We start from the raw sequence: 227378 nt of genomic DNA on the forward strand, positions 1-227378 counted from the left end.
CTTGCGCTCGGGCTCACCGGTCGCGGCAACCGCGAACTTGCGCGCCTGGCCATCGAGCACCTCGACGATGGCGCCGTGCGCGTGGTAGTCGGTGGTGGAGCCCACATTGACCTCGTCGAACCGCGGCGACTGCTCGCCGGTGCCGGCCCAGCCGCTGTAGTAGAGGCCACGGCGCGGCGGCGCGTGCGGATCCTCCTCGTGGGTGTGCGCCGACAGCCACACGTTGAGCCCCGCCGGTGACATCAGGTCGCCCAAGCGGCCGGAAGGCAGGTTGCCCCACTTCAGGTCCTTGGTGGGGTAATGCGAGGCGAAGAAGCGGTCGCCAGTCGAAGGCGTGCCCAGCGCCGCCAGGATCCAGGAATTCTGGCCGCCGGGCTTGTACGACACGCCGCCGCGCAGGCCGCGGAACTCGGTCCAGGTCGGTCCACCGGGCAATGCCGGGTTGAAGCCCAGGTCGCGGTAGTCCGAGGTATCCACCAGGATCACCGCGCCACGGCGCCCGCCCTTGGCGAATTCCAGCACCGCCGAATAGAAGCAACCGTCCGCGTGCTGGGCCGCCTCCGGCGCGGCGCAACCGCGGCCCTCGACCGCGGTCACCGCCGGCAGGCTGTCGCGGTACGCGCCCAGCACGCCGGCTTTCGACGCGTACTGCTCCCACGACTGCCGGTTGAACGCGGCCGTGCGCGCGACCAGCGTCGCCTTGTCGACATGCGGCTTGCCGCCGCAGGCCAGCGCCCGCTGGTCGGCACTGGCCTGGTTGCCGGTGGCCAGGTAGTCGTGGTTGCCGACGGCGAAGAACACCGGCACCGCGCTGCGCTCGCGCACCGCCTGCAGCGCGCCGAAGAACGCATCGACCTCGTCCAGGCAGCCGCTGTTGGCGCCATCGCCCAGGTACACGACCAGGTCGGGCTTGCGCGCCACGAGGTCGTCCAGCATGTATTGCATGTGCTCCACCGCCAGCGCTTCCTGCGCGGTGGTGCGCACGGCCACGTTCTGCAGCGCGTCGGCGCGCATGGTCCGGAACAGATAGCCGCTGGTCGCTTCCGGCGTGGTGATCTGGGTATCGGCGATCAGCCCGATGCGCAGGCTCTCGCCGGCCGCCGCCGACGGCAATGCCGCCTCCTCGCGCACCGCGCAGGACGCGCCCGCCAACGCTACCGCCAGGGCCAGGCCGGCCCTCGTGCCTTGCTTGAACATGTTGTCCCCCTGTTGGATTCCCCGATCCAGCACGCGCTGGCGCCTCGCTTGGCGCACGGGCGTGGATGGGCTGCTTCGACCTCGTTCAACTACGCAGCGGCGACCGATGCGCGTGGGATGAAGCACCCCCTCCGGGTCGGGAGTGTGCCACAGGCGAATGCATGGCCCGGATGCGGTCGCGAAGGACCGGCTGCGACGGCGGCGCTGCTCCGCGCCAACGGGCAGCCGGCACGTGCCGCAGGCGCTGGACCCGATCGCCTTCAGGGCACCAGGTACGGCATGACGTCCTCTGCCTGGCGCTCGCCATCGAGGGCGAGCAGGTCACGGAAGATGGCCGTGTGCCCCTGCCCGGCGACCACCAGCACGCGGCGCCCGGGCGCGGCGGCCTGTTGCACGTTGGCATACATGCGGAAGTTGCGCTGCCACCAGCTGGCCGCCGCGTCGGCGCCGGCGAAACCGCCGCCGGCATCGAGGTCGTTGGTGCCGATGTAGAGCGCCTTGTTCTCGCGGTCGCGCGCCGGGTCGTTGGCCAGCCGCAGCAGCTCGGGCAGCGGCAAGGTGGCCTGCTCGCGGGTGTGGCGCGCCGACAGCGAGGCGAACAACGCCTCGATCGCCGCCTTGCGCTCGGGCGCGTGTGCGGCCATGTACTCGAACATCGGCGCGGCGTTCCACTGCACGCCGCCCTCGTCGAAGCAGGTTACCGTGGACAGGCCGGCTTCACCGGCCACGCGGAAGCCGACCTGCTGCACTTCGTTGACGGTCAACGCGGCATCGCCATCGCGCCAGGATGCGAAGTCCGCATCGTGCCGCGCCTGCGCGGCGGGATCGCATTCCACCAGCACGTCGGTCGGGCCGAACGCGGCCAGTCGCTGCGCCAACCCCGCCAGGTAGGCCTGGTTGGCCGGCGTGGTGACGTCGATGACCTCGGACTTGACCATGTCCAGGCCGGGATTGGCGAAGTGGAACACGCCCAGCAGGATCACTTTCGCTGGCGCCTTCGCTGGCGCCGGCGCCGGCACGGGCGCCGGTTCGCGCGCGGCGGCGGGCGTGGCGAAGGCGGCTATGCCCAGCAGCAGGACGGCGTACGACAGGCGGCGCGTGGACATGGAACGCTCCCGGTTCGCGGACTCGCCGCGCACGGCGAGCTACTGCGGATGGCCCATGTTTGCGAGCTCGCGCCCCGGCTTCATGTGCCGGAAGTGACGACTGGCGGCGAACGCCTATTCCCCTCGGGTTGCCCAACCGCCCGTTTCCTTCGCCCATGAAAAAGGGGCGGCGCATCGCGTCCGCCCCCATTCCCCTGACCCGTCACGGCGCCGCTCAGGGCGTGGACGCGGTCGCCGCGGCCGTGGCCGGCTTGGCCGGCGGATCGTCCGAAGGATGGTCGACCACGTACAGCCAGCATCCGCCGATCTTCTTCTGCACGTCGGTGAAGCGGCCGGTCTGGGTGGACTCGGCACCGCTGGCCTTGTCGACCGCGCGGATCGCATAGGTGCCCCAGGCCACGCAGGCATCGTCGATCGCTTCCTGCCCGGTCTCGCTCATCCGCACCTCCTTGACCGTGAACCCGCCCAGGAAACGGGCGAAGCCCTCGCGGATGGCGTCGCGCCCTTCGGCCTTCGAACCGCCCGGGAACCCAGGCCGATCACGCGCGATCCACGCTGTGCCGCAACCGCACCATGACCCCGGTCTTGCCCTACTTCCCCAGCTCGTACAGGTACTCCACGTACGACATCACCGCGCCGTCGTACCCGGCCACCGCGGGGTTGGCCGATTCGATCAGGAAGTACTCGTCCGGCGCGTGCGCGCCGCCGCCATGGCCCAGGCCGAAATGGCCGGCGGCCAGGTTCAACGGCGGATCGGTGAAGACGAAGCCCGGGTACGAGCCGGCGTTGCGCGGCCACAGCAGCGGTTGGATGCCGCGACGTTCGAGCACGGCGCGCTGGGCCTGGATCAGCGGCGCACCGGCGTCGGTCTGGGTGCCGTCGTAGCCGCCGCTGACGTTGACCTCGATGTCGCCGTAGCCGCGCTTTTCCAGGTGCGCCTTGAGCGCGGCGATGGCGTCGTCCTTCTTCATGCCCGGGACCAGGCGCAAGTCCATCTTGGCCACGGCGCGGCCGGGCAGCACAGTCTTGCCGCCGGGGCCGGTGTAGCCGGCGACCAGGCCTTCGATGTTGACCGTCGGCTGGGAGACCAGGCGCTCGTTGGCCTTCCGCCAGGACAGGTCGTCGATCCAGTGCTCCACGCCCAGCTGCTGCTTGGCCTTGTCCTCGTCGCGGACCTGGGTGGCGGCGGCGACCATCACCCGATGCTCGGCGCTGATCGGCGGCGCCTGCGGATAGCCGTCGATGGTGATGGTGTTGCCGTCGTCGGAGACCAGCGTGTCCAGCGCCTTCACCAGGCGCCAGGCCGGGCTGTCGACCATCGCCTTGTACGAGGAATGCACGTCCTTCTTCGGGCCGCGCCCCCACGTCTCGCCGCTGGCGACCAGCTCCAGCTCGATCACGCCCTTGGCGCCCAAAGCAATCGTCACGTTGCCATCGGCATCCTGCGAGGCGTACGGCATGAACACCCCGACCGTATCGCGCAGCGCCGCTTCCACCTCCGGCCGGTACACCAGCTGGCCGATGTGCGGCGAACCGATCTCCTCCTCGCCCTCGGCCACCAGCACCAGGTTCACCGGCAACGCCTGGCCGGAGTCGCGGATCGCATGCAGCGCGCCCAGGAACGCGGCCTGCGGTCCCTTCTGGTTCACCGCCCCGCGCCCCATCAGCACCTTGCCCAGGCCGGGCCTGTCGACCAGCCGCGATTCCAGCGGCGGCGAGGACCATTCGGCCGGGTCGTACTGCTTCACGTCGTACATGAAGTACAGGCCGACGGTCTTCTCCGCGCCGGCATCGAGCGTGGCGAACACGCCCGGCTTGCCGTCGGTGTCGATGATCTCGACCTGCTGGAAGCCGGCCTCGCGCGCCAGCCTGGCCATGTACTCGGCGCCCTCGCGCACGTTGAGGTCTTCCGCGGCGATCGACGGCAGCGCGATCCAGTCCTTCAGCCGCTGCAGCGAGGCGTCGTGCTGGGCGGCGACGGTGCGCTCGATGGCGGCCAGGTCGGGTTCGGTGGCCGGGACGGGCTCTTCGGCGAGGGACAGGCCTGGCAGGGCCAGCAGTACCAGGACCAGTCCGGCAACCGCATTGCGTCGAAGGGCGATGGACGGGGACATGCGGGACTCCCGATGGGTGATGGACGATGCAGGCTGAGACCCGGGGGCCATTGTGCGCTTGCCGCGGGCACCCGGCGCGGCGTTCTTCAAGCGGGCGCCCGCACCGGCAGGCCCAGGAACTGCGACCATCGCTGCGCGTCTTCATCGATCGCCCGTGCCAGCACCACCAGGTTGACCCAGAGCGGCACCGAGACGCCCGGCCGTTCGCAAAGATGGTCCAGGCACGCACGCAACGCGGCCAGGTCCGGCACGTCATGCACCAGGGTCTCGCGGTGGCGCAGGTTCACCTCGGCCGGATTCGGCTGCAGGCGGAACGAATCCACGTCCGCCCGGGTCGCCCCGACGAACTCGGGCTTGCCACCACGCCGGATCCAGCGGAAGTAGCCCAGCACCTGTGTATCGCAACCGACCTGCGAGGCCTTTCCGCCGAAGGATTCCTCGACGAACTCGCGTTCCATCGCCCGCACCAGCGTGGCCTTGAGGTCCACCGCACCGCCCTGCGCGACGACATCGCTCCAGTCGCACGAGCCCGATCCGGTAGGCGCCAGCAGGTTGCGCGAATGCAGCGCCTTCCCGCTCTGGTTCCAGAGCACCAGCTTGCGGTCGCGGGTCACCACCAGCGTGCTGATGCCGACATGGTCGGCCATTCCGGACACCGCCAATGGCCACAGCCGCCACCGCTCGCTGTCCGGAGCCGGCTGGCGCGACACCGGAAACTGGGCCGCGCCGGAGAATTCCTGCTGGGCGATGCCGTCGTCCGATACCAGCCGCCGGCTGACCGCCTCGTTGGTGACCACCGCATGGAAGTACTCGACCTGGTGGCAGCGCACCGACGTCCTGTCGATCGCCATGCCGTCCGACAGGCCGAACTTGGCGCCGTTGAAGAACACCCGCGACGGATCGGAACGATAGGACTCGCGCGCGCGGCAACGCAGCATCGCTTCGAGCATCGCCGCATGGCTGCGCAGCCGTGCCTCCATGTCCTGCCGCTTCTGCCCGTCCTCCACCGCCGTGATCGAGGTCGTACGCAGCCACCGGTCCAGCCGGTCCGAACGCAGCACGACCTCGCGCGGGTGATGCGGCACGCGTGCGACCGCAAACCCGTCGCGCTCCTCCTCCACGGACGGCCTGACCTGGGCGACGAGCTCGTCGACGAACGCGTCGTCCTGCTCGATCAGCGCGGTGGGCGTGCCGAACAGGTCCGCCATCGCCGGCCAGGCCTCGCGCAGCAGGCCGATGACGCCGACGGCGAAGGCCAGCCAGGCACCGGTGGAATAGTCACTGGCCGCGAGGAAGACACCCAGCGCGAAGAAGAACACGGTGAACGCGATCGCCCACCAGCGGCGCGCCCGAAGTACCCGTGTCGCAAAGGCGTTGACCTGCACCAGGCTGCGAATGCCGTTCCACGCCCTCAACCAGAACCCCATTACGTCCCCCGTGGCCAATGATTCATTACCGCCGCCCGACTCACCATCCAGCGCCCGCATTGCTGCAGGCGGCACCCGTTGTAAATGGTCCTACTCCAACCGGTACGACACCTTGGTACCGTTCACCATCACGACGTTGAGCTTGCGCAGCTGGTCCATCACGCGAGCCAGCATCGCGGCGTCGAATGCGTCAGGTGCCCAGGACTTCAACGAGGATTGCAGTGTCTTGACCGTGGCGGGCCTGCCCGCTTTCTGCGATTTGAGGCGCGCGACTGCCAGCTCGGTGAGCTTCGCCACCGCGTCCGAACCAGCTCCGTTGGCCGGCGGCGTCCCGTTCACCGGCAGCACGGTGATGGCCACCGCCTTCTTCGCCTTGGCGGCCGGTTGCGCCACAGGCTTGGCCGATACACCTGCTTTGGCCGCGGGCTTGGCGGCAGCTGCGGCTGGCTTGCCCTGTGACCCCGCCACATCCCCCGGCAACGCACCGACGCGCCTGCACTTGATCTTCAGCGACCCCAGGTGCCGCACCAGCGGATCGAATCCGGTATCGCGCGAGACGATCACGTAGTTCGCCGCCGGATCCTCGCTCGCCAGGCGCCCGATGTAGAACGCGACGTGGAAGTCCACCGCGTTGGGGCCGCTGCCTACGATCTGCACGTACTCCACATCGCTGCCGAAAGGCTGCAACGCCTGCATCAGCGCCACCGGCACCTTGGCCTGGTTCTGGCCCAGGAACAGCTTGATCCTGCAGCTGCCCGGCACGAGCCGGCCGACGCCCGCCGGCTGCACATTCTCGAAATCGATCAGGAATACGTCCAGACCCGCCGCCTCCCCTCTGCCCCGGCCGAACTATGTCATCCCGTTCGCCTGCCTGCACCTGTCCGGGGTGCCCCACGTTCCGGAGCCTGCACGGGACCTGCACCCGTTTTCGCTAGACTCCCCGCATCGCCCCGCGACGGAGGCTCCATGCGCATCCTGATGACCGGCGCCACCGGACTGCTCGGCCAGGGCGTGCTGCACGAGGCCCTGGCCGATGCCTCGGTGACCCGCGTGGCGGTGCTGGGCCGGCGCGCGCTCGCGCATCCCGACCCGCGGGTGGAAGACCTGGTGGTGGAACGCTTCGACGACCTGTCCGCCGTGCACGCGCGGCTGGCGCCCTTCGATGCGTGCTTCTACTGCGCCGGGGCGCCGCCGCTGGGCACGCCGGAGGCGACCTATCGCCACGTGACCCTGGACCTGACCCTGCACGTGGCACGCGCCTTCGCCCAGCAGAACCCCACCGCGCGGCTGCTCTACATCTCCGGCGCGCATGCCGACCCGGCCAGCATGCTGATGCCGATGCGGATCAAGGGCGAGACCGAAGCCGCCCTGCGCGCCCTGCCCATCACCACCGTGATGCTGCGCCCCGGCGGCATCCAGCCCGCGCATGGCGAACGCAGCCCGCATGGGTGGATGCGGCCGTTCTACCGGCTGGCCGCGCCGGCGATGGGCGTGGGCGTGCGGCTGATGCCGGGGGTAATGACCAGCACCGCGCACGTGGGCCAGGCGCTGCTGGCGCTGGCGGCGATGCCCGATCCGCCGCCGGTGGTGGAGAACGCACGGATCAACGCACTGGGCGAGGCGGCCGCAGGCGCGCGCCCTCCCCCGGCTGGCGCCTGACATCCCGCTCCCGGCACGGCCGCGTCAACCCGCTCCGGTGGCACCGCCCCCGCAAGCGCTGCCTGGTGGGCACCGGCTCGTGGCGGCGTCCGCGCCTACCCGGAAACTTCGCGCACCGCGCGCACCGCGCGCTCGACCTCGTCGGCCGTGTTGACCAGGCTCGGCGCCAGCCGCGCGTAGGTGATGGCATAGGGACTGGTGCTGGCGATGATCCGGCGCGCCAGCAGCTGCTTCACCACCTCCGCCGGCGCCATGCCTTCGACCTCGAAAGACACCAGCCCGGCCGACAGGTCGGCCGACATCGGCGTGTGCAGCTTCACCTTCCGGTTGGCTGCCAGCCCGGCCTTGCACTGCTCGTTGAGCTCGCGGATGCGCGCGGCCACCCGCGCCCGGCCCATCTGTTCATGCATGCGGAACGCCGCGGCGGTCGCCCACTGGTGCTCGTAGGCGTGGAAGCCGCCGGGGGCCATGCGGTCGGCGGTGGTGGGCGTGGCCGGCGGCTCCTGCCGTTCCCAGGCCAGGTACTGGTCGAGGTCGGTGAAGCTGGGGATCAGCGGGCGCAGCCGCGCCCAGTTCTCCGCATTGGCCCACACCAACCCGGTGCCGCGCGGCGCGAACATCCACTTGTGGGTGCCGGCGCAGAAGTAGTCGCAGCCCAGCGTGGCGACGGTCTCGTCGGTCGAACCCAGGCCGTGCACGCCATCCACCACCAGCAGCACGGGCGGCCCCGGCCGCGTCCGCAGCGCCGCGGCGATCTCGCGGATCGGCAGGCGGATGCCGCTGCTGGAATGCACCCAGGTCAGCCCCACCACCTTCGTCCGCGGGCCGATGCCCTTGAGCAGCGCGTCGATGATCGAGTCCGTCGTAGCGGTGGCCGCCTCCTCGAACAGCGGGACCATGCGCATGCTGGCGCCGCTGCGCGCGACCGCCAGCCGGATCGACTCGTGGTGCGAGTAGTGGTCGTGCGTGGTGCACAGCACCTCGTCGCCGGCCTGCAGCGGCAGCCCCTGGTAGACCAGCGCCAGGCCGGTGGTGGTGTTGCCGGTCAGGCACACGTCCTGCGGCCGCGCCCCCAGGTACCCGGCGACCGCGGCCTGCACCTGTACGTGCAGGTTGCCTGCCCCGTCCGAGAACATGCCGTGCTCGACGGTGGCGAACGGATTGGCGTCGATCGCCCGCCGGTAGCCGTCGATCGCCGCCTGCACCGGCGCCGGATGGCTGGCGATGAAGAAGCTGGCGAAGTGCATCCATTCCGGATCCAGCGCGAACTGGGCACGGACGCCGTCCCAGGTGGACAGGTCCGGCATGGGCGGCGTGTGCGCCTCAAGCGCCGCCAGGAGGCTGCCCGGCAGCAGCGCGGCGGACAGCGCGGCCGGGGCGGCCAGGAGCCCGCGTCGGGTGATCGGCATGTGCTGCTCCCCAGTTGACCCCTAAGGGGCGATGCTCGGTCAACGCGCTGGGCCGCCCGGGGCGGCCAGGCGCAGGGTCGCGCCACGGTTATGGAAGCGGAGAAAACCGGACCGCCCAGCCGAGCCCGGCGCTCCGTCGATGGAGAAAAAGAGCCCGGCACGCCGAGCTGCGAACTCCGGTGCCGCTGAAAATTTGCCCGGTCCCGGGCAAAAGCCCCTGTGTTGAATAAATTTGTCCAACCGCCGAGCTCTGAGACCTGCGCGCCGGGTCGTTTACCCTGCGGATAGATCATCCGCCCGGACTTGCATGCGCCCCCCGGCGCCTCCTGTTTCCCTTGGGACGACCCGCCCGGGCGTGCCGCCTTCACGCCAGTTGAAGGCGGGCCGATCCATATCGCTTCCGTCCCCGTCCGGAGCTGTTGCCATGCGCCTTGCCGTCGCTTCCGCGGTGCCCATCCTGTCCCAGCTCGCCCGCCCGCTGGCCATCGCCCTGGCCGTGACCGCCCTGGCCGGCTGCAAGCCTTCCGGCGACACGGCCACCGCACCTCCCGCCGGCGCGCCCGCCGCAACCGCACCGGCGCCGGCCGCCACTGCGCTTACCGACCAGGACATCACCGAGGCCTACCACTACCTGCTCGGCCGCCTGCTGGTGCTGCGCCAGGCGCAACTGGACTTCGGCCAGGAAGGCTTCAAGTGGAACGAGATCATCCACCGCGACGTGGGCGGGGTGGCCTGGGCCAATCCCAACCTGGACGTGGCCTACAGCGAGGCCTGGATCGCGGTGGACGAGAACAGCTGCACCATCTTCAGCGTGCCCGACATCCAGGGCCGCTACTACACGGTGCAGTTCCTCAACGGCTGGGGCGAGACCGTGGCCAACATCAACGAGCGCAACTACCCCGACCACGCCAGCGGCGACTTCTGGGTATGCCTGAAGGGCGCCAACGTGCAGGTACCGGCCGACGCCAGGCGCATCGACCTGCCCGGCAAGACCGCGCGCGTGCTCTCGCGCGTGGAGCTGGGCGCCGACCCGAAGCAGGCCGCGACCCTGCAGAAGCAGATCACGGTGCGCGCCAGCGGCACGCCGGTGATCGCCGAGCTGCCGCGCACCCCGGACTTCCCCAACGACAAGCTGCCCGGCGCCGAGGCGTTCGACGCGGCCACCGTGGAAGCGGCCCTGTCCGAGCCCGACATCAACCCCGGCATGGAGGCGGTGCAGGCCAAGGTCCGCGCCGTCGCCCAGGCGGTGCAGGATCCGGCGCAGCGGGCGCGGGTGGACCAGGTGATCCGCGAGCAGTCGCAGCCGGCCATGCAGAAGGCCTTCGCCGGCATGGGCACCCTGCGCGACGGCTGGGCGCGGCCGGACGTGGCCGGCAACTACGGCAACGACTACCTGTCGCGCACGCTGGTCGACTTCGGCGGCATCTGGGCCAACAACCGCGACGAGGTCGTCTACTTCAAGACCCACACCGACGCCACCGGCACCCCGCTCGACGGCGGCAACACCTACACCGTGCACTTCAAGCAGGGCGACCTGCCGGCCGACCACGTGAAGTACTTCTGGTCGGTGATCGCCGTGGACAGCGAGAAGTTCCAGGTGATCCCCAACCCCAGGAACCGCTTCCTGCTCAACAACCAGTCCAAGCTGACCTACGGCCCCGACGGATCGCTGACCCTGTACCTGGCGCCGGAACTGCCCAAGGACGCCCCGGACGGCAACTGGCTGCCCACGCCCAAGGGCCAGAACTACCACCTGACCTTCCGCATGTACGGGCCGGACGAGGCGGTGCTGGACGGCACGTGGTTCCCGGCGCCGATCACGAAGCAGTAATGCCGCGTTCGCCTGGTTCCGCAGAAGCAGGCGCCAGGAGGCCACTGCGCTGATGGACGTGGCGCGCGCTCGAGCGGAATTGTTCGAGCGCGCCCAGCAGGAAGAGGGGGACGGAACGGCGTCCGTCCCCTCCCGTTGCGGCTACAGACGGCGCCGGTGGCCTGCTCCCGGTCGACGTCCGCATCACCGGCCGCATACAGCGTGGACGCGCTGACGTCGACGCGCGGCTGGCGTGGAGATTTCCTGCCGTGGGCGAGCGGGCCTCGCGCCCGCCTGCCGCGTGCGCAGGAAAGTGAACCTGGCCCCGTTCTCGCCGGCCTGCACGCGAAAAACCCGACACTGCCGACAATCCCCGGGACCCAGCGAGTCCCGCTTCCCACGCGCCGAGTCCAGAACGTGGCCGACGGCATTCCCGACTCGAACCGCCGAGTTCGGGGCTCGGTCCGTCGAGTCCAGCACCTTGCGTGCCGAGTTCAACACCTCATCGCCCGAGTCCGGAACTCGACGCGCCGAGTTCCGATCCTCACGCGCCGAGTCCCGGGCTCGACGCACCGGGTTCCGATCTTCACGCGCCGAGTCCGGAGCTCGGCGGGTCGAGTTCAGAGCTCGGCGGACCGAGTCCGGAACTCCATCGACCGAGTTCCGGACTCTGGTGGTTGCAAAAGAAACGGCCGCGCGCGCCAGGTGGGCGGGGCGGCCGTGGAAGGTGCAACGAGGGGTATTGGCCCGGGCGGGCCACGGTGCACCCCGGCGCAGGGGAGAGTCGGCGCCGGCGGGGGAAATCAGGCAAAGGGAAAACGGGCGGCGCGGCTCAGGCCTCGGCCGGTTCCGGCTCGGCGCTGCGGCTGCGGGCCCAGCGGCTGGAAAGCTCCTTGCGCAAGCCATCCAGGCCCTGCTGCTTGCCCGACACCTTCAGCAGCGCATAGCCCTCCAGCGCCGCGTCCATCACGTCGGCGCCCAGTGCCATTTCGGTGTCGCGGCCGCGCTCGGCCAGGCGCTGCACCCGGTCCAGCAGCGGCGCCAGCTGGTCCAGCGCCAGCAGGTCGGCCTGCGCCTCGGCCAGCGCCAACCCCGGCGGCACGATCTGCGGGTTCTGCGCCAGCACCCGCAGGGTCTGCCGGCAGAACACCTCCGACTTCTGCCCCATCTTGGTCAGCCGCCGGCGCTCGCCGATCGACAGCGACACCAGCCCGGCCAGGGCCTGTTCCAGCGCGGTGACGGCCTGCTCGGCCTGCGCCAGCTGCTCGTTGCTCAACTCCAGGGACACCAGGTTCTGCGTCATGGCGGTTCTCCTTCCGTTGGACCGGCCGGGGTGGCCGGCGAGGCAGGGTCAACGGAAAGGGAGCGCGGGTGTAGTCGGCGCGGGCCGCGTTGAGATGTGGGAAATGGGTGCGTGTTGGGGTAGGAATTTTCCTAGCGCCGTGTGGGATTAGTGCTCCCACCCCAAGCCTGCGGGTTAACCTGGTACCCGGTGGACTACCCACTGGGGAGCGGTACGATGGCAACGGGCGAAGACTGGTCGCGGATCGAGGTGGAGGCCTGCGTGGCCGACTACCTGCAGATGCTGGCGCTCCAGCTCAATGGGCAGAACTTCAACAAGACCCAGCGCATCCTCGCGCTCATGGAGCGCCTGGACGGTCGCAGCAAAGCCTCGGTCGAGTACAAATTCCGCAATATCAGTGCGGTGATGCTGGAGCTGGGCTGGCCGACGGTGAACGGCTACAAGGCGCTGGAGAACTACCAGCTGCTCCTGCTCGAAGTTGTCGAGGCCCAGCTGCAGACCAACCTCCCGCTGCAGGCCGCAGTCGAGAATGCCGTGCAGCGTCCCGCGGTCACCGCCGAACCCCACTCGCTCGCCCAGGCGTGGGTCGCCATACCCAAGCCCACCGCAGTCAAGGAAGCACCGCCGGAGTACGCACCGCGCTTCTCACCAGCCCGTCGCGACTACCTGGCCCAGGAAGCGCGCAACCGCTCGCTCGGCAAGGCAGGCGAACTATTCGTACTGGAACTTGAAGCCCAGCGTCTGCATGGCGCCGGCAAGAAGATCCTTGCCGACAGGATCGAACACGTCTCCGCCACCCAGGGCGACGGCCTGGGCTACGACGTGCTGTCCTTCGAAGAGGACGGCCGTGAGCGCCTGATCGAGGTCAAGACCACTGCCTTCGGCGAGCTGACGCCGTTCTTCGTCAGTCGCAATGAGCTGGCGCGTTCCGAGCGCGATGCCGCGCAGTACCAGCTGTATCGGCTGTTCGACTTCCGCGACAAGCCGCGGGTGTTCAGCCTGCCCGGCGCTATTGCCGGGCATTGTCAGCTGGATGCGGTGTCGTACTTGGCCAGGCTCGCGGGCTGAAGCCGCGCACAGAGGGAACCCGTCATGCTTTCGAACCTCATATTCCTTTCAGCATTCCTGCTCACAGCGGCCCTGATGTTCGCCTGCGTCGCGATCGCCAAACTGTCCCGCAAGCGCGGCAACAGGCGGTCACCGCTCCATGGGAAGAAGATCGCCAACCTCCCCGGTCAGCAACTCATGGCGCGGATCAACAAGCATGGCGACGACATGATTGCGGACTTCATGGTCATGTACCTGTCGCTGCCGATAATGCTTTGCGCCTGGGCGATCGCTCGTGTTGACTGGACAAAGTTCAGTTTCGGCATTGTCGAGGCTGCATTTCTGTTTGCAGGACTGGCACTGTTCGCCTATGGCCTCTGGTCCTACATACGCAACCTCAAGGCCTATTTGCGTGCCAAGGAAGGTCAGGTCGCCGAGCAGGTCACCGGCCAGTCGCTCAACCGCCTGGTCGGCCCACGCTGCAGCGTTGCACACGACGTGCCTTGCGAAGGCTTCAACATCGACCACGTGGTGATTGCCCCACGCTGCGTGTATGCAGTGGAGACTAAGTCGTTCCGTAAGCCCCACGGGTCCGACGACAATAGCCACTACAAGGTCGCCTTCGACGGGACAGCCTTGCGATTCCCCGACTTCGTGGACACCAAGGCCGTCGACCAAGCCCGCCGCCAGGCCCAATGGCTGGCTCGCTATCTCAGGGAAAGCCTGGGCCAGGAGATACCCGTCGTGCCGGCGATCGCCCTCCCAGGCTGGTGCATCGAGCGCACCGACGCCGCTCGCCGTAGCGACGTGCGCGTCTTCACCCCGATGGGGCGCGGGGCGGAGTTCCTACTGGATGGAGAGGAGATCCTGGACCTACCCAGGCGCTCGCTGATTGCCCAGGCCATCTCGCAGAAGTATCCGAACGTCGACTAGAGAAAAGGTGAATCTGGCCCGGCGTCCCAGCCATGGCGCACCTTGTTCCGAATCACCTGGTGCGCTCGCTAATGCATGGCGCAGCCAGTGATGCCAAGGATCAGGGTGGAGGTCAATAGCGAAATCGTGAAGCGGTAGACCATGAGGGGACGTCGAACCTTGGGTCTCTGCAGGGGTACGGCGACCGAAGCATCCGCCGCGCGCCGGTTGGTCGTCGCTCGACCGGGAAGGCATGGCAGGCGCCCACCGATGTGGCGGGTCGCGGGGTATGCACGCATGCGAATGGGGGCTGGTGTGGGGCGACCGCCGGCACTCCCCTAGGAAAGCGCACTCTGAAGCCTATTTCCCTCCCCTATTTCCATGGCCTGAGCCTCGGTAGACCATCGCCCTCTTTGTCTCCGCGCTCGCGGATGCGATATTAGGGCGATCGGGGCCACGTGAACACGCTAATGCCATCATCCCTCGTGGATATGAGACCAGCTAACAATAGCTGGCATCACATTGATGAAACATCCGACAACACAATAGTGTTCGTCCACGGGTATTTTTCGAACTCTACGCAATGCTGGCTTAGCAAATGTGGCAAGTACTGGCCTGACTTAGTCAAATCCGATTCTCGTCTACCCGCTGCATCGATCTTCCTAGGCGGCTACCACACAGCTATCGACTCCCATGACTATGGAGTGCAGGACTGCGGAAGAGAACTTATCGGCGCCCTTAAGAGAACGGGACCGCAAGGCGAGGCTTCGCCATTAACCCGAAGAAACATTTTGTTTATTTGCCACAGCCTTGGCGGAATCGTTGTGCGATACATTCTAGAAGCGTACCGCGAGGATTTCTCGTCAAAGAATATTGCTCTTTGCCTTATAGCATCCCCCTCCCTCGGATCCAAGTATGGAAGTTGGCTCAGCCCACTCTCAGCTCTGTGGAAAAACCGGGCCGGCCAGCAGCTTCGTGGATTCAACGAGTTTTTAGAAGATCTCGATGATCGCTTCATGCGCTTCCTGGAGATGCGCCCCGAGAACACGTTCAAAGGCGCGGAAGCGGTCGAGCATAAATCGCCGCTATTCTCGCGAATTCCATGGATTCCACGAATCGTGGAGAAGCGATCCGCCGGCCGCTACTTTGGCGAGCGGCGGACGCTCCCCAGAACAGATCACTCTTCTATTGCGAAACCATCGAGCCACTCACATCCATCGCACGAATTCCTAGTCGACTTCCTTAGCAAACTAGAATTCACGCGCGAAAACCAGAACCTCAAGCCCGCACAGAAAACCGCAACTCAACGCCTAATCGCGCCAATAGACGCCCTCTTTGATGTATACGACTCAAGATTCGAGCCGTTCTATCTCGAACGAGACCTCGATAGAATCCTGCACGGGCATGCAACCTTACAGAGCCTCTGGCTGAGCGGCGCGTCAGGCACAGGAAAAACTTGCGCTCTAAAGCGATACATTGCGCATCAGCGTGGCCAACATTTTCACTTGTGCCTTTCTCAACAAGGAAGCGATGCCGGCCGACAAGAGCTACTACGCGAGTTCTCGGACACCTTTAGCCAACTAGCAAGCGATAACGACATCGAACCCACCTTTGCCGGGATATCCGCCTTCCTAGCCAAGCAGGAGGCCAACGATATCGCCATATACATAGACGAGGTAGCCGCGAACGGCTCCGTTGGTAGCGAATTATTGAGCTTACTCGGAGAACTACTAACAACTTGGAAGCAGCGCTTTCATGATCGCTATCTACTTTTTACGGTGTCGTCGCTCTCGCAGCCAGCTCCAGAAACTTTAACTAAGGCCGCAAAGCTCCATGAGCTGTTCGCTTTCGTTGAGTCGGCACCATGGACGGATAGTGAACTGAGGAATCTTCACGAAATAATCTCCAAACAGCTTCCTTTACTACGAATTGAAGAGAAAGACCTCAATCATGTTATATCGCGAGCGAACGGATCCCCGCGCTACCTGAAAACCCTCTTTCGTATTCGCCATTTCGCCTCATCGGATGCCGAGCGCGCTCTTCCCTTCGCATTGACGCGCACCTCTGAACAACTTGGAAGCAGGCCATGACGCTGGCACAGAACCCAGTACTTAAGCCATGCACAATCATCCCCACTGCACTTTACGTTGAACGCGCGGCAGATCGTCAGCTCGCCCGCATCCTCAATGATATGGGCCGCCCTGGATATGTTCTCGTTGCCCGCCAGATGGGGAAGACAAACCTCCTTCTTAATGCCAAGAGGACAATGGCGGGCGGGCCTGACAAGTTCGTCTATGCAGACGTATCGAACATCGCCCCGGATCTGCGAACGTTCTTTAGGATGTTGATTGATACGTGCATTGACAGTTTCCCTGAAGCACTTAGGGAGGCGTCAGAGAGAATTGAAATCCGGCGGCGCTCAACGCGGCAACTGCTCGAACATAAAGAGCACGAACTCGAACTTCGCGACATTCTGCAGGCGAGCGATGGCCGCCTAGTAATCTGCTTGGACGAGATAGACGCACTCACTAAAACTGACTATTCCGATCAGGTCTTCTCTCTCATTAGGAGCATATACTTTTCGGGGCGAACAAACTTCGTAGAGTTCGCTAGGCTTACTTATGTGCTTTCCGGTGTCGCCGAGCCGACAGAGATCATAAAGAACAGGTCAATCTCGCCGTTTAATATTGGCGAGAAGATATACCTCGAGGACTTCAGCAGGGAGGAGTTCAATGGCTTTGTAAGGAAAGCAGGCTTACCGCTTTCGGAAGGCGTCATAGACACTATCTTTAGCTGGACTGGAGGCAATCCGCGCATGACGTGGGACCTTTGCTCCGCGATCGAGACTTATGACGGGGATATAACGTCGACAACCGTCGATCAGATTGTCGATAAACTCTATCTAAGCACCTTTGACCTTCCGCCTATTGACCATATTCGAACCCTTGTCGAGACGGACAAGGAGGTTCGGAGCGCCGTGATGGAACTCCACTACGGAAAGTCGACTTCCATCTCTGATCAGATCAAGAGCAGGCTCTATCTCTCGGGCATCATTGCAACACCAGATCCGAGCTCAAGCATTCGCATAAAAAACCGAATTATCGAGTCGGCCCTTTCCGAAAAATGGATTGAGGGGATCGAACGCAGTGAACACTCTGCCCTTGAGTACGCAAATAGGCTTTTCGCTGAGCTGAGGTATGCCGAGGCCCTGACAGCTTATCGAGCTTGCGAAGATGAGGGCACGATCGGGGACGCCGATCTTTTTGCACTTCGAAAAGGCACTTGCCAGTACTTCACTACAGACTACACAGGCGCCATACAGACGCTCACCTCTCAACCGTTCCCCAAGTCAAGGTCTGTTGACTTCTATGTCGCAAGTCGTTCAAAAATCGCGAATGCACACTTGATACTTGGAAATCTCGAAGACAGCATAGCTGCGTTCGAGAAGTTAATCGGTGAATTCGGTCCCGGCGAAGATCAGCCCCTCTCTTTCTATCAAGCGAAATTGAATCTATCTTCGGCGTACCTTGCACTGACTCCGCCAAATGCCGCCAAAGCTAAGGAGCTCTGCCGCTCAGTTATTGCACCGATTGCGAACACAGCGGCGTCGCAGATTACCCCAGAGATGCTGGAGCGCTACCAATGCGTGGCGCACTACAATGTTTGTGTCGCGGAATTAAAGGAGGGAAATCGACCCGCTGCTCGAGAAGCAATTGACAAGGCCATCGACCACGCCAGTCGCAGCGATCGAGCCACCTTGATGCTAGAGCGAGCGAAGGAATTCGAGCACGGCGCGGCAAGAGTAGAGGCTGTGATTGATTGCGCCCAGTATTGCATTGAGAACCGAGTGGCAATTTCGGCCGGCCCTGACGCGGAGCGTCAACTCGCCTTTTCTATCGACCGCGCAGCCTCGCTGATACTAGAGCTTGAGTTCGGTAGTGCCCGCGCCACTAAGGCACTCAGCTCCTACCTAAGCTTCTGTCTCGACTCCCAGGTCGGCCATGAGGTTTCGGTACATCGAGTGATTATGATGGCCGCGAACTTCGCGTTCGCGCAGCAACGCAATAGCGTCGCGCTCAAGCTCTACAGCGATGGCGCGAGACTTAGTGAATCATTAGAGAGCACCGACTACTGGTCCGTGTTCGCGTTCAATCTTGCGGTATGCCCCGCGGACGAGATTGCTGATTACAGAGAGCGCTTCGCGTCTCGGGTCGCCACATCTGGCGTGGGGAGCGAAGCCGCAGCCATACGAGCAGCGCACCGGGTTCTCAGAACTTTTCTTTCTGATAAGCGCGCAGAAGAAGCAGACGAACTACTGAACTCGTTGGGCGTCACGGAACTCGACCTGTCACAGCCGAACAGAAGCTTTGAAGGCCTCGTAGATCAGTTTTATCGACTTTGCACAAATGTCGCCCTTCAGCGCACGACGAATCTCCGAAGCGATGTGCGCGCGCTCTTCAATGCACTTAACGATTATTCCGGTCCAAAACCAGAACTCTATTCGCCAGATTACACCCGTCATTTGATTGGACAATTGATGTCGATGTGTCCGCAAGAATTTGCGCCGAAGACCATGCACCGCTCCAATCCAAAATTAGGCAGGAATGAGGTCGTTGTTGTCCGACTTACGGATGGCTCTACGGAACGAGGCAAGTACAAACGATTCGAGTCATTACTGCGTGACGGTCGCGCCACTTTGCTGGACCAACCCGAATGAAGTTCCGCGAGAAAGATAAGTACACAATGACCCAACGACTGTTTTCCGCCAGGATTCTTTTCGATCACATATTCCGTCGATACTCCCCACCCACGTCATACAGCGCATGGCTGATCTGCCCCAGGCTGTGGGTCTTGACCGCATCCACCAGCGCGGCAAAGACGTTCCCCCGCCTGCGCGCCGTGTCCTGAAGATACGCCAGGCCGTGGCCGTCGTGAATCTCGCCGGGGTCCTCGCCCTCCTCCACCCGGTGGCCGTGGCCGGTCTCCCCTTCCGGGGCCAGGCGGTTGCGGTTGGCCTGCCAGCCATGAACATTCGCGATCTGCTGGGCCTTCTCGGCCTCGGTGGAGCGGATCAGCTCGATCTCGGTGGCGACCTCGCCGGCGTGTTCCTTGGGCAGGAAGGTGTTGACGCCCACCAGGGGCAGCGAGCCGTTGTGCTTCTTGTGCTCGTAGTACATCGACTCTTCCTGGATCTTGCCGCGCTGGTACATGGTGTCCATGGCGCCGAGCACGCCGCCGCGCTCGCTGATGGCCTCGAACTCCTTGTAGACCGCTTCCTCGACCAGGTCGGTCAGGTACTCCACCGCGAAGCTGCCCTGCCAGGGGTTCTCGCAGAAGTTCAGCCCCAGCTCCTTGTTGATGATCATCTGGATGGCCACCGCGCGGCGCACGCTCTCTTCGGTGGGCGTGGTGATGGCCTCGTCGTAGGCGTTGGTGTGCAGGCTGTTGCAGTTGTCGAACAGCGCGTACAACGCCTGCAGCGTGGTGCGGATGTCGTTGAACTGGATCTCCTGCGCGTGCAGGGAGCGGCCGCTGGTCTGGATGTGGTACTTCATCATCTGGCTGCGCTCGTTGCCGTTGTAGCGCTCGCGCATTGCTCTTGCCCAGATGCGGCGGGCGACGCGGCCGATGACGGTGTACTCCGGGTCCATGCCGTTGCTGAAGAAGAAGCTCAGGTTGGGCGCGAAGTCGTCGATGTGCATGCCGCGCGCCAGGTAGTACTCGACGATCGTGAACCCATTGCTCAGGGTGAAGGCGAGCTGGCTGATCGGGTTCGCCCCGGCCTCGGCGATGTGGTAGCCGGAGATGGACACCGAGTAGAAATTGCGGACCTGGTGGTCGACGAAGTACTGCTGGATGTCGCCCATCATGCGCAGGGCGAACTCGGTGCTGAAGATGCAGGTGTTCTGGGCCTGGTCCTCCTTGAGGATGTCGGCCTGCACGGTGCCGCGCACCGTCTTCAGCGTCTCGGCCTTGATCGCCGCATAGGTGTCGGCGTCGAGCAGCTGCTCGCCGGTGACGCCGAGCAGGCCCAGGCCCAGGCCGTCGTTACCGGCCGGCAGGTCGCCGTGGTAGCGCGGGCGCTCGCGGCCTTCGAAGAACGCGTCGATCTTCTTCTGCGCCTGCGCCCAGCGTTGCGGGTCGGCCTTGAGGTACTTCTCCACCTGCTGGTCGATGGCGGTGTTCATGAACATCGCCAGGATGATTGGTGCCGGGCCGTTGATGGTCATCGACACGCTGGTGGTCGGCGCGCACAGGTCGAAGCCGGAGTACAGCTTCTTCATGTCGTCCAGGGTGGGGATGTTGACCCCGGAGTTGCCGATCTTGCCGTAGATGTCCGGGCGCGGCGCCGGGTCTTCGCCGTACAGGGTGACCGAGTCGAACGCGGTGGACAGGCGCGCGGCCGGCTGGCCGGCGGACAGGTAGTGGAAGCGGCGGTTGGTGCGCTCGGGCGTGCCCTCGCCGGCGAACATGCGGATCGGGTCTTCGCCGGTGCGACGGTACGGGTAGACGCCGCCGGTGTACGGATAGCTGCCCGGCAGGTTCTCCTTGCCGAGGAAGGTCAGGAGCTCGCCCCACGACTTGTAGGTGGGGGCGGCGATCTTGGGGACCTTCTGGTGGCTGAGCGATTCGCGGTAGTTCTCGACGCGGATGGCCTTGTTGCGGACCTGGTATTCGGTGAATTCGTCGGTGATGGACTTCAGGCGCTGCGGCCACTCGCGCAGGTTGCGCAGGGAGTCGCTGGAGAGCGACTGCACGGCGTCGTTGTAGCGCTGGCGCAGGGTGAGCAACGACCGGTCCAGCGCTCCCTGTGTAGGAGCCCATCTCATGGGCGACCCGACGGCCTCGCCCTGCCCCGCGTTCGCCAGCGTAGCCGGCACATCCGACGCCTTCGCCGTTCCATTGCCCGTGTCGCCCATGAGATGGGCTCCTACAGGGGATCCCCCGTGGTCGGGGCCGGCATCGGCGCCCAAGGCGGCGGCGCGTAGAGCGGGGCTTGCCCCGCTGCCCTGGAGCGCCGGCAGCAAGGCATCGGCCGGATACAGGCCCAGCGGTTCGGGCAGGCGGTCGTCGCCCAGGTCGCGCAGCGACTCCCAATACGACTGCGCACGGCTGGCGGTCTCGGCCTCGGTCTCGATCCTGCGGTTGATCGCCCTGCCCTGCTCGGCGATCTCGGCCAGGTAGCGCACCCGCGCGCCGGGGATCAGCACGGTGGCGCGCGGTTCCTTGAGGCTGGTGTCGATATCCGGCCGGAAGTCGCAGCGCCCCGCCGTTGTAGGAGCCCATCTAATGGGCGACCCGACGGACGCGTCCTGGGCCGCGTTCTGCGGCGTGGCATGGGTATCCGGCGACTTCGTCGCTCCATTGCCCGTGTCGCCCATGAGATGGGCTCCTACAGGGGGTGCGTCGCGGTTGTACAGGCCCAGCTTCTGCCGCAGCAGCCGGCACAGGTTGGCGAACATCCAGCTGATGCCGGGGTCGTTGAACTGGGAGGCGATCGTCGGGTAGACCGGGATGTCCTCGTCCTTGACGTTGAAGGCGACGCGGTTGCGCTTCCACTGCTTGCGCACGTCGCGCAGCGCGTCCTCGGCGCCGCGGCGGTCGTACTTGTTGAGCACGATCAGCTCGGCGAAATCGAGCATGTCGATCTTCTCGAGCTGGCTGGCGGCGCCGTAGTCGGAGGTCATCACGTACATCGGGAAGTCGACCAGGTCGACGATCTCCGAGTCCGACTGGCCGATGCCGGCGGTCTCCACGATCACCAGGTCGAAGTCCAGCGACTTGAGGTAGGCCACGCAGTCCTTGAGCACCGCGTTGGTGGCCACGTTCTGGCGGCGGGTGGCCATCGAGCGCATGTAGACGCGGTGGCTGCGCAGGGAGTTCATGCGGATGCGGTCGCCGAGCAACGCGCCGCCGCTGCGGCGGCGGGTCGGGTCGACCGAGACCACGGCAATCCGCATGGACGGGAAGCTGGAGAGGAAGCGGTTGAGCAGTTCGTCGGTGACCGAGGACTTGCCGGCGCCGCCGGTGCCGGTGATGCCGATGACCGGGGTGCGGCCGGCGGCCAGCTGCCACTGCTTGCGCAGCTTCGCCAGCTCGGGCTCGCCGAGTTCGCCGTCCTCGATCGCGCTGAGCGCGCGGCCGATGGTGATCTCGTCGGGGTAGGAAGAAAGGGGGTCAGGTTCACTTTTCCCCTTCGCGGACGAAGCGGCTGGCGCGATGTCGGGGGGAAAGTGAACCTGACCCCCTTTCTTTTCCCGCGCCCCGGCGGCGCGGGCGACGACGTCCTCGATCATTTCCACCAGCCCCATCTTCATGCCGTCGTTGGGGTGGTAGATGCGCTCGACGCCGTAGGCTTCGAGCTCGCGGATTTCTTCGGGGGTGATCGTGCCGCCGCCGCCGCCGAACACGCGGATGTGCGCGGCGCCGTGCTCCCTGAGCATGTCGACCATGTACTTGAAATACTCGACGTGGCCGCCCTGGTAGCTGGACAGCGCGATCGCGTCGGCGTCCTCCTGCAGCGCGGCGCGCACCACGTCCTCGACGCTGCGGTTGTGGCCCAGGTGGATGACCTCGGCGCCCTGCGCCTGGATCAGCCGGCGCATGATGTTGATCGCCGCGTCGTGGCCGTCGAACAGGCTGGCGGCGGTGACGAAACGCAACGGGGTGGCGTCGGGGTTGACGACCGGGATTACATCTGAGGAGCGGGGGCTGGCGGGGGTGCTCATGCGTGCGCTGCTGGAATCAAGGACTTGGGCCCGATTCTAGTGCTTGCACGCGAAACGTATGGGTGCGCTGCAGCGTGACTTTGGTCGAAGCGCCGGCGCGTGACCGGCGGCGTCTCGTAGAGCCGGGCTTGCCCGGCTGGTGGCCTCTCGTAGAGCCGGGCTTGCCCGGCTGGTGCGCGGCGGGCGGTTCAGCCGGGCAAGCCCGGCTCTACGGGGGCAGGCATCGGACGCGGACGCAGGTGCGGTCTCCCCGGCTCCTACAAGGGCAGCTTCCACGCCGCCGGCAAGCCCGCCCCGCCCGGCCATCGGGCGCCCTGGGGAGACCGCCCATCGAGGGGGCGGGCTTGCCGGCGGCGCGGTCCTTCGCGCCACGCGGATGTCTTGCCGGCGGTGCAGTCACCCGCGCCGCGAGGGTGTCCGGCCGCGCGCGGCCGCACGCCTGTCCTGCGTTCGCCGGCCCCTCACTCGAACCCGAACGTCAGGTTCGGCGAGGACACCACGCGCTCGCCCACCGCTTCGCCGCGCAGGAAGCGCAGCGCCGCCTCGATCACCGTGGCATCGCCGGCGATGCGGTGGTGGCCCAGGCCGGTGGTGCTGAGCAGGCGCGCGCCGGGCCACAGGCGGGCGTAGCGTTCGCCCTCCTCCCACGGCACGTCGTCGTCTTCCAGGTCGTGCACGACCAGCGCGGGCGCGGCCATGCGCGGGGCGTGGTGCTGGGCGGCGAAGCTGTCCACCGGCAGGCCGATCTGGCGCTCGAAGCCCTCGAACATGCGCGCCACCAGCGGCGGCGCCAGCCCGATCATCCGGCCGAAGCGGCCGCCGGCCGCGCGCAGGTCGGCGGCCGGGGCGACCAGCACCACGTGGCCGGCGCGCAGCCCGGCGCTGAGCGCCAGCAGCGCCGCCGCGCCACCCATCGAATGGGCGACCAGCGCCGCCGGCGCGCCGTGCGGGCGCGCGACCGCGGCCAGCGCGGCGGCGAACGATGGCAGGATCGCCCGCCCGCCTTCGTTGCGGCCATGGCCGGGATGGTCGAACGCGACCACCGCATAGCCGGCCTCGCGCAGCGGCGCGATCCACGGCCGGCAGCGCAGGCCGAAGCTGGACCAGCCGTGCGAGAACAGCACGTAGGGCTGCGTGGCCGGATCGCCCCAGGCGTAGGTGGCGACGGCGTGGCCTTCGCTCATCACCTCGCCCACGCGCGCGTCGCCGGCCTCGGCCGCCAGGGCGCGGCTGCGCGAGGACGCCATCGGCGTGCCGAACAGGCGCGAGGCGCGGCGCACGGTCACCTCGGGCATCACCCAGCTGCCGATGGCGAAGGCGGCGCGCAGCAGCCGCGGGGCGGCGGGCGTGCGAACGGTCGTGCTTTTCTGCGGCGGCGAGACGGGCGCGACGGCGGCCATGGCGAGGGCTCCTGCGGGACTTAGGGACGGGGGGAGGCGGCCGGCGCGGGCGCGTCGGCCTGGTAGCGCGCGAACAGGTCGGCGATCGCGCGCTCGGTCAGGGCGCGCGCGGACTGCGGGTGGTGCATGCGGGCATGGTGGTAGCCCTGCATCAGGGCCTGGAACTGGAACGCGACCAGCGCCGGGTCGGTGCCCGGCCGCAGGTGGCCTTCCTCGACCGCCAGCGCCACCGCGCGCTCGAGCGCGGCGCGCCAGGACTCGAGCATGGTGGCGACGTGGTCGCGCATCGGCCCGGGACGGCCGTCGTACTCCATCGCCGCGCCGAGGAACACGCAGCCGTCGGGATGCTCGCTGATCCAGGCCAGCCAGGCGTTGCCGATCGCCCGCAGCCGCGGCATGCCGCGCGGCAGCCGCAGCGCCGGGGTCATCACCTCGGCGATGAACTGCCCGGCGGCCCAGTCCAGGGTCTGCCGGACCAGGTCCTCGCGCGAGCCGAAGTGGGCGAACACCCCGCTCTTGGACATGCCGGCGGCGCTGGCCAGCTCGCCGATCGTCAGCCCTTCCAGGCCCACCCGGGCGGCCATGGCGCAGGCGCGTTCCAGCAGCATCCCGCGGGTGCTGGCGCCCTTGGCGGTACTGGCGGCGGCGGTCGACGGGGTCATGGCGGCTTGAATAGCACGACCGTTCGTATCATTCAAGCCCGGGGCGCCAACGGCGTCACAAGGCTGGGGTTAGAATGCGCCCTGCGACGACCGCCCCTCCCCCTGGCCACGTCGCATTTTTGTTTTCTGGGGCCCGGGAATGCCGGGCGATGTCCAGCCACCCACGCCACACGGCCACTGTCGCGACCCGCCCGCCGACGCACGCGACACGATGCGGAGCCTTCCGATGCTTTTCGAAACCCTCGCCACCTCCGGCCACGAGCAGGTCGTCTTCTGCAACAACCCGGAGGCTGGCCTGAAGGCGATCATCGCCGTGCACAACACGGTGCTCGGCCCGGCGGTCGGCGGCGCGCGCATGCGCCACTACGCCAACGAGGCCGATGCGCTGCGCGACGTGCTGCGCCTGAGCCGGACGATGACCTACAAGAACGCGCTGGCCGGCCTGAACATCGGTGGCGGCAAGGCGGTGATCCTGGGCGACCCGCGCACGGACAAGAGCGAGGTGCTGTTCCGCGCCTTCGGCCGCGCGGTCGAGGCGCTGGGCGGGCGCTACATCACCGCCGAGGACGTCGGCACCGACGTCAACGACATGGAGCAGATCTACCTGGAGACCGAGTTCGTCACCGGCGTGCACCAGGTGCATGGCGGCTCCGGCGACCCGGCCCCGTTCACCGCCTACGGCACCCTGCAGGGGCTGATGGCCTCGCTGCAGCGCAAGTTCGGCCACGAGGAAGTGGGCAAGACGAGCATCGCGATCCAGGGCCTGGGCCACATCGGCATGGAGCTGGTGAAGCTGCTCAAGGAGCGTGGCGCCAAGCTGTTCGTCGCCGACCTGGACCCGCAGCTGGTCGAGCGCGCGGTGAGCGAGTACGGCGCCGAGGCGGTGTCGTGCAGCGACATCTACGACGTGGCCGCCGACGTGTTCGCGCCGTGCGCGATGGAAGGCAGCATCGATGCGCAGACCTTGGAACGGCTGAAGGTCAAGATCGTCTGCGGTTCGGCCAACAACCAGCTGGCCAGCCACGCGATCGGCGACGAGCTGTACCGGCGCGGCATCCTGTATGCGCCCGATTACGCGGTGAATGCCGGTGGCGTCATGAACGTGTCGCTGGAGATCGACGGCTACAACCGCGAGCGGGCGATGCGGCTGATCCGCAGCATCTACTACAACGTCTCGAAGATCTTCGACCTGTCCGAGAAGGAGAAGATCAGCCCGCAGTACGCCGCCGACCGCATCGCCGAGGCGCGCCTGGCCGCGATCGGCAAGCTCAAGCTGCCGATGGGCCGCACCCGCCCGCGGATGGGGCACCTGCGCGGGGAGCATTGAGGCTGGCCTGCTGCTGCACTCCGCTCCGGGCCGCCTCGCCCCTTGGCTGGAAGCCGGCGTTCGACGCGGCAGGAGTCGCCTCGATGCGGGCGTCGCATTGTAGGAGCCGATTTATCGGCGACCCGACGCCACCGGCGCAGGCGATGCCTTCATGGATCCGACGCCCCGGTCGCCCATGAGGATGGGCTCCTACACGTGGGGAAACCGCGCCCGAACCGGGCCGTCCTGTAGGAGCCGATTCATCGGCGACCCGGCGCCCTCGGCACAGGCGACGCCTTCGTGGATCCGACGCCCGGTCGCCCATGAGGATGGGCTCCTACACGTGGGGAAACCGCGCTCAGAACCGGGCCGCCATGTAGGAGCCGATTCATCGGCGACCCGGCGCCCTCGGCACAGGCGACGCCGCCGCAGGTCCGACCCCCCGGTCGCCCATGAGGATGGGCTCCTACAAACCAGGAAACCGCGGACGCAGGGTCTGCGGGTCATGGAAGCCTGGACCGCCACGCTATCCAAGCCCACCGCTCGATCGCGACGTCCCCCTGATCCGGGTCCATCCCTTTTGTGCAGCTGCACGTGTGGCCGGGGCGGCGCGCACCTACAATGGGTGCACATGTAACCATCAGGGGATCCGATGCACGCGTTCCAGCTGGGAGAGGAGATCGACGCCCTGCGCGAGGCGGTGCGCCGGTTCGCCGAGGCAGAGATCGCGCCGCGGGCGGCGGCGATCGACGAGGAGAACGTCTTCCCGCAGGACCTGTGGCCCAAGCTGGGCGAGCTCGGCCTGCTGGGCATGACCGTGCCGGCCGAGTACGGCGGCAGCGAGATGGGTTACCTGGCCCACCTGGTGGCGATGGAGGAGATCTCGCGCGCGTCCGGCTCGGTCGGGCTGAGCTACGGCGCCCACTCCAACCTGTGCGTGTCCAACCTCTACCTCAACGGCAACGAGGCGCAGCGGCAGAAGTACCTGCCGAAGCTGTGCAGCGGCGAATGGAAGGGCGCGCTGGCGATGAGCGAACCGGGCGCCGGCTCGGACGTGGTCGGCTCAATGCGCTGCAGCGCCGAGTTGCGCGACGGCGTCTGGATCGCCAACGGCAACAAGATGTGGATCACCAACGGTCCCGAGGCTGACGTGCTGGTCGTGTACATGCGCACCGCCGGCAAGGACGCGGGCAGCCGCTGCATGACCGCCTTCATCGTCGAGCGCGGGATGAAGGGCTTCTCCACCGCGCAGAAGCTGGACAAGCTCGGCATGCGTGGCTCCAACACCTGCGAGCTGGTGTTCGAGGACTGCGCGATCCCGCAGGAGAACGTGCTCGGTGAAGTGAACCAGGGCGTGCGGGTGCTGATGAGCGGCCTCAATACCGAGCGGCTGGTGCTGACCGGCGGCCCGATCGGCCTGATGCAGGCGGCGATGGACATCGCCCTGCCCTACGTGCGCGAGCGTAAGCAGTTCGACCAGGCGATCGGTACCTTCAGCCTGATGCAGGGCAAGCTGGCCGACATGTACACCGCATTGCAGTCCTCGCGTGCGTTCGCCTACCAGGTGGCGCGCGACTTCGACGCCGGCCACGCCTCGCGCGCGGCCGCCGCCGGCTGCCTGCTGCACGCGTCCGAAGCGGCGGTGCAGGTGGCGCTGGAAGCGATCCAGGCGCTGGGCGGCAACGGCTACATCAACGAGTTCGCCACCGGCCGCATCCTGCGCGACGCCAAGCTCTACGCGATCGGCGCCGGCACCAACGAGATCCGGCGCATGCTGATCGGCCGCGAACTGTTCGACGGCCGCGGCTGACCGCCCCATCCGCGCAGGTCCTGCCCAGAGCGCCGCGCATCACGTAGGGCCGGGCTTACCCGGCTGGACGCCACGTCGCACCACATAGCCGGGCTTGCCCGGCTGGACGCCACGTCACCTCGCACCACGTAGGGCCGGGCTTGCCCGGCTGGACGCCACGTCACGTCGCACTACGTAGAGCCGGGCTTGCCCGGCTGGATGCGACGTCGCACCCCTGCAGCGGGGCAAGCCCCGCTCTACGACAGTGCACCGCGCCGCATTGCGTCGTGCCCCACCGACGCAGAGCCGGGACCAGCCCACAGAAGCCGCCGCCTACCGGGTAGAGCCGGGCTTGCCCGGCTGGATGTAACGGCGCGGCCCACAGCGGGGCGAGCCCCGCTCTACCGGATCAGAACCCGAACGCGTACTTCAACGACACCAGGCTCGCGTCCCCACGCGGGCCGAAACGCTGGTCGTAACCGAACGACAGCGTCGAGTTGGTCCCAAGCCACGCGGTCGCCTGCAGCCCAACCATGCCGCCGGACAGCGCCGGGTTGGACCCGGCCAGCGGCGACCAGCTGTCCACGCCGACGAAGCTGGCCGAGAGTTCCAGTCCATCGCTGGACAGGGTCTCCTGCCATTCCGCGTAGCCGCTGAGGCTCACCCGCCGCCAGTCGCGGCTGGCACGCAGGCCGGCGATGGCCTGGGTACGCGAGGACGTGCTATCGCCGCTGCGCAGCCCGAACCCGGCCGCGCCCTGCTCGTAAAACCCGTCGCTGCGCACCTGCGCATGCTCGGTGCCCAAGTACGGCACCAGCGAGCCGGCCGCGCCGTCGAAGCGGTAGCCCGCCTCGAATCCGGCCACGGCAAAGTCGCCGTCATAGTCGCTGTGCACGCCGTAACGGCTGGCGCCCAGCAGCAGCTCGCGGTCGATCTGCCGCTGCCACTGGCCGGCGCCGAACTGGCCCATCAGGTACGCCTGGTTCCAGTGCCGACCGAGGTAGGCCTGCGCCTGCGCCTGCCGCTCACGGCTGCGGTCGGCCAGCCCGTCGATGCGGCTGTCGATGCGCGACTCGCCGAAGGCCAGGCCAGCGACCATCGAACCGCCCAGGGCCACGTCATGGCCCGCCAGCCAGCCGTCGACCTGCGCATCCACGCCGCTGCCCTGCGAGGCCGACCCACCGAGCGCCTCCATCCAGCCGCCGGCAAGATGGCCGCCCGAGGCCAGGTCGTCGAAGCGCGAGGACAACGCACGCCGCCCCAGGTCCAGGGTGTCGTAGGTCGCCGCGGCGGCGGCGGCGTGCACTTCGCCGGAGAGGCTGCGCAGCGAGACTGACGCCGCGCTGGCGCTGGCGGTGTTCTGGAAGTCGCCGGCGATGCGGATGAAGCCGTCGGAGATCGCACCAGTGCCGTCGCGCTGCTGGTCGTCGATGCCGTCGAACGCGGTTTCCACCCGCTGCGCCGCGCCGAACGCCGCCGGGGTGATGTCGGCCAGGCTCAGCGCCGCGGCGGTGACGTCCAGTCGGGTGATGTCCATCCAGGCCTGGTTGGCGCTGTAGCCCAGGGTGGCGTTGAGGAAGATGCTGGAGGCCGCGGTCAGGCCGCTGAACTGGCCGGTCAGGCCGCCATCGGCGGTGAGTACGTACTCGCGCGCCTGCCAGGTGTAGCCGCTGCGCACGCCGGCGACGTTCACCGTGCCGCCTTCGAGCGTGGCCGTGCCACCCACTTTCATCGCGCCATAGCCCAGCACCATCGAGAGCACGCCGCCGGGCCTTTGCACGTAATTGCCGACCACCTCCATCGTGCCGGTGGTGATGCCCTGGTCGATCGCGACCGTGCCGGCATTGGTCAGGTTGCCGCCGAGCCAGGCGGCGCCAGTCAGGCGCGCGCCGGCGTCTACCGCCACCGACGAGCGCAGCGTGCCGGCCACCTTCAGCGTGCCCGCCTGCACGCGGGTGGCGCCGGTGTACTCGAGCGCGGTGCTGCCGGTGCCCAGCACCAGGGTGCCCGAGCCCTGCTTGACCAGGCCGCCATCGCCGGTGATCGGGTTGGTCCAGGTCGACTCGCCGGCGAAATTGACGGTGACGTCGCCCCAGTCGAACTTCGCCGGACCGCCCAGCGCCTTGCCGAGGTCAAGCAGGCCATAGCCGAACACCGCGTCCGGGCCTGCCGCGCCCAGGTCGGTGGCCGTGCCCAGCAGGGTCTGCCGCACCAGGTCGTTGGTGAAGTACGGGAACTTCTGCCAGACCACCGCGGCGGCACCGGAGACCAGCGGCGCCGCGTACGAGGTGCCGCTGCCGTACCGCAGGTTGGGCGCGGTGCCGGTGTCGGTATGGGACGGGAACACCGCCGTGCCCGGTGCGACCAGGCAGTAGTCCTTGGCCAGGCCGCAGGCGTTGGAGTAGTACATCAGCCGGGTCGGGTCGGACGTGTCCAGTGCCGCCACCGCCAGCCAGCCGCGTTCCAGGTCGGCCGCCGGCATCGTGCCGTTGGGGCCGGGCTGGCTGGGCAGCGAGGACATGTCGGTCGGATCGGGGCGGCTCTCGTTGCCGGTGGCGAACACCACCAGGCCGTCGTTGTCGACGATGAAGAAACGGTACTCGTCGGCGATTGGCGCGGTGGCGGTGGCCTGGGTCCAGTACAGGCCGCCCCAGGAGTTGTTCATGATCCGCATGCCGCGCGCCAGCAGGTCCTGGTGGATCGGCTTCAGGCCCAAGGCGCCGGTGACCTCGTTGCCTTGGCCCGAGCCGTCGTCGGTGGGGCGCTCGTCGTTGATGATCCGCGCCGACACGATCGAGGCCCCCGGGGCGACGCCGCCCGGCCAGCTGCCGTAGGCGGCGCCGGCGGCGAGCAGGGAGACGGTGGTGCCGTGGCCAACCTTGTCGTCCACGCTCAGGTCGTTGCGACTGGCGCTCACGTAGGTCAGGTTGGCCGCCACCCGCCCCGCCAGCGCCGGGTGGTTGCGGTTGACGCCGGTGTCGATCACGCCGATGCGGTAACCGGCACCGGTGTACCCCTGGCGCTCGGCCGCGGTGGCGTGGGTCAGGGTCAGGTGGGCGTCGATCGGCGGCTGCACCAGCGGCGGCGGGGGCGGCGAGCTTGGCGGTGGCGGTGGCGGGGGCGGCGAGACCGGCGGCGCCGTCGGCGAACCCGACCTCAGGTTGCCACCACCACCTCCGCCACAGGCGGCCAGGCCGGTCGCCAGCGTGGTCGCGATAGCGACCGCCAACAGCGAGCGCGCCACGCCGCCGCGTGCGCCTGCATTGCCGAAAATGTGCATTGCGTCACCTGATTCGTTGATCTTGGACGGCTCGCACCGCCGGCCCCCGGACATGGCCGATCTATACCGCAAACACCGTCGCCTGTCGCCTGCCCGGGTGGGCGCTGGCGGCGGTTGCCGGCTGCGCCGATAATCGGTGCTTCGAATCCGCGCCACCTGCAGAGGAATCCCCCATGTCCGACATCGTCATCGCCGCCGCCAAGCGCACCGCCATCGGCTCCTTCCTCGGCCAGTTCACCGGCGTGCCCACCCCGACCCTGGGGGCTGCGGCGATTTCGGCGGCGCTGGAACAGTCCGGCATCCCGGCGGCCGACGTGTCCGAGGTGATCATGGGCTGCGTGCTGCCGGCCAACCTCGGCCAGGCGCCCGCCCGCCAGGCGGCGCTGGCCGCCGGCCTGCCGACCGCCACCGGCGCCACCACCATCAACAAGGTCTGCGGCTCGGGCATGAAAGCGATCATGCTCGGCCACGACCTGATCAAGGCCGGCTCGGCCAGCATCGTGGTCGCCGGCGGCATGGAGTCGATGACCAACGCGCCGCACCTGATCCCCAACTCGCGCACCGGCAACCGCTACGGCGGCTTCCAGGCCGTGGACCACATGGCCTGGGACGGCCTGACCAACCCTTATGACGGCCAGGCGATGGGCGTGTTCGCCGAGGCGACCGTGGCCAAGTACGGCTTCACCCGCGAGGAGCAGGACGCGTTCGCGATCGAGTCGGTGAAGCGCTCGCAGGCCGCGCAGGCCTCGGGTGCGTTCGACGGCGAGATCGTCCCGGTCAAGGTGGCCACCCGCAAGGGCGAGGTCGAGGTGGCCAGCGACGAGCAGCCGGGCAAGTCCGACGTGGCCAAGATCCCGACCTTGAAGCCGGCGTTCAAGAAGGACGGCAGCGTCACCGCGGCCAGCTCGTCGTCGATCTCCGACGGCGCGGCCGCCACCGTGCTGCTGTCGGCCGACGAAGCCGCCCGACGCGGCCTGCAGCCGCTGGCCCGGATCGTCGCCCACGCCACCTTCTCGCAACAGCCGGAGTGGTTCACCACGGCGCCGGTCGGCGCAATCTCCACCCTGCTGGAGAAGGCCGGCTGGAAGGTCGGGGACGTGGACCTGTTCGAGATCAACGAGGCATTCGCGGTGGTGGCCATGGCCCCGATCAAGGAGCTGGGCATCCCCCACGCCAAGGTCAACGTCAACGGCGGCGCCTGCGCGCTGGGCCATCCGATCGGCGCTTCCGGCGCCCGCCTGGTGGTGACCCTGGTCAACGCCCTGCGCACGCGGGGGCTGAAGCGGGGCGTGGCGGCGCTGTGCATCGGCGGCGGCGAGGCTACCGCGATCGCCCTGGAAGTGGTGTAATCGGTTTTCACGGTATTTCCACGAAGATGACCACCGCCCGCTTGACAGTGGAAACGGGCTTGTCATCATGTTGCCGGCGCGCAACCGCGCGTTGCCCAAACTAACGACGAGGAATATCCAACATGAGCATCAACAAGCTGCTGATCGCCCTGGCCCTGGGTCTGGCCCTGGCCGCGTGCTCGAAGCAGGAGCAGGCCCAGGACGCCGCCGCGGCTGCTGACGCCGCCGCTGCCGAAGCCCAGGCTGCCGCCGACTCGGCCGCTGCCGCCGGCGCCGCCACCGCCGACGCTGCCCAGGGCGCTGCTGACGCCGCTGCCGCTGCCGCCGACACCGCCGCCGACGCCGCTGCCGCCACCGCTGGCGCCGCGACCGACGCGACCGCCGAGGCTGCTGCCGACACCGCCGAGGCTGCTGCCGACGTGGCCGACCAGGCCAAGGACGCTGCCGAAGAGGCCAAGGAAGAAGTCAAGCAGTAATCTGCTGACCTTCCTGCTGTACCAAAAAGCCGCCGGGAAACCGGCGGCTTTTCTCTTTCCGGGAACCGAACCACGCGCCAGGGATTCACGGCGCCATGAACCCGGTCGCGGCAAGCTCCGACGCGTCCCGCCAACCCAAGGAGCCTGACCATGAAACACCGTACCCTGCTGCTGGCCGCCGCCGTGCTGGCCATTCCCCTGGCCGCGTGCAACCAGCCGGCGCAAACGGAAGCCGAGCGCGCGGGCGAGCACGCCGCCGCCGCGGCCGACCACGCTGCCGCCGCGACCGAGCATGCCGCCGCCAACGCGGTCGACGCAGCCCAGGAAGCCGGTGCCAAGGCCGAAGTGCAGGCCGAGCAGGCCGCGGCCAACACCGAGCAGGCGCTCGCGGACGCGGCAGCGGCGACCCGCGATGCGGCCAGCCGCGCAGCCGACGCAACCGCAGACGCCACCGCTCGCGCCGCCGATGCCACCGCCGACGCGGCCGAGCGCACCGCCGCCGAGGCCCGCGAAGCGGCCGAAGCCGCCGAGCGCAAGGCCGAGGAAAACTGACGTCCCCGCGGATCCGCCGGCGCATCGGCGGATCCGCGCGGCGGTCGCGCCTTGCTGCGCCGCCAGAAGGCCGCGCGCGCGACCTCACGTATCCTTCGGGCATCCGCACGCCAGGACGCCCATGCCTCCCCTCCGCAGCCAGATCGATCCCCGATCCCCCGAATTCGCCGCGCACGCCCAACACCACCGCGCACTGGCGGACGAACTCCACCGCCGCCTGGCGCGAGCCGCCGCCGGTGGCGGCGACAAGGCGCGGCAGCGCCATACCGAGCGCGGCAAGCTGCTGGCGCGCGAGCGCATAGACACCCTGCTCGATCCCGGATCTCCGTTCCTCGAGATCGCCCCGCTCGCCGCGGAGGACATGTACGACGGTGCCGCGCCCGCGGCGGGCATGGTCTGCGGCATCGGCCGGGTGATGGGCCAGGAGGTGGTGGTCGTGGCCAACGACGCCACGGTCAAGGGCGGCACCTACTTCCCGATGACGGTCAAGAAGCACCTGCGCGCGCAGGAGATCGCGCGCGAGAACCGCCTGCCGTGCGTCTACCTGGTCGACTCCGGCGGCGCGTTCCTGCCGCTGCAGGACGAGGTGTTCCCCGACCGCGAGCACTTCGGCCGGATCTTCTACAACCAGGCGCGGCTGAGCGCCGACAACATCCCGCAGGTCGCGGTGGTGATGGGCAGCTGCACCGCCGGCGGCGCCTACGTGCCGGCGATGTGCGACGAGTCGGTGATCGTGCGCGACCAGGGCACGATTTTCCTCGGCGGCCCGCCGCTGGTGAAGGCCGCCACCGGCGAGGTGGTCGATGCCGAGGCGCTGGGGGGCGCCGACGTGCACACGGCGGTGTCGGGCGTGGCCGACCACTACGCCGAGGACGACGCGCACGCGCTGCAGATCGCGCGCGGCATCGTCGGCCACCTCAACCGCGCCAAGACGGTGCCGGTGGCGCTGCGCGAACCGCGCGAGCCGCTGTATCCGGCCGAGGAGCTCTACGGCATCGTGCCGGCGGACACGCGCCGCCCGTTCGACATCCGCGAAGTCATCGCCCGCCTGGTGGACGGCAGCGAGTTCGACGAGTTCAAGGCGCGCTACGGCAAGACCCTGGTCACCGGCTTCGCCCACGTCCACGGCTGCCCGGTCGGCATCGTCGCCAACAACGGCATCCTGTTCGCCGAAAGCGCGCTCAAGGGCGCGCACTTCATCGAGCTGTGCAACCAGCGCGGCATCCCGCTGGTGTTCCTGCAGAACATCACCGGCTTCATGGTCGGCCGCAAGTACGAGAACGCCGGCATCGCCAAGGACGGGGCCAAGATGGTCACCGCGGTGGCATGTTCCTCGGTGCCCAAGTTCACGGTGGTCATCGGCGGCAGCTTCGGCGCAGGCAACTACGCCATGTGCGGCCGCGCCTATGGCGCCCGCTTCCTGTGGATGTGGCCGAATGCGCGGATCAGCGTGATGGGCGGCGAGCAGGCCGCCAGCGTGCTGGCGACCGTGCGCCGCGATGCGATCGAAGCCGGTGGCGGCCAGTGGAGCGCCGACGAGGAAGAGGCCTTCAAGGCGCCGGTTCGCGAGCAGTACGAACAGCAGGGCAGCCCGTGGTACGCCACCGCGAGGCTGTGGGACGACGGCATCATCGACCCGGCCGACACCCGCCGCGTGCTGGGACTGGCACTGTCGGCCTCGCTCAACGCGCCGATCGAGCCGGCGCGGTTCGGCGTGTTCCGGATGTGACCGCGGCGATGCGCAAGGTGGTCCTCGTGACCGGCGGCGGGCGCGGCATCGGCGCGGCGACCGCGCTGCTGGCCGCCAGGCGCGGCTATGCGGTCGCGGTGAACTACCTGCGCGATGCCGACGCGGCCGACGAGGTGGTCGCGCGGATCGTTGCCGACGGCGGCGACGCGGCCGCCCTGCAGGCCGACGTCGCGGTCGAGGCGCAGGTGGCCGGCCTTTTCGCCCGGCTGGACGCCCGTTTCGGCCGGCTCGATGCGCTGGTGAACAACGCCGGCGTGCTGGAGACCCAGATGCGCCTGGATTCCATGGACGCCGCGCGCGTGCGCCGGGTGCTGGACGCCAACGTGGTCGGTCCCCTGCTCTGCTGCCGCGAGGCCGTGCGCCGGATGTCCACCCGCCATGGCGGCCAGGGGGGCGCGATCGTCAACGTGTCGTCGGTGGCCGCATTGACCGGCTCGCCGGGCGAGTACGTCGACTACGCCGCCTCCAAGGGGGCGCTGGACACGCTGACCCGCGGACTGGCCCAGGAAGTGGCGCAGGAAGGTATCCGCGTCAACGGCGTGCGACCCGGGTTCATCTACACCGGCATGCATGCCAGAGGCGGCGAACCCGGCCGGGTGGACCGGGTCAAGGCGTTCGTACCGATGCGCCGCGGCGGACAGCCGGAGGAAGTGGCGCAGGCGATCCTGTGGCTGCTTTCGGACGAGGCCTCGTACAGCACCGGCGGCTTCATCGACGTGGCCGGCGGCCGCTGAGCACGCGTATCGCGATCCGGGCGGATCGGAGGAGGAACCCTATGGACCTGCAGTTGCATGGCAAGCGCTGCGTGGTGCTCGGCGGCAGCCGCGGCATCGGCCGCGCGATCGCGCTTGGCCTGGCCACGGAGGGCGCGGACGTGGCGGTCTGCGCGCGCGGCGCCGGTGCCCGTGGACGCAATGCACTGAACGAGGTCGAGGCGTCGCTGCGCGCGCAGGGGCGGCGGGCGCACGTGCGCCGTTGCGACCTGGCCGACGCCGCGTCGCTGGCGGAGTTCCTGGACGGCACGCGGCAGGCGCTGGGCGGCGTGGACGTGCTCGTGCACAACGCCTCGGCGCTGGCACTGGGCCCGTCGGTAGCCGATTTCGAGGCGAGCCTGCAGCTGGACGTGCTGGCGGCAGCCCGCGCCTGCGCGCAGGTGATTCCCTGGATGAAGGCCGCCGGCGGCGGCAGCATCATCCTGGTCGCCTCGATTTCCGGCCTGGAGGCCAGCCCCGGACCGGACTTCGGCTATGCCTCGGCCAAGGCCGCGCTGATCGCCTACGCCAAGAAGCTGTCGATTTTCCACGGCCCGGATCGGATCCGCGCCAACGCGATCGCGCCGGGCTCGATCGAATTCGAGGGCGGGCTATGGGACCAGGCCCGGCGGCAGGATCCGCCGCGCTACGAAGCCGTGCGCGGCACCATTCCTTGGGGCCGCATGGGCACGCCGCAGGAAGTGGCCGATGTCGCGGTGTTCCTGGCTTCGCCGCGCGCGCAATGGATCACCGGCGCGTGCGTGCCGATCGATGGCGGCCAGCACAAGGGCATGCGCTGAATACGCTGCCCGTGCGCGTGTCGATCCGCGCATGGCTGGCGCGTCGTCCCGGAACAAACCGCAAAGCCATCGACAGGAGAATCCCATGGCCACTGGAACCGTCCACCTGCATCGCGTCCTGCGCTGCCCGCCCGAGCGCGTCTATCGCGCCTTCCTGGAAGCCGAGGCGATGGCCAAGTGGCTGCCGCCGCATGGCTTCACCGCCCGGGTCGAGCAGATGGAGGCGCGCGTCGGTGGCCGCTTCCGCATGGCCTTCACCAACTTCGGCACCGGGCACAGCCACTCCTTCGGCGGCGAGTACCTCGAACTGGTCCAGGACGAGCGGGTGCGCTACGTGGACCGCTTCGATGATCCGAACCTGCCCGGCGAGATGCAGGTCACCGTGTCGCTGAGGGCGGTGCTATGCGGCACCGAGGTGGGGATCGTGCAGGAAGGCATCCCCGAGGCGATTCCGGTGGAGATGTGCTACCTGGGCTGGCAGGAATCGCTGGAGCAACTGGCCCGGCTGGTCGAGCCGGAAATCCCGGACGAATGACCGGCGGAGAGACACGGCGCCATTCCATGCCGGTGCGCATGGCGCGGCCGTTCTGCTAGCGTCGACGGCCCGTCGCCCTCGCCCACGCAGGAACCGCATGACCGCCCGTCTTCGTACCGTCCGCTCCACCGGCATGCTGCTGCTCGCCCTGTTCGCCGCAGCATGCACGCGGACCGGAGCCGGGCCCGCAGCGCCTGCGGCGACACCGGCGGCAAGCGCCACTGCGCCGGCCGGCGCGGTGGCCACTGGCGCCTATCCGGACCTGTTCGCCGAAGCCGGTTATGCCCGCGCCGAGGTCGAAGCGAAGATCCAGGCCGCCTTCCAGCAGCTGTTCCACGGCGACAAGGCGCAGCAGGCGGTTTACTACGAAGACGGCAGCAACGAGCACGGCCCGCTCGCCTACATCCACGACGTCAACAGCGGCGACGTGCGCTCGGAAGGCATGTCCTACGGGATGATGATCGCCGTGCAGCTGGACCGGAAGGCGGAGTTCGACGCGATCTGGAACTGGGCCGTGACCCACATGTACCAGGACGATCCGGCGCATCCGGCTTACGGCTACTTCGCCTGGTCGGTGCGCACCGACGGCGTGCCGATCGACGAGATGCCCGCGCCCGACGGCGAGGAGTACTTCATCACCGCGCTCTACTTCGCCGCCCAGCGCTGGGACGATGGCGAAGGCCGCTACGACTACCGCGCCCAGGCCGATCGCCTGCTGGCCGACGTCCTCCATCGCCAGCCGATCACCGGCATGACCGCGCGCGGCGAGATGACCGCGGTCAACCTGTTCGACCACGACGCGAAGATGGTGCGTTTCACCCCCGACCTGGCCAATGCGGCGCACACCGATGCGTCCTACCACCTGCCAGCGTTCTACGAGGTCTGGGCGCGGGTCGGGCCGCAGGCCGACCGGGCGTTCTGGCGCGAGGCCGCGCTGGTCAGCCGCGACTACTTCGCCAGGGCCGCCCATCCGCGGACCGCGCTGACTCCCGACTACGGCAACTTCGACGGCACGCCCTGGGCGGCGCCGTGGCGGCCGGAGTCGGCGGACTTCCGCTACGACGCCTGGCGCAGCGCGATGAACTGGTCGGTGGACTGGTCGTGGTGGGCGCTCGATCCGCGCCAGGTCGAGATGAGCAACCGCCTGCAGGCGTTCTTCGAAGCCCAGGGCATGGCGGACTACCAGAGCCTGTACACGCTCGACGGCAAGCCGCTGGGCGGCGGCCAGACCACCGGCCTGGTCGCAACCAACGCGGTGGCCAGCCTGGCCGCCGACCATCCGCGCCGGCTGGCGTTCGTGCGCGCGCTGTGGGACCAGCCGGTGCCCAGCGGCCAGCATCGCTATTACGACGGCATGCTTTACCTGATGGCCCTGCTCCATTGCAGCGGCGACTTCCGCGCGTGGCTGCCGGAGCATGGAGAGGCCGGGAACTAGGGGAAGCCAACCAGCGGGTCGCGCCTCGCAAGAGCAGCCGGCCAGGGCCGGCTCTACGAGGGCCGCAGGCCGCGGCTCCGGGAGGCCTCTACGAAGGGTGGCAGGCCGCGGCTCAGGGCCGGCCCCACGAGGGCGGCAGGTCGCGGCTCGGGGACGGCTCTACGAGGAGCCACCGGTTGCGGCCCACGGACCGTCCAACGGCCATCTAACCGGCGCCGGTCCTACGGAAGTTCGACGAAGTGTCAGTCCTTACCGCGGGGCAAGACGCTCTTCGTAGAGCCGGCCCTGGCCGGCTGCCTTTCCGGCCGCGACAACGCCATCCAACCGGCGGTCAGCGCTGCTTCGGCTCCGGCCCGCAGTTGTCGCAGCCGCCGCAGGCCGATGCGCCGCTGCCCGATCCCGGCGGCGCGATGCGCCGCGCCAATGAACGCATCCACGCCGGGCGGCCGTCGCGCACCAGCGGCGCGGCCAGCGCCAGGCGCACGCGGCGCAACGGGCCCGGCAGCTGCTTCCTGGCGAAGATCCACAGCGCGGCCGCGACGATGGCGCCGACCACCAGGTACTGCAGCCACAGCGGCAGCTCCAAGGTCATCGCCCGGCCCTAGCCGCCACCCAGCCGCACGGCGACCTGGTAGGTCAGCAGCGACGCCAGGTAGGCCAGCGCGAACAGGTAACCGGCGGCGATCGCCATCGTCTTCCACGAACCGGTCTCGCGCTTGATCGCCGCCCAGGTGGCGATGCATTGCGGCGCATAGATGAACCACACCAGCAGCGACAGGCCGGTGGCCAGCGACCAGCCATCCTGCAGCAGCGGCAGCAGCGCCTGCGCGGCCGCGTCGTCGTCGGCGGCCGACAGCGCGTAGACCGTGGCCAGCGAGGACACCGCGACTTCGCGCGCGGCCAGGCCCGGGATCAGCGCAATGCATATCTGCCAGTTGAACCCCAGCGGCGCGAACACCACCGCCAGCGCGTGGCCGATGCGGCCGGCGAAGCTGTAGTCGATCGCCGGCATCGTCGCATCGGCCGGCGGCGCCGGGAACGAAAGCAGCACCCACAGCAGCACGGTCAGGGCGAAGATGATTCCGCCCACGCGCTTGAGGAAGATCATGCCGCGCTCGTACAGGCCGATCAGCAGGTCGCGCGGATTGGGCAGGCGGTAGGACGGCAGTTCCAGCATCAGCGGGTGCTCGCCCTTGTCGCGGCGCCACTTCTTCATCACCCACGACACCGCCAGCGCGCTGAGGATGCCGGCCATGTACAGGCCGAACAGCACCAGTCCCTGCAGGTTGAAGCCGCCCCACACCTGGCGTGCCGGGATGAAGGCGCCGATCAGCAGCGCGTACACCGGCAGTCGCGCCGAGCAGGTCATCAGCGGCGCGACCAGGATGGTGGCCAGGCGGTCGCGCGGGTCCTGGATGCTGCGGGTGGCCATGATCCCGGGAATGGCGCAGGCGAAGCTGGACAGCAACGGGATGAACGAGCGCCCCGACAGGCCGGCGCCGGCCATCATCCGGTCGAGCAGGAACGCCGCGCGCGGCAGGTAGCCCGACTCCTCCAGCGCCAGGATGAAGGCGAACAGCACCAGGATCTGCGGCAGGAACACGATCACCCCGCCCAGCCCGGCGATGATGCCGTCGACCACCAGGCTGGCCAGCGGCCCCTCGCCCATGCGCGCGCCCACCCATTCGCCCAGCGCAACGGTGCCGGCCTCGATGAGGTCCATGACCGGGGTGGCCCAGGCGTAGACGGCCTGGAAGATCAGGAACATCACCACCGCCAGCGTGAGCAGCCCGAACAGCGGATGCAGCAGCCAGCGGTCCAGCGCGTCGTCGATCCTCGCCGTGCGGGTGGGCATGCTGACCGTGGCCGCGAGCAGGCGCCGGGTCTCGGCGTGCAGGTCGGCATCGGCGGACAGATGCACGCCGGGCGGATGCGGATGGGCGGCTACCTGGTCGATGCGTTCCACGAGCGCGCGCGCGCCGTGGTGGCGGATGGCCACCGTCTCCACCACCGGCACGCCAAGTTCCCGTTCAAGCGCGTCGCGGTCGATCGCGATGCCGCGGCGCTGGGCGGCATCGCTCATGTTCAGGGCCACGATCATCGGCTTGCCCATCTGCCGCACTTCGAGCACGAAGCGCAGGTGCAGGCGCAGGTTGGTGGCATCGACCACGCAGACCAGCACGTCGGGGGCCGCTTCGCCGGGATAGAAGCCGCGGCACAGGTCGCGGGTGATCGCCTCGTCCAGGCTGGCCGGCGTCAGGCTGTACGCCCCGGGCAGGTCCAGGACGGCGTAGGTATGCCCGCCCGGCGAGTGCAGCCGGCCCTCCTTGCGCTCGACGGTGACGCCAGCGTAATTGGCGACCTTCTGCCGGCTGCCGGTGAGCTGGTTGAACAGCGCGGTCTTGCCGGAATTGGGATTGCCCAGCAGCGCCAGGCGCATCGGAACGGCCTGCGCGCTCATGCACCGGCCTCCCGGCCGGCCGCCGAGGCGCTCACCCGCACGCGCGCCGCCTCGGCGCGACGCAGGGCGAAGCGCGTATAGCCGACCTGGACCAGCAGCGGTTCGGCACCGAACGGACCCTGCGCTACCACCTGGACCGGTTCGCCGGCGACGAAGCCCAGTTCGCGCAGGCGGCGGGCAATGGGGTCGTGCGGGTGCCGGTCCTCGACGGACTCGACGACGACGGGCGTGCGTGGCGGCAGGTCGGACAGCGTCACGGGTGATCCGGTATCAAGAACTGTTCTCAATTGTAGCATCCGGTGGCCGGCCTCGCGCCGCGGCGCGTCATGGCCGGATGCGGCCGCGCGGCTATCATCCGGGGCTGCGATGTCCCGGAAACGACGATGGCCGAACCGCTGCTGATCGAACACGCCGGCCCCGTGCTGCGCCTGCGCATGAACCGGCCGCACCTGCACAATGCGTTCGATCCGGCGCTGATCGCCGCGCTCACCGCCGCGCTGCGGGCCGCCGGCGACGACACCGCGGTCCGGGTGGTGGTCCTGGAGGGCGAAGGCACCTCCTTTTCCGCCGGCGCGGACCTGCAATGGATGCGTGGCATGGCCGCGGCCAGCGAGGACGAGAACCGTACCGACGCCCTCGCCCTGGCCCGCCTCATGCGCACCCTGGACGAACTGCCGCGGCCGACCATCGCCCGGGTGCACGGGCCGGCCTTCGGTGGCGGCGTCGGCCTCGTGGCCTGCTGCGACATCGCCATCGGCACGCCGCAGGCGCGCTTCGGCCTCACCGAGAGCCGGCTCGGGCTGCTCCCGGCGGTGATCTCGCCCTACGTGATCGATGCGATCGGCCCGCGCCAGGCCCGCCGCTGGTTCGCCACTGCCGAGGCCTTCGATGCCGCCACCGCCCTGCAGGTCGGCCTGCTGCACCAGGTCGTGGACGCCGCGGCGCTGGACGGGGCGGTCGCCGCGCAGGTGGACCTGCTGTGCCGGGCCGCCCCCCATGCCACGGCGCTGGCCAAGGTGCTGGTGCGCGACGCGGCCGGCCGCGACGACGCGCCCGCCCGCGACCGCGCCAACGCCGACCTGATCGCGCGCCTGCGGGTGTCGCCGGAAGGCCAGGAAGGCATCGGTGCGTTCCTCGAAAAACGTCCGCCGGCCTGGGCGGCACGGGGCTAGCCCGATGCTCGACCACGTGGGGATCACCGTCTCCGACTTCGCCCGCAGCCTGGCGTTCTACCGCCTCGCCCTGGCGCCGCTGGGCATCGATGTCGCGATGGAGGTCGATCCTTCCCTGACCGGCGGCAGCGCGCACGCCGGCTTCGGCAGCGAAGGCAAGCCGTCCTTCTGGATCGGCGACGGCGGAGCGGTCGCCGCGGGCGTGCACGTGGCGTTCCTGGCGCGCTCGCGCGCGGCCGTCGATGCCTTCCACCGGGCCGCCCTGGCCGCCGGCGGCGTCGACAACGGCGCGCCCGGCCTGCGCCCGCATTACCACCCCAACTACTACGGCGCCTTCGTCCGCGACCCGGACGGACACAACGTCGAAGCCGTGTGCCACCACCCCGAATAGGCCGACCGCAGGACCCCATGTTCGAGAAGATCCTGATCGCCAACCGCGGCGAAATCGCCTGCCGCGTGATCCGCACCTGCCGCCGGCTGGGCATCGCCAGCGTGGCGGTCTACTCCGAGGCCGACGCCGCCGCCCTGCATGTGCGCCTGGCCGACGAGGCGTACTGGATCGGCGGCCCGGCCCCGGCCGACAGCTACCTGCGCGGCGACGCGGTGATCCAGGCCGCGCTCGACAGTGGCGCCCAGGCGATCCATCCCGGCTACGGGTTCCTGTCGGAGAACGCCGCGTTCGCCGAGGCGGTCGCGGCCGCCGGCCTGGTGTTCATCGGGCCCGGCGCCGGCTCGATGCGGCGCATGGGCAGCAAGGCCGGCGCCAAGCAGCTGATGGCGCAAGCCGGCGTGCCTGTGGTGCCCGGCTACAACGGCGAGGACCAGGCGCTGGCGACGCTGTCGCGCGAAGCCGCGCGCACCGGCTTCCCGCTGATGGTCAAGGCCGCCCACGGCGGCGGTGGCAAGGGCATGCGCGTGGTCCATCGGCTGGAGGACTTCGTGCCGGCGCTGGAGAGCTGCCAGCGCGAGGCGCTCGGCGCCTTCGGCCGCGACCGCGTTCTGCTGGAACGCTACGTGTCCTCGCCGCGCCACATCGAGATCCAGGTGTTCGGCGACACCCATGGCAACGTGATCCACCTCAACGAGCGTGAATGCTCGGCGCAGCGCCGCTACCAGAAGGTGCTGGAGGAGTCGCCCTCCCCGTTCCTGACCCCGCAGCTGCGCCAGGCCATGGGCGAGGCGGCGGTGCTGGCCGCGCGGGCGATCGACTACGTCAACGCCGGCACGGTCGAGTTCATCGTCGATCCGGACGGCGCGTTCTACTTCATGGAGATCAACACCCGCCTGCAGGTCGAGCATCCGGTCACCGAGATGGTCACCGGTCTGGACCTGGTCGAGTGGCAGCTGCGCGTGGCCGCCGGCGAACCGCTGCCGCTGGCCCAGGAGCAGGTGCCGCAGCAGGGCCATGCGATCGAGGTGCGGCTGTACGCGGAGGATCCCGAATCCGGCTTCCTGCCGGCCTCCGGCACGCTGCGCGCGCTGCAGCTGCCGCCGCCCTCGGCGCACGTGCGCATCGACGCGGGCGTGGAGGCCGGCGACACGGTGACGGTGTTCTACGACCCCATGATCGCCAAGCTCATCGTCCACGACGCCGACCGCGCGCATGCGCTGGCCCGCCTTCGCGGCGCGCTGGCGCAGTGCCATGTCGCCGGCACCAAGACCAACCTCGGCTTCCTCGAGGCGCTGGCGCGCCATCCGGCGGTGGTCGAGGCGCGGATCGACACCGGCTACCTGGATCGCCACCTGGACGAGTTCACCAACCCCGGCGAACCGCCTGCGCGCAACCTGCTCGCCGCGGCCGCAACCGCGTTCCTGCTGCGGCAGCAGGCGGAGGAGCGCCGGCGGGTCGCCGCGGCCGAACCCCATTCGCCGTGGGCGCGGGCCGATGGCTGGCGCCTGCATGGCCGTGCCCCGCGGCGGTTGCGCCTGCAGGCCGGCGGCCAGGTCCACGCCCTGCTGGCCACCGGCCAGGATGGCGACTGGACGCTCGAGGTCGATGACAGCCGTTTCGCGATCTCCGGCGCGCGCCTGGCCGACGGCGTGATGGACTTGCGTATCGACGGTCAGGGACGCCGGGTCCCGGCGTTCTTCGACGGCGACACGGTCGAGCTGCACGATGGCCGCCGGCGGTTGCCGGTGCAGTGGCTGCCGGCCGAGCGCGGCGAAGGGGGCGACGAGTCCAGCGGCGACGGCCGGGTGCTGGCGCCCATGCCCGGGCGCGTGGTACTGGTGAAGGCCACCGCCGGCCAGGCCGTGGCCGCGGGGGCCGAACTGCTGGTGATGGAGGCGATGAAGATGGAGCTGACGGTGCGGGCGCCGCGCGAAGGCATCGTCGCCGAGCTTCGCGCCGTGGCCGGCGATTTCGTCGAAGCCGACACGGTGCTCGCCCGGGTGGCGGCGGAGTAACCGATGCAGCCGCACGCTTCCGCCGCCGGCGATTTCGTCCGTATCGTCGAGGTCGGCCCGCGCGATGGCCTCCAGAACGAGTCGGCGATGGTCGCCACCGCCGACAAGATCGAGCTGGTGGACCGGCTGTCGGCGACCGGCCTGCGCAGCATCGAGGCGACCAGCTTCGTCAGCCCGCGATGGGTGCCGCAGCTGGCCGACGCGGCCGAGGTGATGGCCGGCATCCACCGCCGTCCCGGCGTCTCCTATCCGGTCCTGGTGCCGAACGAACAGGGCTACGAGCGTGCCCGCGCCGCCGGCGCCGACGAAGTCGCGGTGTTCACCGCCGCCTCGGAAGCGTTCAACCGGCGCAACATCAACGCCTCGATCGACGAATCGATCGAGCGATTCGCGCCGGTGCTGGCCCGCGCCCGCGAGGACGGGGTGCGGGTGCGCGGCTACGTCTCCACCGTGCTCGGCTGTCCCTACCAGGGCGAGGTGCCGGTGGCCGAGGTGGTGCGCGTGGCGCGGCGCCTGCATGCGCTCGGCTGCTACGAGATCTCGCTGGGCGACACCATCGGCGTCGGCACCCCGCACCAGGCACGGGAGATGCTGCTGGCGGTGGCGACCGAAGTGCCGATGCCGGCGCTGGCCGTGCACTTCCACGACACCTATGGACAGGCCCTGGCCAACGTGGCCGCCTGCGTCGAGGCCGGGGTGCGGGTGGCCGATTCGGCCGTGGCCGGCACCGGCGGCTGCCCGTATGCCAAGGGGGCCAGCGGCAATGTTGCCAGCGAGGACCTGGTGTATATGCTGCGCGGCATGGGCATCGAGACCGGCATCGACCTGGAGGCACTGGCCGACACCGGCCGCTGGCTGGCGTCGCGGCTGGGTCGGTCAACCGGTAGCAAGGTCGGACGGGCGCTGGCGGCCGCATGAACGCCGCCGGCCAGGCCGTGTCCGCGTCCGCGCCGCAGGCGGACCCGGAAGCGGTTTTGGCCGAACTGGAGCAGGCCCTGCGCGACCGCGCCCTGCCCGCCGGCACGCGCCTGATCCTGCAGCAGGCCTGCGACGCCCTGCACCACGCGCTGGCCGAAGGCGAATCGGCGCGGCTGCGCTACCACGCCCTGTTCGACGCCGTCCCCGACCCGGTCAGCATCCTCAGCGAGACCGGGATCGTGCTGGACCTCAACAAGGCCGGCATCCGCGCCTACCACCGGCCGCGCGATGAGATCGTCGGCCAGCCGATCGAGACGCTCAACCCGGACCTGCCGCCGGACCACCTCAAGCCGGTCTGGGAAACGCTCAACCGCGGCGAGACCTACGTCATCGAGGTCACCAACATGCGCGGCGACGGCAGCCGCTTCCCGGTCGAGGTGCATTCGGCCGGGTTCGAGCACGCCGGCCGGCGCTGCATCGTCGCCGTGGCGCGCGACCTCAGCGGCCGCTGGCAGGCCGAATCGCGCTATCGCCTGCTGATGGAATCGATCGACAAGGGCGTGCTGCTGCTGGACCGGCAGTTCAACCTGCTGTCGGCCAATCCGGCCGCGCACCGCATCCTCGGCGCGGGCCTGGAAGCCGACATGCGCTCGCATACCCGGGAGTGGACCATCCTGGACGAACACGGGCGCGTGCTGCCGGAAGACCAGTGGCCGGCGCAGCGCTCGCTGCGCAGCGGCCAGATCATCCCCAGCACCACCATCGGCCTGCACCACCTGGCCAGCGACCGCATGGTCTGGATCTCGGCGACCACGGTGCCGGTGTTCTCCTCCGGCCGCGACGAGGCCGACCACGTGTTCGTGCTGTTCAGCGACATCACCGAACTCAAGCGCGACAGCACCCTGTTCGACCGCGCCCAGTCGCTGGCGCACATCGGCGGCTGGGAATGGGACCGCGGCCGCCAGCGCCTGTACCTCACCGGCGAGGCTCTGCGCATCGTCGACCTGGAGCCGTTCCACCACGGCATGGACGACCTGCTGGCGCGGCTGCGCACCGGCGACCGGATCCGGCTGGAAGGCGCGCTGGAACGCGCCTTCGGCCTGCGCGACGGTTTCGACCTGGAGCTGCAGGGCCAGCGCGGCGACGGCCACTCGTTCTGGGTCCGCATGATCGGCGAGGTCGAGCCCGGCAACCATGTCTCGCCACGCGTGGCCGGCACCCTGCAGGACATCACCGAGCGCAAGCAGGCCGAGGAAACGCTGCGCATCCAGGCGCGGACCGATCCGCTCACCGGCATCCTCAACCGCGACGCCATCCTGGGCGAGCTGGACGCGCGCCTGCGAGAACCGGCCCAGGCCGAGGTCGCCGTGCTGTACATCGACCTGGACCGGTTCAAGACCGTCAACGACGTGCTCGGCCACGGCGCCGGCGACGAGCTGCTGGTGCGCACCGGCCAGCGCATCGCCCACGCGATCGGTACCGAAGGCCTGCTGGCGCGCTTCGGCGGCGACGAGTTCCTCGTGCTGTGCGACGGTGCCGAACCGGGCCAGGCGCCGCGCCTGGCCGATGCCATCCTGCAGGCGCTGTCGCGGCCGTTCCTGTTCGGCGACGACGAGTTCACCATCGGCGCCAGCATCGGTATTGCTTATGCGCCCGCCGACGGCAGCCGCCCGCAGCAGCTGATCCAGAACGCCGACATCGCCATGTACGACTGCAAGCGGCGCAGCCGCAACGACTGGCAGGTGTTCACCCCCGACCTGGCGCGCAAGCAGCAGGACCGGCTGCAGATCGAGACGCAGCTGCGCCGCGCGCTCGACAACGCCGAGTTCCGCCTGGTCTACCAGCCGCAGGTGGACCTGCGCCATGGCCGCATCGTCGCCGCCGAGGCGCTGATCCGCTGGCAGAGCCACCAGCTGGGCGAGCTGCGCCCGGACCTGTTCATCAGCCACGCCGAGACCACCGGCGACATCGTCGGCATCGGCGACTGGGTGCTGCGCGAAGCCTGCCGCCAGGTCTGCGAATGGCGCGAGCAGGGCCTGGGCATCGTCCGCGTGGCGATCAATGTCTCCTACCGCCAGTTCGTCGCCGAGGACCTGGCGGTCAAGGTCGCCGAGACCCTGCGCGAGTTCGCCCTGCCCGGCTCGGCGCTGGAGCTCGAGTTCACCGAACGGGTGCTGATCGAGGACGCGCCGGCCACGCTGCGCACCTTCGCCGAGCTGCGCAGGATGGGCGTGGTCCTGACCATCGATGATTTCGGCGAGGGCTACAGCGCGCTGAACTACCTGCGCCGGCTGCCGATCCACGGGCTCAAGCTCAGCCAGCTGTTCGTCGAGGGCGTCCCGGAAAACCGGTCCGACGTGGCGGTGTGCGAAGCGGTCACCGCGATCGCGCGCAGCCTGGGCCTGGGCCTGGTCGCCGAAGGCGTGGAGCTGGAATCGCAACGCCGCTTCCTGCTCGAGCTGGGCGTGCCGGTCGGCCAGGGCTTCCTGTTCGCTCCAGGCCTGCCGCCGGACGAACTGGCGCGGCGGCTGGCGGCGGCCGGCGGCCGCTGACGCACGCGCGCCGACCGTGGGCTCGATCACCCGCCTGGCCGACCGGGCTGCGCGCCTGCCGCACAACGACGATCGCGGCGCCGTGGTCGCCAGCGCCTACGGATTCATTGTCGGCGGACGCACCGTGCCCTGGCAGGCCGTGCACGAGGTGTGGGGTTGCCCGAACGCCTTGGGCGGCGACGGCCGGGCATCGCTCGAGTTCGTGGCCGCCGGGGAGCGGCTTGCGGTGGGCGAGTGGCAAGCGGGCTTCGCCATGCTCGAGGCAGCGGCGTGCGCGGTGTTCCCGTCCGTTGCCGGCTGGCGTGGATCGATCGCGCAGGCAGCCTGCGCGGGCGAACGCACGCTGCTGTTCCGGCGGGCGTGAGCGCGGGCCCGGGCGGCATCCTCCCGCGTCAGCGTGCCGGTCCGCCGAGCCGCGAATCCCAGCTCTCGGTATCGTCCTGCCGCAGCCGGCGTTCGAACAGGGTCCGCCACGACGGCACCAGCGGCAGCGCCAGTGCGCCGAGCAGCTCCTCGCGGTCCAGCGTAAGCCGGTACAGCAATTCGGACAGGCGCGGCAGCGGCCAGTCCGGATGCGGGCGATCGACCAGGACCAGCGTGTCGCCGGCCTGCACGGCCCCGGTTTCGAGGACGCGGTAGTACCAGCCGCTGCGGCCGGTGTCCTGCACGCGCCGCGCCATGTCGGCGATGCCGAAACGGTCGGACAGCTTCCAGCACGGCTGCCGCGCCTGCGACACCTCCACCAGCGCCGAGCCCAGGCGCAGGCGGTCGCCCAGGCATACATCGGCCTCGATGATGCCGGACGTGCTGATGTTCTCGCCGAACGCGCCGGCCGCCTGCAGCAGCGCATGCGCACCCACCTCGCCCCGCCAGCTCGCGTAGTGGTCGCGCGGATAGTGGTGGATGGCCTTGTCGGGCCCGCCGTGCACGCGGCGGTCGCCCTGCTCGTCGCCGGACAGACCCTCGGGTCCGATCCGGACCGGACCTTCAACCGCCCGCTTGTCGATCGCGCTGCGGCTGCCCGGCCGGGTGTAGTCCACCGCCCGGCCGGTCAACACCGCATCGATGGTGGCCGACGGGCGCGTGGTCATTGTCCGCGCGCCGCGCCTGTCCGATCTCAGGCCGCCGCCGGCAGCGCGGCGATCTCGGCCTTGAGCAGTTCGCCGAGGATCTTCACGCCGGCGTCGATCTTCTCGCCCGGCACGGTGACGAACGACAGGCGCAGCGTGTTCTTCTTCGGATCGACCGCGTAGAACGGCGCGCCCGGCACGAAGGCCACGTTGCGCTCGATCGCCTTGGCCAGCAGCGCCCCGCTGTCCACGCCCTCGGGCAGGTCGACCCAGATGAACATGCCGCCGTCGGGGCGGTTCCACGTGACCTGCTTGGGGAACTCGCGTTCCAGCGCGGCGAGCATGCGCTCGCACTGGTGGCCGTAGAGCGTGCGGATCGAGGGGATGTGTGCGTCGAGGAAGCCGTCCTGCACCGCCTCGTAGACGATGCGCTGCGAGAAGGACGGCGTATGCAGGTCGGCGGCCTGCTTGGCCTGGACCATCTTGCCGAACACCGGCTCCGGCGCCACGACATAACCCAGGCGCAGGCCGGGGGCCAGCACCTTGGAGAACGAGCCCATGTAGATCACACCGTCGGGATTCATCGACAGCAGGCTCGGCAGCGCCTCGCCGCCGTAGGACAGCTCCCCATACGGGTCGTCCTCGACCAGCGGCACGCCGGCCGCACTGGCCAGCGCCACCAGCGCCTTGCGCCGCTCCAGCGGCATGCGCCGGCCGGTCGGGTTCTGGAAGTTGGGCAGGCAGTACAGGAACCGCGCGCCGGCCAGCTGCTCGGCGTCGAGGCCGTCGGTGACGATGCCCTGCTCGTCGCTGGGCAGCGAGGCGAACTGCGGGGCGAACAGCGAGAACGCCTGCAGCGCGCCGAGGTAGCTCGGGGTTTCGACCAGGACCTTGCTGCCCTCGTCGATCAGCACCTTGCCCAGCAGGTCCAGGCCCTGCTGCGAACCGGTGGTGATCAACACCCGCGAGGCCGGCACGACGGCGCCGCCATGGCTCAGGCGCGCGGCGATCCATTCGCGCAGGGGGGTGAAGCCCTCGGTCGGCCCGTACTGCAGCGCAGCTTGCGGAGCGTCGCGCAGGACCTTTTCGGTCGCCTCGCGCATGCGCTCGACCGGGAAGGTGGCCGGGGACGGCAGGCCGCCGGCGAAGGAAATGACTTCGGGACGCTCGGTGACCTTGAGGATCTCGCGGATGGCCGAACTCGTGAGCGCCTGGGCACGGCGCGACAGGGTGTATTGGGTCGTCATGGCCGGCATTGTAGCGGGTCGGCCACGACCCGGTCCCGGGCCGCCCGCGGCCGGCGCGCCACGGGAACTTCACGCCTTTGCCACGATCCCTTAAGGCGCTGGCGGAATAATCGCGGGACGGGGCGGCGCCCCGCCGGAAAACCAGGAGGCCCCATGTCCTTTCGCCAGTTTCCAGCCACCGGCAACGATGGCAACGCCTACATCATCCTCGAGTTCCACGACGAGCACGGCGGCGCGGACGGCAAGCCGTCGTTGCGCTACGAACTGGCCGACGGCCAGCGCCTGCAGCGCAAGGACGACCGCTTCGCCAACGCCGACAGTACGCTGGTGCTGACCGCCGATTGATGGGGCTGCCGCGCGGGCGGCCGGTGTCGCCGCACGGGTTCCGGCCGCGGGCAGCCGGGCGAGCCCGGCTCTACTGTCAGGGCCGCTCGAGCACCCGGCCGACGCCGCTGCTGTCGATCGCCTCGGCCGCCCGGCGTAACGCATCGAGGTCGGCCCCGTCGTCGAAGCCGATGCGGAAATGCACTTCACCGGACGGCGTGCGCGAGGAATGGATCGAGGACAGGCTGATGCCCTGGGCCTCGAACACGTGCAGCAGCGCCCGCAGCGAGCCGGCGCGGTCCTGCGGCAGGTGGACGCTCAGCCGGCGCGTCTCGGTGAGGTCGGCCAGCAGGTAGCCGACCCGCTCGAAGGTGTAGCTGCCCTCGGCGACCGCTTCATCGCCCCAGCAGTCGCGGTTGCCGGCGAGGTAACGCGAGCGGAACTCCGCGCGCGCGGCCTCGTCGCCGCGCGAGACCAGGGTGCGCAGGCGGGTGATCTCCGCGCCCAGGCGTTCGAGCATTTCGCCCGTATGCGGGTTGCCGAACTGGATGTCCTCGTAGATCTCCGGATTGAGCGACAGGATCCGCGCGATGACAGCGGCGTCCATCTCGAACCCGATCGAGCGGTAGGGCATCAGCGCCGCCGGTCCGCCGAGGCTGTCGGCGAAACTGCGCAGCACGCCGGCCTGGCCCAGGTGCGCGGCGTGCACCATCGCCTGCACCAGCGCCATCACCCGGTCGTGGTGCGCCGGGGAGGTGCGCACGTACTCGCCCTGCAGCGCTTCCAGCAGCGTGCGCAGCCATGGCCGCCACGCATCCAGGCGCGCCTCGCAGACCACCACGACGCGGCCCTTGAGCGTGGGCGTCTTCAGCGGTGCGGTCATCGGGTGCAGGCCGACCACCTCGGCCTGCGATTCCAGCATCGCCGCCACCGGCGCCTGCTTGAGCGAAGTGATGTCGAGCCACAACCGGCCACGCTCGCGCCCGGCGCTCATCTGCGCGTATCGGCTGATCAGCGCGGGCGTCTGCCGGATCGGTGCGGCGAACACCAGCACGTCCGCCTCTCCGATCAGGCGCGCGGGCGGGTCGCTGCCGGCGTCGGCCGGGTCGTGGCCGAGCACGCCCAGGCCCATGCGCTGTTCGAAGAAGCGCCTCAGCCATACGCCATAGGCCCCGGCGCTGCCGACGATGCCGATCACCGGGCGGTCCAGCTGGCGGTCGCCCTGCCTGTTCAAACCGGCACCGCCTGGAAACGCGGCAAATCGGCCAGCGCGGCGGCCGGGGCGGCCAGTACGTCGAGTTCCTCCCAGCCATTGGCCAGGGTCGACTCCAGCGCCGCGTGGACGCCGGCCAGCGCGCGTTCGGCTGCACGCTGCGGCGGCTCGCCGCGCAGGAGGAAGGTGGCCAGCAGTGCGGCGAGCACGTCGCCGGTGCCGGCGACGTCGACGTCCAGTCGCGGCGAACGAATGCGCCAGGCCGCATCGCGGCCGACCAGCAGGGTCACCAGGTCGCCACCCTCGCCGGCCACGCTGTGCGCCAGCACCCACTCCGGTCCGCGCTCCAGCAGCGCGCGCGCGGCCACGAGCGCGTCGACCTCCTGCAACGCCGCCCGGCCGGTGAGGCGCCCGAGTTCGAAGGCGTTGGGCGTAACCATCCACGCCAGCGGCAGCAGGCGCTCGGCGAACACCGTTTCCAGCCCCGGCTCGACATAGGCGCCGGTATGGGTGTCGCCGATCACCGGGTCCAGCACGTAGCGCGGCCCGGCGCCGGCATTGCGGTGCGCCTCGAGCCATCCGGCGAACGCCTCGCCGTTGGCCACGCTGCCGAAGTAGCCCGACAGCAGCATCGACGCGCGCCGGCTCACGCCGCGCTCGTCCAGCCCGCGCAGCAGGTCGGCCAGCCACTCGGCCGGCAGCACCTTGCCGCGCAGGGTCGCGTAGAAGGGAGTGTTGCTCAGCAGCGTGGTGGGCACGCCGGCCACGCGCACGCCGAGCATGCGCAGCACGGGAATGGCCGCGCTGTTGCCGGCATGGCCGTAGGCCAGTTGCGACTGCACCGACACCAGGTCCACCGGCGCCGGCAGCGGAGGCCGGTTGCCTCGTTCGTGGACCAGGTGGCTTTCCAGCGCGTCGCTCATCGATCGGCCATGGATGCGGGGCCACGCATGCTAGCGCGTGGCACCGCCGGTCGCGCGCAGCGTTTCAGCTGCAACGGATATAGGCCGATTCCCGCGGATTATCCGCACGTTTGCGCCGAACGCGACGTCCGGCGCGGCACGCCACTTTCGATCAGGACGAGGTGATGCGCCCGAGGAACGACTTGACCCCGTCCAGGAACGTGGCCGAACGCGGCGAGTGCCGACGGCCTTCCTCGCCGGAAAAGGTCGCCTCGAACTTCTCCAGCAGCTCGCGCTGCTCGGCGGTGAGGTTTACCGGCGTTTCAACCACCACGCGGCAGTACAGGTCGCCGGCGCTGCGGCTGCGCACCGACTTGACGCCCTTGCCGCGCAGGCGGAACACCTTGCCGGCCTGGGTCTCGGCCGGGATGCGGATCTCCGCCTCGCCGTCCAGCGTGGGCACGTTGACCACGTCGCCCAGCGCGGCCTGCGAGATGCGGATCGGCACTTCGCAGTGCAGGTCGTCGCCGTCGCGGCGGAAGATGTCGTGCTCGCGCACGCGCACTTCCACGTACAGGTCGCCCGGCGGCGTGCCGGGCGGACCGGCTTCGCCTTCGCCGGTGAGGCGGATGCGGTCGCCGCTGTCCACGCCCGCGGGAATCTTCACCGACAGGACCTTCTCGTCCTCGATGCGGCCCGCGCCGTGGCATTCCCGGCAGGGATTGCGCACCACCTGGCCGCGCCCGCCGCATTCCGGACAGGCCTGCTGCATGGTGAAGATGCCGCGCTGGAAACGCACCTGGCCGCGGCCATGGCAGGTGTTGCAGGACTCGACCTTGCCGTCCTCCGAACCGCTGCCATGGCAATGGCCGCACTCGGACAGCGTGGGGATCTCGATCCGCTTCTCGATCCCGGCGACCGCTTCCTCCAGGTCCAGTTCCATCACGTAGCCGATGTCGGCGCCGCGGCGCGCCGCACGCCCGCCGCCGCCGGCACCGCCGAAGATGGTGCCGAAGATGTCGCCGAAGATGTCGCCCATGTCCGGGCCCGGGCCGCCACCGCCGCCCATGCCGTGCTCGAACGCGGCGTGGCCATGCGCGTCGTAGGCGCGGCGCTTGCCGGCGTCGGACAGGACCTCGTAGGCCTCCTTGCATTCCTTGAACGCGGCCTCCGCGGCGGCGTCGCCCGGGTTGCGGTCCGGGTGGTGCTTCATCGCGCAGCGGCGATAGGCCTTCTTCAGCTCTTCGTCGCTGGCGTTGCGGGCCACGCCCAGGACTTCGTAGTAGTCGCGCTTGCTCATCGGGTTTCCATGCGTCTGTCAGGCGACAGCCCGCGCCACCGTATCGATGGCGCGGGCTGCGAGGCCGCCGGCGCCGGGGCGCCGTCGCGACTTACTTCTTGTCGTCGTCCTTGACCTCGGTGAACTCGGCATCGACGACGTCGTCCTGCGAGCCGCCGCCGGCGCCGGCGGCCTCGCCGGCGTCGCCGCCGCCCTGGGCCGACGCCGCGGCCGCCGCGTACAGCGACTGCCCGGCCTCCTCCAGCGCCTTGCTCTTCGCCTCGATCTGCGCCTTGTCGTCGCTCTTCATCGCCGTCTCCAGCTCGGCGATGGCGCCCTCGACCCGGCCGATCACGTCGCCCGGCACCTTGCCGCCGTGCTCGGTGACCGCCGAACGGGTGGCGTGGATCAGGCCGTCGGCCTGGTTGCGCGCCTGCACCAGCTCGTGGAACTTCTTGTCCTCCTCGCGGTGCGCCTCGGCGTCGGCGACCATCCGCTGGATCTCCTCGTCCGACAGGCCCGAACCGGCCTTGATCTCGACTTTCTGCTCCTTGCCGGTCTTCTTGTCCTTGGCGGTGACATGGACGATGCCGTTGGCGTCGATGTCGAACGACACCTCCACCTGCGGCATGCCGCGCGGCGCCGGATCGATCCCGGTGAGGTCGAACTTGGCCAGCGACTTGTTGAAGCGGGCCTGCTCGCGCTCGCCCTGCAGCACGTGCACGGTCACCGCGGACTGGTTGTCCTCGGCGGTGCTGAAGGTCTGCGAGGCCTTGGTCGGGATGGTGGTGTTCTTCTCGATGATCTTGGTGAACACGCCGCCCAGGGTCTCGATGCCCAGGCTCAGCGGGGTCACGTCCAGCAGCAGCACGTCCTTGACGTCGCCGGCCAGCACGCCGCCCTGCACCGCCGCGCCCAGGGCCACGGCCTCGTCCGGGTTGACGTCCTTGCGCGGGTCCTTGCCGAAGAACTCGGCCACGGCCGCCTGCACCTTGGGCATGCGGGTCTGGCCGCCGACCAGGATCACCTCGCCGATGTCGCTGGCGCGCAGGCCGGCATCCTTCAACGCGATGCGGCACGGCTCGATGGTCTTCTTCACCAGGTCGTCGACCAGCGCCTCGAGCTTGGCGCGGGTCAGCTTGATCGTCAGGTGCTTGGGACCAGACGCGTCGGCGGTGATGTACGGCAGGTTGACCTCGGTCTGCTGGGCGCTGGACAGCTCGATCTTGGCGCGCTCGGCCGCGTCCTTCAGGCGCTGCAGCGCCAGCGGGTCCTTGCGCAGGTCGATGCCCTGGTCCTTCTGGAATTCCTCGACCAGGTAGTCGATCACGCGCGCGTCGAAGTCCTCGCCGCCCAGGAAGGTATCGCCGTTGGTGGCCAGCACCTCGAACTGCTTCTCGCCGTCGACCTCGGCGATCTCGATGATCGACACGTCGAAGGTGCCGCCGCCCAGGTCGTACACGACGATCTTGCGGTCGCCGCCGGCCTTGTCCAGGCCGTAGGCCAGCGCCGCGGCGGTGGGCTCGTTGATGATGCGCTTGACGTCCAGGCCGGCGATGCGGCCGGCATCCTTGGTCGCCTGGCGCTGGCTGTCGTTGAAGTAGGCCGGCACGGTGATGACCGCCTCGGTGACCGTCTCGCCCAGGAAGGCCTCGGCGGTCTTCTTCATCTTCTCCAGCACCTTGGCCGAGATCTCCTGCGGCGCCATCTTGCGGCCGTCGGCGGTCTGCACCCAGGCGTCGCCGTTGTCGTGGGCGAGGATGCCGTAAGGCACCAGGTCCAGGTCCTTCTTGACCTCGGCGTCGGTGAACTTGCGGCCGATCAGGCGCTTGACCGCGTAGAAGGTGTTCTTCGGGTTGGTGACCGCCTGGCGCTTGGCCGGCGCACCCACCAGGACTTCGCCGTCCTTGGTGTAGGCGACGATCGAAGGCGTGGTGCGGTCGCCCTCGGCGTTCTCGATCACGCGGGCCTTGCCGCCCTCCATGATCGCGACGCAGGAGTTGGTCGTGCCCAGGTCGATGCCGATGATCTTGCTCATTGTGTCTTGCTCCCTCGGGAATGTGTGTGGCCGTTGGCGCGATGGCCTTGTTCGCTAGATAGGGTCCTGGCGGCGCCGTTCAAGTGGGCGTCTCAACCGGGAAGAGAAGTGTTCAGTCGTGGCGGGCGACCACGACCAGCGCCGGGCGCAGCAGGCGGTCGTTGAGCAGGTAGCCCTTCTGGAACACCTGCAGCACGCTGCCCGGCGCGGCATCGCCCGGATCGGCCTGGCTGATCGCCTGGTGGTGCTCGGGGTTGAACGGCTGCCCCGCGGGATCGACCACGACCAGGCCGTTGTCCGCGGCGACCTTCAGCAGCTGGCGGTAGGTCAGCTCCATGCCGTCCTTCAACGGCCCGCCCTGCTCGCCCGCCGCGGCCAGGCCGGCATCCAGGCTGTCGAATACCGGCAGCAGCTCGCCCAGCAGGCGTTCGTTGGCGAAGCGGCGGGCCTGCTCGACGTCCCTGGCCACGCGCTTGCGCTGGTTCTCGAGATCGGCGCGCTCCCGCAGGGAGTCGGCCCGCACCTGCTCGAGCTCGCCGCGCAGGGCTTCGATCTCGTCGCGCAGCTGCGACTCCAGGCTGGCGTCGGCTTCGGGGATGCTCGGGGTCGGGGTGTCGTTGTGGGTCATGCAATCGGCTCCGTGGCGGCGCTCCCGGCCGCCCATCCGGGCCCAATGGGGGCCGGAAAGGAGCGTTTCAAGGCACTCGCCCCGGTCGCACGGTTGCCCGGGAAGGCAACCCGGCCGCTCAGGCCGCCGTGTCGCGGTCGGTCCGGGGCCCCTGCAGCGCCGAGCCGAGCACGTCTGCCGCGGCTTGGACCACCGGGATCACCTTGTCGTAGGCCATCCGGGTCGGCCCGATGACCCCGAGCACGCCCAGCACCTGGCCGCCGGCGCCGTAGGGCGCGGTCACCAGCGAAACCCCGTCCAGCGGTGCCAGGCCGGTTTCCTCGCCGATGAAGATGCGCACGCCCGGCGCGCGCTGGGTGCGTTCCAGCAGCTGCAGGATCTCGCGCTTGCGCGCGAAGGCCTCGAACAGTTCGCGCAGCCGGTCCACGTCGGACAGGTCCTGCAGGCCCATCAGCCGGGTCTGCCCGGCCAGGACCATGTCGTCGCCGGGCGGCTCCAGCGCCTGCTCGGCCAGCTCCACCGACTGCGCCAGCAACTGTTCCATCTCGTCGCGGGCCTGGCGCAACTCGTGCAGCAGGGTCGTGCGGATCTGCGCCAGCGGACGGCCGGCGCAATGGGTGTTGAGGTAGTTGGCGACCTTCTCCAGCTCGGCCGGCTCGAACGCCCGCTGCGGCTCCACCACCCGGTTCTGCACCTCGCCGTCGGCGAAGACCACGATCGCCAGCACCCGCCGGCCGCCCAGGGGCACGAAGTCGATCTGGCGGAAGGCGAACTGTTCGCGCCGCGGCGCGCCGACCACGCCCACGAAATGGGTCATCGCCGACAGCAGTTCCGACGCGTTGCCCAGCAGCGCCTGGGTGCCGCCGGCGCCGACGGTCAGCTCGGCGCGCAGGCGCGCGACCTCGCGCTCGCCCAGCGACCTGACCTGCAACAGGCTGTCGACGAACACCCGGTAGCCTTGTGCGGTGGGCACGCGGCCGGCCGAGGTGTGCGGCGAGCTGAGCAGGCCGCTGTCCTCCAGGTCGGCGAGGATGTTGCGGATCGTGGCCGGACTCACGTCCAGGCCGGCATGGCGGGCCAGGGTCTGCGAGCCGACCGGCTCGCCGTCGCGGATGTAGCGTCCGATCAGCGTGCGCAGCAGCTGGCGGGCGCGGGGGTCGAGCGGCGGCGTGGCGGGCACGGTCATGGCGAATAGATAGCGGCCGCCGCGCCGCGCCGCAAGCGCCCTTGTCCTTCCGGGCCGCGACGATGCGTCCGTAGAGCGGGGCTTGCCCCGCTGCTCTTCGCACGCGATGGCGGGCGCAGCGGAGAAAGCCCCGCCCTGTCAGCCGCTTCCCACATCCCGTCGCGGCGCCTGCGACAGGCGCCACGCACCATCCGGCCACCGTGCCCGCCCTACAATACCGGCCATGCTGACCCATCTCGCCCTGAAAGACTTCGCCGTCGTCCGCGCCACCGAGCTGGAGTTCGGCCCCGGAATGACCGTGGTTTCCGGCGAGACCGGCGCCGGCAAGTCGTTGCTGGTCGATGCGCTGGGATTCCTTTCCGGCCTGCGCGCCGACAGCGGCGTGGTCCGCCATGGCTGCGAACGCGCCGAACTGGCGGCCGGGTTCGACCTGGTGGGCAACGCCGCCGCCCAGGCCTGGCTGCGCGAGAACGAACTGGACGAGGACGGCCAGTGCCAGCTGCGCCGCGTCATCCGCGGCGACGGCGGCTCGCGCGCCTGGATCAACGGGCGGCCGGTGACCCTGGCGCAGCTGGCCGAACTGGCCGGCCTGCTGGTGGAGATCCACGGCCAGCACGAACACCAGTCGCTGCTGTCGCGCGCCAGCCAGCTGGCCCTGCTCGATGGCCATGCCGGCAACGATGCCGAACGCGCGGCGGTGCGCACCGCCGCGGCGGCCTGGCAGGCACTGCTGGCCGAGCGCGAGCACCTGCTGGCCCAGGGCGACGTATCCGACCGGATCGGCTGGCTCGAACACCAGCTGGCCGAGCTGGAACGCGAGGACCTGGACCCGGCCGCGCTGGAGGCGCTCGACCTGGCCCACCGCCGCCATGCCAATGCCGCCGGCCTGATCGCCGCCTGCGAGGATGCGGTGGCCCGGCTCGGCGGCGAGGAATCGCCCTCCCTGGCGAGCCTGCTGCAGCAGGTCCGCGGCGTGCTGGGCCGCGCGGCCGCGCATGAGCCGCGGCTGGGCGAGGCGGACGGCCTGCTCGAAGGCGCCGGCGTGCAGATCGAGGAGGCGCTGGCCCTGGTCGGCCGCATCCGCGACGACCTGGAACTGGATCCGGCGCGCTTCGACGAGCTGGAGCGGCGCCTGGGCCGGGTCCACGACCTGGCCCGCAAGCACCGCCTCGCCCCGGCCGAACTGGCCGCCCATCGCGACCGGGTGGCCGACGAACTGGCGACGCTGCGCGGCGCCGGCGAGCGCCTGGATCGCCTGGACGCCGAGATCGCCGCCGCCGCCGCCGCCTGGCAGAGAGCGGCCGATGCGCTCAGCGCCAGCCGCCGCCGTGCGGGCGATGCCCTGGCCACGGCCACTACCGCGCTGGTGGCCGAGCTGGGCATGGGCGGCGGCCGCTTCCTGGTCGAGCTGGAACCGGCCGCGACCGGGCGCCCCGACCCCAACGGCGCCGAGCGCGTCGAGTTCCTGGTTGCCGCCAATGCCGGGCAGCCGCCGCGGCCGCTGCGCAAGGTCGCCTCGGGTGGCGAGCTGTCGCGCATCTCGCTGGCGATCGAAGTGGCCGCGCTCGGCTCGGACGCGGTGCCGACGATGGTGTTCGACGAAGTGGATTCGGGCATCGGCGGCGCGGTGGCCGAGATCGTCGGGCGCAAGCTGCGCGCACTGGGTCGCGCGCGGCAGGTGCTGTGCGTGACCCACCTGCCGCAGGTGGCCGCGCAGGGGCATGCCCATTACCGGGTCAGCAAGGCGCCGGTCGAAGGCATCACCCGCAGCGCGGTGGAACTGCTCGACGACGCGGGCCGCGAGCAGGAGCTGGCGCGCATGCTGGGCGGCGTGTCGATCGGCCCCGAAGCGCACGCCGCGGCGCGGCGCCTGCTGGACGGCGCGGTGGACGCCGACCAGCCCGTCACGCGGACGCCACGACGCGCCGGCGCACGTTCGCGCTGATCGTTTCGGTGCAGGACGGGTGCGGGGCGGACGCCAGGGCGCGTCCGCAGGCGGGTCAGCGGCGCTTCTTGCGCACGTACAGGACCAGCGAGTGCTCTTCCAGCTCGTAGCCGTGCCGGGCCGCGATCTCGCGCTGGAGCTTCTCGATCTCCGGGCTCTCGAACTCGATGATCTTGCCGGTGTCCACGTCGACCATGTGGTCGTGGTGGCCGCCGCGGTCCAGTTCGTACATGGCCTGGCCGCCTTCGAAGTTGTGCTTGATCACGAGCCCGGCCGCCTCGAACTGGGTCAGCACGCGATAGACCGTGGCCAGGCCGATCTCGTCGCCATGCTCGAGCAGCCGGCGGTAGATGTCCTCGGCGGTGAGGTGGTGCTGGGGCTGTTTCTCCTCCAGCAGCTCGAGGATGCGCATCCGCGGATGGGTGACCTTCAGCCCGACGCGGCGCAGATCGTTCGATTCCATAGCCCTCTCCGTTCAACCCATCCATTTACTGCCGGTTTACCGCCAGTCGCGTGTCGGCGGCCCCCGGGCGCGCCGGGAGTGTATCATCGGCCGACTTTCCGTCCCGCGTGCCCGCAATGCCCAGCTTCCGCCGCCTGCTGCTGATCGCCCCTCTTTCGCTCGCCATCGCCGGTTGCGGCGTGCTGTACAAACAGCCGATCTACCAGGGCAACCTGCTGGAGAAGGAAGCGGTCGACCAGCTCAAGCCGGGCCTCAGCAAGCAGCAGGTCGCCGGCCTGCTGGGGACGCCTTCGGTCCAGGATCCATTCCACGCCCAGCGCTGGGACTACAGCGCCACCGAGCGGACCAATCGCCGCGGCACCACCGAAAGCAAGACCCTGACCCTGCACTTCGAGAACGACGCCCTGGTCCGCTGGGAAGGCGACTATTTCCCGGAACAGGATCTCGAGCTGGCACGCAGCGCCAACCGCCAGTTCGGGCCCAACCTGCCCAAGGAAGAAAAGGGCGGCGGTCGCCGCTGACCGGGCTCAGCCTTCGCGCTGGCGCAGCGCGCGCCGGCGCCGCGCTTCCTTCGGATCCACCTGCAGCGGCCTGAGCAGTTCGACCCGGTCGCCTTCGCGCAACACGGTGGAGCGGTCCGCCAGCACGCCGAACACCGCCACCCCGGCCAGATCCGCCTCGTCGGCCAGCGCCGCCGCGCGCAGCGCATCGCCCACCGTCGCCCCGTCCGCCAGCCGCAGGTCGCGCTGCTCGTGCCGGTGCGGCCAGGCGATCACCACCTGCACGTGGGGCACGATCAGCCCCCGCGGTCGGCCACGCGCACGAAGTCGTCGACCATGCGGTCGGCCAGGCCCTGGAAGCCGAGCGTGAGGACCGGCACCAGCAGCCGCGACTTCGGCTCGAAATCCAGGGTCAGGGCGACCTTGCACGACGCCTCGTCGAGAGCGTGGAAGGTCCAGACGCCGTGCAGCTTCCGGAACGGCCCCTCGCGCAACTGCATGTCGATGCGATGCGGCCGTTCCAGCCGGTTTTCGGTGGTGAACCAGGTCCGCAACGAACCCAGCCCCAGATCCAGGCGCGCCAGCATCCGCGTTTCGTCCTGCTCCAGCACGTGCGCCTGCTCGCACCAGGCGAAGCGCCTGGGATAGGCGGCCACGTCGTTGACCAGGTCGAACATGCGGGCGGCCGAATGCTCGACCAGGGCGCTGCGGTGGATGCTGGGCATGGACGGGCGGGCGTCTTCCGGCGCCCGAATTGGGCGACAATGGCAGGATGAGCAAGCAACCGGGCCATGATAAGGCAAAGGCCAAGGCGAAGGCCGAGCCGGCCAACCGCACCATCGCGCTGAACAAGCGTGCCCGCCACGAGTACCACCTGATCGACCGCGTCGAAGCCGGCCTGGCCCTGCAGGGCTGGGAGGTCAAGGCGATCCGCGCCGGCCGCGCCAACCTGACCGACGGCTACGCCTACGTCCAGGACGGCGAGATCTACCTGATCGGCGCGCAGATCACCCCGCTGATCCAGGCCTCCACCCACGTCATCGCCAACGATCGCCGCACGCGCAAGCTGCTCCTGCACCGGCACGAGATCGACAAGCTGATCGGCCGGGTCCAGCGCGACGGCTACACCCTGGTGCCCACGGCGATGTACTGGAGCAAGAACAAGGTCAAGCTCGAGATCGCCCTGGCCAAGGGCAAGCAGGAGCACGACAAGCGCGACACCGCCAAGGAGCGCGACTGGCAGCGCGAGAAGCAGCGCGCCATGCGCCGCCACAACAAGGACGCCTGAGCGCGGACGGAAAATCCCGGGGGCTGCCTGGGGGCTGGGCGCGCCGACCCGGCCGCCTGCGCTCCGCCACCCCGGGTAGGAAATTTCCTACCCCACGGTGGGGAGTCCCCTGACTGCGTGGTACCGCCTTCACGGGGCAAGCTTCCTTCGCCCCGGCAGAACGGCTTGCACCGCTAGATACGGAACCGCTCTGCAATGGACAAGGTCGCCGGCAGGACGCCGGGCCGGGGAGCCCCTCACCGCGAACGGACCGCCATGCCCCCGAGCACCCTGCAACTGGTCGGATCACATGGCGGATGGCGCCTGATCGACAATGGCACGCCGTCGTTCTGGTTCCTGGAGCGCGAACAGGCCATGCAGATCGCCCGCGTCATCGCCGATTCGCGCGCCGGCCTGCGCTTCATTCCGACCCGGATCGAGGCGGAGAACGACGACGGCGAACTGGAGCTGGTCGCTTCCTTCCCCTGAAGCCGGGCACCAGGAAAACGCGAAAGGCCGGGACAAGTCCCGGCCTTTCGCGTTCCAGTGGATGGTGGAGGTGGGCGGAGTCGAACCGCCGTCCGAAGGTACTCCATCTCCGGCACTACATGCTTAGCTCACCGTTGGTTCTCGTCCCTTGGCAGCACGGCGTGCTAAGCGCACCTCGGGACACGCCTGTTGAGTCTTGACCGGTGGCTGACAGGTAACCACCACCGGAGCATCCCGTGATAATGACCCTACATCCACGAGCACAGGCACAAGTGGGTTCGGGGCTACGCCTTAAGCGGCGAGAGCGTAGTTGTCGTCGTTGGCAACTATGAGTTTGCCGCTGGATTAACGAGGAAAGCTGCCCCCTCGGCATGCGCCAGTCGATTTCGCGACCCCCGTCGAAACCAGGACACCCCCGGAAGCTGCGGGCGAAGTCATCGCCAGACGAGGTCCAGTGTAGGGACGCGGTGCGGTCGCTTCAAGGCGCACGCCGCCGCTCGCTTGCCTGCGTTCATCCGCCGCCTCTCCGGACTCGCCGCCCCCCGAGCCGCTCCCGCCCCGTCGATGCGCGGCCGGGGGCCGGGCGCCCAGGCCGGCGCGCACGACGGTCGCCTCGCCTTGCGTTCACGCCAGGTGCGCTGGAATCGAACCTCCCGACCAGCGAAGGAGTCCACCATGGCCCGTTGCGATGTCTGCGGAAACGACTACGACAAGGCCTTCCAGCTCATCCAGGCCGATGGCACGCGCGGCACCTACGACTCGTTCGAATGCGCCATCCATGCCGCGGCGCCGCGTTGCGAGCACTGCCGCTGCCGGATCATCGGCCACGGCGCCGAGCACGACGGTCGCTTCTTCTGTTGCGCCAGCTGCGCCCGGCATGCCGGTGTGGAAGGCCTGGACGACCGCGTCTGAGCAGCCGCGGAGGGACGGTGGTTACGCTTTCCGGTCGCCGTCGCGCGGGTCGGCGCGACGCGGGTGGTCCGGATCGGGCCCGCGCACCGGCCCGATCGCGCGACGCTCCAGCCATCGGAGCACGGTGAGGACCGCCAGCGCCAGCAGCGTGATCGCAAGCGCCAGGACGTGGTAGCCGAAGCCGACGGTGATCCCGATGGCGGCCACCATCAGCAATGACGCGGCGGTGGTGATGCCCTCCACGCCCCGACCGCCGCGGCTGGCGAAGATGGTGCCGGCACCGATGAAGGAAATGCCGGCGATCACCGCCTCCACCAGGCGCAGCGGATCGATCTGCAGGCCGGTACCGGCGTAGTGCGCATCCTCCAGGATCATCCGGCTCAGGCCGAGCAGCAGCGCCGCGGTGCCGGCCACCAGCATGTGCGTGCGGAAGCCGGCCGGCCTGTCCTTCAGCTCGCGCTCGAATCCGATCGCGCCTCCCAGCGCCATGGCGTAGAGGATGCCTGGCAACACCCGCAATTCTTCGATCCAGTCCATCGTGGCTCCTTGAACGGCGCCACGATCCGCAGTGGACCGTGAAGGCCGTGTCGGCGCCGCGGCCTAGCGGGCCAGCGACGCCAGGCCACCCTCGCCCGCCGTGCCTGCGCCTCCCAGCGCCTTGTAGACGCCCACGGCGGCGATGTTCACCGCCGCCTCGGCATCGGCGAGCGCGTCGTCGGCCGCCAGCTGGGTGCGCTGGGCATCCAGCAGCAGCAGGAAGTCGGCCGCGCCCTCGCGGTAACCGGCCTGGGCCAGCTGCTCGGCCCGCCGCGCGGCCGCAGCCTGGTCGGCCACGATCCGCAGGCGCTCCTGGTGCCTTGCGTAATCCACCAGCGAGTTCTCAGTGTCCTCCAGCGCGGCCAGCACGGCCTTCTCGTAGGCCACCGCAGCCCCGTCCGCGCCCGCCTCGGCCGCACGCAGACGCGCACGCACGCTGCCGAAGTCGAACGCCGCCCAGCGGATCGACGGCGCCAGCGACCAGGCCTGGTTGCCGCCGGCCACCAGGCCGCTGAAATCGCCGGAGACGAAGCCGGCGAAGCCACCGATGCTGATCCGCGGGAACAGGTCGGCCGTCGCCACGCCCACGCGCGCCGTCGCTGCGGCCAGGTGCCGCTCGGCCATGCGTACGTCGGCGCGCTGGCGCAGCAGCTCGCGCGTGTCGCCCAGCGGCAACGCCTTGGCGTAGGCCGGGGTCGGCCGCGGCGCCAGCAACGGATCGAGCGCGCCCGGCTGCAGGCCCAGCAGCACCGCCAGGCGATGCCGGGCACGCGCCGCGCTGGTTTCCAGCAGCGGGATGCCGGCCTCGATCTGCTTGAGCTGGGCACGGCTGCTCTGGACATCCAGCTCGCTGCCGGCGCCCAGGTCGCGGCGGGTTTCGGTCAGGCGCAGGGTGTCGTGCAGGTTGGCCAGGGTCTGCTTGGCGACGGCAATCCGCTTCTGCACACCGCGCAGCAGGAAATAGTTGCGCGCCACTTCGGCGGCAACGCTGACCTGCACGTCCTCCAGGCTTGCCTGCTCGGCTTCCAGGTCCGCGCGCGCGGCCTCGGCACCGCGGCGCAGGCGGCCGAACAGGTCCAGCTCCCAGGCCGCGTCGAAGCCCAGGCTGTACTCCTCGGTGGTGACGCGCTCGCCATCGACACCCGCCGCCTGGCGCGTGCGCAGCTGGTCGGCGCCGGCAGTCACGTGCGGCCAGGGATCCAGCCGCCGCTCGACGAACACCGCGCGCGCCGCGCGCACGCGGGTGATGGCGATGCGCAAGTCGGGATTGGCCGCGAGCGCATCGCCGACCAGCCGCTCCAGCACCGGGTCGTCGAACTGCCGCCACCAGCCGGCCACCGGCGAATCGGCCGCGAACACGCCCTCCACCTGCGCGTGCTGCAGCTGCACCGGCGCCGGCGCCGCGGCGCGGTAGTCGGGACCGACCGCGCAACCGGCGAGCAAGCCGGCGGCCAGGGCCAACGCGAGCGGACGGATCACCATGGCAGCACCTGGTCGAAGTAGAAGAAGCCGCCGGTCGGGCCGTCGTTGCCGATCAATGCCAGCCGCACGCTGGTGCGCGCGCCCTCGGGGACGGACAACTCGCCGTTCTGCTGGTCGCCAGCCTTGTTCATGTCGGTCTGCACGTAGCCGGGGTGGATGGTGTTGACCTTGATGCCGCTGTCCTTGAGCTCGTGCGCCAGGTGGATGGTCCACGCGTTGACCGCGCTCTTGGACACGTTGTAGGCCGGCACGCCCTTGAACTCGTAGATGAAGGACTCCGGGTTCTGGTGCTCGGCCATCGATCCGAGCAGGCTCGAGACGTTGACGATGCGACCCGCATCGGATTTGCGCAGCAGCGGCAGGAACGCCTGCGTGGTTTCGATCAGGCCGAACACGTTGGTGTCGAACGTGGTGCGCCAGGTGGCGAGCGACTGGCCGGAAACGCCCTTGCTGGCCTCGTCGACCAGGATGCCGGCGTTGTTGACCAGGATGTCGAGCCGGCCATGGCGCTGCTCGACCTCCTTGGCCGCGGCGGCGATGCTGGCCGGGTCGGTGACGTCCAGCGCGATCGCTTCCACGGGCAGTCCGTCGCCCTTCAACGCGGCGGCCGCCGCCTTGGCGCGTTCCAGGTCGCGCCCTGCCAACAGCACGTGCACGCCGGCTTCGGCCAGCTGGCGCACGGTCTCGCGGCCGATGCCGCGGGTGGCGCCGGTGACCAGGGCGATCTTCGATGCGGTATTCATGTCGTTTTCCTTCGTCAGGGGGAGGCACGGGATCGCACGGAGCGGCCCCGGCGGTATAGGTCATCCGTGCGCCAGGGCGGGCGCGTGGGAGACCAGGGGACGGTTGGCGAGCTTGCGCAGCGCCACGTAGAACACGGGGGTCAGGAACAGGCCGAACACGGTCACCCCGAGCATGCCGGCGAACACGGTGATGCCGGTGATCGAGCGCACCTCGGCGCCGGCGCCGGTGGACAGCACCAGCGGCACGGTGCCGGCGATGAAGGCCACCGAGGTCATCACGATCGGGCGCAGGCGCAGGCGGCACGCCTCCAGCGCGGATTCGACGATTCCCTTGCCCTGCAGCTCCAGTTCGCGCGCGAACTCGACGATCAGGATCGCGTTCTTGCACGCCAGCCCCATCAGCACCACGAGGCCGACCTGCACGAACACGTTGTTGTCGCCGCCAGCCAGCCACACGCCCAGCAGCGCCGACAGCAGCGTCATCGGCACGATCAGGATCACCGCCAGCGGCAGGGTCCAGCTTTCGTACAGCGCCGCCAGCACCAGGAAGGCCAGCAGCACCGCCAGCGGGAACACCACCAGCGCGGCCTTGCCCTGGGTGGCCTGCTGGTAGCTCAGGTCGCTCCAGTCGATGCCCATGCCGGTCGGCAGCGTCTGCTCCGCCAGTTCGACCACCTTGGCCATCGCCTCGCCGGAAGACAGCACGCGCGGGTCGGCTTCGCCCAGCAGGTCGGCGGCCGGATAGCCGTTGAAGCGGATCACAGGGTCCGGCCCGTAGGTCTGGCGGATGTCGACCATCGAACCGACCGGCACCATCTCGCCGCTGGCATTGCGGGTGCGCAGGTTGGCGATGTCCTCGACGTTGTCGCGGAACGGGCCGTCGGCCTGGGCGATGACCTGCCAGGTGCGGCCGAACATGTTGAAGTCGTTGACGTAGGCCGAGCCCAGGTAGGTCTGCAGCGTGTCGAACAGCTCGGTCAGCGGTACGCCCTGCGCCTTGGCCTTGACCCGGTCGACCTCCGCGTCCAGCTGCGGCACGTTGGCCTGGTAGCTGCTGATCGGGAAGCCCAGGCCCGGCGTCTGCGCCGCCGCCCCCTGGAACGCCTGCACCGCCGCCTGCAGTTCGCCATAGCCCAACCGGGTGCGGTCCTCGACGAACAGCGACCAGCCGGAACCATTACCCAGTCCCTGGATCGGCGGCGGCATGAAGGCGAAGGTGAACCCCTCCTCGATCGCGGCGAAGCGCTGGTTGAGCTCGGCGGTGATCTGCTCGGCGCTGTTCTTGCGCTCGCCGAACGGCTTGAGGTTGAAGAACACCACGCCGCTGTTGGGCGTGTTGGTGAACTGCAGCGGGTTCAGGCCCGGGAAGGCGATCTCGTCCTGCACGCCCTCCACTTCCATGGCCATGGCCGCCATCTTCTTCAGCACCGCGTCGGTGCGCTCGATCGAGGCGCCTTCGGGCATCTTCACCCCGGCGATCAGGTACAGCTTGTCCTGCACCGGGATGAAGCCGGCCGGCACCGCCTTGAACATCACCCCGGCGCCCAGCAGCAGCACCGCGTACACCGCGAACACCGCGCCGCGCCGACCCAGTGCCCAGGACACCGCGCCCTCGTAGCGCCCGGAGCTGCGCTTGAAGAAGCGGTTGAATGGGCGGAACAGCCAGCCGAACAGGCGGTCGATCAGCCGCGACAGCCCGTCCTTGGGCGCGTCGTGCGGCCGCAGCAGCTTGGCCGCCAGCGCCGGCGACAGGGTCAGCGAGTTGATCGCCGAGATCACCGTGGAGATGGCGATGGTCACCGCGAACTGCTTGTAGAACTGGCCGGTGACGCCGGTCAGGAAGGCCATCGGCACGAATACCGCGCATAGCACCAGGGCGATGGCGATGATCGGCCCGGACACCTCGCGCATGGCCAGGTGGGCCGCTTCCAGCGGCGTGGCACCGTGCTCGATGTGGCGTTCCACGTTCTCCACCACCACGATGGCGTCGTCCACGACGATGCCGATCGCCAGCACCAGGCCGAACAGGGTCAGCGTGTTGATCGAATAGCCCAGCAGGTACAGCACTGCGAACGTGCCGACCACGGACACCGGCACTGCCAGCAGCGGGATGATCGAGGCGCGCCAGGTCTGCAGGAACAGGATCACCACCAGCACCACCAGCAGCGTGGCCTCCAGCAGCGTCGTGACCACCGACTTGATCGAGTCGCGGACGAAGACCGTGGTGTCGTACACCGATGTGATCTCCACGCCCGGCGGCAAGGTCTTGCGGATCTGCTCCATCTTCCCGGTGACCGCGTCGCGGATCTCCAGCGCGTTGGCGCCGGGCGCCTGGAAGATGCCGATGGCCGAGGCGTTCATGCCGTTGAGGCGGGCGCGCAGGGTGTAGTCGCCGGCCGCCAGCTCGACCCGGGCCACGTCGGCCAGGCGCACGACCTGCCCGTCCGCGCCGCTCTTGAGCACGATGTTGTTGAATTCCTCGACGCTCTCGAGCCGGCCCTTGGCGTTGATCGGCAGCAGGAAGTCGCTGCCATTGGGCATCGGCTCGGCGCCCAGCTGGCCGGCCGAGACCTGCACGTTCTGCTCGCGCACCGCGCGCAGCACGTCGCCGGCGGTCATGCCGCGCGCGGCGACCTTGTCCGGGTCCAGCCACAGCCGCATCGCATAGTCGCCGCCGCCGAACAGCTGCGCATCGCCGACGCCGGGGATGCGCGCCAGCTCGTCCTTGACGTGCAGGCGCATGTAGTTGCGCAAGTACAGCGAGTCGTAACGCCCATCCTTGGACACCAGGTGCACCACCATCAGGAACACCGGCGACTGCTTCTGGGTGGTCACGCCCTGCCGGCGCACGTCCTCGGGCAGGCGCGCCTGCGCCTGGGCGACGCGGTTCTGCACGCGCACCGCGGCCTCGTCCGGGTCGGTCCCGGGCTTGAACGTGGCCGTCAGCTGCAGCACGCCGTCGGAACCGGCGACGGACTTGAGGTACATCATGTCCTCGACGCCGTTGATCGCTTCCTCCAGCGGCGTGGCGACGGTCTCGGCGATGACCTTGGGGTTGGCGCCCGGGTAGACGGTGCGCACCACCACCGAGGGCGGCACCACTTCGGGGTATTCGCCGACCGGCAGCAGCGGGATCGCGATCAGGCCGGCGGCGAAGATCACGATCGACAGCACCGCGGCGAAGATCGGCCGGTCGATGAAGAATCGGGAGAAGTCCATGGGTGGATTTCCTGTGGAAGTCGGAAAGAGCGTCCCGTGCCCCGTCCGCGGATGCGGACGGAGCCGGTCGATGTGGCGGGCCGGCGCGGCCGGCGGCGGAATCAGCTACTCAGTTGGCGGCGACCGGGGTCGTGGCGGCGGCGGGCTCGGCCGCCACCGGCCGCGCCTGCACCGGCATGCCCGGGAAGAACACCTTCTGCACCCCGCTGACGATTACCTTGTCGCCGGCGGCAAGGCCCTGCTCGACGATGCGCAGGTCGCCTGACTTGCGGCCGACTTGCACGTCGCGGCGCTGGGCCTTGCCCTCGCCGTCGACCACGTACACGTACTTGCGGTCCTGGTCGGTGAGTACGGCCTTGTCGTCCACCAGCGCCGCCTCGAACCGGCCGCTGCCGAGCACGCGCACCCGCGCATACAGGCCCGGCGTGAAACGGCGATCGGCGTTGTCGAGAACGGCGCGGGCGCGGATGGTGCCGGTGCCGCGATCGACCTGGTTGTCGAGGAAGTCGACCACGCCGGCATGCGGGAAGCCGTCCTCGTCGGCCAGCGCCACCTGCACCGGCACCTGGCCGTCGCGCTCGCTGGGGCGCTCGCCCTCGCGTTCCATGCGCGCATAGCGCAGGAAGCTGCGCTCGTCGGCGTCGAAGTGGACATGCACCTTGTCCAGCGAGACCACCGTGGTCAGCACGCTGGCCCCGTCGCCGGCGCCGACCAGGTTGCCGGCGGTGACCAGCGCGCGACCGGCGCGTCCGTCGATCGGCGAGCGCACCTGGGTCCACTCCACCGCCAGCCGTGCCGCGTCGACCGCCGCCTGCGCGGCCGCCACGTCGGCCCGGGCCTGTTCGGCGGCCGAACGGCGCTGCTCCCAGGTCTCGGTGGAGATCACCTTCTCCTCGCTCAGGCGCCGGGCGCGCTCGGCTTCGCTGCGGGCCAGCTCGGCGCGGGTGCGGGCGCGTGTCAACTCGGCCTGGGCGCGGGAGAGCTCGGCGCGGTAGCTCCGCGCATCGATGGTGAACAGCACGTCGCCCTTGCGCACGTCCTGGCCCTCGCGGTAGTTCACCTGTTCGATGTAACCGGACACGCGCGGCCGCAGCTCCACGCTCTCGACCGCCTCGATGCGGCCGCTGTACTCGTCCCATTGCTGGACCGGCTTGACGGCGACGGTGGCCACGCCGACCTGCGGCGGCGGCGGATGGCCTTCGTTGGCCTGCCCGCTGCAACCGGCGAGCACGGCCATCGCGAGCACGCCGACGGCGATGCCATGCCAGCGGCCACGGGAGAACGGCTTGGAAATCTTCATGGGAACAGCTCCTTGGGGGAGGATTCGGGGAATGGGGGTCATGCCGGGCGGCCGTCGCCGGAGAGCGGCGGGGCGACCAGCGAAGGGGCGATGTCGCCGGCCAGCAGGCGGTGCGGCGGCGCGGCGTGCGGCGGCGAGAACGCCACCACGCAGCGGCCGCGCTCGGCGTGGCTGGCGAGCATCGCCACCACGTTGCGTCCCACCGCCAGCGCGCTGGGCCAGCCGGTGCAGGCATGGGCCGCGTTGTCGACCGTCCACACCGGGGAATCGATCGCCAGCAGTTGCAGCCGCACGCCCAGCGGCTGCGCTTCTTCATGCAGGACCTTGGCCAGCATGCGCGAGGCGGCGACGGTGACCGAGGCCTGGCCGTAGCCCGACCAGCCGCACTCGGTCTGCGGGCCGCCGATCAGGATGTAGCGCCCGGGCGCGTCGCCGTGCCGGCCCAGCAGCGGCAACAGGTGGCGCGCGGCGGCCAGGTGCGGCAGGACGTCGTCGTCGAGCATGCGCCGCAGCGAGGAGACCGGCCCATCGAGCAGGCGACCGCTGCGGTGGGCACCGCCGACCGCGTCGACCACCGCGCGCAGCGGCCGCGGGCGCTCGGCAACCTGGGCGGCCAGCCGCGCGGCCTGGCGATCGTTGGCGACCGACCCGGGCAACAACACCAGCCCCGGCTCGTCGGCATGCTCCTCGGCGAGCCGCTCCAGCCGGCGACGGTCGCGACCGACCGCCAGCACCGGACTGCCGGCCTCCAGAAGCGCGGCGACGATGCCCGAGCCGACCTTGCCGCTGGCGCCCAGGACCAGAACTTCGGGAGCGAGCATCCCACTCACGGGATATTTTCTCCCACACAAGGGACAATCCCGCCTGGGCACCGCTTTCCGGCTGCACGGCCGGCCGACACCGTCACCCCACCGCGCTGCAGTCGCCGCGGCACGGTGAACTCCCGGAAATGCCCGTGCGGCCGGCTTTCCCCGAAGGAACGGAGCGACAAGCCCTTGTCGTTGCTGGGGCCGGAGGGGGGCAACAGGCGGGCGATCAGGTCGCGGATTTTCATGGGGGCGGGCCGGCTGCAGTGAACAGGCCGCCAAGTTACGCCTGCAATCCGGACTTGATTAGTCCTGATTAAAGGGAATAATCATCCCGCAGCCGGTCCAATCCCCTCCCCCGGACTCTTTCCCATGGCACACGATCTCAACGACACCCTGGTCTTCGTCAAAGTCATCGAACAGGGCAGCTTCATCGCCGCGGCCAAGTCGCTCGGCCTGCCCAAGACCACGGTCAGCCGCAAGGTGCAGGAGCTGGAAACGCGCCTGGGCGCGCAGCTCCTGCACCGGACCACCCGCCGCCTGGGCCTGACCGAGGCCGGCAACGTGTACTACGAACACTGCCAGCGCATCGCCCAGGAGCTGGCCGAGGCGGAAAGCGCGGTCGGCCAGCTGCAGGGCGGCCCGCGCGGGTGGCTGCGCTTCACCGTGTCGTACTCGATCGGCATCGCCTGGATTTCGCCGCTGCTGGGGCAGTTCCACGAGCTCTATCCGGACATCCGCCTGGACATGCACATGAGCAACGATCCGGTGGACCTGATCGGCAACGAGATAGACGTGGCCCTGCGGGTGGGCACGCTGGCCGACTCGACCATGGTCGCGCGCCGCCTGGCCGGCTTCCGCACCCAGGTCTTCGCCAGTCCGCGCTACATCGAACGCCACGGCGAGCCGCTGCATCCGGACGAACTGCAGCACCACCGCATCGTCGCGGTGCGCAAGGCGTACCACCATCATCCTTCGCGGATCACCTGGCCGCTCAGCGACGGCAGCCGCACGGTGGACTATCCGATCCAGCCACTGATGGTGGCCAACGATCCGTCCGCGCTTCTCGGCGCGGTACTGTGCGGCGAAGGCCTGACCCTGGCCAGCGACGTCACCGCCAAGCCCTACGTCGAGGCCGGCGCGCTGCGCCGCGTGCTGGCCGGCTGGACCGGACCGGAGGTGGACCTCAACGCGGTGTTCCCGCGCGGTCGCACCCTGTCGCCGAAGGTGCGCGCGTTCGTGGACTTCCTGGTGGAACGGCTCAGCAGCAACGCCGACTACATGATGGCCCAGTGCCCGGCGATGTGTACCGGCGGCAAGGGCGCCTCGGCGGAGCATGGGGACGAAACGCCGACCGAGCGGAGCGAGTCCGCCGAGCGCGAGGGCAAGCGTATCCTCGAGCAGGTGGTGGGCTGAAATGCGCGCGCGCCGGAGCGCGGCGATGGATCACTGCGATACAACTAGGGCGATGAAGTATCGGGATGAAGCACTGCGATTGGACAGGACGGGCCGCATCACGCGGCCCGTCCTGCCACTGCGCTCTGCCGTGGCTCAGGACTGCACCGGCACCAAGGTGATCTCGACGCGGCGGTTGGCCGCGCGCCCGGCCTCGGTGTCGTTGCTGGCGATCGGATAGCGCTTGCCGCCACCGACGGTGATCAGGCGCTCCTGCTGGACGCCCTGCGCCTGCAGGTACTGGGCGACCGCCCCGGCGCGCTGCTCGGACAGGCGCTGGTTGACCTCCTCGCTGCCGATGTTGTCGGTATGGCCGGCGACTTCGACCACGGTCTGGTTGTACTCGCGCAGCACCGCGGCCACGTCGTTGAGCACCGGGTAGAACTGCGGGTCGATGTTGGCGCTGTTGAAGGCGAAGGTGACGTTGCCCGGCATGTTGAGGGTGATGTTGTCGCCCTTGCGCGCCACGTCGACGCCGGTACCGCGCAGCTTCTCGTTCAATGCCGCCTGCTGGCGGTCCTGGTAGTTGCCGATCGCACCGCCGCTCAGGGCACCGATGCCGGCGCCGATCATGGCGTGCTGGCGGCGCTCGACCGCGCTGTCGCCGGTGAGCAGGCCGGCGGCGATGCCGATGCCGGCGCCGATCAGCGCGCCGGTGCCGGTGCGGTTGGGCTGCTGCTGCCCGGTGTACGGGTCGGTGGTCTGGCAACCGGCGGCGGCCAGCGCGACCAGCGTGGCGGCGGCCAGGGCGAGGGAAGTCTGCTTGCGGATCATGGGCGCGCTCCTGTGCATGGACGATCCGGCCGCTCCGGCCGGGTTGGAGGCGGATGGTAAGGCGCCGATCGTGAGCGCGAGGTGTCTGTCCGCACGCCGGAACCCGGCCGCAATGGCCGGGCCCTTCCCTACTCGAACACGCCCACCGAATCGTGGGTCAGGTTGTCGAAGCGGGTGTACTCGCCGAAGAACTTCAGCTTGACCGAGCCGGTCGGGCCGCTTCGCTGCTTGCCGATGATCACCTCGGCCAGGCCCTTGTCCGGCGAGTTCTCGCGGTTGTAGTAGTCGTCGCGGTAGATGAAGACGATCAGGTCCGCATCCTGCTCGATGGCGCCCGATTCGCGCAGGTCGGCCATCACCGGGCGCTTGTCGGTACGCGTCTCCAGCGAGCGGTTGAGCTGCGACAGCGCGATCACCGGCACGTTGAGCTCCTTGGCCAGCGCCTTGAGCGAGCGGCTGATCTCGGAGATCTCGGTGGCCCGGTTCTCGCTGTTGCCGGGGACCTGCATCAGCTGCAGGTAGTCGATCACGATCAGGCCCAGGCCGTGCTCGCGCTTGAGCCGGCGAGCCTTGGAGCGCAGCACGTCCGGCGACAGCGCCGGGGTGTCGTCGATGAAGATCTTGACCTCGCGCAGCATCTTGATCGCGCTGGTGACCCGGCTCCAGTCCTCGTCTTCCAGCTGGCCGGTGCGCAGGCGGGTCGCGTTGACCCGGCCCATCGAGGAGATCAGGCGCAACGCCAGCTGCGAGGCCGACATTTCCATCGAGAACACCGCAACGGCCTTCTTCGACTTCATCGCCCCGTATTCGGCGATATTCAGCGCCAGCGTGGTCTTGCCCATCGCCGGGCGCGCCGCGAGGATGATCAGGTCGGTCGGCTGCAGGCCGGCGGTCATCTCGTCGAATTCGGTATAGCCGGTGGCCATGCCGGTGACGCCGCCGCCGCTGTTGTAGCGGCTCTGCAGGACCTCGAAGGCCTCGGTCAACGCGCGGTTGACCGGGGTGAAGTCCTGGCGTCCGCGCGAGCCGGCCTCGGCGATCGCGAACACCTCCTGCTCGGCCTTGGCCAGCAGCGCGGCGCTGTCGCGGCCCTCCGGCTGGAAACCGTCGTTGACGATGCCGGTACCGACCTCGATCAGCTGCCGCAGCACGGCCTTGTCGCGGACGATCTCGGCATAGGCGCGGATGTTGGCCGCCGACGGCGTGGTGGTCGCCAGCTCGACCAGGTAGGCGCCGCCGCCGATCTGCTCGGCGTAGCCCTGGGAATCGAACCACTCGCCCAGGGTGACCGCGTCGAACGGCCGGTTCTTTTCGGCCAGTTCGCGGATCGCGCGGTAGATGAGCTGGTGGTCACGCCGGTAGAAGTCGTTCTCCACCAGGATGTCGCCGACCGCATCGTACGACTCGGGCGCGAGCATGAGCCCGCCCAGCACCGCCTGTTCGGCCTCGACCGAGTTAGGCGGCACGCGCAACTGCTCGATGCGGGCGTCACCGCGGTCGCGATCACGGTCGTTGCGGAAGCCGGGGCGTGCGGACATCGGGGCGATGGACTCCTGGGCGGGTCCGCCAGGCTGGGCGGATCGCTCGATGGAAGGTAGGAAAACCGGAGCGGACATCGTAGTCGGAGCGGCCAGCCGAGGGTTGCAGATAACCCTGTGCATAACCGGTGGGCATCTCGCCAGATGCGACCGGGGCACCTGCGCTGCGACGTGCGGAGGCCGCTGCGGCGAGCACCGGATGCGGAGGGCGCCTGCCGGCGCCGGCGCCCCAAATGCGGAGGGCGCCTCGCGGCGCCGACGCCCCAAATGCGGAGGGCGCCTCGCGGCGCCCTCCGTTGGTACACCCATTCCGGCCACGGCCGTAAGCGGTCGATCAGGCCTCGGGCTCGACCACGACCTTGACGGTCGCCTCGACGTCGGCGTGCAGGTGGACCAGCACGTCGAACTCGCCGGTGTGGCGCAGCGGGCCTTCGCCCAGGATGACCTCGCTCTTCTCCAGCGGCAGGCCGGCGGCGGTGAACGCCTCGGCGATGTCCCGCGGGCCGACCGAGCCGTACAGCTTGCCTTCGGTCGAGGCATTGGCCTTCAAGGTCACGCTGGCGCCCTCGAGCTTGGCCTGGCGGGCCTGGGCATCCTCGAGGCCGGCCTTGGCCTTGGCTTCGTACTCGGCGCGCTTGGCTTCGAACTCGGCCAGGTTGGCGGCGGTGGCCGGCACGGCCTTGCCCTGCGGGACCAGGAAGTTGCGGCCGTAGCCCGGCTTCACGTTGACCTTGTCGCCCAGGTTGCCCAGGTTGGTCACCTTCTGCAGAAGGATCAGTTGCATCGTATTGCTCCTCTATCCGTTAGCGACGCCCGCTGGGCGCCGCAACGATCGCTGTCCGGATCGGACGTAAAAGAATCAGCAGCCACTTGGGAAATCGAGGGGTTTTCCGTTGACCACCCGCACATGGATGTGCGGGCTTCTGGCGGAAGGACCCGCATCAAAATCAGACGTCGTGGTTGTCGGTGTACGGGATCAGGGCCAGGAAACGGGCGCGCTTGATCGCGGTCGACAGCTGGCGCTGGTAACGCGACTTGGTGCCGGTCACGCGGCTCGGGACGATCTTGCCGTTCTCGGTCAGGTACTGGCGCAGGGTGTTGAGATCCTTGTAATCGATCTCCTTGACGCCCTCGGCGGTGAACTTGCAGAACTTGCGGCGGCGAAAGAACTTGGACATGGGTGTGCTCCTAGGGGGCGCGATCAGGCGGCTTCGGCGTTGTCGCCGTCGTTGTCGGCGGCGGGCGTGCCCTCGCCTTCTTCGTCACGGCGGCGGCGCTCGCCACGCTCGGGCTTGTCGCCCTTCTCGTCCTTGGTCTTCATGATCAGCGACTGCTCGGTGTCCGGGCCGTCGCGACGGATGACCAGGTGGCGCAGGATCGCGTCGTTGAAGCGGAAGGTCTCGACCAGTTCGTCGATCGTCGGCTGGTCGGCCTCGACGTTGAACAGGACGTAGTGGGCCTTGACCAGGTTCTGGATCGGATAGGCCAGCTGGCGGCGGCCCCAGTCTTCCAGGCGGTGGATGGTGCCCTTGCCGTTCTCGATGGTCGACTTGTAGCGCTCGATCATCGCCGGCACCTGCTCGCTCTGGTCCGGGTGGACCAGGAACACGACTTCGTAATGGCGGCTCATTGCATTTCCTCGTGGATGCGGCCCTCGCGGGCCTGGCAGCCCCCCGTCGACCGGAACGGAAGCGGTGGAGCAAGGTCCCTGCCCGGATGGCGCAGGGAGCCGGAAATTATGCAGGCTCAGACACTTGGACGCAAATGCGCCTGCCGGACAACATGCTTCGCCCGGGACGGCACGCGACGCATTGGCCATTCCGGCCGACGCATGAGCGCGGCCGGCCCGACCACATGGGACGAGTCGTGGCCGCCGTCCCGACGGCTAAAGCTTGCTACAATACATCATGAATTAATCGCATCTTACTGATATTGCTATTTTTTACTGACCTTGGCCTTGACCGCCTTCTGGGTCGCGATCCAAGCCCGGATGTGGGCTTCCAGGGTTTCCAGCGGGACCGAGCCGGTGTTGAGCACCGCGTCATGGAAGTCGCGCACGTCGAACGCCGGGCCCAGCTCGCGGGCGGCCTCCTCGCGCAGCGCCGAGATCCGCAGCTGGCCGATCTTGTAAGCCAGGGCCTGCCCCGGCCAGGCGATGTAGCGGTCGATCTCGTTGACTACGTCCTGCTCGGTCTTGGGCGAGTTGTCCATGAAGAAGTCGATCGCCTGCTGCCGGCTCCAGCCCTTGGCGTGCATGCCGGTGTCCACCACCAAGCGCACCGCCCGCCACATGTCGTAGGCCAGCTGGCCCATGCGGTCGTAGGGATCGTCGTACAGGCCCATGTCGTAGCCCAGGCGCTCGGCATACAGGCCCCAGCCCTCGCCATAGGCGACGAAATACGCGGTGCGGCGGAACATCGGCATGTCCGGCAGCTCGGCGCCGCGCGCGAACTGGAAGTGGTGGCCCGGCACGGCCTCGTGCAGCGACAGCGCCAGCATTTCCCACTTCGGCCGCACTTCCGGCTTGTACAGGTTGACGTAGTAGAAGCCGGCCCGGCTACCGTCGACCGCGCCCGGCTGGTAGTACGCGGTGGTGGTGTCGGGGGCGATGTTGTCCGGGATCGGGCGCACGCCGTACGGCAGGCGCGGGATGGTGCGGAACACCTTCACCAGTTCCGGGTCGATCCGCTTGGACATGGCCTGGTAGGCCTCCAGCAGCTCGGCCGGCTCCTGGTAGAAGAACTTCGGATCGGTGCGCAGGTGCTGGAAGAACGCCTGCAGGTCGCCCTTGAAGCCGACTTCCTGGCGGATCTTCTCCATCTCCGCGCGGATCCGCGCCACCTCCTCAAGGCCCACCTGGTGGATCTGCTCGGCGGTCAGGTCGGTGGTGGTGTACCAGCCGGCGAGGAAGTCGTAGTACGCCGGGCCATCGGGCAGGTCGGTGGCGGCGATGCTGTCGCGGGCGTGCGGCAGGTAAGCCTGGTCGAAGAAGCGGCCGAACTCGCGGTAGGCCGGCACCACCTTGCCGGTAATCGCGTCGCGCGCCTGCTTGCGCAGCGCCTGCTGTTCGGCGGCCGGGATCGACTCGGGCATCTTCAGCAGCGGCTTGTAGAACGGGCTCCTGGCCGGGTCCTCCACCACCTGCGCGGCGATCTGGCCGGGCACGCGCTGCATCAGCACCTTCGGCGGCATGACGCCGGCGGCCACGCCGGCCTTCATCAGCGCGGTGGTCTGCTCGATCAGGGTCGGCAGCGCGTCCAGGCGCGCGATCCAGTTGCGGTAATCCTGGGCGTTGGCGAACGGCAGCAGCTCGGCGATGCCATCGGCGGTCTGCACGCCGCCCTGGTGGCCGACCGGCTGCAGGTATTCGCGGAATTTCTGCCGGGCGACGGTGCGCTCCTGCAGCCAGGCGAAGGTGTCGTAATTGAGCTGGTCGGCCGGCGACAGCGCTGCCCGGTCGATGCGCCTGAGCGCAGCCAGCGCCTCGCGGTCGGCCGCTTCACGGCGCTCGATCGCGGCCAGGCCCATGTCGCTCCAGCGGTCGTCGAAGCGGCGGTCGCCCTGGTAGGCGGCGTTCTCCGGCGATTCGCGCAGGCCGCGCTCCCATTCCGAATCGAACAGGCGGTGCAGCGCGGCGGCGGCCTCGTTGCGCGCGGCGGCGACCGGGGTATCGGCGGCGAAAGCGGGCGGGTACGGAAGACAGGCGGCCAGGGCGACGAGCAGGACGGTGCGGCGCATGGAAAGTCCGGTGGCGGAAAACGCCAAGACTAACGCGGCGGGCACGCTGGCGGCTGTGCCCCAGGTCCCCATCCGGGCGGGATGCGGACCAGGCCGCGATGGCACGGTCTTCGCCTCAGGCGCCGGACTTGCCGACGCATCTGCGCCACCGGCCCGGGGCGGTGCCTGGTCGCCGGTAGGCTGGGCTCCTGCGAACTCCCGCGCAGGCTGGGCTCAGCCCGGCCCGGTGGTGAAGCTCTCCCCGCAGCCGCATTCGGCCGATGCATTGGGGTTTTCGAACACGAAGGTCTCGCTCAGGCCCTGGCGGGTGAAGTCGATCCGGGTACCGTCGACCAGCGGCAGGCTCTGCGCATCGACGAAGATCCGCACCCCGTCCTGCTCGAACACCGCATCACCCTCGCGGCGGTCGCGTGCCAGGTCGGCCACGTGGCCCCAGCCGGAGCAGCCGGTCCGCTCGACGCCGAAACGCAGGCCCAGCGCGGTCGGGTCGCGCTGCAGGAAGCGCTGCACGCGATCGAGGGCGACAGGGGTCAGGGTTACGGCCATCGGGCATCTCCGGGATTGCTGGGTGATTATAGGCGCAGGCGGCGTCCTGCCGGCGCCGCGATTGGCGTGCCATGCAGGACGCAGCGACGCGGTGGCAGGCCCGGTGCCTCGCACCGGCGCGGTCGCAGCCGCTACACTTCCGCTCCTTTCCGATATCGGGCCCAGGCCGTAAGGATTCAAGCCATGACGGTGGTCAGCGTCGAACATGCGCTCGCGGGCAGGATCCCCGCCGGCGGCGAGGTCACCGTCCGCGGCTGGGTGCGCACCCGGCGCGACTCCAAGGCCGGGCTGAGCTTCGTCAACCTCAGCGACGGCTCCTGTTTCGCCCCGATCCAGGTCGTGGCGCCGGCGGCCCTGCCCAACTACGACACCGAGGTGAAGCACCTGACCACCGGCTGCTCGGTGATCGCCACCGGCACCCTGGTGGCGTCGCAGGGCCAGGGCCAGAGCTTCGAGATCCAGGCCTCCAGGATCGAGGTCGTCGGCTGGGTCGAGGACCCGCTGACCTACCCGATGCAGCCCAAGCAGCATTCGCTCGAGTACCTGCGCGAGTTCGCCCACCTGCGGCCGCGCACCAACCTGTTCGGCGCGGTCACCCGCATCCGCCACTGCCTGGCCCAGGCCGTGCACCGCTTCTTCCATGAGCGCGGCTTCTACTGGATCAGCACCCCGATCATCACCACCTCCGACGCCGAGGGCGCCGGGCAGATGTTCCGGGTCTCCACCCTGGACCTGGCCAACCTGCCACGCGGCAAGGACGGCGAGGTGGACTTCTCGCGCGACTTCTTCGGCAAGGAAACCTTCCTGACCGTGTCCGGCCAGCTCAACGTCGAGGGCTACTGCCTGGCGCTGAGCAAGGTCTACACCTTCGGCCCGACCTTCCGCGCCGAGAACTCCAACACCACCCGGCACCTAGCCGAGTTCTGGATGATCGAGCCGGAGATCGCCTTCGCCGACCTGGCCGCCGATGCCGACCTGGCCGAGGACTTCCTCAAGTACCTGTTCCGCACGGTGCTGGACGAGCGCGCCGACGACATGGCCTTCATCGCCGAGCGCGTGCAGAAGGACGCGATCACCCGGCTGGAGGGCTTCATCAACGCCCCGTTCGAGCGCATCGACTACAGCGAGGCGATCAGGCTGCTGCAGAAGTCGGGCAGGAAGTTCGAGTTCCCGGTCGAATGGGGCCTGGACCTGCAGACCGAGCACGAGCGCTGGCTGACCGAGGAACACGTCGGCCGCCCGGTGGTGGTGATGAACTACCCCGAGCACATCAAGGCGTTCTACATGCGCCTGAACGACGACGGCAAGACCGTCGCGGCGATGGACGTGCTGGCGCCGGGCATCGGCGAGATCATCGGCGGCAGCCAGCGCGAGGAGCGCCTGGACGTGCTCGACGCGCGCATGGCCCAGTTCGGCCTCGATCCCGAGCACTACCAGTGGTACCGCGACTTCCGCCGCTACGGCGGCGTGCCGCATGCCGGCTTCGGCCTGGGCTTCGAGCGCCTGGTGGTGTACGTGTGCGGCCTGTCCAACATCCGCGACGCGATCGCCTACCCGCGCGCGCCCGGCAGCGCCGAGTTCTGATATGCGAGTCCTTCGCAAGAGCCGGCACCTCCATGTGCCGGGGTTCAATCTGATGTGGACTTCACAAGCTCGATGATTTTGTTCTTGGCTTTGTGCTTCGTCGGCGTGGCGATCGCCGGCGCCAGCGCGTTCGTGATCTTCTGGCCGTTGACCCTGGTGCACGTGCGTGACCGCCATGCGGGCACCCCCGCGGATTTCGGTCCCGGCGCGTTCGCCAGCCCGGCCGCACTGCGCTGGCTGCTCGCCGGCGGCTACCGCCGCGTCGCCGACCACTCGCTCAGCGGGCTGGCGACCCCGGCGCGGATAGCGCTGCTGACCACCCTTGTTTCCCTGGCGCTGGCCGGCCTGCTGTGGCTGGCGGCGGAGGTACTGCCATGATCCGCGACACCTGGTGGGTGGCCACGCTCGGCCGCACGCTGCATTGGGCACGGCTGCGCGAGCGCGAGGCCGGAACCGCCGAAGTCCTGGACCACCAGGGCGCGGTGCACGCCTACGACAGCGAGGACACCGCGCGCTCGATGCTGCTGGATGCCGGTTACGTCGAGTTCGACGGGCTGGACGAGGACGATGCGCTTGAGCACGGCTTTTCGCTGGACGAGATCGCCCCGCCGCGCGCGCCCAGCGACGAGGAACTCGTCGGCCTGATGAGCGTGAGCCTCGGCCGCCGGGCCTGAGCGGGTGTACACCCCGTCCGCCTTCGCCGAGCAGGACCTGGCCGGCCTGGACTGGCTGCTGGCGCGCGACCCCTTCGCCACCCTGGTGACCCCCGGCGGCGACGGCCTGCCCGTGGCCACGCACCTGCCGGTGCTCTACGCCCGCCAGGGCGGGCAGGTGCTGCTGGAAGGCCACTGGGCACGCCCGAATGCGCAGGCCGGCCATGCCGGCCCGGCGCTGCTGGTCGTGCACGGCCCGCACCACTACATCTCGCCGGGCTGGTATCCGGACAAGGCGCAGGCTGCGCGCGTGCCGACCTGGAACTACGCCGCTGCGCACCTGTCCGGGACGCTGGAACCGCTGCACGACGAGGCCGACCTGGCCTCGATCGTGGCCCGCCTGGGTGAGCGCTTCGAACCGCCCGTCGGCGGCCACTGGCGTTACGACCCGGACGACGAACGCGAACGCCGCCAGCTGCGCGGCATCGTCGGCTTCCGCTTCCACCCCAGCCGGATCGAACTGAAGTTCAAGCTCAACCAGAACCATCCGCCGGCCAATGTCGAGGGCGCCATCGCCGGCCTGCGCCGGCAGCCGGGCGACGCCGCGGCCGAGGTGGCGGCGCTGATGGCCGACCGCCTGGCCCGGCGACGCCCGGAGTGAATGGTCGCGCCGGGCCCGCGCCGGAGGGTGCGGCAACGCCGCCGTTGTCTGTGATAATGCCGGCATGGCCGACGAACTCAACGAACTGATCCGCCGCAACCATGCCTGGTCCGAGCGCGTGCGCGCCGAGGACCCGGAATTCTTCTCGCGGCTTTCCCAGCAGCAGGCGCCGGAATACCTGTGGATCGGCTGTTCCGATTCGCGGGTGCCGGCCAACCAGATCATCGACATGGCCCCGGGCGAGGTATTCGTCCATCGCAATGTCGCCAACGTGGTGGTCCACACCGACCTCAACTGCCTGTCGGTGATCCAGTTCGCGGTGGACGTGCTGAAGGTCAAGCACATCCTGGTGGTCGGCCACTACGGCTGTGGCGGCGTCTACGCCGGCCTGACGCGGCTGCGGCTGGGCCTGGTGGACAACTGGATCCGCCACGTGACCGACGTGGCCGAGCGCCACTCCGAGTGCCTGCACGCCTCCGGCGGCCTGGAGCTGCAGCACGACCGCCTGTGCGAGCTCAACGTACTCGAGCAGGTGGTCAACGTGTGCCAGACCACCATCGTCCGCGACGCCTGGACGCGCGGCCAGGAACTGACCGTGCACGGCTGGGTCTACAGCCTCAAGGACGGCCGCGTGCACCACCTGGGCATGGACATCGATTCGATCGACTGCCTGACGGACAAGTACGACGCCGCCCTGGCCCGCATCCGCCAGGACCGCGAGAACCGCTGATCCGCGCGCCCCGCGCCGTAACCGCATTGCCGCAGGAACCCGCCATGCTGCCCGCCCCGCTCAACCTGCAGGCCTGGATCGAGGAACACCGCCACCTGCTCAAGCCGCCGGTCGGCAACAAGTGCATCTACGACGGCGACTTCATCGTGATGGTCGTGGGCGGCCCGAACGCGCGCACCGACTTCCACTGGGACGAGGGCCCGGAGTGGTTCTACCAGCTCGAGGGCGAGATGGTGCTGCGCATCCAGGAACACCCGGACGGCGGCGCGGGCAAGGTGCGCGACATCCCGATCCGCGCCGGCGAGATCTTCCTGCTGCCGCCGCGCGTCCCGCACTCGCCGCAGCGCCTGCCGGGCAGCGTCGGCCTGGTGGTCGAACGCCGGCGCCTGGCGCACGAGGACGACGGCCTGCTGTGGTACTGCCAACAGTGCAACCACAAGCTGTACGAGGAATACTTCCACCTGCGCGACATCGAGCAGGACTTCCCGCCGGTGTTCGACCGGTTCTACGGCTCGGACGAGCACCGCACCTGCAAGCATTGCGGCCACCTCAATCCGCGCCCGGACCGCTACGACCCGCAGCCCGAATCGCTGGCCGACATCACCTGATGCGGCCGTGCCTCACCTTGCGCAACTGGAATCCATGAGCCACGCCGACGCCCGCACCCACGCCCTGGCCATGGACGCCGCCGATCCGCTGCGCCCGTTCCGCGGCGAGTTCCTGATCCCCAGGCACGGCGACCGCGAGCAGACGTACTTCGTCGGCAACTCGCTGGGCCTGCAGCCGCGCGCCGCCCGTGCGCACGTGCTGGAAGTGCTCGACAAATGGGCCAGTGAAGCGGTCGAAGGCCACTTCAGCGGGGACACTGCCTGGATGACCTACCACGGCCTGGTGCGCGAGTCGCTGGCGCGGCTGGTCGGCGCCCAGCCGCAGGAAGTGGTGGCGATGAACACGCTCACCGTGAACCTGCACCTGATGATGGCCAGCTTCTACCGGCCCACCGCCGCGCGGCCGGCGATCCTGATCGAGGCTGGCGCGTTTCCTTCGGACCGGCACGCGGTCGAATCACAGATCCGGCTGCACGGCTTCGAACCGGCCACGGACCTGGTCGAGGTGGACGCGGACGAGCCCAACGGCACGATCTCGATGGCCGCCATCGAACGCGCCATCGCCCTCCATGGCCCCCGCCTGGCACTGGTGCTGTGGCCGGGGATCCAGTACCGCACCGGGCAGGCCTTCGACCTGCCGGCGATCGCGCGCTTGGCCAGCGCCCAGGGCGCGGCGATCGGCTTCGACCTGGCCCACGCGGTCGGCAACCTGCCGCTGGCGCTGCACGACAGCGGCGCCGATTTCGCGGTCTGGTGCCACTACAAGTACGTCAATGCCGGGCCGGGCGCGGTCGCCGGCTGCTTCGTGCACGAACGCCACGGCCGTTCGGCGATGCCGCGCCTGGCCGGCTGGTGGGGCCATGATCCGGCCACCCGCTTCCGCATGGCGCCCGAATTCGTGCCCGCCCCCGGCGCCGACGGCTGGCAGCTGTCCAATCCACCGGTGCTGGCGCTGGCGCCCCTGCGCGCTTCGCTCGACCAGTTCGACCGCGCCGGCGGCATGGCCGCCCTGCGCGCCAAGTCGGAGAAGCTGACCGGCTTCCTGGAGACGCTGATCCGGCAACGGCTGGTCGGCACGCTGGACATCGTCACCCCCGCCGAGACCCAGCGCCGCGGCAGCCAGCTGTCGCTGCGCGTGGCCGGCGGTCGCGAACGCGGCCGGGAGCTGTTCGACTACCTGCGCGACACCGGCATCCTCGGCGACTGGCGGGAGCCGGACATCATCCGCATCTCGCCCGCGCCGCTGTACAACCGCTTCGCCGACGTGCTGCGCTTCGTCGAGGAAGTGGAGCACTGGCGCGGTGTCTGACCAGGCGCCCCCGGACAACAGCCGGACCGCCGTCCCCGGCGGGGACGCGGACGGCGGAGAGCAACGATTGGACGGCGACCGGCACCGCGAGCTGACCCTGATCGGCGCCGGCCTCGCCGGCTCGCTGCTGGCGATCCTGCTGTCGCAGCGCGGCTGGAAGGTCACCGTCTACGAGCGCCGCGGCGACCCGCGGATCAGGGGCTACGAATCCGGGCGGTCGATCAACCTGGCCCTGGCCGAGCGCGGACGCCACGCCCTGCGCGCGGCCGGCGTCGACGAGGCGGTGATGGCGCAGGCGGTGATGATGCGCGGGCGCATGATCCACGGGCTGGACGGCTCGCTGCAGCTACAGCCCTACGGCCGCGACGATTCGGAAGTGATCTGGTCGGTGCACCGCGCCGACCTCAACATCACCCTGCTGCAGGCCGCCGAACGGGCCGGCGCCACCATCCATTTCCATCGCCGGCTGCATACGGTGGACTTCGACGCCGGCTACGCCCGGCTGATCGACGACCGCGACGACCAGCCGCAGGACATCCGCTTCTCGACCCTGATCGGCAGCGACGGCGCCGGGTCGGCGCTGCGCGCGGAGATGGTGCGCAGGGCCGGAATCGGCGAGCGCACCGAATTCCTCGACCATTCCTACAAGGAACTGACCATCCCGCCGGCGGCGGACGGCGGTTTCAGGATCGAGCCGAACGCGCTGCACATCTGGCCGCGCGGCCGCTACATGTGCATCGCCCTGCCCAACGACGAGCGGACCTTCACCGTCACCCTGTTCCTTCCCAACCACGCCGCGCCGGGCAGCGGCGATCCCAGCTTCGCCAGCGTGCGCAGCGGCGCGGAGGTTCGCGCGCTGTTCGCCCGCGACTTCCCCGATGCGCTGCCGCTGATCCCCGACCTGGAACAGGACTGGGAGCACCACCCGCCCGGCCTGCTGGGCACGCTGTACCTGGATCGCTGGCACCTGGGCGCACGGGCGGTGGTGCTGGGCGACGCCGCCCACGCGATGGTGCCGTTCCACGGCCAGGGCATGAATTGCGCCTTCGAGGATTGCGTGGCGCTGGCCGATGCGATGGACCGCGAAGCTTCGCTGGCGCAGGCCTTCGCCGCGTTCGAGCAGGAACGCAAGCCCAACGCCGCGGCGATCCAGGCCATGGCGCTGGAGAACTACATCGAGATGCGCGACCGGGTGGACGATCCGGCCTTCCTGCTGCAGCGCGAACTGGAGCGGGCCCTGCAGCACCGCCACCCGACCCGCTTCGTGCCGCACTACACGATGGTCACCTTCATGCGCACGCCGTATGCGGTGGCGCTGGAACGCAGCGAGGTCCAGCGCGAGCTGCTGGTCGAGGCGACGCAGGGACGCCGCGACCTGTCCGGCATCGACTGGGAGGCGCTTGGCCGCCGCGTGCACGAACGCCTGCCGGTCCTGGAGGGCGCGCACTGACGCGCAGGCCGATGCCCGACACCTTCCTGTTCTACGACCTGGAGACCTTTGGCGCCGATCCGCGCCGCAGCCGCATCGCCCAGTTCGCCGCGGTGCGCACCGACGCGCAACTGCAGGTGATCGAGGAACCGGTCAGCCTGTTCGTGCAGCCGGCCGACGACCTGCTGCCCTCCCCCGTCGCCACCCTGATCACCGGCATCACCCCGCAGCAGGCGCTTCGCGACGGCCTGCCCGAGGCCGAGGCGGCCGCGCGCATCGTCGAGGAGATGGCGCGTCCGGGCACCTGCACCCTGGGCTACAACTCGCTGCGGTTCGACGACGAGTTCGTCCGCCATACGCTGTTCCGCAACTTCTTCGACCCCTACGAGCGCGAGTGGCGCGGCGGCAATTCACGCTGGGACCTGCTCGACGTGCTGCGCCTGGCCCATGCACTGCGGCCGGACGGGATCACCTGGCCCAGGCGCGAGGACGGCGCGACCTCCTTCCGGCTCGAGCACCTGGCCCTGGCCAACCACGTGCGCGAAGGCGACGCGCACGAGGCCCTGTCGGACGTGCATGCCACCATCGGCCTGGCCCGCCTGCTGCGCCAGGCGCAGCCCCGGCTCTGGGACTACGCTCTGAAGCTGCGCGACAAGCGCCATGCCGCCGGCCTGTTGGACACCTTCGCCATGCAGCCGGTGCTGCACGTCTCGCAGCGCTATCCGGCCAGCCGGCTGTGCGCGGCCGCGGTGCTCCCGCTGGCCGCGCACCCGTCGATCTCCAACCGGGTGATCGTGTTCGACCTGGACGGGGACGAGGACGCGCTGCTGGAGCAGGACGCCGGCGATATCGCCGACCGGCTTTACACGCCGGCGGCGGACCTGCCGCCGGGCGTGGCCCGGGTTCCGCTGAAGGAAGTGCACCTGAACCGCTCGCCGATGCTGGTGCCGTGGGCGCACCTGCGCGGCGAGGATTTCCAGCGCCTGGGCATCGACCCGGACGCGGCGCAGGCCAAGGCCGCGCGCCTGCGTGCGCACGGCCCGGTGCTGGCCGAGAAGGCGCGGCAGGTCTTCGCCGGCGGCCGCGAGCACGCCGAAGCCGACGTCGACGGTTCCCTGTACGCGGGCTTCTGCGGCGACGGCGACCGGCGCCTGTGCACGCAGGTGCGCTCGACCGCGCCGGCCGAGCTGGGCACGCTCGCGTTCGACTTCCGCGACGGGCGCCTGCCCGAACTGCTGTTCCGCTACCGCGCGCGCAACTGGCCCCAGACCCTGGGTATTGACGAGCGCGCACGCTGGGACGACTACCGGCGCCGCCGGCTGACCCGCGACGAAGGCCTGTCCGAATACACCTTCGACGGCTACTTCGCCGAAATCGCCGCCCTGCGCGCCGCCCATGCCGGCGATGGCGGCAAACTCGCCCTGCTCGACCGGATCGAGCAATGGGGGCGCGATCTCCAGGGAGGACTATGAGCCGCTACTTCGACGATGCCAGTTTCAGGTTCCTGCGCGGCCTGGCCCGGCACAACGACAAGGCCTGGTTCGAATCGCACCGGCAGGACTACGAGGCGCACGTCCGCCAGCCGTTCCTGCGCCTGATCACCGACCTGCAGCCGGCGCTGGCCGCGGTCAGCCCGCACTTCCGCGCCGACCCGCGCACGGTCGGCGGTTCGCTGTTCCGCATCCACCGCGACGCGCGCTTCTCGAACGACAAATCGCCGTACAAGCCCTGGCAGGGCGCGCGCCTGTTCCACGAGCGCCGCCGCGAAGTCGCCGCGCCGTCGTTCTACATCCACCTGCAGCCCGGCGGCAGCTTCGTCGGCGGCGGCCTGTGGCACCCGGAACCCGATACCCAGCGGCGCGTGCGCCAGTTCATCCTCGACAATCCCGGCTCATGGAAGAAGGCCGCGCACGCGCCCGCCCTGCGCCGGCGCTTCGACCTGGACGACAGCGAGGTGCTGTCGCGCCAGCCACGCGGCTTCCCGGCCGACTTCGAGTTCATCGACGACCTCAAGCACCGCAACTGGGTACTCTGGCGTTCGCTGGACGACGCGGCCATGACCGGCCCGCGCCTGAAGAAGACGCTGGAGACCGACCTGGCCGCGCTCGGCCCGTTCATCGACTACCTCTGCGCCTCACTGGACCTGGAGTTCTGACGCCATGGCCGCTCCCGCACCGGGCACGATCCGCCAGCCGCCGCGCCGCGCGCCCTGGATCGTGGCGGCGGTGGTGCTGGCAGCGCTGGCACTGGTGGCCTGGGTGGCCGCCGGGCCGTGGCTGGCGATCCACGGCATCGAACGGGCGATCGCCCAGCGCGATACCGCCGCGCTGGTGCGCCATGTGGATTTCCCCCGCCTGCGGGTGAACCTGAAGGCCCAGCTCGACGACCGCATGGTCCGTGCCGCCGGGCAGGACGTCGCTTCCAACCCGCTGGGCGCGATCGCGCTGGCGATGGCCGGCGGCGCCACCGGCGTGGCGGTGGATACGCTGGCCACGCCGCTGGGCATCGGCGCGCTGCTGCAGGGCCATGTGCTCTGGCAACGGGCCGGGGGGCGCACCGTCGGCGGCGACACCTGGGCGCCGGCCGAACCGGCGCGTCCGCTGCAGGGCGCGCGCCTGCGCTACGAATCGCCGTCGCGCTTCACCGGCACGGTGGACCATGACGACGGCCGCCGGACCGTGTTCGTCCTGCAGCGCCAGGGCCTGCGCTGGCGCCTGGTCGACATCCGCCTGCCCGAGGACCTGTCGGCCTACCTGCGCTGAAGCCTTCAAGCCGCGGTGTCCTGGATGCCGGCCCAACTGCGTTGACCTCGTAGTCACCCGCACAGGAGTGGAGCCCGCATGGACACGGACATCAAGCGCAGCGTCAGCGAGGCGATGTGGCAGCAGCTGGCGAACCGGCTGCAGGTCGAACTTGCAGCGCTCAAGGCCGTGGCCGAAGTGGAGTCCAGCGGCAGCGGTTTCCTGCCGGCGCCGGACCGGCGCCCGAAGATCCTGTTCGAAGGGCATGTCTTCCATCGCCTCACCGCCGGGCGTTACAGCGCCAGCCACCCCAACATCAGCTACCCCCGGTGGGACCGTCGCCAGTACTCCGGTTCGCTGGCCGGCGAGTGGAAGCGGCTGGACAAGGCCGCCGCGCTCGATCCTGCCGCGGCGATGCAGTCGGCCAGCTGGGGCGCATTCCAGATCATGGGCTTCAACTACGCGCTGTGCGGCCTGGACAGCGTGGGCCGCTTCGTCGAATGCCACGCCCAGGGCGCGGACGGCCAGGTGGAGGCGTTCGCCAGCCTGCTCTCGCGGCCGGGCTCGCCGCTGATCGTCCCGTTGCGGCGCAAGGACTGGGCCAAATTCGCCAGCCTGTACAACGGCCCGGGTTACCGGCAGAACCGCTACGACGAGAAGATGGCCGCCGCTTACGCCCGCCATGCCGCGGCCCCGGTGCGCGGCGGGCGCCGGGCCGGAGCCAAGGCGCCGTCGCCCCGCTCCCTGGTCACACCCGGCAGGCCCGAGCTGGCGCCGCTGGAAATGCTCGAGCTCACCGCCGCCGGCACCGCGCGCAAACGCACCAGCCGCGTGTTCAACGTGCGCCCGGACGCGGTCGACCTGCGCGACTGGGAGTACCAGCCATCGGTGTCCGCCGCCCCGCAGGACGTGCGCTATCCGCCGGACGTGCGGCCGATGCTCGACCAGGGCCTGACCAGCGCCTGCACCGGTTATGCGCTGGCGGTGGTGATCGAATACCTGCTGGTGCGCGCCGGGCGCCACGTCGAACCGATGTCGCCGTTCATGCTCTACAGCATGGCGCGCCGCTACGACGAATGGGCCGAGAACGACGACGAGGGCCCGGAGTCCGATTCGGGCTCGTCGCTGCGCGGTGCGCTCAAGGGCTGGCTGCGCCATGGCGCCAGCAGCGCGCGGCTGTGGCCGAAGATGGACATGCCGCTGCCCAAGGCGTCCGCCAGCGAAGACTGGTGGACCGATGCGATCAAGCGTCCGCTCGGCGCTTACTACCGCATCGACCCGCGCTCGCTGCGCGACATGCACGTGGCCATCGACCAGGTCGGCGCGCTGTACGCCAGCGCCTTCACCCACGCCGGCTGGGAGGAACTGCTGGTCGAACAGGCGGTGCCGCGCCCGGAAGACCCGGCCGACCTGCCGGTGATCAAGCGCAAGACCGGTAGCCCGGACGGGGGCCATGCGTTCGCCATCGTCGGCTATACCCGCGACGGTTTCATCGTCCACAACTCATGGGGCAACGCCTGGGGCAAGGGCGGCCTGGCCGTGCTGCGCTACAGCGACTGGCTGGAGAACGCCATGGACTGCTGGGTCGCGCAGCTGGGCGTGGTCACCGCCGAGCACGAGGCGATCGCCGACGCGACCTCGCTGCGCACCGACACCAGCGGCAAGGGCGTGGTCTCCAGCAATCCGATCCTGGCCGCGCACGAGCTGAGCCCGTTCATCATCAACATGGAGAACGACGGCCGGCTGAGCCAGCGCGGCCAGTTCCGCACGCAGGAGTCGGACGTGGATGCGCTGTTGCGGATCCACCTGAAGGAAGCCTGTCGCAAGTGGGGCGTGCGCGCCAACCAGGCGGTGGACATCGCCATCTACGCCCATGGTGGGCTGAACAACGAGGATGCCGCCGCGCAGTCAGCCAAGCTGTGGGTGCCCGCGCTGTACGACGAGAAGATCTTCCCGGTGTTCCTGATGTGGGAGACCGGCGCGATCAAGACCGTCACCAACATGATCGAGGACAAGATCGCCCCCGACCAGGCGCGCGCATCGGGTGCCTGGCAGAAGGTCAAGGAGCAGTGGAAGGAGTGGTGGAACCAGCGCGTGGAAGGCATCGCGCGCCCGCTGGGGCGGCCCCTGTGGAACGAAATGAAGGAGAACGCGGCCCGGATCAGCAGCAACCAGGCCTCCGGCGTGCGCCTGCTGTTCGACCTGTACAAGGCCCAGGGAAAGGCCTACGGCCTGCCGAAGGTACGCCTGCACCTGGTCGGCCACTCGGCCGGTGCGATCCTGCATTCGCACCTGGGCACGGCGGCGATCGCGGCCGGCTTCGACCTGCGTTCGGTCAGCCTGATCGCGCCGGCCGTGCGGGTCGACGAGTTCGACCGCACGCTCGGCAAGGCGGTGCTCAAGACCGGCACCAAGCTGCTGGTCGCTCACCTGACCGATGCGGCCGAGCGCGCCGACCCGACCTGCAAGCCCTATGGGCACTCGCTGCTGTACCTGGTCTCGCGCTCGTTCGAGGACAAAAAGGAAACGCCGATCCTGGGCCTGGAGCGCGACCTGGTGCCCGCGCGCGCCACCCTGCCGTGGGGCGCGCAGATGATGGCCGTGGCCAGCCCGCATTCGGACATCGCCCGGCTGCCCAGCGCCATGGCGATCGACGGCAGTTCGAGTCGTTCGACCGAGGCCACCACCCACGGCAGCCTCGACGACGACAAGGCGCTGCAGCGGCTGGTGTTCGACCTGATCCACAAGGCCTGAGCGGACGGCGCCACGGCGGCCGCCAGCAGGAGCGACGACATGGACTCGGCGATCGTTCCGCAGCGCGTCGCCGACCGCACGACGCGCCGGATCGTGAGCGCGCGCGCGTGGTCGGCAATGCTGGTCCTGCTGGCTGCAACGCTGGCCTGGCAGGGCCCGGCCGGGGCGACCGTCGTCCTGCCGTCGCCACCGCTGGCCGCCGGCGCACAGGCGCCCGCAGACGCGGACCCGGCCACGCGCGGGGAAGGCGTGCTGGTCGACTCGGCCGCCGTTCGCGATGTGTTCGACCCCCTGCCCGGCGTCAGCGCCGCCGGCGGCGCGTACTGGCAGGCGGCGCTGGCCACCCTCCCCGACCCCGTCGAGTCGCGGCTGGCGCGCTCGTTCGACATCGATGTGGCCACGCTGGTGCGCAGCTTCCAGTTCAGCGGCTACGTGCTGCAGGGCCACGCGATGCCCTGGCCGGTCGCGACGGAGAAGAGCGACGGCCCGCCACCGCGTCCGTTCCGCAGCACGCCCGGCGTCCTGGTGTTTCGCAACGATGCCTGGCGCAACGCGGAAAACACCGGACCGCGCACGCGCTACTTCGTCCTCTACCTGGTCGGCGAGTCGCCGACCTTCGGCGTGCAGCGGCTGGCGTTCTGCCGGGCGGCGCGGCAGGTCATCGCGCTCAATGCCGGTGGCCAACGCCCGGTCCGCGACGACCGCGGCGCCGCATGCATGGCCACGGAAGTCGCGGATATCGACGCCGGCCCCGCGGCTTCGGCGCGGGTGGCCGTGCTCGGCCCGACCTTCTCCGGCTCGCTCGCGTCCATCGCCGGCATCGCCGCGCAGGCCGGCCTGCACCTGGACCTGTTGAGTCCGTCGGCGACCGTGGCCAGCAACCGGCTGATCGAACAGGACGATCCTTCCGGCCGCCATTCGCTGCGCTACCGCACCTTCGCCCAGTGGGACCAGCTGGCGCAGATGGCCCACCTGTTCGCCTACCTGGAGATCGTGCACGGCATCTGCCCTGGCGAGGTGGTGGTGCTGACCGAAGAGTCGGCGTTCGGCCAGGGCAGCCAGGAAGGCCGCACCCAGCTGGCCGGCGAGCGGGCCGCGGCCGAAGCCATGGGCGAGGACGTGCCGGCCTGCGTCGGCAGCCCGCAGCCGACCTACCTGCAGTTTCCGCAGAACATCTCGGCGATCCGCGCCGAACACGCCAGCCTGGATCGCGAAGCCGCGAAGAACCCGGAGCTGGTGCCGCGACGCTTCCTCGAGCTGGACATGCGCGACGCCGGTACCAGTCTGGACCTGCCGCCGGTCTACCAGCCGCAACTGAGCACCCGCTCGGACGAGCTCAGCCTGCAGCAGCTGATGGATGCGCTGAGCGTCTACGTGCGGCCGCGCGCGGTGATGGTGGTGGCCACGGACGTGCGCGACCGGCTGTTCATGCTGGCGGTGGTGCGGCGTTCGGTACCCGGGGCGATTCCGGTGGCGCTGGAGGGCGACCACCTGCTCACCCATCCCGAGTACCGCCGCGCCAACCGCGGCACGCTGATGGTCGCCAACGGTCGCATGCAGGCCTGCTACGTGGACGTGGTCGAAGGCGGGCGCCGCTACCGCGCCGAATGCCAGCGGCCGCGCGAAAGCAGCGGAACTGGTCCTGCCGACCGCGAAGTCGTGCCCGGCACGCGCCGAATCTTCGCCTTCCCGACCGACTACGCGGCCAACCTGTTCCGCGCCAGCCAGGAGCTCCTGGCGTCGGCCGGCCCCGGTGCGCCGGCGACGGAAGCCCCCGCGCCTGCCGACGGCGGTCGCAACCGGTCGCCGTTGAGCGTGATCACGCTGGCCGGACTGCAGGGCCTGGACCCGGATACGTACATGCGGCTAGAGCAGGCGCCCGCCGCGACGGGAACGGCCACCGCCCCGGCGACCGGCACCGGGCGCGCACGCGCGCGCAGCACGCTCATCGCCGCCGACTTCCGGGTGCTCTCGCTCAACCTGGTACTGCCGATCCTGGTCGCCGCCGCCAGCCTGGCGCTGGTCGCCAGCCTGTGGCTGATGCTGTCCTCGCGACCTGGGCGCACGATGCTGCCACCGGTGCGCTATGCGTTGCGCGAGACCGGCTGGCGGCTGGACCGCATGCTGCGCGGCGGCCCCGACGGCCACGGGTCGCGGCTTGCGCCGACCGATGGCCGCCCCGGCTACAGCGCCGCCGCGCTGGCATGCTCGCTGCTGGCATTGCTCGCGCTGGCAACGCTGCTGCTGTTCGCGGTGCGCTGGGGCCACCTGCTGCTGACCGAGCAGTTCCGCGGCGCCATGCGCGGTGCACTCGACCTGATCCATGGCCGCGACCGGATCACCCTATGGGCGATGTTCGCCCTGTACCTGTGGTTCGCCGGGCTGGTGATGACCCGGCTGCGAGCCTGGAACCGGCGCTGCGCGCTCCACCTGCGGCATGCGCCGGTGGAGTTCGATGCCGGCCGCTACCTGGGCCGGCGCTACACGTTCAGTTCGATCCTGCTGGTCATCGCCGCGGTGCTGGCGCCGCTGGCCTACTGGGGCAGCCGCATGCCCGAAGCGGTCGATGGCGCGCGCATGCCTGGCGCGCTTGCGCTGGCGCTGCTCGCGCTGGGCGTGTTCTTCCTGTCGCAGGCCCTGCTGCAGAACGGACGACTGGTCCGGCTGGGACGCGACCTGCGCGACCACGTGATCGAGCGCCTGCCCGATGGCGCCCTGCCCGCCGACTGGCCCAACCCGCACTGGCTGGGCATACCGCCGCGCTCGCCGCTGGCCGCGGTGTTCCATGACGAGGACTGGCTGGCGCTGGAGCGCGGCGACGACCATTGGCCGGTGCCCGATCCGGCCGACGTCCAGGCCGCCGTGGCATCGACCGACCCGCGCGCGCGCCTGGCACGCTGGCGCGACCAGACGGTCGCCGAGATGAAGTTCGGCCTGACCTGCGTGCGCAGCTGCCTGTGGGCCTCGTTCGCCGCGCCGGTGGTGCTGCTGGCGATGCAGGAGGTGTTCCCGTTCGCGCTGGAATGGGAACAGAGCGCGGTGGCGCTGGGCTCGATGACCCTGGCCTTCGTGGTGAGCGCCTGGCTGTCGATCGCGCTGGAGCGCGCGCCCCTGATCGGGCAGATGTTCACCAAGGACGCCCAGCACGTCTCGCTGATCGACCTGATGCGGATCCTGGGCACCAAGCTGCTGGTGCTTCTGCTGATGCTGGCGGCCACCCTGACCCCCAACCTGGGCGAATGGCTGCAGAACTTCGTCGGCGTGCTGCGGATCTGAAGGCGACGACGAGGGCAAAAGAAAAGCCCGGCACATGGCCGGGCTTTCCCGTTGCTGGCGACGGATGCCTCAGGCGGCGACGGTCCTGGCCACGTCCTGGTACTCCTCGATCTGGTCGAAGTTCATGTACCGGTAGATCTCCGCGCCCTTCTCGTTGATCACGCCGATGTCGGCCATGTACTCGGCCTTGGTCGGGATCCGGCCCAGGCGCGAGCAGATCGCCGCCAGCTCCGCCGAACCCAGGTAGACGTTCGAGTTGCGGCCCAGGCGGTTGGGGAAGTTGCGGGTCGAGGTGGAGAACACGGTCGCGCCCTCGCGCACCTGCGCCTGGTTGCCCATGCACAGCGAGCAACCCGGCATCTCCATGCGCGCGCCGGCGGTGCCGAAGGTGCCGTAGTGGCCTTCCTTGGTCAGCTCGCTGGCGTCCATCTTGGTCGGCGGCGCGACCCACAGGCGGGTCGGGATGTCGCGCTTGCCCTCCAGCAGCTTGGCCGCGGCGCGGAAGTGGCCGATGTTGGTCATGCACGACCCGATGAACACCTCGTCGATGGTGGCGCCGGCCACGTCGGACAGGGTCTTCACGTCGTCCGGGTCGTTCGGGCAGGCCACGATCGGCTCATGCACATCGGCCAGGTCGATCTCGATGACCGCCGCGTACTCGGCGTCGGCGTCGGGCTCGAGCAGCTGCGGGTCGGCCAGCCACGCCTCCATCTTGGCGATGCGGCGGGCGAGCGAACGCGGGTCCTGGTAGCCCTCGGCGATCATCCACTTCAGCAGGGTGATGTTGCTGGTGAGGTATTCGATGATCGGTTCCTTGTCCAGGCGCACGGTGCAGCCGGCGGCCGAACGCTCGGCCGAGGCGTCGGACAGCTCGAACGCCTGCTCGACCTTGAGCTGCGGCAGGCCCTCGATCTCGAGGATGCGGCCGGAGAAGATGTTCTTCTTGCCCTGCTTGGCCACGGTCAGCAGACCCTGCTTGATCGCGTACAGCGGAATCGCGTTGACCAGGTCGCGCAGGGTCACGCCCGGCTGCATCTGGCCCTTGAAGCGCACCAGCACGCTCTCGGGCATGTCCAGGGGCATCACGCCGGTGGCCGCGGCGAAGGCGACCAGGCCCGAGCCGGCCGGGAACGAGATGCCCACCGGGAAGCGGGTGTGCGAGTCGCCGCCGGTGCCGACGGTGTCCGGCAGCAGCATGCGGTTGAGCCAGGAGTGGATCACGCCGTCACCCGGACGCAGCGAGATGCCACCGCGGGTGGAGATGAACTCCGGCAGGGTGTGGTGGGTCTTCACGTCCACCGGCTTCGGGTAGGCGGCGGTGTGGCAGAACGACTGCATCACCAGGTCGGCCGAGAAGCCCAGGCAGGCCAGGTCCTTCAGCTCGTCGCGGGTCATCGGGCCGGTGGTGTCCTGCGAACCGACCGAGGTCATCTTCGGCTCGCAATAGGTGCCCGGGCGCACGCCCTGGCCCTCGGGCAGGCCGCAGGCGCGGCCGACCATCTTCTGCGCCAGCGAAAAGCCCTTGCCGGAATCGGCCGGCTGCTGCGGCAGGCGGAACAGGTCCGAGGCCGGCAGGCCCAGCGACTCACGCGCCTTGGCGGTCAGGCCGCGACCGATGATCAGCGGGATGCGGCCGCCGGCGCGCACCTCGTCGAACAGCACCTCGGACTTGACCTGGAATTCGGCGATGACCTCCCCGTCCTTGATCGCCTTGCCCGCGTAAGGCTGCAGCTCGACGACGTCGCCATGCTCCATCTTCGACACGTCCAGCTCGATCGGCAGCGCGCCGGCGTCTTCCATGGTGTTGTAGAAGATCGGGGCGATCTTGCTGCCCAGGCAGACGCCGCCGAAGCGCTTGTTCGGGATGAACGGGATGTCCTCGCCGGTGAACCACAGCACGCTGTTGGTCGCCGACTTGCGCGACGAGCCCGTACCGACCACGTCGCCGACGTAGGCGACCAGGTGGCCCTTTTCCTTGAGCTTGAGGATCTCGGCGACCGGGCCGCGCTTGCCGTCCTCCTCGGGCACGAACGGCGCGCCTTCGCGCTTGTTCTTGAGCATGGCCAGCGCGTGCAGCGGGATGTCCGGGCGGGTGGTCGCGTCCGGCGCCGGCGACAGGTCGTCGGTGTTGGTCTCGCCCGGCACCTTGAACACGGTGATGGTCAGGCTCTGCGGCACTTCCGGGCGGCTGGTGAACCATTCGGCGTCGGCCCAGCTCTGCAGCACGGCCCTGGCATTGGCGTTGCCGGCCCTGGCCTTCTCTTCCACATCGTGGAACTGGTCGAACACCAACAGCGTCTTCTTCAGGCCTTCGGCGGCGATCGCGCCGACCGCGGCGTCATCAAGCAGCTCGATCAGCGGCTGCACGTTGTAGCCGCCGAGCATGGTGCCCAGCAGTTCGGTGGCGCGCTCGCGCGACAGCAGCGCGTTCTTCTCGGTGCCGAACGCCAGCGCGGCCAGGTAGGACGCCTTGACCTTGGCGGCATCGTCCACGCCGGCGGGCACGCGGTTCGTGATCAGGTCGACCAGGAACGACTCCTCGCCGGCCGGCGGGGCCTTCAGCAGCTCGATGACCTCCGCGGTCTGCTGCGCGCTCAGCGGCAGCGGCGGGATGCCGAGGGCGGCGCGCTCGGCGGCGTGGTGGCGGTAGGCTTCCAGCATGGCGATTCTCCGGGGGATTCGATGGTAGATGCGAAAAAGGTTCAGGCCTGAGGCACGATCAGCTTCAGGCCCTTGAAGTACTCGCGGTAGAACGCCGCGTCGGTGGTGATCAGCCCATCGCACTGCAGCAACGCGTGCGCGCCGACCAGGAATCCGGCCATCGGCCGCGGCGCGTCGCCGCGCTGGCGCTGGCGACGCCACATCTCGCCGGCACGGATCGCCGACTTGGCCTCCAGGGCGTTGAAGTGGATGCCCATCTCCTCCAGCGCGCCCAGCGCCTCGGCGCCGTTCTTCAAGCGCGCGCACAGCTGCGCCAGCGCCGCGTCGGCCACGACCACCCGCCCGCCGACCAGGCACTGGCGCAGGCAGGCCTCGGCCGCGTCGGCCTGCGGGCCGTCGGTGAGCAGTTCGACCAGGACCGGAGCATCGATGGCGATCATCGGCCGCTCATTCCTCGCCGGCCGCGGCGGCCGACGCATCCAGGGCGAAGCGGCCGCGCACGCGCGAGATCGCGTCGTCCACGCTCTTGCGCAGCACGATCCGGCTGCCCTCCAGTTCGACCTTGAGCACGCTGCCCTTGGTCAGCCCCAGCGCATCGCGCACGGCCTTGGGCAGGGTGATCTGGCCACGCTCGGCGACGATGGCTTCCATGGCGCGCTCCACGACGGCTCTGGTATGACGTGATGATACATACCATTCCATGCATACTCAAACCGGCATGCGGCCGCTGGCGCACAATGCGGGTGCGGACCGGCGACCCTCGCCTCCCCCTAACGGCGGATTGCCAGCGGCCACGACCCCGTCATCCAATGCATCGGATAATGCCCTGAACCCTTCAGCCGCCGCCGGAGCGCGGCGGCCCCAGCCATAGGAGCCGGCCCATGCGCGATTCCTTCGCCACCCTCAGCCGCCTGGACGTTGGCGGCCAGTCCTACCAGTACGCGAGCCTGCCCAAGCTGGCCCAGCGCTTCGACCTGGCCCACCTGCCCTACTCGATGAAGATCCTGCTGGAGAACCTGCTCCGGCACGAGGACGGGGTGACCGTGCTGCCCGAACACATCGAGGCGGTCGCAACCTGGGATCCCAAGGCCGAGCCGGACACCGAGATCGCCTTCATGCCCGCGCGCGTGGTGCTGCAGGACTTCACCGGCGTACCCTGCGTGGTCGACCTGGCGGCCATGCGCGACGCGGTGGTCAGGCTCGGCGGCCGGCCGGAGCAGATCAATCCGCAGATCCCTTCGGAACTGGTGATCGACCATTCGATCCAGGTCGACGCGTTCGGCACGCCCGATGCGCTCGACATCAACGGCCGCATCGAGTTCGAGCGCAACCGCGAGCGCTACGCGTTCCTGCGCTGGGGCCAGAAGGCCTTCGCCGACTTCAAGGTGGTGCCGCCCAACACCGGCATCGTCCACCAGGTGAACCTGGAAAACCTGGCGCGCGTGGTGATGACCGCCCCGGGCGAAGACGGCCAGCCCTGGGCCTATCCGGACACCGTCTTCGGCACCGACTCGCACACCACGATGATCAACGGCATCGGCGTGCTGGGCTGGGGCGTGGGCGGCATCGAGGCCGAAGCGGCCATGCTCGGCCAGCCTTCCTCGATGCTGATCCCGCAGGTGGTCGGCTTCAGGCTCACCGGCCGCCTGCCCGAGGGCGCGACCGCGACCGACCTGGTCCTGACCGTCACCCAGATGCTGCGCAAGCACGGGGTGGTCGGCAAGTTCGTGGAGTTCTTCGGCGACGGCCTGCAGCACCTGCCGCTGGCCGATCGCGCCACCATCGGCAACATGGCGCCCGAGTACGGCGCCACCTGCGGCATCTTCCCGATCGACGCCGAATCGCTGACCTACCTGCGCCTGTCCGGCCGCAGCGAAGCGCAGATCGCGCTGGTGGAGGCCTACGCGAAGGCGCAAGGCCTGTGGCACTCCGCCGACAGCCCGCACGCGGCGTACAGCACCACCCTGGAACTGGACATGGGCGAAGTGAAGCCCTCGCTGGCCGGGCCCAAGCGCCCGCAGGACCGGGTGCTGCTGGGCGACATGAAGCGCAACTACCGCGACAACGTCGAGTTGCTCACCGCCGCCCGCGACAAGCGCAGCCCGGAGGTGTCGGACTTCATCGCCGAGGGCGGTACCGCCGCGGTCGGCAACGAGGCGCTGCAGAAGGGCGTGGCCCACGTTGAGATCGACGGGACGTCGTTCAAGCTCAAGGACGGCGCGGTGGTGATCGCGGCGATCACCTCCTGCACCAACACCTCCAACCCGGCGGTGATGGTCGGGGCCGGCCTGCTGGCGCGCAACGCCGCCGCACGCGGGCTGGACCGCAAACCCTGGGTCAAGACCTCGCTCGGCCCGGGCTCGCGCGTGGTCACCGACTACCTGGAAAAAGCCGGGCTGCTCAAGGAGCTGGAGAAGGTCGGCTTCTACATCGTCGGCTACGGTTGCACGACCTGCATCGGCAACTCCGGCCCGCTGCCCACCCAGATCAGCGCCGGCATCGCCGCCGGCGACCTGGTGGTGAGCTCGGTGCTGTCGGGCAACCGCAACTTCGAGGGCCGCGTCCATCCCGAGGTGAAGATGAACTACCTCGCGTCGCCGCCGCTGGTGGTGGCGTACGCGCTGGCCGGCACCACCGACATCGACCTCACCACCGAGCCGCTGGGCCTGGGCAGCGACGGCCAGCCGGTGTTCCTCAAGGACATCTGGCCGAGCAGCAAGGAGATCGGCGACGTGATCGCCGCGACCATCGGCCCGGAAATGTTCAAGCAGAACTACGCCGACGTGTTCAAGGGCGACACCCGCTGGAACACGATCGAATCCCCGGATGGCGAGCTTTACGTGTGGGACGACGCGTCCACCTACATCAAGAACCCGCCCTACTTCGACGGCATGACCATGGCCGTGGGCAGCATCGACGACATCCACGGCGCGCGGGTGCTGGGCCTGTTCGGCGACTCGATCACCACCGACCACATCTCGCCGGCCGGCAACATCAAGAAGGACTCGCCTGCGGGCCGCTTCCTGCAATCGCGCGGCGTGCAGCCGGCCGACTTCAACAGCTACGGCAGCCGCCGCGGCAACGACGACGTGATGGTCCGCGGCACCTTCGCCAACATCCGGATCAAGAACCTGTTCTTCGGCGGCGAGGAAGGCGGCAACACGCTCTACTTCGGCACCCAGCCCCCGGAGAAGATGTCGATCTACGACGCGGCGATGCGCTACAAGGCGCAGGGCACGCCGCTGCTGGTGATCGCCGGCAAGGAATACGGCACCGGCTCCTCGCGCGACTGGGCGGCCAAGGGCACCAACCTGCTCGGGGTCAAGGCGGTGGTGGCCGAGAGCTTCGAGCGCATCCACCGCTCCAACCTGGTCGGCATGGGCGTACTGCCGCTGCAGTTCCAGGACGGACAGAACGCGCAGAGCCTGGGCCTGGACGGCACCGAAACCTTCGACATCACCGGCCTGGAGGATGGCGCCAGCCGGACCGCACAGGTCACCGCCCGCCGCGGCGACGGCACGACCGTCGCCTTCCAGGCGCACGTGCTGCTGCTAACGCCGAAGGAGGTGGAGTATTTCCGCCACGGCGGCCTGCTGCAGTACGTGCTCCGGCAGCTGGCAGCCAAAAAAGCGGCCTGAGGCGTCCAGCGGCGGAAACCCCGCCCCGCGCAGCGCGCGGGGCGTTCGGCCGCACCGCGCGGCAGTGCCGCGCAAGCGGTGCGCCCTCACCCGCCACGGCGGCCTGCTGCAGTACGTGCTCCGGCAGCTCGCAGCCAAAAAAGCGGCCTGAGGCGTCCAGCAGCGGAAACCCCGCCCCGCGCAGCGCGCGGGGCGTCGGGTCTATTTCGGTGTCCACTCCGCGTAGTACAGGCGCCACTGCCCGTCCTCTTCGCGCCAGCCGCTGACGATCTCCCACGCCTGCACACGGTCGGGAACCCAGCGTCCGCTGCCGCCGCTGGCCACGGCACTGAAACGAACGGTGGCGCGGTCGCCCTGGAGCTCGACCTGCGCCGGCCCCAAGGTCAGGCCGATGTCGGCGTTGACCAGTACCTGCGCCCGGACCGCCTGCTGCAACGCAGCACGATCCATGCCCCGGTTGCCGGCGAAATCCTCCGCGACTCCGTCCATGAAGTCAGCGGCGCGACGTTCTTCCAGCGCCTGCTGCATCGCCGAAAGCTGCCCGCGCAGGCGTTGCTCCGGCGGCGTACGGCTGCAGGCGACGGCGACCGACAAGCCCACCACCAGCATCACCGTCCACGTCACCCTGCCGATACCCGTGTCCCGCGCCATGGCTTCGCCTTTTCCATCCGGAACGGTATGCTCCCATCGGCGGCGGCGCAAAGCGAGCCCCGGCCGCGCATCGCAGGCAAGAATCGAACATCACCTCGGAGGGGAGGCGCTAATGAACTCGGATCGTCCCTGGCTGCGGAGCTATCCGCAGGGCGTACCTGCAGAAATCGATCCGGACGAGTACCGCTCCATCGCCGCGGTTTTCGCATCATCGGCATCCCGGTATGCCGACCGGCCGGCGTACAGCAACTTCGGCAAGCAGCTGACCTACGCCCAGGTCGACGAGCTCAGCAAGCAGTTCGCCGCCTACCTGCTGGGCGAGCTGGGGCTGAAGAAGGGCGATCGCGTCGCGATCATGATGCCCAACTGCCTGCAGTACCCGATCGCCACCTTCGGCGTGCTGCGCGCCGGCCTGACCGTGGTCAACGTCAATCCGCTCTACACCGCCCGCGAGCTCAAGCACCAGCTGGTGGACGCGGGCGCCTCGGCGATCGTGGTAGTCGACAACTTCGGCCACACCGTGCAGGACGTGCTGGCCGATACCCCGCTCAAGCAGGTGATCACCACCGGCCTGGGCGACATGATCGGCTTCCCCAAGGGCGCCATCGTCAACTTCGTGCTGAAGTACGTGAAGAAGATGGTGCCCGACTACGACATCCCGGGGGCGGTGCGCTTCCGCGACGCGCTGGCCGCGGGCAAGCGGCATGCCCTGCCCCAGGTCGACATCGATCCTGGCGACATCGCCTTCCTGCAGTACACCGGCGGCACCACCGGCGTGGCCAAGGGCGCGATGCTGACCCACCGCAACCTGGTGGCGAACATGCAGCAGGCATCGGCCTGGCTGGGCGCCAACCAGCTCGAGCGCGGCAAGGAAATCATCATCACCGCGCTGCCGCTGTACCACATCTTCGCCTTGACGGCGAACGGGCTGGTGTTCATGGAGCTGGGCGGGCTCAACCACCTGATCACCAACCCGCGCGACATGCCCGGCTTCGTCAAGGAGCTCAAGGGCACGCGCTTCACTGCGATCACCGGCGTCAACACGCTGTTCAACGGCCTGCTCAACACGCCGGGCTTCGACGAGGTGGACTTCTCCTCGCTCAAGGTGACCCTGGGCGGCGGCATGGCCGTGCAGCGCGCGGTGGCCGAGCGCTGGAAGAAGGTCACCGGCGTGACCTTGGTGGAAGCCTACGGCCTGACCGAAACCTCGCCTGCGGCGTGCATCAACCCGCTCGACATCAAGGAGTTCAACGGTTCGATCGGACTGCCGATCCCGTCCACCGATGTCTGCGTCAAGGACGACGACGGCAACGTCCTGGCGACGGGCCAGGTCGGCGAACTGTGCGTGAAGGGCCCGCAGGTGATGAAGGGCTACTGGCAGCGCCCCGAGGAGACGGCCAAGGTGATCGACGCCGACGGCTGGCTGCATACCGGCGACATGGCCCGGATCGACGACAAGGGCTTCGTCTACATCGTCGACCGCAAGAAGGACATGATCCTGGTCTCGGGCTTCAACGTGTACCCGAACGAGGTCGAGGATGTGGTCGCCGCCATGCCCGGCGTACTGGAAGTGGCCGCGATCGGCGTCCCCGACGAGCGTTCGGGCGAGGCGGTCAAGCTGTTCGTGGTCCGCAAGGACCCCTCGCTCACCGCCGAGCAGATCAAGGCCTACTGCCGCGAGGCGCTGACCGGCTACAAGCAGCCTCGCCACATCGAGTTCCGGACCGAGCTGCCGAAGACCAACGTCGGCAAGATCCTGCGCAAGGAGCTGCGCGACCCGCCCCCTGCCGCCCCGGCGGCCTGACCGCCCGCTGCCGCCCCATCCCGATCGCGCCCCGGCCCCTGCCGGGGCGCTTCCGTTGGCGGCAAGGCGGCCGTGGGCGACGGCCTCCGGCGCCCGTTGCGGGCGCGTTTTTCCGGTTTCTTAACGATCCGCCACGGAGGATTCCGGGCGCTCCGGCCAGTCGCTTTTAATTATCCGTTCAGGTGTAGCATGGCCGGGCAACATCCCCCGCCTGCCGTGAAGCCGGCAGGTCAGCCGACCCCGGAGAGACCGCCATGAGCACGATCGAAAAGCTGCAGCGCACCCACCATTTCCCGACCATCCGCGTGCAGACGCCGCCCGACGGCAGCGCCCACTGGCTCTACATGCATGCCGACGCCGGCCAGTCCGGCGTGCGCCCGTGCTGCCGCTTCGAGATGCTCGAGGACATGTGGAGCTACATGAGCTCGATCACCCTGCGCGAATCGCAGCGCCACCAGGGCCGGCTGCGCCACTTCGTGCTGGCCTCGGCCGCCTCGGCCTACAACCTCGGCGGCGACCTGGAGCTGTTCGGCCGCCTGATCCGCGAGGGCAACCGCGAGCGGCTGCTGGCCTATGCGCGCCGTTGCGTGGAAGGCGTCCACCACGTCCACACCGGTTTCGGCGGCGACATGCATACCGTGGCCCTGATCCAGGGCGACGCGCTCGGCGGCGGCCTGGAAATGGCGCTGGCCTGCCACACGATCGTCGCCGAGGAAGGCGTCGGCATGGGCCTGCCGGAGGTGCTGTTCGGCCTGTTCCCGGGCATGGGCGCCTATTCGTTCCTGTGCAAGCGCGTCAGCCCGCGCCAGGCCGAGAAGATGATCCTCAGCGGCGAGGTCTACAGCAGCGAGGAGATGTACCGCCTGGGCGTGGTCGACGTGCTCGTGCCCAAGGGCCAGGGCGAGTCGGCGGTGCAGGACCTGATCCGCCAGCACCAGCGCGCGCCGCATTCGCACCTGGCGATGAACGCCGTGCGCAAGATCGGCCAGCCGGTCAGCTACGAGGAACTGATGGGCATCACCGAGGTATGGGTCGACACCGCGCTGGCGCTGGGCGACAAGTCGCTGCGGACGATGGAGCGCATCGTGCGTGCGCAGACGCGCAGGGCCAGCTCGGAAGCCGCCTGATTCGGTACCGCAAGGCCGCCGGATCGAGCGGCAGCGGCATCAGGGGGAGAATCGGGCCCGGCAGGATGCCGGGCCTTTGCTTTTTCCGGGCCGGCTCAACCCGGCTCGCCGCCACCATCGCGCAAGTTGCCCCGCGCCTGCTGGCGCGCGGCCAGGGCATCGCGACCCTGGGTCAGCGCCGCATTGAGCATCGCGATCCGCTGGCGCCATTCGTTGCGGATCTGCCAGTCGGCCAGCCGCATCAGCTCGCTGCCCTGCTCGGCCACCTTGACCAGCCCCATGTTGGCGGCCACGCCCTTGATCGCATGGGCATGGTCGCGCAGGCGTGCCCAGTCCGCCGCTTCGGCCGCGTGCGTCATGGCGCCGATGCAGCCATCGGCGTCGGCCAGGCAGTGGGCGATGAACTCGCGCTCGAACTCCTCGCCCATGCCCATCGCCGCCAGTTCGTCCAGCACCGAGCTGTCGAGCACGCCCACCGGCGCCTCGCCCACATCCGGTCGCGCTGGCAGGACCGCGTTGCGGCGGCCCCGCTGGGCGGCGATGTCCGACAGGGTCTCCAGCAACCGGCCGGCGGCGACCGGCTTGGCCAGGAAGGCGTAGGCGCCGGCCTGCTCGCAGCGCTGGATGGACTCGGGGGTGACGTCGGCGCTGAGCACGACCACCGGGGTCCGCGGGCCGCCACCGGCCTGCATCACGCGCAGCTGCTTGAGCAGGTCCAGGCCGCTGACGCCAGGCATGTGCAGGTCGACGATGACCGCGTCGTAATCGCTGGCCGCCATCGCGTCGAGGACCTCTTCGCCGCCCTCGACCGAAGTAACGCGGTGACCGGCCTTCTGCAGCAGCCGCTGCAGCACCATGCGGTTTGCTTCGTAGTCGTCGGCCACCAGCAGCTGCATGCTGCGCACGCGCGCACGGTGGCGCAGGAACGGATCGGCGAAAGCGATGATGTTGTCGCCGCCATCGCGCAGCGCGGTTTCGCTCTCGACCTCGGCGATCGGCGCAGCCGACGGGCGCAGTGCGCGCTCCTGCGGCGCAGCGAAGGGCAACTCCACCCAGAAGCGGCTGCCGCGACCTTCCAGGCTCTCGAAGCCGATCCGCCCGCCCATCGCCTCGGTCAGGCCCTTGGCGATCGTGGTCCCCAGGCCGGTGCCGCCATAGCGGCGGGCCAGGCCCGCGTCGGCCTGCTCGAACGCCTCGAACAGCCGCCCGCGCATCGCCGCCGGGATGCCGATGCCGGTATCGGTGACGGTGAAGCGCAGGCGGGTGCGCGCATCCTCGGGCGCGCCGGCGGCCACGTCCACGTCCACCCGCACCCGCCCCTGGTCGGTGAACTTGACCGCGTTGCCGACCAGGTTCAGCAGCACCTGGCGGACGTGGCCGGGATCGCCGTGCACGGTTTCCGGCACGCCGTCGCCGACCACCACCAGGTAGTCGATGTTCTTGGCGCGCGCCTGCGGGTGCAGGATCAGGCCGATGCTGGACACGACCTCGCGTGGCGAGAAGTCGGACAGGTTGAGCTTGAGCTTGCCCGCCTCGATCGCCGAGATGTCGAGCACGTCCTCGACCAGTGCCATCAGCGTGCGGGTCGAGGCCTGGATGGTGCGCACGCACTCGCGCTGCTCATCGTCCAGGCGGGTGGTCGCCAGCAACTCGGACATGCCCCCCAGGCCGTTGAGCGGCGTGCGGAACTCGTGGCTCATGTTGGCCAGGAACCGGCTCTTGGCCTCGCTGGCACGCCGCGCTTCCTCGGTCGCGCGGGTCAACTGCCTGAGCAGGCTGGACAGGTACAGCGGCACCGCCGCCAGGCCCACGAGCAAGCCCACGCCCAGGCCGCGCACCTGGGCCCAGAAATCATTGGACACCAGCACCGTGCCGAAACTGGCCACGGCCATCGCCACGGCCACGTACAGGTAGCGGTTGCCGTAGCGCAGGCCGTTGCCGACGGTCACCCACATCACCACCACGTAGACCCAGGCCAGCGGCTCGCCCATGGCGATCATGCCGGCGGCCATCAGGCCGTAGTCGGCGAGCATGCCGACCACGCGGCGCACGTCGGAGCGCCCCGGGCGCGCCAGCAGCGCGGCGAAGATCCCCAGGCTCAGGGTGAGGCCGGTGAGCACGATCGCCAGCACGGTCCGGTACTGCGCCGGCTCCAGCCCGCCGCGCGAAGAAGGCAGCAGCACGTAGCCCAGGATCAGCAGGATCAGGACGATGCGCACCAGCGCCTGGCCGTGCTCGCTGTCAGGGCGGTTGGCCAGGCGGCGGCGCAGCCAGGCGAAGGCCTCAGCCATGGGCCAGCCCTCCCGGCCGCGCCGACGCGGTGGAATACTGCTCGCAGATCAGCTGCAGGCGCTCGCGCCCGCGCATCAGCGCGTCGACGCAATCGGGATCGAACAGGCGGCCACGCTGGGCGTAGAGGTAGGCCAGCGCGGCGTCCACGGTCCAGGCTTCCTTGTACGGGCGCGGCGAGATCAGCGCGTCGAACACGTCGGCCACGGCGACGATGCGCGCTTCCAGCGGGATCGCCTCGCCGGCCAGGCCGTCGGGATAGCCGCTGCCGTCGTAGCGTTCGTGGTGGCGCAGGGCGATCATCGCCCCGACCTGGATGAAGCGGTTCTGGCTGCCGCTGAGCAACTCGTGGCCGATGCGCGGATGCCGCCGCATGACCGCCATCTCGGCCTCGTCCAGCTTGCCCGCCTTCATCAGCACCGCGTCGGGAATGGCGATCTTGCCCATGTCGTGCAGCGGGGCGGCCATCTCGATGGTGCGCACGTCGTCCTCGGCCAGGCCCATGCCTTCGGCCACCAGCCCGGCAACGCGCGACATGCGCTCCAGGTAGGCGCTGGTGCCGGCGTCGCGGAACTCGATCGCGCGGGCCAGGCGCGACAGCGTCTCGCGCTCGCGCTCCTCGACTTCGTGCATGCTCGACAGCAGCCGCTGCTCGAGCGACAGCGCCCGCTGCTTGACCGTCTCCGACTGCTGGCGCAGCTGGAGCAGGTTGTGGCACCGCGCCCGCAGCTCGCGCGGGCGTACCGGCTTGACCAGGAAGTCGATCACCCCCGACTCCAGCGCCGCCTGCCGGACCGGCTCGTCGCCGACGACGGTGATCAGGATGATCGGGATGTCGCGGTGCTTGGGCAGCCGGCGGAAGCGGCGGGCGAACTCCAGCCCGTCCATGCCCGGCATGCGGTAGTCGAGCAGCAGCAGGTCGGTGGGGTTGTTATCGCACCAGGCCAGCGCCTGGCGGGCGTCGCCGAAGTCGTGCACGGCCAGCTCCGAGGTGATGTCCTCGATGATGTGCCGCAGCATCGTTCGCGCCGATGCCTGATCGTCGACGATGACGATGTCCAATTGCCGTTCCGCCCCTTGGCACCCCGCCGTAGGATCGCAGAATAGCGCGCTACCGGCCCTGCCCGCACCCATGTCAGCCCCCCGCCCTTGCGGGATCGCGCGGCGTTCAGCCCCGCTTGTACCTCGGAAAGACGCAGGGAGCGTGCCAGCACGGCGGCGGGAGGGGGCGGAAACCGTGACGCAATGCAGGGAACGGGGATTCGTTACGGGTGCCTGGCGGCGCGGCCCGGCCGCGCCATCCGTGTGCCGCGGCCGCGCCCGCCGGCGGCCGCACGCCCGGATTTCCGGGCGTCCAGGCCGCGATCAGCCCTGCCCGGGCCGCATGTACGGGAACAGCAGCACGTCGCGGATCGAGGTGCTGCCGGTCAGCAGCATCACCAGCCGGTCGATGCCGATGCCCAGGCCGCCGGTCGGCGCCAGGCCGTACTCCAGCGCCCGGATGTAGTCGGCGTCGAAGTGCATGGCCTCGTCGTCGCCGCCCTCCTTGGCCTCGACCTGCGCCTGGAAGCGCGCGGCCTGGTCTTCCGGGTCGTTGAGCTCGGAGAAGCCGTTGGCGATCTCCTTGCCGTTGATGAACAGCTCGAAGCGGTCGGTGTAGCCGGGCTCGGTATCGCTGGCACGGGCCAGCGGCGAGACCTCGACCGGATGGTCGGTGATGAAGGTCGGCTGGACCAGGGTGTGCTCGACGGTGGCCTCGAAGATCTCCAGCAGCAGCTTGCCCCAGCCGTAGGACGGCTTGACCCTGATCTTCAGCCGCTCGCAATGGCGCAGCAGCGCATCGCGGTCGGTGCAGTCGGCGGCGCTGATCTCCGGGTTGTGGTGGCGCACCGCCTCGTCCATGCGCCAGCGGCGGAACCTCGGCCCCAGGTCGATCGCCTGCCCGTCCCATTCCACCTGGGTGGTGCCGAGTACGACCTGCGCGGTATCGCGGATCACGTTCTCGGTCAGGTCCATCACCTCGTGGTACGTGGCGTAGGCCTCGTACAGCTCGAGCATCGTGAACTCGGGGTTGTGCCGGGTCGACACGCCCTCGTTGCGGAAATTGCGGTTGATCTCGTAGACGCGCTCCAGGCCGCCGACGACCAGCCGCTTGAGGTACAGCTCCGGCGCCACGCGCAGGTACAGCTGCAGGTCCAGTGCGTTGTGGTGGGTGACGAACGGCTTGGCCGTGGCACCGCCGGGGATGTAATGCATCATCGGCGTTTCCACTTCCAGGAAACGGCGGGTGTCGAGCCACTCGCGGATCGCACGGATGATCTTGCTGCGCTTGACGAAGACCTCGCGCGCCTCGGGCGTGACGATCAGGTCGACATAGCGCTGGCGGTAGCGCTGCTCGACGTCGCTCAGGCCGTGCCACTTGTCCGGCAACGGCCGCAGCGATTTGACCAGCAGGCGCAGCGAGGCGGCCTTGACCGACAGTTCGCCGGTGCGGGTGCGGGTCAGCCCGCCCTCGACGGCGACGATGTCGCCCACGTCGAACGACTTGAACGCCTCGTAGGCCTCGCCCAGGACATTGCCCTGCAGGAACAGCTGGATCCTGCCGGACTCGTCCATGACCTGGGCGAAGCTGGCCTTGCCCATCACCCGCTTGGCCATCAGCCGGCCGGCCAGGGCGACCTTGCGCGGCAGCGCCTCGAGCGCTTCGGCCGTCCACTGCTCCGCATCGGCGAACTCGGCCTGGAGGTCGCCGGCATAGTCGGCGCGCTTGAAGTCGTTGGGGAACGCGATGCCCTGCCCGCGCAGCGCGGCGAGCTTGGCGCGGCGCTCGGCGACCAGGTGGTTCTCGTCGGCGGGCGTGGAGGGGGCGGCGGTGTCGTTGGGCTGGGTCATGGTGTCGGTCGGACGCGGGGGCCGCGTTTGGAGTCGGGGCTCGCCCGGCGTCCGCTTCGACGGCACCGGGCATCCTGTCGGGGGAGATGCGGACGCGGTGCCTGGCTCGCCCTTGCGGGCGGCCCGGTCAGGCCGCGTCGGACCGTTTCGCGCCGGCCTCCAGGCCGGCCTTCAGGCTGGCCTCGACGAACTCGTCCAGATCGCCGTCCAGCACCTTCTGGGTGTCGCTGCGCTCGATGCCGGTGCGCAGGTCCTTGATCCGGCTCTGGTCGAGCACGTAGTTGCGGATCTGGCTGCCCCAGCCGATATCGGACTTGGTCGCCTCGACCGCGTCGCGCTCGGCATTGCGCTTCTGGATCTCCAGCTCGTAGAGCTTGGCGGCCAGCATCTTCATCGCGTTGTCGCGGTTCTGGTGCTGGCTGCGGCCGGTCTGGCAGGCGACCACTATCCCGGTGGGCACGTGGGTGATGCGCACCGCCGACTCGGTCTTGTTGACGTGCTGGCCACCGGCACCGGAGGAGCGGTAGACGTCGGTCTTCAGGTCGGCCGGGTTGATCTCGATATCGATGTTGTCGTCGACTTCCGGTGAGACGAAGACCGAGGTGAAGCTGGTGTGGCGGCGGTTGTCCGAATCGAACGGCGACTTGCGCACCAGCCGGTGCACGCCGGTTTCCGTCTTCAGCCAGCCGTAGGCGAAGTCGCCTTCGACGCGCAACGTGGCCGACTTGATGCCGGCGACATCGCCGCCGCTGGCTTCCATCAGCTCGGTCTTCCAGCCGCGCGACTCGCACCAGCGCAGGTACATGCGCAGCAGCATTTCCGCCCAGTCCTGGGCCTCGGTGCCGCCGGCGCCGGCCTGGATGTCGACGAAGGCGTTGGCCGAATCCATCTTGCCGGAGAACATGCGCTGGAACTCCAGCGCCTCGATCTGCTTCTGGAAGCGGTCCACGTCGGCGACCACCGCCAGCGCGGTGTCCTCGTCCTGCTCGCCCTCGGCCAGTTCCAGCAGCTCGGTCGAGCCTTCCAGGCCCTCCAGCACCGAGGCGATGCCGACGACGGTCTTCTCCAGCAGGGAACGCTCGCGGCCCAGGCCCTGGGCGCGCTCGGGGTCGTCCCAGACGTTGGGCAGCTCGAGCTCCCGGTTTACTTCTTCCAGACGCTCCTTCTTGGCGTCGTAGTCAAAGATACCCCCGGAGCGAGACCACCCGGCCGGTGAGGTCGGCGATGCGCTGGCGGACGGGATTGAGCTCGATCATGGCAGTCGGCAGGCTTGAAAACGGCCGCCGATTCTAGCAGGGATGCATGCTCCATCGCGCCCTGGGGAGCCCGTCCCGCCACGCTGCCCTGCGGCTACGGGCCGCTGTGCCGGCACGGCCGCCGGGGCATGCCGGCATCCGCGGGCAGCAGGCGTCGCCGGCATCAGGGCCGGACGCTGCCGTTGTCTTCCTGCAGTTCCGGCTTGAACGGTACGTCCGGCGGCGGACGCGCGGTGGCCGGCTGTTCGTTGAGGTCCGGATCGGTGATGCCGCAACCGCCGCCGAGCTGCAGGATCGAGACCACGCAGTTGATCTTCTTGCCGGTGCCCGGGATCGGGATCGCGACCGACTTGATGCCCTTGCGCACCCAGTCGGCCAGCAGCGACTCGTTGGGCACCCAGTAGCGGTCGAAGCTGGTCGGCTCGTAGTCGTAGGGCGGCCGCTTGAGCCAGGTGCCCGACTGGTCGATGCGGTCGCGGGTCCAGGTGTCGTTGTCCCCTCCCGGGGCGCCGCGGTCGGCCATGCCCTCGCCCACGCCATCGCCCGGCCCCGGGCCTTGCCCGGGGCCGGCGCCATCGCCGGGCAACCGCACCCTGCCCTCGCTGTCGAACAGGCCCGGCGCACCTCCCGGCCGGACCTCGCCGCTGCGTGCCTGGCCCCAGTCGTCGCCGGCGCGCGGACTCTGCCAGCCGCTGTCCGCCGGGGCCGCGCTGCCGGGCGGAACACGGCCGGTGTCCGCACGCGCAGCCTGTGGGCCGGAGCCCGGCACGGACGCGGCGGCTGTACCGCTGGCGGGCATCGGCGCGGGTGCGGCGGCGGGCGCTGGTGCCGGTACGGGGGCCTGCGCCGCCGGGGTGGCGGCCGATGGCGAAGGCATCGCCACCTCGCGCTGGCGCACGGTCGCTTCCGCCGCCTCGGGCATGCGCGCCTCGACCTGCGGAGCGCGAACCGTCACCGGCCGCACCTCGGGTTGCGGCAGCGGTTCGCCGACCTCGCGCGTGCGCAGCTGCACCTCGCGCGGCAGGCGCAGCGGCACATCGACCGGCCGCGCCTGCGGCGCCTGCAGGACCGGCGCCTGCACCACCACGACCTCGCGCTCGCGCACCTGCGGCGTGTCGACCGGGCGCACGGTGATCTCGCTGGGCGTGGCCGGCGGCAGCACGTAGTCGATGGTCGGCTGATCCACCTCGGTGACCTGCACCGGTTGCTCGACGCTCGGCGGCGGCGCTTCCGGCTGCGGCACCTCGCGGACCATGACATCCGGCAGCTCCGGGACCGGCAGCGCCGGCGCGGCGACCGTCGTCTCCACCGGCGGCAGTGATGGCGCCTGCGGCGCGACGGCCTCCGTTGGCAACGACGGCGGCGCCGCAGCCGGCGTCGGCGCAGGTGGCGCCGCCGGGCCGGCCTCGGCCGCAGGCGACTCGCCGGCGGCGGTCTGCGGCGTACCCGGATCGCCGGCGCCGACGAAGCCGACCTCGATCCGCTCGCCACCGCCGCCCTCTTCCGGCGGCACCGGGGGCAGCAGCGACTGCAGGTAGGCGATCCAGGCCAGGAACACCACGAACAGCACGTGCATGACGCCGCTGCCGATGCGCGAGGCCCAGCGCGCCAGGCGTTCGTCCCGCGGCGGCGGCTGCCAGCCCTGGTGGAAGAGCGAGAAGAACGCCGGCCAGGTCGCCAGCTCTCGGCCCGGCGCGATCGGCGCCCCGGGGCGCTCCGCCAGCAGCGCGGCCACGTCCCGGGCCCGCGCGTGCGGCTTCGCCGGCATTGCCGGCAGCGCCCGCAACCACAACGCCCAGCCGTAGGGCATGCGGGTGCTTCGTTCAAGCGGAGGACGCGGCGGCGCTCGTTCGATCAGCGCCTGGACGATGTCGGACGCCTGCGCCACCGGCAGGTCAGGCGGCGTTGCCGCGCGGCATGTACGGTGCCTGGCCGCTGTCGTGGTCGGTCGCGTCGCGCACCGCGGTCACGCCGGGCACCCGCGCGATCAGTGTCTTCTCGATGCCCTGCTTGAGGGTCACGTCGGCCATGCCGCAACCATGGCAGCCACCGCCGAAGCGCAGCAGGACCACGCCGTCGGCCGAGACCTCCTGCACAGTGGCGCGACCGCCATGCGAGGCGAGCTGCGGGTTGATCTCGTTCTCCATCACCCAGCGCACGCGCTCCACCAGCGAGGCCGAGTCGGCCGGCACCTCGCCCTTGATCTTCGGCGCGCGGATGGTCAGTTGCGCGCCGGTGCCCTGGTAGACGTAATCGATGTCCGCGCCGTCGAGCCAGGCGACGCTGTCGCTGGCCACGTACAGGGTGAACCCGTCGCAGTCCACCGCCCACTCGTCGCCGGCCAGTTCGGCCGGTTCGGCGAACTCCAGCCGTGCATCGGCACGCGGGGTTCCCGGATGCACCGCGCTCAGGCGCACGCCCAGGCCGGGAATGGCCTCGCGCTCGACCAGCTTGCGGAAGTGCGCCTGCGCGCTGTCGGAGATATTGATCATGCGGGTATTCTAGCCCCGTCCCGGTGGCGGCCTGCAGTGCCCGGCCGCGCCGTTCAGCCATGCACGACGGAGGTTCCGATGACCGACCTCATTCCGCTGGCGCAGGCGCACTGCCTGCCCCGCAGCGGCCACGAACACCGGCTCGGCCAGGCGCGGGTGGCCGAACTGCTGCCGCAGGTGCCGGGCTGGGAGCTGGCCGAGGAAGGACGGGCGCTGGTCCGGACCTTCCGCTTCAAGGACTACCACCGGACCATGGCTTTCGTGAACGCGCTGGCCTGGATCGCCCACCGCGAGGACCACCACCCCGACCTGGGCGTGCACTACGACCGCTGCGTGGTGCGCTTCTCCACCCATGACGTCGGCGGCCTGAGCGAGAACGACTTCATCTGCGCGGCGCGTGCCGCGGCCCTGCTGGAGGACTGAGCCATGAAGCGACCCCTCTGCCTTCCCTTGCACGCGGCCGGCCTCGCGGGCGTGCTGGCACTGGCCGCCTGCGGGGGCAACGCGCCGCCGGCCGAACCGGTCCCGGCTCCCACCGCGGTGGCCGCGATCGACACGCCGCCTCCCCAGTACCCGGTCGAACTGGCGTGCGCCGGAATCGGAGGCCAGGCCCTGCTCGGCGTCGAAGTCGGCCCGGCGGGAACTCCTACCCGGATCGACCTGGTCCGCGGCAGCGGCAACGACGAACTCGACCGCCTGGCCAGGGAATCGGTGCAAGGCTGGAAGTTCCGTCCGGCCACCCGCGGCGGCCAGCCGGTCGCGCAGAGCATCCAGGTGCCGGTGAATTTCACCGTCCCGGCGGTACGCCCGGATGCATGCTTCGCCCTGGACGCCGGACGCGCGCCGGCGCCCTGACCGCACGCGCTCAGGGACGAGACCACGCATGTACGACCCGTCGACCTCGGCGGTCCTGGTCGCCCTGGGGGTGACCCTGGCCGCCGGCCTGGCCACCGGCCTGGGCAGCCTGCTGGTGATCTTCGCCCGCGGCCCCAACCCGCGCCTGCTCGCCTTCGGCCTGGCCTTCGCCGGCGGCGCGATGGTGTACGTCTCGCTGACCGAGATCTTCACCAAGTCGGTGGTGTCGTTCACCCAGGCCTACGACGCGCGGCTGGGCTTCACCTACGCCACCTTCGCCTTCCTGGCCGGCGTGCTGCTGATCATGGTCATCGACATGCTGGTGCCCAACCCGCATGACACGCTGACCACCGACGATCCCTCGCTGCGCCAGCACAACCGCGAGTACATCCGCCGGGTGGGGCTGATGACCGCGGTGGCGATCACCGCGCACAACTTCCCCGAGGGCCTGGCGACGTTCTTCGCCACCCTGGAGAACCCGGCGGTCGGGCTGCCGCTGGCCTTCGCCATCGCCATCCACAACATTCCCGAGGGAATCGCGATCGCGGTGCCGGTGTACTTCGCCACCGGCAACAAGGGCTACGCGTTCGTCGCCAGCCTGCTGTCGGGCCTGGCCGAGCCGGTGGGCGCGATCATCGGCTTCATGCTGCTGTCGCAGTTCCTCAACGAGGCGGTGTTCGGCGCGGTGTTCGGCGTCATCGCCGGGGTGATGGTGTTCCTGGCCATCGACGAACTGCTGCCAGCCGCCAAGCGTTACGCCCAGGGCCACGAGACCGTCTACGGGCTGGTCAGCGGCATGGGCGTGCTGGCCCTGAGCCTGGTGCTGTTCAAGTGGTGAGCGGCGCCGGCTGAAGCCACGAGCAGTTCGTTGGTGCAGCTCGTGCACATGACTGGATCACGCGCGCGTCCATCGGCTGCCGAGCTACGACGAGATGCGATGGCGATGCGACGGCGAAGAGCGGGGCGCTAACTTCGGAAGGAGTCCGCCGTCACCCAGGGGGATGGCCCACCCTTCGGGACGACGTCCTGTCTTTACTCAGGGCCGTGGCACATCCCTGTGCCACGTGGGTCCATCCCCCTGCGCGACGACGGCCTTTGCGGCAACGTTGGGTGCGCTTCTCCGCTTGCCGATGCCCCAGCAAGGACCGGGGGGCTGAATTCAGCAGTTGCCGATAGGTTGCTTGTCGGCCATGCGCTGTCGATTCTCCAGCGATGATGATCCATCCGACCCGTGCATCGCACCGTCTGCGTTCTTCTCCACGACCCTGCGGCTGATCGTCAAGAGCGGAATCACGATGACCGTTCCGGCGATCCCACCCGTCCACACCGCTCCATCCGACCGGCAAAGCCACGCACACATCGCACCAGTCGCGTCCTGCTGCAGCCCTCCGAAGGCACAAACCCCGAACCGCCCGAAGGCCGTCGTCGCATGGGGGTATGGCCCAAGTGGCACAGGGATGTGCCACGACCCGAGTAAAGACAGGATGTCGTCCCGAGGGATGGGCCATACCCCCATGCGGCGGCGGCCTCCCACCGAAGCCCGCGCACCCGGATGCTCTCGCTGTCTCGCTGTCTCGCTGTCTCGCTGTCTCGCTGTCTCGCTGTTCCGCTGTTCCGCTGTCCGGCGGTCCCGCCAGCATCGTGGCGGCTGCGCTGCTTCCGGTCGCGCCGTCACAGCCGCATCCAACGAGTGCGAATCGGAGTTGCGGCCCCGCCGGCCCGCTCAGGCCAGCCGGTCCAGGACCTCGCGCAGCTCCGGCGCCAGCGGCGCGCTGATCGTATAGGGCGCGCGCCCGTCGTCGAGGGCGAACTCCAGCGATGCCGCGTGCAGGAACAGCCGCCGCAGCCCGACCTTGTCGCGCAGGCGCCGGTTGGCCTCCGGGTCGCCGTACTTGTCGTCCCCGGCGACCGGGTGTCCGATGTGCTGCGCATGCACGCGGATCTGGTGGGTGCGCCCGGTATCGATGCGCACCTCGCAGTACGACTGCCCACCGCGGCGCTCCAGCACCTTGAAGTGGCTCAGCGAGGGCTTGCCGCCCGGGTCGACCTGGACGTGCCGCTCGCCGCCCTGGCGCAGTCCCACGTGCAGTGGCGCGTCCACGCTCAGGGTGCCATCGGGCATGCGGCCGGTGAGCAGGGTCAGGTAGCGCTTGCGGATGCCACCGCCGGCCCCGCCCTCGCGTCCGCTTTCGCGCATTAGCGCCTGCAACTCGGCCAGCGCCGAGCGCTTCTTGGCGACCACCAGCACCCCGGAGGTGTCGCGGTCCAGGCGGTGGGCCAGTTCCAGGGTCTGGCCCGGACGCAGCGCACGCAGGGTCTCGATGGCGCCGAAGGAAATGCCGCTGCCGCCGTGGCTGGCGACCCCCGACGGCTTGTCCAGGGCCAGCAGGCGCGCGTCCTCGAACACGATCGCCGCCTCGATCCGCTGCAGCAGCCCCGGCGCCGGCGTTCCCCGTTCGGCCTCGCCCTCCAGCCGCACCGGGGGTATCCGGACCTCGTCGCCGGCCTCGAGCTTGCGCTCGGCCTTGGCCCGGCCGCCGTTGACCCGGACCTGGCCGCTACGGACCAGCTTGTAGACCAGGCTGCGCGGCGCGCCCTTGAGCTGGCCCAGCAGGAAGTTGTCCAGACGCTGGCCGTCGCGGTCCTCGGGCACCTTGACGGTGCGGGCACCGGCCCGGGCGGGGGCGTCCGTGGGGGATGGGTTCATGGGGGATGAATTCTGTTAGACTCGGCCGGCGATGTAAGGGTTTGATTCCGCTGGAAGAAGCTGCAGGGCCGAAAGCCCGGGCTTCCCGCGATCCCGGCACAGTGCGCGGCCACCGCTCCCGGAGCGGCCATGTTAGCGGCTTGCAGGCAGACCCGGCCATGGCCCGGTGGGTCAGAGCACCGGTAGCTGAACATGTCCCGCGCGGCGATCCCGCCGCCGGCCCGCCGTACCCATCAAGTCATTAGAGCAAAGCGCTCCCGCGGCCCGCCGTGGTGTTGCAGCGCTGGAAACCAGGATCCGCCCGGACGCGCCTGCGCGACGGACGGCGAAACCCGCCCCACCGCCCCCGGCGACAGGCGGGATTCCAGAGTAGCGAACGCCCCGGCGTTCCGCGCGGTAGTAGCGCGCGAGGAACGCACCATGAAGCGAATGCTGATCAACGCCACGCAGGCCGAAGAACTGCGCGTGGCCATCGTCGACGGCCAGAACCTGTACGACATCGACATCGAACAGCCGTCGAAGGAACAGAAGAAGTCCAACATCTACAAGGGCCGCATCACCCGGCTCGAACCGTCCCTCGAGGCGGCCTTCGTCGAGTACGGCGCCGAGCGCCACGGCTTCCTGCCGCTGAAGGAAATCTCCCGCGACTACTTCCAGAGCGGCGTCGACCCGAACAAGGCCGGCATCCGCGAGCTGCTGCGCGAGGGCCAGGAAGTGGTCGTCCAGGTGGACAAGGACGAGCGCGGCAACAAGGGCGCGGCGCTGACCACGTTCATCTCGCTGGCCGGCCGCTACATGGTGCTGATGCCCAACTCGCCGACCGCCGGCGGCGTGTCGCGCCGGATCGAGGGCGACGACCGCGCCGAGCTGAAGAAGGCGATGGACGCCCTGCAGATCCCCGACGACATGGGCGTGATCATCCGCACCGCCGGCGTCGGCCGCGATGCCGAAGAGCTGCAGTGGGACCTGGACTACCTGCTGGCCGTGTGGCGGGCGATCGCCGAGGCGGCGCTGAGCAAGCCCGCCCCGTTCCTGATCTACCAGGAAAGCCGGCTGATCATCCGCGCCCTGCGCGACTACCTGCGCAACGACATCGGCGAGATCCTGGTCGACACCGAGGAGATGTACAACGACGCGCGCGAGTTCGTGCAGCAGGTGATGCCGCAGAACCTGCGCAAGCTCAAGCACTACAAGGACGACATCCCGCTGTTCAACCGCTTCCAGATCGAATCGCAGATCGAGAACGCGTACGAGCGGACCATCCGCCTGCCCTCCGGCGGCGCGCTGGTGATCGACCAGACCGAGGCGCTCACCGCGATCGACGTCAACTCCGCGCGCGCCACCAAGGGCGGCGACATCGAGGAGACCGCCTTCCACACCAACCTGGAGGCGGCCGAGGAAGTAGCCCGCCAGCTGCGCCTGCGCGACCTGGGCGGCCTGGTGGTGATCGACTTCATCGACATGTCCTCCTCCAAGCACCAGCGCGCGGTCGAGGACCGCCTGCAGGGCTCGCTCAAGTACGACCGCGCCCGGGTCCAGCTGGGCCGGATCTCGCGCTTCGGCCTGATGGAGATGAGCCGCCAGCGCCTGCGCGCCAGCCTGGGCGAGTCCAGCCAGATCGTCTGCCCGCGCTGCGAGGGCCACGGCCGCATGCGCAGCGTCGAGTCGCTGTCGCTGTCGATCATCCGCGTGGCCGAAGAGCACGCGATGAAGGAGAACACCGGGCAGGTACTGGTCCAGGCCCCGGTGGAGATCGCCAACTTCCTGCTCAACGAGAAGCGCGGCGCGCTGCGCGAGATCGAGACCCGCCACGACGCGCCGATCATCATCGTCGCCGACGAGCAGCTGCACACCCCGCATTACGAGGTCACCCGCCTGCGCGAGAACGAGCTGGGCGAGGAAAGCACCAAGCCCAGCTACCAGCGCGGCACCCCGCGCAAGCTGCCGGTGCACGCGCTGACCAAGGCCCAGCTCAACATCCCGCCGCCGCCGGCGGTGACCCGCGTGGCCCCGCCGCGCCCGGCCCCGGTGCGCGAGGAGCGCGAGGAAGCGCCGGCGCCGATGGCCGCGACCCCGGCACCGCGCGCACCGGCCCCCGCCCCGGCATCCGGTGGCGTGGTCGGCTTCTTCAAGCGCCTGTTCGGTGGCGATGCCGCTCCGGCCGCCCCGGCGCCGGAACGCCCGTCGCGCGATGACGGCCGCGGCAACCGCAATGACCGCAACGAGCGCCGCCGCGACGGCCGTGGCGAAGGCCGTGGCGACGGCCCGCAGGGCAACCGCAACCCGCAGCAGAAGCAGCGTGGCCAGCAGGGCAAGGGCGGCGGCAACGCCCAGCCGCAGAAGCAGGAACGCCAGCAGCAGCCCAAGTCCGCGCAGCCGGGCCAGGCTGGACAGCCCGCCGGCAATCGCCAGCAGCAACCGAAACAGGATCGCCAGCCCCAGCAGCAGAAGCCGCAGCGGCAAGCGGGCGATTCCAGCGAGCCGGCCAAGACGGCTTCGGCGCAGGTTCCGCCGCGCCAGCGTGGCGAAGACGCCGCCGCGCGCCCGGCTGCCACTCCGGCCGATGTGACCGCCGAGACCCTGCTGGTCGCCGCCGTGGCGACGCCGGTGGCCGCACCCGCAACGATCGACGCCACGCCGCCGGTCGCCAGCGACACCGTGGCAGCCGCGCCGGCGCCGGGCGACAACGATGCACCGCCGACCGCTGGCGATGACGCGGCGAATGCCGAGGGTGGCAGCCGCCGTCGCCGTGGCCGTCGGGGTGGACGTCGCCGTCGTCGCGGTGGCGAGGCCGCCGGCGCGCTGGCCGAGGGTGGCGCCGAGGGCACCAGCGAGCTGGACGACGCCGGCGATGACGACGCTGCAGGCGAGTTCGCCGAAGCCCCCGCCGCCGCAGCCGCCGGTGGCACCAACCCGGCGGGGCAGCCCGAATTCGACTTCGACGACATCGAGGCGGCCGCCCCGTCTCCGGTGACAGCCGGGTCCTCTCCGGCGGCCATGGCGCCGCCGGCCAACTCCGGGTCCGAACCGGCGGAAGCCCCCGCGGCCAGCGCAAGCGCGCCACCGAGGGCCGTCGACGCCGCGCCGGAATCCACCAGCGCCGGCGTCGGCCAGGCGACCTTCGCTGACGCGGCCAGTGCGATCGAGCCCGCCGAGGCAGCCGCCGACGCGGTTGCTGGCCTGCCGGTGGCCCCGGTGGAGCCAGCCACGCCCGCCGAAGCGGCCGCCGCCACGGCCGCCGAAGCACCGGCCGTGCCCGTGCCGACGGAAGAAATCCGCACGGCCACCGCGCCGGCGGCTGCCGTGGACCCGGTGCCGCCGTCGGCGTCGCCCGTCGAACCGCAGCCGGAGCCGGCTCCTCCGGCGCCGTTCACCACCGCCGGCCTGTTCGACCAGGTGTCTGCCGCGCCCGCGGATGTCGAGCGCCGATCCGGTGCGCCGGAAGCGGTCGCCAGCGAGGTGGCATCGGCCGACGAAGACGCGCCCGCCGCGGAAGCCGACGAGGACGAGGCCAAGCCGCGCGGCTGACACGCGCCACGCCTGGCGGATCCGCCCTCCCGCGTCGCGGGCGGGCGGAGGCTCTCTGCCCGGAACGCCCCGCGCTGCCGGACCGGTTACCGGCCGCAGGCCCTCACAGGCTGGTGGCGGGATCCATCAGCCCGTAGCGCGCGGCCAGCCGGGCGAGCGCGATGTTGTCCTCGACTCCGATCTTCTCGAACAGCCGCGACTTGTGCGTGTTGACCGTCTTCGGACTCAGGCTCAACCGCCGCGCGATCGCATCCTGGCGCATGCCCTGTACCAGCAGCATCGCCACCTCGAGTTCGCGCGGGGACAGCTGGTCGAACGGTGACTCGTCGCCGCCGACGCTGGCCAGCGCCATGTTGCGGGCGATGCTGCTGCCGAGGTAGCGCTTGCCGCGCACCGCGTTGCGGACTGCGTTGAGCAGTTCGCCCGCATCGCCGCCCTTGCCCACGTAACCGGACGCGCCCACGTCGAGCAGCCGCTTGGGCAGGGGGCCGTCCTCGAGCACCGACACGATCACCACCCGGCACCTGGCATGGGCGCGCACGATGCGTTCGGTGACTTCCAGGCCGCTGATGCCCGGCAAGTGCAGGTCGCAGAGGACCACGTCGGGCTTCAGGGAGCGGATCAGCGGCAACGCTTCCTCGCCGCTTTCCGCCTCGCCGACGATCTCGATATCGGACTGTGCCGAAAGGATCATGCGCAAACCGGTCCTGACCAGCGCATGGTCGTCCAACAGAAATACCCGGATGGTCATCCCGCTCCCTCGGTATGGCCCGGCCGCAGACTATCGCCAGACCTGTCGCCGGGCAAGCGGCGGCCGGGCATACTCCGGGTCCGTTTCCGGGGAAACCTCATGCGCCATTCCTTGCTTTCCCGACGGCCGCGCCGCCGGTCCGCGCTGCTGCTCGTCCTGGCCGCCGGCCTGCCATCCGCGGCGGCCGCCCACGCCCCCGAGCCCGTCGCAGCGGTCGGGTCGGCCGTGCCGACGACCGCTGCCGCCGCGACGGACGCGATCGCCACGCGCTGGCAGGCGCAGGTGGTCGGGATCAGCCTGGGCGAGGACACCGCCGCCCGCGCCTCGGCGATCGGCACGCGCCTGGACGCGCTGGGCCTGGACTGGCGCGAGGAGCCGTTCGAGGCCGATGGACTGTCGGGGCGCAACCTGGTCGTCGACCTCGGCGGCCCGGCCGGTGCGCCGCTGCTGCTGATCGGTGCGCATTACGACCGGGTTGACGTCGGCCACGGCGCCACCGACAACGCCTCCGGCGTGGCGACCGTGCTGGAACTCGCCCAGGCGTTGAAGGCGCGCCCGCTGGACAACCACCGCGTGAAGCTCGCGTTCTGGGACCTCGAGGAACGCGGCCTGTTGGGCGCGCACGCCTGGATCGCCGCGCCCGGGCAGGAGCAGCCTGCGTTGTACGTCAACTTCGACGTGTTCGGCTGGGGCGATACGTTGTGGATGATGACCCCGCAGGACGGCACGCCGCTGGTCGCGGCATTGCACGCGGCCAGCCGCGACGAGGGCATCGGATTCCAGCCGGGCGACAGGTATCCGCCCACCGACCACCTCGCCTTCCTCAAGGCCGGATGGCCGGCGGTGTCGTTCTCGCTGGTCGGCGGCGACGAGATCGCCGCGATCCTCCAGGCCTTCGACGGCCAAGCGCCCGACCCCGCGCCGCGGGTGATGCAGGTCATCCACTCGCCGAGCGACGATGCCTCGCAACTGGATCCGGCCGCCGTGCCCGAGGCGCTGCGGGTGGTGGAGGCGGGCTTGCGCGCACTGGACGTGGCCGCCGTGGCCGAAGTCCCGCGTGCGGAATCCCCGGCATCCGCAGCCGGCGCGTCGGGCGGCCCCTAGCCTGCCCAGGGCGACGCCGCCACCTGGCGGTAAAAGTGCCGCGGATGCGGCGGTGGCGGCGTCGACGCCCGGATGGTCGCGGCAACGATGGCGGAGAGAGTGGGATCCACTCGGCACCTTTGGTGCCTCGCCCTGCGGGCGGCTGCGCCGTGCAACCGCTGCGCGGTTGTCGAACCGGGTCCTCATCTACGTCCACCCTGTCCGCCAGATACGCGAAAGCCCCCTTGCGGGGGCCCTCGCGTATCTGGCGGAGAGAGTGGGATTCGAACCCACGGTAGTGTCGCCACTACGCCGGTTTTCAAGACCGGTGCCTTAAACCGCTCGGCCATCTCTCCGTATTGCGCGTGCCGCGATCGCCGTGCCCGAGCCTGGCGGCACGGCACGGCGGCGCGATTGTCGCATGCGCGGCGGGGGCGATCAGCCGGCTTCGACGGCTTCGGCCACCGGCGGCTTCGCACCGGCCTTGCCGCCGCAGTTGCCGCAATCCAGGCGCGAGGATTCGATCTGTTGCGGCAGGTGCTCGGCCAGGAAATCGATGAACACGCGCACCGCCGGCAGCAGCCCGCGGCGCGAGGCGAACACGGCGTGGCAGATGCCCTGCGGCAGCGACCATTCCGGCAGCACCACTTCCAGCTCGCCGCGGCGCACCGCTTCGGCGCACACGGTCTCCGGCAGCATGGTGATGCCGAAGCCGTCCTTGACCATGGACTGCAGCAGCGGGAAATCGAAGCCGGCCACGCGCGGCTGCAGGTCCACGCGGCGTACTTCGCCACCGGGGCCGTGCAGTTCCCAGCGCTGGTGGGCTTCGTCCTCGTGGATGCTCAAGGTCAGGTGCGAGGCCAGGTCGGCGGGGTCCTTCGGCCGGCCTGCGCGGTCCAGGTACTTCGGGCTGGCCACCAGCAGTTCCTGGATCTGGCCGAAGCTGCGCATCACCAGGCTGCCGTCATCGTCCAGGCGCGCGCGCACGCGCAGGGCGACGTCGAAGCCTTCGTTGATCAGGTCCACGCGACGGTTGCCGATGTGCAACTGCAACCGCACCTTCGGGTACTGGTCGAGGAACTTCGGCAGCAGCTTGGGCAGCTGCTGCTGGGCCAGCGCGACCGGCACGCTGACCCGGACCACCCCGCGCGGTTCGGCGCTCAGGCGGTCGACCACCTCGCGTGCGGCCTGGGCCTCGGTGAGCATGGTCTGGGCATGGCGGTAGACGCTCATGCCGACGTCGGTGACCGCGAAACGGCGCGTGGAGCGCTGCAGCAGGCGCACGCCCAGATCGGTCTCCAGCTGGCTGATGCGCCGGCTCAGGCGCGACTTGGGGATGCCCAGCGCGCGTTCGGCCGCGGCGAAGCCACCGTGTTCGACCACCATGGCGAAGTAGTAGAGGTCGTTGAGATCCTGCATGGCCGTACTTCCATAAATGGAACAGACGGTGGCATGTAACCACCTTTATTCCAATAATGCAACAACAGATAGTGTTCCGGTCGCGGCATCGCCGCCCTTGAAACAAGGAACACCGCCATGAACCTGCTGCATATCGATTCCAGCGCCCTGGGCCAGAACTCGGTCACCCGGGAGCTCAGCGCCGCCATCGTCTCACAGTGGACGTCCACGCTCGACGGCGTGCAGGTCGAGTACCGCGACCTGGACCGCGAGCCCCTGCCCCACCTCACCGGCGGCAGCCTGGCCAAGGCCGATCCGGCCGAGGCGGCCGATGCCGAGCGGACCCTGCAGCAGTTCCTCGACGCGGACGTCGTGGTGATCGGCGCGCCGATGTACAACTTCGCCATTCCCTCGACGCTGAAGGCCTGGATCGACCGCGTCGCGGTGGCCGGCCGCACCTTCCGCTACACCGAGGCCGGGCCGGAAGGACTGGCCGGCGGCAAGAAGGTGGTCGTCGCCAGCGGGCGCGGAGGCCTGCACAGCGGCGCGCCCAGCGACTTCCAGGAGCCCTACCTGCGCCAGGTGTTCGCCTTCCTCGGCATCGAGGATGTCGAGTTCGTCCGTGCCGAAGGCGTGGCCTATTCGCCGCAGCACCGCAGCGATGCGATCGCCGCGGCCAAGGCCGCGATCCCGGCGCTGGTGGCGCCGCTGCGCAAGGCGGCCTGAGGCCCGAGGGCAATCGCCGCCGAAAGCGGCAGCCGCGCGGCCGGCGTGCAGCGCGGCTGCCCCGCCGGCCTCGACGGGCGACGCCGGCCCCGGCGGTCCGGCCCCGCGCGGCGCCTGGCGCAATGCAGCGCTCAGGCGATGCGTTCGGCGCCGGCCATGTACGGACGCAGGACGTCCGGCACGGTGATCGAACCGTCGGCGTTCTGGTAGTTCTCCATCACCGCGATCAGCGCTCGGCCGACCGCCACGCCCGAACCGTTGAGGGTGTGCACGAGCTCGGGCTTGCCGGTGGCCGGGTTGCGCCAGCGGGCCTGCATCCGCCGCGCCTGGAAATCGCCGCAGGTCGAGCAGGACGAGATCTCGCGGTAGGTTTCCTGCGAGGGCAGCCATACCTCAAGGTCGTAGGTCCTGCGCGCGGAGAAGCCCATGTCCCCGGTGCACAGCAGCACCTTGCGGTACGGCAGGCCCAGCTTCTCCAGCACGGTCTCGGCGGCGCGGGTCATGCGCCCGTGCTCGGCGTCGCTCTCTTCCGGCCTGACGATCGACACCAGCTCGACCTTTTCGAACTGGTGCTGGCGGATCATACCGCGGGTGTCGCGGCCGCCGCTGCCGGCCTCGGAGCGGAAGCACAGCGAGTGCGCGCTCATCCGCAGCGGCAGCCGGTCGGCTTCGACGATCTCGTCGCGGACGATGTTGGTCAGCGGCACTTCCGAAGTGGGGATCAGGTAGCGGCGGTGCTCGCCCAGCTCGGTGGAGAACAGGTCCTCCTCGAACTTGGGCAACTGGCCGGTGCCCTGCAGCGAGTCGGCATTGACGATCAGCGGGACGCTGGTCTCTTCGTAGCCGTGCTCGCCGGTATGCAGGTCCAGCATGAACTGGGCCAGCGCCCGGTGCAGGCGCGCGAGCTGTCCGCGCAGCACGGTGAAGCGCGCACCGGAGAGCTTGGCGGCGGTGTCCGCATCCAGCCAGCCGTGGCGCGCGCCGAGCTCGACATGGTCCCTGACCGGGAAATCGAAGCTGCGCGGCGTGCCCCAGCGATGCTGCTCGACGTTGCCGGCCTCGTCATCGCCGCGGGGGACGTCGTCGGCGGGAATATTGGGAATGCCCAGCGCGATGGCGTCGATCCGGCCGCGGATCTCCTCCAGCCGCGCCTCGGAGGCCTTCAGCTCGTCGCCGAAACCGGCGACCTCGGCCAGCAACGGCGCCACGTCCTCGCCCCTGGCCTTGGCCTGGCCGATCGCCTTGGAACGGGTGTTGCGCAGGTTCTGCAGCTCCTGGGTGCGCACCTGGATCGCCTTGCGCTCGGCCTCCAGCGATTCGATCGCGGCCACGTCGAGGGTGTAGCCTCGGGCCGCGAGGCGTTCGGCCAGTGCGGCAGTCTGGTTGCGGAGCAGCGCGGGATCGAGCATGGCGGGGACGGCTTTGCGGACGTGGTCGCGCATTATCGCCAATCGCGGCGGCGCGCGCCCGCCGATGGTTCACCGGCGTCGTGGCAGAATCCGCTGGACCCGTGATCCGGACCGCCATGGCCACTACCCCACGTTCCGCACCGGCCGGCTTGGCCGCGTACCTGCCGCGAGGCCGCTGGCTGCTGGTCGCAGGCGCCTTCCTGCTCGGCTGGCTGCTGTTTGCCGTGGTCTGGCTGGCCGCGCGCCGCGACCAGGCGGTCGCCACCGGACCGGAGTTGCCGGCCGCCGTGCCCGAGGAGTTCGAACCACTGCCGCGCCCCACCCCGGCCGGTGACGCGGCCACGCCATTGCCGCCCGATGCCGGCGAGGCGCCACGGCTGGTGGAGGACGCGCCTGCGCCGGCACCGGCGCCGCTGCCGGCCGAGACCAGCCCCTTGCCGCCCACCATCGACGAGGCCGCGCCGGTCGCCGGCGAAGCCGCGCAGGCACCCGTTCCCCTTCCGGAGCAGTCGCCCTCGCCGCGTTACCCGAGCGAGGCGCTGCGGCGCAACGAGACCGGCACGGTGGTGCTGCAGGTGCAGGTCGACGCGCAGGGCCAACCGGTATCGGTGGACGTGGCCCAGCGCAGCGGCTCGCGCGACCTCGATCGAGCCGCGGTGGAAGCGGTGTCGCGCTGGCGCTTCTCGCCGGCGCGCGACGCCTCCGGCAATCCGGTCGCCGGCACGCTTTCGGTCCCGATCGACTTCAAGCTCGAGTGAGCATCCCGCTCACGACGCGTGCAACTGCCTGAACGGAGCAGTCCGGTAGGGAAACATTCAGCGCAAATCGACCCCGCGCTGACATCGCCATGTTGAAACTCGGCCACGGTTCCACCCAACCACCGAGGAGACGCCCATGGCGACCTACACGAACCACTCGCAGCACACGCACGTCGATCCGAACCGAGTCGACGACCAGGTCCAGACACGCGACGGACGCACCTCCCCGGTGCTGATGGGTGCACTGGCGGTCGCGCTGGTGGCGCTCGGCGTGTGGTGGTATGCGCAGCGCGACGACGTGACCGTCGATCCGCAGCCGGCCGTCACCATGGTCGAACCGCAGCTCACCACGCCGGCGGCTACCGAAACCCGCCCGGCTGGCGCGTCCGGCACGCGCGACAACTCCGGTGCCGATCGTGCCCGCGCCGCGATCGCCAACCGCGCCCCGCAACCGCTGGCGGGCAACCCGGTACCGGCGTATCCGCGCAGCGCCCTGCGCGCCGGCCAGGAAGGCGCGGTGATGCTGCGCATCGATGTCGACGCACGCGGCGTGCCGACCGACGTCCAGGTGGTGGAGCGCAGCGGGGATCGTGACCGCGCGTTCGACCGCGCCGCGATCGAGGCGGCGCGCCAGTGGCGTTTCCAGCCGGCCACCCGTAACGGGGAACCGGTGGCGGCGACCGTGCAGCTGCCGGTCGAGTTCCGTCGCGGCTGATCGGACTTAGCTAGCTGGCCAGGCCGAATCCGCAGCCACGGGCCAGCGAGTCGAAGCCCGGGAACGACGTGGCCACGTTGGCCACGTCTTCCACCCGCACCTCGCCGGTCGAGCGCTGTGCGGCCACCGCGAAAGCCATGGCGATCCGATGGTCGCCATGGCTTTCGATCGTTCCGGCACCCAATGCGCCCGGGTGGATGGTCGCCCCGTCGGGCGTTTCGTCGACGCGCAGTCCCAGCGTGCGCAGGCCGGTCGCCATTGCCGCCAGGCGGTCGGATTCCTTGACCCGCAGTTCGGCCGCGCCACGGACCACCGTCGGCCCTTCGGCGCATGCGGCGGCGGCGAACAGCGCCGGGAACTCGTCGATCATGTCCGGGACCAGCGCCTCGGGCACCTCGATGCCATGCAGCGGCGCATGGCGCACGACCAGGTCGGCGACAGGTTCGCCGCCGTGGATGGCGGGATTCTCTTCGACGATGTCGGCGCCCATCAGCCGCAGCGCGTGCAGCAACCCGGTGCGGCGCGGATTCAGGCCGACCGCGCGCAGGCGCAGCTCCGAGCCGGGCACGATGCTCGCGGCGACCAGGAAGAATGCCGAGGACGAGAAGTCCGCCGGCACCGCGATGTCGGTCGCACGCAGGCGCTGGCCGCCGCGCAGCCTGGCATGGCCGGGCGAGAACTCGATGTCCACGCCGAAAGCAGAAAGCATGCGCTCGGTGTAGTCGCGCGTGGGATGCGGTTCGGCCACCGACGTCTCCCCATGCGCGTAGAGGCCGGCCAGCAGGATCGCCGACTTCACCTGGGCGGAGGCCACCGGCAGCGTGTAGTCGATGCCGGCCAGCCGCTGGCCACCATGGATGCGCAGCGGCGGCGTGCCATCCTCCTGCGTATCGATCTTCGCGCCCATTTGCGCCAGCGGGCCGGTGACGCGCCGCATCGGCCGCTTCGACAGCGACTCGTCCCCGACCAGCACGCTGTCGAACGGCTGCGCGGCGAGCAGGCCGGCCAGCAGGCGCATGCCGGTGCCGGCATTGCCGCAGTCCAGCGGGCCATCGGCGGCCTCCAGGCCGTCCACGCCCACGCCATGCACGATCCGGCGCGACGGCGACGGCGTCTCGATGCGCACGCCCAGCCGCGCGAAGATCGCCGCGGTCGCGCGGGTGTCTTCGCCTTCGAGGAAGCCGTCGATCGTCGAGACGCCATCGGCCAGCGCGGCCAGCATCACCGACCGGTGCGAGACCGACTTGTCCCCCGGAATCTCCAGCGTGCCGCGCAGCGGCTGCCCGGCGGTTGCGATCCAATGCTGCGACTGCGACATCTCTGCTCCGTAACTTCTTGTCTGTTGAGTCGTTCCGGGTGACTACCAATCACCGGAACATGGCAGCGTGGTCGGGACCTGAATCTGCACAACCCATCCGGAAACCACGCGACCCGCTGTTGCTTGAACTGTCCGCCACGCATCCGGGACGCACGGCCCTGTTCCTCGCCGGACCGTCGGCGCCATGGATGGCGCCGTCGAGCCTCCAGGGATGGATTCACGGCGTGTCCGGCGAGGAACGGGGCCGTGCGTCCGCCGGGGCGCGTTCCATGCGATGGAACCTAAGGAACCGCCACCGGATACGAACCAAGCACCTTGACCTGCGCCACATGCCTTTCGAGCTCGGACAGCGCCTGCTTCATCGCCTCGTCGTCGACATGGCCGGCCAGGTCGATGAAGAACGCGTACTCCCACTTGGCCTGGTGCGAGGGCCGCGACTCGATCCGGTTCATGCTGATGCCGTGCCGCGCGAACGGGCTGAGTACGTCGAACAACGCGCCGGGCTTGTCGTGGATGAACACCAGGATCGAGGTACGGTCATGGCCCGACGGCGGGAAGATCCTGCGCCCGATCACCAGGAAGCGTGTGGTGTTGTCCTTGTCGTCCTGGATCGGACGCATGATGACCTTCTTCAGGCCGTACACGTGCGCCGCGCTCTCACCGGCGATGGCCGCGGAGTCGTCGGCGCCGCGCGCGCGCCGCGCGCCCTCGGCATTGCTCGACACCGGCACCTTCTCGGCCCTGGGCAGGTTGGTCCGCAGCCAGCCGGCGGTCTGCGCGAACGCCTGCGGATGCGCGTAGATGCGCTCGATGTCCTCCAGCCGCCCGCTGCGCGACAGCAGGTACTGGTGGACCATCAGCTCGACTTCGCCGCAGATCTTCAGCGCCGAGGTCAGGAACATGTCGAGGGTGACCTGGATCGTGCCCTGGCCCGAGTTCTCCACCGGCACCACGCCGAAATCGGCGTTGCCCGCCTCCACTTCCTGGAACACCTCCTCGATGCTGCCCAGCGGCAGGCCGTGCGCCGAGCGGCCGAAGTGCTTGAGCACGGCCTGCTGGCTGAAGGTGCCCTCAGGCCCCAGGTACCCGATCTTCAGCGGCTCCTGCTGGGCCAGGCACGCGGACATGATCTCGCGGAACACGTGCACCAGCACTTCGTCCGACAGCGGGCCTTCGTTGCGGTCCACGACCATGCGCAGGACCTGCGCCTCGCGCTCGGGCCGGTAGTAGTCCACCGCCGCGGCGAGCTTGCCCTTGGCCTTGCCGACCTGCAGGGCGAACGCAGCGCGCTGGGCGATCAGTTCCTGGATCTGGCGGTCGATGCCGTCGATCCGCGCGCGGACATCGGCCAGCGCCGGTGCCGCCGCGACGACCTGGGCCTGGCTGGAAGCGGCCGGTGTACGGGTCGCCTTCTTCGCGCCGCTGCGGGCGGCCTTCTTCGCAGGCGGCCTGGTGGGCTTGTTCGGTGCTGCCATCGCTCGCTTCCCCCGCCTCATCCGTGCCGCTGCTGGAAATCGCGCATGAAGGCGACCAGCGCCTGCGCACCGGCCACCGGCATGGCGTTGTAGAGCGATGCGCGAAGGCCGCCCACCGCCTTGTGGCCCTTCAACGCCAGCAGGCCGGCGGCTTTCGATTCGGCGACGAAGCGCGTGGTGAGCGTTTCGTCGGGCAGGAAGAACGGGATGTTCATGCGTGAACGCACTGGCACGGCGACCTCGTTGCGGTAGAAGCCGCGGGAGCTGTCGATGGCGTCGTAGACCAGCGCGGCCTTGGCGGCGTTGCGGCGCGCGAACTCCTCCACCCCGCCCTGCTCCAGCATCCACTTCACCGTCAACCCGAGCAGGTACCAGTTCCAGGTCGGCGGCGTGTTGAGCATCGAATCCCGCGCCGCGTGCGAGGCATAGTTGAAGATGTCGGCGCGTGGTTGGCCGGCGCGCTCGAGCAGCGCGCGGCGCACGATCACCACCGACACGCCAACCGGCCCCAGGTTCTTCTGCGCGCCGGCGTAGATCAGGCCGTACCTCGACACGTCCAGCGGCTCGGAGGCGATCGACGAACTGAAGTCGGCGAACAGCGGCACCGTGCCGACGTCCGGCGTGTCGCGGAACTCCACGCCGTGGATGGTCTCGTTGGCGGTGATGTGGACGTAGGCGGCGTCGGCGCTCAGCGACCAGTCCTGGCGTGGCGGGATGTCGCGGAAGCCACCGGGCTCGCCGTCGGCGGCCACGTGCACGTCCACGTACGGCCTGACCTGCCTGATCGCGGTCTTGCCCCAGTGGCCGGTCACGACGTAGTCGACGGTCTGCCCGGGCGCGGCGAAGTTCAGCGCCAGCAGCGCCTGCTGGGTGGTCGCGCCGCCGGCCAGGAACAGCACGGCGTAGTCGTCGGGCACGGACAACAGGGTGCGCAGGTCAGCCTCGGCCTGGGCGGCCACGCCCATGAATTCGGCGCCACGGTGGCTCAGTTCGACGATCGACGCGCCCACTCCGTTCCAGTCCAGCATCTCGGCCTGTGCCTGGCGCAGGACCGGTTCCGGCAGCGTCGCGGGGCCGGCACTGAAGTTGTACGCGCGCGTCATGAAACACCCGTCACGAAAGGTGCCGTAGTATGCCGCAGTGCAGCGGTTGCGGGCGCAACCAAGGCCCGCCCGCGAAGGCCGCGCGGCAGCGGGAACTGCAGGCCCGGCCAGCGGTCCGAACCTGTCGTCTTCCGGAGTCCGTTCGATGCGCCACTTCCGCCTCCCCCGCATCGCCGCCACCCAGATCACCGACGAGTCGGTCTACCGCGACCGGCGCCGGCTGCTGGCCGCCTTCGCCACCAGCCCGCTGCTGGCCACCCTGCCTGGCTGCGCCGAGGCTGAACCGCCACCGCCGCCGAAGACTACGATCAGCGCCGCCGATGCGAAGGCCGGTTTCAGCACCCGCGAGGAGCTGACCCGCTACGAAGACATCACCACCTACAACAACTTCTACGAGTTCGGCACCGACAAGGGCGACCCGTCGCGCGCGGCCAAGACGCTGCGGACTTCGCCCTGGACCGTCGCGGTGGAGGGCGAATGCGCCAAGCCGGGACGCATCGGCCTGGAGGACCTGCTGCGCGGCCTGGCGCCGCAGGAGCGCGTCTACCGGCTGCGTTGCGTGGAAGGCTGGTCGATGGTGATCCCGTGGCTGGGCGTCCCGCTGGGCGACGTGCTCAGGCGCTTCGAGCCGACCTCGAAGGCCAGGTACGTCGCCTTCACCACCCTGGCCGACCCGAAGCAGATGCCGGGCATGCGCTACCGCTCGATCAACTGGCCCTACCGCGAGGGCCTGCGCATCGACGAGGCCATGCACCCGCTCACCCTGCTGGCCACCGGCCTGTACGGCAAGCCGCTGCCTCAGCAGAACGGCGCGCCACTGCGCCTGGTGGTGCCCTGGAAGTACGGCTTCAAGTCGATCAAGTCGATCGTCTCGATCCGCTTCGTCGAGAAGATGCCCGAGACGGCATGGCACGACCTGCAACCCTCGGAGTACGGCTTCTTCTCCAACGTCAATCCGGACGTGGACCATCCCCGCTGGAGCCAGAAGACCGAACGGCGCATCGCCGGGACCAAGAGCAAGCTGTTCGCCGAGCGGATCCCGACCCGGCCGTTCAACGGCTACGCCGAGCAGGTCGCTTCGATGTACGCGGGCATGGACCTGCGCAAGTGGTATTGAGGTGGCGGGTGGCGCCGACCGGACACCGGCGCGTATGAGCAGCCGCCCGAGGCCGGCCACGCCACCGGCGGTGGCCTGGGCCAAGGCCGCCGTGCATGCCGCCGCGCTCGCCCCGGCCGCCTGGCTGGGCTGGCAGATCTACCAGGTCTGGCGCACCGGCAGCGACGCGCTCGGCGCCGACCCGGTGGCCGAAATCGAACATCGCACCGGGCTGTGGGCGCTGCGCCTGCTGCTGCTCACCCTGGCGGTGACGCCTTTGCGACAGCTCACCGGCAAGCCCGTGCTGCTGCGTTTCCGGCGCATGCTCGGCCTGTATGCGTTCTTCTACGCCTGCCTGCACCTGGCCGCCTACCTGGCGCTGGACCTCGGTGGCTATTGGGCGCAGATCTTCGAGGAGATCGCCAAGCGGCCCTACATCACCGTCGGCTTCACCGCCTGGCTGCTGCTGGTGCCGCTGGCGGTGACCTCGACCCAGGGCTGGATGCGCCGCCTGGGCCGGCGCTGGGGCCAGCTGCACCGGCTGGTCTACCTGGTCGCCATACTGGCGATCCTGCATTTCTGGTGGCTGGTCAAATCCGACGTGCGCGAGCCGGCGGTCTATGCGGCGATCGCGGCACTGCTGCTGGGCTGGCGCGCATGGCGCCGCTTCAGCGCGCGCCGAACCACAGCAATGCGCTGAGGACCAGCCCCAGCAACAACGCCGCCAGCAACAGCCACGGCAGTCGCGCCGCCGGCCTGGGCAACGCGCCCGCGCCCGTGGTGACCTCGGAGACCGGGGCCGGGCCGTCCGCAGGTGGTGGCGCAGGCAGCGAAGGGAACTCGACGACGAAACGGTGCTGCCCCTCGAACACCACCTGGTCTCCCGGCCCCAGCACGGCGTCGCGGACCGGAATGCCGTTGACCAGGGTCGGCTCGTTGCCGAGGCCGCGCAGCAGGACCACCCCGCCATGCCGCTCCAGCAGCGCATGGCGCGCGGGGAAGGCCGGATCGTCGATGCGGATGTCGGCCTCGCGGGAGGCGCCGACGAGCCGCGACGGTCCCAGGGTGAAACTGCGCCCGTGGTGCTGCCCGCCGACGCCGCGCAGGAGCACGCGCGGGTCGGCCGCATGCTCGCCCGGATCCAGCGGCGAAGGCATGGCCCGCAACGGCGCGCGTACCAGCAGCTCGACGCTGTCGACGTAGACCGCGTCGCCGCCCCTCAGCAGCGCCATCCGCCGCACCGGCCGGCCGTTGACATGGATGCCGCGCGCGCCATTGGGCACCTGCAGCCACAAGCCGCGCTGGTCCAGGCAGAACTGGGCCACCAGCACGCCGGCGAGCGCCTCGCCGATGGCCAGCACGCCGTTGGGCTGGCGGACCACGCGGTGGACGCCGGGCGACAACGGGTGGTCGGCCTGCTGGCGATTGCTGAAATGGAGTTGCAGCTCGGTCATTGGCGGCAGAGCCTAGCAAATCGCGGCACGATTCCGCTGGCCCGCCGCCGGCCGGGCGGCTAACCTTGCCGATCCGCCTTTCCGCTTCCGCTCCCTGCAATGGCCCGCATCGAGATCGTGCACCTGCACACGCGTACCCCCGACGAGGCGCGACGCATCATCGACGGCATCGCCGCCCAGCTGGGCGAGCGCTTCGGCGTCGCTGGAACCTGGCGGGGCGACGCGGTCACGCTGGCCGGCCCCGGCCTGCAGGGCCAGGTCGAGCTGTTGCCCAGCCAGGTGAGGGTCACGGCCGAGCTCGGCTTCCTGCTTTCGGCCCTGCGTGGCCAGGTCGAGGCGGAGATCCGCCGCGTCCTGGGCGAACGCCTGGACTGACCGCGACTCACGCGCCCTTATCGGCCGCGCCTGCAGACTGGCCGGGTCACCCGACCACCAGGAGCGGACATGAGCGCAGACCCCCACACCCCCGGTTTCACCAGCGTGGCCGACCTGCAGGCGCAGGCCGGACGCATCGCCCGCGAACTGGGCGAGAACGCCCACCAGGTCTGGCTGGCCGGCATCGGCGCGCTGGCCCGCGCGCAGGACGAAGGCAGCAAGCTGTTCGAGCAGCTGGCCGAAGAAGGCCGGCAGGTCGAAGCCGGCGATCCGCCCGGCTCGGCCGGTGCCGCGGCTCGCCTGGAGGGCATGCGCCAGAGCCTGGATTCGGCGTTTGCCCGGGCCCAGGCCCGCGCCGGCGAGGCGTGGGACGGCATGGGCCGCATGTTCGAACAGCGCGTGCAGCAGGCGCTGCGCCAGCTAGACGTGCCCACCCGCGACGACCTCGATGCGCTCGGAGCCCGCATCGATGCGCTGACCCGCGAGCTGCAGCGCGGCCGCCACAGCGAGCACGCCCAGGCGCCCACGCGCGACATCCACGGCGGACCGAGCGAGCCCACGGCCGGCCCGTAGCCCGGGCCAAACCGCGCGCTCCGGTTTGTTGCACAGCACAACGCGGTTGTGCAGAATCGGAACCGGCCCGCCAGTCCAACCGCCGTTTGCTCCCCTCCCCTCTCGGCTACCGGACTGGCGGGCCTTCTTTCATCCCGGCCCGGCCCATCGGCGGCACCGGCAGGCGTGTAACATCGCGCACCGGCGCAGGGGATTCTTCGCAAGGATTGGCATGTCATCCTGGATCTTGGGACTGGCTCTGGCCGCATTGGCGGCGGTGCTCGCGGTGCTCTATCTGTGGCTGGTGCGGCGTCCGGAGACGGAAACGGCCGCCGGACTGCGCGCGCTGGCGAACCTGCGCTGGCGCGAGTTCGCCACCATCGTCGGCCAGGCCATGCAGCAGCGCGGCCTGCGCGACGCCAGCCTCGGCCCGGAGCCGGGCGGTGATTCCACCAGCAGCCAGTTGCTGATGACCGACGGCGAAAGCCGCTGGCTGCTCTCGTGCAAGCACGGCCTGGCCTACCGGCTGGGGGCTGCGAGCGTCGAGGAACTGGCGGGCGCGATGGACCTGGCCGGCGCGCGTTCCGGGATCCTGCTGACCGAGGGACGGGCCGAGCGCGACGCGCTGGCGGCGGCGACCGAGCGCGGCATCGAGGTGATCGACGGTCGCCGCCTGTGGCCGCTGCTCAAGCCCTTCATGCCGGTGGACACGACCCGGCGCATCGACCGCGACGCCGTCGCCCAGGCCAAGCGGCATACCGGGATCGCCCTGGGCGCCTCGCTGGTCCTGGGCCTGGTGGTGGCGGTGGTGCTGCCACGCATGGAATCGGCGGATGGCGACGGCGCGAGCCTGGTGGCGGTGGCGGCGCCTGTGGCCGCCCAGGCCGCCCAGGCCGCCCCGGCACCGGCAGCGCCGGCGGCCGCGACGCCCGCCCCGGACCAGGACGCCATCCAGGACAATCCCGACGACGCCACCCTGCTCCGCTACCAGGGCGACATCGCCCGCACGCTCTCCGACGTGCCCGGCATCACCCGCGCCTACTGGCTGACCCGTGCCACGCTGGTGATCGATCGCAGCGGCAGCGACCAGATGGTCTGGCCGCTGATCTGCGGCGAACTGGAGCGCTATCCGCCGCTGCGCGCCTCGCGCGTGCAGCTCAATCCGCGCCCCGGCAGCGACGAGCCGGTGCGCTGGAGGCAATGCCGGACCATGTGACCGGCAGCGGGCGCCAGGAACGGGATGCACCGCCACCAACCACGCGCCATTCCCGCGACAGCACAAACGAGAACGCCGGCCCAGGGGCCGGCGTTCTCGCATCCGCCCCGGGAAACCGGGCTCAGGCCGGCGGCCCGGCCTCGTTGGCGGACGATTCCCCGGCAGCGTGCGACGGCATCGGCTCATCCTCGTCGTCCAACGACGCATCGACCCGCTCGACGGCCTGCAGCGACTCGCCCTCGGACAGCCGGATCAGGGTCACGCCCTGGGTATTGCGGCCGACCTGCGAAATTTCCGAGGCGCGGGTGCGCACCAGGGTGCCGCCGTCGGAGATGAGCAGCACCTCATGCTGCTCGGACAGCTGGATCGCGCCGACCAGCTTGCCGTTGCGCTCGGTGGTCTGGATCGCGATCACGCCCTGGGTGCCACGGCCCTTCTTCGGATACTCCTCCAGCGGGGTGCGCTTGCCGTAGCCGCGCTCGCTGGCGGTGAGGATGTCGCCCTCCCCGTCCGGCACCACCAGGCTCACCACTTCCTCGCCGGGCGCCAGGCGGATGCCGCGCACGCCGGTGGCGGTGCGGCCCATCGAACGCACCTCGGACTCGTCGAAGCGCACCGCCTTGCCGTTGGAGGCAAACAGCATGATGTCGCTGGCGCCGTGGGTCAGTGCCACGCCGACCAGTGCGTCGCCCTCGTCGAGGCTGATGGCGATCTTGCCGCGCGCCAGCCGGAACGCGAACTCGGTCAGCGGGGTCTTCTTGACCGTGCCGTCGCGGGTGGCGAAGAACACGTAGTAGCCCTCGGCGTACTCGCGTACCGGCAGCACCGCCTGGACCTTCTCGCCTTCCTCCAGCGGGATCCAGTTGATGATCGGCCGGCCACGCGCGTTGGAACCGGCCTCCGGCAGCTGGTGCACCGGCAGCCAGAACACCTTGCCGCTACTGGTGAAGGTCAACAGCGTGTCGTGCGTGTTGACCAGCCACAACTGGTCGATGAAATCCTCTTCCTTGGTCGCCGCCGCGCTGCGTCCGCGGCCGCCGCGCTTCTGCGCGCGATAGGCCGACACCGGCTGGCGCTTGGCGTAGCCGGCATGGGACAGGGTCACCACCACATCTTCCGGCGCGATCAGGTCGAGGATGTCCAGGTCTTCCTCGCTGGCGCGGATTTCGCTGCGGCGCGCGTCGCCGAACTCCTCCTTGAGGTTGTTGAGCTCGGTGCGGATCACCTCGCGCAGCACGTCCGGGTTCTCGAGGATCTCGATCAGGCCGCGGATGGTTTCCAGCAGCTGGCGGTACTCGTCGGTCAGCTTGTCCTGCTCCAGGCCGGTCAGGCGGTGCAGGCGCATCTCGAGGATCTGCTGGGCCTGGACCTCGGTCAGCTGGTAGCGGCCGTCGATGAAGCCCACGCCCTCGGGCAGGCCCTCGGGCCGCGAGGCCTCCGCCCCGGCGGCGGCCAGGAGCGCGCCGACCAGGCCCGGCTCCCAACTGCGGCCGAGCATGCGCTCCTTGGCCACCTGCGGGGTTTCCGAGGTCTTGATCAGCTCGATCATCTCGTCGATGTTGGCCAGCGCGACGGTCAGGCCTTCCAGCACGTGCGCGCGCGCACGTGCCTTGCGCAGTTCGAAGATCGTGCGGCGGGTCACCACTTCGCGGCGATGGCGCAGGAACGCCTCGAGGATCTGCTTGAGGTTCACCAGCTGCGGCCGGCCGTCGACCAGGGCGACCATGTTGATGCCGAACACCGACTCCAGCTGGGTCTGCTGGTACAGGTTGTTGAGCACCACCTCGGCCGATTCGCCGCGCTTGACCTCGATGTAGATGCGCATGCCGTCCTTGTCGGACTCGTCGCGCAGCTCGGAGATGCCCTCGATCTTCTTTTCCTTGACCAGCTCGGCGATCTTCTCGATCAGCCGCGCCTTGTTCACCTGGTACGGGATCTCGGTGACGATGATCGATTCGCGGCCGTTGTCGGCCACCTCGACATCGGCCTTGGCGCGCATGCGCACGCGGCCGCGGCCGGTGCGGTAGGCCAGCTGGATGCCGCCGACGCCGTTGATGATGCCCGCGGTCGGGAAGTCCGGGCCCGGGATGTACTGCATCAGGCCATCGACATCCAGGTCCGGCTCGTCGATCAGCGCGAGCAGGCCGTTCACCACCTCGGTCAGGTTGTGCGGCGGGATGTTGGTGGCCATGCCCACGGCAATACCAGCCGAGCCATTCACCAGCAGGTTCGGGAACCGGGTCGGCATGACCGTCGGCTCCAGTTCCTTCTCGTCGTAGTTGGGCTGGAAATCGACGGTTTCCTTGTCGATGTCGGCCATCAGCTCGTGGGTGAGGCGCGACATGCGCGCCTCGGTGTAGCGCATCGCCGCGGCCGAGTCGCCGTCGACCGAACCGAAGTTGCCCTGGCCGTCGACCAGCAGGTAGCGCAGCGAGAACGGCTGGGCCATGCGCACCAGCGTGTCGTAGACCGACTGGTCGCCGTGCGGGTGGTACTTGCCGATGACGTCGCCGACGATTCGCGCGGACTTGTAGTACGGCTTGTTGCTGTGCGCGCCCAGTTCGTGCATCGCGAAAAGCACCCGGCGGTGCACCGGCTTGAGGCCGTCTCGCACGTCGGGGAGTGCGCGCCCCACGATCACGCTCATGGCGTAGTCGAGGTAGCTGCGGCGCATCTCGTCTTCGAGATTGACCGGGATGATTTCTTTCGCCAGATCCGTCATCAGGGCTCTTCGTCAGGTGGTTCCGGCGCCGCCCGCGGGTGTCGCGGGGGACGCAGCGCGGAGGACTCCGCACAATCGCGCGATTCTAGCACGATTGCCCGTCGGAACGGCGCCTATTTCCACGCAGAAACAAGCACTTGCACCCTGCCCGACCGGTCAATCCTGCGGGCCTGGGCGGCCTGCCGGCACGCGCTGGCCGGCCGCGCGGATCGGCAGCCGTGCTGGCCTGCGGGATCCGCCACGCGGGCGGCCGGAGCGGGCCGCGCGGCATCAGCCAGGCGGGTGTCCGGCGCAGGTGCCGCGGAAGCGCGCATGGCCGCCCGGCCCTGCCTCGCGGCGGGCACCCACCATCGTCGATCCCGGGCGTACCGGGCGATTACGCCGCCGCTCAGGCGCCGAACAGCGCCCGCATCTTCGCCGTGTCGGGCTGCTCGACTACGCCCTTCTCGGTCACGATCGCATCGATCAGCCCGGCCGGGGTCACGTCGAACACCGGATTCCAGGCCGCGATGCCCTCGGCCACCGTGCGCACGCCACCCACGCCGTGCAGCTCGCCCGGATCGCGCTGCTCGATCTCGATGGCCGCACCGTCGGGCGTCTCCAGGTCCACCGTGGACGATGGCGCCACGACCATGAACTTCACCCCATGGTGGCGGGCGGCGATGGCCAGCGCATAGGTGCCGATCTTGTTGGCGGTGTCGCCGTTGGCGCAGATCCGGTCGGCGCCGACCACGATCCACTGCACCGCCCCGGTCTTCATCAGGTGCGCGGCGGCCGAATCGGCGATCAGGGTCGCGTCGATGCCGTCCTGCTGAAGCTCCCACACGGTCAGGCGCGCGCCCTGCAGCCAGGGCCGGGTCTCGCCCGCGAACACCCGCGCGATGCGCCCTTCGGCCACGCCGGCGCGGATCACGCCCAGCGCGGTGCCGAAGCCGGCGGTGGCGAGCGAGCCGGTGTTGCAATGGGTCAGCACGCCGCTGCCGGGGGCCACCAGCGCCGCGCCGAGCGCGCCCATGTGGCGGTTGGCGGCCAGGTCTTCGTCGTTGATCGCCTGCGCCTGGCGCTCGAGCACCTGCCGCCAGTCGCCGCCGGCGCCGGCCAGCGCACGCCGCATGCGCGCCAGCGCCCAGGCCAGGTTGACCGCGGTCGGACGCGCGGCGTTGAGCCGCTGCAGGGCCGGCTCGATCCTGCGCAGGGCTTCGTCGCCGTCGGCGGCATCGACATCCCGTCCCGCCAGCACCACGCCCCAGGCCGCGGCGATGCCGATCGCCGGCGCGCCACGCACGGCGAGGTCACGGATGGCCTGCGCGACCTCGTCGCTGTCGTCGCAGGTCACGTGTTCGACCGCGAACGGCAGCTTGCGCTGGTCCAGCAGTTCCAGCGCCTGGCCGGTCCACAGGATCGGCCGGATGTGGTCGTAGCGGTCGAAGTCGAAGGCGGTATCCATGCGCGCATTGTAGGGCGCACCGGCACCGTCGCCACGCCCGGCCCCGCCCGGAGCGCTACTCGACGCTGAACTGCGCGCGACAGCCGTTGTCGACCCACACCTTCTCCGGCGTCCAGCCCCAGCTGCGCCCCTCCTCGCAGGCCATGCCCGAGAGCTGGCGGACCAGGGTCGCGCCGCGTTCGATGGTCGTGCCGCACTCGCGGCGCACCTGGTCCTTGGACTCGCAGGTGAGCAGGCGGGGACCGGGCGGGAACCCGGCATCGCGGTCGCCGACCTCGAACTCGCCCTTGCACCCGCGCGACACCCAGACTTCGTTGCGGCCCACGCCCCAGCTCTCGTCGCGCTTGCACGGCAGCACCGAGACCTGGCGCAGCAGCCGTACCGGCGCCCCGCGCAGCGCCACCGGGCAGCTGCGGGTGCGTCCGCCGCTGGATTCGCAGCGGATCATCTGGCGGCTGACGGTGACGGCGCCGTCGCGCGCGCGGAACTCGGCGCGGCAGCCGCGGGCCACCCAGACGCCCGCCGCATCCACGCCCCAGTCCGACTCGCGGATGCAGGCGTTGCCCGACAGCTGGCGCACCAGTTCGACGTCGTTGCGGGTATCCATCGGGCAGTGCACCCGCCTGAGGTCGGACGATTCGCACCGCACCACACCGTCCGCCGCGACGGCGCCAGGGCCGGCCAGGACCATCATCCCGAAGGCGACGCAGAGCGCCATCCATCGCGCCATCGCGCCCGGTCCTCCGCCTACCTGCGTATCGCCTGCCACGTCCATCCGTGCCGCCCCCCGACGGATCCCTGTTCGACCGATTCTGGACCCCACCCCGGAAAATCCGGTGAATGCCCCGCACTCCGCTCAGGCGCGTCCGAAATCGAAGGCCAGTACATCGCCGATCCGGTCCGTGCCCAACAGGGCCATCAGCAGCCGCTCGACGCCCAGGGCCACGCCGGCGCAGTCCGGCATGCCGGACTGCAGCGCGCCGAGCAGGCGTCCGTCCACCGGCGGTTGCACGGTGCCGCGCGCGGCGCGCACCGCGCAGTCGCGTTCGAAGCGCTGGCGCTGCTCGGCCGCATCGGTCAGTTCATGGTAGCCATTGGCCAGTTCGAAGCGGCCCAGGTACAGCTCGAAACGCTCGGCCACCGGCGGGTCGCCATCGCGGACCCTGGCCAGCGCGCACTGGCTGGCCGGCCAGTCGTGCACGACGGTTATCCGGTTGGCGGCGAAGCCTGGCTGGATCCGGTGCGTCATCAGCAGGTCGAGCCAGTCGTCGCGGGTGAGCCCCTGCCCGTCGATGACAATATCGGCCAGCGGGTGGCGCAGCTGCGCGTCGTCCGCCAGGAACGGATCGATCCCGACACCGCGCCGGAACAGTTCCCGGTACGTGACCGACTCCACCTCCGCGCACCGTCCTACGAGCGCCAGCGTCAGCTGCACCAGCGCGACGGCCTCGTCGGCCAGGCGCAGGTGGTCCCACCCCACCCGGTACCACTCGAGCATGGTGAACTCGGGGTTGTGGCGTCCCCCGGCCTCGCCGTTGCGGAACACCCGTCCCAGCTCGTAGCAGTCGCCGATGCCGGCGGCCAGCAGGCGCTTGAGCGGATACTCCGGCGAGGTCCGCAGCCAGCGCCGTGGCGCACCGGCATCACGGTGGCCGCTGAAGGCGGTGCTGAAGCTGTCGATGTTCGGTTCGGTGTTGCCGGCTTCCGACAGCACCGGGGTCTCCACTTCCAGCACCCCGCGTGCGGCGAAGAAGCCGCGGATTTCCGCATAGAGGCGCGCGCGCAAGCGCATCGCCTCCAGGCTGCCGCTCGGACGCCAGTCGCCGGCGCTCAACCGTGCTGCTCCAGGAACGCCAGCAGGCGGGCCTCGTCCCAGACCTCGATGCCCAGTTCCTCGGCCTTGGCCAGCTTCGAACCGGCCGCTTCACCTGCGATCACCAGGCTGGTCTTCTTGGAGACGCTGCCGGCCGTCTTCGCACCCAGCGATTCGAGCCGGGCCTTGGCGTCGTCGCGCCCCATCGAGGCGAGGGTGCCGGTGAGCACCACCGTCTTGCCCTCCAGCGGACCGGCCGGCTGCCCGCCGCTGTCAGGCAGCAGCGCGCGCAGCCGCGCCTGCGCCTGCGCGCTGCGCAGCAGCAGCTCGGCGTTGGAGGGCGATTCCAGCCAGGCCACCAGCGCGTTGGCGGTGTCGGCCGGCAGGCCGGCGGTGACAAGGTTGTGCGGCGGTGCGTCGAGCACCGCCTGCGCGTCCGCGAACGCCGCGCCCAGCTGCGCCGCGCGCACCGGCGTCACCTTCGGGATCTCCAGGTCGACCAGCAGCGTCGCCAGGTCCAGGCCTTCGCCCAGCCTGGGGCTGGGCGGATGGCTGTCGCCGATGCGCACGCCGCGTTCGAGCAGGCGGTCGATCACCTGCTGGTTGCCGGGCTGGTCGAGGAAATGCCCGATCGCACGCGCCACCTCGCCGCCGATGTCAGGCACGCGCTTGAACAGCGGCCACGGCAGGTGGCGGATCAGATCCAGGTCGCCGAACCACTGCGCCAGCGCCTTGGCCGTGCTCTCGCCGACGTGCTCGATGCCCAGCGCGTACAGGAAGCGCGCCAGGGTGGTGTCGCGGCTGCGGTCGATCGCCACGATCAGGTTGTCGGCCCACTTGGTGGCGACCTTGCCGGCCTTCACGGTGTCGGGCGTCGTGCCGTCGCGCTCGTCCGCACGGCGCTTCATCTCCAGCAGGTCGTCCACGCCCAGCCGGTAGAGGTCCGACACGTCCTGCAGGTAACCCAGCTCGGACAGCGACTCGATGTAGCGCTCGCCCAGCCCGTCGATGTCCATCGCCCGCCGGCTGGCGAAGTGGAACACCGCCTGGACGCGCTGCGCCGGGCAGCTCAGCTCGCCGGAGCAGCGCCATACGGCGGCGCCTTCCTCGCGCACGACTTCCGAGCCGCAGACCGGGCAGGCCATCGGCATCGACCAGGGCCTGGCATCGGGTGGACGCCGATCGACCACCACCTGCACCACCTCCGGGATGACGTCGCCGGCGCGCCGCACGATCACCGTGTCGCCGTTGCGCACGTCCAGCCGGGCCACGTGGTCGGCGTTGTGCAGGGTGGCGCGGGTCACGGTGACGCCGCCCACCTGCACCGGCTGCATCAGCGCCCACGGCGTGACCGCGCCGGTGCGGCCGACATTGACCTCGATCGACTCGACCACGGTGGTCTGTTCCTGGGCCGGGAACTTGTGGGCGATGGCCCAGCGCGGCGCGCGCGAGACGAAACCCATCTCGCGCTGCCCGGCATAGTCGTCGAGCTTGTAGACCACGCCGTCGATATCGAACGGCAGCCCGTCGCGGGCCTCGCCGATCCGCCGGTAGTACCCGAGCAGTCCTTCGACGCCACTGACCACCTCGGCCAGGTCGCTGACCGGGAAACCCCAGTCGCGCAACCGCGCCAGCGTGGCCGAATGCGTGTCGGGGAGGGTCCCGCCCTCGGCCAGGCCGGTGCCGTAGGCATAGAAGCTCAAGGGCCGCTGCGCGGTGAGCTTCGGATCGATCTGCCGCAGCGAACCGGCCGCGCCGTTGCGCGGGTTGGCCAGCACCTTGCCGCCGTGCAGCCGCGCATGCTCGTTGTAGCGCTCGAAATCGGCGCGGCCCATGTACACCTCGCCGCGCACTTCCAGCACCTTCGGCCAGCCCTTGCCCTGCAACCGCTGCGGGATCACCGCGATGGTGCGCAGGTTGGCGCTGACATCCTCGCCGGTGGCGCCGTCGCCGCGGGTGGCACCCTGCACGAACGCGCCGTCCTCGTAGCGCAGGCTGATCGCCAGGCCGTCGAGCTTGGGCTCGGCGGAGAAGACCAGCACGTCGCGGTCCAGCCGTTCGCGGATGCGGCGCACGAAGTCGGCCACCTCCCCGTCCTCGAACGCGTTGCCCAGCGAGAGCATCGGCACGGCGTGGACGACCGGGGGAAAGCGCCCGGCGGGCGCGGCGCCGACGCGGCGGGTCGGCGAGTCGCTGGCGGCCAGTTCCGGGTGCTGGGCTTCCAGGGCCTCTAGCTCGCGCACCAGCGCGTCGTACTGCGCGTCGGTGATGTCCGGCGCGTCGTGCTGGTGGTAGCGCTGGTTGGCGTCTTCGATCCGGCTGCGGAGCTCGGCGACGCGACGTGCGGGATCGGGGGTGCTCATGCGCCGATTCTACCCGGGCGCTTGCCGCGTCCGGGCCGCTCCCGTAGCGTGCCGGAAGGCTCCCGCCATCACGCGACCATGACGCACATGCCCGATCGCCGCCGCTTCCTCGGCCTGACCGCCTGCAGCCTGGCCACCGCCGGCCTGGCGCCGCTGCTGGGCACCGGACCGGCGCATGCGCAACTGCCGCCGGCGCTGCCGGGCATGGGCGATCCCGATGCGGTGCTGCTCAATTTCAACGAGAACCCGCAGGGTCCGTTCCCCGAAGCGCGCGCGGCGGCGGGTGCAGGCATGGCCCAGGCCCACCGCTACCTGTTCGGGCCCCAGCGCGAGCTGGTGGAGGTGTTCGTCGCGCAGAACCAGTTGCGCGAAGACCAGGTCGCCGGCTATTGCGGCTCGGGCGTGGCGCTGGATTCGGCGGCGCTGGCGTTCACCTCGAAGCAGGCGGCACTGGTCACCGCCGATCCCACCTTCGAATCGCTGGCGCAGATGGCCGGTGCCCACGGCGCGCCGGTGGTGCGCGTACCGCTGCCGGCCGACGGCGCCCACGACGTGGAGGCGATGGCGGCCGCGGCCAGGGCGTCGGGCGCTGGCCTGGTCTACGTGTGCAACCCGAACAACCCCACCGGCTCGATCACCCCGCGCGCGCGGATCGACTGGCTGCTGGCCCACAAGCCGGCCGGCAGCGTGCTACTGGTCGACGAGGCCTACATCCACTACAGCGACGAGCCGGACACGCTGGACCTGGTCCGCGCCGGCGCCGACGTGGTCGTGCTGCGCACCTTCTCCAAGATCTACGGCATGGCCGGCATGCGCCTGGGCCTGGCGGTGGCCCGGCCGGACCTGCTGCAACGGCTGGTGCTGTTCGGCGCCAACAGCCTGCCGGTGCCTAGCGTGGCGGCCGGCATCGCCAGCCTGCGCCACCCGCAGCACCTGGCCGCGCGCAAGGCCGAGAACACCCGCCTGCGCGAGGAGACCGTGGCCTGGCTGGCGGCGCGCGGCCATGCCTGCCTGCCCAGCCAGGCCAACTGCTTCATGGTCGACGTAAAAGGCGACGGTCGTGCGTTCAGCGCGGCGATGGCCCGGCACAAGGTATTCGTCGGCCGCAGCTGGCCGGCGATGCCGCGGCACGTGCGGGTCACGGTCGGGACCGCAGCGGAGATGGCGCGCTTCCGCGAGGCGTTCGCCGTGGTGACGGGCTAGCTCGGACGGGCTGGCTGGCGTGGGGAACGGCTCGCATCGGGCCGGCCCGACCCCGGGCTCGCCCCCTCCACGCGGGAACGCAGCGGCGGGCCTGCGGCCGCTTCCGGGCGACGCCCCCGCAGCTCAATCCGCCCTGGCGGCCACGCGCACCGCGTCGGCGAACGCATAGGCCGCCAGCCGCTCGTCGAGTGTGCCGGCATGCAGTTCGAACAGGTGGTTGTCGTAGTCGTGGAAGTAGAGCGAGGCGCCTTCGCCCTCGATCCGCCCGCGCCCCGACAGGATCTCCACGCCCAGCGCCTGCAGGCGTTGCCGGTACCGTGGCAGGTCCGCGCCGTCCACGGCGAAAGCCACGTGCCGGTAGCTGCGCTCGGCCAGCGGCGCGCCTTCCATCGCCACCAGCCAGGCATCGCCCAGCACGAAGAACTTCTCGCGCGAGAGCGAATGCTCGCGACCGGCGCTGTCGTAGACTTCGCGCGCGCCCAGCCCTTCGCACAGCAAGCGCGCGGTGCGTTCCAGGTCGGCGACCACGAAGGTCACGTGGCTGATGCCGCGGACGGACATCGTCCGTCGCCGCCTACCAGCGCGGCGCCTTGGTCAGCGGAGGCGCCTCGTGCTGGCGGTCGTAGGCGCGCAGCTCGTCGCGGATGTGGGCGATGCGCTGGCGACCGAGCGCGTTGCGGCTGTCGTCCAGGACCACGCCGTCGAGCAGTTCGGCCATGCGCTGCACGGTGGGCAGCATCTTCTCCCAGGCATCGAGCGCCGGCACCGGCGCCGGCAGGGTCAGGAAGAAGGCGATGGCCGGGGTCTCCAGTTCCCGGATCGTGCCCATGTCGAAGCTGCCGGGCTTGATGATGCTGGCCATGCTGAACACCGGGCCGCGTTCCGGGTGCCCTTCCAGCAGTCGGTGGAACACGCTCATGTGGCCGAAGACCATGCCGGTCTTCTCGGCCGCCACCACGATGTCTTCCCCGCGCAGCACGCTCCCGGCGCGGGCGGCCACGTACAGCGAAACGATCTTGTCGAAATCCTGGGTCTCGCGCCGGCCCAGGTGGCTGGCCGCGGGCGCCGCCGCGCCGCCCAGGCCCAGCTCGGGCTGGCTGACCCGCTCACCGCTGTAGTCCTCGTCCGCCGCCGCCGGGTCGAGGCCGTCGAGCGACGGCTCGCGCCGGGCGCTGCCGTACTCGGGCGTCATCGCCGGCGACTGCCGGGACTCGCGGCGCGTGCCCTGCTGTTCCTTGCGCGGCCTGCCGAAGAACCAGATCGCCGCCAGCAGCAGCAGGCCGACGATCAGGATGCCGATGCGCAGCAGGTCTTTGTCGGACATGGAACGCGTCTCCGCCGGGGGTCAGAAGGCTGCAAGGATGTCACGAGCGGCGGCCGGGGAAAAACCCCGGCGCGTCCGCCGCGGCCGCTCAGGCCGCGCCGGCCAGGCGCGCGGCCTCGTCCAGGTCGACGCTGACCAGGCGCGACACGCCCGGTTCGCGCATGGTCACGCCGGAGAGCTGGTGCGCCGCCTCCATCGTCGCCTTGTTGTGGCTGACGAACAGGAACTGCACCTTCTCGCTCATTTCCTTGACCATTGCGGTGAAGCGGCCGACGTTGGCTTCGTCCAGCGGCGCGTCCACCTCGTCGAGCAGGCAGAACGGGGCCGGGTTGAGCTGGAAGATGGCGAACACCAGCGCCACCGCGGTCATCGCCTTCTCGCCGCCGGACAGCAGGGAGATGTTCGAGACGCGCTTGCCGGGTGGGCGGGCCATGATCGCCACGCCGGTGTCGAGCAGGTCTTCGCCGGTCAGCTCGAGGTAGGCGTGGCCGCCGCCGAACAGGCGCGGATACAGCTGCTGGATGCCGGAATTGACCCGGTCGAAGGTGTCCTTGAAACGGCCGCGGGTCTCGCGGTCGATCTTGCGGATCGCCTCTTCCAGGGTTTCCAGGGCGGTGGTCAGGTCGGTGTTCTGCGAGTCCAGGTACTGCTTGCGCTGTTCGGCCTCGCCGCATTCGTGGATCGCGGCCAGGTTGACCGGCTCCAGGCGACGCATGCGCGCGTCGATCTGGCCGACCGCCTGCTCCCACTGCGACACGTCGGCCACTTCCGGCAGCGTATTGACCACGTCTTCCAGGACCAGCCCATCGGCGGTGATCGCCTGGACCAGCTGCTCGGCCTTGAGCACCAGCGCCTGCTGGTCGAGCCGGCGCTGGGAGATGCGCTCGCGCTGGGCCAGCGACTGCTCGTCGCGCTGGTGGCGGGTCTGCTCGAAGCCGCGCAGTTCGTTGTCGATGCCTTCCAGCAGCGAGCGCGCCTCGCCGAGCGCGCGGTCGGCGCGCACGCGTTCGGCCAGGGCAGCCTGGTGTTCGGATTCCAGCGCCTGCACCGGCGAGTCGCCGGTGCTCAGCTGCGCGCTCAGTTCGCCCAGGCGCGAATCCAGCTGGCCGCGCTGGGCGTCCATGCGCTGCAGCGCCTGCGTCAGCGAGGCGATCTGGGTGCGCTGGGATTCCAGGGCCAGCGCCAGCGCATGGGTGGCGTCGCGGCTGGCGCGGGCGGCGTCGCGGGCCAGGTCGCGGGCCTCGGTGCGCTGGCGGCGCTCGGCCTCCAGCGCCTGGCGCGCGGTTTCCAGGTCGCCCATCGACACGACCGCGTCTTCCAGCCGGCCACGGGCCTCGCGGGCCTGCTCGCGGCTGCTGTCCAGGGTCTGCACCAGCTGCGCCAGCTCGTTCTCGATGCGCTCGATCCGCTGGCGCGCGGTATCCATGCGGCCCTGCTGGCTCTGCAGCTGTCCCGCCAGCTCGGAGACGCCGCGGTGGGCCAGGTAGAGCTGGCGCTGCGCGTCCTCGCGCTGCTGCTCGGCGGCCAGCAGCTGGTCGCGCAGGTGCACCAGGCGGTCTTCCAGCGCCGCCTCGCGCTGCTGCAGCTCCTCGATGGCACTGCGCAGCGACTGGATCTCGCGCTCGCGCAGCAGTGCGCCCTGCTTGGCGGCGCCCTGCCGCGACACCCGCACCCAGCCCTCGCCCAGCCGCTCGCCGGCGCGGGTGATGATCGAATCGCCCTCGCCCAGGGCCGGCAGCAGCCGGCGCGCATGGGCCAGGTCATCGGCCGCGTGCAGCCGCGCCAGCAGGCGGCGCACGGCCAGCGGCCCCTGCACCTTGGCCGCCAGCGAGGTCGGCGCGAACGACGCGCTGGCCGTGTCCTCGGCGACCAGCGCGATGCGGCCCTCGCCCAGGTCGGCCAGCGCCTCGACCAGCTGTTCGGGCGCCTCGACCAGCACGCCTTCGATCAGCTGACCCAGTGCACCTTCCACCGCGTTTTCCCAGCCGTCCTCGACGGTGAGGCGCTCGCCGACGCGGGCGGCCGAATCCAGGCCGCGCGCCTTGAGCCAGGCCACCGCCGCGCCCTGCTCCTGGCCCAGGGCGGCCTGCTGCAGGGTTTCCAGCGAGGACAGGCGACCGCGCGCGGCCTGGGCCTGCTTGCGTACCTCGGCCAGCTCGCCCTGGGCGGCGCGTTGCTGCTCCTGCAGGCCGGACACGTCCTGCTTGCGTGCTTCCAGTTGTTCGTTGAGCCCGTCCAGCGCGGACTTCTGCGTCTCGTGCTGGATCTGCGCCTGCTCGAAGGCCTCGGCCAGCGCCTCCAGGTCCAGGCCGGCGCGCTCGGCCGCCAGCGCCTCGCGGCGGCGGTCGGCCTCCAGCGCCTGCCGGTCAAGGTAATCCACGCGGGTGCGCTCGACCTCGCCGGCACGCGAGGCCTCGGCCGCCTGGCGGCCGTGGGCCTCCCAGCGCTGCTGCCAGTCGGCCAGCGCCGCCTCGGCTTCGCGCAGCGCCTCCTGCTTGAACACGTCGTCCTCGCGCAGCTGCTCCAGCCGCGGCTCCGCCTCTTCCACGGTGCCGCGCAGCGCCTCGAGCTTCTGCCGGTCGTCGGCGATGTGCTGGTCCAGTTCGCCCAGCGCGCTGGCGGCCTCGTCGCGCGCCTGGTTCAGGCGGCTGGCCAGTTCGCGCTGGTGCTGGATCTGCTGCTCGATGCGGGCGAGCACGCCACCGACCTGGTAGACCTCGGCCTGGGCCTTGTTCAACGCCTCGGCCGCCGCCTCGCGGCGCACGCGCCCGGTCTCGATCTCGCGCTCGGCCTCGCGCTGGCCGGCGATGATCTGCTCCAGCTTCGTCTCTTCCTGGGCCAGGCGCTCGCGCAGGGCCTGCAGCTGCACGTCCAGCGCGCGGAACTGCAGCGCCTTCCACTCCGCGTCCTTGACCTTGCGCTCGGCGGCCAGCGCCTGGTACTGCTCGGCCTGGCGGGCCTGGCGGCGCAGGTGCTCGAGCTGCTTGTCGACCTCCTCGCGCAGGTCGTTGAGACGATCCAGGTTCTCGCGCGTGTGGCGGATCCGGGTCTCGGTCTCCTTGCGCCGCTCCTTGTACTTGGAGATGCCGGCGGCCTCTTCCAGGTAGATGCGCAGGTCTTCCGGGCGGGCCTCGATGATCTGGCTGATCATGCCCTGCTCGATGATCGAGTAGCTGCGCGGCCCCAGGCCGGTGCCCAGGAACAGGTCGGTGATGTCGCGGCGCCGGCACTTGGTGCCGTTGAGGTAGTACTGGCTCTGCCCGTCGCGGCTGACCGTGCGCTTGACCGAGATCTCGTTGAAGGCGGCGTACTCGCCGGCGATGGCGTGGTCGGAGTTGTCGAAGATCAGCTCGACGGTGGCCTGGCTGACCGGCTTGCGCGCGGCCGAGCCGGAGAAGATCACGTCGGTCAGCGAGTCGCCGCGCAGGCGGCTGGCCGAGCTCTCGCCCATCACCCAGCGCACCGCGTCGATGATGTTGGACTTGCCGCAGCCGTTGGGGCCGACCACGCCGGTCATGTTGGTCGGCAGGTGCAGCGTGGTGGGGTCGACGAAGGACTTGAAGCCGGACAGCTTGATCGTGGACAGGCGCATGCGGCGATCGATTCCCCGGGGTATGCGGCGCAACGCGCCACCGGAATGAAGTGATTTGGCCGGAATGCGGCGCAAGTGATTGAATCACAACGCCCGCAGCATCCGACCGCGGTGTTCGGACCGTGCAGTATAGCCGGCCACGGGCCGGTCTCCGCGGCTCCGCCCCGCACTGACGCAGGGCGCGGCTTGACCTCGATCAGGGCGCCGGGACGACCCGGTCCGCGACACTGGCGCACCGACCGACAGGAGCACATGGATGGACCACGACGTCGCCATCGTAGGCGCGGGCCCGGTAGGGCTTTGCCTGGCGCGAGCCCTCGCCGTGCAGGGCCTGGCGGTCGCCCTGGTCGAGCGGCAGCCACAGGCCGCGCTGGCCGACCCGGCCTTCGACGGCCGCGAGATCGCCCTGACCCATGCCTCGGTGCGCCTGCTGCGGGAGCTGGACGTGTGGCAGCGCATTCCGGAGGACGAAGCCTTCCCGCTGCGCACCGCGCGGGTGATGGACCGCGAACTGCCCCACGAGTTGCGCGTCCGGCCGGAAGCCGGCGACCGCCTGGGCGACCTGGTCGCCAACCACCTGATCCGGCGCGCGGCCTGGCAGGCGGTGCGGGAAACCGCGGGAATCGACCTCCATGCCTCGGCCAAGGTCGCCTCGATCCACGCCGGTGCCGACGGCGCGCGGCTGCAACTGGCCGACGGCACGCGCCTGCAAGCGCGTCTGCTGGTGGCCGCCGACAGCCGATATTCGGAGACACGGCGGGCGCTGGGCATCGGCGCGGAGCTGCACGATTTCGGCAGGGCCATGCTGGTCTGCCGGATCCGCCACGAGCTGCCGCACGGGCACGCAGCCTGGGAATGGTTCGGCCTGGGCCAGACCCTGGCCCTGCTGCCGCTGTCGGAACAACTGGCCGGCGCGGTGGTCACCCTGCCCGGCGAGCAGGCCCGCGCCCTGGCGGCGATGGACGAGGCCGCGTTCGCCGCCGACCTGCAGCGCCGCTACGGCGGCCGCCTCGGCAGGATCGAGCTGGCCAGCAGCCGGCACGTCTACCCGCTGGTGGCGACCTGGGCGCACCGCTTCGCCGGTACGCGCCTGGCGCTGGCGGGCGATGCGGCCGTGGGCATGCATCCGGTCACCGCGCACGGCTTCAACCTCGGGCTGGCCAGCGTCGAGCGGCTGGCCGACCTGGCCGCCACCGCCCTGCGCCAGCGACGCGACCTCGGCGATGCGGCATTGCTGGCACGCTACGAGCGTCGCCACCGCCGTGGCAGCTGGCCGCTGTTCCAGGCCACCCGCGCGATCGTCGGGCTCTATACGGACGACCGCCTGCCGGCACGCTGGCTGCGGAGCGCGACCCTGCGCGCCAGCGCCGCGTTGCCGCCCTTCCGGCGCGCATTGGCCGCCGTCCTCACCGACGAGGGGGCGCGTGACGCGCTGCCCCTGCAGCGCGTGCGGTCGCACCTGGCACGGATGCGTGGCGCGCGCGACGCGGGAAGCGAAACCGGCGCCCACTGAGCGCGGCCGGCCCCGTCAGGCTGGCCGCACGGCTCGCGCTGGCCGTTGTTGCCATCCGATCAGCCGCGCTGCCGGTCGATCCACTCGACGAAGCGGTCGACGAAGTCCTCCAGGAACTCGCGCGTGTCCTGCCGGGTCACCCGGCCATCCGCGTCGACCAGCCCGTCCTTGAACTGCAGGTAGGCCTCGGGCTGCGGCATCACCGCCATGTCCAGGTAGGACAGGATGTTGCGCAGGTGCTGCTGGGCCATCGCCGTGCCGATCGCCCCGACCGAGGCGCCGATCACCGCCGCCGGCAGCCCGGCGAACGCACTGTCGCCGTAGGGACGCGAGGCCAGGTCGATCGCGTTCTTGAGCACGCCCGGTACCGACCGGTTGTATTCGGGGGTGACGAACAGCACCGCGTCGGCGGCGCGGACCTGCGCCTTCAGCGCAATGCCTTCCTGCGGATAGTCGCCGTCGAAATCCTGGTTGTAGAACGGCAGCGAGCCGATATCGACGTGGTCGAATTCCAGCCGGTCCTCGCCCAGCCGTTCCAGCGCGCGCGCCAGCTGGCGGTTGAACGAGCCTTCGCGGAGGCTGCCGACGAATACCGCGATCTTGCGCTTGTCCATGGCCGGATCCTGTTGGGGAGAACAGGACCCGGATGCTAGGCAAAACGGCGCCGGCAGCAGGTGAAGAAACCATTCCCGCGGCGGGACGTTTTCCCCGCTGGCCCTGGTGCACCCGCGACGCTTCCGTAGAGCGGGGCTTGCCCCGCTGCCTTGCCTCGATCGCGTCGTCCGGAAAGCAGCGGGGCGAGCCCCGCTCCACGGGATCAACCGGCCAGTTCGGCGGCAGCGGCGACGATGTCGTCGTCGCCGGGAATCACCAGAAATGCCGCGCCGGCCAGCGGGGTGTAGGTGTCGGCGCCGACCACGCGCCGGAACGGCCGCGACCGGTAGCCGCCCTCGGCGATCGCGGTGATCACGCCCTCGCCCACGCCGGCGCTGCGCCGGCCTTCGTCCACCACCAGGATCCGCCGGGCCGTCGACGCCTGTTCGACGATAAAGGCCTCGTTGAGCGGTACCAGCCAGCGCAGGTCGACCACGCGTACCTTCCAGCCGTGCGCCTGTTCGATCCGGCGCGCGGCGCGCAGGCTCATCGGCACGCCGTTGCCGTAGGTGAACACGACCAGGTCATCGTCCTGCCCCGCCCCTGCACCAGAGGGATAGATCCGGCCCTCGCCCAGGACCATCGCCTGCCCCTGCTCCGGGTACGGGAACAGCCACTGGCCGTCGCCGGCCTCGTGCAGGTCCTTGGTCATGTACAGCGCGATCGGTTCCAGGAACACCGCCACGCGGCCGTCGACCTTGGCCAGGGCCGCCAGCGTGCGCAGCATCGTCGCCGCGTCGTCGCCGCGCGAGGGACAGCCGACGACGATGCCGGGGATGTCGCGCAGGGCGGTGATCGAGTTGTCGTTGTGGAAGTGGCCGCCGAAGCCGCGCTGGTAGCCCAGGCCGGCGATGCGCACCAGCATCGGGTTGCGGTACTGGTCGTTGCTGAAGAACTGCAGGCTGGCCGCCTCGCCGCGGATCTGGTCGCAGGCGTTGTGGAAATAGGCCAGGTACTGGATCTCGGGCAGCGGCAGCATGCCCATGTTGGCGTAGCCCTGGGCCAGGCCGAGGATCATCGTCTCGTCCAGCAGCGTGTTGAACACGCGCGCGCCCTTGAACGCCTTCTGCAGGCCCTTGGTGACCGTGTACACGCCGCCCTTCTGCGCCACGTCCTCGCCGAACAGCAGCGTTTCCGGGTACTTGGCCATCAACTCGTGCAGGGCCTGGTTGATCTGGATCGCCAGGTGCCGCGGCACCTGCTTCTCCGGCAGCCTGTCCTCGCCGCCATAGGCGGCGATGCGCGCCTGCTCCGGCGCCGGACGCGCGGCCTCGGCGGCCACCGCGGCCGGGGTGTAAGGCGCCAAGGGCGCGACCACGTCGGCCAGCGACGCCAGCCGCGGCCGGCGGTCGGCCTCCTCGGCCGCCGCGAAGCAGCGCTTGCGCGTGGTTTCGTACAGTTCCAGCAGCTCGTCGGCGCCCATCAGCCCGGACTCCAGGGCGATGGCCGCGCTGTGCAGCAGCGGGTCGGTCGCTTCCACCGCGCACAGCTCCTCGATGCTGCGCCACTCGATCTCGAAGTCGGTGCCGGCGTGGCCCATGATCCGGGTCGTGCGCAGGTGCAGGAAGGTCGGCCGGCGGGTGCGGCGGCAATGCTCCACCGCCGCCTGCACCTGCCCGTAGCCGGCGGCCAGGTCCAGGCCGTCGGCATGGAAATAATCCAGGTCGGGGCGATGGCGGAAATTGCGACCGATCCAGCCGTCGGGCGTCTTCACCGAGATGCCGATGCCGTTGTCCTCGCAGACGAACAGCACCGGCGCCGGCAGGCCCTGGTAGGCGGTCCAGGCGGCGGCATTGAACGCGGTCTGGGCCGTGGCGTGGTTGCTGGAGGCGTCGCCGAAGGAACAGATGGCGATGCTGTCGGCCGGTACCGGCAGCGCGTGGCCGATGCGCCGCGCCTGCTCGATGGCCACCGCCGTTCCCAGCGCCTTGGGCAGGTGCGAGGCGATCGTCGAGGTCTGCGGCAGCACCCACAACGGCTTGCTGCCCCACACCTTGTGCCGGCCCCCGGACGCCGGGTCCTCGGCGCTGGCGGCGAAGCTCAGCGCCGAGTCCATCACCGGATCCATGCCGGGCAGCTTGCGGAAGCGCTCGGCCATGAAGCCGCCGCTGCGGTAATGCAGGAATGCCGGATCGGTGTGGCGGGCCAGCCGGGCCACCATCGCGTTGCCTTCGTGGCCGCTGCTGCCGATGGTGTAGAAGACCTTGTTCTGCACGCGTAGCACGCGCGCCATCAAGTCCAGGTGGCGGCTGATGAGCTGCGACTCCAGCAGCTCGCGGAAACCACGCGCATCCAGCGCGCTGCCCGGCAGCACCGGACCACCGTCGCGCGGGCGCGGCGCCGGCGTGCCGCGCCAGGCGCGGACGAACTCGCTGAAGTTGCGGTCGCAGATCTCGGCGCGGTTGATGCCGCGTTTCCAGGCGGGAATGGTCGGGGTAGAGGCGGCAGCGTTCATCGGGGTCTTCTGGTTCAATCGGTCAAGGCCAGCCGCGCGGTCGCTTCGTCGTCCAGCGGCGGCATCGGCACGAAGCCGGGCGTGGCGCGCACGCGCTCCAGCCAGGCGCCGATGCGCGGGTACGCGGACAGGTCGAAGCCGCCGTCGCCGGCGCAGTGGGTGTAGGCGAACAGTGCGATGTCGGCGATGCCGTAGGCCGCGCCGGCGAACCAGTCGGCCGACTGCAGGTGCCGTTCCATCACCGCCAGCGCCTGGTGGCCGCGCTCGCGCAGCCGCGGCAGCTCGGCGCGCCGCGGCGAATCGGCGGGCGTCCAGCCGCGGATGAAGCGGGCCACGGCGATGTACGGCTCGTGGCTGTACTGTTCGAAGAACATCCAGGAAAGCGCCTGCGCCCGCTGCCAGGCATCGGCGGGCACGAAGCCGGTGCCTTCGGCCAGCCAGCACAGGATCGCGTTGGATTCGACCAGCACCCGGCCGTCTTCCAGTTCGATCAGCGGCACCCTGCCGTTGGGGTTCCTGGCCAGGAACTCGGGAGTGCGGGTCTCGCCACGGGCGCTGTCGACCTCGATCCAGCGGTAGTCGCGGCCGAGCTGCTCCAGCAACAGGCGCAGCTTGTAGCAGTTGCCGGACATGGACATGCCGTAGACGGTGATCACGATGCCTGCTCCTTGCGCGCCCGCCATTCGGCGCGGGTCTGGCCCCAGATTTCCACCGGCTTTTCGTGGCTGGGCTCGGGCAGGCGACCCATGCCGATGAAGCGCGAGCCGAGCTTGGCGGCCACCGCCTTGGAGTTGGCGTTCCCGGGCGCGATGGTATGGATGACTTCGCTCCAGCCCAGCGTGTCGAACGCCCAGTCGGTGCACGCTGCCGCCGCCTCCGGGGCGTAGCCGCGTCCCCAGCGCTCGCGCACGATGCTCCAGCCGACCTCGGTGCCCGGCCAGCCTTCCGGCTGCCATGGCCCGACCCGGCCGACCCACTGGCCCGTGTCCTTCTCGACCACCGAGAACATCGCGAAGCCCTTCAGGTGCCAGGCGCCGACCATGGCCGCCAGGCCGCGCCAGGCCACCGGGCGCGGCTGCACGCCACCGAGGTGGCGGGTCGCCTCGACGTCGGCGAGGAACGCGGCCCACGCCTCGAAGTCCTGCTGCCGCGGCAGGCGCAGCAGGAGGCGTGGGGTTTCCAGTTGCAGCGAGGAACGGTCCATGGCGTGGAGTCCGTCGAAGGAGCGCGCTGGGCGCATTGGCGCGCACGCGCGGCAACCCGTCGCGGGCCGCCGCGGCGTGGCCGGTCAGAACGCGCTCAGCCCCGTGAGCTCGCGCCCGATCACCAGCTGGTGCACGGTCTCGGTGCCCTCGTAGGTGATCACCGACTCCAGGTTCAGCGCGTGGCGGATCGCCGCGTGCTCGGTGGTGATGCCGGCGCCGCCGAGCAGGTCGCGGCATTCGCGAGCGATGTCGATGGCCATGCGGCAGTTGTTCCACTTGGCCAGCGACACCTGCTGCGGCTGCATCGTGCCGGCATCCTTGAGCCGGCCAAGCTGCAGCACCAGCAGCTGGGCCAGGGTGATGCGGCGGGCCATCTCGGCCAGCTTGATCTGCGCGCTCTGGGTGGCCGCCACCGGGCGTCCGAACAGGATGCGCTCCTTGGAGTAGTGCAACGCTTCGTCCAGGCAGGCGATGGCTGCGCCGATCGGGCCCCAGGTGATGCCGTAGCGGGCCTGGGTGAGGCAACCCAGCGGGCCCTTGAGGCCCTTCACGTTGGGCAGGCGGCTGGAATCGGGCACGCGCACGTTGTCGAAGAACAGCGAGGAGGTCACCGACGCGCGCAGGCTCATCTTGTGCTTGATCTCCTGGGCGGTGAAGCCGGGCGTACCCTTCTCCACCACGAAGCCCTGGATGCCGTCGTCGGTCTGCGCCCAGACGATGGCGATGTCGGCCAGGTTGCCGTTGGTGATCCACATCTTGGAGCCGTTGATCACCCAGTCGCCGCCGTCCCTGCGCGCGTGGGTCTTCATGTTGGCCGGATCCGAACCGCCGTGCGGCTCGGTCAGGCCGAAACAGCCGATGACCTTGCCGGCGGCCATGTCCGGCAGCCAGCGGCGGCGCTGTTCCTCGCTGCCGTAGGCGTAGATCGGGTACATGCACAACGACGACTGCACGCTGACGAAACTGCGGATGCCGCTGTCGCCGCGCTCGAGTTCCTGGCAGATCAGGCCGTAGCTGACCGCATTGAGGCCGGCGCAGCCGTATTCCTCGGGGAGCGAGGAACCGAGCAGGCCCAGCGAGGCGACTTCGGCCACCAGCTCCTTCGGGAAGCGGCCCTGGTCGAAGGCCTCGCCGATGATCGGCAGGACGCGCTCGTCGGTGAAGCGGGCCACGGCCTCCTGGACGGCGCGCTCCTCGTCGCTGAGCAGGGAACGCACGTCGAACAGGTCATACGGTGACAGGGCCATGTCGGGAACCGGTGTTGGGATGGTTGCGATTGTATCGGCCCGGCAGCGGAGGCGGGCGATGCCGGGGGCGCTGCGCTCAAAAAAAAGAAGGCCGGCGTGGCGCCGGCCTTCCCTGTCCTGCGGTCGACAGCGGCGTTGCGCTGCCCGCCGGCGTGGTTACTGCCGGGTCGCGCCCTCGGGCGCCTCGGCCACGGCGGTCGCCGTCACGATCTGGCCGTCCACCACCGGCAGCCGGTCGGTCTCCGGCTTGCTGTCCATCCGCAGCGTGCCTTCCCGGTCGTTGTAGCGATAGGTCACGTCGTAGCCGACCACCTTGTCGGTATTGCCCAGCGCCACCCGGTCGCCCGGCTTGCTCGCCATGCGCATGGTGCCGGTGGTGCCGTCGGCGTTGCGGTAGGTCACGTTGTAGCCGGTCACCTTGCTCGACTCGGACACGGCCTGCTCGGTATGGCACTGGCGCTCGGTCCGGGTCACGACGTTGCCGCCGACATGGCGCTTGTCGACCTGGTTGCCGACCACGCCGCCGGCGATCGCGCCGGCCGCGGTCGCGGCCTTCTTGCCGCTGCCGCCGCCGACCTGGTTGCCGAGCAGGCCGCCGATGACCGCACCGGCCACGGTGCCGCCGACGTTGCCGTCCCGCTCGGGCAGCCGTTCCTCGACCACCACGTCCTCGCAGACTTCCCTGGGTACGCTGGTCTGGGTGGTTTCGCGCACCGGCTCGGTGCCGATCACGGTGGCGTAGAGCTTCTCCTTCTGGGTTACCGGATCGACCTTGACGATCTCGGCGTACTCCAGGGTGTTGGCCGCGATCTCGTCCTCGCCCGGGGCCGCGTCGTCGGCGGCCAGCGCCGCATCGGCCGGGGTGGCGAGCACCGAATCGGGTTGCCGGTCGCGGTTGTTCATGAAGGCCGCGGTAGCGATGCCCCCCACCAGCAGGGCACCGGCGGCGATCAGGATCGTAGTGGCTTGCTTCATGGCCTGGCTCCTCGCGGGCGGTTCCCGCATGACGTTCGGGGGAATTCCATCATGGCAAACCTGAACAGGACCCGGAATGCGTTCGACCGGCAAATTCTTCGGGTCTGTGACGGCCATGGTAGTTTGCGCGCGTGTTCCGAGCGAGGCCCGCCGCCATGCCCAGCCCCCTCATGCTGCCGTTCATGCAATGGGCGCGCGGCCTGCGCTTCCCGACCCTGTTCAAGGTCACCATGGTGGCCTTCGCGATCAGCTTCCTGTGGCCGTTCGATCCGATCCCGCTGATCGACGAGGTCGTGCTGGGCCTGGCCACGCTCCTGCTGGCCAACTGGAAACGGCGCAAGGATCCGCCGGCGCTGCCTGAACCGGAGCGGCGCCCGCAGTGACGGAAGGCGCGATGACCGCGGCAACCGGCCCGCACGCGACCTGATGCGGCTGCTCGACAGCCACTGCCACCTGGATGCGGCCGAGTTCGATGCCGACCGCGACGCGGTGGTCGAGCGCGCGCGCGCCGCCGGCGTGCTCGGGCAGGTGGTACCGGCGGTGACCGCGGCGAGCTGGCCGAAGCTGCGCCAGGTCTGCCGCGCCGCGCCGGGCCTGTATCCTGCCTACGGCCTGCATCCGACGTTCCTGGCCGAGCACCGGCCCGACGACCTTCATGAGCTGGCGAGCTGGATCGAGAACGAGCATCCGCCCGCCATCGGCGAATGCGGCCTGGACTACTTCGTCGAAGGGCTCGATCGTGACGCGCAGGCGCACTACTTCGACGGCCAGCTGCGACTGGCCCGCGAGCATGGCTTGCCACTGATCGTGCACGCGCGTCGCGCGGTCGATGCGGTGATCGCCTCGATCCGCCGCCTCGGCGATGGACGGCTGCGTGGCGTGGTCCACAGTTTCTCCGGCAGCCCCGAGCAGGCGCGGCAGCTCTGGAGCCTGGGCTTCATGATCGGCCTGGGCGGTCCGCTGACCTACGAACGCGCGCAGCGCCTGCGCCGGCTGGTGGCGCGGATGCCGCTGGAGTTCCTGCTGCTGGAGACCGATGCGCCGGACCAGCCGGACGCCGGCATCCGTGGCCAGCGCAACGAGCCCGCGCGCCTGCGCCAGGTCCTGGATGTCGTGGCGATGCTGCGCGGCCAGGCGCCCGAGGAGATCGCCGCGGCCACCACCGCGAATGCCCAGCGCCTGTTCGCCCTCCCTGCCCCGTAGAGCCGGGCTTGCCCGGCTGCAGCGCTCGCCGGCCGACACGTCGTCAACAGCAGCGGGGCAAGCCCCGCTCTACGGGCACGGGGCGCAGCAGGTCCGAATGGTCCGCCACCGGCGGGACGCCCTGTCGAAGCAGCGGGGCGAGCCCCGCTCTACGCGGCGATGCGGCGCTTGAGCAGCATCTCCAGTGCCTTGCCGGCGGCGGCGAAGGCGAATGCGCCGGTGACGTGGGTGGCCGCGCCGAGGCCGGCGCCGCAGTCCAGCTTGAGCGCGGCGTCGGCGCCCATCGCCGGGCGCACGCCGCAGACACTGCCGTCGGCCTGCGGATACTTCACGTTCTCCAGCGAGTAGACCGCCGGCACGCCGAAGAAGCGGTCCGGGTTCTTCGGGAACCGGTGCTCGCCCCGCAACTTCTTGCGCACCAGCGCCAGCATCGCGTCGTGCTCGGTGCGGGACAGGTCGCGGACCCGGACCAGCGTGGGATCGGTGCGACCGCCCGCGGAGCCGACGGTCAGCATCGGCAGCTTGCGCCGGCGGCACCAGGCGATGGATTCGACCTTGGTGCGGACGCTGTCGCAGGCATCGACCACCAGGTCGACGCCGCCCCCCAGCAGTTCCTCGAGGTTGGCGCCGGTAAGGAATGCCGCCACCGGTCGGGCCTCGATCGCCGGATTGATCGCGCGGCAGCGTTCGGCCATCGCCTCGGCCTTGTTGCGTCCGTACTGCCCGGCGACCGCCGGCAACTGCCGGTTGGTGTTGGAGATGCACAGGTCGTCGGCATCGACCAGGTCGAGCGCGCCGACCGCCGAGCGCGCCAGCGCCTCGGCCACCCACGAACCGACGCCGCCCAGGCCCACCACCGCCACGCGCCGGGTCGCCAGCCATTCGACCGCGCCGCGGCCGTACAGCCGGTCGATGCCGGCGAAACGCTCGAAAACGGATGCTTCCATGCGCGCATTCTAACGGGGGTGCATCGACACCCGGCGCGGCCCTATCATCCTGCGCGCCGCCACCCATCGCCACGTATCAAGGAGTACATCGCATGGCCAGCCCGCCGCCCCGAACCGGCAACGCAGGACGATACCTGTTCCTTTTCCTGGTCGGCCTGGTCACCGGCGCGGTCTGCGCAGTGATGGCGCTGCGGGCTCTGCAGGCGCGCAGCGACCCGTTCCCCGACGCGCTGATGCAGGTCATGGCCAGGCAATCGGCCGAGCTGGGCAAGTCGGCCAAGGCCAACCGCTGTGCGGTCAGCGACAGCCTGCCGCGGCTGCAGTCGTTGCGGTCGATGGCCAACGACATCGAGATGGCCTTCCCCGGACTGAAGGACGACAGCCGCTTCGCGGCCGCCGCCAGCGGGCTGCGGGCCACGCTCGACGAGACCCTGTCCGCGCCGCCGGCGGACTGCGCGCAACTGGCGGCGGCAAGCGAACGCATCGGCGAGGACTGCAAGGCCTGCCATCGCGATTTCCGCTGAACCATCGCTGAGAGGATGCCGGCGACGCTCCGCCGCGCCGCGGACGATTGGCATTGCGTTCACATGCATGCGATGACGATGGCCGCCAGCACGACCGCAGGTCGCGCACCGGTCCGCCACCCCGTCACCGAGGAGTATCGAGGATGAAGCAAACCCACCTGATCGGCCTGGCCGCCTTCGGCATGCTTGCCCTGGCCGGCTGCACCACGACTTCGCCCAACTACGGCAGCTCCGGCTACGGCAGCTCCGCGCCCTATCCCTCGCAGGCCCGCTGCGCCGACTGCGGCCTGGTCACCCGGATCGACGTGATCGCCTCCAACCGCAGCGCCCCGTCGGCCACCGGCGCGATCCTGGGCGGCATCGTCGGCGCGGTCGCCGGCCACGAGATCTCGGACAAGACCGGCGGCAGCAAGGGCAACCAGAACGTGTCGGCAGTCGCCGGCGCGGCGGCGGGCGCGATGGCCGGCAACGCCATCCAGAAGAACGTCACCTCCGATACCTACAACATCCACGTGCGCATGGACGACGGCCGCACGGTCGTGATCAACCAGCGCGACCTCGGCGGCATCCGCGAAAACACCTACGTGCGCGTGGTCAACGGCAAGGTCGTGCTGCGCTGACGCAGCGCCGCATCAAGCCTGTCGCGCAAAAAGGAACGGCCCGCTACTGGCGGGCCGTTCCGGTACAGGCTTGATCAGGTTTGTCAGGCGGCCTGGACGGCGTCCGCCTGCAGGCCCTTCTGGCCCTGCACGACGGTGAAGCTGACCTTCTGGCCTTCCTTGAGGCTCTTGAAGCCCTGCATCTGGATGGCGCGGAAGTGGACGAACACGTCCTCGCCATTCTCGCGGCTGATGAATCCGAATCCCTTGGCATCGTTGAACCACTTCACGGTGCCGACTTCGCGATCTGCCATTACTGCGACTCCTCGAAACTTTGCTGGGTGGTGGATACGCCGTTGCCACGGCGGCTGGTTGCAAGGAGTACGCGCGGTGTAACGATGTAGCGGACCATCATCACGGGACCTACCGCATTCGGCCACGAGTCACGGTGACCTTGTCAAGCGCAGCGGCCCAAAATTACCCCCCGTCCGGGGGAAATGCAATCATGCCAAGGACTTGGCCCGCCCCGGGCAGGAAAGGACGCTGATGGATCCCGCACTCTTCTGGTACGTGGTGGCGGCCGTGCTGGCCCTGGTCGGCCTGGCCGGGGTGATCCTGCCCGCCCTGCCCGGCCTGCCCCTGGTCTTCGCCGGCATGCTGGTCGCCGCCTGGGCCGGGGATTTCCAGCGCATCGGCCCGGTCACCCTGGTCCTGCTCGGCCTGCTGACCGCGCTGTCGGTGGTGGCGGACTTCGTCGCCACCGCCGCGGGCGCCAAGCGGATCGGGGCCGGCCCGCTGGCGGTCTGGGGCGCCGCCCTGGGCACCCTGGCGGGCGTGTTCTTCGGGCCGGTCGGCCTCCTCGCCGGCCCCTTCCTCGGCGCGCTGCTGGGCGAGCTGTGGCATACCCGCGCCCTCCGCCGCGCGACGCACGTGGGGCTGGCCACCTGGCTGGGCCTGCTGCTCGGCACCGTGCTGAAACTGGCCCTGGCCTTCGCCATGCTCGGGCTCTTCGTGTTCGCCTGGTTCGTCTGACTTCAATGGAGCCCCGTCCGTGACCCGGTCCCCCGCCCTGCCCCGCACCCTGGCCCTGATCGCCCCGCTTTACGCCATCGCCGGCGGGTTGGCGGCGCAGGAGTCGACCGCCCTCCCCGGTACCGCCGACGCCTGCCGCGCGATCGCCTCGGACGCCGCCCGCCTGGCCTGCTACGACGCCGTGTATGGCCGCGACGCCGAGCACACCCGCGATGCCGACCAGCAGGCGCGGGCCGCCGAGGAACAGGTGAAGCAACAGCGCGCCGAACAGCGCGCGGCAGCCCTGCCGCCGGACGCCACCGCGGGCCAGCGTGCGCGCCACCGCACCGGGGAGCTGTTCGGCCGCCACGACCTGGCGCAGGACCCCGCCGCCCTGGACGCGATCGCCAACGCCGGCCGCGGGTCGCTGCTCGACAGCCGCTGGGAACTGGCCAAGGACTCCAAGCTCGGCATCTTCCAGTTCCGCGCCTACAAGCCGGTGTACCTGCTGCCCGCGTTCTGGACCAGCGACGTCAACGACATGCCGAGCTCGCCCAACCCCAACAACACCGTGACCACGCCGGAGGAGCTGGACAGCGTCGAGGCCAAGTTCCAGATCAGCTTCAAGACCAAGCTGGCCGAAAACGTGTTCGGCGACAACGGCGACATCTGGGCCGGCTACACCCAGAGCTCGCGCTGGCAGGTCTACAACTCGGAAATCTCGCGGCCGTTCCGCGAGACCAACTACGAGCCGGAGATCATGCTGCTGTTCCGCAACAACTACAGCCTGCTCGGCTGGAACGGGCGCATGACCGGAATCAGCTTCAACCACCAGTCCAACGGCCGCAGCGACCCGCTCTCGCGCAGCTGGAACCGGGTGATCCTCAACGTCGGCCTGGACCGCGAGAACTGGGCCTTCGTGGTGCGACCCTGGTACCGCATCGAGGAGGACGCGGCCGACGACAACAACGCGGACATCGAGGACTACGTCGGCCGCGGCGACGCGCTGCTGGTCTACAACCGCAATGGCCACGAGCTGTCGCTGACCGCGCGCCACTCGCTGCGCGGCGGCGACCGCTCGCACGGCTCGCTGCAGCTGGACTACGGCTTCCCGATCACCAACCTGCTGCGCGGCCACGTGCAGGTGTTCGACGGCTACGGCGAGAGCATGATCGACTACAACCACCGCGCCACCTACGTGGGCGTGGGCTTCGCCCTGCTGGAGTGGTTCTGATGGACGCGGCCCGCGTCGTGGTCTGGCACAACCCGCGGTGCTCGAACTCGCGCGCCGTGCTGCAGCTTCTTCGCGATCGGGGGGTCGAGCCGGACGTGGTCGACTACCTCGCGGAGCCGCCCGATCGCGCAGCCCTGCTCCGGGTCGCCGGGGAAAGCGGCCTGGGACTGCGCGGACTGGTGCGGGAAAAGGAACCGGCCTACGCGGAGCAAGGGCTTGCCGATGCCGACGACGAGGCCCTGCTGGCAGCCATGCTCGACAACCCGCGCCTGATCAACCGGCCCGTGGTGGTTACCCCGCGCGGCACCCGCCTGTGCCGCCCGCCGGAAACGGTGCTGACACTCCTGGACTGACGTGCGGGCGCCCGCCACGGCGCGGGCTGGAACGGAATCGACCTGCGCGCAGGCGGACGCCGCGCAAGCCCCTGCGCTGCACGGGGCGCCCCGCACCCGCCGCGAAACGGGCCGTGCCGCTGGGCTCAGGTCCAGTCGGTGAGGCCTTCGCGCCGGTAGACCTCGGCGAAGGACGGGCGGTCCTTCATCCGCCGCGCGAACGCCTCCAGCACCGGCCAGCGGTCGGTCGGGCGCGGCATGTTCCGCGACCAGCGCATCAGCATGGTCAGGACGAAGTCCGCCGCCGATACCTGCGCGCCGATCAGGTACGGGCCGTGGGCTTCGAGATGGTCGGCCACCTGCTGCCAGGCCGCCTCGATCCGCTGGCGCGCGCGCGCCTTGACCTCGTCGGCGTTGGCCTCGCCCGCCGGTTCGTCCGCGTAGAACCAGCTGCGATACGCCGGCATCAGCGTGTAGGCGCAGAAGAACATCCAGCGGTAGTACGCGGCGCGCGCCGGCGTGGCGATGGCCGGCGCCAGCCCCGCCTGGGGATGCAGGTCGGCCAGGTGCATGGCGATCGCCGCCGATTCGGTCAGCACCTGCCCGTCGAGGAGCAACGCCGGCACCCTGCCCTGTGGATTGATCGCAAGGTACTCCGGCGACTTCTGCTCGTGCCGGTCGAAGTCGAGCATGCGCAGTTCGTGGTCGACGCCCAGCTCGATCAGCAGCCAGTGGACGACGAGCGAGGCGGTGCTGGGTGAACCGTAGAGGACGACGGACATCGGCGGGACTCCAGTGGGAAGGCGGAAAAGGACGAAGCCGGCACGGGGCCGGCTTCGGGGATCATGCGATGGCTCAGGCCTCGACCACGACCGGAATGCCGGCGATCCGCGCCTGCCACTCCTTCGGCCCGGTCTTGTGCACCGATTCGCCGGTCGAATCGACGGCCACGGTCACCGGCATGTCCTTGACCTCGAATTCGTAGATCGCCTCCATGCCCAGGTCCTCGAACGCCAGCACCTTGCTGGCCTTGATCGCCTTGGACACCAGGTAGGCCGAGCCGCCCACGGCCATCAGGTACACGGCCTTGTTGTCGCGGATCGCGTCGATCGCCGCGTCGCCGCGCTCGGACTTGCCGACCATGCCCAGCAGGCCGGTCTGTTCCAGCATCTGCCGGGTGAACTTGTCCATGCGCGTGGCGGTGGTCGGGCCGGCCGGGCCGACCACTTCGTCGCGCACCGGATCGACCGGGCCGACGTAGTAGATGAAGCGGTTGGTGAAGTCGACCGGCAGCTTCTCGCCCTTGTTGAGCATGTCGATCATGCGCTTGTGCGCGGCGTCGCGGCCGGTCAGCAGCTTGCCGTTGAGCAGCAGCACCTCGCCGGGTTTGAACGTGGCCACTTCCTCGCGGGTGATCGTGTCCAGGTCTACCCGGCGCGCGTTCTGCGGGTTGTAGGTCAGGGTCGGCCAGTCCTCCAGCGACGGCGGGTCGAGTGCGACCGGGCCGCTGCCGTCGAGGGTGAAGTGCGCGTGGCGGGTCGCCGCGCAGTTCGGAATCATCGCCACCGGCAGGTTGGCCGCGTGGGTCGGGTAATCCTTGACCTTGATGTCCAGCACGGTGGTCAGGCCGCCCAGGCCCTGCGCGCCGATGCCCAGCGCGTTGACCTTCTCGTACAGTTCCAGCCGCAGCTCCTCGGCCCGGTTGGAGGCGCCGCGGGCCTTGAGGTCGACGATGTCGATCGGCTCCATCAGCGATTCCTTGGCCAGCAGCATCGCCTTCTCGGCGGTGCCGCCGATGCCGATGCCGAGCATGCCCGGCGGGCACCAGCCGGCGCCCATGGTCGGCACCGTCTTGAGCACCCAGTCCACGATCGAGTCGGACGGGTTGAGCATGGCGAACTTGGACTTGGCCTCCGAACCGCCGCCCTTGGCCGCGACGATCACGTCCACGGTATTGCCCGGGACGATCTTCACGTTGACCACCGCCGGGGTGTTGTCCTTCGTGTTGGCGCGGCGGCCGGCCGGATCGGCGAGCACGCTGGCGCGCAGCCTGTTGTCCGGATGGTTGTAGGCGCGGCGCACGCCCTCGTTGACCATGTCCTCCACGCCCATGGTCGCGTCGTCCCAGCGCACGTGCATGCCCACTTCCAGGAACACGGTGACGATGCCGGTGTCCTGGCAGATCGGGCGATGGCCTTCGGCGCACATGCGCGAGTTGATCAGGATCTGCGCCATCGCGTCCTTGGCCGCGGGCGATTCCTCGCGCTCGTAGGCCGCGGCCAGGTTCCGGATGTAGTCGACCGGGTGGTAGTAGCTGATGTACTGCAGCGCGTCGGCGACGGACTGAATCAGGTCGTCCTGGCGGATAGATACCGGGGACGAAGACACGGGGGCGGCGGCGGAAGCGGTCACGGCTGGCTCGGGGCGGGCGGGAAACCGGCCCATTTTAGGGCAAAGTGTCGGTCCGCCCGACTGTCACGCCGGCACACGCCGTTCCGTCCTGGGTCTATGGACACCGCCGACACCTTCCACACCCACCGCCCGCGCCTGCTGGCGCTGGCCTACCGCCTGCTGGGCAGCCGCGCCGATGCCGAGGACGTGGTCCAGGACGCCTGGTTGCGCTGGCACCAGGCCGACCAGTCGGCCATCGTCGACCCGCTGGCCTGGCTGGTGACCGCCACCACCCGCCTGGGCATCGACCGCCTGCGCGCGCTGCGCGCGCGCCGCGAGCACTACGTCGGCCCCTGGCTGCCCGAGCCTGCGCGAATCGAGGAGGACGACGGCCCGGCCGGCGACGTCGCCGACCATGCGCCCGGACCGGCACGCGCGGCCGAAACCGCCGAACAGGTCTCGCTGGCGTTCCTGGCCGTGCTCGAGCGGCTGGGCACGGAGGAACGCGCCGCGTTCCTGCTGAAGGAGGCGTTCGACTACGACTACGCCCAGATCGCCGCGCTGCTGGGCCAGGGCGAGGCCAACTGCAGGCAGATGGTCCATCGCGCGCGCCAGCGGCTGGCCGCGGCGCGGGCCCGGTTCGAAGTCAGCCCGCAGCGCCATCGCGTGCTGCTGGAGAAATTCATGCACGCGGCGCGCGGGGGCGACCGCGCGGCCCTGGAAAGCCTGCTGCACGCCGACGCGCGACTGGTGTCCGATGGCGGCGGCAAGGCGGTGGCAGTGATCCGTCCGCTGCTGGGCGGCGAGCGCATCGCGCGCCTGTTCTGGGCCGCCTACCGCCGCCAGGATCCGGCGATCGAATGGCGGATCGGACGGGTCAACGGCGAGCCTGCGATCCTGCGCTACCGCGGCGGCGTGCTGGCGGCGGTCATGGTCGCGGTCACCGACGGCGAGCGCATCACCGAACTGTTCACCGTCGCCAATCCCGACAAGCTGGGTGTCACGAACGCAGCCGCCGGTGCGTCCTGGTGATGAAGGCGGCCAGTCGGCCGCCATGGACCGCACCGATGAAATTCCACCGCGTCGATTATCCCAAGCACGTTCCCGTCGCCTTCAAGGGCCTGTACGCCGCCAGCACCGCCGTGCACGACGGCGCGCTGGGCAAGGTGTTCCTCGAACTGGTGTTCCTGCGGGTGTCGCAGATCAATGGCTGCGCCTACTGCATGGACATGCATGGCGGCGCGCTGCGCAAGGCCGGGGTCGAGCCGCGCAAGCTGGATACGCTCGCCGGCTGGCGCGACAGCCGCTTCTTCGACGCCCGGGAGCGCGCCGCGCTGGCCTGGGCCGAACAGCTGACCACCCTGCCCGCGGGCGCGCCGGCCGATGCGACCTACGAGGCCCTGCGCGAACACTTCGACGATGCCGCCATCGCCGAGCTGACCATGGCCGTGGCGACCATCAACGCCTGGAACCGGCTGGGCGTGGGCATGCAGCCTGAACTTGCCTGAGCCTCGCGGCGGCGGCGCTCAGGCGCCTTCGCTGCCGTCGATGCGCCCGCGCAGCGCCTGCCGGTAGCGCCTGCTGCAAGGGATCACCGTGCCGTCGCGCAGGTGCAGGCGCGCCTCGCCCGCATCGAGCGGTTCGATCGAGGCGACCTGGCCGAGGTTGACGATGTAGCTGCGATGGACCCGGGCGAACGCGCGCGGGTCCAGCCGCGCCTCGATCCCGGCGATCGTGCTGCGCAGCGGGTAATCGTGGCCGCGCACGCGCAGGTTCACGTAGTTGCCCGAGGCCTGCAGCCACTCGATGTCGCCGGCGGCGACCAGGAACTCGCGGCCCAGCTTGCGCACCAGGAAGCGTTCTGGCCGGTCCAGGGGCTCGACCGGCGGGCCTTCGTCCGGTTCGGACAGCAGGCTCGCCTCGCCCTGCAGGCGCCGCAGCAGCAGCCGGTAGAAGCTGATCAGCACCACCATGGAGGCGTAGGTGCGCACGTCCTTGACGTATTCGTAGAACAGCTCGCGCGGCCAGTGGCCGAAGTCGTAGTCGACGCCCTGGCTGGCGTATGCCACGGTGCGCAGGCCGACCATGCCCACCACGTGGACGACCGACACCACCACGCTGGCCAACAGGTGCCGCGGCAGCTGCCGGCGCCAGTTGTCCCAGTGGACCGGGTAGCGCCGGCTGAACCAGACGATCGGCCAGGCCAGGGCCAGCCACATCAGCCCGCTCGACCATTCCCACACCACCGGTTCCCAGGTCGCGTACGGCAGGTCGTTCTTGCGGATGTCGGTGATGACCGTGTAGCTGTTGGCGACCGCGTTGACCACGGTCATGCCGATCCAGAAGCCGACCTCGACCCAGCGGCGCCAGGGCAGGTAGCGTTCGTAGGGCGTGGGGCGGGTCGCGGACATGCCGCGCATTCTACGGAGCACGCGCGGCCGGCCCCACCCCGCCCGTCACCGCCGCCCGCGGTTCGTCCCCGATGCCCCGCGACCGGTCACCCGGCGCGCGCGCCGCCGCCGGCGCGGGCGCACCGTGGCGCTTCCGCGCTACCGAAGACCGCCATGGAACGCCGCTACGACCTCGACTGGATCCGCATCTGCGCCTTCGGCGTGCTGGTCCTCTACCACGTCGGCATGTATTACGTGACCTGGGACTGGCACGTGAACAGCCCCCACGCCAGCCACGCGCTGGAGCCGTTCATGCTGCTGTCCTCGCCGTGGCGGCTGTCGTTGCTGTTCCTGGTCTCCGGCGCGGCCACCGCCTTCCTCTGCGACCGCTGCGCGCGCGAGGGCGCGCGGTTCATCGGCCCACGGTCCTGGCGGCTGCTGCTGCCGCTGGTGTTCGGCATGCTGGTGATCGTGCCGCCGCAGTCGTATTTCGAGGTGGTGGAGAAGCTGCCCGGCGGGTACCACGACGGCTACCTGGCGTTCTGGGCGCGCTACCTGGCCGGCGACGGCTCGTTCTGCCGCGACGACGACTGCCTGGACCTGCCCACCTGGAACCACCTGTGGTTCGTCGCCTACCTCTGGTGCTACACGGTGGTGCTGTGGGTGCTGCTGCGGCTGGCCCCGCGCACCAGCGCCGGCGCGGTGGAACGGGTGCGCGGCCTGCTGGCGCATCCGGCCGGGCTGCTGTGGCCACTGGCGTGGCTGGCCATCGCGCGCCTGCTGCTGGTGGGCCGCTTCGAATCGACCCACGCGCTGGTCGACGACTGGTACAACCACGCCCAGTACCTGCCGCTGTTCCTGCTCGGCTTCGCCATCGCCCGGCCCGGCCCGCTCTGGGACCGGATCGAACGGGCGCGCTGGCCGGCGCTGGTGGCGACACTCGCCAGCTGGCTGTTCATCGCCTGGTATTTCGGCCAGTACCGCGACGGGGGCACGCCGCCGGAGTCGCTGCGCCAGCTGCAGCGACTGCTGTGGGCCGTGCAGCAGTGGGGCGCGATCGTGGCCATCCTGGGTTTCTTCCGCCGCCATGCGCCCGGCGACAGCCCAGCGCGGCGCTGGCTGGCCGAGGCGGTGTTCCCGGTCTACATCCTCCACCAGACGGTGATCGTGCTGCTGGCCGTCCACCTGCGGCCGCTGGACCTGCCGGCGTGGCTGGAAGGACCGCTGCTGGTGCTGGCGACCCTGCTGCTGTGCCTGGCCGGCTATGAGCTGGTGCGCAGGCTCGGCTGGCTGCGGCCGCTGTTCGGCCTGAAGCGCACCGCTGCGCCATCGCGGGCGCGCGATGGCCGGGAGCGCGAGGCGGTCGGCTGACCCCGTGCCGGCCGGCGGCTCAGGCTGTCGCGCGGTGCTCCACCACCAGCTGGATCGCCTGTCCGCCACGGTAGTCATCCGGCGCCAGGCGGTAGGCCAGGTGCGCCTGCGGCGAAGGCGGCTGGCCCTGCCAGCCGCCGAACTGGATCGCCGCCAGCGGCTCGCGCCGGTCGGGGTGGCGCAGGGTCAGCCGGAGGTGGCGCTCGCCCACCACCTTCCAGTCCAGCACGTCGAACCCGCCGTCGAACAGCGGCTCGGGAAAGCCCTGCCCCCACGGCCCGCCATCGCGCAGCGCCTCGGCGTGGAAACGGTCGAACTCGCGCGGCAGCAATTCGCCGTCGCTGAGCAACTCGGCCTGCAACAGGCCGTCGTCGAGTACGCCGGCCGCATGCGCCTGCCAGGCCTGTTCGAACGCGGCCAGCTGCGATTGCGCCAGGGTCAGCCCGGCCGCCATGGCGTGGCCGCCGAAGCGCTCGATCAGGCCCGGGTGGGCGCTGTCCACCGCCGCCAGCGCGTCGCGGATGTGGAAACCGGGGATCGAGCGCGCCGAGCCGCGCAGCACCGCGCTGCCCGGCTCGGCCGGCGCGAACGCAAGCACGGGCCGGTGCAGGCGTTCCTTCATCTTCGAGGCGACCAGGCCGATCACGCCCGGATGCCACTCCGGATCGAACAGGCACGGCGCCAGCGGCGCGCCCACCGCGCCCGGCAGCACGCGCGACAGCGCGGCTTCCGCATCGTCGGTCATGGCCTGCTGCATGGTGCGGCGCTCGGCGTTGATCCCGTCCAGCCGCTGCGCCAGTTCGCGCGCGCGCGCGGGGTCGTCGGTGAGCAGGCATTCGATGCCCAGGGCCATGTCTTCGAGCCGCCCGGCCGCGTTGAGCCGTGGACCGATCGCAAAGCCGATGTCGGCCGCCGTCAACCGCGCCGCGTCGCGCCCGCAGGCTTCGGTCAGCGCGCGCAGCCCGGCGCAGCCGCGGCCGGCACGCAGCCGGCGCAGTCCGGCGGCCACCAGGGTGCGGTTGTTGGCGTCCAGGGGGACCAGGTCGGCAACGGTGCCGACCGCGACCAGGTCCAGCAACGTCGACAGGTCGGGCTCGCCCGCGCCGAACGCGCCCGCTCCGCGCAGGTGCCGGCGGAGCGCCAGCAGCAGGTAGAAGACCACGCCGACGCCGGCCAGCGCCTTGCTCGGGAATTCATCGCCGGGCAGGTTCGGATTGACGATGGCATCGGCCGCAGGCAGGCGCGGTCCCGGCAGGTGGTGGTCGGTGACGACGACCCGCCAGCCGCGCGCGCGCGCCGCCTCGATGCCCGCATGGCAGGCGATGCCGTGGTCGACCGTCAGCAACAGGTCCGGGCGCAACGCGGCCAGCTCGTCGACCAGCGCCGGCGACAGGCCATAGCCGTGGACCATGCGGTTGGGCACCGCATGCGAGACGCGCCGCGCGCCAAGCAGGCGCAGCCCGCGCACGCCGGTGGCGCAGGCGGTGGCGCCGTCGCAATCGAAGTCGCCGACCACGACGATGTGGCGGTCGGCGGCCATCGCGTCGGCCAACAGCGCGGTGGCCGACTCCAGGCCGCGCAGCCGGTCCGGTGGCAGCAGCCCTGCCAGCCGCGGTTGCGCGAGCTCCGGCGTCGACGCGCCACGCGCGGCGTAGACCCGGCGCAGCAGCGCGGGGATCGAATCGGGCCATCCGGCCTGCACGTCGACCAGGGGGCGGCGGACGATCCGCGCCATCGCCATCTCAGGCCGTGGCGCCCGGGGCATCGGCCAGGACGGCCAGCGGACGGCGCCAGAACTGCCAGCGGCGCTGGCCGTGCTGGAGGCGGAAGCAGGCGCCGTCCTCGAAATCCAGCTGCAGCGCATCGAATTCGCGGCGGGCCATGGCCTGGAGCAGCGGCGGCAGCGCCTGCGCGGCGAGCATGTCCATGCTGCGCAGCCGGCGCATGTCGACCAGGCTGTCGCCGGCCGCGCCGCCATCGGCCGCCGCCGGCGCACTGGTGGCCGCGCCGGCCATCTGCGCCAGGCCCTGCAACAGCGGGTCCGGGCTGCGCACGTGGAGATAGCGGGACTGCACCGATGCCGGCAACCGGCCCGCGCCCCAGAACCACAGCGCGTTGATCGCCGGCTTGCCCTGCGCGGCCCGCTCGCGGTTGCGCGGATGCTGGTGCAGCACCACCTGCACCTCGGTGATCAACGCCCGCCAGCGCCGGGCCGCCGCATCGCCGCCCTGCGGCAGCGCGGCGAACAGGTCGTCGCCTACCGCCTCCTCCGGCCCGGGCAACGCCGGCAGGCGCGTGCCTTCGGGCAGGCGCAGGTACCAGCGCGCCGGATGTGGCGCGTCGAGCTGGAAACCGGCGTCCCCGAACAGCGGCCGCAACGCCGGCAACAGGGCGCGCACGTCATCCGCTTCCAGGCCCAGGCCCTCGCCCCAGCCGAGCAGGCGCGCGCCATTGAGGTCGGGCGCCACGTGCGCCGGATCGGCGCGCAGCCACGCATCGGCGACATTGCCGCCGCTGCCGTCGAAGTTGTCGCCGGCATCGACCCGGCGGGTCAGCGCGGCGACCGGCCAGTGGTCGGGCACCAGCCTGAAATGGCGGCGAAGCTGCGCCTGCGAGCCCCGTTCGCCCTCGGCGCGATCCGCGCGCCCCAGCACCCGGCCGATCGCCGCCGGCAACGGACCGGGCAGGCGCGTCCGTTCCGGCAGCAGCAGGGTGATGGTCGCCATCAGCCGAGGTAGGCGACGCCGGCGATCTCGTACTCGCGCCGGCCGCCGGGCGCGTCGATCGCGATCGCGTCGCCCTCTTCCTTGCCGATCAGCGCGCGCGCCACCGGCGAGGAGATCGCGATCAGGCCCTGCTTGATGTCGGCTTCCAGGTCGCCGACGATCTGGTAGCGGACTTCCTCGTCCGTCTCCACGTCGGCCAGGGTCACGGTGGCACCGAACACGACCTTGCTGCCGGCGTTGAGCTTGGCCACGTCGATCAGGTCGGCGTGCGAGAGCTCGCTCTCCAGCTGCTTGATCCGTCCTTCGATGAAGCCCTGCTGTTCGCGCGCGGCGTGGTACTCGGCGTTCTCCTTGAGGTCGCCGTGGCCGCGCGCCTCGGCGATCGCGGCGATCACCTCCGGGCGCTTCACCGACTTCAGGTGGTCGAGTTCGTCGCGCAGGCGCTGGGCGCCCTTCAGCGTCATCGGGGCTCTCACGATTGCAGCTCCTTGTGCAGCTCCTGCAGCGACCACACCGGGCCGGTCCCGCGGAATTCAAGCGAATGCACCAGCGCCTTGGCGCCGGCGATGGTGGTCGAGTAGGTGACGCGCTGCTGCAGCGCCTCGCGCCGGATCGAGAACGAGTCGGCGATCGCCGCGCGCCCCTCGGTGGTGTTGACGATGTAGGCGATCTCGCCGTTCTTGATCGAGTCGACGATGTGCGGGCGCCCTTCGGCAACCTTGTTCACCACCGCGCACTCCAGCCCGTTCTGCTGCAGCCAGGCCGCGGTGCCGCGGGTGGCGACCAGGCTGAAGCCGCGCTCGACCAGGGCCTGGGCCACCGGCAGCACCCGCTTCTTGTCCGGGTCGCGGACCGAGACGAACGCCTTGCCCGGGGCCGGGGCCTTGATCCCGCCAGCCTCCTGCGCGCGCGCCATGGCGGCGCCGAAGCTGCGGCCCACGCCCATCACCTCGCCGGTGGAGCGCATCTCCGGGCCGAGGATCGGATCGACGCCCTGGAACTTGGCGAACGGGAAGATCGCTTCCTTCACCGAGTAGTAGTCCGGCACGACCTCCCGGGTCGCGTCCTGCTCGGCCAGCGAGCGGCCGGCCATGCAGCGCGCGGCGATCTTGGCCAGCGCCACGCCGGTGGCCTTGGACACGAACGGCACGGTGCGCGAGGCGCGCGGGTTCACTTCCAGCAGGTAGACGGTGTCGCTGCCGTCCTCGTTGGGCTGGATCGCGAACTGGGTGTTCATCAGGCCGACCACGTTCAGCGCCTTGGCCAGTTCGATCACCTGGCGACGCAGCTCGTCCTGGGTGGCCGCGGTGAGCGAGTACGGCGGCAGCGAGCACGAGGAGTCGCCGGAGTGCACGCCGGCCTCCTCGATGTGCTCCATCACCCCGCCGATCAGGGTGGCGCCGGTGGAGTCGGCGATCAGGTCGACGTCGACCTCCACCGCGTTGTCCAGGAACCGGTCCAGCAGCACCGGCGAATCGTTGGATACCTTGACCGCGTCGCGCACGTAGCGGGCCAGGTCCGACTCGCCATAGACGATCTCCATCGCGCGGCCGCCGAGCACGTAGCTCGGGCGCACCACCAGCGGATAGCCGATCTCGCGGGCCAGGACCAGCGCTTCCTCGGCGTTGCGGGCGATGCGGTTGGGCGGCTGCTTCAGGCCCAGCCTGTCGACCAGCTGCTGGAACCGTTCGCGGTCCTCGGCCAGGTCGATCGAGTCGGGCGAGGTGCCGATCACCGGCACGCCGTTGGCTTCCAGCGCGCGCGCCAGCTTCAGCGGGGTCTGGCCGCCGTACTGCACGATCACGCCCTTGGGCTGCTCGAGCTCGACGATCTCCAGCACGTCCTCGAGGGTGAGCGGCTCGAAGTACAGGCGGTCGGACGTGTCGTAATCGGTGGACACGGTCTCCGGGTTGCAGTTGACCATGATCGTCTCGTAGCCGTCCTCGCGCAGGGCGAGGGCCGCGTGGACGCAGCAGTAGTCGAACTCGATGCCCTGGCCGATGCGGTTGGGGCCGCCGCCCAGGATCATGATCTTGTCGCGCCCGGTCGGCTCGGCCTCGCACTCGTCCTCGTAGGTCGAGTAGAGGTAGGCGGTGCTGGTGGCGAACTCGGCGGCGCAGGAGTCCACCCGCTTGTAGACCGGCTTGACCTTGTGCGCGCGGCGCAGGGCGCGGATGCCTGCTTCGTTGGTACCGGCCAGCTGGGCCAGGCGGGCGTCGGAGAAGCCGTCGCGCTTGAGCTTGCGCAGGCGCGCGGCGTCGAGCGAGTCCAGGCCTTCGGCCGCCAGCGCCTTCTCCTCCTGGATGATCTCCTCGATCTGGTCGAGGAACCAGGGGTCGATGAACGAGAGCGCGTGGATGTCCTCCACGCTCATTCCGGCGCGGAACGCATCGGCGACGTAGAACAGGCGCTCCGGGCCCGGCGCCTTGAGCTCGCGGCGCAGGGTGGCCAGGTCGTCCTCGTCCGCCAGGTCCAGGCCGGTGGGATCGAAGCCGACCTTGCCGGTCTCCAGCCCGCGCAGGGCCTTCTGCACCGATTCGCGGAAAGTGCGGCCCATCGCCATCACCTCGCCCACCGACTTCATCTGGGTGGTCAGGCGGGCATCGGCCTGCGGGAACTTCTCGAACGCGAAGCGCGGGATCTTGGTGACCACGTAGTCGATCGCCGGCTCGAACGAGGCCGGGGTCTTGCCGCCGGTGATCTCGTTCTTCAGCTCGTCCAGGGTGTAGCCGACGGCCAGCTTGGCGGCGACCTTGGCTATCGGGAAGCCCGTCGCCTTGGAGGCCAGCGCCGACGAACGCGACACGCGCGGGTTCATCTCGATCACGACCACGCGGCCGGTCTGCGCGTTGATGCCGAACTGCACGTTCGACCCGCCCGTGTCCACCCCGATCTTGCGCAGCACCGCGATGGAGGCGTCGCGCAGGCGCTGGTACTCCTTGTCGGTCAGGGTCTGCGCCGGGGCGACGGTGATCGAGTCGCCGGTGTGCACGCCCATCGGGTCCAGGTTCTCGATCGAGCAGACGATGATGCAGTTGTCCGCCTTGTCGCGGACCACCTCCATCTCGAACTCCTTCCAGCCCAGCACCGATTCCTCCACCAGCACCTCGGTGGTCGGCGACAGCTCCAGGCCGCGGTTGACGATCTCGATCAGCTCCTCGCGGTTGTAGGCGATGCCGCCGCCGCTGCCGCCCAGGGTGAAGCTGGGGCGGATGATGGTCGGGTAGCCGACGCGGGTCTGGATGTCGAGCGCCTCCTCGAGCGTGTGCGCGACCTCGGCCTTCGGGCACTCCAGGCCGATCTCGCCCATCGCCACCCGGAACAGCTCGCGGTCCTCGGCCATGCGGATGGCCTCGCGCGAGGCGCCGATCAGCTCGACCCCGTACTTCTCCAGGACGCCGTGGTCGGCCAGGTCGAGCGCGCAGTTGAGCGCGGTCTGCCCGCCCATGGTCGGCAGCAGCGCGTCGGGCTTCTCCTTGGCGATGATCTTCTCGACCGTCTGCCAGTTGATCGGCTCGATGTACACCGCGTCGGCGGTGTCCGGGTCGGTCATGATCGTGGCCGGGTTGCTGTTGACCAGCACCACGCGGTAGCCCTCCTCGCGCAGCGCCTTGCAGGCCTGCGCGCCCGAATAGTCGAACTCGCAGGCCTGGCCGATGACGATCGGGCCGGCGCCGATGATGAGGATGGTCTGGATGTCGCTGCGCTTGGGCATCTCGTTCTCTGCTCGTTCCCCGGGGGGATCAGGGGCTGCCGGCCGCGGCGGTCTTCGCGCCGGGGCCGATGTACTTGTCGAAGAAGGCCAGCATCTTCGTGTAGAGGTTCACGTTGTTCTGCAGGTCGCGGAAGCCGTGCGCCTCCTTCGGCTCGACCACCACCACCTCCGGCTGCTTGCCGACCTTCTCCATCTGGTCGATCAGGAAGTTCATGTTCTTGATCGGCACGCGCACGTCCTTGGCACCGTGGACGAGCATCACCGGGATCTTCAGCCTGTCCACGCCATAGGCCGGCGACTGGGCGACCCGCTCGGCCTTGGTCGGCGGATACACGTCCTTCAGGTAGTTGCGGCCGGCTTCGTGGTCGCCGATGTCCGAGCTGCGCTGGGCATCCAGGTCGTAGACGCCGACGTAGCCCACCGTGCAGCGGTACAGGTCCGGCTCGCGCACCGCGCTCATCAGCGCCGCGTAGCCGCCGTAGGACGCGCCGTAGATGCAGACCCGCTTCGGGTCGGCGATGCCCTGGGCGACGGCCCACTTCACCGCGTCGGTGAGGTCGTCCTGCATGACCGTGCCCCACTTGCGGTAGCCCAGGCCCTCGAAGGCGTTGCCGTAGCCGCCCGAGCCGCGGTAGTTGACCTGCAGCACGGCGTAGCCGCGGTTGGCCAGCAGCTGGACCTCCGGGTTGAAGCCCCATTCGTCGCGCGGACCGTGCGGGCCGCCGTGCGGGTTGATGATCAGCGGCAGGTTCTTGCCGTTGCTGCCGGCGGGGATGGTGATGTAGCCGTGCAGCGGCAGGCCGTCGCGCGCCTTGAAGCTGATCGGCTTCATTTCGGACATTTCAGCGGGCTTGATCCACTCCATGCTGCCGGCGAGGAATTCGGCCTTTCCGCTGGTGCGGTCGAACAGGTAGGCCTCCGACGGCATGCGGTCCGAGTAGGCGCGCAAGGCGAGGTAGCGGCCATCGTCGGAAGGACGCAGGAAGCTCACCGCCTTGCCGGGGAAGGCCTTGACCAGGCCGGCATAGGCCAGGGTCTCGGGATGGTCGCCCGCGACCCAGTCCCAGTAGGGGATGCCGTCCTCGTACCGCACCCCGAGCAGGGTCTTGCGGTCGCTGCTCCAGACCAGGCCGGACGGGCTGACCGTGCCATTGTTGGAAAGCTGCCGCTCCTCCCGCGTCTCGCTGTCGAGCAGCACGATCGCCTCGGGCTTGCCCTCGATGCCCTTGGCCATGTAGACGTGGCGGTTGTCGCCGGCGAAACCCAGCGGACGGTAGGTCGCGCCGTTGCGTTCGCTGCGGTGCACCTGGGTCCACTTGTCGCCGTCGCGGCGATAGGTGACGTTGGTGCCGTCGTTCATCTCGCCCCACACGTAGCGCGGGTTGCGCTCGTGGTCGACGAGGAAGCGTCCCTGCTCCACGGGTGCGGTCGCCACGGTCACCAGGCGGCCGTTGTAGACGTCGAGCTTGGACAGGTAGGACGTCTCCACCGACCGCTCCACCAGGATGGTGCGCGGGTCTTCGGGCGTCAGGCTGACGATGTTGTAGTAGGCGCCATTGGGAATGTCGATGCGCTGGGTACCGTCGATGTTCGACGCGTACATGTCGCCCTTGGACGTCTCGAAGTCGAAACGGCCGGTCTTGAAGCTGACGTTGAACAGCAGGCGTTCGTTGTTGACCCAGTAGACCTCGCGGAAATGGCGGTCGGGGCCGAAGTCCCACTTGCCGACGACGCCCTTGTCCGCGACCCGCAGAACGGCCAGCACGGTCCGGTCTTCCTGCGGCACCGTCACCGCCATGTGCTTGCCATCCGGCGAAAGGCTGATCGCGGTGAACTCCGGATCCTTGAAGAAATCCGCGATCGGCACTTCGCGCGCCGCGGCGTCGAAGCCCAGCACCAGCATCACCACCAGCAGCATCCCTTTCAGCAGTCGCATTCCCTTACTCCTGTCGCGTGTGGATTCCAGCAAGACGGCGCGAAGGCGGGCTCAAGCCGCCATCGACGCCACGAAACGGTCGAACAGCGGCGCCACGTCGTGCGGGCCGGGCGAGGCTTCCGGGTGCCCCTGGAAGCTGAAGGCCGGGGCGTCGGTCAGCTCGATGCCCTGGTTGGTGCCGTCGAACAGCGAGCGGTGGGTGACGCGCACGTTGCCCGGCAGGGTCGACTCGTCGACCGCGAAGCCGTGGTTCTGCGAGGTGATCATCACCCGCCCGGTGTCGAGGTCGATCACCGGATGGTTGGCGCCATGGTGGCCATGGCCCATCTTCAGCGTCTTCGCGCCGGCGGCCAGCGCCAGCAGCTGGTGGCCGAGGCAGATGCCGAACAGCGGCACCTTCTTTGCCGTGAACTCGCGGATCGCGGCGATCGCGTAGTCGCACGGCTCGGGGTCGCCCGGCCCGTTGGACATGAACACCCCGTGCGGCGACATCGCCAGCACCTCCGCGGCGGGCGTCTGCGCCGGCACCACGGTGACTTCGCAGCCGCGCTCGGCGAGCATGCGCAGGATGTTGGTCTTGACCCCGAAGTCGTAGGCCACGACCTTGAACTTCGGCTCGGCGCGCACGAACTGGTTGCGGTCCAGGTCGAGCTGGCCGTCGCTCCATCCGTAACGCTCGGTGGTGCTGACCACCTTGGCCAGGTCCATGCCCTTCAGGCCGGGGAACTTGCGCGCCGCCTCGAGCGCCTGCTCGACGTCGATCGTGCCGGCCATCAGCGCGCCGTTCTGGGCACCGCGCTCGCGCAGGATCCGGGTCAGCTTGCGGGTATCGATGCCGGCGATGGCGACCACGCCGCGCGCCGCCAGCCAGTCCTGCAGCGAGGCCTGGCTGCGCCAGCTGCTCGGACGGCGCGGCACGTCGCGCACGATCAGGCCGGCCGACCAGACCTTGGCGGCCTCGTCGTCCTGGTCGGTGCAACCGGTGTTGCCAATGTGGGGATACGTGAGGGTGACCAGCTGGCGGGCGTAGGAGGGATCGGTGACGATCTCCTGGTAACCGGTCATGGCGGTGTTGAACACCACTTCGCCGACCGACAGGCCGCTGGCGCCTACGGATTCGCCCTCGAACACGGTGCCGTCTTCGAGGACGAGGATTGCGGGTTGGGTCACGTCGTTCGCCTTGGTGTGGGGGAGCCCTGTCGCGGCCGGGCGCGTCGGAGCCGGGCTGCAAGAAACCGCGGACTCGGTTTCTCTCCGGTCCGGGGCGGGGGTAACAGGCGAGCGAGAATTGTACCGGCGAAGGCCGCAAAAGGAAACGCCGCCGCGGCGTCGCTGAATACGACAGCCGGATGCGTTCAGTCCAGGCCGAACAGCAGTCCGCGCATCGTATGCAGGCCCGGATCGCGCCCGGCCAGGCGGATCGCGGCCTGCAACGCGCCACGGGCGAAGATGTCGCGGCTGGTGGCGCGATGGACCAGTTCGATGCGCTCGCCCTGCCCGGCGAACTGGACCACGTGTTCGCCGACGATGTCGCCGGCGCGCAGGCTGGCATAGCGCGCCTGCGCCCCGCCGCGCCCGGCCGATTCGCCCAGGGTGAGTGCGGTGCCGGACGGCGCATCCTTCTTGTGGACGTGGTGCGATTCGACGATGTCGCAGTCCCAGCCCGGCAGTGCACGCGCCGCGCGCTCCACCAGCTCGTCGAGCACGGCGACCCCGACGCTGAAGTTGGACGCCCACAACACCGGAATCGTCGCGGCCGCCGATTCCAGCGCCGCGCGTTGATTGGCCGCCAGGCCGGTCGTCCCCGACACCAGTGCCCGCCGGCGCGCCACGCACAGCGCCAGCACCGGATCGAAGCCCTCGGGCAGGCTGAAATCGACCGCCACGTCGAACTCCGGCACGCCGGCCAGCTCGCCCCCGGCGAAGAACGGGACCCCGTCGACTACCCGCTGCGCCGGCGCCCGCCCCGTCACCGCGGCCACCACCTGCCAGGTTTCCGGCGCTCCGGCCGCCAGCCGGAGCAGCGCCTGGCCCATGCGCCCGGACGCGCCGTGGATGAGAACCCGTAGAGGCTTGGTATTCATAGTCCGACGAGGCTAGCCGGCCGCGCGCCCGCGCGGCAAGTCGGACGCGGGCGATCCACGCGGAATCGCCGACGCGGCGGCCGCAGCCGCAGGGTTACCAGACCAGGTCGTCCGGCACCTGGTAGCGCGGATCGGCGTACGGATCGTCGCCGGCAGGTGCGGAGGGGTCGACCTTCAACGCCAGCGCGGCGGGGAAGACGGCCTCCGCCTCGGCCAGCACCGCCGCCTCGACCAGCAGGTAGCGGCCATTGAGCTGGACCACGCCCAGCTCGCCGGCGTTGAGCGCCTTCAGCTGCGCCTCGTTGACGTAGATGCGCTTGATCTTGCCGCCGTACTCGAAATGGCGTGCGATCTCGGCGGCCGGATCGTTCAGGCCCTTGTCCTGCAGCAGCGCTTCCAGCCTGGCGCGGGCTTCGCGCCGCTGGCGTGCCTCCTCCTGCCTGCGCTGCTCGGCCTCGATCCGTTCCTGCTTTTCCTTCTGCGCACGCAACGCGAAGGCCTTGCCCAGGTCCATCTCCGCCGAACCGCCGTGGGCGCCGGGTTTGCGCGGGCCGCGCGCCGCGGCGCCGTCCCGCCTCTCGCCGCGGGTGCCGCCAGGCTTGCCCTGCCCCGCCGCGGACTTGGCCTGCCCCGGCCTGCCGCCCTGCCCCGGTCGCGCATGCGGCGGCTTGCCGCCGGGCTTGCGCTCGGGCGCAGGCGCGGGCTTGAAGCCGAGGGTGAGCAACTGGTCGCGCAGGCTGTCGGTCATCGTCGATCGTCGGAGCTGTCGGCCAGCGGCGCGAAGGCCGCAAGCCAGGTAGATGGGCTGTCAGTAGTGGGGCGGCGGCGGTTCGCTGCCGGCGTCGGCGTACAGCGCGCCACGCAGCCCGCGCAGGTCGGCCAGGACCGCCTGCAGCAGCTCGTCGCTGCGGGCACGCTCCAGCCGCGCCTCGGCCAGTGCGTCGCCCAGCTCGGCCAGGGCGTGCTCCTGGAAGGCCAGCCGGGTTTCCAGCTCGACCAGGCGCTGCTCCAGGCCGCTGGCCGGCCCCAGGCCGGGGATCTGTTCCTGCGCCGGACTCATGCCACGCTCCTGGTTGCCGTCCGTACCGAACGGCCGCGCCCGATGCCGTAGTAGGCCAGGCCGGCGGCCTCCACCTCCTCCGGCTCGTACAGGTTGCGCCCGTCGAACACCACCGCGTCGCCCAGCGCCGCGTGCAGGCGGGAGAAATCCGGGCTGCGGAATTCCTTCCACTCGGTCACCACGGCCAAGGCGTCGGCCCCTTCGAGCGCCGATGCGGCCGACGTGCACAGCACCAGGTCGTCGCGCTCGCCGAAGATCCGCCGCGCCTCGGCGGTCGCCTCGGGGTCGTAGGCGCGAACGCTCGCGCCGGCCTCCCAGAGCTGCTCCAGCAGGCGGCGGCTGGACGCCTCGCGCATGTCGTCGGTGTTGGGTTTGAACGCCAGCCCCCACACCGCGAAGACCTTGCCGCGCACGCCTTCGTCCTCGCCACGGTCGTAGTGCTGCTGGACCAGCTCGAACAGGCGGCCCTTCTGCCGGAAGTTGACCGACTCCACCGCTTCGAGCAGTTCGGCCGCGTAACCGTTCTGGCGGGCAGTGCGCGCAAGCGCCTGCACGTCCTTGGGGAAGCACGACCCGCCGTAACCGGCGCCGGCATAGATGAAATGCCGGCCGATCCGCGGATCGGAGCCGATCCCCTGGCGCACGGCCTCGATGTCGGCGCCGACGCGCTCGGCGATGTTGGCGATCTCGTTCATGAAACTGATCTTGGTCGCCAGCATCGCATTGGCGGCGTACTTGGTCAGCTCGGCCGAACGCACGTCCATCACCACGAAACGGTCGTGGTTGCGGCTGAAGGCGGCGTACAGGCGCCGCATCCGCGCAACCGCGGCGGGATTGTCGGCGCCGATGACGATGCGGTCCGGGCGCATGCAGTCGGCGACCGCATCCCCCTCTTTCAGGAACTCGGGGTTGGACACCACGTCGAATGCCACCTCGACGCCACGCGCCTCCAGTTCGGCCGCGATCGCCCCGCGCACGCGGTCGGCGGTGCCTACCGGCACGGTCGACTTGTCCACCACGACCAGCGGCCGGTCGATGTGCCGGCCGATGGTCCGGGCTACCGCCAGCACGTACTGCAGGTCGGCGCTGCCGTCTTCGTCCGGCGGCGTGCCCACCGCAATGAACACGATCTCGCCATGGCCGATCGCGGCGGCCGCGTCGGTGGTGAAATGCAGGCGGCCGGCGGCGTGGCTGGCCCGGACCATCGGTTCCAGCCCCGGCTCGTAGATCGGCACCTGGCCGTTCCTCAGCCCTTCGATCTTGGCTGCGTCCACGTCGACGCAGACCACGTCATGGCCGACCTCGGCCAGGCACGCTCCCGTGACCAGGCCGACGTAACCGGTACCGAAAATCGAAACGCGCACGTGCGTGCTCCCGCCGCGGGCCCCTTACGGGACGATGCCGAGCAGCTCGACGTCGAAGGTCAGCGTCTCGTTGGGGCCGATCCGCGGCGGGCTGCCGCCGGGGCCGTAGGCCAGGTCGGACGGAATCCAGAAACGGTACTTGGCGCCGACCGGCATCAGCGCCACGCCCTCGGTCCAGCCGGCGATCACGCGGTTGAGCGGGAACTCGACCGGCTCGCCGCGCTCATAGGAGCTGTCGAACACGGTGCCGTCCAGCAGCTTGCCTTCGTAGTTGACGCGCACGGTGTCGCTGGCCAGCGGACGGGCGCCGCTGCCCTCGCGCAGGACCATGTACTGCAGCCCCGACGGCGTGGTCAGCACGCCCTTCTGCGAGCGGTTGGCGGCCAGGAACGCGGCGCCTTCGCTGCGGTTCTTCTCGCCCGCGGCGCCCTGCTGGCGCGCCATGAACGCCTGCAGGGTCGACATCGCCTCCTGCTCGGTCATCAGCGGCGCACCACTCTTGCCCAGGCTGGTGCGCACGGCCTGCATCAGCACGGCGACGTCAATCTCGTCCTTCAGCGGCAGCAGCGAGGGGCCGACCATGCGGTCGCCGACCAGCAGGCCAACCTGTTCCTTCGACGGTGCCGGCGGCTCGCCGCCCGGCGGCACGCCCGGCACCCGCTGGCCCGAGCGCACGGCGACGGCGGTCTGCAGCGCGGTGCTGGTGGCCTGCGCCTGCTCCTCGGACTGCAGCGGCTTGCCGCCGGCCAGCGCGTTCTCGAGCGCGCGTTGCATCGCGCCGAAATCGACGTCCTGGGCGATGGGCTGGAACGAGCGGGCGACGTCGAGGCCGATCGCGTAGCTCACCTTCTCCTTGTCGGTGGCCAGCGTCGTCTTGTCCTGTGCCACGGCGGCTCCTGCCATCATGCTCGCTCCCATCACCAGCGACGCCAGGGCGCCGCGCATGCGGTTGTTCATTCGTTGGTTCCCTGAAGGGTGGTTCGTTCCGCCCGGCCATGCCGGCGGACGCGCATTGTCGCACGCGCCGGCGACCTGGGTTGATGCATCAGCGCTTCGGCGCCGGAGCCTTCAGCTCGCGCTCGATCGCCGCGACCAATGCCGGATCGTCCGGCTTGACCTTGCTGGGCCAGTTGCCGACCACGCGTCCGTCGCGCGAGACCAGGTACTTGTGGAAGTTCCACCCCGGCGCCACGCCGGTGGCCGCCTGCAGGCGCCGGTAGAGCTCGGTGGTCTCCGGCCCGGTGACGTGCACCTTCTCGTACATCGGGAACTTCACCCCATAGGTGAGCGTGCAGAACTCCTGGATCTGCTCCTCGCTGCCGGGTTCCTGTCCGCGGAAGTCGTTGGACGGGAAACCGAGCACGGCGAAACCGCGGGCGCCGTAGCGCTGTTGCAGCGCTTCCAGCCCTTCGTACTGGGGGGTGTACCCGCACTTGCTCGCGGTGTTGACCACCAGCAGGACCTTGCCGCCCTGCTGCTCGTTCAGGTTCACCGCGGTCTTGCCCGCCAGCGGACGGTACTCCAGGTCCAGCAGGGCCGGCGCCGCGGCTACCGCCGGCACGGTCGCGAGCACAAGAAACCCTTTCATAAACAATGACTTGAATGTCACGAACGGCTCCTTACGAAGAAATACCCGTGGATAGGCCATTGGTTGGGTGGGTGGAGGGTTGACACCCTGTGTTTAGGTGTTATAGTTGAATACAACACCAGTCACCCAACGCAGGACACCCGCATGAAAAGCACCCTGTCCGCCTACCGCTCCTGGTTCATGGCCGTGGCCGTGACCGTCGCGGTCGTGGGAGCGACCCGGTGGCTGCCCGACCACGATGGACGCCGTGGTGATTATGGACTTGCCGAGGCCGCCGCGGAACGCGGCGACGCCGGCCTGGACGCGGCCGCGGAGCGGCCGGCGCGCAGGCTGCGGGCCTCGTCGACCATGCCCTATTTCTCCTTTGCGCAGTCGCTGCGCTCACGGGGTTGACCATGAGTGACATCCAGTGGAGCGACGGCGCTCCCATCTACCGCCAACTGAAGGACCGCGTGATCGCCATGATGCTCGACGGGATCCTGAAACCGGGCGAGGCCCTGCCCTCGGTCCGCCAGGTGGCCGCCGAGTACCAGCTCAACCCGATCACCGTCTCCCGCGCCTACCAGGAGCTGGCCGACGAGGGCCTGGTCGAGAAGCGGCGCGGCCTGGGCATGTTCGTTACCGAAGAGGCGTCCCGGCAGCTGCGCAGCAGCGAACGCGAGCGCTTCCTGAAGGACGAATGGCCGGCCGTGGCCGAGCGCATCCAGCGCCTGGGCCTGTCCCTCCAAGACCTGCTCAACCCCCAGGGGAACCACTGATGAACGCTGCCGATTCCCACATCGCCGACCCCGGCGCCAGCACCGCCACCGGCGCGGTCGTCACCGCCCGCGGCCTGCGCAAGGCCTACAAGAACAAGGTGGCCGTCTCCGGCGCCGACTTCGAGATCGGCGCCGGCCGCATCGTCGGCCTGATCGGCCCCAACGGCGCCGGCAAGACCACCGCACTGAAGGCGATCCTCGGGCTGACCCCGTTCGAGGGCCAGCTGAGCGTACTGGGCAAGGACCCGCGGACCCAGCGCGACGAGCTGATGAACGACGTCTGCTTCATCGCCGACGTGGCGGTGCTGCCGCGCTGGATCCGGGTTCGCGAGGCGATCGACTTCGTCGCCGGCGTGCATCCGCGGTTCGACCGGGCCAAGTGCGAGCGCTTCCTCGCCAACACCCAGCTGCACCCCAAGCTGCGGGTGCGCGAGATGTCCAAGGGCATGATCGTGCAGCTGCACCTGGCGCTGGTCATGGCCATCGACGCCCGCCTGCTGGTGCTCGACGAGCCGACCCTGGGCCTGGACATCCTCTACCGCAAGCAGTTCTACCAGCGCCTGCTGGAAGACTACTTCGACGAAAACAAGACCATCCTGGTCACCACCCACCAGGTCGAGGAGATCGAACACATCCTCACCGACGTGCTGTTCATCCGCGATGGCCGGATGGTGCTGTCCTCGCCGATGGAGGACGTGGCCGAACGCTACACCGAGGTGCTGGTGGGCAGCGACGCGCTGGAAGCGGCGCGTGCGCTCAGGCCCATCGACGAGCGCGCCCTGCCCTTCGGCAAGACCGTGCTGCTCTACGACGGCGTGCCGAGGGCGCAGCTGTCGACCCTGGGCGAGACCCGCAACCCCGGCCTCGCCGACCTGTTCGTCGCCATCATGAAGGGGACCTACGCATGAACGCCCTGACCGCATCGTCCGCCTCCCCCGCCCACGGCACGGCCAAGTTCAAGTGGCTGCTGCAGCGCGAATACTGGGAAAACCGTGGCGGTTTCTTCTGGGCGCCGCTGATCACCGGCGCGATTATCGTCGGCCTGAACCTGATCCTGGCGGTGATCGGCAGCATCGCCGCGCGCCGCAGCATGGGCAGCAGCGGCTTCGTGTTCGACGACGACACCGACGCCCACCAGATCGGCCAGGCGCTCGGCGCGATGGGCGACGGCATGCTGCTCGGCGGCGTGGCGCTGGCCTGCGTGGTGCTCGCCTTCGTGGTGTTCTTCTACGCGCTGGGCTCCCTGTACGACGACCGCCGCGACCGCAGCGTGCTGTTCTGGAAGTCGCTGCCGGTGTCGGATTCGCAGATGGTCCTGTCCAAGGCCGCCTGGGCGCTGGTGCTGGCGCCGCTGTGGGCGATCGGCGTGGGCCTGCTGATCGGCGTGGCGCTGTGGGTGATCTCGGCGCTGACCATCACCGTCAACGGCGTGCCCGCCGCGCACGCGGTGTTCACCCAGTCGCATCCGATGCGCATCATCGGCGGCGTGCTGGCCTCGCTGCCGGTGTACATGGTCTGGGCGCTGCCGACCGTGGGCTGGCTGATGTTCTGCTCGGCCTGGGCGCGCTCCAAGCCATTCCTGTGGGCGGTGCTGGTGCCGGTGCTGGCCTGCGTGGTGATCAGCATGATGACGATCCTGCCGGGCGTGGACATCGCCCACGACAAGGTCTGGTACACGGTGGTCTACCGCGGCCTGCTGAGCGTGATCCCCGGCGGCTGGTACCCGGTGGTGGGCGGCGTGGTCGGCGAGTCGGCGCACATCGGCACGCCCGACGACCTGGCCGGCGCGATCGACCTGACCCGCAGCTGGCATGTCTTCGCCACGGCGGACCTGTGGATCGGCGCGGTGGTCGGCGTCGCCTTCATCGCCGCCGCCATCCGCCTGCGCCGCTGGCGCGACGAAGGCTGAACTTCCCGCCGTCCCGAACTTGCCGAGGTATCGCGATGCGTCCCGTCCTGACCCTGCTGCTGCCGCTGCTGCTCGCCCCGTCCCTGGCCCTGGCTGGCGACAACTGCACCCACACCGCGCCGCGCCAGCTGCAGCTGGACGTGGCCGGGATGAAGAAGATCCGGGTCGAGACCAACCAGTTCGACATCGACCTGCGCGCCACCGGCGGCCCGAGCCACGCCGTGCAGGGACGGGCCTGCGCCAGCAAGCCGCAGTGGCTGGCGGACCTGACCGTGACCCAGGAGCGCAAGGGCGACACCCTGGTGGTACGCCTGCGCCGCGAGAAGGACCCCGGGCTGTCGAGCCTGTTCGGCGAGAACTACGCCTGGATGGAGCTGTCGGGCACCGTGCCGGCCGACGTGCTGGTGCAACTGGTGGTCGGCTCGGGCGACGGCTCGATCGAGGGCGCGGCCGCGGCCAGCGCCGACGTCGGTTCCGGCGACGCCGTACTGCGCAACATCCGCGGGGCTGTGACCGCCAAGGTCGGTTCCGGCGACATCGAGGTCGATGGCGCCGGCTCGCTCAATGCCCTGTCGATCGGCTCGGGCGACATCAAGGCCCGCGCCATCGGCGGCGCGGTGGAGGTCGGCAGTATTGGTTCCGGCGACTTCGAGCTGGACGGCGCGCGCGGCGACGTCCGCGTCGGCTCGATCGGATCCGGCGACGCCGAGTTGAACAAGGTCGGCGGCGCGGTCCGGATCGGCTCGGTGGGCTCGGGCGGCGCGAACGTGCGCGGCGCCGCCAGCCTGTCGGTCGGCTCGATCGGCAGCGGCGGCGTCGACCACAGCGACATCACCGGCGCGGTCGACCTGCCGCGCCGCGACTGAAACCCTGACGGAGAGCCATCATGAACCTCCATCCACGCCGCCTCCTCCTGCCCCTGCTGCTGGCCACCGTGCTGCCGCTGGGCGCGCATGCCGCCGACGCCAGCGAAAGCGAAATCAGCCGCGAGATCAGCGCCGAGCTGGCCGAGGCGCGCAAGGAAGTCCGCAGCGAGCTGGCCGCCGCCCGCGCCGAACTGGAAACCGGCAACCTGGAGCTGGGCGACGGCCTCCATTTCGGCAAGTCCGGCAAGCGCGCCCATGCCGACGCTTCGCTGCCCCGCGCGGAAATCACCCCGCGCGGCGACTTCCTGGTCGACGGCAAGGCCGTGGCCATCGATGCGCGCCAGCGCCAGGCGCTGCTCGCCTACCGCCGCCAGGTGCTGGACATCGCCCTGGCCGGCATCGACATCGGCGAACGCAGCGCGCAGATGGCCATCGACGCGGTCGACCGCGGGATCTTCAGCCTGATGCTCAGCGCCATGACCGGCAGCCTCGAGCGCAACCTGGAAAAGACCATCAAGGCGTCGATCGAGCCGGGTGTCGTCCAGATCTGCCAGAGCCTGCCGGCGCTGCACGCCTCGCAACAGCTTCTGGCACAGAGCCTGCCGCAGTTCCGGCCCTACGCCACCCTGGAGGCGGACGACGTCAAGGACTGCGAGACCGACGTCCGCCGGGAATTCGCACTGAACTGAAGGAACCGACCATGCGCAAGCTCCATGCCCTGACCCTGTTCGCCCTGCTGCCGCTGGCCGCCTGCGGCAACAACGACCCGGCGCCCCGCACCGATGCGGGCGGCCAGGCCGGCACCGCCGCGCCGGCCAACACCGCCCTGGGCCGCAAGATCCAGGAGGCCATGGCCGAGGCCAGCCGCGAGCTGGCCAGCGAGAACATCCGCGTGGGCGAGGAATCCGGCGAGCCCAAGGCCGAGATCAGCCCGCAGGGCGACTTCATCGTCGGCGGCAAGCCGGTGGCGGTGGACGAGGCGCAACGCAAGCTGCTGCTGGCCCATCGCGCCAACCTGATCGCCGTCGCGCAGGCCGGCATCGCGGTCGGCATGCAGGGCGCGGACCTGGGCCTGGAAGCGGCCACCGGCGCGCTCAAGAGCGTGTTCAACGGCAACAGCGAGGAGTTCAGCAAGGAGATGGAGGCGCGCGGCAAGCAGATCGAGGCCGACGCCATGAAGATCTGCGACGCCCTGCCGCCGCTGCTGGCCTCGCAGCATGCGCTCGCCGCAGCCCTGCCCGCGTTCCAGCCCTACGCGACCATGGACCAGACCGACATCGACGACTGCCGCCATGACGGCAGCCGCGACGTCGACAATTCCGGCGCGAACGCAAGCGCGCACGCCGGACGCGACACCGACGCCGGGCACGCCACCGATGCCGCCGCGGAGGCCGACGCGGCAGCCGCCCGCCCGCAGGACTGATCGCTCCGCCTTCCTCCGGCCGGACACGCCACGTGCGCGCCGCCGGTGGGGTCCGGCCATGACAGGGCTGGCGGGGAACCTTGGGCTGAAAGTCCGGGGTCTTCGGGTCCTCGCGTGGTTCCCCTGCTTTGCGCCGCGTTGCGCTGCTCTTGGGCAAAGCCAACCCCTGAGCCAGAGCCGGAGCCAAAGCCAAAGGCGGCCGCAGGTCGCTGGCTCCGGACGGGGCCGCCGCGCCCCGGGGATCAGGTGCACCGCTCGGGCGGACGTCCTGTCCGTACTCGCGGCCGTGGCACATCCCTGTGCCACTTGCCCCCGATCCCCGGGACACGACGGCCTCGGCCCTCCAGGGGCAGGTCTTCGATCAGATTGCGCGTGAACAGCCGAAGCTAGGCCGGACGGAGCAACCGAAGCCGCTACCCCCAACGCGCATGCAAGACGTGGCGGGCCGTGGGGGTCGTGGCAGCGGACAGGGATGTCCGCGGTAGCGAGTCCGCACAGGGATGTGCGGTCGAGCGGCCACGACCCCCGCGGTCTGCCGCGGCTCAGCCCGAAGCTGCCACTCCCCGCCAGCCCAGAGGCCGATACGCCGGAAGCTCGACCCGACCCCGCTCGATCGCGGTCCAACGCAGCGAACCGCTCAGCCGCCGCCACCGCCCGGCTTGCCGTGGATGCCGCCCTTGGCCAGGACGGCCGGATCCAGCAACGGCGCCAGCGTCTTCGCCGGCAGGCCGGTGACTTCCATCGCCACTTCCAGCACCGGACGGCCTTCCCGGTAGGCCTGCTTGGCGATCGCCGCGCCCTTCTCGTAGCCGATCACCGGATTGAGCGCGGTGACCAGGATCGGATTGCGGTCCAGCGCTTCCTTCACCCGGTCCGGCCGCACCTTGAGTCCGGCGATCGCCGAGTCGGCCAGCAGGCGCGACACATTGGCCAGCAGCTGGATCGATTCGAGCAGGTTGGCCGCGATCAGCGGCAGGGTCACGTTGAGCTGGAAGTTGCCGGTCTGGCCGGCCACGGTAATGGCGGTGTGGTGGCCGATCACCTGCGCGGCGGCCATCACCGTCGCCTCCGGGATCACCGGATTAACCTTGCCCGGCATGATCGAACTGCCCGGCTGCAGCGCCGGCAGCTCGATCTCGCCCAGCCCCGCCAGCGGCCCGGCGTTCATCCAGCGAAGATCGTTCGCGATCTTGATCAGCGCCACCGCCAGCGCGTTGAGCTGGCCGGACAGCTCGACCGCGTCGTCCTGCGCGGCCAGCCCCTCGAACTTGTCGTCGGCGCTCTCGAACCTGGTACCGGCCAACGCGGAAATCGCCTTGGCCGTGCGCGCGCCGAAGCGCGGATCGGCATTGATGCCGCTGCCGATCGCGGTGCCGCCCAGCGGCAGCCGGCGCAGGCGCCCGAGGCTGTCTTCCAGTCGCCCCTGCGCCGACCTGAGCTGCGCGGACCAGGCGCCGAACTCCTGTTCGAAGGTCAGCGGCATCGCATCCATCAGGTGGGTGCGTCCAGTCTTGACCACGCGACGCAGTTCGCGGCCGCGCCGGTCGATGGTCTTGCGCAGGTGCGCGATCGCCGGCAGCAGCTCCTCGACCACGCCCAGCTGCGCCGACACGCGGATCGCGGTGGGGATCACGTCGTTGGAGCTCTGCCCCAGGTTGACGTGGTCGTTGGGGTGGACCTGGCCCTTGCCGGCCTTGCCCGACGCATTGGCCAGCGCGGCGATCACCTCGTTGGCATTCATGTTGGACGAAGTGCCCGACCCGGTCTGGTAGATGTCGACCGGGAAATGCGCGTCCCAGTTGCCGGCGGCCACCTCGAGCGCGGCCGCGCGCACCGCGCCGGCGACGTTCTTCGGCAGCAGGCCCAGGCCGGCATTGACCTCGGCAGCGGCCGCCTTGACGAGGCCGAGCGCGCGGATGAAGCCGCGCGGCATCGGCCGCCCGGAGATCGGGAAGTTCTGCACGGCGCGCTGGGTCTGCGCGCCCCACAGGGCGTCGGCGGGGACCTGCAACTCGCCCATGGAATCGTGTTCGGTGCGGGTGCGCGCGGCATCGCCGGCACGGGTGCGGGGCCTGGCGGCGGATGCCTGGCGGCGGCGTGCGGGGGTCTTGCTCATGACCGTCTCCAGTGAGGGATGGACTACGGCGGGCAGCCGGGATCGCCGGCGGCTGGCGGGGCTTGCGAGCATACGCCAGCGCGCGGCTGGCGCCCGTGCATCTGCGTGCGGTGATCGCCGCATGACGACGCCAGCGATCGCGACGGGAGAAGCGCGAGCGACGGCATGAAGTGGAGTCGCTTCGGACTGGCAGGGGCGTAGCAGCTTCGGGCTGAGCCGTGGCAGACCGCAGGGGTCGTGGCCGCTCGACCGCACATCCCTGTGCGGACTCGCTACCGCGGACATCCTTGTCCGCTGCCACGACCCCTGCGGTCCGCCACGTCTTGCTTGCGCCTTGATGTTGCGGCTTCGGTTGCTTCCAACCCGCCATGGCCAGGCCCGGCGGCACTTGCTGCTACCGGAGAGTTCGATCGAAGACCTGCCCCCTGAGCGCCGAGGTCGCCGTGTCCCGGGGATCGGGGGCAAGTGGCACAGGGATGTGCCACGGCCGCGAGTACGGACAGGACGTCCGCCCGAGCGGTGACCCCGATCCCCGCGGCGCGGCGGCCCCGTCCGGAGCTCGCAACGCCGCTCCTGCTCTGCCTCTGCCTCTGCTTCTGCTCCCGTTGCTGCTCCGGCTCCGGCGCGAGCTCCGGCGCGAGCTCCGGCACCAGCTCCTGCTCGCGCTACCGCTGCCGCTCCGGTACCGACCAGGGCCCCTGCCAATCCCCAGCAGCCAGGGCCGAAACCACGCCCCCGACCGGCAGGCTCTAAACTATGCGCCCCCTTCGCCCCAGCCAGCCCGCCCTCCCATGTCGGATTCCGCCCTGCTCGCCCTGTCCCCGCTCGACGGCCGCTACGCCTCCAAGGTCGACGCGCTGCGCCCGATCTTCTCCGAGTACGGCCTGATCAAGGCGCGGGTGAAGGTCGAGGTGGAGTGGTTGCTGGCGCTGGCCGCCGAGCCGGGCATCGTCGAGCTGGCGCCGTTCTCCGACGCCGCCGTGCAGCGCCTGCGGGCGCTGGCCGATGGCCTGTCGCTTGGCGACGCGGCGCGGGTCAAGGAGATCGAGCGCACCACCAACCACGACGTCAAGGCGGTCGAGTACCTGATCAAGGAGCGGCTGAAGGACGACGCCGAGCTGGGGCCGGCGCTGGAATTCGTCCACTTCGCCTGCACCAGCGAGGACATCAACAACCTGTCCTATGCGCTGATGCTGCGCGAGGCGCGGGACAGCGTGCTGCTGCCGGCGCTGGACGGCATCGCCGCCACGCTGCGCGCGCTCGCCCATGCCCAGGCCGCCCAGCCGATGCTCTCGCGCACCCACGGCCAGACCGCCTCGCCCACCACGCTGGGCAAGGAAGTGGCCAATGTCGTGGCCCGGCTGGAGCGGCAGCGCCGGCAGATCGCCGCGGTCGAGCTGACCGGCAAGATCAACGGCGCGGTGGGCAACTACAACGCGCACGTGGCCAGTTACCCGGACGTGGACTGGCCGGCGTTCGCGCAGAAGTTTGTCGAGAGCCTGGGCCTGCCGTTCAATCCGTACACCACCCAGATCGAGCCGCACGACAACGTCGCCGAGCTGGGCGATGCGATCCGCCGCACCAATACCGTGCTCATCGACCTGGCCCGCGACGTCTGGGGCTACATCTCGCTGGGCTACTTCAGGCAGAAGCTCAAGGAAGGCGAAGTCGGCTCCTCGACCATGCCGCACAAGGTCAACCCGATCGACTTCGAGAATGCGGAAGGCAACTTCGGCATCGCCAACGCCCTGTTCGAGCACTTCTCGACCAAGCTGCCGATCAGCCGCTGGCAGCGCGACCTCACCGACTCCACCGTGCTGCGCGCGCTGGGCACCGCCTTCGGCCACACCCAGGTCGCGCTGGATTCGCTGGGCAAGGGCCTGGGCAAGCTGCAGGTGAACCCGCAGCGCCTGGATGCCGACCTGGATGCGGCCTGGGAAGTGCTGGCCGAAGCCGTGCAGACGGTGATGCGCCGCCACGGCCTGCCCAATCCCTACGAACAGCTCAAGGCGCTGACCCGCGGCCAGGACGGCATCGATGCCGAGGCCATGCGTCGCTTCGTCGCCTCGCTGGAGCTGCCCGAGGACGCGCGCGCGCGCCTGGCCGCGCTCACCCCGGCCGGCTACACCGGCCTGGCCGAGCGGCTGGCGCGGGATATCTGACGCCCCGGGTGTTGCACACGCCCCCCTTGCCTTGATCGCGTAGAGCGGGGCTCGCCCCGCCGCTTTCCGGACGTCTCGCCATGAAGCCAGGAGCAGCGGGGCAAGCCCCGCTCTACGCGACGCCGCGGGCACACCAGGACTGCACGCCGGGTGGGTCGATCAGCCGCGTGCCGCCCGGCTGATAGAGTGGCCAGCCCGAACGCAGCGAACGATCCATGCGACTGCTCGAAACCGCCGGCGCGCTGGCGACCCTGCTGGCCCTGTCACTGACACCCTCCAGCGCCAGCGCCGCCCCGGCAACGCCGGCCGGCGCCTGCCCCGCCGACGCCGGCTGGGACGACCCGTCGCCGCCCGTCCATGTCTTCGGCAACACCTGGTACGTCGGCACCTGCGGCATCACCGCCCTGCTGGTGACCTCGCCCCAGGGCCATGTGCTGCTCGACGGCGGCACCGCCACGGGCGCGGCGTTGATCGCGGATAACATCCGCGCCGCCGGCTTCCGGCTCGAGGACGTGAAGTACATCGTCGGCTCGCACGAGCATTTCGACCACGCCGGCGGCATCGCCGCGTTGCAGGCGGCCACCGGTGCGACCGTGGTCGCGCTCGAGCCGGCCGCGGTCGTGCTCGAACGCGGCGGCAGCGATCGCGGCGACCCGCAGTACGGGCAGCTGGACCCCATGGCGCCGGTCGCCGGCGTACGCCGCATCGCCGACGGCGAGGTGCTGGCGCTGGGCCCGCTGCGGCTCACCGCCCACGCCACGCCCGGCCATGCGCCGGGGAGCACCAGCTGGACCTGGCGCTCCTGCGAGGCCGGCTCGTGCCGCGACATCGCCTACGTCGACAGCCTCACCGCGATCTCGGACGACCAGTGGCGCTTCACCGACCCGGCCAATGCCGGCTACGTCGCCGGATTCCGCCGCACCCTGGACGCGGTCGCCGCCCTGCCCTGCGATATCCTGGTCACCCCGCATCCGGGCGCCAGCGCACTGTGGTCGCGACTGGGCCCCGGCGCCGGCCAGCCGCTGGCGGGCGACGGCGCCTGTCGTGCCTATGCCACCCAGGCCCGCGCGCGCCTCGACAAGCGCCTGGCCGACGAAGCCGCCGCGCCGCCGGCGCGCTGAACCGCCCCACACGACGCGATCCGACGTGCAACTGCTGATCAACATCGACGTCGATGACCTGGCCCGCGCCGAGGCGTTCTACCGCGATGCGTTCGGCCTGGCCGCCGCGCGCCGCTTCGGCGACGCCGTCCTCGAGATGACCGGCGCACCAGTACCGTTTTACCTGCTGCGCAAGGATGCCGGCAGCGAAGGCGCGGCCGGTTCGGCGCGCGATTACCGGCGGCACTGGACGCCGCTCCACCTGGACATCGTGGTCGAAGACCTGGACGCGGCCCTGGCCCGCGCGCTGGCCGCCGGCGCCCGCGCCGAAGGCGAGGTACGCGAAGCCGCCTGGGGCCGCATCGTGCAGCTGGCCGACCCGTTCGGCCACGGCTGGTGCCTGCTCCAGTTCCTCGGCCGCGGTTACGACGAGATCGCCTCATGAGCTCCCGCAAGAAGACTTTCCCCGCCGCCCTGCCGTTCGAGGTCGACGCCGCCGCCCTGCCGCCGCTGGGGATGGACCCGGCGCTGTTCCTGCGCGACTACTGGCACAAGCGCCCGCTGCTGGTCCGCAACGCCTTCCCCGGCTTCCAGACCCCGCTCATGCCTGACGACCTGGCCGGCCTGGCCTGCGAGGACGGCGTGCTGGCCCGGCTGATCAGCCACGACCGCGGCAGCGGCCGCTGGGACGTGAGCACCGGCCCGTTCGCCGAGGACGACTTCCCCGGCCTGCCCGACCATGACTGGACCCTGCTGGTCCAGGACGTCGACAAATGGGATCCGGACGTGGCCGCGCTGCTGGAGCAGTTCCGCTTCCTGCCGCGCTGGCGCATCGACGACGTGATGGTCAGCTTCGCCGCCACCGGCGGGTCGGTCGGCGCGCACGTGGACCACTACGACGTGTTCCTGCTGCAGGCTTACGGCCATCGCCGCTGGCAGATCGACGCCAGCGTGGCCATGGGCGGGCCGGCGCCGGACCTGGGCTTCCAGGAGGACGTGGCGATCAAGCTGCTGCGCCACTTCGAGCCCACCCACGACTGGGTGCTGGGCCCGGGCGACATGCTCTACCTGCCCCCGCTGGTGCCGCACCACGGCGTGGCCGAGGACCCGTGCCTGACCTTCTCGGTCGGCATGCGCGCGCCCTCCTCGTCCGAGCTGATCGGCGACTGGCTGGACGAGGTGCTGGTCGATGCCGACGAGGCGATCCGCTACCACGACGAGGACCTGGCCGTGCCGGCCGATCCCAACGAGATCGACACCGCGGCCATGAACCGCGTGGTCGAGGCGCTCAACGCGATCCGGATGAACGATCCGGACCGGCTGGGCGACTGGTTCGGACGCTTCATCACCACCTACCGCGCCGCCGGCGAGGTCATCCCCGGCGGCGAGCCGCGCCCGCGCATCGAACTGGAATGGGACCTGGCCCACGGCGCGGCGCTGCAACGCCACCCGGCCTCGCGCCTGGCCTGGCGCCGGCGCCACGACGACGGCGCCAGCCTCTACTGCAGCGGCCGCGCGCTGGTCGTGCCGGTCGACGATGCGATCCTGCTGGCCGATGCCACCGTGCTGGATGGCCCGGCCTGGGAATCGCTTTCGCAGGACGGCCGCGATGCCGCCTACGCGCTCTACCAGGCCGGCCACTACGGACTGCTGGCCGACGACCCGGACGAGGACGGCGAGGACGGCGACGCATGAGTCCCGCGGTTTCCATCGTCGCAGCCGCGTACGCCCAGGACCACGCACGCCTGCATGCGTTGCGCACCACCGTGTTCATCGATGAACAGCAGGTGCCGGCCGCGCTGGAGCGCGACGCGCTCGACCCGCTCAGCTTCCATGTCATGGCGCTGGATGCCGACGGCCGCCTGCTGGGCACCGCGCGCCTGACCCCGGACCGGCGGATCGGCCGGATGGCGGTGCTGGCGAGCGAGCGCGGGCGCGGGATCGGCGAGGCGATGCTGGCCGGGCTGCTCGAGGAGGCGCGGCGGCGCGGCTGGACCGAGGTCACCCTGCACGCGCAGCTGCATGCGCTGCCGTTCTACGCGCGCGCCGGGTTCGTGCCTTCCGGTCCGGTGTTCGAAGAGGCCGGGATCGGCCATCGCCTGATGCGCCGGCGGCTGCCCGGCGCCAGCCCGGTCGAGGACGCCGACGCCGCCGCCGCGGTGCTGATCGCCCTGGCCACCCATGCGCGCCGCGAGCTGGCGCTGTACAGCCGGGCGATGGACCCGGGCCTGCTCGACCGCAAGGACGTGCTGGACGCCCTGCGCCGCTTCGCCGTCCGCCCCGGCGAGCGGCGGCTGCGGATCCTGCTGCAGGATGCGGCGACCCCGCAGCGGTCCGGCGCACCGATCCTGCCGCTGGCCCAGCGCCTGCCCAGCGTGTTCGCCTTCCGCGAGGTCAAGGACCCGGTCGATGCGCGCTATCCATCGGCCTTCGCCTTCAACGACACCGGCGGCGCGCTGTTCCGGCCGCTGGGCCATCGCTTCGATGGCGAGGGCGGGGTCGAGGACGGCCCGCTCGCGCGCCGCCTGCAACTGGAGTTCGACCGGATCTGGGAACGCTCCCGCCCCTGCACCGAGTACCGCGTCCTGTAGGAGCCCATCTTCATGGGCGACCCGTCGTCGGCGTGCGTGGCTGTCGCCATCGGGGCGGTGTCGGGTCGCCCATGAAGATGGGCTCCTACAATGCGGCGCCGTTTCCGCCCATGCAGCGACGCGGCTTTGTGTAGGAGCCGATTCATCGGCGACCCGACGCCACCCGGCAAACGACGCCCTCCCGGTTCCCCGTCCGGCCCGCCCGCAGGCGCCACGCCGACTTCATCCGCCCTGCCCGACACCAGGCGCACGCCGAGATCGGCCCCGTGGCGCGCGCCGCCCGCGTGCATCGCTGGCGGTCGCCCACCGGGAATGTCCTCCCGCGCCTGGCCCGCGACAGTGTGAACCGCCGCACTCCCATGACCCCCGGACCGGGAAATCCGGCCTTCGTCTAGGTCCCTGAACGGGCGATGGGGGGTATACTTTTGCGGCTGTCACGCCCGCTACGCCGGGCCTGGGCCGGTTGCGGCCCATCCCCCACCCAGACGCGACTCCATCGTGGACAACCTACTCAAGCAGTTTGCGCAGTCATCGCAGCTCGGCAGCAATGCCGCCTTCATCGAGGACCTGTACGAGCAGTACCTGGTCTCCCCCGACAGCGTAGACCCGAAGTGGAAGGCCTACTTCGACGGGTTCAAGGGCCGCGAGGCCGGTGACGTCCCGCACTCGGCGGTCATCGCCCACGTCGCCGACGCCGCCCGCCACGCCGCCAACAACGGCTATGCGACCGCGCCGGCCGTCGGCGACGAGCGCGAGCGCAACGTCGGCCGCCTGATCACCGCCTACCGCTCGCGCGGCCACCTGGGCGCCAAGGTCGACCCGCTCGCCCTGACCCCGCCGATGAACCCGCCGGACCTGGGCCTGCCCTTCCACGACCTGTCCGAGCGCGACCTGGACAGCGAATTCAGCACCGGCGGCCTGGCCGGCCAGCCGCGGATGAAGCTGCGCGACCTGCTCGCGCGCCTGAAGGCGACCTACACCGGCTCGATCGGCGCCGAGTTCATGCACATCCCCGAGGTCGAGCAGCGCCAGTGGTTGTACCAGCGCCTGGAGCTGGCCGGCGGCGACTACAACCTCAGCGCGGAGACCCGCCAGCGCGTGCTGGAGCGGCTGACCGCGGCCGAGGGCCTGGAACGCTACCTGCACACCAAGTACGTCGGCCAGAAGCGCTTCTCGCTGGAAGGCGGCGACTCGCTGATCCCGCTGCTGGACACGGTGATCCGCCAGTCCGGCGTGGACAAGGTCAAGGACATCGTCATCGGCATGGCCCACCGCGGCCGCCTCAACGTCCTGATCAACACCCTGGGCAAGAACCCGCGCAAGCTGTTCGACGAGTTCGAGGGCAAGTTCGAGCACGACGAGCGCGCCCATGCCGGCGACGTGAAGTACCACATGGGCTTCTCGGCCGACATCGCCACCCCGGGCGCGCCGGTGCACCTGGCCCTGGCCTTCAACCCCTCGCACCTGGAGATCGTCGACCCGGTGGTCGCCGGCTCGGTGCGTTCGCGCCAGGAGCGCCGCGGCGACGACGAGCGCCGCCAGGTGCTGCCGGTGCTGATCCACGGTGACGCGGCCTTCGCCGGCCAGGGCGTGGTGATGGAGCTGTTCCAGATGTCGCAGGCGCGCGGTTTCGCCGTCGGCGGCACCGTGCACGTGGTGATCAACAACCAGGTCGGCTTCACCACCAGCAACAAGGAAGATGCGCGCTCGACCCTGTACTGCACCGACGTGGCCAAGATGGTCGGCGCACCGGTGTTCCACGTGAACGGCGACGACCCCGAAGCGGTGGTGTTCGTGGCCAAGCTGGCCTACGAGTTCCGCCAGCAGTTCAGGAAGGACGTGGTCATCGACCTGGTCTGCTACCGCCGCCACGGCCACAACGAGGCCGACGAGCCGGCGGCGACCCAGCCGCTGATGTACCAGACCATCCGCAAGCACCCGACCACCCGCGAGATGTACGCCGCGCAGCTGGAGAAGGCCGGCGTGATCGCCGCCGACGCCGGCAAGGCGCTGGTGGACGAGTACCGCAACAAGCTCGACGCCGGCGAGGTCACCACCGAGCTGGCCGCCTCCAAGCCGGAGGACTACGAGCTGACCATCGACTGGTCCAAGTACCTCTCCGGCACGCTGTCCGACGCGGTCGACACCAAGGTGAAGAAGGCCACGCTGACCCAGCTGGCCAAGATCATCAACACGATCCCGCAGGGCGTCTCGCTGCACCCGCGCGTGGCCAAGATCTACGAGGACCGCCTGAAGATGTCGGCCGGCGAGATCGGCGGCGACTGGGGCTTCGCCGAGAACCTGGCCTACGCGACCCTGCTCTCGGAAGGCTACGGCCTGCGCCTGGTCGGCCAGGACGCCGGCCGCGGCACGTTCTTCCACCGCCATGCGGTGCTGCACGACCAGAAGACCGACAGCTACTACCTGCCGCTGCGCCAGCTGGTGGAGACCCCCGAGCAGGCCACCATCATCGACTCGCTGCTCAGCGAGGAGGCGGTGATGGCGTTCGAGTACGGCTTCTCCACCACCGACCCGAACACCCTGGACATCTGGGAAGGCCAGTTCGGCGACTTCGCCAACGGCGCCCAGGTGGTGATCGACCAGTTCATCGCCTCCGGCGAGGCCAAGTGGGGCCGCATCTCCGGGCTGACCCTGCTGCTGCCGCACGGCTACGAAGGCCAGGGCCCGGAGCACAGCTCCGCGCGCCTGGAGCGCTTCCTGCAGCTGTGCGCGCTGGAGAACATGCTGGTGTGCGTGCCGACCACCCCGGCCCAGTGCTTCCACATGCTGCGCCGGCAGATGAAGATGAGCACGCGCAAGCCGCTCATCGTCATGTCGCCCAAGTCGCTGCTGCGCCACAAGCTGGCCGTGTCGACCCTGGACGAACTGGCCAACGGCGAGTTCCAGCACCTGATCCCGGACACCAGCGCCGACCCGAAGAAGGTCAAGCGCGTGGTCGTGTGCTCGGGCAAGGTCTACTACGACCTGCTCGAGGACCAGCTCAAGCGCGGCCAGGACAACGTCGCCATCGTCCGCGTCGAGCAGCTGTACCCGTTCCCGCGCGAGGCGCTGTCCACGGTGCTGCAGACCTACGCCAAGGCCACCGAGGTGGTCTGGTGCCAGGAGGAGCCGCAGAACCAGGGCGCCTGGTACCAGATCAAGCACCACCTGCAGGCCTGCCTGGCCAAGGGCCAGGCGCTGAGCTACGCCGGGCGCACGCGCTCGCCGTCGCCGGCGGTGGGCCACTTCGCCGACCACGTCGAAGAGCAGCTCAAGCTGGTCGCTGACGCGCTGGTCAACCCGCCCGGCAACCAGCTCGCCGCCGAATAGCGCGTCACCGCGCCGCAACCGGCAACCCCCGATACTTCCGCCCTACCGACATACGCCCCAAGGACGCCCCATGGCCACCGAAGTCAAAGTTCCGGTCCTTCCCGAATCCGTCTCCGACGCCACCATCGCCAGCTGGCACAAGAAGGCCGGCGACGCGGTCAAGCGCGACGAGAACCTGGTGGACCTGGAGACCGACAAGGTCGTCCTGGAAGTCCCCTCGCCGGTCGACGGCGTGCTGAAGGAAATCAAGTTCCAGGAAGGCGACACCGTCACCAGCTCGCAGGTCCTGGCGATCATCGAGGAAGGCGCCACCGCCGCCGCAGCCCCGGCCGAGGCGAAGAAGGACGACAAGCCGGCCGCCGGCGCCGAGGAAGTGCAGGCCAAGGCCGGCGCGGCCAAGGCCGAAGCCGCCGCGCCCGCCTCGACCAAGCCGGCCCCGGCCGCTGCATCGGGTGGCGACCTGCCGCCGGGCGCGCGCTTCACCGCCAGCAAGGAAGGCATCGACCCGTCGCAGGTCGAGGGCACCGGCCGCCGCGGCGCGGTGACCAAGGAAGACATCGTCAATTACGCCAAGTCCGGCGGCGCCGGCAAGGCCGGTGGCGCGCGTCCGGAAGAGCGCGTGCCGATGACCCGCATCCGCAAGCGCATCGCCGAGCGGCTGATGCAGTCCAAGGACTCCATCGCGATGCTGACCTCGTTCAACGAGGTCAACCTGGCCAAGGTGTCGGCCGCGCGCAAGGAGCTGGGCGAGGACTTCCAGAAGGCCCACGGCATCAAGCTGGGCTTCATGAGCTTCTTCGTGAAGGCCGCGGCCAACGCGCTGCAGCGCTTCCCGGTGATCAACGCCTCGGTCGACGGCGACGACATCATCTACCACGGCTACGCCGACATCTCGATCGCCGTGTCCACCGACAAGGGCCTGGTCACGCCGGTGCTGCGCAACGTCGAGCGCCAGAGCTTCGCCGACATCGAGCAGGGCATCGCCGATTACGCCAAGAAGGCGCGCGACGGCAAGCTCGGCCTGGACGACCTGCAGGGCGGCACCTTCACCATCACCAACGGCGGCACCTTCGGCTCGCTGATGTCGACCCCGATCGTCAACCCGCCGCAGAGCGCGATCCTGGGCATGCACACCATCAAGGAGCGCCCGATCGCCGAGAACGGCCAGGTCGTGATCGCGCCGATGATGTACATCGCCCTGTCCTACGACCACCGCATCATCGACGGCAAGGACGCGGTGCAGTTCCTGGTGGACATCAAGAACCAGCTCGAGAACCCGAACCGGATCCTGTTCGGGCTGTAAGACCCCCGCGCCGCCCTTCCCCGGAAGGGCGGCGCCGTTTTCGCCAGGGCCGGCGGAAGCCAAGCGCGATCCAGCTCGCCGCCCTGCACTCTTCCGCCCCCGGGCCACGGCCCGCGACGGGCAGCAAAGGCAAAGGAACTGGAAATGGCTGAACAATTCGACGTCGTCGTCATCGGTGCCGGCCCGGCCGGCTACCACGCCGCGATCCGCGCCGCGCAGCTGGGCCTGAAGACCGCCTGCATCGACGCGGCGCTGGGCAAGGACGGCAAGCCGGCGCTGGGCGGCACCTGCCTGCGCGTGGGCTGCATCCCGTCCAAGGCCCTGCTCGACTCCTCGCACCAGTACGAGAACATGCTGCACAAGTTCGAGCAGCACGGCATCGGCTTCAAGGATGCGTCGATCGACGTGGCGAAGATGGTCGCCCGCAAGGACGGCATCGTGAAGCAGTTCACCGGCGGCATCGCGCAGCTGTTCAAGGCCAACAAGGTCACCGCGTACTACGGCTTCGGCCAGCTGCAGCCGGGTAATGTCGTGAAGGTGAAGCAGCACGACGGCACCGAGGTCGAGCTCAAGGGCACCAACGTCATCATCGCCGCCGGCTCCGACTCGATCGAGCTGCCGTTCGCCAAGTTCGACGGCGAGGCCATCGTCGACAACGTCGGCGCGCTGGACTTCACCGAGACCCCCAAGCGCCTGGCGGTGATCGGCGCCGGCGTGATCGGCCTGGAGCTGGGCAGCGTGTGGAAGCGCCTGGGCGCCGAGGTCACCATCCTCGAGGCGATGCCGGAGTTCCTGGCCGCCGCCGACGCCGAGGTGGCCAAGCTGGCCGCGCGCGAGTTCAAGAAGCAGGGCCTGGACATCCGCCTGGGCGCCAAGGTCTCCAAGGCCGAGATCAAGGCCAAGGGCAAGAAGAAGGAAGTCGCCGTCACCTATACCGACGACAAGGGCGCCGAGCAGAGCCTGGTCGTGGACAAGCTGCTGGTGGCCGTCGGCCGCCGCGCCGCGACCAAGGGCCTGCTGGCCGAAGGCACCGGCGTGCAGGTCAACGAGCGCGGCCAGATCGTGGTCGACGAGCACTGCCACACCGGCGTCGACGGCGTCTGGGCGGTCGGCGACTGCGTGCGCGGCCCGATGCTGGCGCACAAGGGCTTCGAGGAAGGTATTGCCGTGGCCGAGCTGATCGCCGGCCTGCCGGGCCACGTCAACTTCGACACCATCCCGTGGGTCATCTACACCGGCCCGGAAATCGCCTGGGTCGGCAAGACCGAGCAGCAGCTCAAGGCCGAGGGCGTGCCCTACAAGACCGGCACCTTCCCGTTCGCCGCCGTCGGCCGCGCCGTGGCGATGGCCGAGCCGGTCGGCTTCGCCAAGGTGATCGCGCACGCCGAGACCGACCGCGTGCTCGGCCTGCACCTGGTCGGCCCGAACGTGTCCGAGCTGGTCCACGAGGGCGTGCTGACCATGGAGTTCAGCGGCTCGGCCGACGACCTGGCGCGGATCTGCCACGCCCACCCCTCGCTGTCGGAGGCGATCCACGACGCGGCGATGGCGGTGGACAAGCGCGCCATCCACAAGGCGAACTGAAGGTTCGCCTTGTGGATGCAGATGCCCGCGCAGCGGACATCTGCATGCGTGACCGGAGCCGGGCAGTGCCCGGCTTCGCGCTTTCCGGAAACACGCAAAGACTCGACCAGGAACAACGCATGGATTCCAAGGGACTTCCGCCCCGCGTCACCGCCGGCCTGTATGCCGCCGCCGGCGTGCTGTTCGTGGTCGGCGCCTTCGCCGGCGGCCGGCCGGCCTTCAGTGGCGTGGGCGTGGCCTTCATCGTGCTGGGCGCGCTGGTCTACTGGCGCAGCGGCCGGCGCCAGGACTGATCGCGGCATGCACCGGCGCGGACACGACGGGCAACGTCGCGCGCCGGCACCGATGGCCTCGCCCGGTCTGGTAGAAACAACAGCGTGCCCCGCCCCGCCCGCGGCCACCCCGGAACCCGCGCATGTCCCTTTCGACCCTGGCGCTCGCCGCCGCCCTGTCCGCTTCTGCCATGACTGACGACGCCCACCCGCAGCCGTCGCAGGACGCGCCTGCGTACGAGGCCTGTGCGCACGTGCGCCCCGGCATGAACTACCGCCAGGCCTTGGCCTTGATCGGCCGGCCGCCGGACAGCACCCTGTCCGGCCACACCGCGGCCGGGCCGTCCGGCGAACCGCCCGGGAGCTATGCCATCGATTTCTGGTACGACGTCGATGGCGACGGACGCCGCCTCGTCTCCAGCCTGCGCTACCAGGGCGGCACGATCGAGTCGGTCGACTGCGGACGCCCCGCCGACGGCCCCGACCCGGCCGCCACCACCTCCGTTACTGCAGGAACCTGATCCATGCGCTCGATCTGCGTCTATTGCGGCTCCAACGCCGGCAGCAAGCTGGCCTACACCGAACGCGCCATCGCCCTGGGCGACCGGATGGCCCGCGACGGCATCCGCCTGGTCTACGGCGGCGGCAACGTCGGCCTGATGGGCATCGTCGCCAACGCCGTGCTCGAGGGCGGCGGCGAGGTTACCGGCGTGATCCCGCAGCAGCTGGCCGACTGGGAGGTCGCGCACCGCGGACTGACCGAGCTGCAGGTCGTCGGCTCGATGCACGAGCGCAAGATGCGCATGTTCGACCTGTCCGACGGCTTCATCGCCCTGCCCGGCGGCTTCGGCACCCTGGACGAGATGTTCGAGATGCTGACCTGGCGCCAGCTCGGCATCGGCGACAAACCCTGCGCCTTCCTCGACGTCGACGGCTTCTACGCGCCCCTGATCGGCATGATCGACCGCATGGTCGAGGAACGCTTCCTGCACCCGGACCAGCGCGCCGACCTGTGGCACGGCGACGACCTCGAGGCGATGCTGGCGTGGATGAAGGCGTACGAGCCGGCGCAGGCGAGCAAGTGGATGGATGAGAAGCGGCGGAAGTCGCTGCGGTAGGTGAGTGGCCGCGGAGCACTTGGCCGTGGCGCCTTTGAAGCTAGGCGCGTCGCTGACTAACCCTGCCCATCAGGCGCGCACGTCCTCGCACGGTGCTTGCATGGGCTTGTTAGCCAATGCCTTGGCAGCCGCGCTTCTGAGGTGAAGGGCTAATTGTTGTGCACTTTCCATGAGCTGAAGAAGTTGCTGCCAATTGGCCCAGTGCTGAGAGTACAGCTCTGCGCCAACCAAAGCCTCGAAGTCGACCTTCCGCGGCACGCGCCATTTCTCATACTGCTCCAAACGATGAATTCTTTCTGCGAGATCCACAACGCCACGCGTCTTGGGCGAGCGCTTTGCATTGCTCGAAATCCAATCCTTCCAGTACTTGCCGCCTTCTGACTGATTGCACTTGCCGCAGGCGGGAACAAGATTCGCTATCTCGGTTATGTATCCGGTTGGTTGCTTTGCAGTGACCAATGGGCGGAAGTGATCCCATTCCGTCCTAGGGTCTCCGCAATAGGCACAGACGCATTGACCGGATTGCATGCCAAGAATCTGCAATGCCTCCGCGATCTCTTCTGGCGTCGGCTCCAGGACTGGCACGATGGCTTGAATGAATGCAGCCGTTATGCTGGACGCGCGACCCTTGATGCTACCTGGCGATGGTAAATCGAAGTCCATGTTCTTTTTTTTGGCTCACGCCGTATGTCTTGCCTTTCACTTAGCTTGCTGGAGCCAACCGTGAAGCGGGCTCGTCTTGAATTAACTGTCAGGCGCGCGACGTGAAGAGGTTCTGTGCATTGTGATCATCTGCCACCGCGAGGATCCCTGGCACGAAAGACTCCAAGTAAGCGCGATCTTCGAGTTGCGAAACCGCCACCCGATGCCTAAGAGTCTCGCCAGTGGTCAGTTTGGCACGAACCTCTAGCGCAAGCTTGCCATTGGTGATTCTTGGATTGTGATTACCCCAAGTGGAGCTGACAAAGAGCACGTAGCCAGCTTGATAATCCCGTGCCTCAATACGCCCATCCAACGCGAACTCAGCTGGATCATCTTGGTATTTAGAAAACCAGACCTTTAGAAGCTTGGTGCTACTTCCAACTGTCTGTCGCGGTCTGTTTGGCAAAGTTGTGGGCAGCATGAACTCAGTCCACTTTTTCCAAGACCTCAAAGTGCGGTAGCGAAGCCAGAAGTCTTTAACAACAATAGGATCTGTAGTTGGATTGGTTACTGAAACGTGCAGCAAGAATACCGACCTAACCACGTCCTTACAGTCATGCAGTTCCTCAAACGCCTCGCAGTAGCACCTGCTGGTCAATCTCTCTATCTCTACCCGCGGGCTTTTTAGCTTGCGTCTGACGTACTTGAAAAGGCCAAGGGCCCAAGCGGCTAGAAGAACAAGCAGCCACTTAAGAATATCCAAACTACCTTGGTGTTCCTCAATCCAATCAATGACAAGCTGAAAGTCTCCAAGATCTGGCATAGCGCGCCTAACACCTGAATTTAGCCAACCCGCAAGAACGGGCTCGGTTGATGGAATTGTTATGCCCCGCGCAAGTTCTCGACAAGGCGGACTGCGGAGCGCCGGAGCGAATACAGGCGCTCACCCTTGCCGTTGTGGTCGAGACCAAGCAACCCAAGCTCCACCAAAGTAGATAAATCGTCATCCAGGAAGCGAGGCTCGGTGATCTTAAGCTCGTCATCACTGGGGCCGTCCACTATGGGTAATGATTTCGTACCGTCCAGGGACTGGATCGCAAGAATCTTGCTTGCGCCAGAATCATGGAACTGCTGTAACAATGAGATTGCTTGCGCGGAGAGCGCAGACGCTGGATGGACAGCGTGAGCAAGGTCACGGTATACGTCGAACCCCGCCGCAAAGCTGGCCATTGACCGGTCAAGTGACTGAAGACGATCAAGAATCTCCCTCTGGCTCTCGCCGAGAAGCGCTTTGATACTGATCGTGGTGCTGGTGCTTTGTTCCAACAGAGCTTTTATCTCGTCATGGCGTTGCTCGGATAGCCAAGCCATGAACTCATCAAAGGATTTTCCGTCGGCGGCCCCACGATGCGCAACAAAGTCAGCCAAGAGGCTGATGATTGTCGCGAATGCAGTGGTGGTCGATAGTGGATCCATGGGGCATAACGCCAGAGTAAGCCGTATCGCCGGGCGACATCGACTTGAGAGGATTCCTAGGCTTCGGAAGCACCATTTGGAAGGAGCTGCTTTACTGTGTCCACGTAAGAAGTGGCATCTGGACCCTTTAGCAGGCGGAAGACCAGCGCCTCATACTGACCCTGCTTCAGGCCAAAGCATGGGGCGATCCTATCCACGAGGCTCTTGCGGTTGTAGATCCGAAGGATGTCATTCAGTCGGCCCGACTCCAGTGCCGCCCTAAATGCATCTTCTGCTTTCTCAACTATCCCCTTGGTATCTAGAGATGCCGATAGGTCAGCGACCCCCTGATCTATGCCATTGCGATCATTGCTAGCTGGCGAATAGAGAGATAAGTGATAGCGGATGCGCCTAGATGCCATGAGAACAATTTGGCCCTCCAACTCAGCCCTTAGGGCGTCGGCTATGTAGTTGAAGACACACGCAACCACCTTCCCATCGTCCAACGCCAAATGGGTGGCCACTTTTCGCACCAACTGCTCATTGCAGAGCAAATTCTCAATCTCCGCGAAATCAATAGCGTATACGCCAACCTTGTGTAGCGCAGCCAATTCGCTATCCGTTCTTACGTCACGATCTATGATCCCAAATGCGGTCAAAGTATGTAGTGAGGCGTTTGAGTTCAGAGCTTTCACTGACTCAACAACCTTATCGCCGCTTCCTCGTGGAACGACGTGATGCTTGGGGTAGCAGAGTTGATAAAGCGAATGATCCAAGCCACCACGCTCCCCCTCGCAAAAGAGCACAGGCTTACGATTCCCGACTAACTCCAGAACCAGACTTTCAGGAAGTGCCTCATCCACCGGGAGCTCAGACCAAGTCCACGCCCCACCTGAATAACCTTGTACCCAAAGCTTTCGAGCGCCCGCTCTACTCGCCGCGAAATCTAGATCGTGGGTGATGTAAATGATCGATCGATCCGGACAAAGCTCTTCAACCTTGTTCCACAGCTTGTCCATCAGCGAGCGGTGAAGATGCAACTCTGGCTCGTCAATCACGATTAGAGAGTTTGCTGGCGCGGTTAGACACTGACCCAGCAAATAGAGTGTCACCCTCTCTCCGTCGCTCATTTCTTTGGCGTGGTACTCAGATGCAGTCCCCTTTCCTACTGTGACCTTTCCATCATGAAAGCTAATGGTCCTGTGCGGCATGAGATACCCCCACAGCCTCACAATTTGATCGATTACGGAATCTGGAACGGGAACATACCCCTGAGTGTCGCGTGTCTTCTGTGTATGGACACGGTCTCGGTCTGACTCCCGCGCAAATAGAAGTGCAAGTAGCTTGTCGTAGTCAGACAGTAAATGCGTCGCCGGACTTCCACCCCATCGATCCTGATTTTTTCGATCGATGCTTGCATGCTGATCCGATCGCCCGTAGTAGAGCGCTTTCTCCGCCTGCTCAAGGTTCGTGACTGGGGCGTAGTCTGGCAGTGCAAGCGCTTTCTGCGCTCCTATGCGGTGCACTTGCATGTGCCTTTGATTGTTGTCCTCCAACCAAATGCCAAGTCGGGTCTTCCCCGAGCCATTTGCACCTACAACGACTATGCGCATCGGATGGTCAAGCTCGATGACCTGGCCACCCGCACCTTGGCTTGGAAACCTCAATGTCATCTGATTTCCCCTTAGCCCCACTACCAGTCGACCCCTGGCGGGGGCGTAGCACAGAGTCTGGCGACGGCCTGAGATGGCGTCAACGCAGAAACTCCTTGGTGATCAGTAAAGCGGACGGAGACCGAAAACGGGCCGCTGGCCACTGGGGGAGATAGACATTCAAGCCCCTGCACGAACGCCCGCTATGTTTCTGCCCAGACCGCTTGCCGAGGACCTCATGCGCGGGAATGGGGAGGACTAGTAGGCGACGGCCCTGCCCGCGCCGACCCCTGAATGCCGGCGCGCCACACCGCCCCGCCCCACCACCCTTTGCATCTCCCTCCCCACCAGCAAGAATCACGGCATGCAGCCCGGCCCCCGCCGGGACGGAGCCCGGACCATGGCCAGCGTGCCCGCCACCTTCCCCGCCTTCCGCATCCACAGCGATGACGCTGGCTACCGCAGCGGCATCGAGCCGGTGTCGCTCGACGACCTCGCGTCCGGCGAGGTGGTGGTCAAGGCCGCCTGGTCGTCGGTCAACTACAAGGACGCGCTGGCCGGCACCGGCAAGGGCAAGATCCTGCGCCGCTTCCCGCTGGTCGGCGGGATCGACGTCGCCGGCCACGTGGTCGCCTCCACCGATCCGAAATTCCGCGAAGGCGACCCGGTGCTGGTCACCGGCTGCGGCCTGAGCGAGACCCGCGACGGCGGCTATGCGGCCTACGCGCGGCTGCCGGCCGAATGGGTCATCGCCCTGCCGCACGGCCTGGACCTGCGCCAGGCCATGGTCCTGGGCACCGCCGGGTTCACCGCCGCCCTGGCCCTGTACCGCATGCGCGAGAACCGGCAGCGCCCGGAGCTGGGGCCGCTGGCGGTCACCGGCGCCACCGGCGGGGTCGGCTCGCTGGCGGTGGCGATCTTCAGCCGCGCCGGCTACGAGGTGCACGCGGTCAGCGGCAAGGCCGACCAGGCGGCGTACCTGAAGTCGCTGGGCGCGCGCGAAGTGCTCGGCCGCGACGCGCTGCAGGCCAGCCGCCCGCTTGAGTCGATCCGCTTCGGCGGCGGCCTGGACAACGTCGGCGGGCCGATGCTGGTCAGCCTGCTCGCCCAGACCGCGCCCTACGGCAACGTCGCCGCCGCCGGCCTGGCGGCCACGCCTTCGCTCGAGGCGCTGACGGTGATGCCCTTCATCCTGCGCGGGGTGTCGCTGCTGGGGATTGGTTCGGCCGGCACCGCGCGCGACATCCGCGACGACATCTGGGCGCTGCTGGCGGACGAATGGAAGCCGGCGCAGCTGGACGCGATCTGCACCCGCGAGGCGACCCTGGCCGAGCTGCCGGACGTGTTCGACACGATGCTCGCCGGCGGCTCGCTGGGACGCACGGTGGTGCGGCTGGGCTGAGCGCAGGCCGCGTCGCGGCGACCTGCCCGTTGGCCGGGCCTGGCAGTCGGGCCCGTGCTCGCCGTCCAAGGCCCTGCGTGAGTTGCGCGCCGGGCTCCGCGTCCCGGGTGCAAGGTTCCGGGGCCCATGATCCCCGCCGGGAGTTCCGCGGCCGATGCATCGAGCTCCGCCCCAAGGCTCGCGGGCTCGCGCGCAAGGCAAAAAACCCCAGCCGTGGAGTTCCAGGCCTTGCGTGCACGCCTGGAAGCCCGCGCGCAGGGGTGGGTGCCTTGCGATCGCAAGGCAAGAAGCGTCGCGCGCGGGGTTCGTTCGCTTGCGCGCAGGGTAAACGCCTTGCGATCGCCGTTGCCGCGCTGTGCGCGGCGCGCCGGGCGTTGCGAGCGCGAGGTTCCGAACCTTGCGTACGAGGCGGCGAACCTTGCGACTGGGGTTTTTTGCCTCGAGCGTCCCGTCCCGCACCTTGCGCGTGAGGCGTTCCGGCGTGCGCGCGGCGTTGCCGGCCTTGCGCGCAAGGCATTCCGGCCTGCGCGCAAGGCTCTGGGGCTTGCGCGCAAGCCGCGCAGCCTTGCGCCCGGAGCGGGGAACGGCTGGGTCGGGTTACCGACGACGCTGGCGTTCGCAGGAGCCCGGCTTGCTAGGGACACGGGCGTCGGAATTCCGGGGTCGTCGCCTGTGCCGACGGCGTCGTGCCGCGGGCGCCTTTCCACGGATGCATGTCCGGTCTCCCCGGCTCCTACAAGGGCCGGCCCGCGACGGCACGCGCACGGGACGCCCTCAGGGCTGCAGCAGCGGGTACACCCGCACGTAGTCGACTTCCATCCAGGCCGGGAACGCGGCGTCGTCCACGCCCTGCGCGCCGCCCCAGGTGCCGCCCACGGCCAGATTCATCAGCAGGTGGAACGGCTGGTCGAACGGCCAGGCCTCCGGGCCGGTGCCTTCGTTGGCGAACTCGAACACCGGCGCGTCGTCGATGTAGCCGCGGATCCAGTCGGGGGTCCAGTCCACGCGGTAGCGGTGGAACTTCGTGCTCGCGTCGGCCACGGTGGTCTGCGTGCCGCGCTGGGTCTTGCGCGTGTGGTTGTAGGCCTGGGTGTGCACGGTGACATGGACCTGCCCGGGGTCGTGGCCGACGTGCTCCATGATGTCGATCTCGCCCGAACGCGGCCAGCCGCCATGGCGGTTCTCGGTCGGCAGCATCCACAGCGCGCCCCAGGTGCCGCGCCCGACCGGCAGCCGCGCACGGAATTCGATGCGCCCGTACTGGAAGTCGCCCTTGCCGCGCGAGACCAGGCGCGCGGAGGTGTAGGTGGTCTTGCCGGCGCGCTTGAAGCGGCGAGCCACGATCGCCAGCACGCCGTCCTCGACGAAGGCGTTGGCCAGCTGGTCGGTGTAGTGCTGCAGCTCCTGGTTGCCCCAGCCCTTGCCGCCGAGGTCGTAGCCCCACTTCGCCGGATCGGGCAGGCCTGGCTGGTCGAACTCGTCCTGCCACGACGGCGTGTCCGCGAAGGTCCACGTCCGCCCCTGCGTGGGGCCCGCCGCCGCGTCGCCGGCATGGGCCAGCGGCACCGCCAGCGCCAGGAGCGCGCCCAGCACCGCCATGGCCTTGCCCCGGCCCCATCCCGTTCCCTCGTGCATCGCGTCCCCCTCCCCCGGCCGCGACGATGCGGCGGACCGATTCTAGGCAGCGCGCGCGCCGGTGTCGCCGCAGCGGGGCGGGACGACACGGCCGCGTGCACCGGCGACTCCGCGCCGCTGGCGCACGCACGGGTCCATCTGGAGAACGCGGCGTGGGCGACTTACCCTGACGGCATGACACCACTGCTTGCCTGCGTGCGCGGCCTCGCCTGCGCCGCCCTGCTCCTCGCCGCCGCCGCGCCCGGCCCCGCCACTCCCGTCTCGCCTGCCACTTCCGCTGCGCCTGCCGCTTCCGCTGCGCCTGTCACTCCCGCTGCGCCTGCCACTTCCGCTGCGCCTGCCGCTTCCGCTGCGCATGGCCAGGCACAGCCGGGCTCCGCGTCACCGCGCCCGGCCGTCGCCACCGCCCCGCCGACGATCCTCGTGTTCACCCGCACCCGCGGATGGCGCCATGACTCGATCCCGCAGGCGGTGGACACGCTGCGCGCGCTCGCCGCGCAGGTGGGACTGGATGTGGTCCACAGCGAGGACCCGGGCCTGTTCGAGGACGCCACGCTGGCGCGCTTCGATGCGGTGGTGTTCGCCAACACGACCGGCGAGGTGCTGGACGCCACGCAGCAGGCGGCATTCCAGCGCTACATCGCCGGCGGCGGCGGCTTCATGGGCGTGCATTCGGCCGCCGACACCCACAAGCAGTGGCCGTGGTACGGCGACCTGGTCGGCGCCTGGTTCAAGAACCATCCGCCGGGCCTGCAGACGGCGCCGGTCCGGTTCGAATCCGGCCGCGGCCCCGGCGGGCTGCAGCGCTGGCAGGTCACCGACGAGCTGTACAACTACCGGCGCAACCCGCGCCCGGCGGTGGAGGTGATCGCCACGGTGGACGAATCGGGCTATGCCGGCGGCACGATGGGCAGCGACCATCCGATCGCCTGGTGCCATGCCGCGGCAGGTGGCCGCGCCTGGTACACCGGCCTGGGCCACGACCCGGCCCTGTACTCCGACCCGGTGTTCCGCGAACACCTGCTGCGCGGCCTGCGTTACGCCACCGGCCGGTCGGACGACTGCTAGGACCCGCCCGGCCGCGCAATGTGCGCGCGGTCAAGCTTCGCGGCCACGCGGCAAGGGAGGCTTCCAGCGCCTTCACACAGGCACTACACTCCGGCGTAGGGGAAAACACCGGGGACGCACCATGGCACGCATCCTGATCGTGGACGATTCGCCATCCCAGCTCATGGGGATCCAGCGCATCGTCGAAAAACTGGGGCACCAGACCCTCACCGCCGAAGACGGCGCCGCGGGCGTCGAGGTGGCCAAGGCCGAACTGCCCGACCTGATCCTGATGGACGTGGTGATGCCCAACCTCAACGGGTTCCAGGCCACGCGCACGCTCAGCCGCGAAAGCACCACGCGCGACATCCCGGTGGTGCTGGTCACCACCAAGGACCAGGACACCGACCGCATGTGGGGCATGCGCCAGGGCGCCCGCGCCTACCTGACCAAGCCGTTCTCCGAGTCCGACCTGTCGGACGTGATCGGCCGGCTGCTCGGCGACGAAGCGGCCGTGCAGCCGGACGCCTGAGCCGCGCTCAGGCGTCGTCGCCGAACGCTTCGGCCAGTTCCCGGTAGGCCTGCCGCTGGGCCTCGCTGGCCGGCGCCGGCGCCTGCACTTCCAGCTCCACGATCTGGTCGCCCGGCTGCGCGCCGGGCAGGCCGCGCCCGCGCAGGCGCAGCTTGCGCCCGGCATCGGAACCGGCCGGGATCTTCAGCTCCACCGCACCGCCCAGGGTGGGCACGCTGACCGTGGTGCCCAGCGCCGCCTGCCAGGCCGGCAGCGGCAGGGTGTAGAGGATGTTGCGTCCGTCCACCTCGAACTGCGGATGGGCCAGGTACTCGATCTCGAGCAGCAGGTTGCCTCCGCCCTGGCCCTGCCCGCCCAGCCGGATCGCCTGGCCGGCGCGGATGCCCTTGGGTACCTTCACCTCGAGCTGGCGGCCGTTGAGGCTGATCCGCACGCTGTCGCCGCGGTAGACCGCCTCCAGCGGCACCGCCAGCTTGGCGCGGGTGTCGCCGCGCGGCTGCGGGCCGGCGCCCGGGCGCGGGCCGGCGCCGCGCTGGCGCGCGAACAGGCTCTCGAAAAAGTCGCTGAAGCCGCCGCCCTGGGCGCCGCCGCGGCCGCCCATGTCGCCGAAGATCTCGTCGAAGTCGAAGCCGCCGCCGCCGAAACCCTCGGGCGGCGGATGGAACTCCTGGCCGGGCCGGTAGCCGCGCGCGCGCAGCTGGTCGTAGGCGGCGCGCTTCTGCGGGTCGCGCAGCGCCTCGTAGGCCTCGCCGATCGCCTTGAAGCGGTCCTCGGCGTCGGCCTCCTTGCTCACGTCCGGGTGGTACTTGCGCGCCAGCCGGCGGTAGGCCGACTTGATCTCGGCTTCGCCGGCGCTGGGCTCGACGCCGAGGATCGCGTAATAGTCCTTGAATTCCATCGATTCACCACTGCCAGGCTGCGCCGCCACGCAGGCGTGGCGGCGGAAAGAAAGACGGCCCGCGGCGCAGGCGCCACGGGCCGGATTCTAGGCCTTCGACCGTCGCCGGCGCGAACGCGCCGCGGCGAAGGGGTCCGTCCCGCGTGCGGGACGGACCGGGCGATCGCTGCTCCCGCGGCGCTTACTGCACCTGGATGCGGCGCGGCGTGGCCTGCGGCCGCTTGGGGATGTCGATGCGCAGCACGCCGTGGCGGCCGCTGGCGGTGATGCCGTCGGCGTCGGCGCTGTCGGGCAATGCGAAGCGGCGGTGGAAGGCGCCCCAGGCGCGTTCGCGGCGCGAATAGCCCTTGCCTTCCTCGGTTTCCTCGCCGGCGCGCTCGCCCTTGAGGGTGAGGATGCCCTTGTCCATCTGCACCTCGATGTCCTGCGGGTCCACGCCCGGGATGTCGGCGAAGATGACGAAACGGTCGGCTTCCTCGCGGATGTCCACGCGCGGCGCCCACTGGCTGGTCACCACGTCGGACGGATCGGCGCCGGTCTCGCCGAAGAAGCGCTCGAACACCTGGCGGAACTCATCCTGCAGGTGGCGGCCGGAAACGGGGTTGTAGCGGACGATGGCCATGGAGGTCTCCTTGCTCGGGAAAGCCGCGGCGGAACGCGCGGCGATGACCGGGAGATAGGCGCGGCCCGGCGGCTTTCAAGCGCCGCCACGCGGCGGCAACGCGCCGGCGGCTAGACTGTGTTCAGCCACCGGGCAACGCCCGCCCCCCTTCCCTCCAGGAGTACCCCGATGACCATCCAGACCGGCGACCGCATCCCCGAAGTCGTGCTCAAGCGCATCCGCAACGGGGTGGAGAGCGTGGACACGCCGACCCTGTTCGAGGGCCGCAAGGTGCTGCTGTTCGCCGTGCCCGGCGCCTTCACCCCGACCTGCTCGGAGAAGCACCTGCCCGGGTTCATCGCGCGCTTCGAGGACTTCCGCAATCGCGGCATCGAGGTCGTCTGCATGGCGGTCAACGATCCGTTCGTGATGCAGGCCTGGGGCAAGTCGCTGGACGCGCCCGAAGGCCTGCAGCTGGTCTCCGACGGCAACGCCGACCTGGCCCGGGCGCTGGGCCTGGAGATGGACGCCAGCGGCTACGGCATGGGCATCCGCGCGCGCCGCTTCGCGCTGTACGCCGAGGACGGCATCGTGCGCCAGCTGTTCGTCGAGGCCCCGGGCGAGTTCAAGGTGTCCTCGGCCGACTACGTGCTCGAGCACCTCGACTGACCCTGGGCTGCGTCGCGCTCAGCGCGCGCGCGGCGAATCCACTTGTGGCCGCGGCGCCACGCCCGCGCCACCGACTACCCTGCCGCCACCAGCCTCGCCGGCCGCGGCTCCGGCCACCCCGTCCTGCCCGCCGGCATCGACACCCGCGATGCGGAAGCGGACCTGCGCCCAGGCGCCGCTGTCGGCGAGCGCGGTGAGCACGTGCCCGCCGCGACCGGCGCGGGCGTAGTCGTGCTCGAAGCCGCGCCCGCCCTCGGTCCGTGCGATCGCGCGGCCGTCGAGCAGCCACTGCACCGGCTGGCCGGTGCCCAGCGCGCGCACCTGCAGGCGCAATCCGCGCCGGCTGCCGGGCGGCGGCGCCAGGGTCGCGCCTTCTTCGATGCCGTCGATGCGCAGCGATTCCACCGACTCGCGCCCGTCGGCGACGCAGTCCGGCGACAGCGGCGGCGGCCGCGAGGCCAGCCCGTCCTCCCGCGGCAGCCAGGGCGAAAGCAGCGCCGGCCAGCGTGCGATCTCCACGTCACGCACGGCATGCGTGCCCGCGCAGTCGGCCGACAGCCGCAAGCCGCTGCCGGCATCGACCATGAAGCGCTCGCGCCCGGCATGCCACAGGCGCGCATCGCGTTCGGCGAAGGTCGGCGGAACGTTGCCGTCCAGCCGCCAGGCATCGAGCCGGCGACGGCACAGCGGCGCGGGCGTGTCGTCGGCCGCCAGGCCCAGCGGCCAGCACACGGCCACCGGCTCGACCGTCGCCGGTCGCGGCAGCGGATCGGCATCGCCCGGCGCGCGCGGCAGGCCATCGATGGTTTCCAGCAGCAACGGCAGCGCGGTCAGCGCGCCGTACTGGCCCGGCAGCGGCGTGCCGTCCGGGCGCCCGATCCACACCCCGACCGTGTAGCGGCGCGTGCCACCCACCGCCCAGGCATCGCGGAAGCCGTAGCTGGTGCCGGTCTTCCAGGCCACGGCCGGGCGCGAGCCGGTATCGAACACGCCGCCGGCCTGGCCGGGTCGCGGATTGGACTGCAGGATGTCGCGCACGATCCAGGCCGCGCCGGGCGACAGCAGCCGTCGTTCGACCAGCGGCTGGGCCGGCGTGTAACGCACCTGCGCCGCCACGCCCTGGCGCTGGAAGGCGGCGTAGGCGCCGACCAGGTCCTCCAGGCGCACGCCGGTGCCACCGAGGATCAGCGCCAGGTTCGGCCGCGCCCCGCGCGGGAAGCGCAGCGAGATCCCGGCGTGGTCGAGCCGCGCGGCGAAGCGCGCCGGTCCGACCCGGTCGAGCAGGTCCACCGCCGGCACGTTCAGCGACAGCTGCAGCGCGCCGGCCGCGCTCACCGGACCGTTGAACGCTTCGCCGAAGTTGCCCGGACGGTAGCCGCCGAAATCCTGCGGCGCATCCACCAGCAGGCTGCCGGAATGGACCAGACCGTCGTCCAGCGCCATGCCGTAGAGGAACGGCTTGAGCGTCGAACCCGGCGAACGCCATGCGCGGACCATGTCGACATGGCCCAGCCGTTCGCGGTCGCCGAACTCGACCGAGCCGACGTAGGCGCGCGCCTGCATGGTGGCGTTGTCCACCACCAGCAGCGCGGCCGAGGTCCGCGGCGGCAGCGCGGCGAAGTAGGCGGAGACGCGCTCTTCCAGGGCGCGCTGCAGCGGGGCGTCGAGCGTGGTGTCGATCCGCCGCGCACGCGGGTGCGCCTGGCGCAGGCGCTGCGCCAGCAGCGCGGCGTGCACTGGTGGCCGCAGCGAGCGCGCGACGACCGGTTCGATACGCGCGTCGGCGACCGCGTCGTCGGTCCAGTGGCCCAGCGCCTGCATCCGCGCCAGCACCTTGTCGCGCGCCCGCCGCGCCGCCTGCGGATGCCGGTCCGGTCGCAGGCGGCTCGGTGCCTGCGGCAGCACCGCCAGCAGCGCGGCCTCGGCATGCGAGAGCCGCGCGGCGGGCTTGCCGAGGTAGGCCCAGCTGGCGGCCTCGACGCCTTCGATGGTGCCGCCGAACGGTGCGCGCTCCAGGTACAGCTGCAGGATCTGCGCTTTCGACAGGCGTGCTTCCAGCTGCAGTGCGCGCGCCATCTGCAGCAGCTTGCCGGCGGCGCTGCGGGTGTCGCGGCCGTCCAGGATGCGCGCGACCTGCATGGTCAGGGTCGAGCCGCCCGACACGATCTCGCCGCTGCGCAGCCACTGGCCGGCGGCGCGCGCCAGGGCGAACGGATTGACGCCGGGGTGGTAATCGAACCAGCGGTCTTCGTAGCCGATCAACGCCTGCACGTACAGCGGCGACACGGTGTCGGCCGAAGCCGGATACCGCCACACGCCCTCGCCGTCGGCGAACGCGCGCAGGGGGGTACCGTCGGCCGCGGTCACGACGGTGGCGACGCCCCGGCCCGCCAGTGGCAGCGGCGGGGGAAAGGCCAGGTCCAGGGCGAGCACCGCCAGCAGCACCGCCAACGTGCCCCAGCGCAGCCACGGCCACGCGCAAGCCAGCGCCACGCGCATGCGTTGCAACCTTGTTGCCCGCCCTGGCACCACCGTCCCTGCTCCACCCTGCGACCGGCCCATTTGAAGCGATTGCGCGCCGGAGCAAAAGCGCCGCGTCGCGCGGACCGCCGCGCCCATCGAGCATGGCCCGACGTCCTCGGGCGAGCTGAGTGGGTTGCCGCTTCGTTTGGCAGGCCTGCGACGACCCGCGTCGGTTGCCGCTCCTGTAGGAGCCCATCCTCATGGGCGACCGGGCGCGAAAACCACGAAGGCGTCGCCTGTGCCGACGACCTCGGGTCGCCGATGAATCGGCTCCTACATTGAAGAGCCCCCATGACCCAAAGGCCTCGGCCGACCGGGATGGTTGCCGCTTCGCCTGCCAGGCCTGCGACGACCCGCGTCGGTTGCCGCTCCCTGTAGGAGCCCATCCTCATGGGCGACCGGGCGCGAAAACCACGAAGGCGTCGCCTGTGCCGACGACCTCGGGTCGCCGATGAATCGGCTCCTACATTGAAGAGCCCCCATGACCCGATGGCCTCGGCCGACCGGGATGGTTGCCGCTTCGTTTGGCAGGCCTGCGACGACCGCGTCGGTTGCCGCTCCTGTAGGAGCCCATCCTCATGGGCGACCGGGCGCGAAAACCACGAAGGCGTCGCCTGTGCCGACGGCCTCGGGTCGCCGATGAATCGGCTCCTACATCGAGAACGAGGCGACGACCTCGAAGCGCTCCGAAGACGCGGTGGGCCGGGGGTGTCGCGGGAGCGGACAGGGATGTCCGCGCCGGATCGTCGGCACAGGGATGTGCCGCCGATCCGGCCGCGACACCCCCGGTCCACCGCGGCTCCCGCCGAAGCCGACCACGGATGGCGCTGCTACCGTTGCCATTGCCGTTGCGGTTGCGGTTGCGGAAAAAAGAAACGGGGCCATGCGGCCCCGTTTCAGGATGCCTCCAGCCGCCGCGCCTCAGCGCAGGCCAGTCTCGCTGCGGGCGATGACCAGGCGCTGGATTTCCGAGGTGCCCTCGTAGATCTCGGTGATCTTGGCGTCGCGGAAATAGCGCTCCAGCGGCATCTCCTTGGAATAGCCCATGCCGCCATGGATCTGCACCGCCTGGTGGGTGATCCACATCGCCGCTTCCGAGGCGGTGAGCTTGGCGATCGCCGCCTCGGCCGAGAACGGCTTGCCCTGCCCCTTCAGCCACGCCGCGCGCAGCGTCAGCAGCAGCGAGGCGTCCAGCTTGCACTTCATGTCGGCGATCTTGGCCTGGGTCATCTGGAAGGTGCCGATCGCCGCGCCGAACGCCTTGCGCTCCTTCACGTAGGCGATCGTGGCCTCGTAGGCGGCCCGGGCGATGCCGATGGCCTGCGAGGCGATGCCGATGCGGCCCGAATCCAGCACGCCCATGGCGATCTTGAAGCCCTCGCCCTCGGCGCCGAGCACGTCGGCCGGCTGGGCGACGTAGTCGGTGAACTCGATCTCGCAGGTGGCCGAGGCGCGGATGCCGAGCTTGGGCTCGGTCTTGCCGCGGTGGAAGCCGGCGCGCGTGGTGTCGACGATGAACGCCGTGATGCCGCGCGCACCCTTGTCGGGGTCGGTCATCGCGAACAGCACGATGTAGCGGGCGACCGGACCGGAGGTGATCCAGCTCTTCTTGCCATTGATCACGAAGGTGCCGTCGGCCTGCCTGACCGCGCGGCAGCGCATGGCCGTGGCGTCGCAGCCGGACTGCGGCTCGGTCAGGGCGAAGGCGCCGATCTCGCGGCCTTCGGCGATCGCGCGCACGTAGGTCTGCTTCTGCTCCTCGGTGCCGTGCTTGAGGATGCCGGCGCTGAACAGCGAGTTGTTGACCGACATGATCGTGGAGTGGGCGGCGTCGCCGGCGGCGATCTCGACCATCGCCAGCACGTAGCTGACCGGATCCATCCCGGCGCCGCCGTACTCGTCCGGCACCTCGATGCCCATCAGGCCGTTCTCGCCCAGGACCTTGATGTTGTCCAGCGGGAATTCGCCGCTGCGGTCGTAATGCTCGGCGCTCGGCGCGATCACATCCTGGGCGATGCGGCGCGCGACGTCCTGGAGCATCAATTGTTCTTCGGTGAAGCTCAAATCCACGGCTGACCCCTCCGGTCATGGGCGATATCGCCAATTGTAACTGCTGCAACCATGCCATTCGCAGGCGTATGTAGCTTGACCGGTCCGACCGCGCGCCGCCACAATATCTCTATATCGCGATGGGAAGATATTTATGGACCTGGAGGACTGGTCGACCCGGCTGAAGGTGTTCGCCGACGCCACCCGCGTGCGCCTGCTGGCGCTGCTGGAACTGGAGGAACTCACCGTGGCCGAGCTGTCCTCGGTCACCCGCCTGGCCCAGCCGCGCGTCTCCACCCACCTGGCCAAGCTGAAGGAAGCCGGGCTGGTCCGCGACCGCCGCGCCGGCGTGTCGGCCTACTACCGCTTCGACGAGGCCGCCCTGGACCCGGCCCAGCGCGCGCTGTGGCACGCCCTGAGCACCGGCAGCGACGACCCCCTGCTGCGCCAGGACGCCGAGCGGCTGCCGGCGGTGCTGGCCTCGCGGGCGGCGGACCAGAACTGGGCCGACAGCGTGGCCGGCGACATGGAGCGCCACTATTCCCCCGGACGCACCTGGGAAGCGCTGGCGCGCAGCGCGCTGCCGCTGCTGGAAACCGGCGACGTGCTGGACATCGCCTCCGGCGACGGCGTGCTGGCCGAGCTGCTGGCCCCGCATTCGCACCGCTACGTCTGCATCGACACCAGCGCGCGGGTGGTCGCCGCCGCCAGCGAGCGCCTGCGCCGCCTGGAGAACGTGGAGGTGCGCGAGGCCGACATGCACGCCCTGCCGTTCAAGGAAGGCAGCTTCGACCTGGTCGTCCTGATGCATGCACTGACCTACGCGGCCCGGCCGGCGCAGGCGGTGGCCGAAGGCGCGCGGGTGCTGCGCAAGGGCGGCCGCCTGCTGCTGAGCAGCCTGGCCCGGCACGAGCACAAGGCGGTGGTGGAGACCTACGGCCACGTCAACCTGGGCTTCGCCGCGAAGGAGCTGCGCCGCTTCGCCGAGAAGGCCGGGCTGGAGGTGACCAGCCTGGAAACGGTGACCCGCGAACGCCGCCCACCGCATTTCGAAGTGATCTCGCTGATCGCCGTCAAGCCCTGAGGCCGCCATGACCCATTCCCTGCCCTGGCTGCATCCCGAGCGCGTCGCCCTGCTCGAACAGGCCCTGCGCGAGCGCATCCTGGTCATCGACGGCGCGATGGGCACCATGATCCAGCGCCACGACCTGCAGGAGGCCGACTACCGGGGCGAGCGCTTCGCCGGTGGCTACGACCATGCGCACCACCCCGGCCACGAGGGCCATGGCCCCCAGTGCGGCCACGACCTCAAGGGCAACAACGACCTGCTGCTGCTGACCCGGCCGGAGATCATCGCCGCCATCCACCGCGCCTACCTGGAAGCCGGCGCGGACCTGGTGGAAACCAACACGTTCAATGCCACCTCGGTTAGCCAAGCCGACTACCACCTTCAGCACTTGGTCTACGAGCTCAACAAGGCCGGCGCGCGCGTGGCCCGCGAGCAGTGCGACGCGGTCGAGGCGGCCACCCCCGGCCAGCCCCGGTTCGTGATCGGCGTGCTCGGCCCGACCAGCCGCACCGCCTCGATCAGCCCGGACGTCAACGACCCCGGCTTCCGCAACACCAGCTTCGACGAGCTCCGTGCCACCTATGCCGAAGCGGTGGAAGGCCTGATCGACGGCGGCAGCGACACGATCATGGTCGAGACCATCTTCGACACGCTCAACGCCAAGGCCGCGTTGTATGCGATCGAGGAGGTGTTCGACGCGCGAGGCGGGCGCCTGCCGGTGATGATCTCCGGCACGATCACCGATGCCTCCGGCCGCACCTTGTCCGGGCAGACCGCCGAGGCGTTCCACGCCTCGCTCGCCCATGCCAGACCACTGTCGATCGGCCTGAACTGCGCGCTCGGCGCCAGGGACCTGCGCCCGCACGTGGAAGCGCTGTCGGACGTCTCGCCGTTCTACGTCAGCGCCCATCCCAATGCCGGCCTGCCGAACGCCTTCGGCGGCTATGACGAGACGCCGGAGGAAATGGCCGGGGTGCTGCGCGAGTTCGCCCAGTCCGGCCTGCTCAACCTCGTGGGCGGTTGCTGCGGCACCACGCCCGACCACATCCGCGCGATCGCCGAGGCGGTGCGCGGGCTGCCGCCGCGCGCGCCCCGCGCCGCGCTGGAGCACGCCGCTTGAACGTCGCTGCGCCCCGCTACACCCGCCTGTCGGGCCTGGAGCCGCTGGTCATCACGCCGGAACTGCTGTTCGTCAACGTCGGCGAACGCACCAACGTCACCGGCAGCGCGCAGTTCCGCAAGCTGATCAAGGAGGAGCGCTACGCCGAGGCGGTCGAGGTGGCGCGCCAGCAGGTGGACAGCGGCGCGCAGATCCTCGACGTCAACATGGACGAAGGCCTGATCGATTCCGAGAAGGCGATGGTCCGCTTCCTCAACCTGATCGCCTCCGAGCCGGACATCGCGAAGATCCCGGTGATGGTCGACTCCTCGAAGTGGGAGGTGATCGAGGCCGGGCTGAAGTGCCTGCAGGGCAAGGGCGTGGTCAACTCGATCTCGCTCAAGGAAGGCGAGGAGGTCTTCGTCGAGCACGCGCGCAAGGTGCTGCGCTACGGCGCCGCCGCCGTGGTGATGGCCTTCGACGAGACCGGCCAGGCTGACACCTGCGCGCGCAAGGTCGAGATCTGCACCCGTGCCTACCGGATCCTCGTCGACCAGGTCGGCTTCCCGCCCGAAGACATCATCTTCGACCCGAACATCTTCGCCATCGCCACCGGCATCGAGGAGCACGACAACTACGCGGTCGACTTCATCGAGGCCACCCGGATCATCCGCCAGACCCTGCCGCACTGCCACGTGTCCGGCGGCGTGTCGAACGTGTCGTTCTCCTTCCGCGGCAACGAGCCGGTGCGCGCGGCGATCCACTCGGTGTTCCTGTACCACGCGATCAAGGCCGGCATGGACATGGGCATCGTCAACGCCGGCGCGCTGCCGGTGTACGACGACCTGGACCCGGAGCTGCGCGAGCGGGTCGAGGACGTGGTCCTCAACCGCCGCCCGGACGGCACCGAGCGGCTGCTGGAGATCGCCGAGCAGTACAAGGGCAAGAAGGGCGAGAAGAAGACCGAGGACCTGGCCTGGCGGCAGAAGCCGGTGCGCGAACGCCTGGCCCATGCGCTGGTCCACGGCATCGACGCCTTCGTCGAGGAGGACACCGAGCAGGCGCGGCAACAGGCCAGCCGGCCACTGGACGTGATCGAAGGCCCGCTGATGGACGGCATGAACGTGGTCGGCGACCTGTTCGGCGCCGGCAAGATGTTCCTGCCGCAGGTGGTCAAGTCGGCGCGGGTGATGAAGAAGGCGGTGGCCTACCTGCTGCCGTACATCGAGGCCGAGAAGGCCCGCACCGGCGATGCCGGCAAGTCCAATGGCCGGATCGTGATGGCCACGGTCAAGGGCGACGTGCACGACATCGGCAAGAACATCGTCGGCGTGGTCCTGGCCTGCAACAACTTCGAGGTCGTCGACCTGGGCGTGATGGTCCCCGCCCAGGTCATCCTGGACAAGGCGCGCGAGGTCGACGCCGACCTGATCGGGCTTTCCGGCCTGATCACGCCCTCGCTGGAAGAGATGAGCCACGTCGCCCGCGAGATGCAGCGCCAGGGTTTCACCATGCCGTTGATGATCGGCGGGGCCACCACCTCGCGCGCGCACACCGCGCTGAAGATCGACCCGCACTACAAGGCGCCGACGATCTGGGTGAAGGACGCCTCGCGCGCGGTCGGCGTGGCCCAGTCGCTGATCAGCGACGACCTTCGTGCGCGCTTCGTCGCCGCCAACGACGCCGATTACGCCGACATCCGCACCCGCCATGCCAACCGTGGCGACGCCAAGCGGCTGGTGTCGCTGGAGAAGGCGCGCGGGCAGCGCTTCGACGGCGGCTGGGACGGCTACGTGCCGCCGGTGCCCGCGCAGCCGGGCGTCCACGCATTCGACGACTGGCCGCTGCAGGACCTGCTGCCGCTGATCGACTGGACGCCGTTCTTCCAGGCCTGGGAACTGGCCGGCAAGTTCCCGGCGATCCTCACCGACGAGGTCGTCGGCACCCAGGCCAGCGAGCTCTACCGCGATGCGCAGGCGATGCTGGAAAAGATCGTGGCGGAGAAGTGGCTGACGGCCAAGGCGGTGTTCGGCCTTTGGCCGGCGCAGCGCCACGGCGACGACGTGGTCCTGCGGCACGCCGACGGTGAAGCCACCCTGCACTTCCTCCGCCAGCAGGTCGACAAGCCGGTCGAGCGCCCGGACTTCTGCCTGGCCGACTTCATCGCCCCGCACGACAGTGGCGTGCAGGACTGGATCGGAGCGTTCGCGGTGACCGCCGGCCTGGGCATCGAGCCGCACGTGGCCCGCTTCGAAGCCGACCACGACGACTACAACGCGATCCTGCTCAAGGCCCTGGCCGACCGCCTGGCCGAAGCCCTGGCCGAGCGCCTGCACCAGCGCGTGCGCACCGGGTTCTGGGGTTACGACGCCAGCGAGACGCTGGACAACGAGGCCCTGATCGCCGAGCGCTATCGTGGCATCCGGCCCGCGCCGGGATACCCGGCCTGCCCGGACCACAGCGAGAAGGGCACGCTGTTCGCCCTGCTCGATGCGGGCAAGAACGCGGGCATGTCCCTCACCGAAAGCTTCGCGATGCTGCCGACCGCGGCGGTGTCCGGCTACTACTTCAGCCACCCGAAGAGCCAGTATTTCGTGGTCGGCCGCCTGGGCAAGGACCAGGTCGCCGACTACGCCAGGCGCAAAGGCGTGGACCTGGCCCAGGCCGAGCGCTGGCTGGCGTCCAACCTCGACTATGACCCCGAGTAAGGCCACCCTGCCCCGGCGGCGGCCCGCGGGCGAGGTTGCCGCGACCAGCCGCGGGCAACGGCGATGAAGGTATTGGTCACCGGCAGCGCCGGCCGCGTGGGGCGCGCCATCTACGTAGGCCTTGCCGCGGCCGGGCACGAGGTGTCCGGCATCGACACCACGCCATCGTCGACCAGCGAGCACGTGGGGGATTTCGCCGACCACGCGCGGCTGGTGGCCGCCCTGGGCGGCGTCGACGCGGTCGTGCACACCGCCGCGCTGCACGCCCCGCACGTGCCGCACCTGCCCGAATCGGCCTTCCGGCGCGTCAACGTGGAGGGCACCCGCCGCCTGCTGGATGCCGCATCCGCGGCCGGCGTGCGGCGCATCGTGTTCACCAGCACCACCGCCCTGTATGGCGCGGCGGCCACCCCGGCCGGCCGCGCCGGCTGGGTGGACGAGTCGCTGGAGCCGCAGCCGCAAACCATCTACCACCGCACCAAGCTCGAAGCCGAAACGCTGCTGGCCCAGGCCGCGGCGCAGGGCGGTCCCGTGCTGCGGATCCTGCGCATGTCGCGCTGCTTTCCCGAACCGGTCCAGGTCATGGCCGCCTTCCGCCTGCACCGGGGGATCGACGTGCGCGATGTCGCCGCCGCGCACCTGGCCGCGCTCGAGCATGCGGGCGCGGCCAGCGCCTGCTTCCTGGTGTCCGGCGCGACCCCGTTCCTGCGCGACGATGCCGCCGAACTGCTCGCCGACGCGCCGGCCGTGCTCGCGCGCCGCGCGCCGGACCTGCTGGCGGCGCTGGCCCATCGCGGCTGGCCGCCGCCGGCCTCGATCGACCGGGTCTACGACCCGCGCCATGCGATCGCCACGCTCGGCTGGCGCCCCCGGTTCGGTTTCGGCGAAGTCCTG

Annotated in this window: 193 protein-coding genes, 1 tRNA gene, 1 other RNA gene and 1 pseudogene (2 of these 196 only partly in view); 96 read left to right on the forward strand and 100 right to left on the reverse strand. The window is 69.9% G+C overall.

Annotated features, from left to right (window positions below):
• The 6 genes from ABKA19_RS10040 to ABKA19_RS10065 form a co-directional block, all read right to left on the reverse strand.
• Window positions 1-1197: the 5' portion of a metallophosphoesterase gene (locus tag ABKA19_RS10040; RefSeq protein WP_353688778.1), read on the reverse strand. Its footprint begins 255 nt before the window's first position; 1197 of the gene's 1452 nt are visible here — the first part of the coding sequence; the start codon lies at window positions 1195-1197; its stop codon lies beyond the left edge, outside the window.
• A gap of 260 nt (window positions 1198-1457) precedes the next feature.
• Window positions 1458-2303: a DUF5694 domain-containing protein gene (locus tag ABKA19_RS10045; protein ID WP_353688779.1), complete on the reverse strand. Its 846-nt coding sequence runs from the start codon at window positions 2301-2303 to the stop codon at window positions 1458-1460.
• A gap of 214 nt (window positions 2304-2517) precedes the next feature.
• A complete protein-coding gene (locus ABKA19_RS10050) occupies window positions 2518-2742 on the reverse strand; it encodes a hypothetical protein (protein WP_353688780.1) in 225 nt (74 codons plus the stop codon).
• Between the two features lie 151 nt (window positions 2743-2893).
• On the reverse strand, window positions 2894-4417 hold the full coding sequence (locus ABKA19_RS10055) for a M20/M25/M40 family metallo-hydrolase (RefSeq protein ID WP_353688781.1): 1524 nt from the start codon (window positions 4415-4417) through the stop codon (window positions 2894-2896).
• Window positions 4418-4503: 86 nt separating this feature from the next.
• Entirely contained in the window at window positions 4504-5844 is a 1341-nt protein-coding gene (locus ABKA19_RS10060) for a hypothetical protein (protein ID WP_353688782.1), read from the reverse strand.
• Window positions 5845-5934: 90 nt separating this feature from the next.
• On the reverse strand, window positions 5935-6663 hold the full coding sequence (locus ABKA19_RS10065; protein ID WP_353689003.1) for a PIN domain-containing protein: 729 nt from the start codon (window positions 6661-6663) through the stop codon (window positions 5935-5937).
• Between the two features lie 147 nt (window positions 6664-6810).
• Between ABKA19_RS10065 and ABKA19_RS10070 the strand changes: the two genes are divergently transcribed.
• Window positions 6811-7503, forward strand: coding sequence for an NAD-dependent epimerase/dehydratase family protein (locus ABKA19_RS10070; RefSeq protein WP_353688783.1), 693 nt, complete (start codon window positions 6811-6813; stop codon window positions 7501-7503).
• A 95-nt stretch (window positions 7504-7598) separates the two neighbouring features.
• On the opposite strand, the gene ABKA19_RS10075 is transcribed toward ABKA19_RS10070, so the two are convergent.
• On the reverse strand, window positions 7599-8912 hold the full coding sequence (locus ABKA19_RS10075) for an aminotransferase class V-fold PLP-dependent enzyme (RefSeq protein ID WP_353688784.1): 1314 nt from the start codon (window positions 8910-8912) through the stop codon (window positions 7599-7601).
• 424 nt (window positions 8913-9336) lie between these two features.
• Here ABKA19_RS10075 and ABKA19_RS10080 point away from each other — a divergent pair, with 424 nt between their 5' ends.
• Entirely contained in the window at window positions 9337-10743 is a 1407-nt protein-coding gene (locus ABKA19_RS10080) for a DUF1214 domain-containing protein (RefSeq protein ID WP_353688785.1), read from the forward strand.
• Window positions 10744-11554: 811 nt separating this feature from the next.
• Here the strand turns inward: ABKA19_RS10080 and ABKA19_RS10085 are convergent.
• Window positions 11555-12025: a hypothetical protein gene (locus tag ABKA19_RS10085; RefSeq protein WP_353688786.1), complete on the reverse strand. Its 471-nt coding sequence runs from the start codon at window positions 12023-12025 to the stop codon at window positions 11555-11557.
• 216 nt (window positions 12026-12241) lie between these two features.
• On the opposite strand from ABKA19_RS10085, the gene ABKA19_RS10090 reads away from it, so the two are divergent.
• From ABKA19_RS10090 to ABKA19_RS10105, 4 genes are all read left to right on the forward strand, one after another.
• Window positions 12242-13093, forward strand: a complete 852-nt coding sequence (locus tag ABKA19_RS10090) for a protein NO VEIN domain-containing protein (RefSeq protein WP_353688787.1) — start codon at window positions 12242-12244, stop codon at window positions 13091-13093.
• Window positions 13094-13117: 24 nt separating this feature from the next.
• Window positions 13118-14005: a nuclease-related domain-containing protein gene (locus ABKA19_RS10095; RefSeq protein WP_353688788.1), complete on the forward strand. Its 888-nt coding sequence runs from the start codon at window positions 13118-13120 to the stop codon at window positions 14003-14005.
• A gap of 449 nt (window positions 14006-14454) precedes the next feature.
• Window positions 14455-16074, forward strand: a complete 1620-nt coding sequence (locus ABKA19_RS10100) for an esterase/lipase family protein (protein WP_353688789.1) — start codon at window positions 14455-14457, stop codon at window positions 16072-16074.
• Window positions 16071-18701 (forward strand): AAA-like domain-containing protein, encoded by a 2631-nt coding sequence (locus ABKA19_RS10105; protein ID WP_353688790.1) that lies wholly within the window; start codon window positions 16071-16073, stop codon window positions 18699-18701. The genes ABKA19_RS10100 and ABKA19_RS10105 overlap by 4 nt, the downstream gene beginning before the upstream one ends.
• 64 nt (window positions 18702-18765) lie before the next feature.
• Here the strand turns inward: ABKA19_RS10105 and ABKA19_RS10110 are convergent, their stop codons facing one another.
• From ABKA19_RS10110 to ABKA19_RS10120, 3 genes are all read right to left on the reverse strand, one after another.
• Window positions 18766-22713, reverse strand: a complete 3948-nt coding sequence (locus ABKA19_RS10110; RefSeq protein WP_353688791.1) for a methylmalonyl-CoA mutase family protein — start codon at window positions 22711-22713, stop codon at window positions 18766-18768.
• A 461-nt stretch (window positions 22714-23174) separates the two neighbouring features.
• Window positions 23175-24113, reverse strand: a complete 939-nt coding sequence (locus ABKA19_RS10115; RefSeq protein WP_353688792.1) for an alpha/beta hydrolase — start codon at window positions 24111-24113, stop codon at window positions 23175-23177.
• Between the two features lie 20 nt (window positions 24114-24133).
• Complete coding sequence (locus tag ABKA19_RS10120) at window positions 24134-24775, reverse strand: TetR/AcrR family transcriptional regulator (protein ID WP_353688793.1); 642 nt, start codon at window positions 24773-24775, stop codon at window positions 24134-24136.
• A 226-nt stretch (window positions 24776-25001) separates the two neighbouring features.
• Between ABKA19_RS10120 and ABKA19_RS10125 the strand changes: the two genes are divergently transcribed.
• On the forward strand, window positions 25002-26102 hold the full coding sequence (locus ABKA19_RS10125; RefSeq protein WP_353688794.1) for a Glu/Leu/Phe/Val family dehydrogenase: 1101 nt from the start codon (window positions 25002-25004) through the stop codon (window positions 26100-26102).
• Window positions 26103-26733: 631 nt separating this feature from the next.
• Window positions 26734-27891 carry an isovaleryl-CoA dehydrogenase gene (locus ABKA19_RS10130; RefSeq protein ID WP_353688795.1) on the forward strand — a complete coding sequence of 386 codons (1158 nt, stop codon included), beginning with the start codon at window positions 26734-26736 and terminating at the stop codon, window positions 27889-27891.
• 388 nt (window positions 27892-28279) lie between these two features.
• Here the strand turns inward: ABKA19_RS10130 and ABKA19_RS10135 are convergent, their stop codons facing one another.
• Window positions 28280-31150, reverse strand: a complete 2871-nt coding sequence (locus ABKA19_RS10135; RefSeq protein WP_353688796.1) for a S8 family serine peptidase — start codon at window positions 31148-31150, stop codon at window positions 28280-28282.
• A 173-nt stretch (window positions 31151-31323) separates the two neighbouring features.
• On the opposite strand from ABKA19_RS10135, the gene ABKA19_RS10140 reads away from it, so the two are divergent.
• The 8 genes from ABKA19_RS10140 to ABKA19_RS10175 all read left to right on the forward strand — a co-directional run bounded on the left by ABKA19_RS10140 (window position 31324) and on the right by ABKA19_RS10175 (window position 38799).
• Window positions 31324-32499, forward strand: coding sequence for a thiolase family protein (locus tag ABKA19_RS10140; protein WP_353688797.1), 1176 nt, complete (start codon window positions 31324-31326; stop codon window positions 32497-32499).
• A gap of 122 nt (window positions 32500-32621) precedes the next feature.
• Entirely contained in the window at window positions 32622-32975 is a 354-nt protein-coding gene (locus ABKA19_RS10145) for a hypothetical protein (protein ID WP_353688798.1), read from the forward strand.
• A gap of 150 nt (window positions 32976-33125) precedes the next feature.
• Window positions 33126-33527 carry a hypothetical protein gene (locus tag ABKA19_RS10150; RefSeq protein WP_353688799.1) on the forward strand — a complete coding sequence of 134 codons (402 nt, stop codon included), beginning with the start codon at window positions 33126-33128 and terminating at the stop codon, window positions 33525-33527.
• A gap of 121 nt (window positions 33528-33648) precedes the next feature.
• Window positions 33649-35256, forward strand: coding sequence for a carboxyl transferase domain-containing protein (locus ABKA19_RS10155; protein WP_353688800.1), 1608 nt, complete (start codon window positions 33649-33651; stop codon window positions 35254-35256).
• A gap of 8 nt (window positions 35257-35264) precedes the next feature.
• Window positions 35265-36011, forward strand: coding sequence for an SDR family oxidoreductase (locus tag ABKA19_RS10160; protein ID WP_353688801.1), 747 nt, complete (start codon window positions 35265-35267; stop codon window positions 36009-36011).
• A 41-nt stretch (window positions 36012-36052) separates the two neighbouring features.
• Entirely contained in the window at window positions 36053-36829 is a 777-nt protein-coding gene (locus ABKA19_RS10165; RefSeq protein WP_353688802.1) for an SDR family NAD(P)-dependent oxidoreductase, read from the forward strand.
• Between the two features lie 85 nt (window positions 36830-36914).
• On the forward strand, window positions 36915-37364 hold the full coding sequence (locus ABKA19_RS10170) for an SRPBCC family protein (RefSeq protein ID WP_353688803.1): 450 nt from the start codon (window positions 36915-36917) through the stop codon (window positions 37362-37364).
• A gap of 97 nt (window positions 37365-37461) precedes the next feature.
• Window positions 37462-38799 carry a family 8 glycosyl hydrolase gene (locus ABKA19_RS10175; protein WP_353688804.1) on the forward strand — a complete coding sequence of 446 codons (1338 nt, stop codon included), beginning with the start codon at window positions 37462-37464 and terminating at the stop codon, window positions 38797-38799.
• Window positions 38800-39130: 331 nt separating this feature from the next.
• On the opposite strand, the gene ABKA19_RS10180 is transcribed toward ABKA19_RS10175, so the two are convergent.
• From ABKA19_RS10180 to ABKA19_RS10190, 3 genes are read right to left on the reverse strand one after another with little or no spacing between them, the layout of a single operon-like run.
• Window positions 39131-39391 carry a DUF6587 family protein gene (locus tag ABKA19_RS10180; protein WP_502945759.1) on the reverse strand — a complete coding sequence of 87 codons (261 nt, stop codon included), beginning with the start codon at window positions 39389-39391 and terminating at the stop codon, window positions 39131-39133.
• A gap of 9 nt (window positions 39392-39400) precedes the next feature.
• Entirely contained in the window at window positions 39401-41260 is a 1860-nt protein-coding gene (feoB, locus tag ABKA19_RS10185; protein ID WP_353688805.1) for a ferrous iron transporter B, read from the reverse strand.
• Window positions 41257-41517, reverse strand: a complete 261-nt coding sequence (locus tag ABKA19_RS10190; protein ID WP_202935558.1) for a FeoA family protein — start codon at window positions 41515-41517, stop codon at window positions 41257-41259. The genes feoB and ABKA19_RS10190 overlap by 4 nt, the downstream gene beginning before the upstream one ends.
• A gap of 126 nt (window positions 41518-41643) precedes the next feature.
• Here ABKA19_RS10190 and ABKA19_RS10195 point away from each other — a divergent pair, with 126 nt between their 5' ends.
• Genes ABKA19_RS10195 through ABKA19_RS10220 form a run of 6 tightly spaced genes read left to right on the forward strand, consistent with a single transcriptional unit; the run spans window position 41644 to window position 48672 of the window.
• Complete coding sequence (locus ABKA19_RS10195) at window positions 41644-42432, forward strand: enoyl-CoA hydratase-related protein (protein ID WP_353688806.1); 789 nt, start codon at window positions 41644-41646, stop codon at window positions 42430-42432.
• A gap of 4 nt (window positions 42433-42436) precedes the next feature.
• Window positions 42437-42823: a VOC family protein gene (locus tag ABKA19_RS10200; protein WP_353688807.1), complete on the forward strand. Its 387-nt coding sequence runs from the start codon at window positions 42437-42439 to the stop codon at window positions 42821-42823.
• Between the two features lie 17 nt (window positions 42824-42840).
• Window positions 42841-44838 (forward strand): acetyl/propionyl/methylcrotonyl-CoA carboxylase subunit alpha, encoded by a 1998-nt coding sequence (locus ABKA19_RS10205; protein WP_353688808.1) that lies wholly within the window; start codon window positions 42841-42843, stop codon window positions 44836-44838.
• Window positions 44839-44841: 3 nt separating this feature from the next.
• Entirely contained in the window at window positions 44842-45756 is a 915-nt protein-coding gene (locus ABKA19_RS10210; RefSeq protein ID WP_353688809.1) for a hydroxymethylglutaryl-CoA lyase, read from the forward strand.
• Complete coding sequence (locus ABKA19_RS10215) at window positions 45753-48308, forward strand: sensor domain-containing protein (protein ID WP_353688810.1); 2556 nt, start codon at window positions 45753-45755, stop codon at window positions 48306-48308. The genes ABKA19_RS10210 and ABKA19_RS10215 overlap by 4 nt, the downstream gene beginning before the upstream one ends.
• A 16-nt stretch (window positions 48309-48324) precedes the next feature.
• Complete coding sequence (locus tag ABKA19_RS10220; protein WP_353688811.1) at window positions 48325-48672, forward strand: hypothetical protein; 348 nt, start codon at window positions 48325-48327, stop codon at window positions 48670-48672.
• A gap of 28 nt (window positions 48673-48700) precedes the next feature.
• On the opposite strand, the gene ABKA19_RS10225 is transcribed toward ABKA19_RS10220, so the two are convergent.
• Window positions 48701-49399: an MOSC domain-containing protein gene (locus ABKA19_RS10225; protein WP_353688812.1), complete on the reverse strand. Its 699-nt coding sequence runs from the start codon at window positions 49397-49399 to the stop codon at window positions 48701-48703.
• A gap of 26 nt (window positions 49400-49425) precedes the next feature.
• Window positions 49426-50625: an aminotransferase-like domain-containing protein gene (locus tag ABKA19_RS10230; RefSeq protein WP_502945760.1), complete on the reverse strand. Its 1200-nt coding sequence runs from the start codon at window positions 50623-50625 to the stop codon at window positions 49426-49428.
• Window positions 50626-50778: 153 nt separating this feature from the next.
• Between ABKA19_RS10230 and ABKA19_RS10235 the strand changes: the two genes are divergently transcribed.
• Window positions 50779-50970 (forward strand): hypothetical protein, encoded by a 192-nt coding sequence (locus ABKA19_RS10235; RefSeq protein ID WP_353688814.1) that lies wholly within the window; start codon window positions 50779-50781, stop codon window positions 50968-50970.
• Between the two features lie 76 nt (window positions 50971-51046).
• On the opposite strand, the gene ABKA19_RS10240 is transcribed toward ABKA19_RS10235, so the two are convergent.
• The 6 genes from ABKA19_RS10240 to hrcA all read right to left on the reverse strand — a co-directional run bounded on the left by ABKA19_RS10240 (window position 51047) and on the right by hrcA (window position 58195).
• Window positions 51047-52183 carry a prephenate dehydrogenase gene (locus ABKA19_RS10240; protein WP_353688815.1) on the reverse strand — a complete coding sequence of 379 codons (1137 nt, stop codon included), beginning with the start codon at window positions 52181-52183 and terminating at the stop codon, window positions 51047-51049.
• The gene (gene pdxY / locus ABKA19_RS10245) at window positions 52180-53085 is read right to left on the reverse strand and encodes a pyridoxal kinase (RefSeq protein WP_353688816.1); all 906 of its coding nucleotides are present in this window, start codon (window positions 53083-53085) and stop codon (window positions 52180-52182) included. The genes ABKA19_RS10240 and pdxY overlap by 4 nt, the downstream gene beginning before the upstream one ends.
• A 151-nt stretch (window positions 53086-53236) precedes the next feature.
• Window positions 53237-54364, reverse strand: a complete 1128-nt coding sequence (gene dnaJ / locus ABKA19_RS10250; protein ID WP_353688817.1) for a molecular chaperone DnaJ — start codon at window positions 54362-54364, stop codon at window positions 53237-53239.
• A 91-nt stretch (window positions 54365-54455) separates the two neighbouring features.
• A complete protein-coding gene (dnaK, locus tag ABKA19_RS10255) occupies window positions 54456-56381 on the reverse strand; it encodes a molecular chaperone DnaK (protein ID WP_353688818.1) in 1926 nt (641 codons plus the stop codon).
• Between the two features lie 112 nt (window positions 56382-56493).
• The gene (grpE, locus tag ABKA19_RS10260) at window positions 56494-57009 is read right to left on the reverse strand and encodes a nucleotide exchange factor GrpE (protein WP_353688819.1); all 516 of its coding nucleotides are present in this window, start codon (window positions 57007-57009) and stop codon (window positions 56494-56496) included.
• A gap of 118 nt (window positions 57010-57127) precedes the next feature.
• The gene (hrcA, locus tag ABKA19_RS10265) at window positions 57128-58195 is read right to left on the reverse strand and encodes a heat-inducible transcriptional repressor HrcA (RefSeq protein WP_162375252.1); all 1068 of its coding nucleotides are present in this window, start codon (window positions 58193-58195) and stop codon (window positions 57128-57130) included.
• Between the two features lie 223 nt (window positions 58196-58418).
• Between hrcA and recN the strand changes: the two genes are divergently transcribed.
• A complete protein-coding gene (gene recN, locus ABKA19_RS10270; RefSeq protein WP_353688820.1) occupies window positions 58419-60140 on the forward strand; it encodes a DNA repair protein RecN in 1722 nt (573 codons plus the stop codon).
• A 55-nt stretch (window positions 60141-60195) separates the two neighbouring features.
• Here the strand turns inward: recN and fur are convergent, their stop codons facing one another.
• Window positions 60196-60603, reverse strand: coding sequence for a ferric iron uptake transcriptional regulator (gene fur / locus ABKA19_RS10275; RefSeq protein WP_162375250.1), 408 nt, complete (start codon window positions 60601-60603; stop codon window positions 60196-60198).
• A 116-nt stretch (window positions 60604-60719) separates the two neighbouring features.
• Here fur and ABKA19_RS10280 point away from each other — a divergent pair, with 116 nt between their 5' ends.
• Complete coding sequence (locus ABKA19_RS10280; RefSeq protein ID WP_353688821.1) at window positions 60720-61124, forward strand: outer membrane protein assembly factor BamE; 405 nt, start codon at window positions 60720-60722, stop codon at window positions 61122-61124.
• A gap of 6 nt (window positions 61125-61130) precedes the next feature.
• On the opposite strand, the gene ABKA19_RS10285 is transcribed toward ABKA19_RS10280, so the two are convergent.
• Both ABKA19_RS10285 and ABKA19_RS10290 read right to left on the reverse strand, forming a co-directional pair.
• Window positions 61131-61397, reverse strand: a complete 267-nt coding sequence (locus tag ABKA19_RS10285) for an RnfH family protein (RefSeq protein WP_353688822.1) — start codon at window positions 61395-61397, stop codon at window positions 61131-61133.
• Between the two features lie 2 nt (window positions 61398-61399).
• The gene (locus tag ABKA19_RS10290; RefSeq protein ID WP_353688823.1) at window positions 61400-61828 is read right to left on the reverse strand and encodes a type II toxin-antitoxin system RatA family toxin; all 429 of its coding nucleotides are present in this window, start codon (window positions 61826-61828) and stop codon (window positions 61400-61402) included.
• 47 nt (window positions 61829-61875) lie between these two features.
• Between ABKA19_RS10290 and smpB the strand changes: the two genes are divergently transcribed.
• Both smpB and ABKA19_RS10300 read left to right on the forward strand, forming a co-directional pair.
• Entirely contained in the window at window positions 61876-62391 is a 516-nt protein-coding gene (gene smpB / locus ABKA19_RS10295) for an SsrA-binding protein SmpB (protein ID WP_353688824.1), read from the forward strand.
• Window positions 62392-62646: 255 nt separating this feature from the next.
• Window positions 62647-62859 carry a hypothetical protein gene (locus ABKA19_RS10300; protein ID WP_162375245.1) on the forward strand — a complete coding sequence of 71 codons (213 nt, stop codon included), beginning with the start codon at window positions 62647-62649 and terminating at the stop codon, window positions 62857-62859.
• A gap of 62 nt (window positions 62860-62921) precedes the next feature.
• Here the strand turns inward: ABKA19_RS10300 and ssrA are convergent.
• Window positions 62922-63276, reverse strand: a transfer-messenger RNA (tmRNA) gene (gene ssrA, locus ABKA19_RS10305).
• Window positions 63277-63534: 258 nt separating this feature from the next.
• Between ssrA and ABKA19_RS10310 the strand changes: the two genes are divergently transcribed.
• Complete coding sequence (locus tag ABKA19_RS10310) at window positions 63535-63771, forward strand: metallothionein (protein ID WP_162377374.1); 237 nt, start codon at window positions 63535-63537, stop codon at window positions 63769-63771.
• 21 nt (window positions 63772-63792) lie between these two features.
• On the opposite strand, the gene ABKA19_RS10315 is transcribed toward ABKA19_RS10310, so the two are convergent.
• The 6 genes from ABKA19_RS10315 to ABKA19_RS10340 form a co-directional block, all read right to left on the reverse strand.
• Window positions 63793-64308 carry an MgtC/SapB family protein gene (locus ABKA19_RS10315; protein ID WP_353688825.1) on the reverse strand — a complete coding sequence of 172 codons (516 nt, stop codon included), beginning with the start codon at window positions 64306-64308 and terminating at the stop codon, window positions 63793-63795.
• 63 nt (window positions 64309-64371) lie between these two features.
• Entirely contained in the window at window positions 64372-65790 is a 1419-nt protein-coding gene (locus ABKA19_RS10320) for an efflux transporter outer membrane subunit (RefSeq protein ID WP_353688826.1), read from the reverse strand.
• Window positions 65784-66533: an SDR family oxidoreductase gene (locus tag ABKA19_RS10325; RefSeq protein WP_353688827.1), complete on the reverse strand. Its 750-nt coding sequence runs from the start codon at window positions 66531-66533 to the stop codon at window positions 65784-65786. The genes ABKA19_RS10320 and ABKA19_RS10325 overlap by 7 nt, the downstream gene beginning before the upstream one ends.
• Window positions 66534-66593: 60 nt before the next feature.
• Window positions 66594-69752, reverse strand: coding sequence for an efflux RND transporter permease subunit (locus ABKA19_RS10330; RefSeq protein WP_353688828.1), 3159 nt, complete (start codon window positions 69750-69752; stop codon window positions 66594-66596).
• A 109-nt stretch (window positions 69753-69861) separates the two neighbouring features.
• On the reverse strand, window positions 69862-71052 hold the full coding sequence (locus tag ABKA19_RS10335) for an efflux RND transporter periplasmic adaptor subunit (protein WP_353688829.1): 1191 nt from the start codon (window positions 71050-71052) through the stop codon (window positions 69862-69864).
• Window positions 71053-71090: 38 nt separating this feature from the next.
• On the reverse strand, window positions 71091-71873 hold the full coding sequence (locus tag ABKA19_RS10340) for an SDR family NAD(P)-dependent oxidoreductase (RefSeq protein WP_202935636.1): 783 nt from the start codon (window positions 71871-71873) through the stop codon (window positions 71091-71093).
• Window positions 71874-72230: 357 nt separating this feature from the next.
• On the opposite strand from ABKA19_RS10340, the gene ABKA19_RS10345 reads away from it, so the two are divergent.
• Entirely contained in the window at window positions 72231-73274 is a 1044-nt protein-coding gene (locus ABKA19_RS10345; protein WP_353688830.1) for a LysR family transcriptional regulator, read from the forward strand.
• A 135-nt stretch (window positions 73275-73409) separates the two neighbouring features.
• Here the strand turns inward: ABKA19_RS10345 and ABKA19_RS10350 are convergent, their stop codons facing one another.
• The 7 genes from ABKA19_RS10350 to ABKA19_RS10380 form a co-directional block, all read right to left on the reverse strand.
• Window positions 73410-74087, reverse strand: coding sequence for a YiaD family glycine zipper/OmpA-like lipoprotein (locus ABKA19_RS10350; protein WP_202935634.1), 678 nt, complete (start codon window positions 74085-74087; stop codon window positions 73410-73412).
• A gap of 128 nt (window positions 74088-74215) precedes the next feature.
• Window positions 74216-75625 carry a replicative DNA helicase gene (locus ABKA19_RS10355; protein ID WP_162377383.1) on the reverse strand — a complete coding sequence of 470 codons (1410 nt, stop codon included), beginning with the start codon at window positions 75623-75625 and terminating at the stop codon, window positions 74216-74218.
• A 334-nt stretch (window positions 75626-75959) separates the two neighbouring features.
• Window positions 75960-76409, reverse strand: coding sequence for a 50S ribosomal protein L9 (rplI, locus tag ABKA19_RS10360; protein ID WP_162377384.1), 450 nt, complete (start codon window positions 76407-76409; stop codon window positions 75960-75962).
• A 163-nt stretch (window positions 76410-76572) separates the two neighbouring features.
• Complete coding sequence (gene rpsR / locus ABKA19_RS10365) at window positions 76573-76803, reverse strand: 30S ribosomal protein S18 (RefSeq protein ID WP_052633502.1); 231 nt, start codon at window positions 76801-76803, stop codon at window positions 76573-76575.
• A gap of 23 nt (window positions 76804-76826) precedes the next feature.
• Entirely contained in the window at window positions 76827-77255 is a 429-nt protein-coding gene (gene rpsF, locus ABKA19_RS10370; RefSeq protein ID WP_162377385.1) for a 30S ribosomal protein S6, read from the reverse strand.
• 305 nt (window positions 77256-77560) lie between these two features.
• Window positions 77561-79363 carry a DUF885 domain-containing protein gene (locus ABKA19_RS10375; protein WP_353688831.1) on the reverse strand — a complete coding sequence of 601 codons (1803 nt, stop codon included), beginning with the start codon at window positions 79361-79363 and terminating at the stop codon, window positions 77561-77563.
• A gap of 213 nt (window positions 79364-79576) precedes the next feature.
• The gene (locus ABKA19_RS10380) at window positions 79577-79909 is read right to left on the reverse strand and encodes a HesB/IscA family protein (protein WP_353688832.1); all 333 of its coding nucleotides are present in this window, start codon (window positions 79907-79909) and stop codon (window positions 79577-79579) included.
• A 183-nt stretch (window positions 79910-80092) separates the two neighbouring features.
• Between ABKA19_RS10380 and asnS the strand changes: the two genes are divergently transcribed.
• The 13 genes from asnS to ABKA19_RS10445 all read left to right on the forward strand — a co-directional run bounded on the left by asnS (window position 80093) and on the right by ABKA19_RS10445 (window position 95654).
• On the forward strand, window positions 80093-81493 hold the full coding sequence (asnS, locus tag ABKA19_RS10385) for an asparagine--tRNA ligase (protein ID WP_353688833.1): 1401 nt from the start codon (window positions 80093-80095) through the stop codon (window positions 81491-81493).
• A 72-nt stretch (window positions 81494-81565) separates the two neighbouring features.
• Window positions 81566-81871, forward strand: coding sequence for a hypothetical protein (locus ABKA19_RS10390; RefSeq protein ID WP_353688834.1), 306 nt, complete (start codon window positions 81566-81568; stop codon window positions 81869-81871).
• Window positions 81868-82167 carry a hypothetical protein gene (locus ABKA19_RS10395; RefSeq protein ID WP_162377390.1) on the forward strand — a complete coding sequence of 100 codons (300 nt, stop codon included), beginning with the start codon at window positions 81868-81870 and terminating at the stop codon, window positions 82165-82167. Before ABKA19_RS10390 ends, ABKA19_RS10395 begins: the two co-directional genes overlap by 4 nt.
• Window positions 82168-82171: 4 nt before the next feature.
• Window positions 82172-82807: an FMN-binding negative transcriptional regulator gene (locus tag ABKA19_RS10400; protein WP_353688835.1), complete on the forward strand. Its 636-nt coding sequence runs from the start codon at window positions 82172-82174 to the stop codon at window positions 82805-82807.
• Between the two features lie 64 nt (window positions 82808-82871).
• Complete coding sequence (gene can / locus ABKA19_RS10405) at window positions 82872-83537, forward strand: carbonate dehydratase (protein WP_162377392.1); 666 nt, start codon at window positions 82872-82874, stop codon at window positions 83535-83537.
• 44 nt (window positions 83538-83581) lie between these two features.
• Entirely contained in the window at window positions 83582-84145 is a 564-nt protein-coding gene (locus ABKA19_RS10410) for a 3-hydroxyanthranilate 3,4-dioxygenase (protein WP_162377393.1), read from the forward strand.
• Between the two features lie 34 nt (window positions 84146-84179).
• Complete coding sequence (gene kynU / locus ABKA19_RS10415; RefSeq protein ID WP_353688836.1) at window positions 84180-85454, forward strand: kynureninase; 1275 nt, start codon at window positions 84180-84182, stop codon at window positions 85452-85454.
• A 67-nt stretch (window positions 85455-85521) separates the two neighbouring features.
• Window positions 85522-86904, forward strand: coding sequence for an FAD-dependent oxidoreductase (locus ABKA19_RS10420; protein WP_353688837.1), 1383 nt, complete (start codon window positions 85522-85524; stop codon window positions 86902-86904).
• 11 nt (window positions 86905-86915) lie between these two features.
• Window positions 86916-88355 carry an exodeoxyribonuclease I gene (gene sbcB, locus ABKA19_RS10425; protein ID WP_353688838.1) on the forward strand — a complete coding sequence of 480 codons (1440 nt, stop codon included), beginning with the start codon at window positions 86916-86918 and terminating at the stop codon, window positions 88353-88355.
• Entirely contained in the window at window positions 88352-89038 is a 687-nt protein-coding gene (locus ABKA19_RS10430) for a DUF2461 domain-containing protein (protein ID WP_353688839.1), read from the forward strand. The genes sbcB and ABKA19_RS10430 overlap by 4 nt, the downstream gene beginning before the upstream one ends.
• A 4-nt stretch (window positions 89039-89042) precedes the next feature.
• A complete protein-coding gene (locus ABKA19_RS10435) occupies window positions 89043-89645 on the forward strand; it encodes a DUF2939 domain-containing protein (protein ID WP_353688840.1) in 603 nt (200 codons plus the stop codon).
• 78 nt (window positions 89646-89723) lie between these two features.
• On the forward strand, window positions 89724-92378 hold the full coding sequence (locus ABKA19_RS10440) for an N-acetylmuramidase domain-containing protein (protein WP_353688841.1): 2655 nt from the start codon (window positions 89724-89726) through the stop codon (window positions 92376-92378).
• 39 nt (window positions 92379-92417) lie between these two features.
• Window positions 92418-95654 (forward strand): hypothetical protein, encoded by a 3237-nt coding sequence (locus ABKA19_RS10445; RefSeq protein ID WP_353688842.1) that lies wholly within the window; start codon window positions 92418-92420, stop codon window positions 95652-95654.
• 69 nt (window positions 95655-95723) lie between these two features.
• Here ABKA19_RS10445 and ABKA19_RS10450 read toward each other — a convergent pair whose 3' ends face one another.
• Genes ABKA19_RS10450 through ABKA19_RS10460 form a run of 3 tightly spaced genes read right to left on the reverse strand, consistent with a single transcriptional unit; the run spans window position 95724 to window position 98966 of the window.
• Window positions 95724-98315: a bifunctional aconitate hydratase 2/2-methylisocitrate dehydratase gene (locus ABKA19_RS10450; RefSeq protein ID WP_353688843.1), complete on the reverse strand. Its 2592-nt coding sequence runs from the start codon at window positions 98313-98315 to the stop codon at window positions 95724-95726.
• A gap of 41 nt (window positions 98316-98356) precedes the next feature.
• Window positions 98357-98755, reverse strand: a complete 399-nt coding sequence (locus ABKA19_RS10455) for a type II toxin-antitoxin system VapC family toxin (protein WP_353688844.1) — start codon at window positions 98753-98755, stop codon at window positions 98357-98359.
• A gap of 7 nt (window positions 98756-98762) precedes the next feature.
• Entirely contained in the window at window positions 98763-98966 is a 204-nt protein-coding gene (locus tag ABKA19_RS10460; RefSeq protein WP_162377402.1) for an AbrB/MazE/SpoVT family DNA-binding domain-containing protein, read from the reverse strand.
• A gap of 230 nt (window positions 98967-99196) precedes the next feature.
• Between ABKA19_RS10460 and acnA the strand changes: the two genes are divergently transcribed.
• Entirely contained in the window at window positions 99197-101953 is a 2757-nt protein-coding gene (acnA, locus tag ABKA19_RS10465; RefSeq protein ID WP_353688845.1) for an aconitate hydratase AcnA, read from the forward strand.
• Window positions 101954-102154: 201 nt separating this feature from the next.
• On the opposite strand, the gene ABKA19_RS10470 is transcribed toward acnA, so the two are convergent.
• The gene (locus tag ABKA19_RS10470; RefSeq protein WP_353688846.1) at window positions 102155-102604 is read right to left on the reverse strand and encodes a hypothetical protein; all 450 of its coding nucleotides are present in this window, start codon (window positions 102602-102604) and stop codon (window positions 102155-102157) included.
• Window positions 102605-102716: 112 nt separating this feature from the next.
• On the opposite strand from ABKA19_RS10470, the gene ABKA19_RS10475 reads away from it, so the two are divergent.
• Both ABKA19_RS10475 and ABKA19_RS10480 read left to right on the forward strand, forming a co-directional pair.
• Window positions 102717-104408 (forward strand): long-chain fatty acid--CoA ligase, encoded by a 1692-nt coding sequence (locus ABKA19_RS10475; RefSeq protein WP_353688847.1) that lies wholly within the window; start codon window positions 102717-102719, stop codon window positions 104406-104408.
• A 254-nt stretch (window positions 104409-104662) separates the two neighbouring features.
• On the forward strand, window positions 104663-105535 hold the full coding sequence (locus tag ABKA19_RS10480; protein ID WP_353688848.1) for a crotonase/enoyl-CoA hydratase family protein: 873 nt from the start codon (window positions 104663-104665) through the stop codon (window positions 105533-105535).
• A gap of 95 nt (window positions 105536-105630) precedes the next feature.
• On the opposite strand, the gene ABKA19_RS10485 is transcribed toward ABKA19_RS10480, so the two are convergent.
• The 6 genes from ABKA19_RS10485 to ABKA19_RS10510 form a co-directional block, all read right to left on the reverse strand.
• On the reverse strand, window positions 105631-107826 hold the full coding sequence (locus ABKA19_RS10485; RefSeq protein WP_353688849.1) for an ATP-binding protein: 2196 nt from the start codon (window positions 107824-107826) through the stop codon (window positions 105631-105633).
• Window positions 107819-108958, reverse strand: coding sequence for a cyclic di-GMP phosphodiesterase response regulator RpfG (rpfG, locus tag ABKA19_RS10490; protein ID WP_162377408.1), 1140 nt, complete (start codon window positions 108956-108958; stop codon window positions 107819-107821). Before rpfG ends, ABKA19_RS10485 begins: the two co-directional genes overlap by 8 nt.
• A 231-nt stretch (window positions 108959-109189) precedes the next feature.
• Window positions 109190-110716: a lysine--tRNA ligase gene (lysS, locus tag ABKA19_RS10495; protein ID WP_353688850.1), complete on the reverse strand. Its 1527-nt coding sequence runs from the start codon at window positions 110714-110716 to the stop codon at window positions 109190-109192.
• Between the two features lie 127 nt (window positions 110717-110843).
• Window positions 110844-111972 (reverse strand): peptide chain release factor 2 gene (gene prfB, locus ABKA19_RS10500; protein ID WP_202935635.1). Its coding sequence is split into 2 segments (ribosomal slippage): window positions 110844-111896 and window positions 111898-111972, totalling 1128 coding nucleotides; the frame shifts between segments, so codons are not numbered across the junction.
• A 163-nt stretch (window positions 111973-112135) separates the two neighbouring features.
• A complete protein-coding gene (locus tag ABKA19_RS10505; RefSeq protein ID WP_353688851.1) occupies window positions 112136-113782 on the reverse strand; it encodes a hypothetical protein in 1647 nt (548 codons plus the stop codon).
• Window positions 113783-113867: 85 nt separating this feature from the next.
• Window positions 113868-114464 carry an NfuA family Fe-S biogenesis protein gene (locus ABKA19_RS10510; RefSeq protein ID WP_353688852.1) on the reverse strand — a complete coding sequence of 199 codons (597 nt, stop codon included), beginning with the start codon at window positions 114462-114464 and terminating at the stop codon, window positions 113868-113870.
• 78 nt (window positions 114465-114542) lie between these two features.
• On the opposite strand from ABKA19_RS10510, the gene ABKA19_RS10515 reads away from it, so the two are divergent.
• Genes ABKA19_RS10515 through zupT form a run of 3 tightly spaced genes read left to right on the forward strand, consistent with a single transcriptional unit; the run spans window position 114543 to window position 116157 of the window.
• Window positions 114543-114887, forward strand: a complete 345-nt coding sequence (locus tag ABKA19_RS10515) for a 4a-hydroxytetrahydrobiopterin dehydratase (RefSeq protein WP_162377411.1) — start codon at window positions 114543-114545, stop codon at window positions 114885-114887.
• A gap of 3 nt (window positions 114888-114890) precedes the next feature.
• Window positions 114891-115319 carry an energy transducer TonB gene (locus tag ABKA19_RS10520; protein ID WP_353688853.1) on the forward strand — a complete coding sequence of 143 codons (429 nt, stop codon included), beginning with the start codon at window positions 114891-114893 and terminating at the stop codon, window positions 115317-115319.
• Window positions 115320-115347: 28 nt separating this feature from the next.
• Complete coding sequence (gene zupT / locus ABKA19_RS10525) at window positions 115348-116157, forward strand: zinc transporter ZupT (RefSeq protein WP_353688854.1); 810 nt, start codon at window positions 115348-115350, stop codon at window positions 116155-116157.
• Between the two features lie 885 nt (window positions 116158-117042).
• Here zupT and ABKA19_RS10530 read toward each other — a convergent pair.
• Window positions 117043-118026, reverse strand: coding sequence for an RluA family pseudouridine synthase (locus tag ABKA19_RS10530; protein WP_353688855.1), 984 nt, complete (start codon window positions 118024-118026; stop codon window positions 117043-117045).
• A gap of 420 nt (window positions 118027-118446) precedes the next feature.
• Here ABKA19_RS10530 and ABKA19_RS10535 point away from each other — a divergent pair, with 420 nt between their 5' ends.
• Window positions 118447-121554, forward strand: a complete 3108-nt coding sequence (locus ABKA19_RS10535; RefSeq protein ID WP_353688856.1) for an Rne/Rng family ribonuclease — start codon at window positions 118447-118449, stop codon at window positions 121552-121554.
• Between the two features lie 103 nt (window positions 121555-121657).
• On the opposite strand, the gene ABKA19_RS10540 is transcribed toward ABKA19_RS10535, so the two are convergent.
• Window positions 121658-122305: a response regulator gene (locus ABKA19_RS10540; RefSeq protein WP_162377416.1), complete on the reverse strand. Its 648-nt coding sequence runs from the start codon at window positions 122303-122305 to the stop codon at window positions 121658-121660.
• 225 nt (window positions 122306-122530) lie between these two features.
• On the opposite strand from ABKA19_RS10540, the gene ABKA19_RS10545 reads away from it, so the two are divergent.
• Complete coding sequence (locus tag ABKA19_RS10545) at window positions 122531-123409, forward strand: M28 family metallopeptidase (RefSeq protein ID WP_353688857.1); 879 nt, start codon at window positions 122531-122533, stop codon at window positions 123407-123409.
• A gap of 245 nt (window positions 123410-123654) precedes the next feature.
• Here the strand turns inward: ABKA19_RS10545 and ABKA19_RS10550 are convergent.
• Together ABKA19_RS10550 and ABKA19_RS10555 are read right to left on the reverse strand one after the other, a co-directional pair.
• A tRNA-Ser gene (locus tag ABKA19_RS10550) sits at window positions 123655-123744 on the reverse strand.
• Between the two features lie 82 nt (window positions 123745-123826).
• On the reverse strand, window positions 123827-124807 hold the full coding sequence (locus ABKA19_RS10555) for a LysR family transcriptional regulator (protein WP_162377418.1): 981 nt from the start codon (window positions 124805-124807) through the stop codon (window positions 123827-123829).
• Between the two features lie 117 nt (window positions 124808-124924).
• On the opposite strand from ABKA19_RS10555, the gene ABKA19_RS10560 reads away from it, so the two are divergent.
• Window positions 124925-125512 carry an FMN-dependent NADH-azoreductase gene (locus tag ABKA19_RS10560; RefSeq protein ID WP_353688858.1) on the forward strand — a complete coding sequence of 196 codons (588 nt, stop codon included), beginning with the start codon at window positions 124925-124927 and terminating at the stop codon, window positions 125510-125512.
• 131 nt (window positions 125513-125643) lie between these two features.
• Here ABKA19_RS10560 and serS read toward each other — a convergent pair whose 3' ends face one another.
• Entirely contained in the window at window positions 125644-126921 is a 1278-nt protein-coding gene (serS, locus tag ABKA19_RS10565) for a serine--tRNA ligase (protein WP_353689005.1), read from the reverse strand.
• A 116-nt stretch (window positions 126922-127037) separates the two neighbouring features.
• Here serS and ABKA19_RS10570 point away from each other — a divergent pair, with 116 nt between their 5' ends.
• Complete coding sequence (locus tag ABKA19_RS10570) at window positions 127038-127679, forward strand: energy transducer TonB (protein ID WP_353688859.1); 642 nt, start codon at window positions 127038-127040, stop codon at window positions 127677-127679.
• Between the two features lie 136 nt (window positions 127680-127815).
• Complete coding sequence (locus tag ABKA19_RS10575) at window positions 127816-128394, forward strand: energy transducer TonB (protein WP_353688860.1); 579 nt, start codon at window positions 127816-127818, stop codon at window positions 128392-128394.
• Between the two features lie 10 nt (window positions 128395-128404).
• On the opposite strand, the gene aroA is transcribed toward ABKA19_RS10575, so the two are convergent.
• The 3 genes from aroA to serC form a co-directional block, all read right to left on the reverse strand.
• Window positions 128405-129712 (reverse strand): 3-phosphoshikimate 1-carboxyvinyltransferase, encoded by a 1308-nt coding sequence (gene aroA, locus ABKA19_RS10580; protein WP_353688861.1) that lies wholly within the window; start codon window positions 129710-129712, stop codon window positions 128405-128407.
• Window positions 129713-129993: 281 nt separating this feature from the next.
• Window positions 129994-131187 carry a prephenate dehydratase gene (gene pheA / locus ABKA19_RS10585; RefSeq protein ID WP_353688862.1) on the reverse strand — a complete coding sequence of 398 codons (1194 nt, stop codon included), beginning with the start codon at window positions 131185-131187 and terminating at the stop codon, window positions 129994-129996.
• A 17-nt stretch (window positions 131188-131204) separates the two neighbouring features.
• The gene (gene serC / locus ABKA19_RS10590) at window positions 131205-132290 is read right to left on the reverse strand and encodes a 3-phosphoserine/phosphohydroxythreonine transaminase (RefSeq protein ID WP_353688863.1); all 1086 of its coding nucleotides are present in this window, start codon (window positions 132288-132290) and stop codon (window positions 131205-131207) included.
• A 145-nt stretch (window positions 132291-132435) separates the two neighbouring features.
• Between serC and msrP the strand changes: the two genes are divergently transcribed.
• Together msrP and msrQ are read left to right on the forward strand one after the other, a co-directional pair.
• Window positions 132436-133407 carry a protein-methionine-sulfoxide reductase catalytic subunit MsrP gene (gene msrP / locus ABKA19_RS10595; protein WP_353688864.1) on the forward strand — a complete coding sequence of 324 codons (972 nt, stop codon included), beginning with the start codon at window positions 132436-132438 and terminating at the stop codon, window positions 133405-133407.
• Window positions 133408-133441: 34 nt separating this feature from the next.
• Complete coding sequence (gene msrQ / locus ABKA19_RS10600; protein ID WP_353688865.1) at window positions 133442-134086, forward strand: protein-methionine-sulfoxide reductase heme-binding subunit MsrQ; 645 nt, start codon at window positions 133442-133444, stop codon at window positions 134084-134086.
• Here msrQ and ABKA19_RS10605 read toward each other — a convergent pair.
• Window positions 134055-134840 carry an FHA domain-containing protein gene (locus tag ABKA19_RS10605; protein ID WP_353688866.1) on the reverse strand — a complete coding sequence of 262 codons (786 nt, stop codon included), beginning with the start codon at window positions 134838-134840 and terminating at the stop codon, window positions 134055-134057. The two genes, msrQ and ABKA19_RS10605, sit on opposite strands and share 32 nt — an antisense overlap.
• 99 nt (window positions 134841-134939) lie before the next feature.
• On the opposite strand from ABKA19_RS10605, the gene ABKA19_RS10610 reads away from it, so the two are divergent.
• The 3 genes from ABKA19_RS10610 to ABKA19_RS10620 all read left to right on the forward strand — a co-directional run bounded on the left by ABKA19_RS10610 (window position 134940) and on the right by ABKA19_RS10620 (window position 136983).
• Complete coding sequence (locus ABKA19_RS10610; protein ID WP_162377428.1) at window positions 134940-135215, forward strand: polyhydroxyalkanoic acid system family protein; 276 nt, start codon at window positions 134940-134942, stop codon at window positions 135213-135215.
• A gap of 69 nt (window positions 135216-135284) precedes the next feature.
• The gene (locus ABKA19_RS10615) at window positions 135285-135788 is read left to right on the forward strand and encodes a phasin family protein (RefSeq protein WP_353688867.1); all 504 of its coding nucleotides are present in this window, start codon (window positions 135285-135287) and stop codon (window positions 135786-135788) included.
• Between the two features lie 211 nt (window positions 135789-135999).
• Complete coding sequence (locus ABKA19_RS10620; protein WP_353688868.1) at window positions 136000-136983, forward strand: restriction endonuclease; 984 nt, start codon at window positions 136000-136002, stop codon at window positions 136981-136983.
• Window positions 136984-137104: 121 nt separating this feature from the next.
• Here the strand turns inward: ABKA19_RS10620 and gyrA are convergent, their stop codons facing one another.
• From gyrA to ligA, 5 genes are all read right to left on the reverse strand, one after another.
• Window positions 137105-139705 carry a DNA gyrase subunit A gene (gene gyrA / locus ABKA19_RS10625; RefSeq protein WP_353688869.1) on the reverse strand — a complete coding sequence of 867 codons (2601 nt, stop codon included), beginning with the start codon at window positions 139703-139705 and terminating at the stop codon, window positions 137105-137107.
• Window positions 139706-140093: 388 nt separating this feature from the next.
• Window positions 140094-141152 carry an S-methyl-5-thioribose-1-phosphate isomerase gene (gene mtnA, locus ABKA19_RS10630; protein ID WP_353688870.1) on the reverse strand — a complete coding sequence of 353 codons (1059 nt, stop codon included), beginning with the start codon at window positions 141150-141152 and terminating at the stop codon, window positions 140094-140096.
• A 55-nt stretch (window positions 141153-141207) separates the two neighbouring features.
• On the reverse strand, window positions 141208-141882 hold the full coding sequence (locus tag ABKA19_RS10635) for a DUF3011 domain-containing protein (RefSeq protein ID WP_502945763.1): 675 nt from the start codon (window positions 141880-141882) through the stop codon (window positions 141208-141210).
• Window positions 141883-142008: 126 nt separating this feature from the next.
• Window positions 142009-142944, reverse strand: coding sequence for an EF-P lysine aminoacylase EpmA (gene epmA, locus ABKA19_RS10640; RefSeq protein WP_502945775.1), 936 nt, complete (start codon window positions 142942-142944; stop codon window positions 142009-142011).
• A gap of 38 nt (window positions 142945-142982) precedes the next feature.
• Window positions 142983-145328, reverse strand: coding sequence for an NAD-dependent DNA ligase LigA (gene ligA / locus ABKA19_RS10645; RefSeq protein ID WP_353688872.1), 2346 nt, complete (start codon window positions 145326-145328; stop codon window positions 142983-142985).
• A gap of 78 nt (window positions 145329-145406) precedes the next feature.
• Between ligA and ABKA19_RS10650 the strand changes: the two genes are divergently transcribed.
• Entirely contained in the window at window positions 145407-146531 is a 1125-nt protein-coding gene (locus ABKA19_RS10650; protein ID WP_353688873.1) for a pyridoxal phosphate-dependent aminotransferase, read from the forward strand.
• Between the two features lie 123 nt (window positions 146532-146654).
• On the opposite strand, the gene fosX is transcribed toward ABKA19_RS10650, so the two are convergent.
• The 3 genes from fosX to smc all read right to left on the reverse strand — a co-directional run bounded on the left by fosX (window position 146655) and on the right by smc (window position 151447).
• On the reverse strand, window positions 146655-147092 hold the full coding sequence (fosX, locus tag ABKA19_RS10655) for a FosX/FosE/FosI family fosfomycin resistance hydrolase (RefSeq protein ID WP_353688874.1): 438 nt from the start codon (window positions 147090-147092) through the stop codon (window positions 146655-146657).
• A 13-nt stretch (window positions 147093-147105) separates the two neighbouring features.
• Window positions 147106-147855 carry a cell division protein ZipA gene (gene zipA, locus ABKA19_RS10660; RefSeq protein ID WP_353688875.1) on the reverse strand — a complete coding sequence of 250 codons (750 nt, stop codon included), beginning with the start codon at window positions 147853-147855 and terminating at the stop codon, window positions 147106-147108.
• Between the two features lie 88 nt (window positions 147856-147943).
• The gene (smc, locus tag ABKA19_RS10665; RefSeq protein ID WP_162377437.1) at window positions 147944-151447 is read right to left on the reverse strand and encodes a chromosome segregation protein SMC; all 3504 of its coding nucleotides are present in this window, start codon (window positions 151445-151447) and stop codon (window positions 147944-147946) included.
• Between the two features lie 256 nt (window positions 151448-151703).
• Here smc and ubiM point away from each other — a divergent pair, with 256 nt between their 5' ends.
• Entirely contained in the window at window positions 151704-152960 is a 1257-nt protein-coding gene (gene ubiM, locus ABKA19_RS10670; RefSeq protein ID WP_353688876.1) for a 5-demethoxyubiquinol-8 5-hydroxylase UbiM, read from the forward strand.
• Between the two features lie 59 nt (window positions 152961-153019).
• On the opposite strand, the gene ABKA19_RS10675 is transcribed toward ubiM, so the two are convergent.
• The 6 genes from ABKA19_RS10675 to ABKA19_RS10700 form a co-directional block, all read right to left on the reverse strand.
• Window positions 153020-153574: an NADPH-dependent FMN reductase gene (locus ABKA19_RS10675; RefSeq protein ID WP_353688877.1), complete on the reverse strand. Its 555-nt coding sequence runs from the start codon at window positions 153572-153574 to the stop codon at window positions 153020-153022.
• Window positions 153575-153777: 203 nt separating this feature from the next.
• Window positions 153778-156069 carry a thiamine pyrophosphate-dependent enzyme gene (locus tag ABKA19_RS10680; protein WP_353688878.1) on the reverse strand — a complete coding sequence of 764 codons (2292 nt, stop codon included), beginning with the start codon at window positions 156067-156069 and terminating at the stop codon, window positions 153778-153780.
• Window positions 156070-156083: 14 nt separating this feature from the next.
• On the reverse strand, window positions 156084-156752 hold the full coding sequence (locus ABKA19_RS10685) for a glutathione S-transferase family protein (RefSeq protein ID WP_353688879.1): 669 nt from the start codon (window positions 156750-156752) through the stop codon (window positions 156084-156086).
• The gene (locus tag ABKA19_RS10690; protein ID WP_353688880.1) at window positions 156722-157273 is read right to left on the reverse strand and encodes a GNAT family N-acetyltransferase; all 552 of its coding nucleotides are present in this window, start codon (window positions 157271-157273) and stop codon (window positions 156722-156724) included. The genes ABKA19_RS10685 and ABKA19_RS10690 overlap by 31 nt, the downstream gene beginning before the upstream one ends.
• An 84-nt stretch (window positions 157274-157357) precedes the next feature.
• Window positions 157358-158521 carry an acyl-CoA dehydrogenase family protein gene (locus tag ABKA19_RS10695; RefSeq protein WP_353688881.1) on the reverse strand — a complete coding sequence of 388 codons (1164 nt, stop codon included), beginning with the start codon at window positions 158519-158521 and terminating at the stop codon, window positions 157358-157360.
• 156 nt (window positions 158522-158677) lie between these two features.
• Window positions 158678-159496, reverse strand: coding sequence for a glycine zipper 2TM domain-containing protein (locus ABKA19_RS10700; protein ID WP_353688882.1), 819 nt, complete (start codon window positions 159494-159496; stop codon window positions 158678-158680).
• 155 nt (window positions 159497-159651) lie between these two features.
• Between ABKA19_RS10700 and ABKA19_RS10705 the strand changes: the two genes are divergently transcribed.
• A complete protein-coding gene (locus tag ABKA19_RS10705) occupies window positions 159652-159879 on the forward strand; it encodes a DUF6116 family protein (protein WP_353688883.1) in 228 nt (75 codons plus the stop codon).
• Between the two features lie 43 nt (window positions 159880-159922).
• The gene (locus ABKA19_RS10710; protein WP_353688884.1) at window positions 159923-160699 is read left to right on the forward strand and encodes a TatD family hydrolase; all 777 of its coding nucleotides are present in this window, start codon (window positions 159923-159925) and stop codon (window positions 160697-160699) included.
• 149 nt (window positions 160700-160848) lie between these two features.
• On the opposite strand, the gene ABKA19_RS10715 is transcribed toward ABKA19_RS10710, so the two are convergent.
• Window positions 160849-161646, reverse strand: coding sequence for a tRNA threonylcarbamoyladenosine dehydratase (locus ABKA19_RS10715; protein ID WP_353688885.1), 798 nt, complete (start codon window positions 161644-161646; stop codon window positions 160849-160851).
• Between the two features lie 92 nt (window positions 161647-161738).
• Here ABKA19_RS10715 and ABKA19_RS10720 point away from each other — a divergent pair, with 92 nt between their 5' ends.
• Window positions 161739-162170 (forward strand): hypothetical protein, encoded by a 432-nt coding sequence (locus ABKA19_RS10720; RefSeq protein ID WP_353688886.1) that lies wholly within the window; start codon window positions 161739-161741, stop codon window positions 162168-162170.
• Between the two features lie 143 nt (window positions 162171-162313).
• On the forward strand, window positions 162314-162790 hold the full coding sequence (locus ABKA19_RS10725; RefSeq protein WP_353688887.1) for a glycine zipper 2TM domain-containing protein: 477 nt from the start codon (window positions 162314-162316) through the stop codon (window positions 162788-162790).
• A gap of 83 nt (window positions 162791-162873) precedes the next feature.
• Here the strand turns inward: ABKA19_RS10725 and ABKA19_RS10730 are convergent, their stop codons facing one another.
• On the reverse strand, window positions 162874-163083 hold the full coding sequence (locus ABKA19_RS10730; protein ID WP_162377451.1) for a cold-shock protein: 210 nt from the start codon (window positions 163081-163083) through the stop codon (window positions 162874-162876).
• Between the two features lie 232 nt (window positions 163084-163315).
• Here ABKA19_RS10730 and ABKA19_RS10735 point away from each other — a divergent pair, with 232 nt between their 5' ends.
• From ABKA19_RS10735 to arsC, 3 genes are read left to right on the forward strand one after another with little or no spacing between them, the layout of a single operon-like run.
• Complete coding sequence (locus tag ABKA19_RS10735; RefSeq protein WP_353688888.1) at window positions 163316-163801, forward strand: DUF456 domain-containing protein; 486 nt, start codon at window positions 163316-163318, stop codon at window positions 163799-163801.
• Window positions 163802-163820: 19 nt separating this feature from the next.
• On the forward strand, window positions 163821-165014 hold the full coding sequence (locus ABKA19_RS10740) for a phospholipase A (protein WP_502945764.1): 1194 nt from the start codon (window positions 163821-163823) through the stop codon (window positions 165012-165014).
• Window positions 165014-165367, forward strand: coding sequence for an arsenate reductase (glutaredoxin) (gene arsC, locus ABKA19_RS10745; RefSeq protein WP_353688889.1), 354 nt, complete (start codon window positions 165014-165016; stop codon window positions 165365-165367). Before ABKA19_RS10740 ends, arsC begins: the two co-directional genes overlap by 1 nt.
• Before the next feature lie 125 nt (window positions 165368-165492).
• Here the strand turns inward: arsC and ABKA19_RS10750 are convergent, their stop codons facing one another.
• Together ABKA19_RS10750 and ABKA19_RS10755 are read right to left on the reverse strand one after the other, a co-directional pair.
• Window positions 165493-166128, reverse strand: a complete 636-nt coding sequence (locus ABKA19_RS10750) for a glutathione S-transferase family protein (protein WP_353688890.1) — start codon at window positions 166126-166128, stop codon at window positions 165493-165495.
• Window positions 166129-166201: 73 nt separating this feature from the next.
• Window positions 166202-167734 (reverse strand): fumarate hydratase, encoded by a 1533-nt coding sequence (locus ABKA19_RS10755; protein WP_353689008.1) that lies wholly within the window; start codon window positions 167732-167734, stop codon window positions 166202-166204.
• A 120-nt stretch (window positions 167735-167854) separates the two neighbouring features.
• Between ABKA19_RS10755 and ABKA19_RS10760 the strand changes: the two genes are divergently transcribed.
• Entirely contained in the window at window positions 167855-168769 is a 915-nt protein-coding gene (locus ABKA19_RS10760; protein ID WP_353688891.1) for an RNA polymerase sigma-70 factor, read from the forward strand.
• Between the two features lie 35 nt (window positions 168770-168804).
• Window positions 168805-169245, forward strand: coding sequence for a carboxymuconolactone decarboxylase family protein (locus ABKA19_RS10765; protein WP_353688892.1), 441 nt, complete (start codon window positions 168805-168807; stop codon window positions 169243-169245).
• An 18-nt stretch (window positions 169246-169263) separates the two neighbouring features.
• Here ABKA19_RS10765 and ABKA19_RS10770 read toward each other — a convergent pair whose 3' ends face one another.
• Entirely contained in the window at window positions 169264-170148 is an 885-nt protein-coding gene (locus ABKA19_RS10770) for a LytTR family DNA-binding domain-containing protein (RefSeq protein ID WP_353688893.1), read from the reverse strand.
• 153 nt (window positions 170149-170301) lie between these two features.
• On the opposite strand from ABKA19_RS10770, the gene ABKA19_RS10775 reads away from it, so the two are divergent.
• Window positions 170302-171498 (forward strand): acyltransferase family protein, encoded by a 1197-nt coding sequence (locus ABKA19_RS10775; protein WP_353688894.1) that lies wholly within the window; start codon window positions 170302-170304, stop codon window positions 171496-171498.
• 19 nt (window positions 171499-171517) lie between these two features.
• On the opposite strand, the gene recJ is transcribed toward ABKA19_RS10775, so the two are convergent.
• From recJ to ABKA19_RS10835, 12 genes are all read right to left on the reverse strand, one after another.
• A complete protein-coding gene (gene recJ, locus ABKA19_RS10780) occupies window positions 171518-173239 on the reverse strand; it encodes a single-stranded-DNA-specific exonuclease RecJ (RefSeq protein WP_502945765.1) in 1722 nt (573 codons plus the stop codon).
• A 1-nt stretch (window position 173240) separates the two neighbouring features.
• The gene (locus ABKA19_RS10785; RefSeq protein WP_353688896.1) at window positions 173241-174224 is read right to left on the reverse strand and encodes a phosphoglycerate mutase; all 984 of its coding nucleotides are present in this window, start codon (window positions 174222-174224) and stop codon (window positions 173241-173243) included.
• Window positions 174224-174700: a transcription elongation factor GreA gene (greA, locus tag ABKA19_RS10790; protein WP_162377462.1), complete on the reverse strand. Its 477-nt coding sequence runs from the start codon at window positions 174698-174700 to the stop codon at window positions 174224-174226. The genes ABKA19_RS10785 and greA overlap by 1 nt, the downstream gene beginning before the upstream one ends.
• Entirely contained in the window at window positions 174697-177939 is a 3243-nt protein-coding gene (gene carB, locus ABKA19_RS10795; protein WP_353688897.1) for a carbamoyl-phosphate synthase large subunit, read from the reverse strand. Before carB ends, greA begins: the two co-directional genes overlap by 4 nt.
• A gap of 28 nt (window positions 177940-177967) precedes the next feature.
• Window positions 177968-179875 (reverse strand): S9 family peptidase, encoded by a 1908-nt coding sequence (locus ABKA19_RS10800; protein WP_353688898.1) that lies wholly within the window; start codon window positions 179873-179875, stop codon window positions 177968-177970.
• A gap of 51 nt (window positions 179876-179926) precedes the next feature.
• Window positions 179927-181045, reverse strand: coding sequence for a glutamine-hydrolyzing carbamoyl-phosphate synthase small subunit (gene carA, locus ABKA19_RS10805; protein ID WP_353688899.1), 1119 nt, complete (start codon window positions 181043-181045; stop codon window positions 179927-179929).
• A 185-nt stretch (window positions 181046-181230) separates the two neighbouring features.
• The gene (gene dapB / locus ABKA19_RS10810) at window positions 181231-181959 is read right to left on the reverse strand and encodes a 4-hydroxy-tetrahydrodipicolinate reductase (protein WP_353688900.1); all 729 of its coding nucleotides are present in this window, start codon (window positions 181957-181959) and stop codon (window positions 181231-181233) included.
• A gap of 94 nt (window positions 181960-182053) precedes the next feature.
• Window positions 182054-182707 (reverse strand): DUF2058 family protein, encoded by a 654-nt coding sequence (locus tag ABKA19_RS10815; RefSeq protein WP_353688901.1) that lies wholly within the window; start codon window positions 182705-182707, stop codon window positions 182054-182056.
• A 60-nt stretch (window positions 182708-182767) separates the two neighbouring features.
• The gene (locus tag ABKA19_RS10820) at window positions 182768-183019 is read right to left on the reverse strand and encodes a SlyX family protein (protein ID WP_162377468.1); all 252 of its coding nucleotides are present in this window, start codon (window positions 183017-183019) and stop codon (window positions 182768-182770) included.
• Complete coding sequence (locus ABKA19_RS10825) at window positions 183016-184383, reverse strand: UDP-glucose dehydrogenase family protein (protein WP_353688902.1); 1368 nt, start codon at window positions 184381-184383, stop codon at window positions 183016-183018. The genes ABKA19_RS10820 and ABKA19_RS10825 overlap by 4 nt, the downstream gene beginning before the upstream one ends.
• Before the next feature lie 24 nt (window positions 184384-184407).
• Window positions 184408-185340 carry an FKBP-type peptidyl-prolyl cis-trans isomerase gene (locus tag ABKA19_RS10830; RefSeq protein WP_353688903.1) on the reverse strand — a complete coding sequence of 311 codons (933 nt, stop codon included), beginning with the start codon at window positions 185338-185340 and terminating at the stop codon, window positions 184408-184410.
• Between the two features lie 88 nt (window positions 185341-185428).
• The gene (locus ABKA19_RS10835; RefSeq protein WP_353688904.1) at window positions 185429-185971 is read right to left on the reverse strand and encodes a glutathione peroxidase; all 543 of its coding nucleotides are present in this window, start codon (window positions 185969-185971) and stop codon (window positions 185429-185431) included.
• Window positions 185972-186115: 144 nt separating this feature from the next.
• Between ABKA19_RS10835 and ABKA19_RS10840 the strand changes: the two genes are divergently transcribed.
• The 7 genes from ABKA19_RS10840 to ABKA19_RS10870 are packed head-to-tail and all read left to right on the forward strand — an operon-like array spanning window position 186116 to window position 190927.
• Window positions 186116-186364, forward strand: a complete 249-nt coding sequence (locus tag ABKA19_RS10840; protein WP_162377369.1) for a hypothetical protein — start codon at window positions 186116-186118, stop codon at window positions 186362-186364.
• A 2-nt stretch (window positions 186365-186366) separates the two neighbouring features.
• Window positions 186367-186729, forward strand: coding sequence for a GntR family transcriptional regulator (locus tag ABKA19_RS10845; protein WP_162377472.1), 363 nt, complete (start codon window positions 186367-186369; stop codon window positions 186727-186729).
• Window positions 186729-187637: an ABC transporter ATP-binding protein gene (locus ABKA19_RS10850; RefSeq protein ID WP_162377473.1), complete on the forward strand. Its 909-nt coding sequence runs from the start codon at window positions 186729-186731 to the stop codon at window positions 187635-187637. The genes ABKA19_RS10845 and ABKA19_RS10850 overlap by 1 nt, the downstream gene beginning before the upstream one ends.
• Window positions 187634-188638, forward strand: coding sequence for an ABC transporter permease (locus tag ABKA19_RS10855; RefSeq protein WP_353688905.1), 1005 nt, complete (start codon window positions 187634-187636; stop codon window positions 188636-188638). The genes ABKA19_RS10850 and ABKA19_RS10855 overlap by 4 nt, the downstream gene beginning before the upstream one ends.
• Before the next feature lie 35 nt (window positions 188639-188673).
• Window positions 188674-189504 carry a DUF4097 family beta strand repeat-containing protein gene (locus ABKA19_RS10860; RefSeq protein WP_353688906.1) on the forward strand — a complete coding sequence of 277 codons (831 nt, stop codon included), beginning with the start codon at window positions 188674-188676 and terminating at the stop codon, window positions 189502-189504.
• A gap of 20 nt (window positions 189505-189524) precedes the next feature.
• Window positions 189525-190193 (forward strand): YggN family protein, encoded by a 669-nt coding sequence (locus ABKA19_RS10865; RefSeq protein ID WP_353688907.1) that lies wholly within the window; start codon window positions 189525-189527, stop codon window positions 190191-190193.
• An 11-nt stretch (window positions 190194-190204) separates the two neighbouring features.
• Window positions 190205-190927 carry a YggN family protein gene (locus ABKA19_RS10870; RefSeq protein WP_353688908.1) on the forward strand — a complete coding sequence of 241 codons (723 nt, stop codon included), beginning with the start codon at window positions 190205-190207 and terminating at the stop codon, window positions 190925-190927.
• A gap of 637 nt (window positions 190928-191564) precedes the next feature.
• Here the strand turns inward: ABKA19_RS10870 and ABKA19_RS10875 are convergent.
• The gene (locus ABKA19_RS10875; protein ID WP_353689009.1) at window positions 191565-192947 is read right to left on the reverse strand and encodes a class II fumarate hydratase; all 1383 of its coding nucleotides are present in this window, start codon (window positions 192945-192947) and stop codon (window positions 191565-191567) included.
• Between the two features lie 887 nt (window positions 192948-193834).
• Between ABKA19_RS10875 and purB the strand changes: the two genes are divergently transcribed.
• From purB to ABKA19_RS10930, 11 genes are all read left to right on the forward strand, one after another.
• Window positions 193835-195205: an adenylosuccinate lyase gene (purB, locus tag ABKA19_RS10880; protein WP_353688909.1), complete on the forward strand. Its 1371-nt coding sequence runs from the start codon at window positions 193835-193837 to the stop codon at window positions 195203-195205.
• 215 nt (window positions 195206-195420) lie between these two features.
• Window positions 195421-196326 carry a subclass B3 metallo-beta-lactamase gene (gene bla / locus ABKA19_RS10885; protein ID WP_353688910.1) on the forward strand — a complete coding sequence of 302 codons (906 nt, stop codon included), beginning with the start codon at window positions 195421-195423 and terminating at the stop codon, window positions 196324-196326.
• Between the two features lie 25 nt (window positions 196327-196351).
• Window positions 196352-196750, forward strand: a complete 399-nt coding sequence (locus ABKA19_RS10890) for a VOC family protein (RefSeq protein WP_353688911.1) — start codon at window positions 196352-196354, stop codon at window positions 196748-196750.
• Complete coding sequence (locus ABKA19_RS10895) at window positions 196747-198000, forward strand: JmjC domain-containing protein (protein ID WP_353688912.1); 1254 nt, start codon at window positions 196747-196749, stop codon at window positions 197998-198000. Before ABKA19_RS10890 ends, ABKA19_RS10895 begins: the two co-directional genes overlap by 4 nt.
• Window positions 197997-198896 carry a GNAT family N-acetyltransferase gene (locus ABKA19_RS10900; RefSeq protein WP_353688913.1) on the forward strand — a complete coding sequence of 300 codons (900 nt, stop codon included), beginning with the start codon at window positions 197997-197999 and terminating at the stop codon, window positions 198894-198896. Before ABKA19_RS10895 ends, ABKA19_RS10900 begins: the two co-directional genes overlap by 4 nt.
• Before the next feature lie 498 nt (window positions 198897-199394).
• Window positions 199395-202226 carry a 2-oxoglutarate dehydrogenase E1 component gene (locus ABKA19_RS10905; protein WP_353688914.1) on the forward strand — a complete coding sequence of 944 codons (2832 nt, stop codon included), beginning with the start codon at window positions 199395-199397 and terminating at the stop codon, window positions 202224-202226.
• 70 nt (window positions 202227-202296) lie between these two features.
• Window positions 202297-203529 carry a dihydrolipoyllysine-residue succinyltransferase gene (sucB, locus tag ABKA19_RS10910; RefSeq protein WP_353688915.1) on the forward strand — a complete coding sequence of 411 codons (1233 nt, stop codon included), beginning with the start codon at window positions 202297-202299 and terminating at the stop codon, window positions 203527-203529.
• Window positions 203530-203673: 144 nt separating this feature from the next.
• Window positions 203674-205113, forward strand: a complete 1440-nt coding sequence (gene lpdA / locus ABKA19_RS10915; protein WP_353688916.1) for a dihydrolipoyl dehydrogenase — start codon at window positions 203674-203676, stop codon at window positions 205111-205113.
• Between the two features lie 119 nt (window positions 205114-205232).
• The gene (locus ABKA19_RS10920; protein ID WP_353688917.1) at window positions 205233-205406 is read left to right on the forward strand and encodes an MFS transporter; all 174 of its coding nucleotides are present in this window, start codon (window positions 205233-205235) and stop codon (window positions 205404-205406) included.
• A 122-nt stretch (window positions 205407-205528) separates the two neighbouring features.
• A complete protein-coding gene (locus tag ABKA19_RS10925; RefSeq protein ID WP_353688918.1) occupies window positions 205529-205906 on the forward strand; it encodes a hypothetical protein in 378 nt (125 codons plus the stop codon).
• A 3-nt stretch (window positions 205907-205909) separates the two neighbouring features.
• Window positions 205910-206503 (forward strand): LOG family protein, encoded by a 594-nt coding sequence (locus tag ABKA19_RS10930; protein WP_353688919.1) that lies wholly within the window; start codon window positions 205910-205912, stop codon window positions 206501-206503.
• A 69-nt stretch (window positions 206504-206572) separates the two neighbouring features.
• Here the strand turns inward: ABKA19_RS10930 and ABKA19_RS10935 are convergent, their stop codons facing one another.
• The 4 genes from ABKA19_RS10935 to ABKA19_RS10950 all read right to left on the reverse strand — a co-directional run bounded on the left by ABKA19_RS10935 (window position 206573) and on the right by ABKA19_RS10950 (window position 210273).
• A complete protein-coding gene (locus ABKA19_RS10935) occupies window positions 206573-207166 on the reverse strand; it encodes an HNH endonuclease signature motif containing protein (RefSeq protein WP_353688920.1) in 594 nt (197 codons plus the stop codon).
• Window positions 207167-207254: 88 nt separating this feature from the next.
• The gene (locus tag ABKA19_RS10940) at window positions 207255-207968 is read right to left on the reverse strand and encodes a hypothetical protein (protein WP_353688921.1); all 714 of its coding nucleotides are present in this window, start codon (window positions 207966-207968) and stop codon (window positions 207255-207257) included.
• Window positions 207969-208027: 59 nt separating this feature from the next.
• Entirely contained in the window at window positions 208028-208621 is a 594-nt protein-coding gene (locus ABKA19_RS10945) for a hypothetical protein (protein ID WP_353688922.1), read from the reverse strand.
• A 56-nt stretch (window positions 208622-208677) separates the two neighbouring features.
• Window positions 208678-210273, reverse strand: coding sequence for a DUF4435 domain-containing protein (locus ABKA19_RS10950; protein ID WP_353688923.1), 1596 nt, complete (start codon window positions 210271-210273; stop codon window positions 208678-208680).
• Window positions 210274-210652: 379 nt separating this feature from the next.
• Between ABKA19_RS10950 and ABKA19_RS10955 the strand changes: the two genes are divergently transcribed.
• On the forward strand, window positions 210653-211654 hold the full coding sequence (locus tag ABKA19_RS10955) for a YhdH/YhfP family quinone oxidoreductase (protein ID WP_353688924.1): 1002 nt from the start codon (window positions 210653-210655) through the stop codon (window positions 211652-211654).
• Between the two features lie 774 nt (window positions 211655-212428).
• Here the strand turns inward: ABKA19_RS10955 and ABKA19_RS10960 are convergent.
• Window positions 212429-213289: a glycoside hydrolase family 16 protein gene (locus ABKA19_RS10960; RefSeq protein WP_353688925.1), complete on the reverse strand. Its 861-nt coding sequence runs from the start codon at window positions 213287-213289 to the stop codon at window positions 212429-212431.
• A gap of 423 nt (window positions 213290-213712) precedes the next feature.
• Between ABKA19_RS10960 and ABKA19_RS10965 the strand changes: the two genes are divergently transcribed.
• Together ABKA19_RS10965 and pilH are read left to right on the forward strand one after the other, a co-directional pair.
• Window positions 213713-214357 carry a ThuA domain-containing protein gene (locus tag ABKA19_RS10965; RefSeq protein WP_353688926.1) on the forward strand — a complete coding sequence of 215 codons (645 nt, stop codon included), beginning with the start codon at window positions 213713-213715 and terminating at the stop codon, window positions 214355-214357.
• A gap of 121 nt (window positions 214358-214478) precedes the next feature.
• A complete protein-coding gene (pilH, locus tag ABKA19_RS10970) occupies window positions 214479-214868 on the forward strand; it encodes a twitching motility response regulator PilH (protein WP_353688927.1) in 390 nt (129 codons plus the stop codon).
• Between the two features lie 7 nt (window positions 214869-214875).
• On the opposite strand, the gene ABKA19_RS10975 is transcribed toward pilH, so the two are convergent.
• Complete coding sequence (locus tag ABKA19_RS10975; RefSeq protein WP_353688928.1) at window positions 214876-215766, reverse strand: DnaJ C-terminal domain-containing protein; 891 nt, start codon at window positions 215764-215766, stop codon at window positions 214876-214878.
• 181 nt (window positions 215767-215947) lie between these two features.
• Window positions 215948-216388: an Hsp20/alpha crystallin family protein gene (locus tag ABKA19_RS10980; protein ID WP_353688929.1), complete on the reverse strand. Its 441-nt coding sequence runs from the start codon at window positions 216386-216388 to the stop codon at window positions 215948-215950.
• 168 nt (window positions 216389-216556) lie between these two features.
• On the opposite strand from ABKA19_RS10980, the gene ABKA19_RS10985 reads away from it, so the two are divergent.
• On the forward strand, window positions 216557-217036 hold the full coding sequence (locus ABKA19_RS10985) for a peroxiredoxin (protein ID WP_353688930.1): 480 nt from the start codon (window positions 216557-216559) through the stop codon (window positions 217034-217036).
• A gap of 147 nt (window positions 217037-217183) precedes the next feature.
• Here ABKA19_RS10985 and pbpC read toward each other — a convergent pair.
• Together pbpC and ABKA19_RS10995 are read right to left on the reverse strand one after the other, a co-directional pair.
• Window positions 217184-219535, reverse strand: a pseudogene (pbpC, locus tag ABKA19_RS10990) (penicillin-binding protein 1C); the annotation flags it as partial.
• Between the two features lie 945 nt (window positions 219536-220480).
• Window positions 220481-221629, reverse strand: a complete 1149-nt coding sequence (locus tag ABKA19_RS10995) for an acyl-CoA dehydrogenase family protein (protein ID WP_353688931.1) — start codon at window positions 221627-221629, stop codon at window positions 220481-220483.
• Between the two features lie 133 nt (window positions 221630-221762).
• On the opposite strand from ABKA19_RS10995, the gene ABKA19_RS11000 reads away from it, so the two are divergent.
• The 4 genes from ABKA19_RS11000 to ABKA19_RS11015 all read left to right on the forward strand — a co-directional run.
• Window positions 221763-222692: an ArsR/SmtB family transcription factor gene (locus ABKA19_RS11000; RefSeq protein WP_353688932.1), complete on the forward strand. Its 930-nt coding sequence runs from the start codon at window positions 221763-221765 to the stop codon at window positions 222690-222692.
• 7 nt (window positions 222693-222699) lie between these two features.
• Window positions 222700-223797 (forward strand): homocysteine S-methyltransferase family protein, encoded by a 1098-nt coding sequence (locus ABKA19_RS11005; RefSeq protein WP_353688933.1) that lies wholly within the window; start codon window positions 222700-222702, stop codon window positions 223795-223797.
• Window positions 223794-226484, forward strand: coding sequence for a methionine synthase (metH, locus tag ABKA19_RS11010; protein WP_353688934.1), 2691 nt, complete (start codon window positions 223794-223796; stop codon window positions 226482-226484). The genes ABKA19_RS11005 and metH overlap by 4 nt, the downstream gene beginning before the upstream one ends.
• 63 nt (window positions 226485-226547) lie before the next feature.
• Window positions 226548-227378: the 5' portion of an NAD-dependent epimerase/dehydratase family protein gene (locus ABKA19_RS11015; protein ID WP_353688935.1), read on the forward strand. The gene runs 69 nt beyond the window's last position; only the first 831 of its 900 coding nucleotides appear in the window; its start codon is at window positions 226548-226550; its stop codon lies off the right edge, out of view.

The organism is Pseudoxanthomonas sp. Soil82, from assembly GCF_040446535.1.
GTDB classification, from domain to species: domain Bacteria; phylum Pseudomonadota; class Gammaproteobacteria; order Xanthomonadales; family Xanthomonadaceae; genus Pseudoxanthomonas; species Pseudoxanthomonas kaohsiungensis.

What these genes read in the sequence shown, in the direction of transcription:
- ABKA19_RS10045 (WP_353688779.1), bottom strand. Translation starts at nt 2,303, where the DNA reads ATGTCCACGCGCCGCCTGTCGTACGCCGTCCTGCTGCTGGGCATAGCC.
- ABKA19_RS10050 (WP_353688780.1), bottom strand. Translation starts at nt 2,742, where the DNA reads ATGAGCGAGACCGGGCAGGAAGCGATCGACGATGCCTGCGTGGCCTGG.
- ABKA19_RS10055 (WP_353688781.1), bottom strand. Translation starts at nt 4,417, where the DNA reads ATGTCCCCGTCCATCGCCCTTCGACGCAATGCGGTTGCCGGACTGGTC.
- ABKA19_RS10060 (WP_353688782.1), bottom strand. Translation starts at nt 5,844, where the DNA reads ATGGGGTTCTGGTTGAGGGCGTGGAACGGCATTCGCAGCCTGGTGCAG.
- ABKA19_RS10070 (WP_353688783.1), top strand. Translation starts at nt 6,811, where the DNA reads ATGCGCATCCTGATGACCGGCGCCACCGGACTGCTCGGCCAGGGCGTG.
- ABKA19_RS10075 (WP_353688784.1), bottom strand. Translation starts at nt 8,912, where the DNA reads ATGCCGATCACCCGACGCGGGCTCCTGGCCGCCCCGGCCGCGCTGTCC.
- ABKA19_RS10080 (WP_353688785.1), top strand. Translation starts at nt 9,337, where the DNA reads ATGCGCCTTGCCGTCGCTTCCGCGGTGCCCATCCTGTCCCAGCTCGCC.
- ABKA19_RS10085 (WP_353688786.1), bottom strand. Translation starts at nt 12,025, where the DNA reads ATGACGCAGAACCTGGTGTCCCTGGAGTTGAGCAACGAGCAGCTGGCG.
- ABKA19_RS10090 (WP_353688787.1), top strand. Translation starts at nt 12,242, where the DNA reads ATGGCAACGGGCGAAGACTGGTCGCGGATCGAGGTGGAGGCCTGCGTG.
- ABKA19_RS10095 (WP_353688788.1), top strand. Translation starts at nt 13,118, where the DNA reads ATGCTTTCGAACCTCATATTCCTTTCAGCATTCCTGCTCACAGCGGCC.
- ABKA19_RS10100 (WP_353688789.1), top strand. Translation starts at nt 14,455, where the DNA reads ATGCCATCATCCCTCGTGGATATGAGACCAGCTAACAATAGCTGGCAT.
- ABKA19_RS10105 (WP_353688790.1), top strand. Translation starts at nt 16,071, where the DNA reads ATGACGCTGGCACAGAACCCAGTACTTAAGCCATGCACAATCATCCCC.
- ABKA19_RS10110 (WP_353688791.1), bottom strand. Translation starts at nt 22,713, where the DNA reads ATGAGCACCCCCGCCAGCCCCCGCTCCTCAGATGTAATCCCGGTCGTC.
- ABKA19_RS10115 (WP_353688792.1), bottom strand. Translation starts at nt 24,113, where the DNA reads ATGGCCGCCGTCGCGCCCGTCTCGCCGCCGCAGAAAAGCACGACCGTT.
- ABKA19_RS10120 (WP_353688793.1), bottom strand. Translation starts at nt 24,775, where the DNA reads ATGACCCCGTCGACCGCCGCCGCCAGTACCGCCAAGGGCGCCAGCACC.
- ABKA19_RS10125 (WP_353688794.1), top strand. Translation starts at nt 25,002, where the DNA reads ATGCTTTTCGAAACCCTCGCCACCTCCGGCCACGAGCAGGTCGTCTTC.
- ABKA19_RS10130 (WP_353688795.1), top strand. Translation starts at nt 26,734, where the DNA reads ATGCACGCGTTCCAGCTGGGAGAGGAGATCGACGCCCTGCGCGAGGCG.
- ABKA19_RS10135 (WP_353688796.1), bottom strand. Translation starts at nt 31,150, where the DNA reads ATGCACATTTTCGGCAATGCAGGCGCACGCGGCGGCGTGGCGCGCTCG.
- ABKA19_RS10140 (WP_353688797.1), top strand. Translation starts at nt 31,324, where the DNA reads ATGTCCGACATCGTCATCGCCGCCGCCAAGCGCACCGCCATCGGCTCC.
- ABKA19_RS10145 (WP_353688798.1), top strand. Translation starts at nt 32,622, where the DNA reads ATGAGCATCAACAAGCTGCTGATCGCCCTGGCCCTGGGTCTGGCCCTG.
- ABKA19_RS10150 (WP_353688799.1), top strand. Translation starts at nt 33,126, where the DNA reads ATGAAACACCGTACCCTGCTGCTGGCCGCCGCCGTGCTGGCCATTCCC.
- ABKA19_RS10155 (WP_353688800.1), top strand. Translation starts at nt 33,649, where the DNA reads ATGCCTCCCCTCCGCAGCCAGATCGATCCCCGATCCCCCGAATTCGCC.
- ABKA19_RS10160 (WP_353688801.1), top strand. Translation starts at nt 35,265, where the DNA reads ATGCGCAAGGTGGTCCTCGTGACCGGCGGCGGGCGCGGCATCGGCGCG.
- ABKA19_RS10165 (WP_353688802.1), top strand. Translation starts at nt 36,053, where the DNA reads ATGGACCTGCAGTTGCATGGCAAGCGCTGCGTGGTGCTCGGCGGCAGC.
- ABKA19_RS10170 (WP_353688803.1), top strand. Translation starts at nt 36,915, where the DNA reads ATGGCCACTGGAACCGTCCACCTGCATCGCGTCCTGCGCTGCCCGCCC.
- ABKA19_RS10175 (WP_353688804.1), top strand. Translation starts at nt 37,462, where the DNA reads ATGACCGCCCGTCTTCGTACCGTCCGCTCCACCGGCATGCTGCTGCTC.
- ABKA19_RS10180 (WP_502945759.1), bottom strand. Translation starts at nt 39,391, where the DNA reads ATGACCTTGGAGCTGCCGCTGTGGCTGCAGTACCTGGTGGTCGGCGCC.
- feoB (WP_353688805.1), bottom strand. Translation starts at nt 41,260, where the DNA reads ATGAGCGCGCAGGCCGTTCCGATGCGCCTGGCGCTGCTGGGCAATCCC.
- ABKA19_RS10195 (WP_353688806.1), top strand. Translation starts at nt 41,644, where the DNA reads ATGGCCGAACCGCTGCTGATCGAACACGCCGGCCCCGTGCTGCGCCTG.
- ABKA19_RS10200 (WP_353688807.1), top strand. Translation starts at nt 42,437, where the DNA reads ATGCTCGACCACGTGGGGATCACCGTCTCCGACTTCGCCCGCAGCCTG.
- ABKA19_RS10205 (WP_353688808.1), top strand. Translation starts at nt 42,841, where the DNA reads ATGTTCGAGAAGATCCTGATCGCCAACCGCGGCGAAATCGCCTGCCGC.
- ABKA19_RS10210 (WP_353688809.1), top strand. Translation starts at nt 44,842, where the DNA reads ATGCAGCCGCACGCTTCCGCCGCCGGCGATTTCGTCCGTATCGTCGAG.
- ABKA19_RS10215 (WP_353688810.1), top strand. Translation starts at nt 45,753, where the DNA reads ATGAACGCCGCCGGCCAGGCCGTGTCCGCGTCCGCGCCGCAGGCGGAC.
- ABKA19_RS10225 (WP_353688812.1), bottom strand. Translation starts at nt 49,399, where the DNA reads ATGACCACGCGCCCGTCGGCCACCATCGATGCGGTGTTGACCGGCCGG.
- ABKA19_RS10230 (WP_502945760.1), bottom strand. Translation starts at nt 50,625, where the DNA reads ATGACGACCCAATACACCCTGTCGCGCCGTGCCCAGGCGCTCACGAGT.
- ABKA19_RS10235 (WP_353688814.1), top strand. Translation starts at nt 50,779, where the DNA reads ATGTCCTTTCGCCAGTTTCCAGCCACCGGCAACGATGGCAACGCCTAC.
- pdxY (WP_353688816.1), bottom strand. Translation starts at nt 53,085, where the DNA reads ATGAGCGACGCGCTGGAAAGCCACCTGGTCCACGAACGAGGCAACCGG.
- dnaJ (WP_353688817.1), bottom strand. Translation starts at nt 54,364, where the DNA reads ATGAGCAAGCGCGACTACTACGAAGTCCTGGGCGTGGCCCGCAACGCC.
- dnaK (WP_353688818.1), bottom strand. Translation starts at nt 56,381, where the DNA reads ATGAGCAAGATCATCGGCATCGACCTGGGCACGACCAACTCCTGCGTC.
- grpE (WP_353688819.1), bottom strand. Translation starts at nt 57,009, where the DNA reads ATGACCCACAACGACACCCCGACCCCGAGCATCCCCGAAGCCGACGCC.
- hrcA (WP_162375252.1), bottom strand. Translation starts at nt 58,195, where the DNA reads ATGACCGTGCCCGCCACGCCGCCGCTCGACCCCCGCGCCCGCCAGCTG.
- recN (WP_353688820.1), top strand. Translation starts at nt 58,419, where the DNA reads ATGCTGACCCATCTCGCCCTGAAAGACTTCGCCGTCGTCCGCGCCACC.
- fur (WP_162375250.1), bottom strand. Translation starts at nt 60,603, where the DNA reads ATGGAATCGAACGATCTGCGCCGCGTCGGGCTGAAGGTCACCCATCCG.
- ABKA19_RS10280 (WP_353688821.1), top strand. Translation starts at nt 60,720, where the DNA reads ATGCCCAGCTTCCGCCGCCTGCTGCTGATCGCCCCTCTTTCGCTCGCC.
- ABKA19_RS10290 (WP_353688823.1), bottom strand. Translation starts at nt 61,828, where the DNA reads ATGCCCAGCATCCACCGCAGCGCCCTGGTCGAGCATTCGGCCGCCCGC.
- smpB (WP_353688824.1), top strand. Translation starts at nt 61,876, where the DNA reads ATGAGCAAGCAACCGGGCCATGATAAGGCAAAGGCCAAGGCGAAGGCC.
- ABKA19_RS10300 (WP_162375245.1), top strand. Translation starts at nt 62,647, where the DNA reads ATGCCCCCGAGCACCCTGCAACTGGTCGGATCACATGGCGGATGGCGC.
- ABKA19_RS10310 (WP_162377374.1), top strand. Translation starts at nt 63,535, where the DNA reads ATGGCCCGTTGCGATGTCTGCGGAAACGACTACGACAAGGCCTTCCAG.
- ABKA19_RS10315 (WP_353688825.1), bottom strand. Translation starts at nt 64,308, where the DNA reads ATGGACTGGATCGAAGAATTGCGGGTGTTGCCAGGCATCCTCTACGCC.
- ABKA19_RS10320 (WP_353688826.1), bottom strand. Translation starts at nt 65,790, where the DNA reads ATGGTGATCCGTCCGCTCGCGTTGGCCCTGGCCGCCGGCTTGCTCGCC.
- ABKA19_RS10325 (WP_353688827.1), bottom strand. Translation starts at nt 66,533, where the DNA reads ATGAATACCGCATCGAAGATCGCCCTGGTCACCGGCGCCACCCGCGGC.
- ABKA19_RS10330 (WP_353688828.1), bottom strand. Translation starts at nt 69,752, where the DNA reads ATGGACTTCTCCCGATTCTTCATCGACCGGCCGATCTTCGCCGCGGTG.
- ABKA19_RS10335 (WP_353688829.1), bottom strand. Translation starts at nt 71,052, where the DNA reads ATGAAGATTTCCAAGCCGTTCTCCCGTGGCCGCTGGCATGGCATCGCC.
- ABKA19_RS10340 (WP_202935636.1), bottom strand. Translation starts at nt 71,873, where the DNA reads ATGCTCGCTCCCGAAGTTCTGGTCCTGGGCGCCAGCGGCAAGGTCGGC.
- ABKA19_RS10345 (WP_353688830.1), top strand. Translation starts at nt 72,231, where the DNA reads ATGGCACACGATCTCAACGACACCCTGGTCTTCGTCAAAGTCATCGAA.
- ABKA19_RS10350 (WP_202935634.1), bottom strand. Translation starts at nt 74,087, where the DNA reads ATGATCCGCAAGCAGACTTCCCTCGCCCTGGCCGCCGCCACGCTGGTC.
- ABKA19_RS10355 (WP_162377383.1), bottom strand. Translation starts at nt 75,625, where the DNA reads ATGTCCGCACGCCCCGGCTTCCGCAACGACCGTGATCGCGACCGCGGT.
- rplI (WP_162377384.1), bottom strand. Translation starts at nt 76,409, where the DNA reads ATGCAACTGATCCTTCTGCAGAAGGTGACCAACCTGGGCAACCTGGGC.
- rpsR (WP_052633502.1), bottom strand. Translation starts at nt 76,803, where the DNA reads ATGTCCAAGTTCTTTCGCCGCCGCAAGTTCTGCAAGTTCACCGCCGAG.
- rpsF (WP_162377385.1), bottom strand. Translation starts at nt 77,255, where the DNA reads ATGAGCCGCCATTACGAAGTCGTGTTCCTGGTCCACCCGGACCAGAGC.
- ABKA19_RS10375 (WP_353688831.1), bottom strand. Translation starts at nt 79,363, where the DNA reads ATGCGCCGCACCGTCCTGCTCGTCGCCCTGGCCGCCTGTCTTCCGTAC.
- ABKA19_RS10380 (WP_353688832.1), bottom strand. Translation starts at nt 79,909, where the DNA reads ATGGCCGTAACCCTGACCCCTGTCGCCCTCGATCGCGTGCAGCGCTTC.
- asnS (WP_353688833.1), top strand. Translation starts at nt 80,093, where the DNA reads ATGACGGTGGTCAGCGTCGAACATGCGCTCGCGGGCAGGATCCCCGCC.
- ABKA19_RS10390 (WP_353688834.1), top strand. Translation starts at nt 81,566, where the DNA reads ATGATTTTGTTCTTGGCTTTGTGCTTCGTCGGCGTGGCGATCGCCGGC.
- ABKA19_RS10395 (WP_162377390.1), top strand. Translation starts at nt 81,868, where the DNA reads ATGATCCGCGACACCTGGTGGGTGGCCACGCTCGGCCGCACGCTGCAT.
- can (WP_162377392.1), top strand. Translation starts at nt 82,872, where the DNA reads ATGGCCGACGAACTCAACGAACTGATCCGCCGCAACCATGCCTGGTCC.
- ABKA19_RS10410 (WP_162377393.1), top strand. Translation starts at nt 83,582, where the DNA reads ATGCTGCCCGCCCCGCTCAACCTGCAGGCCTGGATCGAGGAACACCGC.
- kynU (WP_353688836.1), top strand. Translation starts at nt 84,180, where the DNA reads ATGAGCCACGCCGACGCCCGCACCCACGCCCTGGCCATGGACGCCGCC.
- sbcB (WP_353688838.1), top strand. Translation starts at nt 86,916, where the DNA reads ATGCCCGACACCTTCCTGTTCTACGACCTGGAGACCTTTGGCGCCGAT.
- ABKA19_RS10430 (WP_353688839.1), top strand. Translation starts at nt 88,352, where the DNA reads ATGAGCCGCTACTTCGACGATGCCAGTTTCAGGTTCCTGCGCGGCCTG.
- ABKA19_RS10435 (WP_353688840.1), top strand. Translation starts at nt 89,043, where the DNA reads ATGGCCGCTCCCGCACCGGGCACGATCCGCCAGCCGCCGCGCCGCGCG.
- ABKA19_RS10440 (WP_353688841.1), top strand. Translation starts at nt 89,724, where the DNA reads ATGGACACGGACATCAAGCGCAGCGTCAGCGAGGCGATGTGGCAGCAG.
- ABKA19_RS10445 (WP_353688842.1), top strand. Translation starts at nt 92,418, where the DNA reads ATGGACTCGGCGATCGTTCCGCAGCGCGTCGCCGACCGCACGACGCGC.
- ABKA19_RS10450 (WP_353688843.1), bottom strand. Translation starts at nt 98,315, where the DNA reads ATGCTGGAAGCCTACCGCCACCACGCCGCCGAGCGCGCCGCCCTCGGC.
- ABKA19_RS10455 (WP_353688844.1), bottom strand. Translation starts at nt 98,755, where the DNA reads ATGATCGCCATCGATGCTCCGGTCCTGGTCGAACTGCTCACCGACGGC.
- ABKA19_RS10460 (WP_162377402.1), bottom strand. Translation starts at nt 98,966, where the DNA reads ATGGAAGCCATCGTCGCCGAGCGTGGCCAGATCACCCTGCCCAAGGCC.
- acnA (WP_353688845.1), top strand. Translation starts at nt 99,197, where the DNA reads ATGCGCGATTCCTTCGCCACCCTCAGCCGCCTGGACGTTGGCGGCCAG.
- ABKA19_RS10470 (WP_353688846.1), bottom strand. Translation starts at nt 102,604, where the DNA reads ATGGCGCGGGACACGGGTATCGGCAGGGTGACGTGGACGGTGATGCTG.
- ABKA19_RS10475 (WP_353688847.1), top strand. Translation starts at nt 102,717, where the DNA reads ATGAACTCGGATCGTCCCTGGCTGCGGAGCTATCCGCAGGGCGTACCT.
- ABKA19_RS10480 (WP_353688848.1), top strand. Translation starts at nt 104,663, where the DNA reads ATGAGCACGATCGAAAAGCTGCAGCGCACCCACCATTTCCCGACCATC.
- ABKA19_RS10485 (WP_353688849.1), bottom strand. Translation starts at nt 107,826, where the DNA reads ATGGCTGAGGCCTTCGCCTGGCTGCGCCGCCGCCTGGCCAACCGCCCT.
- rpfG (WP_162377408.1), bottom strand. Translation starts at nt 108,958, where the DNA reads ATGGGTGCGGGCAGGGCCGGTAGCGCGCTATTCTGCGATCCTACGGCG.
- lysS (WP_353688850.1), bottom strand. Translation starts at nt 110,716, where the DNA reads ATGACCCAGCCCAACGACACCGCCGCCCCCTCCACGCCCGCCGACGAG.
- ABKA19_RS10505 (WP_353688851.1), bottom strand. Translation starts at nt 113,782, where the DNA reads ATGCCCTACGGCTGGGCGTTGTGGTTGCGGGCGCTGCCGGCAATGCCG.
- ABKA19_RS10510 (WP_353688852.1), bottom strand. Translation starts at nt 114,464, where the DNA reads ATGATCAATATCTCCGACAGCGCGCAGGCGCACTTCCGCAAGCTGGTC.
- ABKA19_RS10515 (WP_162377411.1), top strand. Translation starts at nt 114,543, where the DNA reads ATGACCGACCTCATTCCGCTGGCGCAGGCGCACTGCCTGCCCCGCAGC.
- ABKA19_RS10520 (WP_353688853.1), top strand. Translation starts at nt 114,891, where the DNA reads ATGAAGCGACCCCTCTGCCTTCCCTTGCACGCGGCCGGCCTCGCGGGC.
- zupT (WP_353688854.1), top strand. Translation starts at nt 115,348, where the DNA reads ATGTACGACCCGTCGACCTCGGCGGTCCTGGTCGCCCTGGGGGTGACC.
- ABKA19_RS10530 (WP_353688855.1), bottom strand. Translation starts at nt 118,026, where the DNA reads ATGAACCCATCCCCCACGGACGCCCCCGCCCGGGCCGGTGCCCGCACC.
- ABKA19_RS10535 (WP_353688856.1), top strand. Translation starts at nt 118,447, where the DNA reads ATGAAGCGAATGCTGATCAACGCCACGCAGGCCGAAGAACTGCGCGTG.
- ABKA19_RS10540 (WP_162377416.1), bottom strand. Translation starts at nt 122,305, where the DNA reads ATGACCATCCGGGTATTTCTGTTGGACGACCATGCGCTGGTCAGGACC.
- ABKA19_RS10555 (WP_162377418.1), bottom strand. Translation starts at nt 124,807, where the DNA reads ATGCAGGATCTCAACGACCTCTACTACTTCGCCATGGTGGTCGAACAC.
- ABKA19_RS10560 (WP_353688858.1), top strand. Translation starts at nt 124,925, where the DNA reads ATGAACCTGCTGCATATCGATTCCAGCGCCCTGGGCCAGAACTCGGTC.
- serS (WP_353689005.1), bottom strand. Translation starts at nt 126,921, where the DNA reads ATGCTCGATCCCGCGCTGCTCCGCAACCAGACTGCCGCACTGGCCGAA.
- ABKA19_RS10570 (WP_353688859.1), top strand. Translation starts at nt 127,038, where the DNA reads ATGGCCACTACCCCACGTTCCGCACCGGCCGGCTTGGCCGCGTACCTG.
- ABKA19_RS10575 (WP_353688860.1), top strand. Translation starts at nt 127,816, where the DNA reads ATGGCGACCTACACGAACCACTCGCAGCACACGCACGTCGATCCGAAC.
- aroA (WP_353688861.1), bottom strand. Translation starts at nt 129,712, where the DNA reads ATGTCGCAGTCGCAGCATTGGATCGCAACCGCCGGGCAGCCGCTGCGC.
- pheA (WP_353688862.1), bottom strand. Translation starts at nt 131,187, where the DNA reads ATGGCAGCACCGAACAAGCCCACCAGGCCGCCTGCGAAGAAGGCCGCC.
- serC (WP_353688863.1), bottom strand. Translation starts at nt 132,290, where the DNA reads ATGACGCGCGCGTACAACTTCAGTGCCGGCCCCGCGACGCTGCCGGAA.
- msrP (WP_353688864.1), top strand. Translation starts at nt 132,436, where the DNA reads ATGCGCCACTTCCGCCTCCCCCGCATCGCCGCCACCCAGATCACCGAC.
- msrQ (WP_353688865.1), top strand. Translation starts at nt 133,442, where the DNA reads ATGAGCAGCCGCCCGAGGCCGGCCACGCCACCGGCGGTGGCCTGGGCC.
- ABKA19_RS10605 (WP_353688866.1), bottom strand. Translation starts at nt 134,840, where the DNA reads ATGACCGAGCTGCAACTCCATTTCAGCAATCGCCAGCAGGCCGACCAC.
- ABKA19_RS10610 (WP_162377428.1), top strand. Translation starts at nt 134,940, where the DNA reads ATGGCCCGCATCGAGATCGTGCACCTGCACACGCGTACCCCCGACGAG.
- ABKA19_RS10615 (WP_353688867.1), top strand. Translation starts at nt 135,285, where the DNA reads ATGAGCGCAGACCCCCACACCCCCGGTTTCACCAGCGTGGCCGACCTG.
- ABKA19_RS10620 (WP_353688868.1), top strand. Translation starts at nt 136,000, where the DNA reads ATGTCATCCTGGATCTTGGGACTGGCTCTGGCCGCATTGGCGGCGGTG.
- gyrA (WP_353688869.1), bottom strand. Translation starts at nt 139,705, where the DNA reads ATGACGGATCTGGCGAAAGAAATCATCCCGGTCAATCTCGAAGACGAG.
- mtnA (WP_353688870.1), bottom strand. Translation starts at nt 141,152, where the DNA reads ATGGATACCGCCTTCGACTTCGACCGCTACGACCACATCCGGCCGATC.
- ABKA19_RS10635 (WP_502945763.1), bottom strand. Translation starts at nt 141,882, where the DNA reads ATGGCGCGATGGATGGCGCTCTGCGTCGCCTTCGGGATGATGGTCCTG.
- epmA (WP_502945775.1), bottom strand. Translation starts at nt 142,944, where the DNA reads ATGCGCTTGCGCGCGCGCCTCTATGCGGAAATCCGCGGCTTCTTCGCC.
- ligA (WP_353688872.1), bottom strand. Translation starts at nt 145,328, where the DNA reads ATGAGCACCCCCGATCCCGCACGTCGCGTCGCCGAGCTCCGCAGCCGG.
- ABKA19_RS10650 (WP_353688873.1), top strand. Translation starts at nt 145,407, where the DNA reads ATGACGCACATGCCCGATCGCCGCCGCTTCCTCGGCCTGACCGCCTGC.
- fosX (WP_353688874.1), bottom strand. Translation starts at nt 147,092, where the DNA reads ATGTCCGTCCGCGGCATCAGCCACGTGACCTTCGTGGTCGCCGACCTG.
- zipA (WP_353688875.1), bottom strand. Translation starts at nt 147,855, where the DNA reads ATGTCCGACAAAGACCTGCTGCGCATCGGCATCCTGATCGTCGGCCTG.
- smc (WP_162377437.1), bottom strand. Translation starts at nt 151,447, where the DNA reads ATGCGCCTGTCCACGATCAAGCTGTCCGGCTTCAAGTCCTTCGTCGAC.
- ubiM (WP_353688876.1), top strand. Translation starts at nt 151,704, where the DNA reads ATGGACCACGACGTCGCCATCGTAGGCGCGGGCCCGGTAGGGCTTTGC.
- ABKA19_RS10675 (WP_353688877.1), bottom strand. Translation starts at nt 153,574, where the DNA reads ATGGACAAGCGCAAGATCGCGGTATTCGTCGGCAGCCTCCGCGAAGGC.
- ABKA19_RS10680 (WP_353688878.1), bottom strand. Translation starts at nt 156,069, where the DNA reads ATGAACGCTGCCGCCTCTACCCCGACCATTCCCGCCTGGAAACGCGGC.
- ABKA19_RS10685 (WP_353688879.1), bottom strand. Translation starts at nt 156,752, where the DNA reads ATGGCGGGCGCGCAAGGAGCAGGCATCGTGATCACCGTCTACGGCATG.
- ABKA19_RS10690 (WP_353688880.1), bottom strand. Translation starts at nt 157,273, where the DNA reads ATGGACCGTTCCTCGCTGCAACTGGAAACCCCACGCCTCCTGCTGCGC.
- ABKA19_RS10695 (WP_353688881.1), bottom strand. Translation starts at nt 158,521, where the DNA reads ATGGCCCTGTCACCGTATGACCTGTTCGACGTGCGTTCCCTGCTCAGC.
- ABKA19_RS10700 (WP_353688882.1), bottom strand. Translation starts at nt 159,496, where the DNA reads ATGAAGCAAGCCACTACGATCCTGATCGCCGCCGGTGCCCTGCTGGTG.
- ABKA19_RS10705 (WP_353688883.1), top strand. Translation starts at nt 159,652, where the DNA reads ATGCCCAGCCCCCTCATGCTGCCGTTCATGCAATGGGCGCGCGGCCTG.
- ABKA19_RS10710 (WP_353688884.1), top strand. Translation starts at nt 159,923, where the DNA reads ATGCGGCTGCTCGACAGCCACTGCCACCTGGATGCGGCCGAGTTCGAT.
- ABKA19_RS10715 (WP_353688885.1), bottom strand. Translation starts at nt 161,646, where the DNA reads ATGGAAGCATCCGTTTTCGAGCGTTTCGCCGGCATCGACCGGCTGTAC.
- ABKA19_RS10720 (WP_353688886.1), top strand. Translation starts at nt 161,739, where the DNA reads ATGGCCAGCCCGCCGCCCCGAACCGGCAACGCAGGACGATACCTGTTC.
- ABKA19_RS10725 (WP_353688887.1), top strand. Translation starts at nt 162,314, where the DNA reads ATGAAGCAAACCCACCTGATCGGCCTGGCCGCCTTCGGCATGCTTGCC.
- ABKA19_RS10730 (WP_162377451.1), bottom strand. Translation starts at nt 163,083, where the DNA reads ATGGCAGATCGCGAAGTCGGCACCGTGAAGTGGTTCAACGATGCCAAG.
- ABKA19_RS10735 (WP_353688888.1), top strand. Translation starts at nt 163,316, where the DNA reads ATGGATCCCGCACTCTTCTGGTACGTGGTGGCGGCCGTGCTGGCCCTG.
- arsC (WP_353688889.1), top strand. Translation starts at nt 165,014, where the DNA reads ATGGACGCGGCCCGCGTCGTGGTCTGGCACAACCCGCGGTGCTCGAAC.
- ABKA19_RS10750 (WP_353688890.1), bottom strand. Translation starts at nt 166,128, where the DNA reads ATGTCCGTCGTCCTCTACGGTTCACCCAGCACCGCCTCGCTCGTCGTC.
- ABKA19_RS10760 (WP_353688891.1), top strand. Translation starts at nt 167,855, where the DNA reads ATGGACACCGCCGACACCTTCCACACCCACCGCCCGCGCCTGCTGGCG.
- ABKA19_RS10765 (WP_353688892.1), top strand. Translation starts at nt 168,805, where the DNA reads ATGAAATTCCACCGCGTCGATTATCCCAAGCACGTTCCCGTCGCCTTC.
- ABKA19_RS10770 (WP_353688893.1), bottom strand. Translation starts at nt 170,148, where the DNA reads ATGTCCGCGACCCGCCCCACGCCCTACGAACGCTACCTGCCCTGGCGC.
- ABKA19_RS10775 (WP_353688894.1), top strand. Translation starts at nt 170,302, where the DNA reads ATGGAACGCCGCTACGACCTCGACTGGATCCGCATCTGCGCCTTCGGC.
- recJ (WP_502945765.1), bottom strand. Translation starts at nt 173,239, where the DNA reads ATGGCGATGGCGCGGATCGTCCGCCGCCCCCTGGTCGACGTGCAGGCC.
- ABKA19_RS10785 (WP_353688896.1), bottom strand. Translation starts at nt 174,224, where the DNA reads ATGGCGACCATCACCCTGCTGCTGCCGGAACGGACGCGCCTGCCCGGT.
- carB (WP_353688897.1), bottom strand. Translation starts at nt 177,939, where the DNA reads ATGCCCAAGCGCAGCGACATCCAGACCATCCTCATCATCGGCGCCGGC.
- ABKA19_RS10800 (WP_353688898.1), bottom strand. Translation starts at nt 179,875, where the DNA reads ATGCGACTGCTGAAAGGGATGCTGCTGGTGGTGATGCTGGTGCTGGGC.
- dapB (WP_353688900.1), bottom strand. Translation starts at nt 181,959, where the DNA reads ATGAATACCAAGCCTCTACGGGTTCTCATCCACGGCGCGTCCGGGCGC.
- ABKA19_RS10815 (WP_353688901.1), bottom strand. Translation starts at nt 182,707, where the DNA reads ATGACCGACAGCCTGCGCGACCAGTTGCTCACCCTCGGCTTCAAGCCC.
- ABKA19_RS10820 (WP_162377468.1), bottom strand. Translation starts at nt 183,019, where the DNA reads ATGAGTCCGGCGCAGGAACAGATCCCCGGCCTGGGGCCGGCCAGCGGC.
- ABKA19_RS10830 (WP_353688903.1), bottom strand. Translation starts at nt 185,340, where the DNA reads ATGAACAACCGCATGCGCGGCGCCCTGGCGTCGCTGGTGATGGGAGCG.
- ABKA19_RS10835 (WP_353688904.1), bottom strand. Translation starts at nt 185,971, where the DNA reads ATGAAAGGGTTTCTTGTGCTCGCGACCGTGCCGGCGGTAGCCGCGGCG.
- ABKA19_RS10840 (WP_162377369.1), top strand. Translation starts at nt 186,116, where the DNA reads ATGAAAAGCACCCTGTCCGCCTACCGCTCCTGGTTCATGGCCGTGGCC.
- ABKA19_RS10845 (WP_162377472.1), top strand. Translation starts at nt 186,367, where the DNA reads ATGAGTGACATCCAGTGGAGCGACGGCGCTCCCATCTACCGCCAACTG.
- ABKA19_RS10850 (WP_162377473.1), top strand. Translation starts at nt 186,729, where the DNA reads ATGAACGCTGCCGATTCCCACATCGCCGACCCCGGCGCCAGCACCGCC.
- ABKA19_RS10855 (WP_353688905.1), top strand. Translation starts at nt 187,634, where the DNA reads ATGAACGCCCTGACCGCATCGTCCGCCTCCCCCGCCCACGGCACGGCC.
- ABKA19_RS10860 (WP_353688906.1), top strand. Translation starts at nt 188,674, where the DNA reads ATGCGTCCCGTCCTGACCCTGCTGCTGCCGCTGCTGCTCGCCCCGTCC.
- ABKA19_RS10865 (WP_353688907.1), top strand. Translation starts at nt 189,525, where the DNA reads ATGAACCTCCATCCACGCCGCCTCCTCCTGCCCCTGCTGCTGGCCACC.
- ABKA19_RS10870 (WP_353688908.1), top strand. Translation starts at nt 190,205, where the DNA reads ATGCGCAAGCTCCATGCCCTGACCCTGTTCGCCCTGCTGCCGCTGGCC.
- ABKA19_RS10875 (WP_353689009.1), bottom strand. Translation starts at nt 192,947, where the DNA reads ATGGGCGAGTTGCAGGTCCCCGCCGACGCCCTGTGGGGCGCGCAGACC.
- purB (WP_353688909.1), top strand. Translation starts at nt 193,835, where the DNA reads ATGTCGGATTCCGCCCTGCTCGCCCTGTCCCCGCTCGACGGCCGCTAC.
- bla (WP_353688910.1), top strand. Translation starts at nt 195,421, where the DNA reads ATGCGACTGCTCGAAACCGCCGGCGCGCTGGCGACCCTGCTGGCCCTG.
- ABKA19_RS10895 (WP_353688912.1), top strand. Translation starts at nt 196,747, where the DNA reads ATGAGCTCCCGCAAGAAGACTTTCCCCGCCGCCCTGCCGTTCGAGGTC.
- ABKA19_RS10900 (WP_353688913.1), top strand. Translation starts at nt 197,997, where the DNA reads ATGAGTCCCGCGGTTTCCATCGTCGCAGCCGCGTACGCCCAGGACCAC.
- sucB (WP_353688915.1), top strand. Translation starts at nt 202,297, where the DNA reads ATGGCCACCGAAGTCAAAGTTCCGGTCCTTCCCGAATCCGTCTCCGAC.
- lpdA (WP_353688916.1), top strand. Translation starts at nt 203,674, where the DNA reads ATGGCTGAACAATTCGACGTCGTCGTCATCGGTGCCGGCCCGGCCGGC.
- ABKA19_RS10920 (WP_353688917.1), top strand. Translation starts at nt 205,233, where the DNA reads ATGGATTCCAAGGGACTTCCGCCCCGCGTCACCGCCGGCCTGTATGCC.
- ABKA19_RS10925 (WP_353688918.1), top strand. Translation starts at nt 205,529, where the DNA reads ATGTCCCTTTCGACCCTGGCGCTCGCCGCCGCCCTGTCCGCTTCTGCC.
- ABKA19_RS10930 (WP_353688919.1), top strand. Translation starts at nt 205,910, where the DNA reads ATGCGCTCGATCTGCGTCTATTGCGGCTCCAACGCCGGCAGCAAGCTG.
- ABKA19_RS10935 (WP_353688920.1), bottom strand. Translation starts at nt 207,166, where the DNA reads ATGGACTTCGATTTACCATCGCCAGGTAGCATCAAGGGTCGCGCGTCC.
- ABKA19_RS10940 (WP_353688921.1), bottom strand. Translation starts at nt 207,968, where the DNA reads ATGCCAGATCTTGGAGACTTTCAGCTTGTCATTGATTGGATTGAGGAA.
- ABKA19_RS10945 (WP_353688922.1), bottom strand. Translation starts at nt 208,621, where the DNA reads ATGGATCCACTATCGACCACCACTGCATTCGCGACAATCATCAGCCTC.
- ABKA19_RS10950 (WP_353688923.1), bottom strand. Translation starts at nt 210,273, where the DNA reads ATGACATTGAGGTTTCCAAGCCAAGGTGCGGGTGGCCAGGTCATCGAG.
- ABKA19_RS10955 (WP_353688924.1), top strand. Translation starts at nt 210,653, where the DNA reads ATGGCCAGCGTGCCCGCCACCTTCCCCGCCTTCCGCATCCACAGCGAT.
- ABKA19_RS10960 (WP_353688925.1), bottom strand. Translation starts at nt 213,289, where the DNA reads ATGCACGAGGGAACGGGATGGGGCCGGGGCAAGGCCATGGCGGTGCTG.
- pilH (WP_353688927.1), top strand. Translation starts at nt 214,479, where the DNA reads ATGGCACGCATCCTGATCGTGGACGATTCGCCATCCCAGCTCATGGGG.
- ABKA19_RS10975 (WP_353688928.1), bottom strand. Translation starts at nt 215,766, where the DNA reads ATGGAATTCAAGGACTATTACGCGATCCTCGGCGTCGAGCCCAGCGCC.
- ABKA19_RS10980 (WP_353688929.1), bottom strand. Translation starts at nt 216,388, where the DNA reads ATGGCCATCGTCCGCTACAACCCCGTTTCCGGCCGCCACCTGCAGGAT.
- ABKA19_RS10985 (WP_353688930.1), top strand. Translation starts at nt 216,557, where the DNA reads ATGACCATCCAGACCGGCGACCGCATCCCCGAAGTCGTGCTCAAGCGC.
- ABKA19_RS11000 (WP_353688932.1), top strand. Translation starts at nt 221,763, where the DNA reads ATGGACCTGGAGGACTGGTCGACCCGGCTGAAGGTGTTCGCCGACGCC.
- ABKA19_RS11005 (WP_353688933.1), top strand. Translation starts at nt 222,700, where the DNA reads ATGACCCATTCCCTGCCCTGGCTGCATCCCGAGCGCGTCGCCCTGCTC.